Annotated in this window: 245 protein-coding genes, 1 other RNA gene, 2 pseudogenes, 2 riboswitches and 1 other annotated feature (2 of these 251 cut by a window edge); of the genes and pseudogenes, 71 read left to right on the top strand and 177 right to left on the bottom strand. The window is 38.6% G+C overall.

Features of this window, described 5'->3' with window-relative positions; genetic code table 11:
- Nucleotides 1-794, top strand: the 3' portion of a protein-coding gene (gene cobA / locus BK581_RS05180) for a uroporphyrinogen-III C-methyltransferase (protein ID WP_078577169.1). It extends 1 nt beyond the left edge of the window; 794 of the gene's 795 nt are visible here — the last part of the coding sequence; the start codon is cut by the window's left edge — 2 of its three bases fall inside, at nucleotides 1-2; its stop codon occupies nucleotides 792-794.
- Nucleotides 795-972: 178 nt separating this feature from the next.
- Here cobA and BK581_RS05185 read toward each other — a convergent pair whose 3' ends face one another.
- The gene (locus BK581_RS05185; protein ID WP_078577170.1) at nucleotides 973-1,791 is read right to left on the bottom strand and encodes an STAS domain-containing protein; all 819 of its coding nucleotides are present in this window, start codon (nucleotides 1,789-1,791) and stop codon (nucleotides 973-975) included.
- A 119-nt stretch (nucleotides 1,792-1,910) separates the two neighbouring features.
- On the opposite strand from BK581_RS05185, the gene BK581_RS05190 reads away from it, so the two are divergent.
- Complete coding sequence (locus tag BK581_RS05190; protein ID WP_078577171.1) at nucleotides 1,911-2,270, top strand: winged helix-turn-helix transcriptional regulator; 360 nt, start codon at nucleotides 1,911-1,913, stop codon at nucleotides 2,268-2,270.
- Between the two features lie 217 nt (nucleotides 2,271-2,487).
- On the opposite strand, the gene dapF is transcribed toward BK581_RS05190, so the two are convergent.
- Nucleotides 2,488-3,456: a diaminopimelate epimerase gene (gene dapF, locus BK581_RS05195; RefSeq protein WP_078577172.1), complete on the bottom strand. Its 969-nt coding sequence runs from the start codon at nucleotides 3,454-3,456 to the stop codon at nucleotides 2,488-2,490.
- 374 nt (nucleotides 3,457-3,830) lie between these two features.
- On the opposite strand from dapF, the gene BK581_RS05200 reads away from it, so the two are divergent.
- Together BK581_RS05200 and BK581_RS05205 are read left to right on the top strand one after the other, a co-directional pair.
- Entirely contained in the window at nucleotides 3,831-4,235 is a 405-nt protein-coding gene (locus tag BK581_RS05200) for a helix-turn-helix domain-containing protein (protein WP_245828904.1), read from the top strand.
- Between the two features lie 129 nt (nucleotides 4,236-4,364).
- Nucleotides 4,365-4,922 (top strand): ImmA/IrrE family metallo-endopeptidase, encoded by a 558-nt coding sequence (locus tag BK581_RS05205; protein WP_078577174.1) that lies wholly within the window; start codon nucleotides 4,365-4,367, stop codon nucleotides 4,920-4,922.
- Between the two features lie 335 nt (nucleotides 4,923-5,257).
- On the opposite strand, the gene BK581_RS05210 is transcribed toward BK581_RS05205, so the two are convergent.
- From BK581_RS05210 to BK581_RS05220, 3 genes are all read right to left on the bottom strand, one after another.
- A complete protein-coding gene (locus BK581_RS05210; RefSeq protein WP_078577175.1) occupies nucleotides 5,258-6,184 on the bottom strand; it encodes a metal ABC transporter solute-binding protein, Zn/Mn family in 927 nt (308 codons plus the stop codon).
- Between the two features lie 247 nt (nucleotides 6,185-6,431).
- Nucleotides 6,432-7,202, bottom strand: a complete 771-nt coding sequence (locus tag BK581_RS05215; RefSeq protein ID WP_143709634.1) for a PRC-barrel domain-containing protein — start codon at nucleotides 7,200-7,202, stop codon at nucleotides 6,432-6,434.
- 27 nt (nucleotides 7,203-7,229) lie between these two features.
- Nucleotides 7,230-8,042, bottom strand: coding sequence for a flagellin N-terminal helical domain-containing protein (locus BK581_RS05220; protein WP_078577177.1), 813 nt, complete (start codon nucleotides 8,040-8,042; stop codon nucleotides 7,230-7,232).
- Nucleotides 8,043-8,398: 356 nt separating this feature from the next.
- Between BK581_RS05220 and BK581_RS05225 the strand changes: the two genes are divergently transcribed.
- A complete protein-coding gene (locus BK581_RS05225; RefSeq protein ID WP_078577178.1) occupies nucleotides 8,399-10,381 on the top strand; it encodes a S9 family peptidase in 1,983 nt (660 codons plus the stop codon).
- Nucleotides 10,382-10,479: 98 nt separating this feature from the next.
- Here the strand turns inward: BK581_RS05225 and BK581_RS05230 are convergent, their stop codons facing one another.
- From BK581_RS05230 to BK581_RS05255, 6 genes are all read right to left on the bottom strand, one after another.
- The gene (locus tag BK581_RS05230; RefSeq protein ID WP_078577179.1) at nucleotides 10,480-11,499 is read right to left on the bottom strand and encodes a ThiF family adenylyltransferase; all 1,020 of its coding nucleotides are present in this window, start codon (nucleotides 11,497-11,499) and stop codon (nucleotides 10,480-10,482) included.
- A 15-nt stretch (nucleotides 11,500-11,514) separates the two neighbouring features.
- Complete coding sequence (gene thiS / locus BK581_RS05235) at nucleotides 11,515-11,715, bottom strand: sulfur carrier protein ThiS (RefSeq protein WP_078577180.1); 201 nt, start codon at nucleotides 11,713-11,715, stop codon at nucleotides 11,515-11,517.
- Nucleotides 11,699-12,328 carry a thiazole tautomerase TenI gene (tenI, locus tag BK581_RS05240; protein WP_078577181.1) on the bottom strand — a complete coding sequence of 210 codons (630 nt, stop codon included), beginning with the start codon at nucleotides 12,326-12,328 and terminating at the stop codon, nucleotides 11,699-11,701. Before tenI ends, thiS begins: the two co-directional genes overlap by 17 nt.
- Nucleotides 12,325-13,428, bottom strand: a complete 1,104-nt coding sequence (gene thiH / locus BK581_RS05245) for a 2-iminoacetate synthase ThiH (RefSeq protein WP_078577182.1) — start codon at nucleotides 13,426-13,428, stop codon at nucleotides 12,325-12,327. The genes tenI and thiH overlap by 4 nt, the downstream gene beginning before the upstream one ends.
- 248 nt (nucleotides 13,429-13,676) lie before the next feature.
- Complete coding sequence (locus tag BK581_RS05250) at nucleotides 13,677-14,450, bottom strand: thiazole synthase (RefSeq protein ID WP_078577183.1); 774 nt, start codon at nucleotides 14,448-14,450, stop codon at nucleotides 13,677-13,679.
- An 84-nt stretch (nucleotides 14,451-14,534) separates the two neighbouring features.
- A riboswitch (TPP riboswitch) is annotated at nucleotides 14,535-14,640 on the bottom strand.
- Between the two features lie 34 nt (nucleotides 14,641-14,674).
- A complete protein-coding gene (locus BK581_RS05255; RefSeq protein WP_078577184.1) occupies nucleotides 14,675-14,917 on the bottom strand; it encodes an HPr family phosphocarrier protein in 243 nt (80 codons plus the stop codon).
- Nucleotides 14,918-15,367: 450 nt separating this feature from the next.
- Between BK581_RS05255 and BK581_RS05265 the strand changes: the two genes are divergently transcribed.
- Nucleotides 15,368-15,997 carry an NUDIX hydrolase gene (locus tag BK581_RS05265; RefSeq protein WP_078577186.1) on the top strand — a complete coding sequence of 210 codons (630 nt, stop codon included), beginning with the start codon at nucleotides 15,368-15,370 and terminating at the stop codon, nucleotides 15,995-15,997.
- A 142-nt stretch (nucleotides 15,998-16,139) separates the two neighbouring features.
- Here the strand turns inward: BK581_RS05265 and BK581_RS05270 are convergent, their stop codons facing one another.
- Nucleotides 16,140-16,373, bottom strand: coding sequence for a YrhC family protein (locus BK581_RS05270; protein WP_078577187.1), 234 nt, complete (start codon nucleotides 16,371-16,373; stop codon nucleotides 16,140-16,142).
- A gap of 105 nt (nucleotides 16,374-16,478) precedes the next feature.
- A complete protein-coding gene (gene mtnN / locus BK581_RS05275) occupies nucleotides 16,479-17,183 on the bottom strand; it encodes a 5'-methylthioadenosine/S-adenosylhomocysteine nucleosidase (RefSeq protein ID WP_078577188.1) in 705 nt (234 codons plus the stop codon).
- Nucleotides 17,184-17,388: 205 nt separating this feature from the next.
- On the opposite strand from mtnN, the gene BK581_RS05280 reads away from it, so the two are divergent.
- Complete coding sequence (locus tag BK581_RS05280; protein WP_078577189.1) at nucleotides 17,389-17,598, top strand: DUF2536 family protein; 210 nt, start codon at nucleotides 17,389-17,391, stop codon at nucleotides 17,596-17,598.
- 39 nt (nucleotides 17,599-17,637) lie between these two features.
- Here BK581_RS05280 and BK581_RS05285 read toward each other — a convergent pair whose 3' ends face one another.
- The 21 genes from BK581_RS05285 to BK581_RS05385 all read right to left on the bottom strand — a co-directional run bounded on the left by BK581_RS05285 (nucleotide 17,638) and on the right by BK581_RS05385 (nucleotide 37,644).
- On the bottom strand, nucleotides 17,638-18,288 hold the full coding sequence (locus BK581_RS05285; RefSeq protein ID WP_169837548.1) for a YrrS family protein: 651 nt from the start codon (nucleotides 18,286-18,288) through the stop codon (nucleotides 17,638-17,640).
- A 314-nt stretch (nucleotides 18,289-18,602) separates the two neighbouring features.
- Nucleotides 18,603-19,073 (bottom strand): transcription elongation factor GreA, encoded by a 471-nt coding sequence (gene greA, locus BK581_RS05290; protein WP_078577191.1) that lies wholly within the window; start codon nucleotides 19,071-19,073, stop codon nucleotides 18,603-18,605.
- Between the two features lie 617 nt (nucleotides 19,074-19,690).
- Nucleotides 19,691-20,326, bottom strand: a complete 636-nt coding sequence (gene udk, locus BK581_RS05295) for a uridine kinase (protein WP_078577192.1) — start codon at nucleotides 20,324-20,326, stop codon at nucleotides 19,691-19,693.
- Nucleotides 20,323-21,606, bottom strand: a complete 1,284-nt coding sequence (locus BK581_RS05300) for a peptidase U32 family protein (protein ID WP_078577193.1) — start codon at nucleotides 21,604-21,606, stop codon at nucleotides 20,323-20,325. The genes udk and BK581_RS05300 overlap by 4 nt, the downstream gene beginning before the upstream one ends.
- Before the next feature lie 52 nt (nucleotides 21,607-21,658).
- Complete coding sequence (locus BK581_RS05305) at nucleotides 21,659-22,588, bottom strand: peptidase U32 family protein (RefSeq protein WP_078577194.1); 930 nt, start codon at nucleotides 22,586-22,588, stop codon at nucleotides 21,659-21,661.
- Nucleotides 22,575-23,261 (bottom strand): O-methyltransferase, encoded by a 687-nt coding sequence (locus tag BK581_RS05310; protein ID WP_078577195.1) that lies wholly within the window; start codon nucleotides 23,259-23,261, stop codon nucleotides 22,575-22,577. The genes BK581_RS05305 and BK581_RS05310 overlap by 14 nt, the downstream gene beginning before the upstream one ends.
- 112 nt (nucleotides 23,262-23,373) lie before the next feature.
- Complete coding sequence (gene mltG / locus BK581_RS05315; RefSeq protein ID WP_245828906.1) at nucleotides 23,374-24,495, bottom strand: endolytic transglycosylase MltG; 1,122 nt, start codon at nucleotides 24,493-24,495, stop codon at nucleotides 23,374-23,376.
- A gap of 388 nt (nucleotides 24,496-24,883) precedes the next feature.
- Nucleotides 24,884-25,195 carry a DUF1292 domain-containing protein gene (locus tag BK581_RS05320; protein WP_078577196.1) on the bottom strand — a complete coding sequence of 104 codons (312 nt, stop codon included), beginning with the start codon at nucleotides 25,193-25,195 and terminating at the stop codon, nucleotides 24,884-24,886.
- A gap of 13 nt (nucleotides 25,196-25,208) precedes the next feature.
- Entirely contained in the window at nucleotides 25,209-25,625 is a 417-nt protein-coding gene (gene ruvX / locus BK581_RS05325) for a Holliday junction resolvase RuvX (RefSeq protein WP_078577197.1), read from the bottom strand.
- Complete coding sequence (locus BK581_RS05330; protein ID WP_078577198.1) at nucleotides 25,622-25,894, bottom strand: IreB family regulatory phosphoprotein; 273 nt, start codon at nucleotides 25,892-25,894, stop codon at nucleotides 25,622-25,624. Before BK581_RS05330 ends, ruvX begins: the two co-directional genes overlap by 4 nt.
- Nucleotides 25,895-25,992: 98 nt before the next feature.
- On the bottom strand, nucleotides 25,993-28,629 hold the full coding sequence (gene alaS / locus BK581_RS05335) for an alanine--tRNA ligase (protein ID WP_078577199.1): 2,637 nt from the start codon (nucleotides 28,627-28,629) through the stop codon (nucleotides 25,993-25,995).
- A gap of 398 nt (nucleotides 28,630-29,027) precedes the next feature.
- Nucleotides 29,028-30,107, bottom strand: coding sequence for an AI-2E family transporter (locus BK581_RS05340; protein ID WP_169837549.1), 1,080 nt, complete (start codon nucleotides 30,105-30,107; stop codon nucleotides 29,028-29,030).
- Between the two features lie 179 nt (nucleotides 30,108-30,286).
- The gene (locus BK581_RS05345; protein ID WP_078577201.1) at nucleotides 30,287-30,481 is read right to left on the bottom strand and encodes a hypothetical protein; all 195 of its coding nucleotides are present in this window, start codon (nucleotides 30,479-30,481) and stop codon (nucleotides 30,287-30,289) included.
- Between the two features lie 24 nt (nucleotides 30,482-30,505).
- The gene (locus BK581_RS05350) at nucleotides 30,506-30,694 is read right to left on the bottom strand and encodes a hypothetical protein (protein WP_078577202.1); all 189 of its coding nucleotides are present in this window, start codon (nucleotides 30,692-30,694) and stop codon (nucleotides 30,506-30,508) included.
- Nucleotides 30,695-30,719: 25 nt separating this feature from the next.
- Complete coding sequence (locus BK581_RS05355) at nucleotides 30,720-31,193, bottom strand: PRC-barrel domain-containing protein (protein ID WP_078577203.1); 474 nt, start codon at nucleotides 31,191-31,193, stop codon at nucleotides 30,720-30,722.
- Nucleotides 31,194-31,217: 24 nt separating this feature from the next.
- Nucleotides 31,218-33,533, bottom strand: a complete 2,316-nt coding sequence (gene recD2, locus BK581_RS05360; protein ID WP_078577204.1) for an SF1B family DNA helicase RecD2 — start codon at nucleotides 33,531-33,533, stop codon at nucleotides 31,218-31,220.
- 22 nt (nucleotides 33,534-33,555) lie between these two features.
- Nucleotides 33,556-34,221 (bottom strand): tetratricopeptide repeat protein, encoded by a 666-nt coding sequence (locus BK581_RS05365; RefSeq protein WP_078577205.1) that lies wholly within the window; start codon nucleotides 34,219-34,221, stop codon nucleotides 33,556-33,558.
- A gap of 64 nt (nucleotides 34,222-34,285) precedes the next feature.
- On the bottom strand, nucleotides 34,286-35,392 hold the full coding sequence (mnmA, locus tag BK581_RS05370; RefSeq protein WP_276327417.1) for a tRNA 2-thiouridine(34) synthase MnmA: 1,107 nt from the start codon (nucleotides 35,390-35,392) through the stop codon (nucleotides 34,286-34,288).
- Nucleotides 35,393-35,412: 20 nt separating this feature from the next.
- Entirely contained in the window at nucleotides 35,413-36,558 is a 1,146-nt protein-coding gene (locus tag BK581_RS05375; RefSeq protein ID WP_078577206.1) for a cysteine desulfurase family protein, read from the bottom strand.
- A 26-nt stretch (nucleotides 36,559-36,584) separates the two neighbouring features.
- Entirely contained in the window at nucleotides 36,585-37,004 is a 420-nt protein-coding gene (gene cymR, locus BK581_RS05380) for a cysteine metabolism transcriptional regulator CymR (protein WP_078577207.1), read from the bottom strand.
- Nucleotides 36,988-37,644 (bottom strand): YczE/YyaS/YitT family protein, encoded by a 657-nt coding sequence (locus tag BK581_RS05385; RefSeq protein WP_078577208.1) that lies wholly within the window; start codon nucleotides 37,642-37,644, stop codon nucleotides 36,988-36,990. The genes cymR and BK581_RS05385 overlap by 17 nt, the downstream gene beginning before the upstream one ends.
- A 345-nt stretch (nucleotides 37,645-37,989) precedes the next feature.
- On the opposite strand from BK581_RS05385, the gene BK581_RS05390 reads away from it, so the two are divergent.
- Together BK581_RS05390 and BK581_RS05395 are read left to right on the top strand one after the other, a co-directional pair.
- The gene (locus BK581_RS05390; RefSeq protein ID WP_078577209.1) at nucleotides 37,990-39,318 is read left to right on the top strand and encodes an AAA family ATPase; all 1,329 of its coding nucleotides are present in this window, start codon (nucleotides 37,990-37,992) and stop codon (nucleotides 39,316-39,318) included.
- 189 nt (nucleotides 39,319-39,507) lie between these two features.
- A complete protein-coding gene (locus tag BK581_RS05395; RefSeq protein ID WP_078577210.1) occupies nucleotides 39,508-40,167 on the top strand; it encodes an RsfA family transcriptional regulator in 660 nt (219 codons plus the stop codon).
- Nucleotides 40,168-40,366: 199 nt separating this feature from the next.
- On the opposite strand, the gene BK581_RS05400 is transcribed toward BK581_RS05395, so the two are convergent.
- The 17 genes from BK581_RS05400 to BK581_RS05475 form a co-directional block, all read right to left on the bottom strand.
- The gene (locus BK581_RS05400) at nucleotides 40,367-41,086 is read right to left on the bottom strand and encodes a LutC/YkgG family protein (protein ID WP_078577211.1); all 720 of its coding nucleotides are present in this window, start codon (nucleotides 41,084-41,086) and stop codon (nucleotides 40,367-40,369) included.
- Nucleotides 41,083-42,519: a LutB/LldF family L-lactate oxidation iron-sulfur protein gene (locus tag BK581_RS05405; RefSeq protein WP_078577212.1), complete on the bottom strand. Its 1,437-nt coding sequence runs from the start codon at nucleotides 42,517-42,519 to the stop codon at nucleotides 41,083-41,085. The genes BK581_RS05400 and BK581_RS05405 overlap by 4 nt, the downstream gene beginning before the upstream one ends.
- A 15-nt stretch (nucleotides 42,520-42,534) precedes the next feature.
- A complete protein-coding gene (locus BK581_RS05410) occupies nucleotides 42,535-43,257 on the bottom strand; it encodes a (Fe-S)-binding protein (RefSeq protein WP_078577213.1) in 723 nt (240 codons plus the stop codon).
- A gap of 285 nt (nucleotides 43,258-43,542) precedes the next feature.
- A non-coding RNA gene (ssrS, locus tag BK581_RS05415) (6S RNA) lies at nucleotides 43,543-43,725 on the bottom strand.
- A 342-nt stretch (nucleotides 43,726-44,067) separates the two neighbouring features.
- The gene (aspS, locus tag BK581_RS05420) at nucleotides 44,068-45,846 is read right to left on the bottom strand and encodes an aspartate--tRNA ligase (RefSeq protein ID WP_078577214.1); all 1,779 of its coding nucleotides are present in this window, start codon (nucleotides 45,844-45,846) and stop codon (nucleotides 44,068-44,070) included.
- Between the two features lie 16 nt (nucleotides 45,847-45,862).
- Nucleotides 45,863-47,137 carry a histidine--tRNA ligase gene (gene hisS, locus BK581_RS05425; RefSeq protein ID WP_078577215.1) on the bottom strand — a complete coding sequence of 425 codons (1,275 nt, stop codon included), beginning with the start codon at nucleotides 47,135-47,137 and terminating at the stop codon, nucleotides 45,863-45,865.
- A gap of 151 nt (nucleotides 47,138-47,288) precedes the next feature.
- Nucleotides 47,289-47,519 (bottom strand) — a binding site (T-box leader).
- A 71-nt stretch (nucleotides 47,520-47,590) separates the two neighbouring features.
- Nucleotides 47,591-47,767, bottom strand: coding sequence for a hypothetical protein (locus BK581_RS20040; protein WP_169837550.1), 177 nt, complete (start codon nucleotides 47,765-47,767; stop codon nucleotides 47,591-47,593).
- A gap of 58 nt (nucleotides 47,768-47,825) precedes the next feature.
- Nucleotides 47,826-48,275, bottom strand: coding sequence for a D-aminoacyl-tRNA deacylase (gene dtd, locus BK581_RS05430; protein ID WP_078577216.1), 450 nt, complete (start codon nucleotides 48,273-48,275; stop codon nucleotides 47,826-47,828).
- A 25-nt stretch (nucleotides 48,276-48,300) separates the two neighbouring features.
- Nucleotides 48,301-50,484, bottom strand: coding sequence for a RelA/SpoT family protein (locus BK581_RS05435; RefSeq protein WP_078577217.1), 2,184 nt, complete (start codon nucleotides 50,482-50,484; stop codon nucleotides 48,301-48,303).
- 493 nt (nucleotides 50,485-50,977) lie between these two features.
- On the bottom strand, nucleotides 50,978-51,490 hold the full coding sequence (locus tag BK581_RS05440) for an adenine phosphoribosyltransferase (RefSeq protein ID WP_078577218.1): 513 nt from the start codon (nucleotides 51,488-51,490) through the stop codon (nucleotides 50,978-50,980).
- A gap of 77 nt (nucleotides 51,491-51,567) precedes the next feature.
- Nucleotides 51,568-53,922 carry a single-stranded-DNA-specific exonuclease RecJ gene (gene recJ / locus BK581_RS05445; protein WP_078577219.1) on the bottom strand — a complete coding sequence of 785 codons (2,355 nt, stop codon included), beginning with the start codon at nucleotides 53,920-53,922 and terminating at the stop codon, nucleotides 51,568-51,570.
- A 67-nt stretch (nucleotides 53,923-53,989) separates the two neighbouring features.
- Nucleotides 53,990-54,307 (bottom strand): LapA family protein, encoded by a 318-nt coding sequence (locus BK581_RS05450; protein WP_078577220.1) that lies wholly within the window; start codon nucleotides 54,305-54,307, stop codon nucleotides 53,990-53,992.
- A 5-nt stretch (nucleotides 54,308-54,312) separates the two neighbouring features.
- Nucleotides 54,313-55,218 (bottom strand): cation diffusion facilitator family transporter, encoded by a 906-nt coding sequence (locus BK581_RS05455; RefSeq protein ID WP_078577221.1) that lies wholly within the window; start codon nucleotides 55,216-55,218, stop codon nucleotides 54,313-54,315.
- Nucleotides 55,219-55,410: 192 nt separating this feature from the next.
- The gene (gene secF / locus BK581_RS05460; RefSeq protein ID WP_078577222.1) at nucleotides 55,411-56,352 is read right to left on the bottom strand and encodes a protein translocase subunit SecF; all 942 of its coding nucleotides are present in this window, start codon (nucleotides 56,350-56,352) and stop codon (nucleotides 55,411-55,413) included.
- The gene (secD, locus tag BK581_RS05465; protein ID WP_078577223.1) at nucleotides 56,342-57,658 is read right to left on the bottom strand and encodes a protein translocase subunit SecD; all 1,317 of its coding nucleotides are present in this window, start codon (nucleotides 57,656-57,658) and stop codon (nucleotides 56,342-56,344) included. Before secD ends, secF begins: the two co-directional genes overlap by 11 nt.
- A gap of 148 nt (nucleotides 57,659-57,806) precedes the next feature.
- A complete protein-coding gene (locus BK581_RS05470) occupies nucleotides 57,807-58,124 on the bottom strand; it encodes a post-transcriptional regulator (RefSeq protein ID WP_078577224.1) in 318 nt (105 codons plus the stop codon).
- Nucleotides 58,125-58,152: 28 nt separating this feature from the next.
- Nucleotides 58,153-58,956, bottom strand: coding sequence for a DUF368 domain-containing protein (locus tag BK581_RS05475; RefSeq protein ID WP_078577225.1), 804 nt, complete (start codon nucleotides 58,954-58,956; stop codon nucleotides 58,153-58,155).
- Between the two features lie 156 nt (nucleotides 58,957-59,112).
- Between BK581_RS05475 and spoVB the strand changes: the two genes are divergently transcribed.
- Complete coding sequence (gene spoVB / locus BK581_RS05480; protein WP_078577226.1) at nucleotides 59,113-60,663, top strand: stage V sporulation protein B; 1,551 nt, start codon at nucleotides 59,113-59,115, stop codon at nucleotides 60,661-60,663.
- 541 nt (nucleotides 60,664-61,204) lie between these two features.
- On the opposite strand, the gene BK581_RS05485 is transcribed toward spoVB, so the two are convergent.
- Together BK581_RS05485 and BK581_RS05490 are read right to left on the bottom strand one after the other, a co-directional pair.
- Nucleotides 61,205-61,864 carry a DUF421 domain-containing protein gene (locus BK581_RS05485; protein WP_078577227.1) on the bottom strand — a complete coding sequence of 220 codons (660 nt, stop codon included), beginning with the start codon at nucleotides 61,862-61,864 and terminating at the stop codon, nucleotides 61,205-61,207.
- Between the two features lie 201 nt (nucleotides 61,865-62,065).
- Complete coding sequence (locus BK581_RS05490) at nucleotides 62,066-63,355, bottom strand: ArsB/NhaD family transporter (RefSeq protein WP_078577228.1); 1,290 nt, start codon at nucleotides 63,353-63,355, stop codon at nucleotides 62,066-62,068.
- Between the two features lie 183 nt (nucleotides 63,356-63,538).
- On the opposite strand from BK581_RS05490, the gene BK581_RS05495 reads away from it, so the two are divergent.
- Entirely contained in the window at nucleotides 63,539-63,925 is a 387-nt protein-coding gene (locus tag BK581_RS05495; RefSeq protein WP_095995530.1) for a TIGR04086 family membrane protein, read from the top strand.
- Between the two features lie 65 nt (nucleotides 63,926-63,990).
- Here the strand turns inward: BK581_RS05495 and yajC are convergent, their stop codons facing one another.
- The 15 genes from yajC to BK581_RS05570 all read right to left on the bottom strand — a co-directional run bounded on the left by yajC (nucleotide 63,991) and on the right by BK581_RS05570 (nucleotide 77,693).
- Entirely contained in the window at nucleotides 63,991-64,251 is a 261-nt protein-coding gene (gene yajC / locus BK581_RS05500; RefSeq protein WP_078577229.1) for a preprotein translocase subunit YajC, read from the bottom strand.
- A gap of 170 nt (nucleotides 64,252-64,421) precedes the next feature.
- Nucleotides 64,422-65,561 carry a tRNA guanosine(34) transglycosylase Tgt gene (tgt, locus tag BK581_RS05505; protein WP_078579863.1) on the bottom strand — a complete coding sequence of 380 codons (1,140 nt, stop codon included), beginning with the start codon at nucleotides 65,559-65,561 and terminating at the stop codon, nucleotides 64,422-64,424.
- Nucleotides 65,562-65,591: 30 nt separating this feature from the next.
- On the bottom strand, nucleotides 65,592-66,620 hold the full coding sequence (gene queA, locus BK581_RS05510; protein WP_078577230.1) for a tRNA preQ1(34) S-adenosylmethionine ribosyltransferase-isomerase QueA: 1,029 nt from the start codon (nucleotides 66,618-66,620) through the stop codon (nucleotides 65,592-65,594).
- A gap of 20 nt (nucleotides 66,621-66,640) precedes the next feature.
- Nucleotides 66,641-66,859, bottom strand: coding sequence for a DUF2905 domain-containing protein (locus BK581_RS05515; protein ID WP_078577231.1), 219 nt, complete (start codon nucleotides 66,857-66,859; stop codon nucleotides 66,641-66,643).
- Nucleotides 66,856-67,857, bottom strand: coding sequence for a Holliday junction branch migration DNA helicase RuvB (gene ruvB / locus BK581_RS05520; protein WP_078577232.1), 1,002 nt, complete (start codon nucleotides 67,855-67,857; stop codon nucleotides 66,856-66,858). The genes BK581_RS05515 and ruvB overlap by 4 nt, the downstream gene beginning before the upstream one ends.
- 41 nt (nucleotides 67,858-67,898) lie before the next feature.
- Nucleotides 67,899-68,519 (bottom strand): Holliday junction branch migration protein RuvA, encoded by a 621-nt coding sequence (gene ruvA / locus BK581_RS05525; RefSeq protein WP_078577233.1) that lies wholly within the window; start codon nucleotides 68,517-68,519, stop codon nucleotides 67,899-67,901.
- Between the two features lie 143 nt (nucleotides 68,520-68,662).
- Nucleotides 68,663-69,223, bottom strand: coding sequence for a BofC C-terminal domain-containing protein (locus BK581_RS05530; RefSeq protein WP_078577234.1), 561 nt, complete (start codon nucleotides 69,221-69,223; stop codon nucleotides 68,663-68,665).
- Between the two features lie 96 nt (nucleotides 69,224-69,319).
- Entirely contained in the window at nucleotides 69,320-70,051 is a 732-nt protein-coding gene (locus BK581_RS05535) for a YebC/PmpR family DNA-binding transcriptional regulator (protein WP_078577235.1), read from the bottom strand.
- A gap of 158 nt (nucleotides 70,052-70,209) precedes the next feature.
- Complete coding sequence (locus BK581_RS05540) at nucleotides 70,210-71,211, bottom strand: YhcN/YlaJ family sporulation lipoprotein (protein WP_078577236.1); 1,002 nt, start codon at nucleotides 71,209-71,211, stop codon at nucleotides 70,210-70,212.
- Nucleotides 71,212-71,290: 79 nt separating this feature from the next.
- Nucleotides 71,291-72,319, bottom strand: a complete 1,029-nt coding sequence (gene safA, locus BK581_RS05545) for a SafA/ExsA family spore coat assembly protein (protein ID WP_169837552.1) — start codon at nucleotides 72,317-72,319, stop codon at nucleotides 71,291-71,293.
- Between the two features lie 531 nt (nucleotides 72,320-72,850).
- Complete coding sequence (gene pheA, locus BK581_RS05550) at nucleotides 72,851-73,753, bottom strand: prephenate dehydratase (RefSeq protein WP_078577238.1); 903 nt, start codon at nucleotides 73,751-73,753, stop codon at nucleotides 72,851-72,853.
- Between the two features lie 31 nt (nucleotides 73,754-73,784).
- Nucleotides 73,785-74,234: an ACT domain-containing protein gene (locus tag BK581_RS05555; protein WP_078577239.1), complete on the bottom strand. Its 450-nt coding sequence runs from the start codon at nucleotides 74,232-74,234 to the stop codon at nucleotides 73,785-73,787.
- Nucleotides 74,235-74,394: 160 nt separating this feature from the next.
- Nucleotides 74,395-75,678 carry a GTPase ObgE gene (gene obgE / locus BK581_RS05560; protein ID WP_078577240.1) on the bottom strand — a complete coding sequence of 428 codons (1,284 nt, stop codon included), beginning with the start codon at nucleotides 75,676-75,678 and terminating at the stop codon, nucleotides 74,395-74,397.
- 144 nt (nucleotides 75,679-75,822) lie between these two features.
- The gene (locus BK581_RS05565; RefSeq protein ID WP_169837554.1) at nucleotides 75,823-76,353 is read right to left on the bottom strand and encodes a Spo0B C-terminal domain-containing protein; all 531 of its coding nucleotides are present in this window, start codon (nucleotides 76,351-76,353) and stop codon (nucleotides 75,823-75,825) included.
- A 203-nt stretch (nucleotides 76,354-76,556) separates the two neighbouring features.
- Entirely contained in the window at nucleotides 76,557-77,693 is a 1,137-nt protein-coding gene (locus BK581_RS05570) for a sensor histidine kinase (RefSeq protein ID WP_078577242.1), read from the bottom strand.
- 285 nt (nucleotides 77,694-77,978) lie between these two features.
- On the opposite strand from BK581_RS05570, the gene BK581_RS05575 reads away from it, so the two are divergent.
- Nucleotides 77,979-78,932 (top strand): agmatinase family protein, encoded by a 954-nt coding sequence (locus BK581_RS05575; protein ID WP_078577243.1) that lies wholly within the window; start codon nucleotides 77,979-77,981, stop codon nucleotides 78,930-78,932.
- 245 nt (nucleotides 78,933-79,177) lie between these two features.
- Here the strand turns inward: BK581_RS05575 and hemY are convergent, their stop codons facing one another.
- The 4 genes from hemY to BK581_RS05595 all read right to left on the bottom strand — a co-directional run bounded on the left by hemY (nucleotide 79,178) and on the right by BK581_RS05595 (nucleotide 84,966).
- Nucleotides 79,178-80,587 carry a protoporphyrinogen oxidase gene (gene hemY, locus BK581_RS05580; protein ID WP_078577244.1) on the bottom strand — a complete coding sequence of 470 codons (1,410 nt, stop codon included), beginning with the start codon at nucleotides 80,585-80,587 and terminating at the stop codon, nucleotides 79,178-79,180.
- Nucleotides 80,588-80,594: 7 nt separating this feature from the next.
- Complete coding sequence (hemH, locus tag BK581_RS05585) at nucleotides 80,595-81,530, bottom strand: ferrochelatase (RefSeq protein WP_078577245.1); 936 nt, start codon at nucleotides 81,528-81,530, stop codon at nucleotides 80,595-80,597.
- A gap of 16 nt (nucleotides 81,531-81,546) precedes the next feature.
- Nucleotides 81,547-82,596, bottom strand: coding sequence for a uroporphyrinogen decarboxylase (hemE, locus tag BK581_RS05590; protein ID WP_078577246.1), 1,050 nt, complete (start codon nucleotides 82,594-82,596; stop codon nucleotides 81,547-81,549).
- A gap of 210 nt (nucleotides 82,597-82,806) precedes the next feature.
- On the bottom strand, nucleotides 82,807-84,966 hold the full coding sequence (locus BK581_RS05595) for a transglycosylase domain-containing protein (protein WP_078577247.1): 2,160 nt from the start codon (nucleotides 84,964-84,966) through the stop codon (nucleotides 82,807-82,809).
- A 187-nt stretch (nucleotides 84,967-85,153) separates the two neighbouring features.
- Here BK581_RS05595 and BK581_RS05600 point away from each other — a divergent pair, with 187 nt between their 5' ends.
- From BK581_RS05600 to BK581_RS05620, 4 genes are all read left to right on the top strand, one after another.
- On the top strand, nucleotides 85,154-85,900 hold the full coding sequence (locus tag BK581_RS05600) for a cytochrome c biogenesis CcdA family protein (RefSeq protein ID WP_078577248.1): 747 nt from the start codon (nucleotides 85,154-85,156) through the stop codon (nucleotides 85,898-85,900).
- A 306-nt stretch (nucleotides 85,901-86,206) separates the two neighbouring features.
- The gene (locus BK581_RS05605) at nucleotides 86,207-87,388 is read left to right on the top strand and encodes a M20 family metallopeptidase (RefSeq protein WP_078579864.1); all 1,182 of its coding nucleotides are present in this window, start codon (nucleotides 86,207-86,209) and stop codon (nucleotides 87,386-87,388) included.
- 534 nt (nucleotides 87,389-87,922) lie between these two features.
- The gene (locus BK581_RS05615; protein WP_169837556.1) at nucleotides 87,923-88,750 is read left to right on the top strand and encodes a DUF4397 domain-containing protein; all 828 of its coding nucleotides are present in this window, start codon (nucleotides 87,923-87,925) and stop codon (nucleotides 88,748-88,750) included.
- Complete coding sequence (locus BK581_RS05620) at nucleotides 88,726-89,310, top strand: class F sortase (protein ID WP_078577251.1); 585 nt, start codon at nucleotides 88,726-88,728, stop codon at nucleotides 89,308-89,310. The genes BK581_RS05615 and BK581_RS05620 overlap by 25 nt, the downstream gene beginning before the upstream one ends.
- A gap of 265 nt (nucleotides 89,311-89,575) precedes the next feature.
- On the opposite strand, the gene BK581_RS05625 is transcribed toward BK581_RS05620, so the two are convergent.
- The 3 genes from BK581_RS05625 to BK581_RS05635 are packed head-to-tail and all read right to left on the bottom strand — an operon-like array spanning nucleotide 89,576 to nucleotide 92,306.
- Nucleotides 89,576-90,310, bottom strand: a complete 735-nt coding sequence (locus BK581_RS05625; protein WP_078577252.1) for an EcsC family protein — start codon at nucleotides 90,308-90,310, stop codon at nucleotides 89,576-89,578.
- Nucleotides 90,311-90,339: 29 nt separating this feature from the next.
- Complete coding sequence (locus BK581_RS05630) at nucleotides 90,340-91,566, bottom strand: ABC transporter permease (RefSeq protein WP_078577253.1); 1,227 nt, start codon at nucleotides 91,564-91,566, stop codon at nucleotides 90,340-90,342.
- Entirely contained in the window at nucleotides 91,563-92,306 is a 744-nt protein-coding gene (locus BK581_RS05635) for an ABC transporter ATP-binding protein (protein ID WP_078577254.1), read from the bottom strand. Before BK581_RS05635 ends, BK581_RS05630 begins: the two co-directional genes overlap by 4 nt.
- A gap of 170 nt (nucleotides 92,307-92,476) precedes the next feature.
- Here BK581_RS05635 and BK581_RS05640 point away from each other — a divergent pair, with 170 nt between their 5' ends.
- The 4 genes from BK581_RS05640 to BK581_RS05655 all read left to right on the top strand — a co-directional run bounded on the left by BK581_RS05640 (nucleotide 92,477) and on the right by BK581_RS05655 (nucleotide 95,949).
- Complete coding sequence (locus tag BK581_RS05640) at nucleotides 92,477-92,908, top strand: HIT family protein (RefSeq protein WP_078577255.1); 432 nt, start codon at nucleotides 92,477-92,479, stop codon at nucleotides 92,906-92,908.
- Nucleotides 92,909-93,073: 165 nt separating this feature from the next.
- Nucleotides 93,074-94,159 (top strand): 3-phosphoserine/phosphohydroxythreonine transaminase, encoded by a 1,086-nt coding sequence (gene serC / locus BK581_RS05645; RefSeq protein ID WP_078577256.1) that lies wholly within the window; start codon nucleotides 93,074-93,076, stop codon nucleotides 94,157-94,159.
- 338 nt (nucleotides 94,160-94,497) lie between these two features.
- Nucleotides 94,498-95,076 (top strand): HTH-type transcriptional regulator Hpr, encoded by a 579-nt coding sequence (locus tag BK581_RS05650; protein WP_078577257.1) that lies wholly within the window; start codon nucleotides 94,498-94,500, stop codon nucleotides 95,074-95,076.
- Nucleotides 95,077-95,394: 318 nt separating this feature from the next.
- Nucleotides 95,395-95,949: a DUF3267 domain-containing protein gene (locus BK581_RS05655; protein WP_078577258.1), complete on the top strand. Its 555-nt coding sequence runs from the start codon at nucleotides 95,395-95,397 to the stop codon at nucleotides 95,947-95,949.
- A 196-nt stretch (nucleotides 95,950-96,145) separates the two neighbouring features.
- On the opposite strand, the gene BK581_RS05660 is transcribed toward BK581_RS05655, so the two are convergent.
- Complete coding sequence (locus BK581_RS05660; protein ID WP_169837558.1) at nucleotides 96,146-96,730, bottom strand: YpmS family protein; 585 nt, start codon at nucleotides 96,728-96,730, stop codon at nucleotides 96,146-96,148.
- Nucleotides 96,731-97,145: 415 nt separating this feature from the next.
- Between BK581_RS05660 and BK581_RS05665 the strand changes: the two genes are divergently transcribed.
- Nucleotides 97,146-97,325 (top strand): hypothetical protein, encoded by a 180-nt coding sequence (locus tag BK581_RS05665; protein WP_078577260.1) that lies wholly within the window; start codon nucleotides 97,146-97,148, stop codon nucleotides 97,323-97,325.
- Nucleotides 97,326-97,461: 136 nt separating this feature from the next.
- On the opposite strand, the gene BK581_RS05670 is transcribed toward BK581_RS05665, so the two are convergent.
- On the bottom strand, nucleotides 97,462-97,548 hold the full coding sequence (locus BK581_RS05670) for a YjcZ family sporulation protein (protein WP_078577261.1): 87 nt from the start codon (nucleotides 97,546-97,548) through the stop codon (nucleotides 97,462-97,464).
- Between the two features lie 42 nt (nucleotides 97,549-97,590).
- Nucleotides 97,591-97,677 (bottom strand): YjcZ family sporulation protein, encoded by an 87-nt coding sequence (locus BK581_RS05675; protein ID WP_372898737.1) that lies wholly within the window; start codon nucleotides 97,675-97,677, stop codon nucleotides 97,591-97,593.
- A 190-nt stretch (nucleotides 97,678-97,867) separates the two neighbouring features.
- Here BK581_RS05675 and BK581_RS05680 point away from each other — a divergent pair, with 190 nt between their 5' ends.
- From BK581_RS05680 to BK581_RS05690, 3 genes are all read left to right on the top strand, one after another.
- Nucleotides 97,868-98,752 (top strand): foldase protein PrsA, encoded by an 885-nt coding sequence (locus BK581_RS05680; RefSeq protein WP_078577263.1) that lies wholly within the window; start codon nucleotides 97,868-97,870, stop codon nucleotides 98,750-98,752.
- 246 nt (nucleotides 98,753-98,998) lie between these two features.
- Entirely contained in the window at nucleotides 98,999-99,097 is a 99-nt protein-coding gene (locus BK581_RS05685) for a YjcZ family sporulation protein (RefSeq protein ID WP_143709635.1), read from the top strand.
- A 349-nt stretch (nucleotides 99,098-99,446) separates the two neighbouring features.
- Nucleotides 99,447-99,773 (top strand): hypothetical protein, encoded by a 327-nt coding sequence (locus BK581_RS05690; RefSeq protein ID WP_078577265.1) that lies wholly within the window; start codon nucleotides 99,447-99,449, stop codon nucleotides 99,771-99,773.
- Between the two features lie 60 nt (nucleotides 99,774-99,833).
- On the opposite strand, the gene yhaM is transcribed toward BK581_RS05690, so the two are convergent.
- From yhaM to BK581_RS05755, 13 genes are all read right to left on the bottom strand, one after another.
- Complete coding sequence (yhaM, locus tag BK581_RS05695) at nucleotides 99,834-100,793, bottom strand: 3'-5' exoribonuclease YhaM (RefSeq protein WP_078577266.1); 960 nt, start codon at nucleotides 100,791-100,793, stop codon at nucleotides 99,834-99,836.
- 282 nt (nucleotides 100,794-101,075) lie between these two features.
- Complete coding sequence (locus tag BK581_RS05700; RefSeq protein WP_078577267.1) at nucleotides 101,076-102,449, bottom strand: sensor histidine kinase; 1,374 nt, start codon at nucleotides 102,447-102,449, stop codon at nucleotides 101,076-101,078.
- The gene (locus BK581_RS05705; RefSeq protein ID WP_078577268.1) at nucleotides 102,446-103,117 is read right to left on the bottom strand and encodes a response regulator transcription factor; all 672 of its coding nucleotides are present in this window, start codon (nucleotides 103,115-103,117) and stop codon (nucleotides 102,446-102,448) included. The genes BK581_RS05700 and BK581_RS05705 overlap by 4 nt, the downstream gene beginning before the upstream one ends.
- A 271-nt stretch (nucleotides 103,118-103,388) precedes the next feature.
- A complete protein-coding gene (locus BK581_RS05710; protein ID WP_078577269.1) occupies nucleotides 103,389-106,394 on the bottom strand; it encodes an ATP-binding protein in 3,006 nt (1,001 codons plus the stop codon).
- On the bottom strand, nucleotides 106,384-107,622 hold the full coding sequence (locus BK581_RS05715) for a metallophosphoesterase family protein (RefSeq protein ID WP_078577270.1): 1,239 nt from the start codon (nucleotides 107,620-107,622) through the stop codon (nucleotides 106,384-106,386). Before BK581_RS05715 ends, BK581_RS05710 begins: the two co-directional genes overlap by 11 nt.
- 132 nt (nucleotides 107,623-107,754) lie before the next feature.
- Nucleotides 107,755-108,186 carry a hypothetical protein gene (locus BK581_RS05720; protein WP_078577271.1) on the bottom strand — a complete coding sequence of 144 codons (432 nt, stop codon included), beginning with the start codon at nucleotides 108,184-108,186 and terminating at the stop codon, nucleotides 107,755-107,757.
- A 230-nt stretch (nucleotides 108,187-108,416) separates the two neighbouring features.
- Nucleotides 108,417-109,673 (bottom strand): ABC transporter permease, encoded by a 1,257-nt coding sequence (locus tag BK581_RS05725; RefSeq protein ID WP_078577272.1) that lies wholly within the window; start codon nucleotides 109,671-109,673, stop codon nucleotides 108,417-108,419.
- Entirely contained in the window at nucleotides 109,666-110,565 is a 900-nt protein-coding gene (locus BK581_RS05730) for an ABC transporter ATP-binding protein (protein WP_078577273.1), read from the bottom strand. Before BK581_RS05730 ends, BK581_RS05725 begins: the two co-directional genes overlap by 8 nt.
- A gap of 302 nt (nucleotides 110,566-110,867) precedes the next feature.
- Nucleotides 110,868-111,686 carry a zinc ribbon domain-containing protein gene (locus tag BK581_RS05735; protein WP_078577274.1) on the bottom strand — a complete coding sequence of 273 codons (819 nt, stop codon included), beginning with the start codon at nucleotides 111,684-111,686 and terminating at the stop codon, nucleotides 110,868-110,870.
- Between the two features lie 777 nt (nucleotides 111,687-112,463).
- Nucleotides 112,464-112,898, bottom strand: coding sequence for a PaaI family thioesterase (locus BK581_RS05740; RefSeq protein ID WP_078577275.1), 435 nt, complete (start codon nucleotides 112,896-112,898; stop codon nucleotides 112,464-112,466).
- Nucleotides 112,899-113,121: 223 nt separating this feature from the next.
- Nucleotides 113,122-113,985, bottom strand: coding sequence for a Cof-type HAD-IIB family hydrolase (locus BK581_RS05745; protein WP_078577276.1), 864 nt, complete (start codon nucleotides 113,983-113,985; stop codon nucleotides 113,122-113,124).
- Nucleotides 113,986-114,103: 118 nt separating this feature from the next.
- A complete protein-coding gene (locus tag BK581_RS05750) occupies nucleotides 114,104-114,457 on the bottom strand; it encodes a YlbF/YmcA family competence regulator (RefSeq protein WP_078577277.1) in 354 nt (117 codons plus the stop codon).
- 132 nt (nucleotides 114,458-114,589) lie between these two features.
- On the bottom strand, nucleotides 114,590-115,729 hold the full coding sequence (locus BK581_RS05755; RefSeq protein ID WP_078577278.1) for a DUF445 domain-containing protein: 1,140 nt from the start codon (nucleotides 115,727-115,729) through the stop codon (nucleotides 114,590-114,592).
- A 337-nt stretch (nucleotides 115,730-116,066) separates the two neighbouring features.
- On the opposite strand from BK581_RS05755, the gene BK581_RS05760 reads away from it, so the two are divergent.
- On the top strand, nucleotides 116,067-116,972 hold the full coding sequence (locus BK581_RS05760; RefSeq protein ID WP_078577279.1) for a PucR family transcriptional regulator: 906 nt from the start codon (nucleotides 116,067-116,069) through the stop codon (nucleotides 116,970-116,972).
- Between the two features lie 185 nt (nucleotides 116,973-117,157).
- Nucleotides 117,158-118,249, top strand: coding sequence for an ABC transporter ATP-binding protein (locus tag BK581_RS05765; protein ID WP_078577280.1), 1,092 nt, complete (start codon nucleotides 117,158-117,160; stop codon nucleotides 118,247-118,249).
- A 114-nt stretch (nucleotides 118,250-118,363) separates the two neighbouring features.
- Here the strand turns inward: BK581_RS05765 and BK581_RS05770 are convergent, their stop codons facing one another.
- The 4 genes from BK581_RS05770 to nadB form a co-directional block, all read right to left on the bottom strand.
- Nucleotides 118,364-118,564 (bottom strand): alpha/beta-type small acid-soluble spore protein, encoded by a 201-nt coding sequence (locus tag BK581_RS05770; protein WP_078577281.1) that lies wholly within the window; start codon nucleotides 118,562-118,564, stop codon nucleotides 118,364-118,366.
- 180 nt (nucleotides 118,565-118,744) lie between these two features.
- The gene (gene nadA, locus BK581_RS05775; RefSeq protein ID WP_078577282.1) at nucleotides 118,745-119,845 is read right to left on the bottom strand and encodes a quinolinate synthase NadA; all 1,101 of its coding nucleotides are present in this window, start codon (nucleotides 119,843-119,845) and stop codon (nucleotides 118,745-118,747) included.
- Nucleotides 119,846-119,847: 2 nt separating this feature from the next.
- Nucleotides 119,848-120,693 (bottom strand): carboxylating nicotinate-nucleotide diphosphorylase, encoded by an 846-nt coding sequence (gene nadC / locus BK581_RS05780; RefSeq protein WP_078577283.1) that lies wholly within the window; start codon nucleotides 120,691-120,693, stop codon nucleotides 119,848-119,850.
- Nucleotides 120,690-122,192: an L-aspartate oxidase gene (gene nadB, locus BK581_RS05785; RefSeq protein ID WP_078577284.1), complete on the bottom strand. Its 1,503-nt coding sequence runs from the start codon at nucleotides 122,190-122,192 to the stop codon at nucleotides 120,690-120,692. Before nadB ends, nadC begins: the two co-directional genes overlap by 4 nt.
- A gap of 92 nt (nucleotides 122,193-122,284) precedes the next feature.
- On the opposite strand from nadB, the gene BK581_RS05790 reads away from it, so the two are divergent.
- Both BK581_RS05790 and BK581_RS05795 read left to right on the top strand, forming a co-directional pair.
- Nucleotides 122,285-123,412 carry an IscS subfamily cysteine desulfurase gene (locus BK581_RS05790; RefSeq protein WP_078577285.1) on the top strand — a complete coding sequence of 376 codons (1,128 nt, stop codon included), beginning with the start codon at nucleotides 122,285-122,287 and terminating at the stop codon, nucleotides 123,410-123,412.
- A 14-nt stretch (nucleotides 123,413-123,426) separates the two neighbouring features.
- The gene (locus BK581_RS05795) at nucleotides 123,427-123,975 is read left to right on the top strand and encodes a transcription repressor NadR (protein ID WP_078577286.1); all 549 of its coding nucleotides are present in this window, start codon (nucleotides 123,427-123,429) and stop codon (nucleotides 123,973-123,975) included.
- A 10-nt stretch (nucleotides 123,976-123,985) separates the two neighbouring features.
- Here the strand turns inward: BK581_RS05795 and BK581_RS05800 are convergent, their stop codons facing one another.
- Together BK581_RS05800 and BK581_RS05805 are read right to left on the bottom strand one after the other, a co-directional pair.
- The gene (locus tag BK581_RS05800) at nucleotides 123,986-124,714 is read right to left on the bottom strand and encodes an urease accessory protein UreH domain-containing protein (RefSeq protein ID WP_078577287.1); all 729 of its coding nucleotides are present in this window, start codon (nucleotides 124,712-124,714) and stop codon (nucleotides 123,986-123,988) included.
- Between the two features lie 226 nt (nucleotides 124,715-124,940).
- Nucleotides 124,941-125,552 (bottom strand): response regulator transcription factor, encoded by a 612-nt coding sequence (locus BK581_RS05805; RefSeq protein WP_169837560.1) that lies wholly within the window; start codon nucleotides 125,550-125,552, stop codon nucleotides 124,941-124,943.
- A gap of 359 nt (nucleotides 125,553-125,911) precedes the next feature.
- Here BK581_RS05805 and BK581_RS05810 point away from each other — a divergent pair, with 359 nt between their 5' ends.
- The 7 genes from BK581_RS05810 to treP all read left to right on the top strand — a co-directional run bounded on the left by BK581_RS05810 (nucleotide 125,912) and on the right by treP (nucleotide 133,188).
- Nucleotides 125,912-127,261, top strand: coding sequence for a cytochrome ubiquinol oxidase subunit I (locus tag BK581_RS05810; RefSeq protein WP_078577289.1), 1,350 nt, complete (start codon nucleotides 125,912-125,914; stop codon nucleotides 127,259-127,261).
- 128 nt (nucleotides 127,262-127,389) lie between these two features.
- A complete protein-coding gene (locus BK581_RS05815; RefSeq protein ID WP_078577290.1) occupies nucleotides 127,390-128,403 on the top strand; it encodes a cytochrome d ubiquinol oxidase subunit II in 1,014 nt (337 codons plus the stop codon).
- Nucleotides 128,404-128,418: 15 nt separating this feature from the next.
- Complete coding sequence (gene cydS / locus BK581_RS20045; RefSeq protein ID WP_169837465.1) at nucleotides 128,419-128,577, top strand: cytochrome bd oxidase small subunit CydS family protein; 159 nt, start codon at nucleotides 128,419-128,421, stop codon at nucleotides 128,575-128,577.
- A 583-nt stretch (nucleotides 128,578-129,160) separates the two neighbouring features.
- Nucleotides 129,161-129,553, top strand: coding sequence for a GntR family transcriptional regulator (locus BK581_RS05820; protein ID WP_078579865.1), 393 nt, complete (start codon nucleotides 129,161-129,163; stop codon nucleotides 129,551-129,553).
- Nucleotides 129,543-130,418, top strand: coding sequence for an ABC transporter ATP-binding protein (locus BK581_RS05825; protein ID WP_078577291.1), 876 nt, complete (start codon nucleotides 129,543-129,545; stop codon nucleotides 130,416-130,418). Before BK581_RS05820 ends, BK581_RS05825 begins: the two co-directional genes overlap by 11 nt.
- Nucleotides 130,405-131,415 (top strand): ABC transporter permease subunit, encoded by a 1,011-nt coding sequence (locus BK581_RS05830; RefSeq protein ID WP_078577292.1) that lies wholly within the window; start codon nucleotides 130,405-130,407, stop codon nucleotides 131,413-131,415. The genes BK581_RS05825 and BK581_RS05830 overlap by 14 nt, the downstream gene beginning before the upstream one ends.
- A 354-nt stretch (nucleotides 131,416-131,769) precedes the next feature.
- Entirely contained in the window at nucleotides 131,770-133,188 is a 1,419-nt protein-coding gene (gene treP, locus BK581_RS05835; protein WP_078577293.1) for a PTS system trehalose-specific EIIBC component, read from the top strand.
- A 126-nt stretch (nucleotides 133,189-133,314) separates the two neighbouring features.
- On the opposite strand, the gene BK581_RS05840 is transcribed toward treP, so the two are convergent.
- A complete protein-coding gene (locus BK581_RS05840) occupies nucleotides 133,315-134,247 on the bottom strand; it encodes a pseudouridine-5'-phosphate glycosidase (RefSeq protein WP_078577294.1) in 933 nt (310 codons plus the stop codon).
- Between the two features lie 11 nt (nucleotides 134,248-134,258).
- Entirely contained in the window at nucleotides 134,259-135,347 is a 1,089-nt protein-coding gene (locus tag BK581_RS05845; protein ID WP_169837562.1) for a carbohydrate kinase, read from the bottom strand.
- A 174-nt stretch (nucleotides 135,348-135,521) separates the two neighbouring features.
- On the opposite strand from BK581_RS05845, the gene BK581_RS05850 reads away from it, so the two are divergent.
- The 4 genes from BK581_RS05850 to splB all read left to right on the top strand — a co-directional run bounded on the left by BK581_RS05850 (nucleotide 135,522) and on the right by splB (nucleotide 139,041).
- Nucleotides 135,522-137,171 (top strand): ABC1 kinase family protein, encoded by a 1,650-nt coding sequence (locus tag BK581_RS05850; protein ID WP_078577296.1) that lies wholly within the window; start codon nucleotides 135,522-135,524, stop codon nucleotides 137,169-137,171.
- Nucleotides 137,172-137,204: 33 nt separating this feature from the next.
- A complete protein-coding gene (locus BK581_RS05855; RefSeq protein WP_078577297.1) occupies nucleotides 137,205-137,537 on the top strand; it encodes a phasin family protein in 333 nt (110 codons plus the stop codon).
- 200 nt (nucleotides 137,538-137,737) lie between these two features.
- Nucleotides 137,738-138,013 (top strand): transcriptional regulator SplA domain-containing protein, encoded by a 276-nt coding sequence (locus BK581_RS05860; protein ID WP_078577298.1) that lies wholly within the window; start codon nucleotides 137,738-137,740, stop codon nucleotides 138,011-138,013.
- Nucleotides 138,013-139,041, top strand: coding sequence for a spore photoproduct lyase (splB, locus tag BK581_RS05865; RefSeq protein WP_078577299.1), 1,029 nt, complete (start codon nucleotides 138,013-138,015; stop codon nucleotides 139,039-139,041). The genes BK581_RS05860 and splB overlap by 1 nt, the downstream gene beginning before the upstream one ends.
- Before the next feature lie 307 nt (nucleotides 139,042-139,348).
- On the opposite strand, the gene BK581_RS05870 is transcribed toward splB, so the two are convergent.
- The 4 genes from BK581_RS05870 to map form a co-directional block, all read right to left on the bottom strand.
- Nucleotides 139,349-140,005 carry a CAP domain-containing protein gene (locus BK581_RS05870; protein WP_308240400.1) on the bottom strand — a complete coding sequence of 219 codons (657 nt, stop codon included), beginning with the start codon at nucleotides 140,003-140,005 and terminating at the stop codon, nucleotides 139,349-139,351.
- Nucleotides 140,006-140,105: 100 nt separating this feature from the next.
- On the bottom strand, nucleotides 140,106-140,966 hold the full coding sequence (locus BK581_RS05875; protein WP_169837564.1) for an STAS domain-containing protein: 861 nt from the start codon (nucleotides 140,964-140,966) through the stop codon (nucleotides 140,106-140,108).
- A 655-nt stretch (nucleotides 140,967-141,621) separates the two neighbouring features.
- Nucleotides 141,622-142,035 (bottom strand): hypothetical protein, encoded by a 414-nt coding sequence (locus tag BK581_RS05880; RefSeq protein ID WP_245828908.1) that lies wholly within the window; start codon nucleotides 142,033-142,035, stop codon nucleotides 141,622-141,624.
- 89 nt (nucleotides 142,036-142,124) lie between these two features.
- The gene (map, locus tag BK581_RS05885) at nucleotides 142,125-142,895 is read right to left on the bottom strand and encodes a type I methionyl aminopeptidase (RefSeq protein WP_078577301.1); all 771 of its coding nucleotides are present in this window, start codon (nucleotides 142,893-142,895) and stop codon (nucleotides 142,125-142,127) included.
- Between the two features lie 559 nt (nucleotides 142,896-143,454).
- Here map and BK581_RS05890 point away from each other — a divergent pair.
- Together BK581_RS05890 and BK581_RS05895 are read left to right on the top strand one after the other, a co-directional pair.
- Complete coding sequence (locus tag BK581_RS05890; RefSeq protein WP_078577302.1) at nucleotides 143,455-144,000, top strand: GNAT family N-acetyltransferase; 546 nt, start codon at nucleotides 143,455-143,457, stop codon at nucleotides 143,998-144,000.
- A 157-nt stretch (nucleotides 144,001-144,157) separates the two neighbouring features.
- Nucleotides 144,158-145,114 (top strand): peptidoglycan-binding domain-containing protein, encoded by a 957-nt coding sequence (locus BK581_RS05895; RefSeq protein ID WP_078577303.1) that lies wholly within the window; start codon nucleotides 144,158-144,160, stop codon nucleotides 145,112-145,114.
- Nucleotides 145,115-145,174: 60 nt separating this feature from the next.
- Here BK581_RS05895 and BK581_RS05900 read toward each other — a convergent pair whose 3' ends face one another.
- Nucleotides 145,175-146,092 carry a ketopantoate reductase family protein gene (locus tag BK581_RS05900; protein ID WP_078577304.1) on the bottom strand — a complete coding sequence of 306 codons (918 nt, stop codon included), beginning with the start codon at nucleotides 146,090-146,092 and terminating at the stop codon, nucleotides 145,175-145,177.
- Between the two features lie 263 nt (nucleotides 146,093-146,355).
- Here BK581_RS05900 and BK581_RS05905 point away from each other — a divergent pair, with 263 nt between their 5' ends.
- Complete coding sequence (locus BK581_RS05905; RefSeq protein WP_078577305.1) at nucleotides 146,356-148,056, top strand: M3 family oligoendopeptidase; 1,701 nt, start codon at nucleotides 146,356-146,358, stop codon at nucleotides 148,054-148,056.
- A 112-nt stretch (nucleotides 148,057-148,168) separates the two neighbouring features.
- On the opposite strand, the gene BK581_RS05910 is transcribed toward BK581_RS05905, so the two are convergent.
- Both BK581_RS05910 and BK581_RS05915 read right to left on the bottom strand, forming a co-directional pair.
- Nucleotides 148,169-149,152: an aldo/keto reductase gene (locus tag BK581_RS05910; RefSeq protein WP_078577306.1), complete on the bottom strand. Its 984-nt coding sequence runs from the start codon at nucleotides 149,150-149,152 to the stop codon at nucleotides 148,169-148,171.
- A gap of 53 nt (nucleotides 149,153-149,205) precedes the next feature.
- Nucleotides 149,206-149,517 (bottom strand): hypothetical protein, encoded by a 312-nt coding sequence (locus BK581_RS05915; protein ID WP_078577307.1) that lies wholly within the window; start codon nucleotides 149,515-149,517, stop codon nucleotides 149,206-149,208.
- Between the two features lie 1,208 nt (nucleotides 149,518-150,725).
- Between BK581_RS05915 and BK581_RS05920 the strand changes: the two genes are divergently transcribed.
- From BK581_RS05920 to tenA, 4 genes are all read left to right on the top strand, one after another.
- A complete protein-coding gene (locus BK581_RS05920; RefSeq protein ID WP_169837566.1) occupies nucleotides 150,726-150,944 on the top strand; it encodes a hypothetical protein in 219 nt (72 codons plus the stop codon).
- Nucleotides 150,945-151,385: 441 nt separating this feature from the next.
- On the top strand, nucleotides 151,386-151,571 hold the full coding sequence (locus BK581_RS05925) for a hypothetical protein (protein WP_078577309.1): 186 nt from the start codon (nucleotides 151,386-151,388) through the stop codon (nucleotides 151,569-151,571).
- A 164-nt stretch (nucleotides 151,572-151,735) separates the two neighbouring features.
- A complete protein-coding gene (gene pgeF, locus BK581_RS05930) occupies nucleotides 151,736-152,566 on the top strand; it encodes a peptidoglycan editing factor PgeF (protein ID WP_078579868.1) in 831 nt (276 codons plus the stop codon).
- Between the two features lie 206 nt (nucleotides 152,567-152,772).
- Nucleotides 152,773-152,876, top strand: a riboswitch (TPP riboswitch).
- A gap of 226 nt (nucleotides 152,877-153,102) precedes the next feature.
- Nucleotides 153,103-153,768 carry a thiaminase II gene (tenA, locus tag BK581_RS05935; protein ID WP_078577310.1) on the top strand — a complete coding sequence of 222 codons (666 nt, stop codon included), beginning with the start codon at nucleotides 153,103-153,105 and terminating at the stop codon, nucleotides 153,766-153,768.
- Between the two features lie 49 nt (nucleotides 153,769-153,817).
- On the opposite strand, the pseudogene BK581_RS05940 reads toward tenA, so the two are convergent.
- Nucleotides 153,818-155,086: pseudogene (locus BK581_RS05940) on the bottom strand (SpoVR family protein); the annotation flags it as partial.
- 91 nt (nucleotides 155,087-155,177) lie between these two features.
- Here BK581_RS05940 and BK581_RS05945 point away from each other — a divergent pair.
- The 7 genes from BK581_RS05945 (at nucleotide 155,178) to BK581_RS05975 (ending at nucleotide 157,898) form a co-directional block, all read left to right on the top strand.
- Nucleotides 155,178-155,384, top strand: a complete 207-nt coding sequence (locus BK581_RS05945; protein WP_078577312.1) for a hypothetical protein — start codon at nucleotides 155,178-155,180, stop codon at nucleotides 155,382-155,384.
- A gap of 114 nt (nucleotides 155,385-155,498) precedes the next feature.
- Nucleotides 155,499-155,894: a hypothetical protein gene (locus BK581_RS05950; RefSeq protein ID WP_078577313.1), complete on the top strand. Its 396-nt coding sequence runs from the start codon at nucleotides 155,499-155,501 to the stop codon at nucleotides 155,892-155,894.
- Nucleotides 155,894-156,409, top strand: a complete 516-nt coding sequence (locus BK581_RS05955; RefSeq protein WP_078577314.1) for a hypothetical protein — start codon at nucleotides 155,894-155,896, stop codon at nucleotides 156,407-156,409. The genes BK581_RS05950 and BK581_RS05955 overlap by 1 nt, the downstream gene beginning before the upstream one ends.
- On the top strand, nucleotides 156,387-156,605 hold the full coding sequence (locus BK581_RS05960) for a hypothetical protein (RefSeq protein WP_245828910.1): 219 nt from the start codon (nucleotides 156,387-156,389) through the stop codon (nucleotides 156,603-156,605). Before BK581_RS05955 ends, BK581_RS05960 begins: the two co-directional genes overlap by 23 nt.
- Nucleotides 156,606-156,705: 100 nt before the next feature.
- The gene (locus BK581_RS05965) at nucleotides 156,706-156,915 is read left to right on the top strand and encodes a hypothetical protein (RefSeq protein ID WP_078577315.1); all 210 of its coding nucleotides are present in this window, start codon (nucleotides 156,706-156,708) and stop codon (nucleotides 156,913-156,915) included.
- Nucleotides 156,916-156,966: 51 nt separating this feature from the next.
- Nucleotides 156,967-157,389, top strand: coding sequence for a hypothetical protein (locus tag BK581_RS05970; protein ID WP_078577316.1), 423 nt, complete (start codon nucleotides 156,967-156,969; stop codon nucleotides 157,387-157,389).
- Between the two features lie 50 nt (nucleotides 157,390-157,439).
- The gene (locus BK581_RS05975; RefSeq protein ID WP_078577317.1) at nucleotides 157,440-157,898 is read left to right on the top strand and encodes a hypothetical protein; all 459 of its coding nucleotides are present in this window, start codon (nucleotides 157,440-157,442) and stop codon (nucleotides 157,896-157,898) included.
- Between the two features lie 133 nt (nucleotides 157,899-158,031).
- On the opposite strand, the gene BK581_RS20220 is transcribed toward BK581_RS05975, so the two are convergent.
- The 52 genes from BK581_RS20220 to BK581_RS06205 all read right to left on the bottom strand — a co-directional run bounded on the left by BK581_RS20220 (nucleotide 158,032) and on the right by BK581_RS06205 (nucleotide 192,962).
- Complete coding sequence (locus tag BK581_RS20220; protein ID WP_078577318.1) at nucleotides 158,032-159,039, bottom strand: N-acetylmuramoyl-L-alanine amidase; 1,008 nt, start codon at nucleotides 159,037-159,039, stop codon at nucleotides 158,032-158,034.
- Nucleotides 159,039-159,506, bottom strand: coding sequence for a phage holin family protein (locus BK581_RS05985; protein WP_078577319.1), 468 nt, complete (start codon nucleotides 159,504-159,506; stop codon nucleotides 159,039-159,041). Before BK581_RS05985 ends, BK581_RS20220 begins: the two co-directional genes overlap by 1 nt.
- Before the next feature lie 63 nt (nucleotides 159,507-159,569).
- Nucleotides 159,570-159,791 (bottom strand): hypothetical protein, encoded by a 222-nt coding sequence (locus tag BK581_RS05990; RefSeq protein WP_078577320.1) that lies wholly within the window; start codon nucleotides 159,789-159,791, stop codon nucleotides 159,570-159,572.
- The gene (locus BK581_RS20055) at nucleotides 159,788-159,928 is read right to left on the bottom strand and encodes a hypothetical protein (protein WP_169837568.1); all 141 of its coding nucleotides are present in this window, start codon (nucleotides 159,926-159,928) and stop codon (nucleotides 159,788-159,790) included. Before BK581_RS20055 ends, BK581_RS05990 begins: the two co-directional genes overlap by 4 nt.
- Entirely contained in the window at nucleotides 159,918-162,605 is a 2,688-nt protein-coding gene (locus BK581_RS05995) for a Gp37-like protein (protein ID WP_078577321.1), read from the bottom strand. Before BK581_RS05995 ends, BK581_RS20055 begins: the two co-directional genes overlap by 11 nt.
- On the bottom strand, nucleotides 162,605-163,759 hold the full coding sequence (locus BK581_RS06000) for a hypothetical protein (protein WP_078577322.1): 1,155 nt from the start codon (nucleotides 163,757-163,759) through the stop codon (nucleotides 162,605-162,607). Before BK581_RS06000 ends, BK581_RS05995 begins: the two co-directional genes overlap by 1 nt.
- Before the next feature lie 64 nt (nucleotides 163,760-163,823).
- Nucleotides 163,824-164,681 (bottom strand): phage tail family protein, encoded by an 858-nt coding sequence (locus BK581_RS06005; RefSeq protein ID WP_078577323.1) that lies wholly within the window; start codon nucleotides 164,679-164,681, stop codon nucleotides 163,824-163,826.
- Nucleotides 164,682-168,482: a tape measure protein gene (locus BK581_RS06010; RefSeq protein WP_078577324.1), complete on the bottom strand. Its 3,801-nt coding sequence runs from the start codon at nucleotides 168,480-168,482 to the stop codon at nucleotides 164,682-164,684.
- Nucleotides 168,483-168,524: 42 nt separating this feature from the next.
- The gene (locus tag BK581_RS06015) at nucleotides 168,525-169,430 is read right to left on the bottom strand and encodes a hypothetical protein (protein WP_078577325.1); all 906 of its coding nucleotides are present in this window, start codon (nucleotides 169,428-169,430) and stop codon (nucleotides 168,525-168,527) included.
- Between the two features lie 102 nt (nucleotides 169,431-169,532).
- Nucleotides 169,533-170,105 carry a Gp15 family bacteriophage protein gene (locus BK581_RS06020; protein ID WP_078577326.1) on the bottom strand — a complete coding sequence of 191 codons (573 nt, stop codon included), beginning with the start codon at nucleotides 170,103-170,105 and terminating at the stop codon, nucleotides 169,533-169,535.
- 8 nt (nucleotides 170,106-170,113) lie between these two features.
- A complete protein-coding gene (locus tag BK581_RS06025) occupies nucleotides 170,114-170,563 on the bottom strand; it encodes a hypothetical protein (RefSeq protein WP_078577327.1) in 450 nt (149 codons plus the stop codon).
- A gap of 51 nt (nucleotides 170,564-170,614) precedes the next feature.
- On the bottom strand, nucleotides 170,615-171,076 hold the full coding sequence (locus BK581_RS06030) for a phage tail tube protein (RefSeq protein WP_078577328.1): 462 nt from the start codon (nucleotides 171,074-171,076) through the stop codon (nucleotides 170,615-170,617).
- Nucleotides 171,077-171,078: 2 nt separating this feature from the next.
- Nucleotides 171,079-171,477, bottom strand: coding sequence for a phage tail terminator protein (locus BK581_RS06035; protein WP_078577329.1), 399 nt, complete (start codon nucleotides 171,475-171,477; stop codon nucleotides 171,079-171,081).
- Complete coding sequence (locus BK581_RS06040; protein ID WP_078577330.1) at nucleotides 171,477-171,803, bottom strand: minor capsid protein; 327 nt, start codon at nucleotides 171,801-171,803, stop codon at nucleotides 171,477-171,479. Before BK581_RS06040 ends, BK581_RS06035 begins: the two co-directional genes overlap by 1 nt.
- On the bottom strand, nucleotides 171,803-172,144 hold the full coding sequence (locus BK581_RS06045) for a putative minor capsid protein (protein ID WP_078577331.1): 342 nt from the start codon (nucleotides 172,142-172,144) through the stop codon (nucleotides 171,803-171,805). The genes BK581_RS06040 and BK581_RS06045 overlap by 1 nt, the downstream gene beginning before the upstream one ends.
- Nucleotides 172,138-172,542: a head-tail connector protein gene (locus BK581_RS06050; protein WP_078577332.1), complete on the bottom strand. Its 405-nt coding sequence runs from the start codon at nucleotides 172,540-172,542 to the stop codon at nucleotides 172,138-172,140. Before BK581_RS06050 ends, BK581_RS06045 begins: the two co-directional genes overlap by 7 nt.
- Nucleotides 172,543-172,568: 26 nt before the next feature.
- The gene (locus BK581_RS20060; RefSeq protein ID WP_169837570.1) at nucleotides 172,569-172,742 is read right to left on the bottom strand and encodes a hypothetical protein; all 174 of its coding nucleotides are present in this window, start codon (nucleotides 172,740-172,742) and stop codon (nucleotides 172,569-172,571) included.
- A complete protein-coding gene (locus BK581_RS06055; RefSeq protein ID WP_078577333.1) occupies nucleotides 172,742-173,740 on the bottom strand; it encodes a major capsid protein in 999 nt (332 codons plus the stop codon). Before BK581_RS06055 ends, BK581_RS20060 begins: the two co-directional genes overlap by 1 nt.
- Before the next feature lie 20 nt (nucleotides 173,741-173,760).
- Nucleotides 173,761-174,477 (bottom strand): hypothetical protein, encoded by a 717-nt coding sequence (locus BK581_RS06060; protein WP_078577334.1) that lies wholly within the window; start codon nucleotides 174,475-174,477, stop codon nucleotides 173,761-173,763.
- A gap of 113 nt (nucleotides 174,478-174,590) precedes the next feature.
- Nucleotides 174,591-174,809, bottom strand: a complete 219-nt coding sequence (locus BK581_RS06065; RefSeq protein WP_078577335.1) for a hypothetical protein — start codon at nucleotides 174,807-174,809, stop codon at nucleotides 174,591-174,593.
- A 57-nt stretch (nucleotides 174,810-174,866) separates the two neighbouring features.
- Nucleotides 174,867-176,027 carry a phage minor capsid protein gene (locus BK581_RS06070; RefSeq protein WP_078577336.1) on the bottom strand — a complete coding sequence of 387 codons (1,161 nt, stop codon included), beginning with the start codon at nucleotides 176,025-176,027 and terminating at the stop codon, nucleotides 174,867-174,869.
- A 5-nt stretch (nucleotides 176,028-176,032) separates the two neighbouring features.
- A complete protein-coding gene (locus BK581_RS06075) occupies nucleotides 176,033-177,580 on the bottom strand; it encodes a phage portal protein (protein WP_095995532.1) in 1,548 nt (515 codons plus the stop codon).
- An 11-nt stretch (nucleotides 177,581-177,591) separates the two neighbouring features.
- Complete coding sequence (locus BK581_RS06080) at nucleotides 177,592-178,866, bottom strand: PBSX family phage terminase large subunit (protein ID WP_078577337.1); 1,275 nt, start codon at nucleotides 178,864-178,866, stop codon at nucleotides 177,592-177,594.
- A complete protein-coding gene (terS, locus tag BK581_RS06085) occupies nucleotides 178,850-179,638 on the bottom strand; it encodes a phage terminase small subunit (protein WP_078577338.1) in 789 nt (262 codons plus the stop codon). Before terS ends, BK581_RS06080 begins: the two co-directional genes overlap by 17 nt.
- A 122-nt stretch (nucleotides 179,639-179,760) precedes the next feature.
- A complete protein-coding gene (locus BK581_RS06090; RefSeq protein ID WP_245829188.1) occupies nucleotides 179,761-180,111 on the bottom strand; it encodes a DUF2513 domain-containing protein in 351 nt (116 codons plus the stop codon).
- A 183-nt stretch (nucleotides 180,112-180,294) separates the two neighbouring features.
- On the bottom strand, nucleotides 180,295-180,747 hold the full coding sequence (locus tag BK581_RS06095; RefSeq protein WP_078577340.1) for a helix-turn-helix transcriptional regulator: 453 nt from the start codon (nucleotides 180,745-180,747) through the stop codon (nucleotides 180,295-180,297).
- 82 nt (nucleotides 180,748-180,829) lie between these two features.
- Nucleotides 180,830-181,045, bottom strand: coding sequence for a hypothetical protein (locus tag BK581_RS06100; protein ID WP_078577341.1), 216 nt, complete (start codon nucleotides 181,043-181,045; stop codon nucleotides 180,830-180,832).
- Nucleotides 181,042-181,410, bottom strand: a complete 369-nt coding sequence (locus BK581_RS06105) for a Holliday junction resolvase (RefSeq protein WP_245828912.1) — start codon at nucleotides 181,408-181,410, stop codon at nucleotides 181,042-181,044. The genes BK581_RS06100 and BK581_RS06105 overlap by 4 nt, the downstream gene beginning before the upstream one ends.
- A complete protein-coding gene (locus BK581_RS20555) occupies nucleotides 181,407-181,571 on the bottom strand; it encodes a DUF6011 domain-containing protein (RefSeq protein ID WP_407690330.1) in 165 nt (54 codons plus the stop codon). The genes BK581_RS06105 and BK581_RS20555 overlap by 4 nt, the downstream gene beginning before the upstream one ends.
- A 9-nt stretch (nucleotides 181,572-181,580) precedes the next feature.
- Entirely contained in the window at nucleotides 181,581-182,147 is a 567-nt protein-coding gene (locus tag BK581_RS06110) for a dUTP diphosphatase (protein ID WP_078579872.1), read from the bottom strand.
- A gap of 5 nt (nucleotides 182,148-182,152) precedes the next feature.
- Complete coding sequence (locus BK581_RS06115; protein WP_078577342.1) at nucleotides 182,153-182,407, bottom strand: helix-turn-helix domain-containing protein; 255 nt, start codon at nucleotides 182,405-182,407, stop codon at nucleotides 182,153-182,155.
- Nucleotides 182,391-182,654, bottom strand: coding sequence for a hypothetical protein (locus tag BK581_RS06120; RefSeq protein ID WP_078577343.1), 264 nt, complete (start codon nucleotides 182,652-182,654; stop codon nucleotides 182,391-182,393). Before BK581_RS06120 ends, BK581_RS06115 begins: the two co-directional genes overlap by 17 nt.
- Nucleotides 182,655-182,850: 196 nt before the next feature.
- Nucleotides 182,851-183,342 (bottom strand): hypothetical protein, encoded by a 492-nt coding sequence (locus BK581_RS06125; RefSeq protein WP_078577344.1) that lies wholly within the window; start codon nucleotides 183,340-183,342, stop codon nucleotides 182,851-182,853.
- A gap of 52 nt (nucleotides 183,343-183,394) precedes the next feature.
- Nucleotides 183,395-183,661, bottom strand: a complete 267-nt coding sequence (locus BK581_RS06130) for a hypothetical protein (protein WP_078577345.1) — start codon at nucleotides 183,659-183,661, stop codon at nucleotides 183,395-183,397.
- Nucleotides 183,662-183,695: 34 nt separating this feature from the next.
- A complete protein-coding gene (locus BK581_RS20065; RefSeq protein WP_169837572.1) occupies nucleotides 183,696-183,860 on the bottom strand; it encodes a hypothetical protein in 165 nt (54 codons plus the stop codon).
- A gap of 23 nt (nucleotides 183,861-183,883) precedes the next feature.
- Entirely contained in the window at nucleotides 183,884-184,369 is a 486-nt protein-coding gene (locus BK581_RS06135; RefSeq protein WP_078577346.1) for a class I SAM-dependent methyltransferase, read from the bottom strand.
- Between the two features lie 8 nt (nucleotides 184,370-184,377).
- Nucleotides 184,378-185,301 (bottom strand): DnaD domain-containing protein, encoded by a 924-nt coding sequence (locus BK581_RS06140; protein ID WP_078577347.1) that lies wholly within the window; start codon nucleotides 185,299-185,301, stop codon nucleotides 184,378-184,380.
- Nucleotides 185,302-185,313: 12 nt separating this feature from the next.
- Nucleotides 185,314-185,457 carry a DUF6906 family protein gene (locus BK581_RS20070; protein WP_169837575.1) on the bottom strand — a complete coding sequence of 48 codons (144 nt, stop codon included), beginning with the start codon at nucleotides 185,455-185,457 and terminating at the stop codon, nucleotides 185,314-185,316.
- Between the two features lie 18 nt (nucleotides 185,458-185,475).
- The gene (locus BK581_RS06145) at nucleotides 185,476-186,120 is read right to left on the bottom strand and encodes a beta clamp domain-containing protein (RefSeq protein WP_078577348.1); all 645 of its coding nucleotides are present in this window, start codon (nucleotides 186,118-186,120) and stop codon (nucleotides 185,476-185,478) included.
- Nucleotides 186,120-186,302: a hypothetical protein gene (locus BK581_RS06150; protein WP_078577349.1), complete on the bottom strand. Its 183-nt coding sequence runs from the start codon at nucleotides 186,300-186,302 to the stop codon at nucleotides 186,120-186,122. The genes BK581_RS06145 and BK581_RS06150 overlap by 1 nt, the downstream gene beginning before the upstream one ends.
- Complete coding sequence (locus BK581_RS06155) at nucleotides 186,299-187,000, bottom strand: MBL fold metallo-hydrolase (protein WP_078577350.1); 702 nt, start codon at nucleotides 186,998-187,000, stop codon at nucleotides 186,299-186,301. Before BK581_RS06155 ends, BK581_RS06150 begins: the two co-directional genes overlap by 4 nt.
- Complete coding sequence (locus BK581_RS06160; protein WP_078577351.1) at nucleotides 187,000-188,151, bottom strand: hypothetical protein; 1,152 nt, start codon at nucleotides 188,149-188,151, stop codon at nucleotides 187,000-187,002. Before BK581_RS06160 ends, BK581_RS06155 begins: the two co-directional genes overlap by 1 nt.
- A 3-nt stretch (nucleotides 188,152-188,154) precedes the next feature.
- On the bottom strand, nucleotides 188,155-188,334 hold the full coding sequence (locus BK581_RS06165; RefSeq protein ID WP_078577352.1) for a hypothetical protein: 180 nt from the start codon (nucleotides 188,332-188,334) through the stop codon (nucleotides 188,155-188,157).
- Nucleotides 188,335-190,317: an AAA family ATPase gene (locus tag BK581_RS06170; RefSeq protein ID WP_078577353.1), complete on the bottom strand. Its 1,983-nt coding sequence runs from the start codon at nucleotides 190,315-190,317 to the stop codon at nucleotides 188,335-188,337.
- Nucleotides 190,314-190,499 carry a hypothetical protein gene (locus BK581_RS06175; protein WP_078577354.1) on the bottom strand — a complete coding sequence of 62 codons (186 nt, stop codon included), beginning with the start codon at nucleotides 190,497-190,499 and terminating at the stop codon, nucleotides 190,314-190,316. Before BK581_RS06175 ends, BK581_RS06170 begins: the two co-directional genes overlap by 4 nt.
- A gap of 75 nt (nucleotides 190,500-190,574) precedes the next feature.
- Nucleotides 190,575-190,775 carry a hypothetical protein gene (locus BK581_RS06180; RefSeq protein ID WP_078577355.1) on the bottom strand — a complete coding sequence of 67 codons (201 nt, stop codon included), beginning with the start codon at nucleotides 190,773-190,775 and terminating at the stop codon, nucleotides 190,575-190,577.
- A gap of 103 nt (nucleotides 190,776-190,878) precedes the next feature.
- Nucleotides 190,879-191,067 (bottom strand): hypothetical protein, encoded by a 189-nt coding sequence (locus tag BK581_RS06185; RefSeq protein ID WP_078577356.1) that lies wholly within the window; start codon nucleotides 191,065-191,067, stop codon nucleotides 190,879-190,881.
- Between the two features lie 11 nt (nucleotides 191,068-191,078).
- Nucleotides 191,079-191,348: a helix-turn-helix domain-containing protein gene (locus tag BK581_RS06190; protein ID WP_169837577.1), complete on the bottom strand. Its 270-nt coding sequence runs from the start codon at nucleotides 191,346-191,348 to the stop codon at nucleotides 191,079-191,081.
- A 149-nt stretch (nucleotides 191,349-191,497) separates the two neighbouring features.
- Nucleotides 191,498-191,656 (bottom strand): hypothetical protein, encoded by a 159-nt coding sequence (locus tag BK581_RS20075; protein ID WP_169837579.1) that lies wholly within the window; start codon nucleotides 191,654-191,656, stop codon nucleotides 191,498-191,500.
- Nucleotides 191,657-191,731: 75 nt separating this feature from the next.
- On the bottom strand, nucleotides 191,732-192,493 hold the full coding sequence (locus tag BK581_RS06195) for a phage antirepressor KilAC domain-containing protein (protein ID WP_078577358.1): 762 nt from the start codon (nucleotides 192,491-192,493) through the stop codon (nucleotides 191,732-191,734).
- The gene (locus BK581_RS06200; protein ID WP_078577359.1) at nucleotides 192,490-192,729 is read right to left on the bottom strand and encodes a DUF7667 family protein; all 240 of its coding nucleotides are present in this window, start codon (nucleotides 192,727-192,729) and stop codon (nucleotides 192,490-192,492) included. Before BK581_RS06200 ends, BK581_RS06195 begins: the two co-directional genes overlap by 4 nt.
- Entirely contained in the window at nucleotides 192,729-192,962 is a 234-nt protein-coding gene (locus tag BK581_RS06205; RefSeq protein WP_078577360.1) for a helix-turn-helix transcriptional regulator, read from the bottom strand. The genes BK581_RS06200 and BK581_RS06205 overlap by 1 nt, the downstream gene beginning before the upstream one ends.
- Nucleotides 192,963-193,131: 169 nt before the next feature.
- Between BK581_RS06205 and BK581_RS06210 the strand changes: the two genes are divergently transcribed.
- From BK581_RS06210 to BK581_RS06225, 5 genes are all read left to right on the top strand, one after another.
- Complete coding sequence (locus BK581_RS06210; RefSeq protein WP_078577361.1) at nucleotides 193,132-193,506, top strand: helix-turn-helix domain-containing protein; 375 nt, start codon at nucleotides 193,132-193,134, stop codon at nucleotides 193,504-193,506.
- Nucleotides 193,507-193,524: 18 nt separating this feature from the next.
- Nucleotides 193,525-194,394, top strand: a complete 870-nt coding sequence (locus BK581_RS06215) for an SHOCT domain-containing protein (protein WP_078577362.1) — start codon at nucleotides 193,525-193,527, stop codon at nucleotides 194,392-194,394.
- 75 nt (nucleotides 194,395-194,469) lie between these two features.
- Nucleotides 194,470-194,928 (top strand): ImmA/IrrE family metallo-endopeptidase, encoded by a 459-nt coding sequence (locus BK581_RS06220; RefSeq protein ID WP_245828914.1) that lies wholly within the window; start codon nucleotides 194,470-194,472, stop codon nucleotides 194,926-194,928.
- Nucleotides 194,915-195,091 (top strand): hypothetical protein, encoded by a 177-nt coding sequence (locus BK581_RS20080; protein ID WP_169837581.1) that lies wholly within the window; start codon nucleotides 194,915-194,917, stop codon nucleotides 195,089-195,091. The genes BK581_RS06220 and BK581_RS20080 overlap by 14 nt, the downstream gene beginning before the upstream one ends.
- Entirely contained in the window at nucleotides 195,091-196,515 is a 1,425-nt protein-coding gene (locus BK581_RS06225; RefSeq protein WP_078577363.1) for a recombinase family protein, read from the top strand. The genes BK581_RS20080 and BK581_RS06225 overlap by 1 nt, the downstream gene beginning before the upstream one ends.
- 10 nt (nucleotides 196,516-196,525) lie before the next feature.
- Here BK581_RS06225 and BK581_RS06230 read toward each other — a convergent pair.
- Nucleotides 196,526-196,708: pseudogene (locus BK581_RS06230) on the bottom strand (SpoVR family protein); the annotation flags it as partial.
- A 482-nt stretch (nucleotides 196,709-197,190) separates the two neighbouring features.
- Between BK581_RS06230 and ilvE the strand changes: the two are divergent.
- From ilvE to leuD, 8 genes are all read left to right on the top strand, one after another.
- Nucleotides 197,191-198,105, top strand: a complete 915-nt coding sequence (gene ilvE, locus BK581_RS06235; protein WP_078577365.1) for a branched-chain-amino-acid transaminase — start codon at nucleotides 197,191-197,193, stop codon at nucleotides 198,103-198,105.
- Nucleotides 198,106-198,501: 396 nt separating this feature from the next.
- The gene (gene ilvB, locus BK581_RS06240; RefSeq protein ID WP_078577366.1) at nucleotides 198,502-200,223 is read left to right on the top strand and encodes a biosynthetic-type acetolactate synthase large subunit; all 1,722 of its coding nucleotides are present in this window, start codon (nucleotides 198,502-198,504) and stop codon (nucleotides 200,221-200,223) included.
- On the top strand, nucleotides 200,220-200,741 hold the full coding sequence (gene ilvN / locus BK581_RS06245) for an acetolactate synthase small subunit (RefSeq protein WP_078577367.1): 522 nt from the start codon (nucleotides 200,220-200,222) through the stop codon (nucleotides 200,739-200,741). The genes ilvB and ilvN overlap by 4 nt, the downstream gene beginning before the upstream one ends.
- A gap of 127 nt (nucleotides 200,742-200,868) precedes the next feature.
- A complete protein-coding gene (ilvC, locus tag BK581_RS06250; protein WP_078577368.1) occupies nucleotides 200,869-201,900 on the top strand; it encodes a ketol-acid reductoisomerase in 1,032 nt (343 codons plus the stop codon).
- On the top strand, nucleotides 201,887-203,440 hold the full coding sequence (locus BK581_RS06255; protein WP_078577369.1) for a 2-isopropylmalate synthase: 1,554 nt from the start codon (nucleotides 201,887-201,889) through the stop codon (nucleotides 203,438-203,440). Before ilvC ends, BK581_RS06255 begins: the two co-directional genes overlap by 14 nt.
- Nucleotides 203,441-203,456: 16 nt before the next feature.
- Entirely contained in the window at nucleotides 203,457-204,563 is a 1,107-nt protein-coding gene (gene leuB / locus BK581_RS06260) for a 3-isopropylmalate dehydrogenase (RefSeq protein ID WP_078577370.1), read from the top strand.
- Between the two features lie 14 nt (nucleotides 204,564-204,577).
- Entirely contained in the window at nucleotides 204,578-205,993 is a 1,416-nt protein-coding gene (leuC, locus tag BK581_RS06265; RefSeq protein ID WP_078577371.1) for a 3-isopropylmalate dehydratase large subunit, read from the top strand.
- A gap of 72 nt (nucleotides 205,994-206,065) precedes the next feature.
- Entirely contained in the window at nucleotides 206,066-206,650 is a 585-nt protein-coding gene (leuD, locus tag BK581_RS06270) for a 3-isopropylmalate dehydratase small subunit (RefSeq protein ID WP_078577372.1), read from the top strand.
- Nucleotides 206,651-206,728: 78 nt separating this feature from the next.
- Here the strand turns inward: leuD and BK581_RS19890 are convergent, their stop codons facing one another.
- The gene (locus tag BK581_RS19890; RefSeq protein ID WP_143709637.1) at nucleotides 206,729-206,839 is read right to left on the bottom strand and encodes a YjcZ family sporulation protein; all 111 of its coding nucleotides are present in this window, start codon (nucleotides 206,837-206,839) and stop codon (nucleotides 206,729-206,731) included.
- A 197-nt stretch (nucleotides 206,840-207,036) separates the two neighbouring features.
- On the opposite strand from BK581_RS19890, the gene BK581_RS06280 reads away from it, so the two are divergent.
- The 4 genes from BK581_RS06280 to BK581_RS06295 all read left to right on the top strand — a co-directional run bounded on the left by BK581_RS06280 (nucleotide 207,037) and on the right by BK581_RS06295 (nucleotide 211,247).
- Entirely contained in the window at nucleotides 207,037-208,581 is a 1,545-nt protein-coding gene (locus BK581_RS06280; protein ID WP_078579874.1) for a peptide chain release factor 3, read from the top strand.
- A gap of 536 nt (nucleotides 208,582-209,117) precedes the next feature.
- A complete protein-coding gene (locus tag BK581_RS06285; RefSeq protein WP_078577374.1) occupies nucleotides 209,118-209,810 on the top strand; it encodes a DUF1538 domain-containing protein in 693 nt (230 codons plus the stop codon).
- The gene (locus BK581_RS06290; protein WP_078577375.1) at nucleotides 209,807-210,541 is read left to right on the top strand and encodes a DUF1538 domain-containing protein; all 735 of its coding nucleotides are present in this window, start codon (nucleotides 209,807-209,809) and stop codon (nucleotides 210,539-210,541) included. The genes BK581_RS06285 and BK581_RS06290 overlap by 4 nt, the downstream gene beginning before the upstream one ends.
- Nucleotides 210,534-211,247, top strand: coding sequence for a P-II family nitrogen regulator (locus tag BK581_RS06295; protein ID WP_078577376.1), 714 nt, complete (start codon nucleotides 210,534-210,536; stop codon nucleotides 211,245-211,247). Before BK581_RS06290 ends, BK581_RS06295 begins: the two co-directional genes overlap by 8 nt.
- A gap of 254 nt (nucleotides 211,248-211,501) precedes the next feature.
- On the opposite strand, the gene BK581_RS06300 is transcribed toward BK581_RS06295, so the two are convergent.
- From BK581_RS06300 to BK581_RS06335, 8 genes are all read right to left on the bottom strand, one after another.
- On the bottom strand, nucleotides 211,502-212,074 hold the full coding sequence (locus tag BK581_RS06300) for a nitroreductase family protein (RefSeq protein WP_078577377.1): 573 nt from the start codon (nucleotides 212,072-212,074) through the stop codon (nucleotides 211,502-211,504).
- Nucleotides 212,075-212,149: 75 nt separating this feature from the next.
- Nucleotides 212,150-213,169 (bottom strand): FecCD family ABC transporter permease, encoded by a 1,020-nt coding sequence (locus tag BK581_RS06305; RefSeq protein ID WP_078577378.1) that lies wholly within the window; start codon nucleotides 213,167-213,169, stop codon nucleotides 212,150-212,152.
- Nucleotides 213,169-214,221, bottom strand: coding sequence for a FecCD family ABC transporter permease (locus tag BK581_RS06310; protein ID WP_078577379.1), 1,053 nt, complete (start codon nucleotides 214,219-214,221; stop codon nucleotides 213,169-213,171). Before BK581_RS06310 ends, BK581_RS06305 begins: the two co-directional genes overlap by 1 nt.
- Before the next feature lie 131 nt (nucleotides 214,222-214,352).
- Nucleotides 214,353-216,299 carry an AraC family transcriptional regulator gene (locus BK581_RS06315; protein ID WP_078577380.1) on the bottom strand — a complete coding sequence of 649 codons (1,947 nt, stop codon included), beginning with the start codon at nucleotides 216,297-216,299 and terminating at the stop codon, nucleotides 214,353-214,355.
- A 582-nt stretch (nucleotides 216,300-216,881) separates the two neighbouring features.
- Nucleotides 216,882-217,706 carry an ABC transporter ATP-binding protein gene (locus tag BK581_RS06320; RefSeq protein ID WP_169837583.1) on the bottom strand — a complete coding sequence of 275 codons (825 nt, stop codon included), beginning with the start codon at nucleotides 217,704-217,706 and terminating at the stop codon, nucleotides 216,882-216,884.
- A 17-nt stretch (nucleotides 217,707-217,723) separates the two neighbouring features.
- Complete coding sequence (locus BK581_RS06325) at nucleotides 217,724-218,767, bottom strand: FecCD family ABC transporter permease (RefSeq protein ID WP_078577381.1); 1,044 nt, start codon at nucleotides 218,765-218,767, stop codon at nucleotides 217,724-217,726.
- Nucleotides 218,764-219,774, bottom strand: a complete 1,011-nt coding sequence (locus BK581_RS06330; protein ID WP_078577382.1) for a FecCD family ABC transporter permease — start codon at nucleotides 219,772-219,774, stop codon at nucleotides 218,764-218,766. Before BK581_RS06330 ends, BK581_RS06325 begins: the two co-directional genes overlap by 4 nt.
- 83 nt (nucleotides 219,775-219,857) lie before the next feature.
- A complete protein-coding gene (locus BK581_RS06335) occupies nucleotides 219,858-220,823 on the bottom strand; it encodes an ABC transporter substrate-binding protein (RefSeq protein WP_078577383.1) in 966 nt (321 codons plus the stop codon).
- A 97-nt stretch (nucleotides 220,824-220,920) separates the two neighbouring features.
- Between BK581_RS06335 and BK581_RS06340 the strand changes: the two genes are divergently transcribed.
- Nucleotides 220,921-221,790 carry a helix-turn-helix domain-containing protein gene (locus tag BK581_RS06340; RefSeq protein WP_078577384.1) on the top strand — a complete coding sequence of 290 codons (870 nt, stop codon included), beginning with the start codon at nucleotides 220,921-220,923 and terminating at the stop codon, nucleotides 221,788-221,790.
- Nucleotides 221,791-221,981: 191 nt separating this feature from the next.
- Here the strand turns inward: BK581_RS06340 and BK581_RS06345 are convergent, their stop codons facing one another.
- The 8 genes from BK581_RS06345 to BK581_RS06380 form a co-directional block, all read right to left on the bottom strand.
- Nucleotides 221,982-223,481, bottom strand: a complete 1,500-nt coding sequence (locus BK581_RS06345) for a tripartite tricarboxylate transporter permease (protein WP_078577385.1) — start codon at nucleotides 223,479-223,481, stop codon at nucleotides 221,982-221,984.
- 11 nt (nucleotides 223,482-223,492) lie between these two features.
- Nucleotides 223,493-223,918, bottom strand: a complete 426-nt coding sequence (locus BK581_RS06350; RefSeq protein ID WP_169837584.1) for a tripartite tricarboxylate transporter TctB family protein — start codon at nucleotides 223,916-223,918, stop codon at nucleotides 223,493-223,495.
- Between the two features lie 112 nt (nucleotides 223,919-224,030).
- On the bottom strand, nucleotides 224,031-225,014 hold the full coding sequence (locus BK581_RS06355) for a tripartite tricarboxylate transporter substrate binding protein (protein WP_078577387.1): 984 nt from the start codon (nucleotides 225,012-225,014) through the stop codon (nucleotides 224,031-224,033).
- A 7-nt stretch (nucleotides 225,015-225,021) separates the two neighbouring features.
- Nucleotides 225,022-226,041 (bottom strand): LacI family DNA-binding transcriptional regulator, encoded by a 1,020-nt coding sequence (locus BK581_RS06360; RefSeq protein ID WP_078577388.1) that lies wholly within the window; start codon nucleotides 226,039-226,041, stop codon nucleotides 225,022-225,024.
- 52 nt (nucleotides 226,042-226,093) lie between these two features.
- Nucleotides 226,094-227,008: a dihydrodipicolinate synthase family protein gene (locus BK581_RS06365; RefSeq protein WP_078577389.1), complete on the bottom strand. Its 915-nt coding sequence runs from the start codon at nucleotides 227,006-227,008 to the stop codon at nucleotides 226,094-226,096.
- Between the two features lie 359 nt (nucleotides 227,009-227,367).
- Nucleotides 227,368-227,553, bottom strand: coding sequence for an aspartyl-phosphate phosphatase Spo0E family protein (locus BK581_RS06370; protein WP_078577390.1), 186 nt, complete (start codon nucleotides 227,551-227,553; stop codon nucleotides 227,368-227,370).
- 314 nt (nucleotides 227,554-227,867) lie between these two features.
- Nucleotides 227,868-229,601, bottom strand: coding sequence for a phospho-sugar mutase (locus BK581_RS06375; RefSeq protein ID WP_078577391.1), 1,734 nt, complete (start codon nucleotides 229,599-229,601; stop codon nucleotides 227,868-227,870).
- Nucleotides 229,602-229,682: 81 nt separating this feature from the next.
- Nucleotides 229,683-230,686: the 3' portion of a glycerol-3-phosphate dehydrogenase/oxidase gene (locus BK581_RS06380; RefSeq protein WP_078577392.1), read on the bottom strand. 664 nt of this gene lie beyond the right edge of the window; the window shows 1,004 of its 1,668 coding nt (coding positions 665-1,668); the start codon falls outside the window, past its right edge; it ends in the stop codon at nucleotides 229,683-229,685.

Consider the following 230,686-nt stretch of genomic DNA (forward strand, 5'->3'; position numbering starts at 1 on the left):
TGGGACAAAACAAAGGGATCATCTATTTTGTCGGGGCCGGTCCAGGTGACCCGAAATTAATTACTGTTCGAGGAGCAGAATTACTCCAACAAGCAGATGTCATTATTTACGACAGACTTGTCAACCCTCAACTCCTGTCACACGCAAAGAAAGACGTTGATTTAGTGTACTGCGGTAAAACACCTGATGAGCCATCTATTAGTCAAGAAGCCATCAATAATTTAATCGTCTTTCACGGTTTAAAAGGCCAAACAGTCGTGAGATTGAAAGGTGGCGATCCCGGCATTTTCGGCAGGGTTGGAGAAGAAGCTGCCTTTTGCCAAAGACATCACTTAAAGTTTGAAATTGTACCTGGTATAACTTCTGGTATCGCTGCACCTATATACGCTGGAATCCCTCTTACCCACCGAGATTTCAGCTCCTCATTCGCCGTCATAACAGCACATAGGCGGAAAAATTGTGAAACGGATGATATTAATTGGAATAGCCTTGCTAAAGGGATTGACACATTGGTATTTTATATGGGAGTTAAACAAATCGACCACATCCAGCAAAAACTCATTTTACACGGACGCTCTCCAGAGACACCGGTAGCTATCATTCGCTGGGGAACATGTGATAATCAAGAAACTGTTATAAGTACTTTGTCTGCGATGCCTGACGTTGTGAAAAATCGTCGTATTAAAGCCCCAGCTATAATCGTAGTGGGCAACGTTGTAAAAGTGCGGGAGCAGCTTTCTTGGTTTGAGGATAAACTTTCTTCTTCTGAGTTAACTGAGGTAATGAGTTACTAAACAACTCATTAACCTCCGCATTCGAAATACGAAAACAGGCTCCTTTGCCATTATAGAAGGAGCCTGTTTTAATTAGGACAGGCAAGCCACTTCCTCAATTTGTGCTCACATTTTTTCTCCTCTTGTTCTCTACAGATAACTATTATGTATAAAAAAATATTTATGACTGGCAGCCAATTCAGGAAATAATCCCCATATGATGAAGTGCCTGTTGCACATTTCGATAGATTTTAAGCTGTTTAAATGTGACATTTTGCTCAATAGCGGTGATAGCAACGTTTGAACGAACGCCTGTGAGGGTAATATTAACACCAATTAGGCTTAAAGCTTTCGCCATATAATTAATATAACTTGCCACAAGATCATCAATTCTAGGTACGCCTGACATGTCAACTATCACTTTACTCAAACGTCTATGTTTACACTGCTCGAGTGTATTTTGGATAAGTTGTCGACCACGTGTTTCATCAATTCCACCTATCAACGGACAAACGGCAATTTTATCAGTCACATTAATAATTGGCGATGAAAGCTCATTTAGCCTGGTTATGTATTTATTTTCGGTTGAAGGAGATATACACGCATAGGCATCAAATACTTCTTTCACAGCATCGTTAATTTCACTATTTAATCGTTCATGGATATGTAGTAAATCATACGTAGTTAAACGACTATTTTCTATTAGTTCTATTTGTAAGCTCAATCTTATTATTTTTGCCATACTATAGATGCCGTCAATAACGACTGTGGGATAGACACTCTTTTCTAGTTCTTCCACTAACAACACAACGACTTCTTCATGCTTTTGTCGTTTCATAGGCTGTGTTAAGCAGCGCTTAAAGCGATAAATAAAACGAGTAAAAACCAGTCTAAGCTGTTCTTTATTTTGATGTTGAAGCAAGTTTTCTTCAGTCATCATTTGATAGATTAAAGCCGTTTCATGCTTCGTCAAGTAATCAGCAACGGATTGCAGCATTTCTTGCTCGTATTTGTCCATAAACTAGTTTGTCTCCCCCCTGTGTCGATTAAATGGTAATCACTGCCTTAGTTTATAGTGTGTCATATAATCTAGTCATTTGTAAGACGTATATTAAAATATACCTGGAGGATAACATTATGAAAATAAAACAAATTAAAGCTATTAAAGCAACACTAGACATTGTTTGCGGAAAATGGAAGGCTGCAATCCTTCTCGTCTTAGTTGACAAAACTTTACGTTTCAGCGAGATTAAAGCCAGGTTGCCTAAGGTCAATCATCAAACACTCATTAAACAATTAAAAGACTTAGAAAGAGATGGTTTGATTACGAGAACAAAATATGATGACATCCCCCCGAGAGTAGAATACACGCTAACTGAATACGGTAAAGAGTTGGAACAGCTTCTGAAAGATATGATGGATTGGGGTGAAAAACACCTGGACTTAAAAAACAAAAAATATATTGATGACGATATTCTCGTGAAAGAAGAGTCATAAAATGTCAGGTGTCACTCCTTACAGAGTTAGTAATAGTAGAGACTGTTCAGAGTGGTTTTTGAGACCTTAAACAAATGGCTAGGACAAAAAACATTAATGAAAGTAATTGAGTGTCATAATGTTATGTCGTGCTGAAATACCGACATCATGATTTATAACATCTATTCAAGTAAAAAACTTGCCCTTCCTTGTAGAAGAGGCAAGTTTTTTATAATATTTAAATCAAATTCTTTGCTGCCTTTGCAAGAGCGGCATAGTTAGCCGTTTCGTCTTCGTAATGAGTTATGTCACTCATCTCTGAGCTTTCAGGATCTGTGAAATCAAAATTCACTGTAGCTGAATACTCATACGTAGCATTGCCACGTAATTTAATATAGAACTGACCTTCATCACCTTTCTGAACAAGGCATTGGACCATACCACCGCGATTTAATACGAGAATCTTTTCATTAAATGTATTTAGTCCGAGCAAACACGATACAAGGCTTGAAGCAGACATAGCGGTACCACAAGCATTCGTTAAGCCAACACCACGCTCATATGTTTGCACGAAAATTTTAGAGTCGCCTACCTTTTTTAGAAAACTAACATTGACACCGTTTGGAAGAATATTCTTTAGGTTATTCGCTTCCTTTCCGACAGCCTCAACTTCTTTCTCATCCACATCGCCTACAAGTGTCACAATGTGTGGATTGGGTACACTTAAAGCCGTAAAAGTTAAATGTTCAGGCAACCCTTTAATCGGTTTGTTTATATGATCCGTATCGTCTGATATTAGTGGGATCGTTTTGGGCTTTAATGATACTGGTTCTATCGCTACTTCATATGTAGGATTATTAGGAAATATCTCTTCCACTTTTCTCACTTCTAGATTTGCTTTCATTGTTTCAATTATCATGCTCTTGCGCCCAAGCTTCTCTCCTACATAACGCGCTACACATCTTAAGCCATTTCCACACATTTCTGCCTCAGAACCGTCTGTGTTAAACATTCGCATCGCAGCATCTGCAGATGTACTGTTTTGTACGAACAAAATCCCATCAGATCCAATGAGATGATCTTTACCTGCTAATTCTTTAGAAATCATAATTCGTTGTCGTTCAGAGAACGCATAATCATGCGCCATCTCATCAATAATAATAAAATCATTTCCGGAACCATGGCATTTCAAAATGTCTAAATTCATTATTTAACGCTCCATTTCTCTTTATCTACTCTATCCTCACTCGTTTCTTTCTTATTATACCAAACGCTACATTGGTACGTAAAAAAAAGTAAATCTCCCTCTAAAAAAATCATTTTGGACATGCTATTTTAACCCCGTAGTCTCACTTTATTAAAATGAACCACTTTTATCATTCAGTTTTATTAAACTAATACATCAGAATACTGTCATGAGCCATTTTTAGAGGTGCTCCATATCTCCTTTAAGCTTAATGTTATATATATGAAATAACACTTTATAGTTAGTGCCTTTTATAACTAACGTCCCTTTAGCTTTTTTTGCAAAAATGATACACTTAACATAAAATAAGGGACACGATGATGGAGGAAATAACCATGGATAATGTGCTCGGTAAGCGATTAAGGTTGCAGCGAGAGAAGTATGAATTAACTCAAAAAAAAGCTGCTACTATCTTTGGCTTAACAAATTTCCAACTTTCTCGATACGAGAGCGGCCAATCAAACCCAGATCCTGACATAATTGCTAAGTTTGCAGAATACTACGATGTATCAACAGATTATCTTCTTGGGCGTACCCATATACCTACTACTGAAAATTATGATCCCCTTGAAGATTTGAAACAGTATATGATTGATAACCAATTGGAAGATATAGATCTGGGTTTTTATGACATTGATCAAATGAAAAAATTAAACCGTGAACAAATTCAAGAATTAAAAGACCATTTCGATTGGGTAGTAGCTAAAGCTGAGAAGCTGGAACAAGAGTCTAAAAAATGACGCCTAAAAAAGAGGCAGCTTCTCTTTTTTTTTACACACAAATAGAACGTATGTTCTTATTTGTGTAAAGGACCTAGTTAAAATATGTTATCATGTAAATAACGAAATGAGGTTAATGAGGATGATGTTATGAAATATATCCATACACACAGAGAAGAATATGTCATGTCCTTTTATAAAAAGTTAAATATTCAGCAACCACGTGAGATCATTCCCAGTGATATTGCCCAGGCGTTGCACATTTATATAAAATATCACGATAAGCCGTCTAACTTTCAATGTGTCGGTAGGTACAAGGCAATCATGCTACAGCAGGGCCTTCCAAGGGAAGAAGAACGGTTACATTTTTTTCATGAATTAGGTCATTTATTAAGACATGCTGGCTCACAACTGTTCATGCCAAATGAATTTACGGAGCTACAAGAGTGGGATGCAAATCACTTTCAATTCTATGCAGCCATGCCATGGCACATGATGCGACAATTTGATTTTCAAAGTATCACCATTGTAGAAGAATTAAGTGATTCCTTTCAAGTCCCTCCCTCTTTTGCTGAAAGAAAATTAGCTTTCGTTCTTCATAAAGCACAAGAATATCAAGCCCACCTGAATGACACTTATGATTATAAAAATACCCATCATTTAAAAGAACAGTTCATCACCGATAAACAAGCTTACTATGAAGACTAATTAAAAAATACGTAAGAGAAACATGTTACTTCTGGCACCAAATCTATTATAAAGCTAAGCTTCAATTAGTGGGGTTTTACTGCCTCTTAAGAGGGGGATAAATATAAAACGAGACAGGAGTTTAGACTCTCTGTCTCGTTTTTCATCATAATTGGCTTATAGCATGTATAGAAAATAATAAAACGAACCTTCAATTTCGTACTCTCTCACTGATTGATAGTTTTGAGTGTGCATCAGAACATTAGCGTCCGTTAGCTCCTACCTAAATAGATGTGGCCTTTTTTGAACGGGCGTTTTACAGACGGTTATCTTCTGTTGATATACATCTATTAGGTTCACTCTGTCGTTAAACCATCCACGAACGTTTCTGCATTATGCCTCATCATCTCTATATAAGTTTCTGCGCCAGATCCTTCTGTTCCTACAGCGTCTGTGTACACTTCGCCAGCAATTTCTACATCCGAATTTTCTGAGACAGTTTCCATATATCGTTTGTCAACAGTTGTCTCCACAAACACAGCAGGGATACCTTCTTCTCGTAAAATATCTATAACACGATTTATTTGGCCAGATGTTCCCTCTTCATGAGAGTTGATTTCCCATATACCTTCTGTAGCAAAACCATAGTCTTCTCCAAAATACTTAAAGGCATTCTCACTAATCACGATCGTTCGATGAGCTTCATCAATATTGTCAACTTGTTCTTCAATCCAAGCATCTAACTCTTCTATTTCTGCGAGGAATGCCTCTGCATTAGCACGATATTCTTCTTCCCCTTCTGGATCCCTTTCAATTAAGTCCTCAACAATATTTTCCACGTAATAAGGGGCGTTTTTTGGACTTAACCAAGCGTGTGGATCAGCTTCATCCTCTCCTACTAGTGGAATGGCTTCAACACCATCAGATAACGAGACAACTTCCGTATCTGAGGCATTATCAACAACTCGTTCCAACCACTCTTCAAGCCCTAGTCCATTGACATAGAAAACATCTGCATCATTCACATTCCGAAAATCATTAGGCACCGGTTCATACTCATGAGGTTCTTCCCCTATTGGGACAATATAATCCACTGTCCCACGATCCCCGAGCACGTGTTCAATCATGTCCGCAAGCACAGAAAAGCTTGCCGTTACATAAATCCCATCCTCGGCTGAGGCATTATCTTGGTTTCCATTCTCATTATTCGCATTTCCCCCACACGCTGTTAAAAATAACGCTGTTGATAAAGATAACATGAAAGTAGATACTATTTTTTTCATTCTAACCTCTCCTCACTGATGGAAAATTTAGTATCGACCATACTATATGTACAAAAGCACAAAAAATGAATATGTCGAACTAAGTTTCTACTATATCATTTTTTTAGTTACAGCTATAAAAGTTGCGCAAAGGAAACTTTTGTAGCTATTGATTATTATACATAGGCAAGGACCCGATGTAAACCATTAATTTCATTATCATTTAAACGATAAACAGCACCTCTAGCGAAGAGGTGCTGTGAAAGGTCTATTTTCCATAATAGAGCCATAATTCACTTTCTCGTTTGTCATCTAAGTCAAGTTCTGGTAGATATTCCGGAGCTTTTTCAAGCTGTTCACGTGTCACATCAATCGAAAATTGAGCTTTTTCCCAACTTATCTCCTCAATCCACTTCGGTGAGATGAGAATTTTTTTACCTCCTGGCAACCACTTTTTTGTATCTGCAATGTAATATTTTATTTCGAATGACGATTCATCTATAAGAAAGTCATCTATTTTTCCGAAGGTATCATTTTTAGTTGCTAACTTATAGCCAATTACGTTTTCAGCATCATAAACGTGCGATTGGTGGTGATCATGTTCTCGCTCAAGAGGTAGCTCACTTAAATCTTCAACAAGCAATTCGTGCGGTAATGCTGCTGGCCCCCATATCCCATGACCTACCCAATAAGGTGACATCCTATAATAAGTGTGCATGTCTTTTTCATATTGGCGTGACAAAGGTTCTTTTTCTGGAACTGGCGCTTTATCCACCTCTTTACTAGATATAGAAAGCCTTATAACGTTGTTCTTGTGATCGATTTTGGCAATAGAGGCCGGTGATATAAAGACGCGTTCAGCTAGAAATGTAGCGCCTGTTTTAACGATAAAATAACGGACCGTCCAACGCTCAGTATCAAAATAAACATTGGTAACCGGTCCTATTTCACTATCACTCCCATATATCGTGTAAGAGGACAGCCAACTGTAATGGAGCATCATGTTTACCACCCTTTCACGGAATTTGAGTTTAGTCACTCTATTCCCTTCCTCAGAATGATAAAACTATTTTTCTCCTATCAACCGTAAAACAAGATTTTTTTGCTGATGAGTATGAAGAAACATCGCCATCCCAGCTTGATTAAGAACACGATGTTTGACCACCCCCATCATTTCTTTTGCCATATCCGCGTCCCTAATGCGAGATTCCGCTGCTGTCATCGTCAATTCATAATTCGTTAAATGACGATAAGTATGAGCTAAACGATTTTCATAGGCACCAAGTCGTGAACGATCACGCGATAATGCCATTATAGCTACATCTAGAAGCGAGATAGCCGTGTTTGCTCCTTCTGGTGTTAATACATTCATGTCACTAATACCAAGGATGTTCACATGAGTGTCAGGCAGCTGAAGTGTTAATGATTGTTTTCTGTTAGCTCCGATCTGCAATGTGGCAGTCCCCCCTTTAAGAAGCGACTTTCTATTATACTCTGCGCGTTCTCTTAAAGCACCCATTTCATCGATTAACTGATCTACCTCCCGTTGCATAGAGTTTCTTTCTTCAGCGGAATATGTACCGTTAGCTGATTGTACACTCAGCTCCCGTAGTCGTTGAAGAATAGCATGCTGTTCATGAAGTGATCCTTCTGCTGTTCTAACTAATGACACACCATCAAGCACATTTCGCTGCGCCTGTTGTCCCCCTCTAATTTGGGCACGCATTTTTTCTGAAATTGCTAAACCAGCAGCATCATCAGCTGCTCGATTAATACGCTGCCCCGATGATAGCTTTTCCATATGTTTTAGTACTTGACCTTGGTGAAAATTCATGTACCTTAATGTAAATCGCTGCATCATGCCAATATGTCTTATCATAGGTCATCGCTCTTTTCCTTTGTTTACATTATATATCGGCAATTAATGAATCATTCAGGACTGTTTTTTTTGACTTTTTTCTTTTTTATTCCTAGTTGAACCAATTTCACCATACATAACACACCTATATAACGTTTCTTCAATCAATGGGCGTTTTCGCCCTTCTCCCACTGATTGTTAGTTGAGTCAATCAGGACATGAGCGGCCGTTAGCTCTCATCTAAATAGATTTAGCTCCCTCTCTATTTTGGGAGGCGGGAGCTTTACGGACGGATATTTGTGATAAAATTATTTCGGAAATCGAATTTTTTTGATACGATAATATTTATAATTACATCATTATGAGAGGAGTCATTCATGGTTAAAAAAAGACGTATCACTCCCTTTGATTTGCGAAATATGAATGTGTTAAGTGAACCTCAATTTTCCCCTCAAGGTGACAAAGTTGCGTTTATTCGGCAATATATCACCGAAGATGATGAGTATCTCTCTCACTTATTTATGCAGGATACTTCTCAAGAAGTGGCTAAACAATGGACGTTTGGCAATGGCACTGTGTTAAATCCACGTTTTTCTCCGGACGGCAACTGGCTCGTATATGTCGCTATACATGAAAAAAATCAACAGCCTCAACTCTATTTAATGGCTGTGGACGGCGGCGAAGGGAAATGTATTACAAACCTTGTAGGCGGAGCCACGCAACCTGTATGGTCACCTGATTCTTCAAAAATTTTATTTGCTACAAAATTTGAAAAAGGCCGTGCAACAGTTAAGGGAGAGGCTCCTTTACGTGATGAAAAGCCTCAGCCTCTCGTTGTGGACAATATTAAATATAAGTCGGATGCGGACGGTTTTTTCGATAATAAGTATAAACAGCTAGCTCTTTATAATATGGTAGATGAAACGGTTCATTTCTTAACAGATGACAATGTTCATCACGAACCCGGACACTGGTCTCCAGACAGCCAATTGATCACGTATACCTCTAATAAACACGGAGAAGAGTATCTATTATCAGATGTTTATGTGCTAGATATTTCCAAGTTAGAGCGCCGCTGTCTTACTAATGGAGTCGGATTGTTTAAGCACGGCAACTTCTCTCCTGACGGTCAGTATGTCGCTTGTATCGGACACGAAAAAGACTATGCAGGAGCTACTCAATCAAAACTATGGCTTATTGAACTTGCATCATTACATCGCATATGTCTCACCGCTGATTGGGATGTACATATTGGTGATGTAGCTATCGGTGATCTCAGCTCTGGACATCCTTCCCTTGGCCCTCTATGGTCAGAAGATAATACATGTCTTTACGTGCTATCAAGTACAGCAGGAAATACGAATTTATTTCAAGTTTCCTTAAATAAGGAAATTAAGAAGATAACGACTGGCGAACACCACATGTATGCCTTTCATATCCATGAAAGAACAAATCAAGCTGTAGCTGCCATCAGTTCACCTACCAACCCCGGTGAATTATTTCTTATAAATTTAACTGCTTGTGACATGGCCGCTTTTACAACGATGAATAAACCATTATTAGATTCAGTTTATTTACAAGAACCTGAAGAAATAGTATGTAAAAGTCGTGATGGTTTGGCTGTTCAAGGATGGCTATTAAAGCCATATAACTATAAAGAAGGCGAAAGTTATCCAGGGATTCTTCAGATCCACGGTGGCCCTCATGCTATGTATGCTAATACTTTTTTTCATGAATTTCAGCTTCTAGCGGCCGAAGGTTATACCGTTTTCTATTGTAACCCCCGTGGAAGTCACGGTTATGGGCAAGCTTTCGTCAATGCTTGCCGCGGGGATTATGGGGGTATGGATTATGAAGATATAATGGCTTTTACTGATACTATTCTTGCAAAATATCCTTGGATAGATAAAGAGCGTCTTGGCGTGACAGGTGGTAGCTACGGCGGCTTTATGACAAATTGGATAACGAGCCATACTCACCGTTTTAAAGCTGCCGCTACTCTTCGGTGTATTTCTAATTGGATCAGTTTCTACGGGGTTAGTGACATAGGCTATTTCTTTACAGAGTGGGAAATTGGCGCTGACTTTCTCGATGATCCTGATAAACTGTGGAAGCATTCCCCACTAAAATATGTTAATGATATTGAAACACCCTTATTAATTATGCATGGAGAACACGATTATCGCTGTCCGATAGATCAAGCGGAACAACTATTCATATCATTAAAGCAACGTGGGAAGGAGACGAGGTTTGTAAGATTTCCTGAGGCCAATCATGAATTATCTCGGAGTGGCCCTCCTCATTTACGATTTGCACGACTAGAAGAGCTTATAAATTGGTTCAACACACACTTAAACTAAATCGACTAGAAAGACGGTGACTCAAGCTAACTTAAGAGCTAGGCTCACTTTTAAGTGAGCTTCTAGCTCTTTAATGTTAGTTGTCCAATGGCTACCGTTTAATCTAGCAATTGATAATAAAGAATTTTAGCTTCTAATAAGGAAGAAGTACCATGTATGAACACCCGTCCATCTTTAAACAGAACTAAACGAAATTTACCTAATGAACAAAAAAGTAAATGTCTATTCTTTGAAACATGGCCTCCCCACATCACTAATATACGTTCACTGTCATCAAAATTGCGTTCAACCGTGACTGGCGGACGAATTTGAACCGTATTTCTTCCACACAATACTGCTACCTTCGTTTGGAAATGATAGTTTAAATAAGGATAAATACGTTTCTTACCGCAAGAAGTACACGACTCTTTCTTTAATTTATTGACCTGTAAATAAGAATGCTCATTTTTCCACAAATCAAAAGAAGCGAGAGTGGATCTAAAAGTCGTCTGATCACCAATCAAGAGTTTAAGTGCTTCTGTTGTTTGATAAGCTGTTACCATATGCACGACTGGATTGACAATTCCTTGTGTATCACAAGTAGCTCCTCCTATTTCAAGAGAATCTAGTAGACAATTTAAACAGGGTGTAACACCAGGAATAATGGTGAAGCTTAATCCATAGCTTCCAACACATGCGCCAAAGATCCAAGGAATATTGTACTTAATCGCTGTATCATTAATAATAAAACGGGTTTGAAAATTGTCGCAGCTATCAATGATTAAATCTACTCCTCTGATCAATTCCGCTAATTCCTCTACGCCAACATCTGAAACAAAGGCATTTATGGTCACTTCAGAATTAATTGCTTCTAATCTTTGTTTTGCTGCAATAGCCTTAGGTAATCTATTAGCCACATCTTTCTCATCATAAAGGGATTGTCGTTGAAGATTACTCATCTCTACGTAATCACGATCAACAATTGTTAATTCTCCTACCCCGCTTCTCACGAGATTTTCAGCATTAACACTCCCTAATGCTCCAAGACCAATACATAAAACATGCTTATTTTTTAATCTCTCTTGACCTTGTTCACCAATTGGTTCAAAAAACATCTGTCTTGAATAACGACTTGACATGGTTCCCCTCTCCTTTTAGCCGCCCCCAACGAATTGCACAATCTCTATTACATCTTGCTCAGAAATAACTGTTGTCTCTCGTTCATTTGTAGTTAATATTGAGCGATTCAGTTCAATGACAACTTGTTTATTACTTAATTTGAGATAATCAAGTAATTCTTCTGCCGTCATGCCTCGTGGCAGTTCTTCTTCTTTTCCATTAATGTGTACTAGCATGTGGCATCCTCCTCCTAAAATCTTTGACAGCTGAAAGCAGGTCAGCACTCTCCCATATCCCGGACATGACCGCAACACCTTTTGCCCCCATGTAAAAAACCTTCTTTACATTATCTGGTCTAATCCCTCCAATAGCAATAACAGGAATAGCCACTTCTTTAGTTATCTCTTGTAAAGAGGTCAGACCACGAGGTAAAAGAGCTCTTTTTGATGGAGAGTCAAAAATGTGGCCAAACATGATGCTGTCTGCACCGTTTTCTTCCTCTTTCATCGCTTCTCTTAATGAGTGAACAGACTTCCCTACATGTAAAGTGGGAAATGTTCGCTTAACATCCGCCGTATCAATACTTTGGTAATTAAGCTGAACCCTCTTTACTTGCTTTGTCAGAGCGACATCAACACGATCATTTACAATAATCTTGTCTAACTGGATGCCCGCTTGCAGCATATGATCTATGCAGTGAGACAGATCCTTCGCTGAAGTTGCTTTTTCTCTTAAATGAAAGTAATCAACATACGAATCAATTAAAGTAGCTTTTTCCACAAATTTTGTTAACGGCATTTTCCCATTTGAAATGACATGGATCTCGTTATTTATTAATGTCTTTTTCATATAAGCTGCCAGTCTTTCATTACAGGTGAATAATTGGCTTGCTGTAAATGTTCTTTGACTTCTTTCACAGATCGCTCATCAGAGATGTCAAATTGACTTTGTGTAACATCAGGTTCAGAATATCCGCCTACTACTGTCGAGGACTCTGCTGACATTTTTGTAACCCCAAGTGGAATCAAATTATTTCGCAATGTTGCTCGCTCTCTTGTAGAAAGGGTAATGCCAGCCCTCGGTAAAAATAATCTTGCTGCCACAATAGCTTGAACTAAATGTTTGTCGGTAATCATCACTTTCGGTTTATAGCTTCCTGCATGAGGGCGAAGCCTAGGAAATGAGACACTTACTTCTGTTTCAGGAAAGGTTTGTTGAAGGTATGCTGCATGGAGCCCTGTTATAAAGCACTCTTTTCGCCACTCATCAAGCCCAAGTAAAGCACCAATATTGACTGTCCTCATACCAGCAGCTGCTGCCCGTTCAGGTGTTTGCAAACGATAACGGAAATCTCTTTTTGGTCCAGCAGTATGAATCTCACTGTAAACCTTCTCATCATAAACTTCTTGATAAACGGTAACACCATCTATCCCTGCTTTCACTAATTTCTGATAATCTAACGTGTCCATCGGTTGAATTTCAATTGAGATAGACGCAAAATAGTCTTTTAAAATTGACATGCTTTCTATTAAATACGCCACTGAAGAATGATTTCTAGACTCTCCAGATAATAAAATAATGTGTTGAATTCCTCTATCGGAAATGATCTCTGCTTCTTTTCTTACTTCATCCATCGTCAGACGTCTTCGAGGAAAAGAATTATCTACACTAAAACTACAATATTTACAAATATTCACACAGTAGTCAGACAAATATAATGGTTGAAAAAGCAACATCGTTTTACCAAAATGCTGAACAGTTAACTGATGTGCTTTCTGAGCCATAACTTCTAAGTACGCTTCTGCCGCAGGAGACAGAAGTTTTAAAAAATCATGTTCATCTATTCTTGATTTAGTTAAAATCGTCTCAATCTCACTGGGAGATATTGATGCGAGATGATCAGCGATAGGCAACCCTTTTAAGTGTTGTAGTTTGTCATAAAAACTCACAATATGTCTCCTCTCTCCTGTTTTTTAAGAGCCATTTTCACAATACATACCACTAAATGTTTTTCGCCATTAGCTCTTCAGACAGTCAGCTGATCCTTCGGGGCATCATCTTTTACTGGATGCCTTTTTAGAGTGTGTGCAGAGACGATATAGCACGTTAGGCTTGTTCACGTTAAGATTTCAATTCTGCCGTTCATATAGCTTAATCTCATATTTGCCTCTTCATTTTTACAGGGAGCGATAATTTTTTAATCTAAAAACCCTGTTAATGGTGACGAAGCTTGAGCTTTTAAAGAGGTAGAGCCAAAACCTGATAAATAGCTTATCCTCCCTGCTTTAACTGCTAAATCAAATGCTCGCGCCATCTGAACTGGATCACCTGCTGTAGCAATTGCCGTATTAACAAGAACAGCATCAGCTCCCATTTCCATCGCCTCTGCAGCTTCTGATGGCTTTCCAATACCTGCATCCACAATAATTGGTACTGACAATTCATCAATCATCATTTGGATCATCTCTTTCATACGGAGTCCTCTATTGGACCCTATTGGTGATCCTAAGGGCATAACAACTTCGGCTCCCGCTTCTATCATTCTCTTACCTGCCATCAAATCAGGACTCATATAGGGTAGGACCACAAATCCCTCCTTTACTAAAGTATCTGTCGCCTTTAACGTCTCCTGGTTATCAGGTAATAAATATTTCTGATCTGAAATGACCTCAATCTTCACCCAATTTCCTAAGCCAGAAGCTCTCGCAAGCCTTGCGATTCTTATTGCTTCTTCCGCAGTTCGAGCACCTGACGTATTAGGCATCAGTATGATATTATCTGGTATTAATCTAACGATATCCTCTTCCTCGTTTTCAAAATTCACCCGTCTCATTGCTACAGTTACAACTTGAGTAGCTGCATGCTTAATCGCTTCCTCCATAACACGATGATCCCCATACTTGCCCGTGCCTAGAAACAAACGATTCTTAAGTTTTTTTCCACCAATAATTAGCGTGTCTTCATTCGTCATCGTTATATCACCATCCTTAATTTACTGCATTAAAAAAAGCGCCCTTGCAAAAAGGTGCGCTTAAATAAACATTAAACTCTTAAACTAACGTCTATTAAGCTTCCCTCCGCTGGTATTACCCATTTCAGGTTCAAAGAGTTGGAAAAATTCCTCTCAGCCGTCCTGTAGAACGGCACCCCTAGCTAGTAAATCTATTCATTTAAGTATGGAAAAAAAAATAAGTTCTACTGTTCAAAAAGATCTTCTTCAGTGATTCTTTTTAGAAATTGACTACTTTCTGACTCGTCCATCTCTAAATCAATTTCTTGTCCCGGCTGGAGAGACAATGCCAAAACACCTAAAAGACTTTTTGCATCAATCACCCAGTGATCTTTTTTTATAATAACCTTTCCGGAGACTTGACTGGCTTGGTTGACAAAAAAGCTTGCAGACTCAGCAAAAATAGGCTTTTTAACTGTTAACTTCATCCTTACACCTCCGTTCTGTTCTGCTCACATTATATCCAAAATTTGCCCAGATGCCAAGTGGAATTTTCCAATTGTATCTAATATTTAACCCTTTCTCAGCTAAAGTTTGATATGATGACATTAATAAGTCCATATGTATGAGGAATTTTTCTGTTATAACTTTTATTCCCACCCAGTGACTGACAAATATAAACATCGCTCCTTCATTCATGAGATTTCTTACACTTTCCTTGATAAGCGATAATAACGCAGTTTTCCTCTCCTATCATAAAACGAACCTTTAATCAGTGGGTGTATTGGTTCTTTCCCCACCAATTTGTAGTTGAGTCAATCAGGACTCTAGCGGCCGTTAGCTACCGCTAAATATATTTATCTCCCCTCTCATTTTTGAAGCGGGGGTTTTACGGACGATTATCTCTGATAAATTGAATGAAAGGATGACTTATCAACATGGAACTCATGCCTCAATCATTAAGAGAACATTTTAGACAAAAGAAAGCAAAGTTATTAGACATGAATAATTTTGTTTCAGCTGCTATTACAGTACCATTTATCGAACGGGACAATGAACTACATCTTGTATTTCAAATTCGATCACAACATGTTTCTCAGCCAGGGGAAATTTGTTTTCCTGGGGGAAAAGTAGAAGAGGGTGATACCTCTCTCAAGGAAACCGCTGTGAGAGAGTTAACCGAAGAATTAGGAATAGAAGAAAATAATGTGAGTATAATGGGGGAACTTGACTATATCGTCACACCTTTTAAATTAATCGTTTATCCTTTTTCAGGTATTATCTCTTCAGAAGCAACCTTCCAAGTGAGTAAAAAAGAGGTGGAAGATATTATTATAGCACCTGTAAGTGAATTACTAGTATTACCACGAGAAGAACATTATATAAGATTAAGTTTAAAGCCTGATAACAGCTTTCCTTATCATCTTATTCCAGAAGGAGAAAATTACAAATGGCGCACAGGTTACGTTACAGAACACTTTTATAACTATAATGGCCATATCATTTGGGGGTTGACTGCGAGAATTTTAACACATGTACTTGACGAGATAAAAGAAGCTAATACGTAACTAACTATATCCTAAACGGTAGCAATCAACTAAATTATTTACTGACTCAAAAAAGCATTTCGTACAATGGATTAAAAACTATGAAAACGAGTCTATCCTTTATGAAGGATAAACTCGTGGTAGGATCTATCTATTTATTAAGCTAGTCCTCTTCCTTCAAGAGCAACTGTTGCGTTTTAACTGCTACACCATGTAGGGAAACCGATAAGACTAACAATCCACCTACAGCTGCTAACAGCCAACCTTGTGACATTACTGCTTGTTTGGGCAAAACAGTACCGATCATCAAAAAACCAGAAAGGGCAATTAATATAAAAGCAAAGCGACGGTAATCGTCAACTTTATCTTTCAATTGCTTTATTTGACTGTCTGTCATGCTATTCACCTCAATCAACTTCAAGATTGTTTTAAACTAGATTAAGTATAACATGACAAAACAGTCGCTTACTCTTGTAATTTTTCCCTCTATTATTTTACGCCTTTACTTCTGGGAACACCGTAATTCTTCCAGCATTAGCATAACCATTTTGGCTGAATGGACTGACGCTTTAACGAGAAACTGATCGTACGATACTTTTGCATCTTTTCCTGCAATATCAGATAAAGATCTAATAATAACAAAAGGGGTTTGAAATTGGTGACACACTTGAGCAATTGCTCCAGCTTCCATTTCAGAGCAATAAGGATTGTTAAAACGTTGACGAATATCCTCTACTCTATCATGATCACTCATAAAAGAATCGCCTGATAATATAAGACCTTTCGCTGATTGTACACCTATTTCTGAAGCACACTCTTCTGCTACAGCAATAAGTTTTTCATCTGGTTCATAAAAGGCGGGCATACGCGGAACTTGTCCAAATTCATAACCAAAGACGGTTGCATCTACATCATTGTAACGAACCTGAGTCGAAATAACGATATCACCTACAGCCATCCCTTGATGGAAACCTCCAGCTGACCCTGTATTAATAATCATATCTGGAAAATAGAGTTGATTCATTAACGTTGTACTTATTGCTGCGTTCACCTTACCTATACCAGATTTTGACAACACAATTTCAACGTTATTTAGCCGGCCTAAAAAGAACTCACAACCGGCAATAACCGCTTCATCAACTATTGTCATTTTCGATTTTAACAATTCTACTTCTTCTTCCATGGCACCTATAATTCCAATCCGCATTTTAACATCCTTTCTTTTCACTATCATCCCTTTATATCATATATGATGCTCTACAACTGAACAAGTCATTTTACGTCACACCTTATTTTTCTCACTTAAAGTTTTTTATACATTGGAAAATACCGATATAGCTTCTCTTTTTAAAATCGTTCATATTTGCTACTATATAATCAAACATATATTAGTTTCAGAATGGAGAATAAACATGATTTTTCAACCCGATAGTCTAAAAGATAAAGTGGAATTTTTTGAATCTGGTTCGCTTATTGAGTTAGAAAAGTATATTACTAAAAAAATTGAAGAGAATCAGGCTCTCATGCTTGAAGTACATCACGTTTCACATAACGTGACTTTTACACCCACAGGAAAAAAATTTTACACAGCTGTTATCCATTTTAAACAGCCTTCAAAATAGGTAAAGAAAAGATCAAGGAGACACCTCCTTGATCTTTTCTTAATTATTAATGTATGGATTTGAATTTTTCTTTTCAACAGAGACAGGCATCCAACCTTCATTTTCAACCCACGAGAGCGTCACTTCATACGGACTATGCCTATTCTCTGACGTACTGACAGTCCCAACAGCTGTTTGGTGATCTCCACCATTCCCAATATACCACACCGTCATGTCATTTTCACTTAGCCCTGTGGCATATTGTAAAGCACGCGTCATTTCATCCCAGTTCACATGGCTTTTTTCATAAACAGCTGTGAAAGGCTCTTCCTGAACCGTTCCAATTGGTCCCCATTCGCCATCCTCACTATTGTCATTAGCCTCATTGTCATTATCAAAGTCATTATTACTGTTATCTTCAGCATCTGAATTGTCTTCGTTTGGTTCCTCTACCTCATTACTGTCGTTAGTATTAATAGATATATCTCCACCGTCGTTTTCTGTATCATTTCCATCCACATTCATATTGTCATCATTTTGTTGTTCTGTATCAGCCGGCACCGCTTCTTCCGAGCCACCGCTGAAAAACAAAGTCCCTCCGACGACAATAATTAACAAGGCAACAAGGCCTATGGACACATTCAAAATAACGTTTAGTTTCCTTTTCTTTCTATTATCTGAGCGCATAGGCGTATAATCATTATAACTCATTAGATGAGCTTCCTCCTTTTTCGTACCCATTCTACTATTATTATATGCTATTTTATAAATAATTTCGAGTTCATACAGGAATATTTGACCGTATTTGAGGTTTTATTTGGGTTTTAACGCACTCTCAATCATTTATTTGAAAAATGCTGTAAATTATTATCACACTAAGTTGTATAATGAGTGTGGATAAATGTAAGAACAAGCCTTTTCACTGCTTCTCTAGCCATTTTTATAATAATGTATGACAATTATAGTAAAACATGCCTAAAAAAGAACGGTCACCCGGTAAATCATCGACTGGGTGACCGTTCTTTTTATTGTACTTCTGTGATTTCAACTTTCATATCTCCACCAGGTGTTGAGACAATCACTTGATCTCCTGTCCCTTTTCCAATGAGGCTTTGGGCCATTGGTGATTCATTTGAAATTTTACCTTCTAATGGATCAGCCTCAGCCCGACCAACGATAACATATTGCTCTTCTTCACCGTCAGGTAGTTCTTTAAATGTAACTTTTTTACCTAGTGATACAACTGAGCTATCTTTATCTTCTTCAATTATTTCTGCATTACGAATCATCGTTTCAATTTGTTGAATTCGTCCTTCTACAAAGGCTTGCTCTTCTTTCGCTGAGTCATACTCTGAGTTTTCCGATAGATCACCAAAACTTCTTGCTACTTTTATACGTTCAACGACTTCTTTTCGTCGTTCCGTTTTCAGAAATTCTAATTCTTTTTCTAGTTTTTCTTTACCTTCTAATGTCATATAATGCTTCTCTTCTGCCATTGTTCCCACTCCTTAGAAAATAATGCCTTAAAAGAACGCTTTCATGTTTACTTAGTTCATAAAAGTACTTCTTGATTTAGAAACGGATTGGTTAACCATATAAAAAGGTGATTGAATAAAGCCTTGTTCGATTATGTTCATCGCATAAGGAGACCAAATGTACTTAAATAAGCTCTCAGGAGGTCACGTGTAGCTGAAGAAAAGGCTTCAACGTCTAATTTCCCTTCTTTGAATGAAGGCTGCTCATGGTATAGCAACAGCACTCACTTCTCTTAAGTGAAAAGAAAAGGATGAATCTAAGTGATTCGTCTCGCTCACTGAGGTCTTTTATTTTATACTACTGAACTGATATGCTAATGACATAAACCGTAAGCGCCCACTCTGTTCAGAAAACATCCTCTAAACAGATCAGGGCGCTGTAACTATTTATATCCAATTCAAACCGCTTCTTTAACTTGGTAATGTTCCTGCTTGCTATTATATACAAAAACTGTCTTCCCGCCAAGCTTTTTTATCACAGACAAAAAAAGCTGAAAGGCATTAATTAAATTGTATATAGTTAGACAGTATACATAAAAATATCGTTTACGCCAAGTATCATTTAAAAATCATACGTATTAAATCATGGTCTTCTCTTCAAGAACTGTTTTAATTTTTGTTACCATTAAGTCGATAGCTACACGGTTGTGTCCACCTTCAGGGACGATGATATCTGCGTACCGCTTAGTAGGTTCTATAAATTGGAGATGCATAGGCCTTACTACCGATGTATATTGATCAATAACAGAATCAATTGTTCTCCCACGCTCTTGAATATCCCTCATGAGCCTACGGATTATACGAAGGTCCGAATCAGCGTCTACGAACAACTTAATGTCCATCATATCACGTAAGGCCTCATCTTCCAAAATTAAGATCCCTTCTAAAATAATAACATCACGTGGCTCAACCATGACCACATCATTAGAGCGAGTATGATTCGCATAATCATACACCGGTTTTGCTACTGTTTGTCGTTGCAATAATTGTTGTAAATGGTCTAATAGTAATTGATTATCAAAAGCCAGTGGGTGATCATAATTTGTCTTTAGTCTCTCTTCCATCGGGAGATGACTTTGATCTTTATAATAAGCATCTTGCTCGAGCATTAAAATAGACTGCTCGGGAAATTGACAGTAAATTTCATTGGCAACAGTCGTTTTCCCAGATCCTGAACCGCCCGCTACGCCAATGATGACAGGTTTTTCACTCATGTTAATTGTTCCTTTCGCATCATATTATATGGTTTTACAGGCTTTTCAACTTTAAAGGACACAATTTGCAGCGGGTGACGAGCTGCATCTATTTCATGACCTTCTTCATCCCAAATAGTGCCTACTTTCTGAGAAAAGTCATCGATGTCCGGACCAAAAAACTCTATCATATCTCCTGGTCGAAAATGATTTCTCTGTTGAAGTGTCACCATTTGTGTCTTCTCGTTGTAATCTAATACGACTCCAGCAAAATCAAAGATGGTTTTTTGACTGTGTGTACGAAACATTTGTTCTTCATGACCAGGCGTATTTTCAAAAAAGGCAGGTGCTGTCGGTCTATTCGCACATTTATCAAGCTCCGTTAACCATCTGGGATCGATTGTAAAGTTATCAGGATCAGCGCAGTAAGCATCAATAACTTTCCTATAAACACTCACAACCGTAGCTACATAATGAATGGATTTCATTCTACCTTCTACTTTTAAACTATCTATACCTGCGTCAACGAGTTTTGGAATTGCTTCAATTAAGTTCAAATCTTTTGGAGACATGGCAAAAGGTGCGTCCTCGTCTGCAAACAACGGTTTACCTTCTCCTTCTTTTGTAGCATTTTCGCCCTCTTCATACAGAAAATAATCCCAACGACACGATTGACAGCAGCCACCTCGGTTAGAGTCTCTCGCTGTCATGTGGTTACTTAATACACATCGGCCCGAATACGAAATACACATGGCCCCATGAATAAATGTTTCAATTTCTATATCCACGTTTTTTTTCATTTCTAGCATTTCTTGCAATCCTACTTCACGAGCCAATACGACACGTTCGAGTCCTTCTTCTTTCCAAAATTGAACAGCCTGCCAGTTTGAAAGGGATTGCTGTGTAGACAAATGAATTTCTAATTTAGGCGCTGTTTGTTTACACGTTTCAATAATTAATGGGTCAGCTACGATAATACCTTTTACCCCAACTCGCTCTAAGTCTTTCAAATATTCTTGAAGACCTGCCATGTTTTCATTATGAGCAAAAATATTTGTTGTCACATAAATGTGGGCTCCATATTGATTAGCAAAACGGACACCTTCTGCCATTTCTTCAATTGAAAAGTTGTCTGCATTCGAACGTAAGCCAAACTCTCTTCCACCGATAAAAACAGCATCTGCACCATAATGTACAGCAATTTTCAATTTTTCTAAATTTCCTGCCGGCGCTAAAAGCTCAGGCTTTTTTTTAATGACCCGCTTGCTTGTAGTTTCTTTTTCCACCATTTGCTGATTCATGGGTGAATCACTCCTTAATGAATCGTTACTTTTTGTCATGACGCAGCCAGCTTTAATAGACTGTTTCTTTAAAGAAAAAGCCTGTGTCTAGATCCCTATTAGACGGCTGAACAGCTTTTATTTCATTGAGTAGACTATCTTTCGCTTCATCATATGAAGCAGGATCATTCATATATAAGTCGATTGCCTTTCGATACAAGGCTGTCACAGAACATAAATAAGAGGTGTTCTTTAAAATGCCGTCTATTTTAAGTGAATCAATGTTTGCTTCAAGCAAGTCTTCCAGTTCATCAATAATACACATATCCTTAGGACTCATAATGTGTGTGCCATTTTTATCTTCCCATATTGGGTACGTGGCATCTCTTTCTGGATCGTGTAAAATTAAACTTCGATCTTTACTCCGGCCCTCTACTTTTAAATCTTTCCCCTGGAAAGACATATAATTACCTACAAGCATACGTTTTGATTGAAACATACAGGTCATACCGTGAACTTGCACCTCAATTTCCACCTCGGCCGCCTCTTTAATTTCAATAATAGCATCCATGTTCAATTCTCTAGCAAGAACTGCCCTTGAGGCACCTTTTCTTCCCCAGTAATTTGCCGTATACCAATTTGTTGCAGTCGTTTCTGTGTTCCAATGCAGCTTCATTGAGGGTGCGTATTTCCTCACATTCATAAGGACTGCTGGATCACCAAAAACGATAGCATCGACTCCTACTTTATCCAGGAACTTTATATAGTCAGGCAACAGCGGTAATATTTCATTATGAAATAAAGCATTCATGGCTACATATACTTTTACCCCTCTATTGTGGGCAATCCTTACTGCTTCTTCTATGTCATGCCGTTTAAACTCACCCGCTAACCGTAAGCCAAATGTCTCTTCTCCGATCATGATAGCTGTAGCCCCAGCATCTATGAGAGAAGTAATGTCTTCAACAGCTGGAGGTGTCACTAATAGCTCAGGTGTCTTCATACTGCTCACAGTCCTCTCTCTTCATTTCTTCATTCTTAATCGTAACCATCAAGCCGTCTCCTACAGGCAAAAGAACGGACGTAAACCGTGGATGATTCATTAACTTCTTATTGAAGGAACGAATCTTTTTTACCATGGAAGTTACAGCTCTAGTTGTCGTCTCCACCTCACCAGCTACCATCCCTTTAAACAGCACATTATCAGAAAAAATAAGCCCGTCTTTTTTTAGCATTGGCTCATAAAGAGAAAAAAACGAGGAATATTGTCCTTTAGCCGCATCTATAAATAAGACATCGAATGGTGCATAAGTTTGAACTGTTTCATATACATTAAGAGCATCACCAGGTATGATGTGAAAGCGACTGCCCACACCGCATTTATTGGCATTTTCAACAGCATCTGCCACTCTCATTTCATCGCGCTCAATTGTATAAAGTTCGGCCTTAGAAAGAGTTTGTAACATTCTAATTCCGGAATAGCCAATGGCTGTACCAATTTCTAAAATTCTTTGTGATTGATGAATTCTTAGAAATTGTAGCATTGTCTCAATACCATCGATCTCCATTATTGGAATATTGTCTTTTTGGGCTATCTGTTCTAACGCCATAATGTCATCTGCTCTTTTACGAATGAGTGATGTGTGATAATCAACTACCTTGTCATTTTTTTTCATAAAAAAAGCGCCTCCCTTAGGTGCTTTTTAGGATAAATTTCAATCTTTGACCGATATATTTTATCATAAAAACAAGGAGAATGCTATTACAAGCTTCTCCTTGTTTAACTTACTAATCTCTATACTGACTTACAATAGCTTCATGTTCTGACAGGTTTTCATTAAAATAAATGTCTCCTTCAGGGGAGTGATAAAAATATAAGTAGTTATGTGACTCAGGTGATAACGCTGCTGAGATTGATGCTTCCCCAGGATTATTGATCGGTCCAGGCATAAGCCCTGTAACATTATACGTGTTGTAAGGTGATTCAATATCAAGATGCTCATACAGTGTACGTGACAAATGTTCCCCATGGGCATAAGCAATGGTTGGGTCCATTTGTAGCGGCATTCCTGCTTGGAGACGATTTTCTATGACACCTGATATAGTCGTTCTCTCTTCATCAGTAATCGCTTCTCCTTCAATAATAGAAGCTTTTGTCATCAATTCATGAAACGTATCATCCATATTTTCGATCGGTAAGCTTGCAAGGACAGAGCTAGTACGATCTAGCATGGCTTCAATCACTTCTTCGGGCTCCAGTTCTTCATTAACAAAGTCATATCTCGCTGGAAATAAATAGCCTTCTAATGGTTCTCTAATCGCTTCATCAAGAATAGATTCATCAAGAAAATCGTAATTTTCAATAAGTTCGTTCAAATAATCTTCATCTCTGGCAAGTGTCAATAATTCATCTTGTTCTAAGTCTGTTTCCGACGCAACTCTTTCAAAGACATCTTCAACCCAAAGACCCTCTGGAATAGTAAACGAAATCGCATAATCTTCAAAGACACGACCTTCTTTTAATTGATCAATAATTTCCTCCATGCTCATTGACCTTGTTAAATGATATTCACCTGCTTGAAAGCCAGACTCATTTTGAAAACGGACATAATAAGTAAACATCGTTGCACTATTAATAACACCGGCTTCCTCAAGTACATCAGCTATAGTAGAGGTATTCGAACCGATTGGGATCGTAACCTCAATCACGTTTTCATCATTTTCATCCACAGGGCCAATACTGCCGATGATGTAACGATAACCAACAAATACAGCTATAATGCCAATGACGATAATACTCATAAAGAAAATGAGGACAATTTTTCTTACTAGACTTGCCTCTTTCTTATTTTCTTCCATTTTTAATTTATGTTTTTCTTTCAATTTTTTCTTATTTGACACATGGGCCACCCCTTTCACCTCCCCTATTATACTATATATTTGACAAAATTCGATGAATTCATTTAAAAACATCATTGCGAAGTTTGTTTTTATTTTCTTCGTTAATATTTTTCGTGACGTTAAACCTAAACATTTGTTTAATTGTGTAGAAATATAGCGCATTATTTGCAAAGACGTTTTAGAGAAGAGAATGAATATTATTTAGGTATTCATTCTACTTCATGACTTTTATACACTAGTAAAGGTCATAGAACTTGTCTCTTTTATTCCCCCCTCTATCTTGATGGCATAGGGCACGTTATTTCGTCAAAAATAAAAAACCTGACAGCAGATAGCTATCAGGTTCTACGAACTCGTTTCAGCAAGTGAAACATCGAAACTCTTAAACATTTAAGGCTTAATTTTCCTCTTCTAGTTCACCGTCAGCAAATGTATTTAAGAGCTCTTCAACCATGTTCCATTCTTCATCTGTTTCAATAGCATAGAGGGAAAGTTCTCCACCTTCAGGTTCCTCATACCGAAAGGCATGCACTTCAACCTCATCTTCTTCACTCTCATTTGATCCCTCGGGAGCTAATACCATGTATGAGTTACCTGTGGAATCCACATCAAAGGTGAACAAAACTTGAAATAAATGCTCATCACCATTTTCATCTGGAATAACGATTCGATCATCATCACTAGCTTCATTCATTCGATATTCTACCATATTAGTTGCCTCCTTAATTTTGTCTATCCAAATAGCCTTGTAATATCATCACTGCAGCCATCTTATCAATAACTTTTTTTCTTTTTTTACGACTTACATCTGCGCTAACAAGCATACGTTCAGCAGCCACTGTAGACAAACGTTCATCCCACATCTCCACCTTTAAACCAGTACGTTGACTTAGCTCTTTAGCAAACTGCTGACACGCTTCACCGCTCGGCCCAATAGTTCCATTCATATTTTTTGGGAGACCTACCACAATTTTTGCAATATGGTGCTCTGCAATAAGTTCCTCAAGCCTTTCAAATGCCTTATCAAGGTCATTTTCTTCTCTCTTTATTGTCTCGACACCTTGAGCAGTCCAGCCTAATTCGTCACTTACTGCTACACCGATCGTTTTCGTGCCTACATCCAGGCCTAAAATCTTCATGATTTCTCCTTTTGATGTTGCGCAAGATAGGAGCGTACGAGCTCTTCAATTAATTCATCTCGTTCAATTTTACGAATGAGTGTCCTAGCATCTTTATGACGCGGAATGTAGGCAGGATCCCCAGATAATAAATACCCGACAATTTGATTGATAGGGTTATATCCTTTTTCTTCTAATGACGTATAAACTGTTAGAAGAACATCTTTCACATCCTCATCCATTGAATCATCATTAAAATTGAATTTCATTGTTCTGTCCATTGAACTCATTATACCCTCACCTTTCTTTCCTATTAAAGAAAAGGTTAATTACCCGTTCCATTATGAGTTTATATGTCTATCTACTATTGTACACGATTGTTGTACATTTAGACATTTCTTTTTACTAATTCAGGAACTATGTCTAACGCTTCTGCTAACTTTGATGGGTCCTTAGCACCAGCTTGGGCCATATCAGGACGCCCACCTCCGCCGCCACCACACATTGAAGCCACTTCTTTAACAATAGATCCTGCATGGTGTCCGTCTTTTATTAAATCCTTCGAGACGCTCGCCACAATACTGACTTTTTCTCCATTAACTGTGGCAAGCACTAATATACCTGATTCAAGCTTTTCCTTCAAGGAATCGGCCATCTTCCTCAATGAATTCATATCAGAAACAGATACTTGCTTTACAAGCAACTTCACTCCACTGATTTCTTGTAAATCATCCATAAGGTTTCCAGCTTGGAATTGAGCTAATTTACTCGATAAAGATTCATTTTCTTTTTCTTTTTCTTTTAATTGTTTTTGAAGTTGCTCAACGCGTAAAGGCAATTCATTAACATTCGTTTTTAATAAGCTTGCTGCTTTCTTTAGTTGCTCTAATTGAGTCGTCATATATTCGTATGCTTTTTTCCCGGTAACGGCTTCTACACGGCGGACTCCTGCTCCAATACCTGCCTCGGAAACAATTTTAAATAAACCAATTTCTGCGGTATTATTCACATGACAGCCTCCACAAAGCTCTAAGCTATAATTATCTACTTGGACGACTCTAACTGTTTCTCCATATTTCTCACCGAAAAGAGCCATAGCCCCCATTTCCTTCGCTTCAGACAATGTTTTCACCATTGTCTCAACAGCAATTCCTTCCCATATCTTTTCATTGACAATCGTTTCAATCTGTTCTAATTCACTTTCAGTTAATTGCCCTAAGTGTGAGAAATCAAATCTTAAGCGATCTTCTTGCACAAGAGAACCTGCTTGATTCACATGATCGCCTAACACATCTTTTAATGCTTGATGAAGTAAATGAGTTGCTGTATGATTTTTCACAATAGCTGCTCGTGCTCGGTCATCAATTGAGGCTATTAATTCCTCACGAACGTTTAATACGCCTGATACGACGTGGACAAGGTGAAGATTTTGCCCGTTCGGTGCTTTTTGAACATCCTTGACCTTTAATGTCACATTACGATTAGATAACGTGCCATTATCTGCCACTTGCCCACCACTTTCCGCATAAAAAGGAGTCCTGTCCAAAATAACATGAACGTCATCACCTTCAGTCGCCACATCTGTCAACTTTTTATCTTTGACAATTGCTTTTACGATGGCTGGGCTCTCTTTCTGAGAGTATCCAATAAATTCACTTTCATCTGTGATATGCCCTAAAACATCATCCTGTAATTGCATCGAGCCAGAATCTTGTCTAGCAGCTCTCGCACGTTCTCGTTGCTTTTCCATTTCGCTATCAAACTCTTCTCGATTAAGTGTTAAACCGGCATCCGCTACATACTCTTCTGTTAAATCAACTGGGAAGCCGTAAGTATCATATAATCGGAAGCCATCTCTACCAGAAATAGTCGTTGTGTTTTCGGCTTTTGCTTTATCGATGAGTGTATTTAACATCCCAAGCCCTTCATTTAGCGTCTCATGAAATCTTTCTTCCTCGATGCGGACAACTCGTTCAATAAACTCTTGCTTATTAACAACTTCTGGATAAAAATCTTGCATAATACTTCCCACTACAGGCACGAGCTTATACATAAACGGTTCATGAATATTAAGATGTTTTGCATAACGTACTGCTCTTCTCAATAATCGACGCAATACGTACCCACGACCTTCATTAGAAGGCAAGGCCCCATCAGAAACAGCAAATGTCACTGTACGAATATGATCAGCGATTACTTTAAAAGCTGTATCGTTTTCTGTATCCTTACCGTACTTTTGTCTAGAAATTTCTTCAGTTAATTTAATGATCGGTAAAAATAAATCGGTATCAAAGTTCGTTTTCGCATCCTGAATCACAGACACCATTCTTTCCAAACCCATTCCCGTATCAATATTCTTTTTAGGAAGTGGTGTATAACTTCCATCGGGATTATGATTAAATTGAGAAAAAACAAGGTTCCATACTTCTAAATGACGCTCATTTTCTCCACCAGGAAACATTTCTGGATCATTCGGATCATCTCCGTACTCAGCACCACGATCATAGAAAATTTCTGTATTCGGTCCACATGGGCCTTCCCCTATATCCCAAAAATTTTCTTCTAATCGAATAATTCGGGCTTCTGGCAAACCGATATCATTATGCCAAATGTTATAGGCTTCTTCGTCTTCCGGATAGATTGTCACAGCTAATTTTTCTGGATCAAATCCTATCCACTTCTCACTTGTAAGAAATTCCCACGCCCAATGAATCGCTTCTTTTTTAAAATAATCTCCAATAGAAAAGTTACCTAGCATTTCAAAAAAAGTATGGTGACGCGCTGTCTTACCCACATTCTCAATATCATTTGTCCGAATAGATTTTTGCGCGTTTACGATCCGTGGATTATCTGGGATCACTCTTCCATCAAAATATTTTTTTAACGTGGCGACACCACTGTTGATCCATAATAACGATGGATCTTCATGCGGAACTAGAGAAGCACTAGGCTCAACATTATGTCCCTTCTCCTTAAAAAAATCGAGATACATTTGTCTTACTTCAGCAGATGTTAAATGTCTCATATTCTTTCCTCCTTCTTTTATATACAAAAATGAGTATGTCCTTCCTCGATACACATTTAGCATGTCTAAGACTGCCTTCTTGTTAGTTAAAAACAAAAAAACTCCTCCCTCTAAAAAAGGGACGAGAATTATTATCACGCGGTACCACCCTAGTTACAGACATACACAATGTCTATCACCTTGTCACATTGTAACGGTTGTGCACCGGCAGGTTTTCTCTGCTTTCAGGAGTAGCTAATAATTACCCTTCATTCGAAATTTCTTTCAGCCATGGAAATCTCTCTCTGAGATACAGTATTATCCGTATCCTGAATGGACTGCAATTATGTGGGCTCCGTCATCAAGTTTTAATTATGTAGCGTTTATACACGTAATTATAGAAATGTAGCAGCTATTTGTCAATCATATATACCTCTCCTTTCTCTAATAAGCCGCCTGAAATGAAGCAAGAGAATTTTTATGACAGCTAACAACGGCACAGCAATAATGAGACCGATAATACCCCCTATTTCATTTCCAGCCACAAGGGCAAGAATGATAAGAAGAGGGTGAGTATGAATGCTCTTTCCTATAATGACAGGAGCAAGTATATTTCCCTCTACTAATTGGATAATTAAAATAACTGCTAAGCCACTAACAACCAATAGGGGTGATTCCGTTAAAGCTAATAAGACTACAGGAACTGTTCCTAGCACAGGTCCAAAATAAGGAATAACATTCGTAATACCAATCACGATTGCTAACAGTATGCCATAGGGCATATTAATAATCCAGAATCCTAGCCACGCTAAAAGACCCACAATGAGACAGATGATAAGCTGCCCACGAATATAAGAACCCAGTGTCTGATCCACTTCTTTTATGAGTTGCTTTCCTTCTGGTCGCATTTTCTTCGGGGTTAAGTACCAGACAGTTTTCTTTAGTAAAGGATAATCTTTCAAGCCGTAAAATGCTATAAAAGGGATAACAACTAAAAACAGCACCCAATCCAGTAAATTTAACAACAGTATCCCGAATTGTTCAACTGAAGCAGCGACCCAAGATTCTCCTCGTTGAATCCATTGGTCCATTCTTCTTTGAAACGTTTCAGGTAAATAGGAAGATTGATCACTGAGTGAGGCAGATAATTGCCTATATGTATTCGCCAATTCTGGTAGTTGTTCTAAAAGTTCTTTCCCTTCATTAATAATGTAAGGTGTAGCTTTAAAAATAGCTGCTGCAATTCCTAACAATAAAATGACAAATATAATAAGGATTGATAAAGGTCTTGGAATACCATGAGATTCTAACTTTTCAACAAGAGGATGCAGTAAGTAAACGATAAAACCTGAAAGCAAAAACGGTGCTATAATTTTCAAAGTAGGCTTTAAAATAGGTGAAAGGTACCTATATAGAAAAATGAGAGAAACGACCAATAAAATGATTAATAAAACAAAGACAAGGGAGAAAATACGCCGTTTAAGCTCGATATTTGTCATGAGACAAGCTCTCCTCCTTTTAAAGCTTAACCTTCTCATTAGAAGTATGTAGAAAGAGGCAGTGTCTGGGACGACTGCCTCTATTAATGATCACACATTAGAAAACGTATCGCTTTCTCGAATATAAGTGGTGAAAATGAGATAAAGCGTTTCTACTTATACTTTTTAGAAAAAGATCTTTATGAAAAAGCTTTATTCATCTGCCTTCTCATTTGCCTCATAGTACGCTTTCTAGGCATGATGTCTTCCATAAAACGAAAATTAATCATAGAAGGCATCCTTCTCTTCCACCGGTTTTTCGTTTTGCTATTCATAGAAGCAGCGTAAGCAAAAGCGCCTGCTCCGATTATAGCTAATGATGCTAGGGTTCTCACGATGATCATCCCCCATCTTTTGAATTATAAGTCAATCTGTCTTTCGTCTTCTGTAAATAAATCGTCAAGGGAGCTTAACGATCCGTCTGCTTCCACCTGGTGGAGGTGTAATTGTCCATTCGAGATGGATAGTTCAATATAACAGCTCCAGCAATAGTATTGGTTAGTGCCAATTTTACCAATATCCCTGCCGCTACAATTCGGGCACTTCATAGTCAGTCACTCCACTCTGGGTAAGTTAATTATGAAGGAGAAGTTCCTGCCCGTGCTTGGTGACAGTCATATCCCCTGTCTTTTTGACGAAAAAACCGCGTTGAATATCTTCAAACAACCCTTCCGTCAGTTCATACCCTAAAATTCTCCCCGAATCTGGTAAAAAATATACATCCTCAACGATACCTATGATGTCTCCTTCCTCATTGTATACCGCACGACCTGTCAGTCGATCAGTGCCGTGGAAGACACGTCGGTCAGAATCATTCATAGGTAACAACCGTTGCGATTCATGAAGAATAAAGCTTGACTGTGAACGTGTAAATGTAGCTGACAAAGGAAGAAATGTGTTTTTTGCCCACCAATTGCGTCGCTGGATCAAGTAACCTGAAATATGACCCGTGCTCTCATTGTAAGCAAGGTCAGCTATCTTACCGAGCAGACGGCGTTTTTGCCCATGAAAAACGGGTGCACCCTTGACCTTCTCAAATGTTCTCAAGGACCCCACTCCCTTCGAACATTCTTAGTCTTTCATCGCACCCTTTGATTCATTCGTGTATTCAATTTCCAATGATTGATCGGCTAGTTTTTCTTTTAATGTTGTTTGTCTGTTTTCCTCTGTATTTGTTTCTACAGCTAGCTGCAAAGACTCCCAACTTCCACACAGAAGAAGAAAATTCTTAGCTCGTGTCACTCCCGTATAAATCAATTTTTTTCTGAGCATACGATAATAGCCCCGGACAACAGGCATGATAACAATAGGAAATTCACTTCCTTGTGATTTGTGAATTGAACAACAATAGGCATGCGTTATCTGGGTTAAATCAGGTCGCGTATAACTGACCTCTTCACCATCAAATGATATAATAATTTCTGTATGCTTCTCACCAGCTTCTTTACCCGTTTTAATGGCGATAATTTCGCCCCTATCACCGTTAAACACATTCTCTTCTGGGTTATTAACTAGCTGTAAGACCATATCGCCACTCCGGTAAACGACATCACCGAATGGCACTTCCTTTTTTTTGTCCGACTTAGGATTGAATAAAGTTTGTAGCATATCATTTAAATTTTCCACACCTGCCACACCTCTATACATAGGTGCTAACACTTGAATATCTTTAGCAGAGAATCCTTTCTCAATTGCGCGCTCACAGATTTGTTTAACCGCTTTAGGAACATCTGATTGTTCACATGGAAAAAAGCGTAAATCATCACTTGAACGGTCTATAAAGTCTGGTAAGGTTCCTTCTTTAATTTGATGGGAAAATTCAATAATTTGAGACCCTTCTGATTGGCGATAAATATCTGTCAGCCGTACTGCTGGAATGCAGTCAGATGTAAGTAAATCTGCCAACACTTGTCCAGGCCCAACAGATGGCAGTTGATCTTCATCTCCAACTAAAATCACTTGCATACCATCTGGAATCGCTTTTAACAGCTGATTTGCAAGCCATGTATCCACCATTGACATTTCGTCTACGATAATCATTTTTCCTTCTAATTGCTCACCCTCACCTTTTTCAAACCAAGTACTATCTTCTCCTTTATACCCAAGTAAACGGTGAATCGTAGAGGCAGGTAAACCCGTCGATTCGCTCATACGTTTTGCGGCTCGTCCGGTAGGCGCAGCCATAAGAATTGGAAAAGGTTCTTTCTTCCTTTTATAATCTTCTGGATCAATCGACACGCCCTTAAGCATGCCAAATACTTCAACTAATCCTTTAATGACGGTCGTTTTACCAGTGCCAGGTCCCCCGGTTAATATTAACATTGGAGATTGTAACGCTTGTTGTATACCTTCTTTTTGAGATGAAGCATAAGTAATCCCTAGCATTTCTTCCACTTGGCCTAGTGCCTTCAAAAATTCTGATTCTGGAAATTCATCTAAATCGGTTTCAAAGGCCATAAGCCGGTGTAAATTAGTGACAATCCCTTGTTCTGCAAAATATAGCGATGGAAGGAACATTCTGTCCCCTTCAACGATAATTTTGCCTTCCTCGCCGAGAGCAATCACTTCATTTGCAATATCTAAAGGGGAAATATCGTCCTGTGTATCTTTTTCTAACAGCCATTTTGCTTCTTTAACGATTGTTTCATTTTTGGAATAAACATGCCCAGCACTTAGAGATTCGTCATGAAGAACGTAATGGATAGCTGCTTTTAGGCGGTCAGGATGACTACCGATTATACCTTGTTTCCTGCCTATTAAATCAGCACGCCCAAAACCTATCCCTTCTACATCTTCAACCATTCGATACGGATTTGTTTGAATAATGTCTAACGCTTCAGTCTGATATGCTTTGTAAACTTTCATAGCTAATTGAACGCCAAAACCAAACTCATAGAGCTTCAATAAAATTTGTTCAATCCCTTGATCTTCTAGCAGTGTTTTATACACATGCTGAGCTTTATCTTTGGCTAACTTAGGGACCTCATCTAAAACAGCAGGATTCTCTAGAATTTTCGAAATACAAGTAATTCCCAATTGTTCTACGATCACTTGAGCTGTTTTACGTCCAATCCCTGGAAATCGATCGCTTGATAAGTATAAAATGATCCCTTGCTCTGTTTCTGGCAATACTTTTTTGAATTGAACAAACTTAAACTGCCGACCAAATCGTGGATGCTCTGACATGGCACCTTTAAACTCGTAAGTGACTTCTTGATCTGGCTCTGTCATCATACCGACTACTGTTATCTCTTTGTCGTCTATTTTCTGAGAAGCTTCATTAACTCTTACTTTGGCCACTGTATAAAGGGACTCTTCGTTATGAAAAATTAGATGAAGAAGTTCACCTTTAATATAATCTTCACGACCCTCATTTAAGTGATTCATCCTAATGCCCCTTTTACTTTAACTATTGTCCTTTATGAAGAAACTCCTCCATACGCTGCTTACCATTTGATGCAAGTGCATGGTTAGGTTGAATCTCAAGCGCTTTATTAAACATGGCCAAGGCTCCTGACACATCCTCGTTGTAGGCATATGCTACACCTAAGTTAAAGTGGCTATCTGCATGGCCTGGATCTAACTCATTTACTTTCTCGAAATGAGGAATAGCATCAGTGATTTGGTCTGTTTGAGCTAAGCATAAAGCATAATGAAAGCGAGCATCCACATCTTCAGGATTTAATTCTACAGCCCTGCTTAAACTAGGTAAAGCTCTTAAAAAATCACTTAGATGATAAAAGCTCATTCCTGTCATGTAATATACATCGCCCTCATGAAGACCGTGAGACATCGCTTTCTGATAACTATCAATAGCCCCTTTATAATCTTCCTGATTGTACAAGACATTTCCTTTTCCATAATACGCAGTTGCCTGTTGTTCATCTAACGCCATTGCTTTTTCAAAAAAGATAATGGCCTTTTCTTCTTCGCCTACTGCAGCTAGTAAATTTCCGAAATTTGTATACGCAATAGCATCTTCAGGATTTTCTTCAATAGCTTCATTAAGTAGTTTCGCCGCTTCTTCCAAATTCCCTTCCTGCATTTCTTTAACAGCACGTTCGTTTTTTGTCATTCCATATTCCCCCTCTAATATCCTAAATAAAAATCTCAAAAGCGAAAAGGACTGACTCGCTTTATCAGCCCTTTATGACTTGGTCAATTGTCCCTCCACCCATACAAACGTCTCCATCATAGAACACGACAGCTTGTCCAGGTGTAACCGCTCGCTCTGGCTCCTCAAAATGAACAATCATTGTCCCGTTTGATTTTGGCTCCACCCGTACCCGCTGGTCCTCTTGGCGATAGCGGACCTTTACTGTACAGCTAAACGGATTTTCTGGAAGCTTTCCTGAAATCCAGTTAACATCCTCTGCAATCAATCCATTAGCATAGAGAGCAGGATGATGAAAGCCTTGTCCTACAAGCAAAATATTATTTTCTACATCTTTATCAATGACGAACCACGGTTCACCAGATCCTCCGATTCCCAGTCCTTGACGTTGTCCAAGAGTATAGTACATTAAGCCATCGTGCTGTCCTTTTACTTCTCCATCTAACGTCTGCATGTCACCAGGTTGGGCAGGCAAGTATTCACTTAGGAACTGTTTAAAATTCCTTTCGCCTATGAAGCAAATACCTGTGCTGTCTTTTTTCGTAGCTGTGACCAGTTCAGCTTCTTTAGCAATTTCTCGGACCTTCGGTTTCTCTAGGTGTCCTAATGGAAACATCACATGCTGTAATTGCTCTTGACTAAGGGCATTTAAAAAATAAGTCTGATCCTTATTACGATCCTTGCCTCGTAATAATTCTACAGTCCCATTCTTACGTCGTACTTGAGCATAATGTCCTGTTGCCACATAATCTGCACCAAGAGACATTGCATGGTCTAGAAATGCTTTAAATTTGATTTCCTTATTACACATAACATCAGGGTTAGGTGTTCGTCCTGACTTGTATTCATCAAGAAAATAGGTGAAAACTTTATCCCAATACTGTTTTTCAAAGTTTACAGCATAGTAAGGAATCTCGAGTTGATTACATACGCGTATGACGTCATTATAATCTTCTGTTGCCGTACAAATGCCATTCTCATCAGTATCGTCCCAATTCTTCATAAAAATGCCAATGACTTGATAGCCCTCTTCTTTTAGAAGGTGAGCAGTCACGGAGGAATCCACTCCTCCTGACATCCCTACAACGACACGGATATCTTCTTTTCGTTTAGATGTTAAGTGAGAGGTCAATGCTCCCACCTCCTTTAATTTCAATCTATATTCATAAGACGCTTTACAACGGCTACTGTAACCTCAGCCGCTTTTCGTACTTGGTCTTCGGTATTGCCATACCCAAAGCTGAAACGCACAGCAGAATGACTGCGCGATTCATCGTTAAACATTGCTGTTAGGACATGTGATGGATCAATTGAACCTGCCGTGCAAGCTGATCCACTTGATACAGCTACCCCTTCTAAATCTAGGTTCATTAGCAATGATTCCACGTTTATTCCTGGAAAGCTAACGTTAAAAATATGATCTAGACGGGCTTTCTCACAACCGTTAACAATGTAATTAATCTGCCCGCTATCAAACGTACTCAGCATAATCTGCCGAAAATGACGATAGCTTTCATTCCGTCCAATTCGCTCTTTTTCTGCAATATATAAAGCTTTTGCCATTCCAATAACACCTGGTACATTTTCCGTTCCAGCTCGACGTTTTTTTTCTTGTTCTCCACCAAATAATAGTGGCGCAAATGCACGCCCTTTTCGTGCATAAAGAAATCCAATACCATTAGGTCCATTTATTTTATGTCCTGCTGCTGCTAAAAAATCAACACCTAACTCATTAACATTTATAGATTTAGTGCCGATTGCTTGCACTGCATCAGTATGAAAGACTGCCTGATGAGAACTGAGGAGTCGTCCGATGGAGGCAATTGGTTGAACCGTCCCCACTTCATTGTTTCCATACATAATTGATACGAGAATTGTCTCATCAGTTAAGGCTTTTTCCACCTGTTCAACGGTGACTTTTCCAGTATCATCTACATCTAAATAGGTGACTGAAAACCCTTGTCGCTCCAAATAGTGAAAAGCATGCAAAACACCGTGATGTTCAATTTTAGTCGTAATTAAATGGGTCCCTTTGGACATATTGGCTTCCGCATATCCTCTAATGGCAAGGTTGTCAGCTTCTGTCCCGCCACTCGTGAAAATGATCTCATCGAACGCTGCACCAATGGTTTTAGCTATATATTCTCGCGATTCATCAAGTCCTCGACGAGCCTCTCTACCAAAATGATGAATACTTGACGGATTCCCAAAAAAGGTCTCATAATATGGTTTCATAGCTGCTACCACATCAGAATGCACCGGTGAGGTTGCGGCATGATCTAAATAGATTCTATTCATAGAACTTGTTCACACCTTTATATAACTTAAATGTAAAACATATAATATTCCTGATCACCTTTATCTTCAAAGTTAGCCAAATCTTCAAGAGTTGTGGCATCAAGCACATCTTTAACAGCATCGCGAATTTTAATCCACAAGTCTCGCTTTGCCGGCTCCTCATCGTCGATGATTTCTACCGGTGTGATAGGCCCTTCCAATACACGAATGATATCACCAGCTGTAATATCACCAGCTTCTTTTCCAAGCATGTAACCACCGTAAGCACCTCTAACACTTTTTACTAGCTGCGCATTTCTAAGGGGAGCTATTAGTTGCTCTAAGTAATGTTCTGATAGGTTATGTTCCTTTGCAATTGACTTTAATGAAATAGGTCCATCTCCATACTTTTTTGCTAAAGCAATCATAATAGTGAGACCATAACGGCCTTTAGTTGATATTTTCAACTTGCATCCCTCTTTCCACTCTTCTATCTAACCATTGTTGACAAAAACTTAACGACAGAGCCGTTATATGACCGATAAGTAAACTGAATAAAATTGTACCTATAAAGACAGGGCCTCCTAGGAGCCACCCAATAAAAAGAACACATATTTCCATGAGGACCCGCACTCTCGCTACAGACATCCCCGTTTTCAGGGAGAGTGCGAGCATGACGCTATCTCTTGGACCTGCCCCACATTGTGGAGAAATATATAAACCAATCCCAAACCCCATAATTAAAATTCCTACTAGAAGCATGGCCAATTTAAGTACGAATATATGAGGTGTGTCCATCAAAAATAAAAATAAATCTACAAATCCTCCAACTAACAGCATATTTAAGTAAGCACCCAATTTCGGCCATTCTTTCGTTAAGATAACCGATAACAAAAGTAAAAGAAAACCCATGATAACAGTCCAAGTACCGATTGTGAACCCAAAATGTGTTGTCAAACCGATGTGTAGAACATCCCATGGTGCACTACCTAAATCGGCAGTAATCATTAATGCAATTCCAAAACTCATTACAATAAGTCCCATGAGAAAAACGCCCCACCGAAACCAAGGCGTTTCTGTATAATGTAGCCCTTTGCTTACTGTCATTTTAAATGTCCTTCCTGATTTCTTCCACACCATTTCCCTTGTTCTGATCTTAGATTCATTATAGCATAGAATTAGGATCACTGAGCTATCTATAACAATGTACAAGTAAAATGACTTAACATTGCTAAACACTAGCATTTTATCGATGATTCACTTTTTATGCAACTAAAAGGGACTAAGGCAGGGTATTCCTTATCTATCCCAAGCATTGAGTAAAATAGAGGTTTATACTACTAACTATAGACTACTTTTACATCCCTTTTATCCCTTGAACGCTATTCGTTGTAAATCTTTAGAAGTAACTCATATACCCAAACTAGTTTACAAATAAAGGAGAAGCTTAACGTGGATTTATTTAATTATTCTAATGCTCCTGCTCCAAAAGGGCCGCTAGCTGCCAGAATGCGACCGAGAACACTTAATGAAGTGATTGGACAACATCATATCATTGGAAAAGGACAACTATTAAGACGTGCCATTGAGGCTGATAGACTGACACCGATGATTTTTCACGGCCCTCCAGGGACTGGGAAAACCACTTTAGCAAAAGTAATCGCTAACACGACTTCCGCAAAATTCGAGCAAATTAACGCTGTTACCGCTGGTATTAAACATGTTCGTGATATAGTTGCTAGTGCAAAAGACCGGTTAATGTTTGATCAAGTAAAAACGGTTTTGTTTATTGATGAAATACATCGTTTTAATAAAGGCCAGCAGGATGCTCTCCTACCATATGTTGAAGATGGAACAGTTATTTTAATAGGTGCCACCACTGAAAACCCCATGTTCGAAGTAAATCCTGCTCTTATTTCCAGATCGCGCTTATTTAAATTGGAATCGTTAAACGATGAGGATATTAAACGTGTTATTGAGCAAGCATTAACCGATAGAGAAAGGGGATTTGGAAATTATAAGATTGATATGAAGGAAGAAGCATACAAGCATTTGATTAATATAGCCAATGGGGATGCCAGAACCGCTCTAAACGCTGTAGAATTAGCTGTTTTGACAACAGACCCTGATAAAGACGAGGTTATTACAATCGATCTAGAAATAGCAGAGGCATCCATCCAAAAACGGATGATCCGTTATGATAAAGCTGGAGATAACCATTACGACACGATCTCCGCCTTTATAAAGAGCATTCGAGGATCAGATGCAGACGCCACACTATATTGGCTAGCTAAAATGATCTATGCAGGAGAGGATCCCCGCTTTATTGCACGGCGCCTTTACGTGCATGCTGCTGAAGATATTGGCCTTGCCGATCCTAATGCTTTATTAATTGCTCAAGCAGCCTTTCAAGCTGTTGAATTTGTAGGGATGCCCGAAGCGAGACTTCCTCTCGCGGAAGCTGCCGTCTATTTAGCAACAGCTCCAAAAAGTAATGCAATTATTACAGGTATAGACAAGGCTCTTGATACCGTTGCAACAGAAAAATCTGGTGATGTTCCAATTCATTTACGTGATTCCCATTACAAAGGTGCTACTAAGCTTGGGCATGGTGATGGTTATTTATATCCACACAATTATGAGAACCATTATGTCGCCCAGCAATATTTGCCTGATCACTTGAAAACACGCCGCTTTTATGACCCATCATCAAATGGCTATGAAAAGACCGTTCAAAAACGGCTTGACTATTTTTCGGAAAGAAAAAAGAAGCACGATTAACAACTTTCACTAAAACTCAATTCTTTTTTATAGTATACTTTCATCTTTCTTTGTCCATCTTATTATAAAAGACTTATAGTGCGTGTCAAAAAGCTGAAGATTGAGAATGACAGTTAGCTGTCTACCTTTCTTCCAATTAATAGAAATGGCTCATAGACACCACTTTTATAACAGAAAGGATGAAAAGAGATGAAAGTAAGACAAGATGCGTGGTCCCATGAAGATGATCTATTATTAGCCGAAACTGTATTGCGCCACATTCGTGAAGGTAGTACCCAATTAAATGCCTTTGATGAAGTAGGCGATGCACTAAACCGAACATCAGCCGCTTGTGGTTTTCGTTGGAATGCAGTCGTAAGGGATAAATATGAAGATGCAATTAAACTAGCAAAGAAGCATCGCAAGCAACGAAAACGCCAGCTTGCTAAAGAGGCTAAACCTCATTACACGACCTTCGAGCCTCAAGTAACAACAGAATTCTCAGCTATGCCGGAGTTAAATCTCACTCCTAGCATAACAAGGCCTGTGCAAACAGTAAAACACACAAACACTCATGAGTTAACGATGACTGAAGTAATTAAATTTCTTGAAACATTTAACGAGAATGGAACTAAATCAACATTACTTGAACAAGAAAATGAAGAGTTAAAACAAAGAATGTCCACCATTGAGGAAAAGTATAATCAGCTTAAAAAAGAATATGAATCAATTGAAGAAGACTATCAGTCAATCATTCAAATTATGGATCGCGCCAGACGTATGGCAGTTCTTGAAGAAGAGCCGAGCGACAGGCATGCGCCTTCATTCCGAATGGATAAAAACGGAAATTTAGAAAAGGTTGCAAAATAAAAATAAGGTGTTCCCAATAAGCCACACTATGGGAGCACCTTATTTTTTAGGCTTATCTTCTCTAAAAAGACCTCATTCCCTCCCACTAGATTAGCTGTCTAAGTCCACGCTACCCAGTCCTTCAAGACATCACTACTATGTTATATAAAAAATGGTCATTACTTTACCCGATAGCTTTTAAAAGTATAATCCATTAACTTTATTCATCTTCTATCACAACATACGTCACACGGACAGGCCCGTGCACCCCTACTACTAACCTTAACTCAATATCTGCCGAATTACTTGGTCCAGAAATAAAATTAATACAAGAGGGCGGCTTTTCACCTGCTTTAATCCGCTCATGAATTATATCTGTTGCTTGTGTCATTCTTGGAACTAGTGTACTTTTTGGTATAATCGCCATATATGTTTTTGGCAGGAGGCTTACTGAGCGTCCTTTACCTTTATCACTAAATAATACAACAGTTCCCGATTCAGCCAATGTCACGTCAGAAAATGTGAGGCCTATATTAGCGCTTTCTGCTTTTTCAATATTAAAAGTCCCTTTCGTTGATGACCATTCATATATGTCCATTCCTGTCTCTCTCTTTTTTTCAAGTACATTATCTATACCGTATTTAATAAATCTAGGATCCTCCCAATAGACGAGAGATTCTCCACCGAGATCATGAATTACTTGTTCACAGACCTTCTGGATTTCCTTCATCTCTGTGACGATGACTTCTGTATGAATCGCTTCGCACTGTTTAACAAATTCATCAAGTAAAGCATCTTCAGATAACTCACTAAACACATCATATTGAGGCGATTTTTTCCACTTAGGTAAAGAAACAGAAGAAGTCTGTCGTTTTCGTCCAAGCTGATTAGCCACGTTGGTTAAAAAAGTATCTTTATTATAAATCGTTCCTCGACTCATTCTCCACTCCCACCTTTCTCACGCTCACTAAACCATTTCCTGAATGATTCGCCTCCCGATTCAGGTAAGTCACGTATACTAGTCCACAACTTAACCGGGCCCGGCCCTTTCCCTTTACCATCTTCCTCTCCTTTTGCCACTGATTTTATGAAACTTGGCGCTTGGCTAGACCCGACCTTATATAAACCGGGATGGCTCGCAGCAAACGCGTATCCTTTCATAGCTAATTTTTCAGCAAATGTAGAGTGCCCTGAATTCTCAACGATTTCACGCCGATGCTCAATCAGCAGTTCGTGTAATGGTATTTTTACAGGGCAAGCATCCGTACAAGCAGCACAGAGCGAAGAGGCATATGGCAATTCTTTATAGTCTTCATAACCTTCTAGCAAAGGGGTTAAGACTGCGCCGATCGGCCCTGGGTAGATAGATCCATATGAGTGACCACCTACATGTCGATATACTGGACAAACATTAATACAGGCAGCACAACGGATACATTGTAATGCTGATTGGAATCGAGTTCCTAAAATATTTGACCGTCCGTTATCAACGATGACGATATGACATTCTTCAGGACCATCTACATCGCCAGCTCCTTTTCCAGCCGTTAAACCAGTAATATAACTTGTCAACTTTTGCCCAACCGCACTTCTACATAGCATACTAACTAAAATGTCCAATTCCTTCCAAGTTGGTACAATTCGTTCCATTCCCATGACAGTGATTTGTGTCTTTGGCAAGGTCGTAGCTAATCTAGCGTTTCCCTCATTAGTCACTAGCGAAATAGACCCCGATTCTGCCACAGCAAAGTTACAGCCTGTAATACCTACGTCTGCAGTAAGAAATTCTTGTCTCAACTGTTCTCTGGCAAAAAGAGCTAGTTCGTTTGGGTTGGACGTTTGTTTATACTCTCTTTTTTCATGAAATGTGTCTCTAATTTGCTCCTTGTTCTTATGAAGTGCTGGTACAACAATGTGTGAAGGTGGATCATGATCGTCCAACTGAAGAATCCATTCACCTAAATCCGATTCAATCACATCACATCCTACCTGCTCCAACGCTTCATTTAAACCAATCTCCTCTGTTACCATTGATTTAGATTTTATTATTTTTTTAGCTTGTTTCTTTTTCACCACTTGACTGATATAGTTATTTGCTTCTTCTGCATTAGCTGCAAAAAATACATGACCTCCTTGTTCAGCCACATTTTCTGCAAACTGCTCTAAATAATAGTCGAGATTTTCAAGTGTGTGCTGACGGATTTCTTCAGAGAGATCCCGCCAGTCTTCCCAGTTTCCCATCGCTTCTGTCGTCACTGTTTTTCTGCCTTCAAGTCGCTCTTGAGCTCCTGCCACGGCCTCTCTCATAAATTGATTATTAATCCCCTTATCGACTCGATCGAAAAATTTATCGTTGCTGATTTTTATCCCCATTCAGATGCCCCCCATTTAAACTTGACTATTTAACACTTCTGCAATATGCATCACTTTTATTGGCTTACCCTGCCGCTCAATACGCCCCCCTATATTCATTAAACACCCTAAATCAGCACCAACTAACACGTCGGCATCTGTTTCCTCAATATGTTTAACCTTCTCATTCACCATTTGCTCTGAAATCGGTAACATTTTTACACTAAAGGTACCTCCGAATCCACAACACTGCTGTTTATTCGGTAATTCTGAAAACGATAACCCTTTGACATGTTTTAAGAGAGTCATAGGAGCTTCTTTTACACCGAGTAAACGGGTCATGTGACAAGAAGTATGGTAAGTCACGTTTGCATGAAATTCAGCACCTACATCATGAATATTTAATACATCCACAATAAATTGTGTTAGTTCATAAGATTTGGCAGCAAGCTCCTCTGCCAATATACGCCAATCTTGATCATCTTGGAAAAGACGTGGATATTCATGCAACATCGTTATACAAGATCCTGACGGTGAAATAACATATTCAGCATGTTGGAATGTGCGAATCATATGTTTTGCCACGTCTCTCGTTTCATTATGAAAGCCACTATTATATGCCGGCTGGCCACAGCACGTTTGTTTAATCGGAAAATCTACTTCACACCCTAATCGCTCCAATAGTTCAACTGCGCTCTTCCCAACCTCACCAGGATAAACGACGTCCCCCAAACACGTTAAAAATAATGATATTTTCATAGAATACCCCCTCCTCAAAGTAAGCGGTTACACTTATCTTTAAAAACTTCTAAACTATTATATTTATTTTATCATATTAATATTGTTTATTGAGATAAAATAAGCTATATCCTACAGTGAGTTTACCTTTACAAAGGTATGTAATACTGTCCTTTTTTAGCTATATGAGTTTTAAAGCATGGCACACATGTTAATCATCCCTTAGTGTAAAACCATTTTTTCACAAAATAAAAAGGCTTCCGAATATATACGGAAAGCCAAATTATTGTAATATAATTTAATCTTAAGAGTCCCGTGTTTGCCGTTATAGGAGATTTGAACCTGCTATTGGCAGGTGGGTGCCTTGTTCATCTCTTCTAACGTCCTTGTCTTTAACTGCAAGGCATGTTATTAAAAACGAAACATCCAGGCTCCCGACGTTAAAGTGTTGGTTCAAACATTAAGTTAGAACGAGCAACATAGGACCCTTAAATATGAATTATCATTGATTATATTTATATATTACAAAATTAATTTTAAAAAATCAAGTCGTTGTATAAAAAAAACAATAACATTCTTATTACTTTTATGTCATTTTTGTAAATTTTTACTTACTTGAATCAATTTATAAATGTTGGTTGTACCGTTATTGTCGAATCTTATGACTCACTTCCATTACAGATGAAGGCTTTCCTTCAATAACAGATACAAGGCGTAGTCATCATCTTGTGAGGATAATAGTACTCGTAAGATTCATTGAGGAAGTCTGCGACTAAAACCTCCACATTAAAAGACGGACTGCTTTATCAACAGTCCGCTTTCATATTCTATTTACTCCTCTTCTTCTACAGTCACAGCTAATTTTAATTCGTCTAATTGTTTTTCACTTACACTACTTGGGGCATTCGTCAGTAAGCAACTAGCGCTAGCTGTCTTAGGGAAAGCGATCGTGTCTCGTAAATTGGATCTTCCAGCAAGGATCATGACAAGCCTGTCTAATCCTAGAGCAATCCCTCCGTGCGGCGGTGTGCCATATTCAAATGCATCTAGTAGGAAGCCGAATTGGCTTTTTGCCTCCTCATCGGTGAAACCGAGAGCTGCAAACATTTTTTCTTGAAGTGGACGCTCATAAATACGTTGTGAGCCTCCCCCAAGTTCATAACCGTTTAAGACTAGATCATACGCTTCTGCCCTTACTTTTTCTGGGGCAGTGATAAGCAATGCTTCGTCTTCAGCAAGCGGACGTGTAAAAGGATGATGCTCCGCTACATATCTTTTTTCATCTTCATCATATGATAGTAGTGGAAATTCAGTGACCCACAGAAAGTTAAAGTCTTCATAATTGACGAGATCTAGTTCTTTAGCAAATTTAACACGCAATGCCCCTAGCACATCCCATGCTACTCGTTGTTTATCCGCCACAAAAAACAGCACATCACCAGCTTCAGCAGCAAAATTCTCAACGATAGTAGAAGAAACTTGTTCATTAAAAAACTTAGCTATCGGTCCTTTTAATGTATTGTTTTCTTCTACCTTTAACCAAGCGAGACCTTTTCCACCGTAAATTTCTGCAAATGAACTTAGATCGTCTAAATCTTTACGGGAATAGTTATCGGCCACACCTTTAACACAAATACCTTTTACGACACCACCATTTTGAACGGTGCTTGCAAATACTTTGAAATCACTATTCTCAACATGCTGTGAAATATCGACTAATTCCATACCATAACGCGTGTCAGGTTTATCAGAACCAAATCGATCCATCGCTTCCTTATATGTCAAACGAGGAAATGGTTTTGGAATGTCAACACCTTTTATTTCTTTAATGATACGACCCATCATCTCTTCCATCATCTCTAGCAGTTGCTCTTTCCCCAAAAAAGAAGCTTCAATATCCACTTGGGTAAATTCAGGCTGTCTGTCAGCCCGTAAATCTTCATCACGGAAACAGCGTGCAATTTGATAATACCTCTCAAAGCCAGATACCATTAAAAGTTGCTTAAATAATTGCGGTGATTGTGGCAACGCGTAGAATTCACCTTCGTGTACCCTTGATGGTACAAGATAATCTCTTGCTCCTTCAGGGGTACTTTTCGTCAGCATCGGGGTTTCAATTTCCATGAAGTTTTGTTCATCCAATATATCCCTAATTAATTTGGTCGTTCGATAACGTGTTTGCATCGTTTCATACATTTTTGGACGTCTCAAATCGAGGTAACGGTGTTTCAGCCTCACATCTTCAGAAATTTCAACATTATCTTCAATCAAAAATGGCACAGGCTTAGAGGCATTTAAAATCGCCATATTTTCGACTATTACTTCTACTTTACCCGTAGCTATCTTGTCATTAATTGTTTCTTCATCTCGCTTTACAACAGTCCCTGATATTTCAAGTACATACTCGTTTCTTACTTTTTCTGCTGCGTTTAATGCTTCCGGGTACTTTTCTCCATTGAAAACAACTTGAACATGGCCTGATCGATCACGTAGATCAATAAATATAACTTGGCCTAAATCCCGACGCCTTTTAACCCACCCTTGCAGGACGACTTGCTCGCCGATTAACTCTTCTAATATTTCTCCACATACATGTGTTCTTTGACTCACGCTAATCCCTACCTTCTTATTCACTCTTATAGTTTTTAATTTTATCTGTGATATCAGTGATTGATACTAGTTCTTGTTCACCAGTGGCCATTGATTTTAACATTACTGAATTGGTTGCTAGTTCCTCATCACCAATAATAAGGACGACTTTTGCCTGCTGGCGATCTGCAGCCTTCATTTGCCCTTTCACTTTTTTTGCCAAATAGTCTGCATCAACCTTCAAACCTTCATGACGTAATTGATGTAATAATTTTGGTGCCGCAGTCTTCGCTTTGTCTCCCATTGTAACAAGATAGGCATCTAACCCATCCTCCAAAGGAAGTTCAATTCCTTGGGTCTCAAGTGCCATTAATAAGCGCTCAATACTAAGAGCAAAACCTATTCCGGGTGTAGCTGGACCACCTATCTCTTCCACAAGGCCATTATAGCGACCACCGCCACTTAACGTTGTTATCGCACCAAATCCATCTCCATCAATCATAATTTCAAATGCTGTATTGTTATAATAATCGAGTCCACGAACAAGAGAAGCGTCCACTTCGTATGAGATGTTCATATCCTTTAAAAATGTCTTTACTTGTTCAAAATAGGTGACGGAGTCCTCATTTAAGTACTCTAGTATAGCCGGAGCGTCTAGCATTAATTCGTGATTTCGATCTACTTTACAATCTAGGATTCTTAGCGGATTTTTTTCCAGACGTGTTTGACAATCTTTACAAAACTCATTTATTCGTGGTTTAAAGTGATTAATCAGTGCTTCCTTATGATTACGACGGCTCTCTTTATCACCAAGACTATTTATAATAAGCTTTAAGTTCTTTAAACCGAGTTCACTATAGAAATCCATTGCTAAACCAATGACTTCTGCGTCTATAGCAGGGTCCGCACTCCCCATAGCTTCCACACCAAATTGAACAAATTGGCGCATACGTCCTGATTGAGGCCGCTCATAGCGAAACATGGGACCAATATAATATAATTTAGTTGGTTGATCAGCCCATCCGTGCATTTTATTTTCAACGAATGAACGGACCGTAGAAGCTGTTCCTTCTGGTCTTAGTGTCAAACTTCTGCCACCGCGATCATCAAACGTATACATTTCTTTCTGAACAATATCAGTCGTATCCCCCACACCTCTTGCAAACAAATCAGTCTGTTCAAAAATCGGTGTGCGGATTTCTTTGTAGTTATAACGCTGACACAAATCATGAGCTTTTGCTTCTATGTATTGCCATTTCCGTGATTCCTCAGGTAAAATATCTTGTGTCCCCCGCGGTAATTTGTATTTCATACTTTCATCCTCCCAGGCTTTATCATTTTCTTTAGGACGACTTTGAGTGTTGTCACATTCCTCTATATGTCATCATTAAAAAAGTCGCTCACTTATTATTCCGGTAAGGCTCTTTTCAAAACCACAATAAAAAGCCCCCATCCCTGAACATGTCAGGGACGAGAGCTAATACCCGTGGTGCCACCCTAATTGAAGCAAAACAATGCTTCCTCTTAAAATCAGTTAACGCCTGATTGACGATTCTTCCTACTAAGATAAGCTTTTCAGAAAAATACCTAAGGAGTGTTCTTTCATAAAGGTTCAAATAGAAATGCTTTCAGCCTAAGACATCTCTTCTCTGCTTTTGAAGTTCTTTATTACTTTGCTCCCTCATTGGCAATGTAAAATCTTGAATTTTAGTCTATCATACGAATTGTTTCCCTATGTGTCAACCTCTATTTTCTAAAAAAACGATTAATTTCTTTCAAGGTGCTTTTTTAATTGCCGAACATCTCTAATAGACAGACCAAATTCCAATGCTAGTTCATATGGTGTCTGCTTCGTTTCCGCTTCGAGAAAACGATGTAGGTCGACGTCCATCAACCGTTCGGTGCTTAGTTTTTTTCTTTCATCATTATAACTAGAACGCATAGTATCAACTCCGGTATTTTACCTTCATTGTTACCAAGAGTCGCATCATTTACTCATGCTATTTAGTTTGACTATCTACAATCAGTGTCACCGGCCCGTCATTTACTAACGCCACATCCATCATTTCTCCAAAAACACCTGTTTCCACTGTAAGTCCATGTTTTTCTATAAGGCGCTTATTAAACATATCATAAAGAACTTGTGCGTGATCTGGCTTTGCAGCTGCCATAAAATTAGGCCGTTTCCCTTTTCGGCAATCACCATACAATGTAAATTGAGAGATTGATAAAATTTGTCCTTTCACGTCTTGAACAGAAAGATTCATTTTTTGAGCATCATCTTCAAACATTCGTAGGCCTGCTATTTTATCAGCTGTATATTGAACATCTTTTTCAGTATCTTCATGTGTTACGCCAATCAAAAGCACAAGTCCATGATTGATAGCCCCCGTAACACGATTATTGACCGTCACACTCGCTTCTCGAGATCGCTGTACCACAACTCGCATACTATCTTCCCTTCTTCTAGTACATCTAATGCATAATCCTTCTAACAGAGTAAATATCTGAAATTTGTTTAATCCGGTCCACTACGCGTTGTAAATGTGAAATATTTTGAATGGATATCGTCATGTGAATCGTCGCCATTTTGTTTTTATCTGAACGGCCAGACACGGCATTAATATTCGTTTTTGTCTCGGCCACTGCTTGTAACACATCATTTAATAAAGCACGGCGATCATAACCTGAAATCTCAATATCCACATTATAATTTTTAGGTTTCTCCTGGTTCCCTTCCCATTCCACAGGTAGTAGGCGAGAATTTGTTTCATCGTCTGCAATGTTAGGACAATCCTTTCGATGAATCGACACACCTCGTCCTTTCGTAATATATCCAATAATATCGTCACCTGGAACTGGATTACAGCAGCGAGACAATCTTATGAGCAGATTGTCAATACCTTTAACTCGAACACCCGCACTTGTTTTACTTGATTTTCTTTCTTGAGGCTTAAGTTCTTTAACTGCTTCAGTCAAAGTTTGACTTTCTTGTTCCTCATCTTGTTTTTTACGAATGTCATCCGTTAGTCTCGTGACGATTTGTGCAGCAGTAATACCGTTGTAACCTACAGCTGCATACATGTCTTCTTCTGTGGAAAAACTAAATTTATCTGCCACTCGCTCAATATTTTCACTTGTTAGTACTTCCTTAATTTTATAGCCTTTTTTCTCAATTTCCTTCTCTACTTGCTCCCGTCCTTTTTCAACATTCTCTTCTCGGCGCTCTTTTTTAAACCATTGTCGAATTTTATTTTTAGCATGAGAGCTTTGTGTGATTTTAAGCCAGTCTTTACTAGGTCCATATGAATGTTTTGATGTTAAGACCTCAACGATGTCACCTGTTTTTAACTGATGATCAAGGGGGACCATTTTTCCGTTTACTTTTGCTCCAATACACCTATTCCCTACTTCAGTATGGATTCTAAATGCAAAGTCTAATGGTACAGAGCCCTTTGGTAACTCAATAACGTCCCCTTTAGGTGTAAAAACAAACACCATATCTGAGAAAAGATCGATTTTTAGTGATTCCATAAATTCTTGGGCATCATCAGCATCATTTTGCCATTCAAGAATTTCACGAAACCAGGACATTTTCGTTTCGAGTGATTCCGAATCATTGACCGTTTTTCCCTCTTTATATGCCCAATGTGCTGCAACACCGAATTCAGCAACTTTGTGCATGTCTTCTGATCTTATTTGGACTTCTAAAGGGTCCCCTTTCGGACCAATCACCGTTGTGTGGAGCGATTGATACATATTAGCTTTCGGCATAGCAATGTAATCTTTAAACCGACCAGGCATTGGCTTCCAGTGTGTATGAATTGTTCCTAGGACCGCATAGCAATCCTTAATACTATCAACAATAATGCGAACAGCTAGCAGATCATATATTTCATTAAATTGCTTATTTTGCAGCACCATTTTACGGTAAATACTATAGATGTGTTTAGCTCGTCCGTTAATTTCTGCCTTGACGTTCATTTTTTCAAGTCGTTCTCTTATTTTCGTCTGCACCTCATTAATATAATCTTCTCGCTCCGCCCGTTTCTTCTTCATTAAATTAACGATACGATAGTATTGTTGAGGATTGAGGTACCGTAACGATGTATCTTCAAGCTCCCACTTAATTGTAGAAATCCCTAGTCTATGAGCAAGAGGAGCAAAAATTTCTAACGTTTCATTGGCAATACGTCGCTGCTTTTCCGGCGGTAAATGTTTTAATGTTCTCATATTATGCAGCCTATCAGCCAGTTTAATTAAAATAACGCGTATATCTCGTGCCATAGCAACAAACATTTTTCTATGGTTTTCTGCCTGTTGCTCTTCTTTTGATTTATATTTAATTTTTCCGAGCTTTGTTACACCATCCACAAGCATAGCCACTTCTTCACCAAACTGCTCAGCTAATTCTTCAAGAGGAACATCTGTATCCTCTACAACATCATGCAAAAAAGCAGCAGCGATCGTATTGGGATCCATGCTCAAGTCAACAAGAATACCGGCTACCTGAATGGGGTGCCAAATATACGGTTCTCCTGATTTCCGGTATTGTTCACGATGGGCATCCTCTGCCATTTCATAGGCTTTTCGTACAAATGCCACATCCTGATCAGATAAATATTCGCTTGCTTTTTGAAAAACTTGCTCACTAGTCATGGAATCACCTTGATTGTCCTCTAATTTTTTTGAAATTATATCATTCAGCCCTCAAAAAGGACATTAAATATTTAAAATTTAGAAAGTTAACTTTATTATTGCTATTTTCACTCTACTTGTAAAGCTTCGTGAAAATTGTCGATCAAATTGATAAAAAAAGGGCCTCTTCCGTAGAAAAGACTTTTCATTAAAGCATAACACATTTTCAGACGTTCCCCCACTATTTTTCACATATATAAATGCTGGATAATCTAAAATAGCTTTAATACCTATATAAACTTAAATCATAATGACGACTTTTAAGCTCTTGCTTATACGAACAAATGAATATTGTCACTCGTAAAGTTCGATAGCAAATATGCGAAAAAATAGAGTATGTTCTTAGTTTAACATCGTGACTGATACAAAAAACGAGCTATACTAAACATGTTTCCCTATTATCATATAGATTAAAAGTAGAGAAAGGATGTCTAGTTTAGACATCCCTCTCTGATTAGTACGTGACGAGGCTGAATACATCATAGTTCTTCAATTTATCTCGTCCATCTAAATAACCAAGTTCAATCATAAATGCAATACCTACCACTTTACCTCCAAGTGTTTCCACCATTTTAATCGTAGCCTCTATCGTGCCACCAGTTGCTAATAAATCATCCGTAATCAGCACCTTTTGACCAGGCTTAATGGCGTCCTTATGTATATTTAATGAATCTTTTCCGTATTCAAGTCCATAATCTACCTCTAGCACCTCTCTCGGAAGTTTGCCAGCCTTTCTTACAGGTACAAAACCAATACCTAATGCATAAGAAATAGGACAACCGACTACAAACCCTCGTGCTTCTGGTCCTACAATAACATCCACATCTTTTTCCTTAGCGAAATTAGCCATATCATCAATAGCTTTTTTATAAATTTCTCCATTTTCCATAAGTGTGGTTATATCTTTGAAACGTATACCTTCTTTCGGGAAATCTTCAACAACGGTAATATACTGCTTAAAATCCATCTCGTCTCCTCCTAATATGATGCTGACTAGCCTAATGCTCTAATAGTCAGACATTTATCCGTCCAGATGAATGGTCTCTAGACGGATGTTAATTGATTGCCTTTCCTTGCCATATCCATGACTTCCTTTAACGACCTTAACGATGAATAGTACAACTCTTTTTCTATTTTGTTTTCTTCAATTCGTTTTTGGTAAGTCGGCGACTCAGCTAAATCTTTTTTTACAGGTTGGTCGGTAAGTTCCACCACACCCTTATTTATTTTAACAAATTCCAACTCAAAAAACACCTGACACATAAAATGAACAGCTTCTTCTGTCCATCCTTTATATTTAGCCAGTTCTTTCCCTTTTCTCTGAAGATCGAATGTTTTTCTTTTTAAAAGTAAAGCATATAACCATTTAAAATGGTCTCTTGTGGGAATAGTCTCAAAAAAATAATCTTTGTCGTGTTGGAATGCAACATATACATTTTCTAGTGCATGAGCATGAAACATCACGTGCTCAAATTTGGTGACTGAATCAGGCAAATCCATTAATAATAGGTGTTTAGCTATAGCCACTTTTTCCTTTGCCTCTTGTTCACTCACTTTATTCATTTGAATAACTTCCCAAGAAGCAGGCAGTTCTGGTAAATCATCTGGATATGATCGGAAGACAATGACTGTGCATTCTTCAAGAGCCATAAGCACCTTGTTTTGCCAAATTCGTTTATCCCCTCTAAAATCAAATAATTGCCAATTGGTAACTTTGATATCGTCGATAATGAATTGTGGTTTACTTTGTCCGTTCCATTCATTAACCCCTAACTTTCCAACCGCAGACACTTTTGATAGGGGGGAAATATGATCATGAACACTCCCCATACGAAAACCAATACAATCTAATTGATGCTCTCGCTCATTGTCAGCTACTGTCAACTTAAGATGATCTTCATTAGCACCAATTTTCTTAATAGTATGAAGGTGGACATTTTCAATTAGAAACACGGGCGCCGGATTCCCCATTCCAAAAGGGGACATTTGCTGTAAATCGCTTATGGCCTGTAGCGATACTTCATTTAAACTGATTGGTAAGTCTATATCAAGGGACTTTTGCCATTCTTTCTCTGTCAATGTTGAAACTGCCATATCACTTAACTTTTCTCTTAGCATATCCACATGGCTTAAATCCATTGTAAGTCCAGCTGCCATCGTATGTCCTCCGAAATGTGGAAGCCATTCTCTACATTGAGATAACGAGGCAAACATATCAAAGCCTTCGATACTTCTAGCAGACCCCTTCGCTTGACCCTTTTCACTATCATAACTTAAAACAATTGTTGGGCGGTAAAATTTTTCTACGAGGCGGCTGGCAACAATCCCAATCACACCAGGATTCCAACCTTCCCTCCCAACGACAATGACTGGGGGAATACCAGCTTCTTCAACCATTGCCTCCGCCTCTTTCGTGATATCTTTTACGATTTTTTGGCGCTCTTTATTCAAATCATCAATCATTTGTGCCAGCTCATCCGCTTCTATTATATCCTCAGTAATTAACAGCTCCACTGCAGGATCAGCAGAATCTAGGCGACCTGCTGCATTGAGTCTTGGCCCAATAAGAAAACCCACTTGTTCTTCGTTTATTTCTTGTTGTGTGGAACCTGCTCGCTCTAATAACGCTTTTAAACCGGGACGTTGACTGCGCGTTAAACTTTGGATTCCCTTCATAGCTAAATAACGATTTTCTCCTTGTAACGTCACGAGATCAGCAATGGTACCAATAGCTACTAAATCATAGAATTCTTCTGGTACTCGCCCCAATAGTGCATGAGCTACTTTAAATGCCACCCCGACCCCTGCTAAATGTTTATTCTCATAAGAACACGTCGGTTGCTTTGGGTTAATGACAGCAAAAGCATCCGGCAGTTCAGGTGGCGGCTCATGGTGGTCAGTAATGATTAAATCTACCCCTAACTCCTTTGCAACCTTTGCTTCATGAACTGCAGCAATTCCTGTATCCACTGTCACAATCAATGAAACGTTTTCATCTGCTGCTTGACGGAAGGCATTCTCATTGGGCCCATACCCTTCAGTAAACCTGTTAGGTACATAAAAACCGGCTTCAGCTCCCATTTCTCTTAATGTTAAATAGAGAAGAGATGTGCTTGTAACACCATCTGCATCATAATCCCCAAAAATCAAAATTCTTTCTCCATGATCAATCGCTTTTTTTATACGAGTGACCGTTTTGTCCATATCTTTCAAACGATACGGATCAAGTAGTGCCTCATCATTCATATGTAAAAAAGCATCAATTGTTTCTTTCGTCGTCATCCCCCGTTGAACGAGAAAACGAGCTGCAATATGTGAAAGTCCAGTTTGTTCTGCAATTCGTTGGACTTGATCTTCATCAATTCTCGTAATCTTCCACTCTGCTTTTGAATAAAGCATAAAACCACCCCTGACCTATTTATTATACAAAACGTCAGAGGTGGTAGCAATGGATAGTATGAGAGAGTTATTCTTTTTTTCCTACGTTGTTATTTGACGTTGCCCCTGCTCGAAAAGTCTTTGTTGTTTCATCTTCATTTCTTGGTGTCTCAAGCTGCAGTTTCAATCGCTTGATTTCCTGTTGAAGCTGATAAACCTTAAATATTCCCACGCTTCCAACAATTAATCCACCCATCAAAACAGAAACGAGAATAACAAGAATAAGGGGCCAGTCAGCTGTACCGAACAAATAATTTACCCGAACAGCCTCCACGTTAATAACAGCAAATATGGCAATTAATAAGACAAAGATTAGCCCGGAGATCAATCCCCATTGTCCTCTCATCACGATCACTCCTCTCTCATATATGGATTTACATGAACACGTACATCTTGTACATAACCATCTTGCATCAGTGCGTTTTTCACATCTTTTCCAATACTATGCCCTTGTTCTACAGTAATATGGGGGTCAACTGCTATCTTTATGTCAACTATCACGTAATGACCATGCTCTCTGGCTAGCAGTTCATCAACTTTTTGCACGCCAGAAACTGCTCGAGCCTGAGCCCACATTTCTTCTGTGTCTTCTTCATGCAATACATGATCAAGTGTATTATGTATTGCTTCACTACCAAGCTTCCATCCCATTTTCATGATAAGTAAAGAGACGAATAGACCGGCTAGTGGATCCATATACACAAGCCAATTAATTTCCGCATAACCGCCAAAGATAGCAGCACCAACCCCTAGTAGAGCCGCTAGAGATGAAAAAACATCAGAGCGATGATGCCATGCATCCGTTATTAATGCCTCACTTTTATACTTTTTACCCAAACGGAACTTATACCGAAACATGAATTCTTTTACTACAATAGAGAAGACAATGGCATACAGTGCCATAGATCCAGGCACAACAATAGGTTCATTAAAAGATCGAAATGCACCTAATGCAATTTCAACACCGACAATAAACAGCAAAACAGCAACAATGATTGCTGTCACTGTCTCTGCTTTTCCGTGTCCGTAAGGATGATCCTCGTCAGGAGGTTGCCTAGCTGCTTTTACACCGATTAAAACGGCGACAGATCCCGCAACGTCCGATGCTGAATGAAGGGCATCTGCTACGAGCGCGCGACTATCTGCAATTAATCCTACAACCCCTTTAATAATAGCAAGGATCAAATTGCCTATAATCCCAACCCATGCACCAGTGCGAACTTTTTTATATCGTGTATCCTGCTCCGCTTTTGTCATAGCTTCACTTCCTTTCACAAGCACTATCAATTAACTTTAATTTATTAGTTATTCTAAATTAATACCCGACAAGTCCCAAAGACATACTGTTAGCTATTACATCTCTATGCTAGATGGAATATTTAATTTTTAATAAGAGACCACATCTAAGTGGAAAAAGTGGTGCTTCTAAGCACCACTTTAGCATTACTTTTAAGTTTCTGGTTGTTGTTCTCTTTCGGATTGTTTCACTCGACGCCGCCCTTTTTTTAATTGTCTAGCTTTTAATACTAACCAAAGTTGTGCTGCAATAAAAAGGGATGAATAGGTTCCTGCAATCAACCCTACGACTAACGCTAAAGAAAAGGTACGTAATGCATCTCCACCGAGAAAAAATAAAGCGGCTGCAGCAAAGAAAACAGTAAGAACGGTATTTAGTGATCTTGCAAGAGTCTGGACAAGACTTTTGTTTACAACTCTTGCCAAATCATCGAATCCTTTAACTTTTTTCTCATAAGTCATATTTTCACGAATTCTATCAAACGTGACAATCGTATCATTTATCGAGTAACCGATGATAGTCAATACCGCAGCAATGAATGGTATATTTACTTCCATCTGAACAATACTGAACACTCCAACGATGAATAAGGCATCATGAAAGAGAGCTACAATCGCAGACAAACCGTATAAAAATTCAAATCTTATCGTAACGTAAATAATAATCCCTACCGTTGCAATGAGGACGGAGATGATGGCGTTTCTAGCCAATTCTTCACCTACTAGAGGCGTGACTGTACTTACATTCGGCATACTCCCATATACATCATTGAAATGATTTTGAATCTGTAATGTTTCCTGTTGATCAAGACCACCTATAAAGGAAGCCCGTCCAATGTTGTTTTCCTCTCCTGCAAGCGTCACGTCGTCAGGAGTAAATCCGATCTCCTCAAAATGACCTCTGATTTCATCAGCTGTAATCGTTTCGTCTGCCATAATATCTATCGTCGTACCGCTTCTAAAATCAATCCCGAGATTTAAGCCCACAGTAGCTAACATAATAATCCCTAACAATAAGAAAACAGTGGACAAAGCAAAAAACTTTTTACGATGCTTCACGAAATCCAATTTGGTATTCCAATGCTCAAAGTTCACTAATTTCACGCTCCTTCACACCGAACATCCTTGGCCGTTTATTTAAAATCCGACTATTCACCCAAAGCCCGAGCAACAGTCTTGCTCCAAATACAGATGTGATGAAGCTGGCTAAAATGCTGACAATCAGCATGACAGCAAACCCTTGAACAGCACTCGTTCCAAAATAAAACAAGACACCAGCGGCCAAAATAGTTGTAATATTCGCATCTAGTATTGTTGATAATGAGCGGCGGCTTCCTGCTCGAAATGCGCTCATAGTTGATTTACCAGAGCGAAGCTCGTCCTTAATTCGCTCAAATGTAATAATATTAGCATCCACCGCCATACCGACGCCAAGAATTAATGCCGCTATACCAGGCAAGGTAAGGACAGCATTCATCCAGTCAAATACAACGAGGACGAGATAAATATAACCTGTCAATGTTAACAAAGAGATAAAGCCCATAAAACGGTAATAAACGAGCATATAGGCAAAGATAAGGGCGATGCCCACGATACCAGCATTAATTGCCATCTCCATTGAGCGCTCCCCTAAAGAGGCACCTACAGAATCTGCTTGAATTTCTGTCAGCTCCACTGGTAAAGCTCCAGCGTTTAAAATCCCTGCCAGATCAGAAGCCTCTTCCGATGTAAAATCCCCTTCAATCATCACATCACGACTAGAAATAACATGACTGACACGAGGTGCGGAGACAATTTTTGAATCTTCTTTCATTATTTCCTCTTCATAACTATCTCCTTCATCATAGTCTAACCAAATAGCAAGGATATTCTCCCCCATTGGCCGGCTACTTATTTCTCTCGTAATATCTTCAAAGAGGGAAGCATCCGCTACCGTAACTGTCACGATAGGTTGATTCGTATCAGGGTGAAAGCTTTGCCGAGCTCCCCCTTCGACCAAGTCCCCACCATCCATTTTCACTTCGTCATCAACATCTCGAAACGATAATCTCGCTTCTGTCGACAGTAATTCTCGTGCAGTTTCTTGGTCTGTGACACCAGCTAATTGTACACGTATTCTATTATCTCCTTCGATACTAATATTAGGCTCCGATACTCCTAATACATCGATTCGTGCATTAAGAGCACTGACTGTGTCACTGAGTAATTCACGATTAATCTCACTTTCACTGTCAATCGGCTCTACTTCATAAAGCACTTCAAATCCGCCTTGTAAATCTAATCCAAGGTTAATATTATTTACATGTGCCATAACATTACTCGCTATCAAAGTCCCTAGCGAAATCACGATAGCAAAAAAAGCTACAATCAAGCCCTTTTTAACTTTTTTTCTTTTTTTCATGAACGAATTGATCCTCCTTCATATAAACACAACACGATACGGCCCTGAGAAACCCGCAGGACCGCTAATTATGTAATGCAATGCTTCTAAAGACTACTATTTATTATACTTTTTAAGAAAAACAAGTGTCAATATTAGGAATCCCTCTTTAGCTACTGTCATCCTCAAATTGATTTAATCTAAAATCAACCGGTTGCTCATTATGAAACCATTCTGGGCCTTTGTAGGCAGCAACAGTCACTAAATTCATATAATCGTTTACTTTCAAGCTGAATAGCTCTGAAACCATCCAGTGAGAACGAATTTTCTCTGGTCTTTCTTTGCTTTTTTCTACTTTTATCATAAAGCATTCCCAGACGTCTTTCTCTGAAATTTTTTCATACCCTAGCATTTTCCATTCTTCTACTTTGCTCTGAATGACTGGCTCCAGTTTCATTTTCCAATAACTCCATTGTTCATTAACCATGAGATTGCCTCCCTCTAATAACTTTTTCTTAGCTTCTCGATCCGAGGAGTATAGCAGTCAACGCACCAGCTAAAAATGTTACCGCACTTGGAAATAATGCTGCAGGCCCTGCTGAAAATCCTGGAAATACAATGACTAGAGAGCCAACTAATAATCCAATTATGACAGCATAAGTCATGTAAGGATATTGTTTTAAAACATATTTAATAATTTTACTGCTCATTGCAAAGCCAATTAAAAGACCCCCACCGAGTAAACCGATTACTGGTATATTCATTGAATATAAGGCTTCAATGGCTGTATCATAAACGCCAAATATAAGTAAAACCGCCGCTCCACTAATGCCTGGAAGCAACAAAGACGCACTTGCAAGCCAGCCCGCTATAAATAGCTTTACCCCGTTAAAAGGTGTTAAATCAATAATGCCAGAGCCTTCTTCTGGCAGAAGTCCCATCAACCCTACCCCAACAGCTGTCACGAGAAGTATCACAAAATGCGGTACTTTAAACTGCGTTTTCATATTAGATTGAGTTAGTAAGAGTGGAATCACACCAATAATCAATCCTAAGAAAAAAAACTGTGTTGTCTGATAATGGTGCTCATGTAACCACCGTATTATGTGAATTAATCCAACGAAGCCTGCAATCACTCCTATTCCAAGCGGAAGAAGAAATTTAAGACTGTCACGCCATTTTGAACTGAAAAAGTCACTGATTGATGCAATTAAATGATCATAAATCCCAAAAATTAACGCAATTGTCCCGGCACTTACACCTGGAACGAGATTACTTGCCCCCATTAAAATACCACGATAAACATTTCGCCATTCCATTTGTCTTTCCATCTCCTTAAGTTGTCCCATTATACCATTATTTCTATGTAGAAAAATCTATTTAATTATGAAACCTTGTCATGCTTGGCCACCTTTTCAGCATATACATCTTTAGTGGAAAAATCCAATGATTTTTTATAGAAAGTAGGGGCCGGAATGACGAAGCAAACATTTTTAAAAGGCGCAGTTATTTTAATACTCGCAGGGTTTATTACACGAGTTCTTGGCTTTATAAACAAAATAATTGTCGCACGCATCATGGGAGCTGAAGGTGTGGGTCTTTATATGATGGCAGTACCAACGATGCTTTTAGTCATGACCCTCACACAGCTCGGTTTACCTGTAGCCATCTCAAAGCTAGTAGCCGAGGCTGACACCGAGGGTGACAGATCAAAAATCAAACAAATATTAGTCGTTTCTTTAACAGTCACTGGGATTTTAAGTGTTATTTTTACAACGTGTATGGTGATGATAGCCCCTGTCATTTCTTCAAATTTCTTAACGGATAGTAGAGCCTTTTACCCGTTAATTGCTATCTCTCCAATCGTCCCTATTGTCGCCCTTTCCTCAGTCATTAGAGGCTATTTTCAAGGGCTTCAAAATATGAAACCAACCGCTTATTCACAAGTGATTGAACAAATTGTCAGAATTACATTTGTTGCAACCTTAACGTCTCTCTTCTTGCCATATGGTATCGAATACGCAGCAGCTGGGGCTATGATTTCTGTCGTTCTTGGTGAACTAGCTTCACTGATTTTTATGGTCACGATGTTTAAGCGCCGAAAAACCTTTCGTGTCCGCCGTCGCTTTTTTTCCCATGTAGCAGGTGGAAAAAAGACGTTTGAAGATTTAATGGTTATTGCCATCCCCACAACCGGCAGCAGACTCATTGGCTCTTTGTCTCTATTCTTTGAACCAATTGTTGTTGCCCAAAGCCTAGCATTAGCCGGTGTAGCTACAACTCTAGCTACCGCTCAATACGGTGAGTTAGCAGGGTATGTCATTCCAATGATTTTGCTCCCAACGTTTATAACGTATTCTCTATCGGTATCTCTCGTTCCTGCTATAAGTGAAGCTGCAATTGTGAAAAATCATGAATTGATTCATTATCGCCTTGGGCAAGCGTTGCGGTTCGCCTTAATGTCAGGCGGAGTAGCGGTTGTTATCCTATATGTTTTCGCTGAACCAATAATGGACCTAGTGTATGATGCTCCTACTGTGGCAGGCTACCTTAAAATTATGGCACCTTTCAGTTTATTTTTATATTTTCAAGGACCTTTACAAGCTGCTTTACAAGCGCTTAATTTAGCTAAATCAGCTATGATGAATAGTTTAATAGGAGCCGTAGTAAAAACGGCCACGATATTCATTTTAGCATCAAGACCAGAATTAGGCATTATGGGAGCTGCGTTAGGTGTCGTCTTAGGATTTATTCTCGTAACAATACTTCACTTTGCCACTCTTGTAAAAGCCATTAGTTTTACAATTAACTTAAGAGAGATAGTAAAAGTAATCATGGCGATGATCGCAAGTGGCGTGATTGGCTACACTTTATGGGAAGTACTTACATCGTATTACTCATTATTATGGCAGACAGTACTAAGTATTATCGCCACTTCAGTAACCTATTTCATTCTCGTGTTTGCTCTTAAAATTGTGCACCGCTCAGAAATAAGAAAATTCCCTTATATCGGTAAGTTCTTTTAGTTACTATTTATCTAACTTGATTGATTTTATAATCAGGATTGTATCGTTATTTCCGAACGATATGACTCATTTTCACTCTACAGATGGCCGCTTTCCACGGGGCGCGCCTTCAACTCATTCTGTCTTTGCAAAGCTCAGTCAGAATGAGTTTTCAGATGTCGCTTGCTCCCTTCCAGTTTGCGTTTCTGACGAATGTTTTGTTGTTAACCCCATTATTACTCGTCATATTGAGTAGAACATGGCATTATGATATTTATTCAACTCGATGCACCAAAATATGTTTGTTTAAAATTCTTAAAAACCTGACCTTTATTTAGATGAAAAAAACATATAACGAACCTTTAATCAGTGGACGCTTCGTAATTTTTTCAGTAATTTGTATTTAATAAATCAGGACCTTAGCGCATTATCTCTCACCTAAATAATCTGATCAATGTTGACGCGGAGGTTTTACAGACGGTTATTTGTGATAAAATTTTAAATAAACATTGTCACAACTAAGAGGGTATCCAATTAGCTAAACGCTTGTAGGATACCCTTATCATTCATTTTTTAAGTCTATAAATAATGATTCATCTCTGTTAAGCGAACAAAACGAAATACTTCTAACTTCCACCACACCTTTTTTTCTTAGCTCACTTCTTAACCAATGCACATCTTTTCCAATCTCATACAAATGATCTTCCTGTACTTCTCCATCTAGCACTAAAGGTAAAGGTATAAAAGCCGGCCTACCTGTGACAGATTCATCTGGATCTTTTCGTATAACAGATAGCTGGCCTGAAGGCTCTAGTATTGCAAACTCCACATCAGACATATACTGAATATCTTTTTGTCTTAATTGCAGCATTAAATCATCAAAATTATAACGTTGTCTTCTCATTTCCCGCTCATCAATTTTACCTTGACGGATAATTACTGATGGTTTCCCATCAATCATTTTCCTTAATTTTCGACTCTTCAAAGAAACGTATGCTAGTGTTATTTGAATAAGCATAAGAAGAAACATAGGAATAAGTTGATGAACGACGGGAACTCTCACATTTTCAATCGTCATAACAGCAAGCTCTGCAATCATTAAAGAAATAACAAAGTCAACGATAGATAACTGACCAATTTCACGCTTCCCCATAAGTCTAAATATGATTAAAATAACAACATAGATCACTAGTGTGCGTAAAATAATGGTTACTAACTCCATTTTGTCTCCTTCAAACAGCTATTAATAGTATGCGCAGTTTTACCACCTTAAACTAAAGCATACCGAAAAAGGCTCACATTCATACATTTGAGATAACTTTTCTTGAAATACCATGTGAGCCAATTGGTTATTGGTTATCTAATCAAAGACAGAACATTCTCATGAATTTTCTCATTCTTTGATATCATTCATTGAACTCGTTCACATAAAATCTGTTAAGTATCGAAAATATAAATAAACAGTTGAAATAATAAATGAGATTAAGGCCGTCGGTATTCCGATTTTAAGAAAGTCAACATAAGAAAAGGGTTGCCGGGCTTTCATAGCTAATCCAGCCACAATAAGGTTAGAGCTAGCACCAATCAATGTACCATTTCCACCTAGACAGGCACCCAGGGCTAATGCCCACCAAAGGGGATCTAAGTTTGTCATACCGTATTCCTGAAACTCTAAAATAACTGGAATCATCGCTGCGACGAAAGGAATATTATCTACGAAACCAGAAAGAATACCTGACGCCCAAAGAATTAATAACGCCGTAGTCGGCACATCCCCTTCCGTATAATAAATAATTGATTTAGCAATCTCATCAATAAGTCCCGTTTCTTTTAACCCCCCTACTAGCATAAAAAGTCCTACAAAGAAGAAAATAGTGACCCATTCAATCGATTGAAAAACTTCTTCCGTCCCTTTTTCTTCACTTGTCAATAACATAAGTAAAATAGCACCTGCCATAGCGATACTCGTCAATTCTATATTCAGTAGAGGTTGCATGATAAAACCGGTCATCGTTAGAGTCAGGACTGTCACGGACTTAAATAATAATGACCGTCTCTCTAAATAAATGCGGGGATTTATTCCCATTAAACGCATACGGTGAGCCTTATCTACAGTCAACTTCTTCTTGTATAAAAGACAAATCCCCAACAATACAACAGCATATATCACGACCACAACAGGCCCCAAATGTATGAGAAAGTCATTGAAATTTAAATGCTCTACGGCCTGTCCGATCATGAGGTTAGGTGGATCACCAATTAATGTCGCCGTACCACCTATATTTGAAGCTAGTATTGTGGCAATTAAATAAGGAATTGCTGTGATATTGAGCATTTGGGTTAATGTCATAACAATCGGAACAATAAGAAGAACCGTGGTGACGTTATTTAATAACGCCGAACCAACTGCTGTGAGTGTAGAAATAACAAGTAATAAAGCAACAGGGCCTCCTTTTACTACTTTCGCTAAATAGATAGCTGCAAATTCAAAAAGTCCACTTTGACTTGTGATCGACACAAGAATCATCATCGACAGCAATAATACGATCGTGTGCCAGTCAATATGCTGTAAAAAAGCATTCTCAAGCGTCATGACGCCTGCCATTAACATGGCAATTCCCCCAAGGCATGCGATGAGTGCTCTATTATATTTTTCACTAATAAGTAAGCTATAGCTTACTATGAATATCGTCAATGCCATCATCCATTCCATATGTCGATGCCCCTCCCTGTTTCATCGATACATTCTATGAGGACAGTTGGACAATCATGTCAGTATTTCGTTTCATCCTTAGAAAAGCTACACTTTTTATCTCGTTTTTTCATAAAAGCTCGTCTATTTTATTTTTCAGAAGAATATAGATGAGGTAATAGAAGTAAAAAGGAGGGTATTAGCGTGCCACAACGGCTAATAAGCAGCGTTTTATATGGTGTTTTAATGATATTTGTACTTGTTATTGTGACCAGCTTCCTAGGCTCATTGATTCTTCGATATACAAATACAACGGAAGAATCATTTTTCTGGGTTTTGCTCATTTTTTCATTTATCGCTTTATTTTTGGGTGGTTTTTTAGCAGGCGGTAAATCCGGGGAAAAAGGCTGGTTTGCTGGGGCACTGACTGCTTTAATGTATTCGTGTGTAACCTTTCTAACTCAATTTTTAAGTTTCAATGAAGGATTTGATTTGCAGCAGATAATTATCCACAGCGGATATTTAATCACGGCTATATTTGGAGGAATGTTAGGTGTCAATGTTCGGGGCCATAACTTCAAAGAACAATAACTGATTATCGCTTTGATGGACATGATAAAAAATCGACCTCCCTTTTGGGAAGTCGATTTTTTATATCAATCAGGATTAACTACTTCACGTATCGCTTGACGATCAAATGTTAACTTATTATTACTGTCGACCATGATCACTACTTGATTTTCATCAATTGCATCAATCGTACCGTGTAGGCCACCAATTGTTACAATTTTATCCCCTTTTTGAAGAGCAGCATGCATCTCTTGGATCTTCTTTTGTCTTTTTTGCTGGGGACGAATCAAAAGAAAATAAAAAATCGCAAACATAACAACAAGCATAATGATTGGTGTAAATTCCATTTATTTCACCCCTTTCAGTCTTAACACCTTCACATCGAACTATAAAACAAAATGTTTCAAATCCAAACAATCAGTTACGAAGTGTCAAGGCTGTAAAATAATTCTCCCGTACTATTGTAGACAAACTTGCCTTTAAAAATCAATCAAAATCTATTAAGATATAAGATTTACTAAAAATTTTTCGCATCTGCTTTATTGAATCCGTATGTTTCAAAAAATTCTGTTCTAAAGTCAAGTAACCGATCATCACGTATCGCTTGTCTTACCTGCTCCATTAAATTTAAGAGAAAATGCAAGTTGTGATAAGAACAAAGTCTTAACCCTAGTGTTTCATTACATTTGATAAGATGTCTGATGTAAGCACGAGAATGGTTTTGACAGACGTGGCAATCACACGCTTCATCTATCGGTCTGAAATCTCTTGCATATGCTGCATTTCTCACCACAAGCCTTCCAGTACTTGTCATAAGGGTGCCATTTCTAGCGATGCGTGTTGGTAATACGCAATCGAACATATCAATTCCACGTATGGCCCCATCAATTAACGAATCGGCAGATCCCACCCCCATCAAATAGCGTGGTTTATCTTTCGGAAGCCATGGCGTTGTGTATTCAAGTACCTCATTCATGACATTTTTCGGTTCTCCAACCGATAATCCCCCGATAGCGTAACCAGGAAAATCAAGTGAGACAAGATCTTCTGCACTTTGTCGTCTAAGATCTTCATACTCCCCACCTTGAACAATACCAAAAAGTCCCTGGTCCTCAGGTCTAGCATGAGCCTTCATACAGCGTTCCGCCCAGCGGCTTGTTCTCTCTACTGATGCTTTCATATACGCATGCTCTGCGGGATATGGCGGACATTCATCAAATGCCATCATGATATCAGGACCGAGCGCATTTTGAATTTGCATTGACTTTTCAGGTGTTAAAAATAATTTTTCACCACTTAAATGATTTCTAAAATGAACACCTTCTTCAGTAATATGACGCAGGTCGCTCAAACTAAACACTTGAAATCCCCCTGAATCTGTTAATACAGGCCGATCCCAATTCATAAAACGATGAATACCACCAGCTTCTTCAACAATATCCTCTCCAGGACGAAGCCAAAGGTGATACGTATTGCTTAAAATAATTTGAGCATTCATTTGCTTTAAATCTTCTGGACTCATCGTTTTCACGGTAGCCAGCGTTCCTACTGGCATAAAAATAGGTGTTTCAAATGTCCCGTGTGGCGTATGGACTTTTCCAAGCCTAGCTCCTGACTGTTTACACGTTTTTATATGTTCGTACTTAATAGCTGTCATCATGTCTTCCTTCCTTGTTAAAATACTCGTCTAAATAAGAAGCATTGCATCGCCAAAGCTAAAAAAACGATACTTGGCAGTCACCGCTTCTCGATAAGCATTTAAAATATGGTCTCTTCCTGCAAAGGCGCTTACTAGCATGACTAATGTGGATTTCGGCAAGTGAAAATTAGTTAGAAGGCCATCAATCGCTTGAAATGTAAAACCAGGGTAAATGAAAATATCAGTCCAACCGCTGGATGCAACTAATCGACCATGATGATCCCTCGCTACTGTTTCAAGTGTGCGTGCTGATGTCGTTCCAACTGCTATTATTTTCTTACCTTGTTCCTTCGTCTCATTTAATAACGCTGCTGTATCTTCTGTCATTTCATAATACTCAGCATGCATGTGATGCTCTTCAATTGAATTGACAGATACAGGGCGAAACGTCCCAAGACCAACATGTAGCGTAATATAAGCGACATTAACACCTTTTTCTTTCACCTTACTTAATAATGATTCAGTGAAGTGCAGACCAGCTGTCGGGGCTGCTGCTGACCCTCTATGCTCTGCATAAACTGTCTGGTAACGGTCTTTTTCCTCCAATTGCTCTTGTATATAAGGAGGCAAGGGCATTTCACCTAGCTTATCTAAAATTTCATGAAAAATACCCGAAAATGAAAACGCAATTTTCCTTCTGCCTTCCGGTAGCTCTTCCACACATTTACCGGTGAGAAGGTCACCTCCAAAAGTAAGGACTGTTCCCTCTTTCACTCTTTTAGCAGGCTTTACTAGCACTTCCCATTGATGGTTTTCCTCCTCTTTTAAAAGGAGTAGTTCGATCTTTGCTCCTGTTTCTTTCTTTACGCCAAATAACCTTGCGGGAATCACTTTCGTATTGTTCAAAACCAATGTATCACCTTTCTCTAAAAAGGTGAGAAGATCTGGGAAATGTTTATGCGCTATGTCACCAGATTGCTTATTCAATATTAATAAGCGAGAACTTTCTCTGTTTTTTAACGGTGTTTGTGCAATTAGTTCTTCTGGTAAATGATAATCGAATTGTGAAACATTCATCATGTTATTTCCTTTCTAGACTAACGAAATCTTCCAAACAAATATAAAACGATGGAGATAACGATACTAATTATAATTGACGTCATAATAGGAAAATAAAAAGTAGCATTTTCCCGTCGGATAACAATGTCTCCAGGAAGTTTTCCTAAGGATATAAACCGACCACCCACTTGCCAAATTAATCCAGCAACAATAAGAACAAGACCGATCAAAATAAGAAGTTTAGGAAATTGGTTCACTTTCCCGGCACCTCCAAATTAAAATGGTTATAAACAGAAGACGTTACCATACGCCCCCTCGGTGTCCGCTGTAAAAAACCGATCTGCATCAAGTATGGCTCATAGACATCTTCAATCGTGTGAGATTCTTCACCAATTGTAGCAGCAATTGTATCGAGTCCCACTGGTCCCCCTCTAAATTTTTCAATAATATTTATTAATAGTTTATGATCAATATGGTCAAGACCTAATTTATCTACTTGTAACAGTTTAAGGGCTTCATCTGTTATAGCATAATTAATCGTGCCATCTCCTCTTACTTGAGCGAAATCTCTCACTCTTTTAAGAATACGATTAGCAATTCGCGGTGTTCCCCGTGATCGTTTTGCGACTTCCTCTGCCGCTTGCTTATCCATTTTAACCTCTAATACATCAGCAGTTCTTTCAACAATTTCTTGCAGTTCTTCTGCCGTGTAATACTCCAACCGGCTCACCACCCCAAATCGATCACGTAAGGGGGCTGATAACATACCTGCACGAGTTGTGGCCCCTACAAGGGTAAACGGAGGTAAATCAAGACGCACTGATCGAGCTGATGGGCCTTTCCCAATAACAATATCAAGAAAATAATCCTCCATGGCTGGATAAAGGACTTCCTCTACAGAACGATTTAGCCGATGGATTTCATCAATAAATAAAACATCTCCTGGCTCTAAGCCTGTTAAAACAGCAGCCAAATCTCCTGGACGTTCAATGGCTGGACCAGACGTTGTCCGTAAGTTTACTCCCATTTCGTTTGCAATAATAAGTGACAAAGTTGTTTTCCCTAAACCAGGGGGGCCATATAATAATACATGATCAAGACATTCTTCACGCATTTTCGCCGCTTCAATAAACACCTTTAAATTATCTTTCACTGATTGCTGACCAATATATTGCGACAGCGACTGTGGCCTCAAACTTCGCTCTTCCCATTCTTCGTATCCTTGCGAGTCCCCGCTGACAATACGTTCTTCCATTCTATCTTCCTCCGATACATTGACGTATGACTTCGCGTCTATTAGCTTTTTAGCATCTCTTTCAAAGCTAATTTTATGTACTCATCTGTTGTAAGCTCCTGTTTCTCCAATATCGGTTGTACCTTTTTAATTTCTCGTTCCACATACCCTAAAGCACGTAATGCTTCAAGAGCCTCGTCCAACTCTTTAGAAAGTGATGATGTCGTATGTCGATTCACCACATCGCTTACGTGTTCGCTCGTTTCAGTTAGTGACGGAACAAGTTCAGCTACTTTTCCTTTAAGGTCTAAAATCATTTGTCTTGCTGTTTTTTTTCCGACTCCAGGAAACTTCACTAAAAAGGATTCATCTTCATTTTCTATCGCTTGAATTACGAGTTCAGGCTGTTCTGCAGCCACAATAGCGAGCGCCCCTTTTGGCCCTATTCCTGATACTTGCAGTAATTTTTCAAATAACCTTCTTTCCTCTCGATGAAAAAAACCATACAAGCGTATCGCATCTTCTCTGACATGCTGATACGTATATATTGTGATACTATTGTCCATCCATTCACCAAATTTGTAAGGATTGCCACAGTACACTAAATAGCCAACCCCATTGACATCTACGACAACCGTTTCTGGCTCAATATTTATAACTTTTCCAGTTAAACATTCAATCACACTTGTTTCCCCCACTTATAAAAATCATTATACGAACACATATTTCTATTTTAACACATTCTATCTCGATACAGTTCGTATTCTTATGTTGTAAATTATAAAAGCGAAAAAGCTACCTTTAAACTGGTAGCTTTAATCATATATTACATCTCATTAATGGCATATTCTTCGTAAAGTTTTAAGACCTGAAAATATTGATCCTTTGTTGAGACAGGGATACCCTCTATTAGTGAGTCGTGTAAATGACTTTTTAATTCTGATGTATTTATTTGAAAGAACGACTGAATAACGTCTTTTTCTGATGGTTTACCATTATAAATACTTAACGTACCGTCTTCTGCCATACCAAAATAACCATGCATTTTCATTAACGGTGAAATATCATTAACTTCTTTTTTGAAAATGATTTGGTGCTCATTTAAATCAATAACTTCCCAATCTTCATAGTAAGACCAGAAATCTTCCATTGACCAGATAGTCTCTACTACCTCTTCTTCACTTACTTCACCATCAAGATACACTCTTTGGAGAATTACTTCAACCTCCCGAGGTCCACCTGCCACCGGCGTTTTTTCAGCATGAGCTTCATGGCTTAAGGTTATTAAAGTGCATACGATTATTAAACAACAAACGAATGAAACATAAGTTCTTTTTTTTAATTTATAAACGTTTTCGTCCCCACGCCGTGTTCCTAGTAGTAGCATTTGTGTGTCGCCTCCTCAGTTAAGTAAAATGGATTCGGATTCACGACAATCATATTTAGCATAGCCACTACTAAGGCAAAATATCCCTAAAAAATACTAATTGGTTATTTCAAGATTATGATAAACATTTTGAACATCATCATTGTCTTCTAATGTCTCAATGAGTTGAATAATATCAGCCGCTTGTTCATCATTTACTGTAGTGGTTGTGCTCGGAAGCATCGTCACTTCTGCAAAAATGGGCTTTGAATCTATTGCATTAGGTAATAACTGCTTTACGTGCTCAAAATCTTCTGGAGCCGTGATAACTTCAAAAGCGTCAGTTCCAATTTTGACATCTTCCGCCCCAGCCTCAATCGCTTCAAGCAAGACAATTTCTTCATCTAGCTCTCGGGCTTTTTCAAATACAAGGCATCCTTTTCGAGCAAACATAAAAGCGACACATCCACTTTCTCCAAGGTTACCGTTGTTTTTATTAAAAGCTAATCGAACTTCTGCAGCTGTCCGGTTTTTATTATCTGTTAATGCTTGAACATATATCGCTACACCATGAGGCGCATAACCTTCATAAATTATTTCCTCATAAGTGACACCTTCTAAATTACCTAATGCTTTATTCATTGTCCGTTCAATATTATCGTTTGGCATATTGGCTTGCTTCGCTTTCTCAATAGCCAGCCGTAAATTTGTGTTAGTTGTGGGATCACTTCCACCATCTCTAACAGCTTGGAAAATCTCTTTAGAAAGCTTCGTGAATATCTTTCCTTTTTTTGCATCTTGTCGGCCTTTACGATGCTTAATATTACTCCATTTTGAATGTCCTGCCATTCTTCTTTCCCCCTGTTAATTCATCTCCTATTTACTATAGCACAAACTGGAAAAGTGCCATAGAAGAGAAGGCTAAATTAAGGTGAGAATATAATGACAATTTTAAAACAGGATAAAAAAGAATGCCTTATACATCAAGGCATCCTTTGTCATCAATGTTATCTTGTTCGTTCGAATGGTCTTTGAATGGCATCCCCTAAATCATCCAGCATGGCATTAAATGTTGCGCCTACTTCTTCAAATGGTTCACCATCTCGAAGGCGATTCTCCATATCATGGATCTTTTCTGCACCATTACGTTCAGTGACGACATGAACTTGTTTGTTCTCATCCATATCTTCTACAAAAGAACGCACACGGTCTTCCACTTGTTCACCGTCATTACCTTCTGGTTCAACCCCAATAATTACATTGTTGTCGTTAACAACAACATCACAATCACGTACCTCATCAAGACCTTCTACACGATTTTCAATCCTACTGGCTAAGCGACCATCGTCACTGTCGTAGTATGCTTGTTGCTGTCCTTTTTCTTTCCCTTGACCAAACCCTCTTTGTTGGCCCCGTGGTTGGTTACGCTCAATTGCTGTACCACCGTGCATTTGATCACGTGTACCACGGTTTACATGATTACCTGTTCTATTGAAACCACGCATTGTGCCATTAAGAAGGCCATTATCGTCTACCATTCCACGACGGTCATTTCCAGTAATACCTCTTGAAAATCCACCTCGACGGTTTTGACCCGCTTGAAATCCTCTTGCACGACCATCTCGTGCCTGAGCACCGGTACCATAACGTTCATCTCGTGTCATCATTCCTTGTTGACCACCGAAATGAGCATCTCCTTGCATCAAGCCACCACGTCCATCATAGGCAGCACCTGTTCCTCTAAACGCTCCACCATAACCAGCTCCGGTATCTGTAATGACACGCCCCTGACCTGTTCCAGCACCTCTAGGCGATCTGGCATCTTGACCATAGTGAGCAGCACCCATACCTGTTCCATCATGTGTAAATCCTTGTTGCAAGCCAGTTTGATTTCGTCCTTGCAAACCATAATTTTGTCCTTCTACATTCGCATTGTCTACATCTCCGCAACCTGTCACACCTGTAAACATTAGAGTGATAACAGATAAACATAAGGCAACCTTTTTCATTCATCCTCCTCCTTTCACCCCTTAGAGTGAACAGAAAGGAAGGAAATAATCCTGTCAATTTAAGCCATGAGCTCGTTCCTTAGTTATCTTCATCCTCTTCTACGGCAGCGTCATTCACATGTTGTGCTGGAGTTGAAACTGGATAAGTCCAAGGCATCATTCTGTAAAATGGATCATGTGGATTATAGTTATAGTAATGAGTTGATTTATGAGTATCAAATTGTTGTTTGTGGACTTCTGTAAGATCTCCATATTCAGCTGTTGTATACTCATCTTCAACTAAATCTTCTCTTTCTTCGCCTCTGTACATCATCTGTTGAGATGGCATTAATGGTGCTTGTTGTTGTGGATAATAAGGCATCATGTACATTGGCTGGTGCATGGCAGGCATCGACATAGGTTGATGTGGCCACATACCGTATGGTTGACATCCACATAAAGTTGACAATGGTATACAGCCCTCTGTTACAGGGCTAATCGGGTAGATAGGCTGCTGTATAGGCAATGGCATAGGTTGAGGCTTCATTTTAGGTTTTGCTACAGGCTTCTTTTTTTCTGGCAATTTTTTCACTGGTTTAGGTACGACCATTTCTTTCGGAGCTACTTTAGGTTCTGGCTTAGAAATCGGCTTTTTAGGTAATTCTTTTGGTTTTTTTGGTAATTCTTTCGGCTTTTTGGCCGGAGGTGGCATTGGTACTTTCGGTACAGCTGCCGGCTGTTTATAAATATTCACATTCATCTTTGCTTGCTGCATCTGATAAGTTGGCTTTAGCTCAGGCGGTGGAGCTGGTGCAGGTGCTACTGCTGGTGGCGGCGTAGGAGCCTTTTTTTTCACTTCTTTTTTAGTTGGGATTTCTTCAATTGGCTGTACTTGGGGCATTTCTTTTTTTATTGGCTGCTCTTTTGTCATTGGTGCACCTTCACCTTGATAAGGCACATTTTTTGGATTTGTTATACCCGCAGTAGGAATATTTATTTTCATACCAGGCATAATTAAATCTGGATTCGTCAAATGCTGGTTTGCCGATTTAAGGTTTTCAAAATCAACTCCGTATTTTTTTGATAATTTCCACAATGTATCTCCTTTTTGAACAATGTGTATTTTCACTTTACAGATCCCTCCCATACAATCTCATTGTATCCTATGCATCCATGGGCGAATTGTCACTATAAATATACCTAAATGGCAGTTTTATCTCACAAAACTATATGCATTGAAGTAAGATTATAGAAGTGGCGGTTTTGATAATGGCTAAGTATCTGGGATCAACTTCACAAAATCGAACAAAACAATCCGATTAATGTTCGCTTTTTAAAAGACCATATATAAAGTCGGGGAGCACAAGCACATTCTAAAGATTGAAAATGCAAGAGAGATTCTATCGCTATTTAGCTGAAGACGACTTCTTTGAAAAGCACCATCCATAGGGAAAATCAGGGGATTAGGAATAGTTCATAAAGTATTTAAAAAAGGGTAAAAATCACTGTCTACATACTTCACCCATATCAAAAGTCGTGTTAGTTGTTCCACCCTTTTCAGTCAAGTTACATATTAAAAAGCTAGGACTTTTTATATCCTAGCTTACGAAGTCTTAATCAAGATGCATATAAGCACCTTTCTTATCTGTGTATGTTGACGTTATTTTTCTGCCATAACCTTAGATTCAAACCCGTTAAGTTCTTCCAAAGTAAAGCACGGATAGCTTCCTAATACTTCTACTTCACATCCCAGTGCTCTTAATTCTTCACATACACCTGGAATTAAAATCTGATCTTGCTGCATAGCCACATCAATAATAAAGTAATAATTACCCAAACCCGTTTTTGTCGGCCGAGATTCAATTTTTGATAAATTAATTTTTCGCCAAGCAAATGCAGCTAGTACTTGATGTAAAGCCCCAGAAAAGTCGGAAGCCAAACTGATCATCAGCGTTGTTTTATATTGAGTGTTTGAAGATATTAATTCGTTAGCATAAAGGCTATTATTATTTTTAAGAAGAATAAACCGTGTTCGATTGTTATCATAATCGTTAATCTTCTTTTGCGCGATGCTTAAGCCATAAGAACTGGCTGCAACAATATTAGCAATTGCAGCAGCATTCTCCTCTGGGTGCTCATGAATATACTGCGCTGCCGCAGCTGTAGAGTTTTCATATGCAATCTCTGCATGAGGCAAAAATTTTCTTATAAACTGATGACATTGCGCAATCGCCTGCGGATGGGAGTAAACGATATCTACTGATTCCCACGTAGATTCCCTTGAAGGCTCCACGAGCAAATGTTGTTCTATTGGTGCCACAATTTCAGCTGCCATCGTCAGACGCTGTTGATGAATAAAATAATCTAATGTAATGTTAACAGATCCCTCAATAGCATTCTCCAATGGGACAACAGCTTGATCTACCACACCTTCTTTTACTGCGTCCATCGTATCTGGAATAGACCGAAACGGAATCCGCTCCCCATGAGGTATAAGTCTTTCTGCCGCAGCTTCAGTAAACGACCCCATGGGCCCTAAATAACCGACTTTTTCCACGCTAATGTCACTCCTTCACATGTCACTTCTCTGTATTCTACGCACCAGACCCGATGACTTCAACCTTAACAACTGGCTCTATTTCTTCTAATTTATTTAATAACACTGTGATTTCAATATCCATCGCTGCCGTTTCAATTGTTAAGGTAATTGTTGCCCGTCCTTGAAGTGGTATTGTTTGATTGATCGTTAAAACATTTGCCCCCGATCCAGCTACTGTTGACAACAACTGTGAAAGGGCACCAGACTGGTCCTCTAAATGGACTGATAATGTAATAATCTTTTCCTTAACCATCGTATGAAAAGGAAAAATGCCATCTTTATATTTGTAAAAAGCACTTCTGCTCAAATTCACTTGTTTAACTACTTCATTTATCTTAGCTTGCTTACCATTCTCGAGAAGCTTCTTTGCTTCAACTGTCTTTAACATTGCCTCAGGGAGCATATCTTCCCGCACAAGATAAAATTGCTCTGACTTCTTTTCCACGTTAATCACCACCCAGACAATAACCCTATTTCATTATTATAAAGTTCGTTTAATAAGTTGACAATACTCATACAGCTCTTTTTCTGAATTTTCATACGTCCATCTGTTACGTTAAAACACGCCGCCATTGACCTGAAATGATCGTTGACGACGTTATAGATTATTCAATAAACTCAAATTCATAATTTAAAATACGAACAGTATCTCCATCTTCTGCCCCTAAATCTCTAAGAGCCTGATCAATCCCCATATGTCGCATTTTTCTAGAGAATCTCTGGACAGAATCATGCCGGTTAAAGTCTGTCATTTTAAATACTGTCTCTATCTCATGTCCCTCTATTGTAAAGCCACCATCATCATCTTTTACTATTGAGAAAGGATCGTCTTTTTTCGTATATTTATAAACGACACGTTGATCAATTTCTTCTTCTTCATAAAGTGGAAATTCGGGTGTTGTTTCAATCATATCTGCCACTGCTCTCAAGAGGCCAGCAAGGCCTTGTTTAGTTACAGCTGACATCGGAAATATTGTAGCTTCATTTCCAACTTTTTCAGTGAAAGCTTCTAAATTCTCCTTTGAAGTAGGTAAGTCCATTTTATTTGCAGCGATTATCTGAGGCCGCTCTGTAAGCCGCAAATTATACTGCTTTAATTCATCATTAATTGTCAAATAATCTTCGTAAGGATCTCTCCCTTCGGTACCACTCATATCAATCACATGGACGATGACTCTTGTGCGTTCGATATGTTTTAGGAATTGATGACCTAATCCAACTCCAGCATGTGCACCTTCAATTAATCCCGGCAAATCCGCTAGTACAAAACTTCGTTGATCATCCGTCTCTACGACACCAAGGTTCGGAGCCAAGGTGGTAAAATGATAATCAGCAATTTTTGGTTTAGCAGCTGATACGACAGAAAGTAAGGTGGATTTCCCAACACTAGGAAACCCTACCAATCCAGCATCAGCCAATAATTTTAATTCAAGAACGAGATCTTGTTCCTGACCCGGTTCGCCATTTTCAGCAATTTCAGGAGCAGGATTAGATGGTGTAGCAAATCGAGAATTACCTCTTCCACCACGTCCACCTCGGACAATAATGGCTCTTTGCCCATGTTCGGTTAAATCTGCTACGATTTGACCAGTATGTTCATCAGACACAGTTGTTCCTGGTGGAACCTTTACTACTAATGCATCCCTGCTTTTTCCATGTTGATTTTTAGGGCGACCATTTTCGCCTCTATCAGCTTTAAAATGTCGCTTATATCGGAAATCCATTAATGTTCTCAAACCTTCTTCAACTTCAAAAACTACATCGGCACCTTTACCGCCATCTCCCCCTGCGGGACCACCATTAGGTACATATTTTTCACGTCGATAAGCGACTACACCATTTCCACCATCGCCTGCTTTAACATATATTTTCACCTTATCTACAAACATCTTTGTCACCTCTTAATGAATACTTTCATTGTGCGCCTTTGCAAAATAAAAATAGCTAACTTCAAACTAAATAGAGCTAAGAATACAAGGATTTAGCACCTCATTTTACTTTTCCCTCCACTCAGGCTTATCATCAACTTTTTCTTATTCTACATTAAACTTCACATAGCATTCAGATTCATTCCATTCAAATTGAGTTAAATTGTGTGCATATGTCACCTTTATTTTCCTAATATCTTCGTGCCATTTCCCATCCGTGGACAGCGTTCCATGAAAGTCTATCTCTAAACCTTTACCATTGATATCGTTTATCATCACGAAAACTTGTTGATCCTCTCCAGTTACCGCATAAGTATCAAACAATGCCATCATAGCTTTAAAAAATGAGACAATAACCTCTTCCCACTTCGACCAATCATTTGATGAAGAGACAACTTCAAAACTTAAAAAGAAAGCATGAGGATACCAATTAAATGTCAATATTTCTTCAGCAAATCGATTCATATTTAAATTTGATACATGACTTTCATTTTTAGCTTGGCGAACTAGATCATCAATTAAACTATGAGCTTTCTCCATTTTCCCCATTGCGATATAACCATTTATAAGCTGGATATGATTAAGTACATCGTGACGGTAGTGACGTAAAACATTTACAACGTCTTTTTGTTCCATACAAACACTCCTAAGCGACAGATGGGTGCCGCTATTTGTTCCTAAAGCTTCCTTAATAAACATGTCATTTTGGATGAAAGTTCTAACTCAAAAGGTTTCGCTCAAATAAACCGTAATTGTTATCTTACCATAATTGAACTGCAAAACGTAGACATTTTTAATGAAATAGAAGTGAGGGCAACGCCATACGGTCTTCTCCTTTTTTAGTAAATATTTTTTTGAGAATGATGATCTTTTGGAAATAGTAATTTAAAAACAGTCCATTCTTGCTCCCTTATATAGCAAATATCACCCTCATGTTTGCGCATTAATTGCTTAGACACAGCGAGACCTAAGCCCTTGCCTAGTTCTTTTGTGCCTACAAAAGGTTCAAACATGCTTTGCTCTACCATACGAGAAACAGGAGGTCCATTATTAAAAAATTCAATTTTTAACCAATTAACCTCATTCGTCAATCGAATGATTAATTTTCTATCTTTGTCTTTTAGTAAAAGGGCGTCCAATGCATTTTGTAAAAGTTTATTTAAAACGAGCTTTATTTGATTTTTTATCCCATAGATATAGGTCCTGTCTCCCAATTCTAATTCTAAAGAAATATGACTCTCGGTAATGATAGGCTGAAATGATTCTACACTATTAAAAAGGAGCTGATTCAAACAGAACGTTTTAAACGATAAATCTTGATGGTTTTTTTTTGTAGAAAGCAGTAAAATTTGATCAACTTGCTGCTCGACTTCTTCCATTTCTCTATATATGTAATGGAAATATTTACTTTCTTCACCTATAGTCTCTAGTCTCTGTTCTAAAAGTTGGACAAACCCTTTTATAGAGGTGAGCGGATTACGGATTTCATGAGCAAAGCTTGTGGATAACTTTGATAAAATATCTAGTCTATCCTGCTTCATTTGCGATAGTTGGAGTCTTTTTGACATTAACTCTTGGTGTTTTTTATTGTCAGAACTCGTCGCGATTTCTTTTTGTAAATGAAGTAGTAACTCATTTAAAATCGCTATAGCTGCAAGCTTATCCACTTTTGTCACTGGGAAGCTATTTATTTTTTTAACAAGCACAGTCCGTAGTTTCTCCACTTTAGATAACATCACACCCACATTATTAATACTCTGTAGTATTTTATATTCGTAAATAAGCGTTTTTTGGGATTGTTCTGCGGATTGGATTGTATTTAAATAAGAATCATATAAATAAGATAATTGCTTATTTAAGCATTGCTCATCCTCCTCCGATTCTACTATATCATTGAAAAGGCGACTTAATTCTTTAATGATGTTTTCTTTATCATCACTAAGCAGCTTAGCCACATGGTTTTCAAGCTTATCCATCGTTATTGAGCAGCTCCTCCCGTTCCATCTTCCTTATTAAGTATAAGTTACTTAATCACTTATACGGGCAATGATTTTTAGACAGCTCTTTCTATTATTGGATAAAAATCGACTTCAACCTTCTCAGATCTTTAAAAAGTTAGTTCGTTCTATTAAATACGATACAATTCTTGACAAAATAAAGGAAAAAATAATAGTGGCCTAAATTATTATGCTTTCAGCTGGTTTATGAAAGGTTAAAAAAAGGAATTTATAATTATGATTTAAAATTAGGAGGATGATTACATGGAAGACTCTATTATTTATGGCAATACTCCCTGTTTTTTAAAAGCGATAAATCTTGTTAAGTATCCAGAAAAAGCAGCAGAAATGGACGTGACTGTTTATGGTGTCCCTTGGGAAGGAGCCGTTACATGGGGGGATTATACAGGCTGTGAGCTCGGGCCAAAAGTCATTCGGTTAAGCTCTGCTAGATACAGCGGCTACTTACCAGAATTAGATCATATAGATGTTTTCGAACACCTCAAAATCGGTGATATGGGTGATGTGGCAGTCACACCTGCTGATCCTGAAGATACGATGGAAAAAATACGTCAATTTTCATATAAGATTTGGGAAAAGGAGACGTTTCCCATCGCTTTTGGTGGCGACCACGGTATCACGTTTCCAATTGTCAACAGTCTCATAGAAAGCACAGGTAAAAAGGTTGGTATCATTCACCTTGATGCTCACTATGATAATAATGAACATTCGAATGGTGATCCATACGGACGTGGTGCTCCTTTTGCACGCCTTTATGAAACAGACGGAGTTATTAACAGCTCCCTCGTCCATTTTGGCATTCATGGTCCTCGGAATAAGCCAGAAAATGGCCGCCTTGCCAATGATGTTGGCGCTGTTACATTGACTATTCACGATATCCGCCAATCGTCAAATATAAGAACTATTGCGCACCAAGCTTATCAGATAGCTTCCGCCAATACAGATGTCGTTTATTTAAGCATCTGCAGCGATGTATTAGACCACGCTTTTAATCCTGGAGGTCCTGTGGATGGCAATGGGTTGACCTCATATGAGCTCTTAAATATTGTTCACGAGATTACCTCTTTAGGTGTTATCGGTATGGATTATGTTGAAGTTTATCCTCAGCAAGATGGCAATGATTTTAGTTCACACTTTGCTTCCTATGTGGCTTTGTATGCATTAGCTGGACATATTAAGAGTCTACAGAAGAATTAGGAAAGCCTCTGAAATGACTTTTGAAATTTTTTATACAAAAAAGATGTTTATCTTTTTATTAGATGGGAACTTATATATTATAAACTCCCCCACTTTCTCATATTTCCTCTCCCTGTGGAAAGCCGTGCGTTAATAACGTACGGTTTCTTTTTTGTTTGGTTGCCTATACTACAATATAAACTTCTACCATACACACCTAACTAAAAAGTCGCTCAGAGAAAAAATATCTCCCTGAACGAACTCTACTATAACCCAGCAATGATGTCTTCCGCCGCTGATTTTCCTTGACTAATACAGTCAGGTAAGCCGATACCGTTATAACTTGCTCCCGTAAGGATAATTTTTGGATAATGCTCTTTAAATTTTGAAAAAACATATGTCATCATATCTACATGACCGACTTGATACTGTGGCATTGATTCCTGCCAACGTTTAATTTTATAGAAGGTTGGTTCGCCCTCAATATCCATAATATGATCTAAGTCTTCCCGAACTTTTTGAAGAATCTCTTCATCTGATTTATTCACGATACTATCATCTCCTGCTCTCCCGACGTAAGCACGAAGTAAAGCGTAATCTTCTGGGGCTGAATGCACCCATTTTTTATGCGTCCAAGTACAGGCTGTAATAGTAAAGTTTGACTTTTTCGAGACTACAAATCCTGTTCCTTCAATATCTTTTTTCACTGCGTCTTTCGGATAAGCAAGAGCTACCGTTGCAACTGATGTTGCAGGTATAGCACCTAGAGGCTCCATAAATGCATGTTGTTTAAAAAGTTCATAAGTATGCTGGTGAGGTGTCGTTAGCACGAGATGATCGACCACATCACTAGTCCCGTCTTGAAAAGAAAGTCGATATTGTTCGCCCTCCTTTTCAATTTCTTTAAGGGGTTTATTTTTTTCCACTTTACACATCTCTAAATGTGTTTCAATCGCATCCACAAAAGACTGTAAACCACGTTTAAATGTAAGAAACATCCCTTTATTTTTCGACTGTTTCGCAGAACTCTCACTCGTTTGTTTTTTTGCCATCGACGATTTCATACCCATGATAAGACTGCGATACTTCGCTTCCATTTGTTGAAAATGGGGGAAAGTAGCTTTCAAGCTGAGTCGATCAATATCACCTGCATAAATGCCTGATAGAAGTGGTTCAATAAGATGATCCACAACTTCATTTCCAAGGCGTCGACGAAAAAAATAGCCGAGAGATTGGTCTTCATCATCACTCATCGTTCGAGGCAATATGAGATCGAATGCTGCTCGTGATTTTCCTTTCAACGAAAAGAGGCCGGTTTTTACAAAGGGCATCCATTGAGTTGGAATACCCATAACAGCTCCTTCAGGCATAGGATAAAGTTTATCTTTATTCAGTATAAAAGAGCCTGACCGATTGCTCACAAGATCATCAGCTAATCCTACTTCCTCAGCTAACTGTGACATACTCCTCTTTCTTGCTAAAAATGAATCTGGTCCTTGTTCAATCACAAATCCCTCTTCATAATCTGTTTGTATACGACCGCCTAATCGTTCACTAGCTTCGTAAAGAATTAACTCAGCATCCATTGCTTTTGCTTTAAGTTCTTTTTGTAAATAGAAGGCAGTAGCCAGCCCTGTAATTCCCCCTCCAACTACTGCAATTCGTGGTTTAGTCATGAGTTAATCATCCTTTTAATGTTTTCTCAATAACTGTTGCTAAAGCTTGAATGAATTCTGGCTTCGCATTTGGCATCTCGGGCCTATAGTAACCAGCGCCCACTTCGTCAGTCACCACTTTACACTCATAATCATTATCGTATAATACTTCCAAATGGTCGGCAATAAACCCTACTGGACAATACATGAAAGCTTTGTAGCCTTGCTTTTCATAGAGATCCCGTGTTAAATCTTGCACATCAGGACCAATCCATGGATCTGGTGTATTCCCTTCACTTTGCCATCCAATTTCATAGTTTTTAATATCCGCTTTTCTAGCGATAAGACGAGCTGTTTCTTTTAATTGATCTGGATACGGATCCCCGTTTTTAAGTATCTTCTCTGGCAAACTGTGGGCAGAAAAAATAACGACATGATGCTCTTTTTCTTCATCTGTCATAGTGGCACGTGTTTTAATGATTTGCTCAGCCCAATAGTCGATGAATTCAGGCTCATCATACCAGCTATCCACACTTGTAATTGTTGGACCACCGATTGATTTGGCTTCTTCTTTCGCACGTCCGTTATATGATTTTACGCTGTAGGAAGAGTAATGCGGGGCAAGAACGATACTAACCGCTTCTTCAATTCCATCTTTATTCATATTATGAACGGCTTCCTCAACAAATGGGTCAATGTGCTTTAATCCTTGATACGCTTTAAATTGCACCTCTTTGTCTTTATACCGGCGATTAAGCTCTTCTTCAAGTTTCTGCGTCTGATCATTTGTAATGTCAGCCAAAGGAGAAATCCCTCCGATGGCTTGATACCTGTCTGTTAAATCATCCAGCTGTTCCTGTGACGGCTTTCTCCCACCTCTAATATGGGTATAGTACGGTTCAATTTCCTCCATTTTTCGAGGCGTACCGTAAGCCATTACTAACAGCCCTAACGTCTTAGTCATGTTGATCATCCTTCACTTAATTTGTTATAGCAAGTTGCTCTCTTGAATACTCATGTACAAATTTAGTTAGTTTTTTCAATGTTTCTGGAGATACTTCTGGAAAGACACCGTGCCCTAAATTGAAAATAAAGCCTGGTTGTTTTAGTCCTGCATCAAGGATGGCTTTAGCCCTTTCTTCGATTACTGACCAAGGAGCAAGTAATAAAGAAGGATCAAGATTCCCTTGAACAGCTTTGGTAATCCCATCTTGTCTCGCTTCATGAATCGGATATCGCCAATCAAGTCCCACAACATCTAATGAGAGGTCATGCCAATCCAATGTTAAATGTCGGGCCCCGACCCCAAAGATAATAAGAGGTACTCCCTCAGTCTTAAGTTCAGAAAATATTCGCGTCATGATAGGCTTAACAAATAGTCGATAATCTTGTTGATTCAAAGCACCAACCCATGAGTCAAATATTTGAATGGCCTGAGCACCTGCCTTAATCTGCGCTTTTACATATGTGACAACCATACTGCCGAGCTTGTCCATTAATTTCTGCCATGCCTCTGGTTGAGAATACATCATCGCTTTCGTTTTATTATAATTCTTCGAAGGACCACCTTCAATCATGTAGCTCGCAAGTGTAAACGGTGCGCCGCTAAAACCAATGAGTGGAACATTTAGCTGTGTACGAAGAAGCTTTATCGTCTCTAGAACAAAATCCACATCTTTTTCTGGCTCTAATACGCCAAGCCTCTCCACATCAGGTAATGTTCGTATAGGATTAGAAATAACGGGACCGATCCCTTTTTTGATCTTCACATCTACACCGATCCCTGGTAATGGTGTCATAATATCCTTATACAAGATTGCTGCATCGTTACTGTATTGATCTACAGGTAATTTTGTTACCCATGCACAAAGTTCTGGCCTGTGTGTAATGTCTTCGAGACTATATTTTTCCTTTATTTCACGATATTCTGGCTGCGATCTCCCCGCTTGTCGCATATACCATACAGGAACGTGATCCACTTGCTGTTTACGGCAAGCTTTTAAAAACGTGTCATTAAAACTCTCAGTCACTATTTACACCCCGAATCATTAGTTAAAATACTTGTTTAAACATATTATTTAGAATGTTTGTTAAAAAACAATCTCACTAAATTGTACACTACATGATACATAAGAGGATAGTGTTACGCTCTCTTTGTTCATACATTTATCATATTTTAAAAAGCGCTCATATGCAAAAACAACATCAGCCATTCAGAAGCCGATGTTGTAAATGATGTGTTAATTGTAAGAAAATATACTAAACTTTCCTTCGGCAATGTTTGATGAAGGCCCCTCTCTATCGGTTAATGGATTATAGGGGACAACGATATAATTATTTGGCGAAAACATCGAAGCACCCTGCACAGTATAGCTGTTTTCCCCCACTATTTCATCAATAAATTGTGTTTGCCCTTCATTTTTTTCATAAATACGGTAGTGCAACCTCTCGTCTTCACTTCCTGACCATTCCAACTGCACTCGACTACCCATCAATCCTGGAGAGACCTTCGCCTTAAGATCTGAAATGTCTACAAATCGAATAGGATCTGCTAAGTCATCTACCTTTTCTGGCAAAGAGAATGTCAATTGCTTGGTAGACCTATCCTCCGCAATCTCATTCATTATCGTTTTAAAAGCTATAGTTGGAACAGCACTGGAGGAATTAAGATAATGAGAGTCATCAGGCTGATCATATCCCATCCATATCACCCCAGATATCTCTGGCGTATAGCCAGCGAACCATAAATCTCTCTCTGCTCCGCTCACTTGTTCAAAAGCTGTGGTTCCCGTTTTACCTGCTAAATCTCCTTGATAATCACCTACACTGCCTGTCCCCTTTTCGGTCACTGCTAAAAGCATTTTTGTCATATTCCAGGCCGTTTGGGGTGAATAAACTTGGACCTCCTCAATCTCATGCCTCAGAACATCATGACCATTGCGATCTGTTATCTTTTCAATAAAGTAAGGTTCTGAATACATGCCTTGATTTGCTAAAGTTCGATAGGTACCAGCAACTTCCAATGGCGTTAATCCGTCCTGTAGCCCGCCTAAAGCAATACTAAGGCCATCATCTTCTATCTCCACCTCTTGCCTAGCCAAATAGCTTTTAGCCGTTTGTATGCTAAGTTGATCAAGTGCCCATACCGCGGGTACATTCGCAGAGTCTTTAATGGCATCATACATCGTCATTTCATCCGTATACTCATTGTTATAGTTTCTCGGCGTATAATCATCAAATGTCATTTTTTTATTTGTCAATAATGAATAAGGGTGAAAGAGACCTTCCTCCATAGCTGGGGCATAGACAGCTATCGGCTTAAGCAGAGAACCTGGGGAACGTCGGGCTTCAGCACGGTGAAATCCTTTTCGTTCATAATCTCTCCCTCCCTGTACGGCTATTACGCCTCCTGTCTCATTATCCAATAGCACGACACTTCCTTGTACAGGCAGATCACCAGTGGAGGCTGGAAAAGTATCACTCTGTTGAAAAACATCATATGTTATTTGCTGAATTTCATTATCCATTGCCACAACGATGTCATAGCCACCTTTTAGCACTTCTTCTTCCGTCATGTTATAGACGTTCTTTGCCTCTTTTAAAACAAGGTCCATGTATGGATCATAAGCTGGGTTACCGACAATATTTATTTGCTCAGTAGGTAATGCCCTACCTTGCCACCTCACTGCCTCTTCTGCTGTTAAAAAATCGCGACGTACCATTGTACTTAATACAAGATCTCGTCTTTTTTTACTACGTTCTTGATCAATAAAAGGCGAGTAATGATTAGGTGCTTTAGGCAGAGCAGCAAGGAGAGCCCCTTCATCAACAGACACATCAGCAATGCTTTTTCCGAAATACACGTGAGCCGCTGCCTCCACACCATAAGCACCGTGGCCAAAGTAAATACTATTTAAATACATTTCCAAAATATCATCTTTACTGTATCGTCTCTCTAAATTAATGGCAATGAGAACTTCATTCGTCTTTCGCAGCCACGATTTTTCAGGTGAAAGAAACGCGTGTTTCGCTAACTGCTGAGTGATCGTACTCCCTCCTTCTGCTTTCGATTGTGTTATTACGTCACGATAAACTGCTCGACCAATTGCTTTAAAATCGATTCCTGTATGATCATAAAAACGATGGTCTTCAATCGCAAGAAAGGCCTCTTGTACGTGATCTGGGATCATGTCTAGATCGACTATTTCCCTATTCTCAACAAATATTTTTGTGAGCTCATTCCCATCCCGATCATAAATAGTTGTCGCCTCATTGAGGACGAGGTTCGTTTCATCTATTGTATAATTTCCAAAAATGATAATGCCTACATAACTTAAACTACCAATTAGTAAGATAGCTATTAAAAACAGCATCCCTAATAGAATACGCCGTATGGCCATACTATCCCCTCCCACTTCGCCGCTAACATTATGTTACATTAAAAATTTGGCGAAACTTCTTTATTATAATACGATAAATAGCGAAAAAAGTTTCTTCCTAAAGAAAGTTTACTAGATTAGACAGGTTCTAAGTAGGGAGGTTATCATGTATAGTTAAGAGAGAAAATTGTTTTTGTGGGGGGATTACATGAGCGTGTTAAGTATTTTTATTATAAATGAAGTCACATTTCTTTCTATATGGATTGCTCTGTTTGCAGGGGTCGTTTCATTTCTATCTCCTTGCGTGTTTCCGCTAGTGCCAGCTTACATTGCCCAATTAACTGGTGGGAGTATCAATCAGCATGAAATAGTGGCAGATCGTAAGCTTATTCTTTCAAGAAGCATTGGATTTATCATCGGCTTCACGTCTATTTTTCTCGTTCTCGGTGCCACCTCTTCACTTTTTGGTCAGTTATTTTTGCAAAATCAAGTATTGTTGCAGCAACTAGGCGGGATTATCATTGTCTTATTCGGATTACAACTCACAGGTGTATTTAGCTTCAACTTTCTTATGAGTGAGAAAAAATTAATGAAACCTTCTAAGTCTGCAAGCTTTGGACGATCCATCCTCTTCGGATTGGTATTCGCAGCAGGCTGGTCCCCATGTATTGGACTCGTTTTAGGTTCTATTATCGCACTCGCATCACAAAGTACTCATACATTAGGAGGCATGCTATTATTATTGTTTTATTCAATCGGTATCGGCCTCCCATTTTTACTAGTCGCCCTTATTTACTCAAAGTCAATTAACAAAATTCGCAACATTAATCGTTACTTACCTTTCATTCAAAAAACGAGTGGTGTCATCATGATTTTACTAGGGATTATGCTATTTTCCGGCCTTTTCTCACGGATAGCGGCATACTTATCACAGTATATTCCTTTTTCTATATGATGATAAATGGCTCCTTTATAAGTTAGCTTTTCACATTAAAAAATAACAGCATACAAGAGGCGTTTCCTAACATTTTCGTTATAAAACGAACCAATCAGTAGGCACTTCCGTACTTCTCCCATTGATTGATCGTTTAGTGAATTAGGACTTTAACGTCCGTTATCTGCCACCTAAAATGGATTTATCTCTGCTCTATTTTAAAGCTAGCATTTTACGGACGGTTATCTGTAATAAAAGTGTCTTATTAATGAGGCACCTTTAATCACTATATACATGTTGTAAACTAACTAAGGAGAGATTTATATGATGAATGAATTATATGAAAAACTGGCTAGCTGTTATGATGAAATGGTTGATATTCGCCGCTACTTACACCAACACCCAGAGCTGTCTTTTCAAGAAGTAAAAACCCCTCAATACATTGCTAAGTACCACCGTCAGCTCGGGCATGAGGTACGAGAAGGGGTTGGTGGTCGTGGTGTTCTAGCAACTCTTAAAGGAGAAGCAGGTGAAGGGCCTACAGTAGCATTACGGGCTGATTTCGACGCTTTACCTATTCAAGACTTAAAGGATGTCCCTTATAAGTCAACTGTCCCAAACGTCATGCATGCATGCGGTCATGACGCCCATACCTCTTTATTGCTTGTGTTAGCTAAAGCACTTAATTCTATGAAGAAGAGTTTGAAAGGGACTGTCGTATTTATTCATCAGCATGCAGAAGAACTGGCTCCAGGCGGCGCAAAGCCCATGATTGATGACGGTTGTTTAGAAAATGTGGATGTTATTTTTGGAACGCACTTATGGGCCACTACCCCGATTGGTACGATTGAATATAACGAAGGACCCCTTATGGCTGCAGCTGATCGATTCGAAATCATCGTCCACGGAAAAGGCGGACATGGGGCACAGCCTCACATGACGAAGGACGCTATTTTGATCGGTTCCCAAATTGTCCAGTCTTTACAACATATTGTAAGCCGGCGTGTGGATCCTATGGAATCGGCCGTTATTAGTATCGGTGCTTTTGAGGCAAAGAATGCCTTTAATGTTATTGCAGATTCGGCGAGATTGGAAGGCACAGTACGTACGTTTGATGAAAAAATACAAGCTCAAGTGAAAGAAAATATAGCAGAGGTGGTTCATGGGGTAGCTGACAGTTTCGGTGCAAAAGCAGACTTCCATTACTACAAAGGGTATCCCGCTGTTATAAATCATTCAGATAAAGCCCAATTTCTTCAACGGGTAGCCTCTCAATCAAAAAATATTGAACAGGTTATCCATGCTACACCTCAAATGGGTGGAGAAGATTTCAGTTATTATTTAAAACATAAAAAAGGAGCCTTTTTCTTCACTGGTGCCCAACACCCTGATTGGGAAACGACCTACCCTCATCATCATCCTCGCTTTGACATTGATGAACGAGCGATGTTACATGGCGCCACTGTGCTTGGTAACCTCGTGTTAAACACTTTTGAAAACGAGGCTTAAATTCACACGTCTTGTTGCTAGTTAATCCAATGTGTCTGTCAAAGCACGCTACAGACACATTGGTCGTTTTCTCATAAGACCTAGTTTCTTCAGGCGATCTTCAGCTTTACTTTCATAAAACGCCCCCTCAACCAGGCCATTAGCGTCCATTACCTCCCGCCTAAATAGATTTTGCTTTCCTCTCTAGTTTGAACAGGAGGTTTTACGTGCTGTTATCTATGATAAATGACTTTTTTAATAAGAAGGCTTGTCCCCTGATAATCCCCATCAACATGAGCCTCCCTCAATACCCTCACCTCTCAAGTTCACTAGCTTAATAAAGTTGCCTCCATAGAGCTCCTAAATTTTAATTTTTGTTCACGCCAGACAGCTAGGCATTGACTAACTACCTCAACCAATCCTTCTAGCAAATCAGCAGATAGTGCACAGATAATTTCAGGATAATTTTCTGTCATCTCCACGTTATACATATAAATCATAAAATGGGTCATACTAGCAAATGTCACTATACAAAAATTTAAGGAGATGACTCCGTTGAAGAAACGAAAAATTTTGGCAAGGGTGGTGACTCTGCTATTTATTTTTTTCACTGTTTCTCGTTTTGTCTTAGCAGATACGAATGATGGCAAGATAAGACTTGTTCATACTTCCCCTGATACACCACAAATTGATGTGGCTATAAATGACGAGGTGGTCGTTGAAGCACTTGATTATACACAAGCATCTGATTATATCGTTATTCCACCAAATGAATATACATTAACGATTTACCCTAGCGGTGACTATGAGACACCACTTTTAAACATGAACGTCACGATTGACGAAGATAGTGCTTATACGGCAGCTATCAGCCATATGGTAGAGAGTTTAGATGTCATGATAATGGAAGATACAATGATGACGACAGATGGCAAAACAATCGTTCGAGCGGCTAATTTATCTCCTGACGCGCCAACTGTTTCATTCACCGCTAACGACGTCTCCCTATTTACTGATTTGTCATTTATGACTGTATCTCATTATGCGGATCTTGTTTCTGGAGCGACTAATCTAAACTTTTTATCTTCAGAACCGAACAGTGTGATATTATCTCTTCCAACAATTGAACTTGATAGTGATATGCAATATACCATGTTATTAGTTGGACTTACTAACGGTACACCGGAATTAGACGTAATAACCTTAGTAGACCCTTCTCTTAGTCGTCTCCCTTCACAATTACCTGTCACAGGCTTAGGAGGGGCATCAGAATATAAAAGTAATGTCATTACAATCGGGGGCATACTTAGTATTTTAATTACATTAACAGTTATTTTCTTGCTTTTCCAAATGCAACCATGGAACAACCATTCAGATCGGTAGTCGTTATCTTATTAATTATAATATCAGGAATGGCAACACTTTCTTTCGCCCCTACCGTAGAAAGTGCCCATCAACCTGTTAGCGAGCATGGCATGATACCCGTGATGATTCAAATTCCTAAATTGGGAATTGCAGCAGAGATCGTTCCTTGCCATATGAATAAAGATGGTTCTATGCAAGTTCCTGAAAAAGGGGATGTAGCAGGCTGGATGACGAACAGCCCTATACCGGGAGACGAGGGGAATGCTGTCATTGCGGGCCATGTCGATGATTTTACAGGCCCAGCGATTTTTTTCAGCTTAAAAAATCTCGTGCACGGCGATGAAATTTTGATTAAAGATGCACACGGTTTGACCCTTACATTTGAAGTAGCCAAAATTGAAATTTACCCAAATCATTACGCACCAATCGATACGATCTTCGGTTACGCAAGTACGCCAAAATTAAATTTAATTACTTGTCATGGCTTGTTTGACAGAAAAAGAAAAACACACGAAGAGAGGCTAGTCGTATATACAGAACTTAAATTTAAAGAAAAAGCTGAAATAGCCACTCAATAAACCCTTTTTCATAAAACGAACCTTCAATCAGGACATTAGCGACCGTTAACTCACGCTTAAATACATTTACATCTCCTCTCTATTTTGAGAAGGGAGCTTTACGGACGTTACCTGTGATGAAACGTGATCAAAATAAAACGTCACGTGAAAGCATAGTTCTTCTTATCTCTAGGCTGTATCTTCTTAAATTCCGATTTTTTCACAATAAAAAAACTGTCTTCAATTCCACTCATATCAGCGAAATTGAAGACAGTCACTCTAAATATTATTCGTGGGTTAACAAACGGTATCGAAAACTATTTTTAGTGTGATGTGCCAATATTTCTAAATAGTGATAATTGGCAGTGGCACCAACTAAAGCCCCGAATCCTGGGACAAGCTGTAATGTTTTTGGCAAATCAATAAAGTCACGATATTCCAATTGGAAAGTACGCCAATCTATCTCATGAGACTTCCCGTTCTCCTCTCTCCACACACCTTCTAATTCATCCCATGATTTCACTTTTTCTAAACTATTTTTTTTAACAACTTCTTTTGAAAAAGCAAGTTGGAAGATATGAAGTAAGAATAACCTTTCCTTTGGTTCGTCAGTATTAAAACCATAAATTTTCCCTGCGTCAAATAAGCATTTCATTTTAATAGTAAGCAATAGAGGAAAATCTGCTAAACCGAGCATAATGCCACCGAACCCCGTACCGGCACCTTCTACCGCTGCTGTACGTTTATACATAGCCACTCGTTCATCAAATTGTCTGTCCCGTTCTTCTAATGTCGCTTCTGTGACACGATCTAATTCCGATAAATAATCACTTCCTACCAAAGTCGCCTGAACCATATGTTTAACACTCTCTGTTACAATATTATGAATTTTTTCAGGGATCTTGTTATTAATTTTATTTTGCCACCGCTTACTAAGACCTGCCGGTAACGAGGGAGGACGGTTAATTTTATGTTCCCAGCGTTTTAATTCACGCTCGACCTTCTCCTTATAAGACATCATCAGTCCTCCTCCTTTCCCTATACACTACGTTATGCTAATAAAGACGATGCATATTTTTTCCCTAAACGAACATAAATGTGATAGCTGTACGTGATGACCGCTAACACTAAAACGACACTTCCTGCTGCCAGACCGTAACTAAAGACTGTAGCAATAAAAAATATAAGTGATTGACAGACCCCCGCTGTTAACAGCCAGAATTTATGTCCTGCTAATTTAACGTCATCACCCACAGGATATAAATCAACCATTTGGCTTGTGTCATAATGATTTTTAAGCGTTTCTAGCTGAAGAGCTGTCATATAGGCAAATAATACACTAATAAGCCATCGTCCCCAGTCAAGCTCTACGATCGTTAAAAACAGCACGCCAAGGAAAGTTAACCGAATGAAAATACCGAAGTAATCATTCGCTCTAAAAAATGATCTGGCAAACATATAATGATAGACACGTGTCTTACTATATGGCACTAATTTATAAAGTGGAGATAGCCAGCGGCGAGAACGTACTTTGGATTTTAAGCTCGGAACATCAGTGAAACTATTGGCCACTCTATAAAAAGTCATCACTGTTTGATTTTCAATGTCAACAAGTCGCTCCCATTTTAAACTATAGTTTTTTGCAAGCTGTTGAAAGTAGCCGAAATAAAAGACAGTGAGAGCAAAAGTTATACTACCTATAATTAAATAAGACTGTTGAGAAAACAAGGCATAAACAGCTACAGCATTCAATCCCGCTCTCATCCACGTATGAAATGAATAGTGCATGCTATCCAAAATTCGTTGCTCTTCAAAGCCAGCAGACAAATTCCAAAGCTTTAATAAACTCATACAAGCTAAAATGAAAAGTAATGAACTGCCATGTGGTGCCACCCTATCAAAAAATAGCGGTGCGAGAACGAGAAGCGTTAGAGAGACCCAAAATGTTTCCATCAGCCAACTATATCGAATAGAGGCGCGAATATACGAACCTAACCGACCCTCTAATGGTGTTAGAAATATTAAATCGCCTTGTTTAACAAACGTCCTCGTTCTCCCTCTTGTCATGAGCCATGTGAAAATGAGAGTAAAAAACACTATAGCGGGAAACGTATCTGGAAGCCATTGTAAAAACTGGCCATAATAATAACTTCCAAACACAAATAATAAATAAAGTGTAAACAAAAAACCGCTATTCCCTATTAATTTTAAATATTTGACAGCCATCGTCCAATAATCGCTGCGACGTTTAGACCACAGTTTTATGACCTCATTCATGGTTGATCTTCCTTTGTCATTTCAACATAAATGTCATCGAGAGCAGCATTCGGCATGTTTGCCTGCATTTGCAGTTCCTTTAACGTGCCTTGCATAATCAGTTGACCTTGATGAAGGAACAAAAAACGGTCACAATATTTTTCAGCAGTGGCTAAAATATGCGTGGACATAAGAATTCCGCAGCCTTCCTCTCGCAATTCAAGCATTCTATCCAAAAAAGATTTAATGCCAATAGGGTCCAATCCCACAAACGGCTCGTCTGCTATATACATAGAAGGTCTAATAAGAAAAGCACTCATAATCATGACCTTTTGTCGCATCCCTTTCGAAAAATGGCTAGGAAACCAATTTATCATCTTTGTCATTCTAAATTCCTTTAACAACTTATCTGCCCGTTCCTTAAATTGCTTTTCTGTTAATCCATAAGCCATTGCAGTCAGCTCTAAATGTTCCCATAACGTCATTTCTTCATATAAAAGTGGCGTTTCTGGAATATACGCAAGTTTTTGTCGATAAGTCGTTTTATTTTCTGCTAATGTCTTGCCAGCTAATCTCACCTCACCTTTATGCGGCTCCATCAATCCTAAAATATGCTTAATTGTTGTACTTTTACCTGCGCCATTTAAACCGATCAAGCCTACCATTTCATTCGGTTCAACAGTAAACGTAATATCGTGCAACACAGGTTTATTTTTATGATAACCCCCAGTGACATTATTAACTGCTAATAATTCACTCATCTATTTCCTCCTCCTTATTACGTTCATATTATTCCCAATCTTTACTATATCGGAAACATGTAAACTTGAAAAGCAATGAACAATCAATTATGATACGATATTAACAAGCATTAAGACATAATGCCTACATAGTTACGCCAAAATTTATTATAAAATGAGAGGTGGTAAACATGCACAAAAAAGAAGATTGCATTTTTTGTAAAATTGTTTCAGGTGACATTCCCTCAAAAAAAGTTTACGAAGATGATCATGTTCTGGCCTTTCTTGACATCAGTCAAGTCACGAAAGGTCATACTCTCGTCATCCCGAAAACACACGAAGAAAATATCTACGAATTATCTAGTGCTTCCGCAGAGCATGTATTTAAAGCGGTCCCTAAAGTGGCTAGGGCAATTAAGAACGCCTTTTTGCCAGAAGGAATTAACTTGCTAAATAACAATGGAGAGTTGGCCGGGCAATCTGTGTTTCACTTCCACGTTCATCTATTACCTCGTTATGGTAAAGGTGATGGGTTTGGAGCTGTGTGGCATGATCATAGCAGCCAATATTCCAATGAGGATTTAATAAACATCGCTGAAAAAGTCCAAGAAAAACTTTATTAGTGACGTTTACTGTGAAGTTTCAAAAGATGGGCTAACTCCTTTGTTTTAGTTTTAGCCCCTCTTTTTCAGTTCATAGTGGCTTTCTTCAGTCTTTAATGACGTTGAAGAAGTTATGGAGGACTTAAATTCTGAAAATACAGTATATAAAACAGGAGGTTTTTAAAAATGTCAAACGTTTATAATTTTAATCCTGGCCCAAGTCCAATACCTGCGGAGGTTCTAACTAAAGCGAAAGCTAACATGTTCAACTACGAACAATCAGGCATGGCCGTTATGGAGATGAGTCACCGCAGTCCATTATACGAAGGTATCCACTTCCGAGCAATGGATCAATTAAAAGATATTTTACAAATTCCTGATGAATTTGACATTTTGTTTTTACAAGGTGGAGCTAGTCTACAATTTGCTATGATAGCTTTAAATTTCCTCCCTGAACAAAAAAAAGCTGGCTACGTTTTAACGGGGTCATGGTCTGAAAAAGCTTTAAAAGAAGCATCAGCTATAGGAGAAACAACGATCATTGCTAGCTCGAAAGATAATCAGTATCGCCATATCCCTCAAACAGACCTTACAAATTTGCCTAATGATACGGCTTATGTCCATTTAACATCAAATAACACGATATACGGTACCCAATGGTCTCAGTTCCCTGATCGGGGCAAGGTTCCTGTTATCATTGATATGTCTAGTGATATTCTCAGCCGAACAATACCATGGGAGAACATAGATATGGTTTATGCTGGTGCTCAAAAAAACGCTGGCATGTCGGGAGTAACATTAGTCATTATGAGAAAAACATTACTTGAATCTGCTAATAATACATTGCCCCCTTCTCTGTCTTACAAACAGCATGCAGACAAACAATCATTGTATAACACACCGCCAACAGGTGCTATTTATATAACAGGATTAGTGACTGAGTGGATTACGCAACAAGGTGGCATTGAAGAAATGGCACGACAAGCTGAAAAGAAAGCTCAAATGATTTACGATGTTATTGATAACTCTAACCGCTTTTATACAGGGCATGCTGAACCGTCCTCTCGGTCATTGATGAATATTACATTCCGCTTACCAAATGAAGAATTAGAAAAAAAGTTTCTGACGGAAGCTAAAGAAAAAGGGTTCATTGGCTTAAATGGCCATCGCTCTGTCGGTGGATGTCGCGTATCTAATTATAATGCTGTACCCGTTGAACACGTTATTGTTCTTAAAGAGTTTATGGAACATTTCATGGAACAAAACGGGTAAAAAAAGCGCTTTTCACTTTATTGCTTTAAATCAACTTATTCATATACTGTCCTTTACTAATATAATTGAAAACATCCACGAAACTTTGCAAAGCTAGCGTTATATAAAAAACGTCCCATTATCTATGACACGTTTTGAATAGGTTCTTCATTTTCTTGTTGCTTGTCATATCCCTACTTTTTCAAGTATTAGTGCATTATCGTTCAATTTTCTGAAAATACAGAAATGATATTGAGAAATAAACATTTTATGTGTTATGATATGAATATCATTTTCCTAGTAAAATAATGATTTATTTGAATATAGTTAATGACATTCTATAGAAATGGAGGGAGACCATGGAACAGCACCCTGTGCAATCAATGAAACAGTCGATAATGTTCAGTCATAAAGTAGCCCAACTTAGTAAAGCTCTTTGGAAATCAATTGAAAAGGATTGGCAAACGTGGATTAAACCATACAACTTAAACATTAATGAGCACCATATACTCTGGATAGCATATCAATTGGAAGGTGCCTCTATTTCAGACATTGCCAAATTCGGCGTCATGCATGTATCAACTGCTTTCAATTTCTCTAAGAAGCTTGAAGAGCGAGGACTGTTGACTTTTTCTAAACGGCAGACTGATAAACGCAATACTTATATTTATCTTACGGCCGAAGGCGAAAGTTTACTTATTGAAACATTTGAAACATACAACCCAAACACGCATGGTGTTTATAGTGGCTCGCTCCCTATCAAAGATTTATACGGAAAATTCCCAGAATTCTCTGAGCTCATAAGCATAGTGAAACATATTTATGGTCCTGATTTTATATCTACTTTCGAGAAGTCTCTCAGTAAGATTGATGATGATTTCATTGAGGAAGAAGGTAAACTTATCCCTTTACAGAAAAATAAAGAAGCGTCATCATAATATAGCAAAAGGTTGCTTAAACCATAAAAAATAAGCTAAGACCAAAAACGTCTTAGCTTATTTTTTATGGCCTTTACGTAAGCGCAACACCCATTTTATTGAATCAAAATATGGAGAAAATTCATTTAAGAAAAAAGGTTAATTAGCGATGTTAAAGGCATTTCTTCACTGTGACACTTCTTAAAAATAATTTTTTTTAAAAAAGTATTGATTTCTTTCTATTTTCATCGTAAATTACTATAGTATTTAATTTATTTGTTCACAGCTTAAAGTGTTTATCAGTTAAGGTGTTATCGTGGTTGGAGGTGCAAAATTAAGATGAACTGTTTAAAAACAATCTCAGTAGAGAACCAATTTGGCAAGCTAAGGCTTTCGTTTCTATCCGCCATTATTATGATGGGCTATTTTTTGATCTTTTTTATGGTATTTAGAACGTTCTTTCAAAATGTCCCACTTGTAGATCATGGCATCCTATTTCTTTTTTTCAGCCTTATAGTTATAATGCCTATTCATTTGCTTTTACATTGCTTTCCTATTTGGCTTACAGGCAAAAAAGCCACTTTAGGTGTAAGAAAAAGACAGTGGCCTTATTTTTATTATTCTACAAAGCAACCTTTATCTAAATATGTAAGTTTGCTGTCAACTGCCGCACCAGCGTTTACTCTAACGATTTTATCTATCATAGGCGCCATCATATTTCCGCATCTCGTACATTATATTGCCATGATGTCTGCATTTAATATGGGGATTTGCGTGTATGATTACTTAAACTTTAGACAAATTAGACGGGCGCCAAGACAATGTCTTATTGAAGAAACTCGGGATGGTTTTTACGTTTTATCACCAGCCATGAAAGATAATTCTCCTGTATAAAGATGGATTTAAATAGCTAAAATGAAATATTTATAAAACGAACCTTCAATCAACATTAGCGTCCGTTAGCTTCCACCTAAATAAATTTTACCTCTCCTCTCTATTTTGAGCCGGGAGGTATACGGACGGTTATCTTTGATAAATGTGACCTCTGCAGAGTTTTACCTCAAAAGTTTGCAGAGGTATTTATATATCACTACTGTATAAAGCGAATATCAAATGCAATGTCATCTAATGACAAATCAAACGATGTTACCTTTATTTCCACGTTTTCCGACATCCCTTCCCTTACATTCACATATAATTTTTGTTCATTTGGAATAACACTGATCCATTCCGGTAAATCTGTCCGTGATTCAATCAGTTCGAACACTCTCGTTGAAGGGAGGCTAATGTTTCCGACGCTGAAGGACTCTTCTAATAGTTCAATATTACCTTCATCAGTCACATGAGGTGATAAAATCATATAAATAGGTAAGGTGATGCCAAAAGCATCTACTGTTGCTTCAAAATATACAGCATCATCAATATAGATGCTGTAAAACTCCGTCCCTTCTTCGTTATTCAACTTATTTTGCAACCAGAAGTTTAAGTCTTCTGTTGACGTCTCTACGGAGAATGAGGCTCCTTCTTTATCCGTAATATGTGGAGGAACAAAGTCATTCGATGATGTATTAGGTAGCCCGAAATAAAGCCAACCAACTGCTGACATTATGACTAAAACAACTGTAGCAGTTAATATAAAAAAAGCGTTTCGCCATTTATTTAGTGATGTCCTCATCATAACCTCCCTAAGTCAGATCCCTCTTTAATTGGAAAGTGAGATTTCTTGATTCCCGTAAAGGGATATCTTTGTTACAATAGAGATATTATCGGCACTCTCCGTCTTGCTTAATTAGTCTCGTTCCCTTTTTTACTAAAGAAAAACTTAGTCATCACATGGTTAAGTAAAGCTTGTTCCGTTGTGAGCTACTCTCAATGATAAGAAATGACTACCTTAGTCTATCTATTATTATTAACAGCAGGAGCTTGCTTAGACATCTTTAGACCATTCAGTTGATTTATTTTTTTCCAGGGCCAAGAGATCAACTTTGTAAGACAATACAAAAAAGAATAGCAGGCAATAAAGCTCTTTTACTATCCAATATTCTATTAACTGAGAATTCAGGATAAATTTTAAAATTGGGGGTTACTGAATGTATTTACCATTCCTTTTATTTGCCACCTTCTATTTATTCATCATTAATTCAATGACGAACTCTTTATGCATACAAAAAGAAATTCCTGAAGAGCGGCAAGCAAAAGTCTTTCGAACGATTAATGTTCTTATAACCATTCTTATAACATCGTCTTTCTTTAGAATTTTCATGACATAAAACGAACCTTTAATCAGGACTTTATGGTCCGTTATCTCTCCTCTCTATTTTGATCTAGGAGTTTTACGGACAAATCTGTGTTAAATAAAAACTTGGCATATTGTTGTATGCCAAGTTTTCTCTTATTGACGTTCTTTTAATACCACCAGGAAGCTCCAACTATAACAAGAAGAATAAATAGTACGACTATTAACGCAAAGCCGCTATGGTAGTGATGTCCCATATCGTCACCTCCCTTAGCACTTATCCACTGGGTATGCTCAAATTAATAAGCCCAAGATGCGCCAATGATCACCAACAAAATAAACAGCACGACTAACAATGCAAAGCCTGAATGATATGAATGTGACATGTACATTCCTCCTTATTTTAACGTTCATTACATCTTATTTCGGTCACGAAATCACGTATAGTCATTTGTCACGATTTTTGAAAGAAAACGGAAAATCTGTGTAATCGTTCAGAAGTCGTACCAAAACTAAGCAGTATGTGCTATATTTATACAGGAAAGAAAAGATAAAAATTGAGTAGGAGTGACCATATTGAAGAAATCTTCATTAGTTATGGCGGTAGCAAGTATTATGGTAATTAGTGCATGCAGTAATGATTCAGAGGCTGGGACAGACAATAGTACCGTTATTGTTGAGACAAGTGCCGGAGAGGTAACAGAAGGAGAACTTGTTGCAGCCCTTAAAAATGATTATGGAAGTCATGCCCTGCAAATGCTCGTAATGGACAAAGCGATTGCTTCTGAAGCTGAGAATTTTGACATTTCAGAAGAAGATATCGATGAGCAAATTGAAGAGTTTATGGATACGGTCGGTGTATCTTCCGAAGAAGAGCTTTATGAAATGTTACAAATGCAAGGCATTAATGATAAAGACATGCTACGAAAAAACATTTTAACACAGCTAGTTCTTGAAAATCGTGTTGGTATGGTTGGCGAACCTACGGATGAAGAGTTACAAGAAGAATACGATAAAGGTGAAACAGTTGAAGCTAGACATATCCTTGTAGAAGATGAAGAAACAGCTCTTGAGCTTATTCAAGAATTAGAAGATGGCGCAGATTTTGCTGAACTGGCTGAGGAAAATTCTCAAGACCCTGGATCGGCTGTAGAAGGTGGTAATTTAGGTTCATTCACTCGCGGAAGTATGACGCCTCCTTTTGAAGAAGTTGCTTTTTCTCTTGAAGAAGGCGAAATGAGCGAACCAGTTAAAACATCATTTGGCTATCACATTATCGAAGTGCTGGACCGTACAGCTTTCGAAGACGATTTTGAAGAAGTCAAAGAACAGCTTCTTGCAACATTTAACCAACGCAAGAATGAGAAAATGAGTGAAGAACAAATGACGCTCATGAAAGAACTTGATATTGAAGTGTTAGATGAACAATTTGAAGATGCGTTTAATCAATACACTGAATAATTGATATCGCCTGTCCTTGATCGGACAGGCTTTTTTGTAACTCCCAAATGTTTCTTAGCCATCCTAGACATATCTCCTCTTTAAAACAGGATTACTTCCCATTCGATCAACTCTAATAGTCTCGTCATATCTCTACTGCGTTTTTAATAAATAATCCATTAGTGCCTATTCACCCGTTACTTTAGCTTGACATACATTAAGTATGGGGATGCCCCCAAAAAATCTACTTCAGAAAGGATGAAGATCATGAGCGGTTACACGCCAGCACCTTATTATTCAGGCTTTACACTCATTGTTGTTTTGTTTATTCTATTAATTATTGTAGGATCAGCTTACGTGTGCTAAGTAGCCTGGTTAGCACCTCTTCACTCCCATCCTTATCAGAGCAGTGTGGCGCTTTTAAGTCGGATAGAATAGTCACTTACATTGGACTCCTGTCTTATTGACGGGAGTCTTTCAAATTTACTATGCTATCATTGAGGTAATGACAAAGCATACATTGTTAATAATAGCTCACCCTTTGTCTGAAACACGCATATCTCACCTTCTTTTATAGCGCAAAAAATTTTTTCAAAAAAGTGCTATATTGTGTTGCCTCATTATTACATTTGTATGTCATTTTTTATAATAGGTTTGCTATCTCTAATGAAGGGTAAAGTCAAACTAAACTTATTATTTTGGAGGTACTGATGATATGAGATATATTTCATTAAAAGATATGACATGCAGTGAATTTAAAGACGAGCTCGTTAAACTAGTCATGACAAAATTAGAGGAACATAAAGAAATTTCTCCATTGATTGCCTTTCCAATTGTTCATGAGCGTGTAGAAGCATTTGTTTTAGCTCATTGGCAAGAAGCTTGGGAACAATGCCATGATCTCACATGGAAAGAATGGCTTAAATCACCATGCTATCAGACGTTCAAAGTGGAAGTATTAAACGATATTTTAAGCAAGAACCATTTAGTTGAACTAGTAGCTCCAGCGGAGGATGCCGCCATGATTGAATACAGTACGTGATAGAAATAAAAAACAGAGCGAAGAAAGAAGGGCTCCTCTCTCCGCTCTGTTTTTTAAATACTATAAATCTATAGGCTTTTCATGGAATGATGGCTTGTAAAAAGAGCGATTCTCCAAAGCAAATACTCGCTCAGAAAATTCTCCAGGTAAGACACGGTCCAAAGCTCGATCCATCATATTCATTTTAGCATCAATATTATCAATCATATGTAGCATTTCAGCTTCTCTGATCATTGGAGGCTTTGGACTCCCCCACTCGCCCTTTGAATGGTGCGAGAGCACGAGGTGTTGCAGCATGAGGACTTCCTCTCCCTCAATACCCAATTCTTTAGCCGCTTCTTCAATTTCTGTCACCATAATCGTAATATGCCCAATCAATTTCCCTTCAGTTGTATACTGAGTTGCCATAGGGCCTGACAATTCTCTGACTTTAGCCATATCATGTAATATAACACCTGCATACAACAGATCTGTATCAAGACTTGGATACAAGCCTGCGATACTTTTGGCTAGCTGTAACATAGAAACAACGTGATAAGCGAGCCCAGAAACAAATTCATGGTGATTTTTAGTCGCTGCTGGCGAAACAGAAAACGCTTGTTGGTGTTTTTTAAATAAATGGCGTGTAATTCGTTGAATTTTGGCATTTTGCATGTCAAATATATACTGCGTCACTTCTTCCAGCATTTCTTCTCGCCCTCTAGGTGCAGTAGGCAAAAAATCTTCAGGTTTCACCTGATCCATCGATGAAGAAGGTCGGATTGCTTTTATCTTTAACTGGCGCATACCTCGAAAATCTTGCACATCTCCTTGCGTATGAATAACGGTTCCACCTTGAAACGTCGTTTCATCTTCTGGAGATATCCCCCAAAGCTTCGCTTCAATTTCACCTGTTTTGTCGGTCAATTGTAATGTTAAGAACGGCTTTCCGTTACTGGCAATGCCTTTTTTCGCTGTTTTTATTAACAAATAAGTCTCTACTTGTTCCCCAACCTGATAATGATTAATGCCTTTTTTCATAACCGTTAGTTACCTCCCCGGCCTTTTCTTCTTTTTTTCCAATTATACCATAGCTAGCAATGTTCTAGCGAAGGTGAGCTTTGCACCTAACGTTTTCCCAAAATGATTTATAAAACACGGTATACGGTAAGTAACATTTTCGATCTTAGCTGATAAACATTTGGAAAGCGTTTCAACCTATAATAAAACCCTCTACTAGTAGACGTTTAAGTTGATACTGTCTTCTAGCAGAGGGTGATAATCGAGCTACTATAATAACCTCTTCACTCAATTAAAGATATTTCAGAGCTTCCCCTGATTATCTACAAGTTTGTTTCGTGGCAAAACCATTGTAAAAATAACCCCTTTATCAGCATTTCTGACTTGAGGATAGCCACCGTGTAGTTCACAAATTCTTTTAACAATCGCGAGACCTAAACCAAATTGGCCTTTATTCCCTTTACGAAAAGGTGTAAACACATGCTCTACTTCCTCCTCAGGAATAGGGTCACCGTTATTTGCCACATCGATAGCCACATGATAATCGCCTAAATCTCTCGCATTCAGTTCTATTGTGCTAACTGCATATCTCAAAGCATTTTCCACTAGATTCTCTAAAAGTACACGCAACTGTTCCTTATCTCCATAAATCATCACTTGGTCACCGTTAACTACTATATCCACATCTTCACGTGCGAGTCGAAATCTTTCACCCACATGATAACCGATTGACCCGAATGGAAACTCTCGCATTTCCATCGGCGCTTCTTTCAGAGATTCCAACTTCGTATAATACAGCATATCTTTCACGCGCTTTTCCATCCGGTTAGACTCTTCCAAAATAACATCCATTGTATTCTCAATATTCTCTTTTGGTAAGATCCCATCCTTAACAGATTGAGCATAACTTTTTACAACCATTATAGGTGTTTTTAATTCATGGGATGCATGCTGAATAAATGTTTTCTGTGCGGAATCATATTTAATTAAGTTTTGGCGCATTTTCTCAAATTGGTTTGACAGTTTTTCGAAGTCATCATCCCCTTCCCAATGGAAAGGTTCTTTCCAATTTCTTTCCGCTATTTGTTCAAAATGGTTCCCAAGGCTTGTAAGAGGTGATTTTAAGTAATGTTTCAACCAAAAGGCAGGTACTAGACTCATTAGGCTGGCAAACAGCATAATATAGCTCAATCGGCCCCACAGTCGATTCACCATTTGATCCCGATAAGTATCCCACATATATGAAATATGGTACATTTCACCACCAGTGGTATACACTTTATAAACGACATAAAATAGTGCCGCATCGTTATATGTGAGTTCATAACGACCTCTTCGTGTCATTTGACTTTGCGCTCTGTCTCCCATCTCTTGAAGAACTTCACTTGGCACAGGATCTCCTTCAATCGTGCCAAATTGATTCATTAAAAAAAAGTGGAATACTGATCGTTCCGCATCCCGTCTTTCGATAAAATCTAATTCAGTCTGAGGAGGCGCAAAATACTCTCCTTCTGGATTAGCGAAACGGTTCTGTTCTTGTTCAATGATTCTATACGTTTCTTCTGTCAACGTACTCTTCAAAGAGATGGGATAAATGACCCCAATTAAAAGAGCCACCATTAAAAGGATCGAAATAAACGAAAACCAAATCCGCTGTGTTAAATTCAAACGAATCATGAAGATAAAACCCTGTACCCGTAACCATATAACGTCTCAACATGAATCCGTGGGAGTTTTTTCCTTACACGACGTACAACATCGTCTACCGCCCGTTCTGAGCCGAAGTAGTCTGATCCCCAAACATATTCAATAATGGCTTCTCGAGAAAGGGCATTACCAAGGTTTGATGACAACAAGATCACAAGATCCATTTCTTTCGTTGTTAATTCAATCAATTCCTCTCCATCATGAACTGTTCGTGATTTCGGATCAATCACATAGCCATTCAATTCGATGGCATCTTCTTCCTGAACTTCCGGTGGATAAACACGATTTAATAGCTTTTTAGCTCGGATTAAAAGCTCTTCCGGTAAAAAAGGCTTAGCTAAATAATCGTCACTCCCAAGTTCTAAACCAAGCACACGATCTAAATCTTTGTCCCGTGCTGAAATAAAGATTACAGGTGTATCAGCTTCACTTTTTATTGCCTTCAATAATTGATAGCCATCCATACCTGGAAGCATAATATCTAATATCCACAAATGTGGTGGTTCAGAGATATGATCATACGCCACTTTACCGTCAGTAAAATGCGTCACCTGCCACCCTTCTTTTTCCATATATGCTCTAATTACTTCTCCTAGATTTTCTTCATCTTCAACTAAATATACGCGATACTCGCTCATACTCATCATCCTTCATTTATTATTTACTCACACACGGCTTTTGATTGAAAAGGAAAGTCGTTTGTCACATCACTTGTTTAGTCACTCAACGTTATACTTTAAGTGATGATTTTTTTGTTTGTTGTCCTTCATAGCAACAATGATTTGTTACAAAAAATAGGCAATTCGGCCTGTGTACAAAAGAAGGTTATCACGTTTAGTTTAATATAAAATCTCTAGAAAATGAAATAGAACGACATTTTTACATATAATTCAGACACAATCCCTCTTTTCAGCGATAAAGTGAATGAACTTCAACGTTTTTAAAGGCTCTTTGCCACTCTTGATTTAAATGCTCATGACATGTGAAGAAAAGAATTTGTCTTTCATTAGATATTTCTTTCAATAACGAGATAAGTTGATACCTTCTTGGTTTATCCATATTGACAAATGTTTCATCCATAAAAATGGGACTGCAAGTTTCCATAACGTCTTCTAAAGCTAGGGCCAATCTTATAGATAAATAAAGTAATTCTCCCGTACCTCGACTAAGTTCAGAGGGGTCAAAGCGTTGGCCGTCTTCTCTTTCTACAATGAATCGTTCTTCTCCTAATGGTGCAAATAATTGTGTATAACGCCCCTCGGTCAAGCGTTTGAATAGTTCGCAAGCTGTCTGAACAACTTTTGGCTGTCGTTCTGTTTCATAAATATTTTTCACTTTGTGAATCATATACTGAGCGGTTTGAATCACGGCCCATTCTTTCACCATATGATTAAATTCACCCTTTAAAGCTATAAATGTTTGCCGTTTATCTTCGTAAGTCCCGCTTTCTTCTAATTCTTTCAACGTTAATGTAATCGATGATAGTTCGGTCATGATACCTTTTTTCTTCTTTTCAAGTTCCGTTACTTTTTCTTGAAGCTGTCTTTGCTTCTCATGACTATCGATGTCTTGTTTAATGATATCGTCAAGTAAAATTGCTCTATTTTTTTCATTTGGAACTAGCGTCACAATCTGAAGCCAAAGCTGATTCTTCCTTGTCAATTGGGCTTTTTGTTGATTATATTGATGTGCTTTCCTTCTAAATGCTTCTTCATTTGTAACATGAGCAAGACCAAAAAGATTTGTTAACGAGATTGCGATCTGTTCACGTTCTTTTTGTACCTTCGACATTAAATCTTCGTGAACGGAGAGTTTATCACGTACTTGACTTCTATTCTTTTCAGCTTCCTCTTCCTTTTCTATAAATTCTGTCAACGCTTTGACCTGCTTATCAATAGTCATATCACACTCCTGACTAACATAGTTAGCCACTAACCACTCAGTGGTCGCTTTATAGTCTGACACTTCGTTATTTAATCGACGCAGATTTTCTTTAACAGTTTCATATTCTTTCGTAATCCTTTGCCATTCCTTTAGTGCTTCAATGAGGTGAGCATAAAAGAGTAAATCACGATTAGGTGGCATCTTAGTGATTTTACACCACTCGTCCAGCTCTGTATTAAACGCTTCCCATTTTTCCTGTAGCTCTTGCCAGTCATTTTCACATTGCTGTAATTGGGTATTGAGAAACGTGACGTTTTGATTAATCGTGTTAACATGTCCAGCTTTATCATTATGAAGGGCTAAACGTTGTTCAGCATAAAGATAAGCTTCTTTTGAAATGTCGCCTTGAGGGTTGTTAAATGTCGCCATTTTTTCATCATGAGCTTTTAAATCTTTGAGCAACTGCTTTATTTCATCTCGTGATCTCTTCTCGGTAGCCCATGTTAAGCTGCTGCCTATTATAACTAGAAGGGTTAAAGCCAGTGTAATGGACCAATTAGTATTGACATATCCGACTATTGTTCCTACTGCACATAATCCCGTCAAGCCCATAAGTGTTAACTTTTTAATCTGTCCTGTTCTTTTTACTCTGCTCCACTCTTTTTCAAGCCATTCTCTTTGTTTCAAAAGCATATTATACTCTTGCTTGCGCAGCTTTTTCTCACTTTCTGAAGAAGTTAATCTTTCAAGTTCTTTTACTTCTTCAGGAGCTAATAGGTGCTTATACTCACTATCTTTTTGTTCTTCTGCAATCTCTTTTTCTCGTTGTACCTTTCGTCTTTCTTCCGTTAAATGGTCTTCTGTCGTAAGGAGTGTTTGCCATCGGGTCTTCAACATGTTGAATTTATCTAAATGATAATTCGTCACATGTGCTGAGTTAAAAAAAGTTCTTGGGAGCTGCCATTCATCTTCAATTTGTTGGCGTTGTTTAAGTAACTCTTGTTCAGTGTATCGAGATGCTTTCAGATCTTCTATTATCTTCTCCTGCAATGGCCACTTATTAATGACTGATGTCATCTTACGTTTTAAATCAGCAGATATATTAGCATCTGTTAAGGTATGGAGTTTTTTTGTTAATTCTGCTATTTTCTCATTTTCATAAGACATTAACGCTTCTTTTTCTTCTAATTTATCGGAGAGTTGTTCGAGCCTACTAAGCCCATCTTCTGGGAACTTTATTTCCTCTATATCTTCTTGCTGATCAGCCGTTAGTGCGTTCCATTCTTTTACAATCGGTTCTAAAGTTTTGTAATGATCATAATACCGGATGTCTATATGAAGTTTTTTTTCATCTCGTTCTAAATGAGCAAGCTCTAATTCTAACTCTTGTTTAGTTGCCTGTAGCTGTTCATAGTTATCTAGTTTTGTTTCCCATTCTTTTATCTCTTGCTGTGTGTTTTTGAGTTTTTCTGCAAGGATGTTCAAGTCTGTTTTTTGTCCCCTAGGTTTAAAGAGCTTTCCCGATGCTTGCTGTAACGATTTATCTAAATAATTGAGTGACGATGCGCCTACCATACTTGCATCATATAGATAATGATTCAAGTCATCAGGATTTAAATCTTTCATCCCTTGAAGACCATCTAAATCAAAATGAAAAATTCCTTTAAATGTGGCTAAATCCATCCCTTTCAGAAGTTTATGTAAATCCTCTTCATTACCAGTACGCCCATCTGGATAACGAACAGAAAGGCTTCCCTTGTTCGTCCTTCCTCCGACTCTTTCTATCTTAATTCCGTTATAGGAGGGAGTGTCAATCGTGAGCATGCCACCATATTTATCTGTTTCTCTCGGTCGATAATGGCTTTCACGTTTAGAAGGAAAACCGAATAGAATAGCATTTATGAAAGCCATCAATGTTGATTTCCCCGATTCATTATAGCCGAAGAGTATATTAATCCCATCATTATTTAGATCAAATCGTTTATTAACCCACTTCCCGAAGCCATATATATAGATGTGTTTAATCTTCATACGTCTTCCCTTCTTCCAACAAAGCTGTTACGATCATTGTTTCTGCTTTAGTGAGTATCTCTTCTTCATCCTCTTCTGTCAACTGTTCAACAAACGGGGCGATTTTTCGGTGATTTATTAAGGAAGATAAGCTTTCTTTCCATGAGTCGTTATGTGAAAGGTCTTCCCTTACACGGATAACATCTCCAATAATGTGATCTTTGTGTCGCCATTTTTCTCTAATAATTTCTGGAGCGGTGTTCACAGTAAGTTTATCTATCCAAATAGAGTCATACTCCAGCTCTTCTTGAAGGATGTCCATTAAATCTTCTTGTACTTTCTTTTTAATTAACGTTTCGTGCAATACACCAGGACCTGTGAAATATAAATGAATCATATACATGTGAGAAGACGATAAATGAGTTATGGTATCTAAAGTATAAGCCATGAGCTCATCAATCGATTTCATGTCATTAACCTTTACAGTGATGTCCTGCCATTGAACGGGACCTGTCCCAAAGAAAGTAAAAGTGGTGGTTGTTTTCGTCATCTCCACATAATAAGCCCCTTTTTCTCCTTGTTCTTTTCGATGACATCCTTGGATATTTCCGGGGTAAATGACAGGTGGATGTGAGTTAATGACTTGCCGTTTATGTACATGTCCTAACGCCCAATAATCAAAGCCTACATTTTTCAAATCTACAGTTGAAAAGGGCGCATACGGGTCGTGGTCAACCAGTCCATTTTCCTGACCATGAAGTAAACCGATATGGTAAGCCTCATCTTCCTTAAGCTTTTTAAATAACGGTACGGGATCATTCATGAAAGCTCGTTCTGGATAACTAAAGCCATAAATAATAGCGCGTTCTCCACTTTGGGTAGTGTGAACAGTACGAGACACATGTGTAGGGAAAATATGTACATTCTCAGGCATAGCAATCAGTTGCTCCTTTTGAATAAGCGGATCATGATTACCATGGATCACATATAAGGTAATATTGGCCTGGTGAAGCTTTTCAGCCTGTTGTTTAAAGAACCATTGAGCATGAATGGAACGATCTTCTTCATGATAGACGTCCCCACTCACTAGAACAAAATCTACTTTTTTTCGAATGGCTTCTTGAACAATCGCGCTAAAGGACTCATAAGTAGCACGAATCGCACGATTAACCATAGCTTGATTCATTAGTTTAGTCATTTGAAAAGGTCGCCCAAGGTGTAAATCAGCACAGTGAATAAAACGTATCATCGTTCTCCTCCTTTATCCTATTTAAAATTATACCATAAAAGCGAATGAATGTTCGTGTCACTCACGTTTAAAAATATAACACAATTAAAAAATCGATCCTAGAGGGATCGATTTTTTAATTTAGTAGATGTTTTAAAAATACGGAATGGCTGCTAATGCTGTTAGCGCTGCTAGCGGTAAAATAAGTCGCTGAAATCGTCGCGGTCGGTATGGGGGAAACGGGCCAGGTCCATATGGAGGGTAAGGGCCATAACCAGGTGGCCCAAATGGCGGTCGCGGTCCATATGGGGGATAGGGGCCGGGCCCGTAACCTGGTGCGAATTGACGATGCATATTATCTTCGTAGCCAGCTCCAGCACCGTAACCAAATCCTTGTGGCATACCTTCATGGAAAGATGAGCCTTCAGGCATCATCGATTCACCGCTTGTTGGAACGGCCAGAGAAATATGATCATCATTTACTGATTCAACTATCCCATCATACTGTCTCCCATCGGTTGTCGTAACTAACACATAGCGATGCAAATGGTTCTCACAGTGTTTTTTAATGTCTTGAATGTTCATTGTATCGCCTCCTTCTCTGCCCAGTTTATTCAGCGCATGCCTAAACGTGACATAAAATTGAGAAGAAGATCATCGTTATTTTATCGCCATCAACGACTGCTATATTCTACATTTTAATGAAGAAGTTGGTACTGGACCTGTATGACCGTTCTGCTCATCGCTAAGTTGAAACCATAGTAATTATTACACTCATAGTATCATGTAATAAGATCACTTTATCTCCTTAATGTCTATCTGGGCTTATTTTTTTTACCCAAAACTAACGCTTGTTTAATGTCTTTTAAAGAAGATGTCTTCCCATAAAGAAGCACACCACCTTTATAAATTCTAGCGCCAATAATGCCTAAAACACTAATAGAGATCACTAAAAGGCTAATCCCCAAAATCATTTCCCATATAGGAAGATCTAACATCCCAAACCGAAGAAACATGACCATTGGTGTAAAAAAAGGAATATACGAGGCGATCGTCACAATAGTTGAGTCTGGTGATGTTAAGCCAAACATAGAAATGAGAAAAGCCACGACAATAATGAGTGTAAGTGGTGTAATTAACTGGTTAACATCTTCAATGCGACTTACTAAGGAACCAAGTACTGCAGAAATTGTAGCGTAAAATAAATAACCTAATACAAAAAAAATAAAGGCATAAAAAAGTATCGATAAAGGCACTTCTTCAACTGAAAGGAGGTCACTTACAACTCCTCCTGAAACGATATTCTCACGTATTGAAGCAACCCCAACTACTAATATAAGTAAAAATTGCACGATACCTAACAGTGCAATCCCTGATATTTTAGCAAATAGTTGAATGACGGGATGGACGCTCGAAATAAGAATTTCCATCACGCGTGATGACTTCTCAGTTGCTACTTCAAGGGCAATCATATTACCGTAAGCAATGACAGAAAAATAAATAACCACGACAAGAATATTAACTAAAAATCGAGCTGTATTTAGTTCAGTCTCTGTTTTAGCTGTTTCACTTAATGCTTCAATATTGAATGATACAGGGGTATGTAAGATATGTAATTGTGCCTCTTCAATCCCTAATTTTTCTGTAGCTCTGGCTACTTTTACAAGTTGCAACGCCTGTTCCAATTGTTGAGCTGTCCCTTGATCTGCCATTGTGAGCGCACGATAATTGGCTTCTGGAAGGCCTGCTTCGTTCAACGTTAATAAGAGCAACCCATCCCACTTCCCATCAATCACTTCCTGTTCTGCTTGAGAGATGGTTAATTCTATTTTTTCAAGAGTATAGTCATCTGCATATACAGTCGACTCTTCTTCAAGTTCAAAATAAAGCACCTCCTCCTCTGCTATGACAGCAATTTTATCTACTTTTTCCTCCTCGACAAACGCTATTATACGGTCGATGTTCGTAATACCACCTACAACAAATAAGGTGAGGAGCGTAGAAAAAATAAAAGATTTGGATAACACTTTGTATCGAAACGTATGTAGCATAATAATGAAAAATTTAGTCATAAGAAGCTCCCGCCTTCTCAATAAAAATATCATGTAATGACGGTTCTTCCAGATGAAATTTCCGAACAAACCCACGTCCTTGTATAAGCTTAAATAGTTGCTGCGACACTTCCTCGCTTGCTACTTGTAATTCTAGTCCACCAGTATGTGCTTTCCAGTTAATCACACCATCTACTTTTGTGAGAAAAGACAAATCAAAATCTGCTAAAACGCTCACACTTTTCTTACCAAAATCCCGTTTAATATCTAGCAAACGGCCTGAAACAACAGGTTTTCCATCATGGAGAATACAGAGATTTTCACATAGCTCCTCAACATGTTCCATTCTGTGTGAGGAAAATAAAATCGTTTTACCTTCTTCTTTTAAATCCTTCACCGCATTTTTTAATAGTTCAACATTCAGGGGATCTAAACCACTAAAAGGCTCATCAAGAATAAGTAATTCGGGAGAATGAATAACTGACGTAATAAATTGCACTTTCTGTTGATTACCTTTTGACAGCTCACCGACTTTTTTGTTAATATAATCGCTAATTTTAAACTTTTTGGCCCATTTCTCAAGCTCTAATAAGATCTCGTGCTTTTTCATCCCTTTCAATCTACCCAAGTATATAAGCTGCTGCTTAACCGTCAGCTTTGGATATAAGCCTCTCTCTTCCGGCAAGTACCCGATTAAATGACTAGTATGGTAGTTTAAGGCCTGTCCTTTCCATGTTATGTCACCTTCTGTCTGAGCAATTAAACCTAGTATCATCCGAAACGTCGTTGTTTTACCAGCTCCATTCACCCCTAGTATGCCAAACATCTGATTTTTTTCAATATGCAATGTAAGATTATCAACAGCAACCGTATCATTATATATTTTAGAAACGTTTAATAATTTTAATGACATTCATATTCCTCTCCTTCTCCTTTAACATATCAAAAAAAATGACCTTCTTGCTATATGTTTATTATCCGGCAGACCATATTAATGGAAAAGTCATGAGTTTTATATAAACTGCTAGTTATGGCTTTGGAAAAGCGAAGTATCAACTTTAATAACCTCTTCGGCTAACAATTATGAAAGGGTAACAACATAATGACGTTGCCCCCCCCCCTTTGTAGTCACAACAGACAAAAAATCGCCTGTCCTTTCAAAACTCTAAAAGGGCGGCGATTTGTATGTCACGTTTTGCTTTCATAGACGCATATTTATAAGAAAGGGTTATTTCTCAGAAACATATCAGCGTATAAATCAATTGTGAGTGTTTCAAATATAGCATAACCAGCAAACACGATTATCACTGCAAAAATTGGATCAAAGCTTACTTTCGTTTCATCTCGTAATGTAAGTAATGCAACAATCGCCGCCATATATAGTCCAATCGTAATAAGCATATCCAAAATCAGGATTAACTGTAACATACCAGTAAAATTAAGGATAAAATAAGCGGCAGTTACTACTATTATGACTGTATAAAGAGTGCCATAGCGAGCCACCACATCGTGAAAAGAAATCGTTTCTGCTTTCATCACAAATTTTAAAACAGCGAATAATAAAGCAGCTACCACTAATGATGATATAATAAGATAGAAAAATGGCTGGATGAAATAGTCAACAAAACTTACATTTGATGATATATATGCGTTAGAACGATTAACCAAATAACTACTTAATGCGAACAATAATGCATAAACAGCAATATTAATGTAGCCGAAAATGAAATCACTCGGGCGGTTTTCTACACTTCGTGCCAGTGGTGCCTTGAGCGATTGCAAAAAGAAGTTCCAATAGTTTGCCGCTGTTTCTTTTGTTTTTTCTACATATTCGTTTGCTTGTTTACTACTCGTTGACTCCTCAACCGAAGCTTCAACAACATCATCGCTTTCAGCTGTAGTTGCAGCTGTTTCTTCTTTTTCAAAAGCTTCAAGAGAACGATCTACTCCTTCATTCCCCTCAAGTGATTCACCACAATTCGTACAAAATTTGTCCTCAGTCTTTACCTCATAGTCACATTTTTGACACGTCATCTAATCTCTCCCTATTTTTATATCAATTTATAATTACAACACTCAATCGCAGTCTCTCCCTATTGACATATCGAATATAAAAAAGTCATTAGCCATTGCTTTTATTGAGTGATTGGAATTAGGTACCTAGCTATTTCTGTATGTTGAAACACGTTTTATAAGCACAAAGGTTTCAGAAACAACATAAATTATGCAATTCGATCGTTGTATAAGGAAATTATTATGTAGTTAAGTATCATATTCCCATTTCAACATAACACTTTACAATTATACTATAAGTTTCAGTAATTAAAAGTTCTTTAACTAAAATAGTATTATTTACCTCTAAAACGTTATTTATTATAAAAATAGGTATTTAAAACTAGACTTAAATGCCTATTCATATAAAAATAGAAACATGCCTTATTCTCACTTATGCGATGCTATCAATTCGTCATATTCTTATGTACCCCTTTAACAGAAAATCCTTTTTTTAACTTTTATCTCACACTTAAGGGGCAGTAAAACCCCCACCTGAAAACTTAAGAAGATCGAAAAGTTTAGGTCGAGGATAAACTGCTCCTAAAGGTCAGATAAGTTAAACTAACAATCAGTGGGGGGTGAAAGAAAACTCCCACGGATTGAAGCTTAGCATTATATCTTTCTTAAGATCCTAATATGTTATTCATTTCTTCATTTTTTTGAATATTTTTATTTCAAACTTTAACTTAATGGAGTCCATCCCCTTTTGTATAGCAACAAAATTCGTACAAAGGGATGAGGGACGCCCTCCTCATTTTATGCTTTACCTTGAGAGTAGAAAGTTCCTGTTATTTTATTAAGAAGTTGGGCTTTATCATTATGTATTGTGCATTCAACAAATTGAACATGTCCACCTTTCCTAATAAATGACGCTTTTGCAGTGAGGGTACCTGATGTAGCTGTTTTTATAAATTGTGTTTTTAACTCAAGAGTGACTGACGGCTCGTTATTAAAAGCGGCGCACAAATGCCCCATAGCTGTATCAGCAATATAGGCCATGATACCTCCGTGTATATAGCCAAGTTGATTGTACATAACGTCCGTAATAGGGACGACTAATGTAACAGTTTCCTCCTTTTCATCATAAATGAATTCAAAATCCATAAGTGAATATAAAAATAAGTCGGGGCTCGCATTATTATGAGCTTGAACCGCTTTTTTCGTTTTATTTATCATTATTTTCTCATCCATTTGTTCCACTCCTTTTTTACACATCTTCTTTCATTATAACGCGAGAGAATGAAAAAAAGGAAAGCCGTCCTTATAGAATCTACTACAAAAACTGAAAAGTCAGTGCTGTCTAGTTTGACAAGCACTGACTGAATAAAATTGATTACTAACGGCTATTATTAAAAAAGGAGGCGTGTAAATGTACATGTCCTCCCTGTCAAACATTCGTATATTAAAGGGATGTCTATCTCAATTCTCTTACATGATTATCTACACGGAGTTGTTTTCTGAACACTTCTTTAACCATATACCCTACACCATTCTGATCATTCGAACGCGTAATCCAATTAGCAGCATCCTTTACTATCTCTGGGGCATCACCGATGGCTACCCCCAACCCCGCTAACTGTATCATATCCTTATCTCTTATATCCGCTCCTACAGCAACCATTTCATCTGGTGAGATTCCGAGTTTGCTACCGAGATACTGCAGGGCAAGAGCCTTTGACGCATTTTCATGGGTAATAGATAATGCCCCTTCTTTATTACTTACAAGCTTTATCCCTTTAACAGTTTCTTGTAATTCGTCAAAAGCGTCTTCTTTTTCTCGTTTGTTCCAAAAATGTACTTTAATATTTAATACACTTAAGGGCTGATCAATTAATCGATGACTTGGTGATTCAACATAGTATACTGGGTAAAACAATGGATCAGTCAATTGCATTTGCATTCTGCCGATCAATTGATTTTTTTGACGAGTTTTATTAGCAATCACATATTTTTCATGGAATAACCGGAAATGACAATGATAATTTTCAAGAATATCAACAATTTGATAAACAGTATCAGCACTTATTCTCCGCTCAAATATAGGCTCTTTCACATCGGCTGCTAAAAATGCCCCCTCGTGTGTGATCAAGAAAGGTGCAGGTAATTTTAATGTTTTGGCTATCTTTCTTGCTGATAAGAAAGCTCTTCCTGTTGCAAGGGTTATATAAACACCCTTTTCTTTGACATAATCAATAGCTTCCTTTGTCTCCTTTGTTAATCGAAAATTCGATTTTAAAAGGGTGTCATCGATGTCTAACGCAAGTAAGCGATATGCCATGGTTGTATCCCCCTTAATTCAGTGTTGATACTATATATGAGCGGCAACGAATGATTAGAACAAAAGGCACCCCGTATTTGACGGGATGCCTTTATGAAACAGTTTTATTTTTTGCTGATTAGCCTTCTTGGTCCACACCATATAGTTCTTCTAATGGCTCAGTAATAATTTTATTTAATTCACCAACCATTTGACTCATCCGCTGTTCTTCTTCCATTAACTTTGAGATAACATCATGTTGCTGAACGAGTTCAAATTGCTTCTGAGCACTTTGAATTTCTTCTTCAGAGATTTGTTCACCTTGCATTTGTTTTTGTTGAAGTTCCATTTGAACTTGGCGGAAATTATCGAGCATGCGCTTAGCAACCTCATCATTGTTTACTTCATTGTGTAAGTTGCGGAGCTTTGTGAACTCCTCGCTCTCTTTTAATTCGCGTGCCAACTCATTTGCTTTGTCGTAAGGGTTTCCCATTTCAATTGTCCTCCTTAAAGTTATATGTATGTGTTCATACATCACAGTCCATCTAGCTTAAATTTCAACATACCTTGGACTCTTAAACGACTATAACATGAATGAACTACAATTTCATACCGTGACGGATATTCAGATGAAAAAAAGCACGATAATCCCTTGAAAAAAACCAACTATACCACCAATAACAGCACCAAGAATAGCAATCATCTTTAACTCCCGTTTCGCTATCATAAGAAGCATGTCCTCTAACCTCGCTATTGGAAAAGCATTTACTTCAGCGGTTACAATATCTTTAATCCCAATTTTTTTTATAAACGCTTTTAAATAGCGAGATAAGATAAGCGAAACCGTTGTCATGACGGAGGGAAGTATGATATCTATCATAATAGGTTGATATTTGTGGCCCCACGTATTCAACGGCTCTTCCCACTCTCCTACTATCGGTGTATGTCCAACAATACCTTTACTAAATGCTTTTATATTTTCTTCAATTTTCTCACTGGCTATAAACGCAGAAGGGGGTTTAGCTAACGCAACTTTCCATTCATTTTCTAATAATTCCGTTAAAAGCCTCTCCGTCTCATCCTTTTGCAAGAAAAAAATAAGTTCTTTCGTAATAATTGAAGAGAGAGAAAAACGATGGGCCATTTTCCCCATTAAACCAGTGAAACTCCCTTTAGATTCAAAAAAGCCCCCTACCATTTTTTCGATTTGCTCGGTTCCTTCATCCGACCTTAAATATTCTTCAGCCTTTTTTAAAATTTTATTAGACAAACCTGGAATTCTTCTAGTCAAGTCGTGCTGCCATGACTGGGGCACCCACTCATTAAAAGGGCGATGTTCATACTCATAAATCCAAGAAAGAATACGTGTTTCCAGACCATTCTCTACTGCTTGCCTAACCCTTTTCATCTGATCTTTTTTGTCTACATGCATTTCGAGCCATTCATCCAGCGTTCCTTCATTCTTAAGAAACTCTTCTATTGCGTTAGTTAAACGTTCTTCAAACTCACTTAATAAGAGACCTTCTTTCACCTGCTTTTGAATGCCTTCTGGTGTGAGAAGGTGTTCTTCCACTGTCTTCCCTAATTTATCCGCAATTTCTTCCCGGCGTTTAGGTATAAGGCCAGGTGTAAATGGTACACGTAATGTCCCTACATTTATGGCATTATAAGGTCGAAACAGCATCCGTATAGCAATAATGTTTGTCCCGCCCCCTACAATAGCGCCAATGAGTATTAATAATCCGAGTAACAACACGTTCGACATGATGATCCCTCTCTATTCCCCATGTATGTGGTGTTTTGTCGTTTTTATGGAATCGCATTTTGCTACATTTATTCCCTAAATACTCTTTTTTTAATCTAACTATAAACACGCCTCTGTCTTTCATGGTTATGCCGAACATGTTACGATAGATTAAAACGCATACAGTCCCTTTAGGGTGATAATGGTTTGTTTACTCATTTTTAAAATAAAAAGCAGTTCTTTTATTTTAACAAAAACTTACTCGTGAAACTATTCATTACTAGCATGATAATTGCTACAGATGACTAATCCCACCCTAATGTAGACCGTTCATGAAGAAAAGAAAGGATTAACTGCTATGTATGACCGACTCCATCATTTTTATCAACATGCTCTTGCACTTGACAATACACCGGCTCCCGATAAGTTAACGCTACATTTCCAAAATGATAGGCCAAGACAACTCGTGCTTGATAAATCTAAACTTTCACAAGCAGAAATAGCTCTTTTAAACACGTTATTCCATACAAATGTTGCTGTACACCACCAGGTAACTCAAGAAAACGAGTGGCTATACGAGTGGTTAATAAATGGTCATAGCCCTCCTAAACATAAGCTGGAAAGGTTAACCCCTCCCCCCTTACGTTGCATTCATTTTTCTATTAAAGGGGAGATAAATGAAACTGATGCATTTATAGAAGCCATTAAAAATGTGTTTCCTTCCGTGACGAATTTGTTATGGAAATCCCGTACTGAAGGGGTTTTACTTCAACATTTACCTGAGGACACTGTTGAGGAAGAATTATCAGTGGAATCAATTATTGACACACTTGCTACTGATTTTCTCATCCAAACCTCTTTCTTTATTGGGTCTCCAATTGATTCGCCCCATTTATTGTATGAACGTTTTAAATGGGAGACGACACTTTATGACGCAGTAAAAATGACTTTCCGTAAAAAGTCCTTTTTTTACGAACAGGAAATTGTCACTTATTATTTGCTTCATCACATACCTGAAAGCACGTTAAAGCTTGTGTCTACAATGCTTGACTCAGTGATGAATGACAGAGAATTGATGCATTCTATCAAAACATATTTAGAGTGCAACATGAATACATCCTTGGCCGCAAAAAAAATGTATATTCACCGTAACACGTTACAGTACAGAGTTGACAAATTTATTGAAAAAACGGCAATCGATATTAAGCAATTTGCCAATGCTGCCGCAGTTTACCTTCTAATACTCCGCTTAGAAGCAAAATAATTAACTCGTTTATATTCAACAGCAAATGACAGTTAAAATAATGCCCTAAAACTGTAAACGTTTGCAACATGCACAAAAATAGCCTCTTATTTTGTGCACATCGTCAATAGATATGTAACCCCTTTCAGGCTATACTTTAGTTAGTTATTTAAACAAACATAATTAGCTTCGGGAGGGAATTTTCAATGGCAGATATTAAATTTGATAGTCTTTACAAGATTTATGATGGTGATGTCCAAGCTGTTACTGATTTTAACCTAGATATTGAAGACAAAGAATTTATCGTATTCGTCGGTCCATCAGGTTGTGGTAAATCTACCACGTTAAGGATGGTGGCTGGTCTAGAAGATATTTCTAAAGGTTCTCTTTACATAGGAGAGGACAAAGTGAATGATGTAGCTCCTAAAGACCGAGATATTGCAATGGTTTTCCAAAACTATGCCCTCTATCCTCATATGAATGTTTATGAAAATATGGCGTTCGGTCTAAAATTACGTAAGTTTAAAAAAGAAGATATTGATCAACGTGTTAAGGAAGCTGCACGCATTCTTGGCCTGACAGAAATGCTCGATCGAAAACCAAAAGCAATGTCAGGTGGTCAGCGTCAACGTGTAGCACTAGGCCGTGCCATTGTTCGTAATCCTAAAGTATTCTTAATGGATGAGCCATTATCTAACCTTGATGCTAAGCTGCGTGTGCAAATGCGCTCAGAGATCATTAAACTTCACCATCGTCTACAAACCACAACGATTTACGTAACACATGACCAAACAGAAGCGATGACAATGGCTTCAAGAATTGTTGTTATGAAAGATGGGTTTATTCAACAAGTTGGAGCACCAAAAGACATTTACGACTACCCTGAAAATGTGTTTGTTGGTGGCTTTATTGGGTCTCCGGCTATGAACTTCTTAAATGGGTCGTTAAAAGACGGCAACTTCTATGTTGGTGAATTTCCTGTGAAAGTACCTGAAGGGAAACTAAGAGCTTTGACTAAATACAATAATAAAGAATTAATCTTAGGTATTCGTCCAGAGGATATCCATGATGAGCCAGTATTCCTTGACGCCTCTGAGAATTCTAAATTTGAAGCTACTATTGATGTAGCAGAATTAATGGGAGCGGAGTCTTACCTCTATTCAAAAGTGAGTGATCAGGACTTCATTGCTCGTGTGGATTCCAGAACGGATGTACAGAGTGGTAATAAAATCCAGTTAGCTTTCGATATGAATAAAGCGCATTTCTTCGACCCTGAATCTGAGCTGCGAATTCGATAATTATATTTAGCCCTCTCATCTATTCCATGAGAGGGTTTCTACTTTAAATAGACAATTAGAACAGCACCCATTCGTATAAAATGGGTGCTGTATACAGCCATGTTTTCAGTTAAATTATTGTTGTCCGCCAAATTGTTGTTCTGCCATCTGTACTAATCGCTTAGTGATTTCCCCACCTACAGAACCGTTTGAACGGGAAGTTGCATCAGGACCTAATTGAACACCAAATTCCTGAGCAATTTCATATTTCATTTGATCTAATGCTTGTTGTACCCCTGGAACAACAAGTTGGTTTGAACTATTGTTATTAGCCATGTTTCTCACCTCCTGTCGTAAACATAGTTTGTAACAATTGCAGTAAGCTATGTACGACAATTGATAACAATATTTAGAAAGACAAAAGGCAAAAAAATGACGTTGTTTTCGTTTATCTTTTATAAAATAGGGAAGCTTTATAGAGCATAGTCAGTGACAGCTCATACTTCAGTAAGTAACTTATAAGTGCAGCATTCTTTCGATAGCAAGCGTTGCCTCATCTGCAATATTTTTATCTACCTTAATTTCGTTCATAATGTTACCTTTATAAAGCTCATCTAAGACCCAGACTAAATGAGGCAAATCAATACGATTCATAGTTAAACAAGGGCACATATCACTATTTAAAGAAATAATTGATTGTTCTGGAAACTGTTTCATGAGACGTTTAACTAAATTCATTTCTGTTCCGATTGCCCATTTAGTGCCTTTTGGTGCCCTTCCAATTTGGTCAATAATAAAAGAAGTAGACCCAGCTAAATCGGCAGCCTGTGTGACCTCCCAAGAGCATTCAGGGTGGACGATAATCTGACGTTCCGGGTCCATTTTTCGATAATAGTTGACATGGGAGAGTGTGAAATTTTGATGTACTGAACAATGTCCTTTCCATAATAGCATCGTGAAATCCCGTGATGTGTCGCCTTCTAAACAGGCCATAGTTGGATCCCATACTGCCATATCTTCTAAAGCAATTCCTAAATCGTAGGCCGTATTGCGGCCAAGATGCTGGTCGGGTAAGAAAAGAACTCGCTGTTTCTGCTTTAATGCCCAGCGCAGCATTTTTTTTGCATTTGAGGACGTCACTGTGGCTCCCCCGTGCCTTCCTACAAAAGCCTTGACCTCTGCTGAAGAGTTAACGTACGTTAAAGGGATGATTGTATGGCCAAACTTGTCTGTTAAATACTCCCAAGCGGTATCTGCTTCTTTTCGAGTAGCCATATCAGCCATTGAACAACCAGCCCTCAAATCAGGAAGAATCACTTTTTGGCTAGAGTCTGTCAGCATATCAGCTGTTTCAGCCATAAAATGAACACCGCAAAATACAATGTATTCAGCTTGTTTATTTTCCGCCGATATTTTTGCTAATTGAAGTGAATCTCCTGTTTTATCAGCTAATTTGATGATTGTATCTTTTTGATAATGGTGACCAGGCATGAACAACCTATCAGCCAATTGTTGTTTTCGTATTTTGGCTTGAAATAAAAGGTCCGCATCCTCCGCTTCTTTATAGGATGGAGGAAGTATTGATTGCACTTGACTGAGAACATTATTGATATACATTGTTACCCCCTACCTTTCATCACGATGTTAAAACTAATATCTAGAGATGGAGCTGAGTGTGTAATGTAGCCCAGTGAAATCACATCAACTCCTACAGTTGCATACTTGGATATCATGTTAAGTGAAATGTTACCTGATACTTCTACCATCATGTTATTTGGAATAAGTTTCACCCACTCTGCCACGTCCTCAGGAAGGCAATTATCGAGCATAATGACATCCACTTCCGCTGCAATAGCTTCCTTTAGCTGTTCTAATGTTTCGACTTCAACTTCTATTTTCACCATGTGACCGTGTGTTTCTCTTACTAAATTGACAGCCTTTGTTAGCGAGCCGGCTCCAGCAAGGTGGTTATCCTTAATCATGACAGCATCATCCAAGGCAAATCGATGATTTCGGCCTCCGCCACAACGTACAGCATATTTCTCTAACATTCTTAATCCTGGTGTGGTTTTGCGTGTGTCACAAATACGGGCTTTCGTTCCATTAGTTTGATTCACTGCTTCTCGAGTTAGCGTTGTAATACCAGATAACCGTTGGATAAGGTTTAAAATAACTCTTTCAGAGGCTAACAAGTCTGTCATTTTCCCAGACACTTCCGCTATCTTTTCACCACTTAATACATTTTGACCATCTTTTTTAAACATTTTTATTTGAATGTTAGGGTTAATCGTAGAATAAGCCTCTTCAATAATGGCCTCTCCACAAAAGTAACCAGAACTCTTCGCCATAAATACGCCTGTTCCAGTATCGTTGACAGTAAAAATAGCGTCGGACGTTTTATCGCCAAACCCCACATCTTCTTGAAAAAATTGTAATAATTTCTCCCTTAAAGCTAACTTATTCACGAACCGATCACTCCCTCAATGTCTTCTCTAAAGTGTGCACCACAGCTGACGTCATTTCTTAATGCGGCCTCTGCAACTAGTTTTGCAGCTAAAAGCATATGTGCTACTTCAACTTGTTCTTTTGACATAAAAGCACTTGTCTGACTAAAATTATTTGGTAAGACATGGTGCACCCAGTCAATGAATGATCGAAGTGCGCTTTCATTTCTTACAATTCCCAACGCTTCATCAACACGTTTTTGAATCTTCTTTTTTGCTGGTGCTTCCCAAAATGCCTTATAAAAAGAGCTTATGACACTTTCATCTGAAGAAGGGTAATGAGACGGTTGTTCACTTGATGCTTGAAGAATTGCTTCACCTGTACGTTCTCCAAAGACCAGTGATTCCAGTAGTGAATTACTTGCTAGACGATTAGCCCCGTGTACACCTGTACAAGCCACTTCTCCTACAGCATATAATTGGGCAAGGGATGTTCTGCCATTTTCATCAGTTTCCACTCCTCCCATATGAAAGTGGGGGCCTGGAAGAACTGGAATGCTCCCTTTAGTCCAATCAATGTTTGCTAATTCACAAAGCTGCACGACTTGAGGAAATTTAGTATGAAAAGAATGAATGCAAGATATATCTAAAAAAAGACTATTTCCTTTGCTTATTTGCTCATGCATTACACGGGCAACAATATCTCTAGGAGCTAAATCACTCAATGAATGGCCTTTTGACATGATGGGTTCTCCTAACTGATTAACAAGCGATCCTCCCTCTCCTCGTATCGCCTCGGAGGCAAGACCGCAAAAAGAGACGTCTCCCTTTATAAGCGTCGGATGAAATTGAATAAACTCTAGATCTGTTAAAGTCGCTCCTGCTCGAGCGGCAACAGCTAATCCATCCCCACATAAATGAGTATCATTGCTCGTATGTGTAAACAAACCACCTATTCCTCCTGTAGCAAGGACTGTATGAGTCGCTTTTACAATCGTCAGCTTTCCCTTCTCATTTAAAAACAAAGCTCCACAACATTTTTCACCCTCTACAATTAACTGAACAACTGTCCAATGAGTATGAAAAGACACTCTACCTTTTAATCTGTCTATAAAGTAACGCATCATTTCTTTACCGGTACGATCTCCTCCCACATGTGCAATCCGGCGACAGCTATGTGCTCCCTCTCTCCCCAAATCAAGTGTGCCTTGTTCAGTTACATCAAATTGAAGCCCTTCATTCATCCACTTCTGTAAACGGCTTTTACCTTCATGAGCTAAAATATGTACCATTTCAGAGTCATTTTTATTACCACCTGCCTTCCTCGTGTCTTCTATATGACGATTTGGTGAATCATCATCTCCAAGCGCCGCTGCAATCCCCCCTTGTGCTTTCCATGAATTACCTTCTTTCTGCGAACGCTTCGTCACTATCATCACCTTTTTGCTATCTGCAATCGTCAAAGCTGTCATGACACCTGCAAGCCCTCCACCAATGATTAATACGTCCGTTTGTTCCATATTTTAACCTCAATCCTGTTTTTATGTCTTGACATCTATCTTTACACAAACTTAAACTGATGACAAGACATTTGTAAAGGCAGTGATAGATAATGATCTATTTAGACCATGCAGCAACAACCCCAATGTCCGATCAGGCAAAAAAAACGTGGCTTGAAGCAAATGATGTTTTTTATGCTAATACAAGTAGTTTACATGAGGCCGGCACTCACTCTGCTAAACTCCTCATGACATGTCAATATCAATTAGCGACTTTAGTAGATACAAAAGAAGACGGGATATTTTTTACGAGCGGAGGCTCGGAAGCTAATATTCTCGCTCTAGAAAGCTTATTTTCGGCTAACCGTAAAAACGGCAACCACGTCATTACATCCGACATCGAGCATCCTTCTGTGTTATCGTTCTTCAAGCGTTTAGAAGCTTTAGGAGTGGAAGTTAGTTATGTTAAAGCAAAACAAAATGGACGAGTCTGTGTCACCAGTGTTATTAAGGCCCTTCGTTCCGATACGTGCCTCGTCTCTATTCAACACGTCAATTCAGAAACCGGGATTATCCAACCTGTAGCTAAAATAGGTGAATACCTGAAAGAGCGATCGACTGTCTTTCATTGTGATTGTGTCCAATCATTTGGTAAAATTTCTGTAACGTTAAATAACCTTCATGCAGATGCCATCTCGATTTCTTCACATAAAATATACGGTCCAAAAGGAGTTGGTGCTGTTTGTTTTGCACCCAATACGCTATGGAATAGTATCCATCCTTTAACAACTCATCAACGTGGTTTTCGACCAGGGACACTTGATATGCCAGGTATAGCTGCTTTTATTAATTCTGCTCTTGATCTTCATTCACATTTAGAGGAGAATTTAACTGACAGTTGGGAGAAGCGTCAACATTTTTTGAATGCATTATTCCCCCTTAAAGATAGGCTTTCAATTATTTGTGCATCTGAAGAACACCAGCTCCCCACAATTATTGGCCTTTCAATTGAGGGAGTTCAAGGAGACTATATGTTAGCGAGTCTCGATCGCTATCATATCTGCATCTCAACTGGGAGTGCCTGCCAGTCAATGAAAGCAACACCACCTGCTATTATGGATTCTTTTTTTAAAACAGAGGTAGAGCAGCTACGCTTTTTTAGAGTATCGTTAGGTATCTCGACAACATTCGAAGAATTAGAATTTACTGCCAAAAAAATCATACAGATAGCGGAAAATTAAAAGGAGAGAGCGACATGTTAAGTAAAAAGAAGTGGCTTGGTGAGGAAAGACGCACTGAAATCATGATGGTGCTAAAAAAAAGAAATCGCCCAATAAAAGGCGGAGAATTAGCTGATCAGTTAAATGTAAGTCGGCAAGTAATTGTTCAAGATATTTCCCTTTTGAAGGCTAAAAACATGCCAATACTTGCAACCAGTCAAGGATACATACTTGATAATACGATCCTTTCCCATCAGGCACATACTCAATTGGTTGCCTGTTACCATCCTCCAGAGCGTGCCGAAGAAGAGCTCCTTCTATTAGTGGACCAGGGCGTTCGTGTTAATGATGTAAAAGTAGAGCATCCTATTTACGGGGACATTACAGCTAATATTATGGTAAGTAATCGTAAAGAAGTGTATCAGTTCCTTGAAAAAATGAAACAAACGAAAGCAAGCTACTTATCGGAGCTCACTAACGGTGTTCATTTACATACTTTAGAAGCAAATCAAGAGAGTGATTTATACGATGCGATAGAAGCCCTTCGCCAAGAAGGTTTTTTGCTTACAGGAGAAACAAAATAATGAGATGTTACTACCAGAACGTTAACACATCCATTATGCCAATTAAAATAATCAAGATGCCAGCCGTTCGCTGAACATACAGTCCGAGCCGGCGACCTTTTTTAAGTATCATGCCTCCAAACCCTAAATACCAAATAATGAAGATAACAATTAGTAAGGGAATTGATGTTCCCAATGCAAACAAAGGAGGGAGGAAAACACCGTAGGCTGTCGTCAACGTAAGCGGAATAAGTAAAGAGAAATAAAGTATCGCCATTGTTGGACAGAAACCGAGTGAGAAACTGAATCCAAGCATAAAGGCGCCCCAGTGGCCCTTTCCTTTAGTCTTTTCTACGGGCTTCCACAATCTTAAATGCCAAGTCATTTTAAATAAACCTAGCATATACACACCAATAAAGATTAATAAGGGGCCAATCAATTTTCGCATAGGTTCAAATAGTAACGGTAATTGTTGTTGAAATTCCTGTCCTAGTAAATAAATGACAAGTCCTAAGCCTGAAAAAGCAGTGATTTTTCCAAGTATGAAAAACAACGTCTCTCGCCACGCAATTCCCTGCTTGAGAGAATTCGTTCCATATAATGTAATAGCACTGACATTTCCTGAAAATTGGCAAGGTGCAAGGGCCCCGACTAAACCTAGAAGAAGGGCAAATAAGATGGGAATGGATTCTACACGCGTCGCTACATTCATAAAAGGATCACGTAAAAAATGACTAATGCTTTCTACTATCTCAAACATCTCTTAACCTCATTTCATAAAAAGAACCTTCAATCAGTCGGTGTTTTCGTTCATCCCCCACTGATTGTTAGTTGAGTGAATCAGAACATTAACGTCTGTTATCTCTTCCTCTCAATTTTTAGGCGGAAGTTTTACGGACAATGATCTGTGATAAAACAACGTACTCTAGCATCATTTTAGCATAACTAATGCCTGATCAACTTCGTATGATTTGAAGAAAACAGCCCTATAAAGAGCCCAATCGTTTAGCCCACTCAATCCACTCATGGTTTTTATCGATATTTAATTTCTTTTTAATATTCCTCCGGTGGTTCTCTACTGTTTTCACAGAAATATTCAGCAATTTCCCAGTGTCACTGACAGAATATCCCCGAACTTTCAAGTTAAAAATTTCTTCTTCTCTCTTTGTTAGCACTGTACTAACTGACCCTACCTTTTTCGCCTCATGGCCATACATGCGTAGTACCACACGCTCTCCTCGGATCACTTGCTGAAAGAACATCATTAATTCATCTAATGAGGCGTATTCATAAAAAATACCTTGTATATCATTATCTTTAAATGTCAGCTCTAACTCCCCCGAATTCCCTGGACACATAAAGATTTTTTTGGCTTGTATCGGTTGGCCTTTCAAGACTGATAGCACGCTTCTTAAACCTCCTGTACCAGGTAGCCTCTCGTCAATCACAATAAGATCAAAAGAGTATTTTTTTAGCGATTGAATCAGCTCAGATGGTGAATCAGCTACCACCATAGATGTCACAGAATGGACATCTTTAATTAATTGAATTAAACCATATCTTAAAAGCTGATGCTCGATACCTATAAGTAGTTTCATGAGATTCATTCTCCCTAATTGTATGTTTCGTTTAAGTTGAAACAATTGTAGTATATGGTGTAAATGTATCAACTTCAGCATACAAGTGCAAGGCGATACCCTTTCAATGATAAAGCACGTAAAATTGCACAACTTGTTCAAAAAACGCTCACAAATTCACAATAATATAAGGGTAAACACCTATCAACGAAACTCTGAATATTTATTACTATTTACACAGTGCAAAACAAATGATAGAGCTACTGAAAATGAATGGCCTTTTTCTGAAGTGGGTAAAGGAAAAAACAAATCCTTTGTCTCTTTTATGCTTTTTTCCACTAATTAGGTTGCAGATAAATGGTTAGGAAAGGGTGTTACGTATGTTTTTTGAGTATGATCCGGTGATTTACAGTCGTATATTGACTTATGTCACACTAGGATTTCATGTTATTTTTGCCACAATAGGGGTAGGAGTTCCTCTACTGATAGCTATTGCTGAGTGGATGGGTATTAAACGAAATGACCCACACTATACATTACTTGCAAGACGATGGGCTCGTGGTTTTGTCGTGACAGTTGCTGTTGGCGTTGTAACTGGTACAGCCATCGGTCTTCAACTGAGTCTATTATGGCCAAACTTTATGCAGGCCGCTGGCCATACAATCGGCTTACCAATGTTTATGGAAGTATTTGCTTTCTTTTTTGAAGCAATATTTTTAGGTATTTATTTATATACATGGGATCGCTTTAAGAGTAAGATGAAGCACTTTTTATTAATAATTCCAGTGGCGATCGGTGCAACAGCCAGTGCATTTTTTATCACGACAGTCAATTCATTTATGAATGCACCGCAAGGGTTTGAAATAGTTGATGGCGTTCTTCAAGATGTTAGTCCACTCGCAGCTATGTTCAATCCAGCAACACCGACGAAGATTTCACATGTTATTTTAACCTGTTATTTAACCAGTGCATTTATTCTTGGGACCATTGCCGCCATTCATATTTTAAGAGGGAACAAACATGTTTATCATAAAAAAGCACTTCATTTGACGATGGTAACAGGAGTCATTTTTGCAATGGGGTCATTTCTTGTAGGAGATTTATCTGGAAAATACCTTCATGAATATCAGCCTGAAAAATTAGCTGCAGCAGAATGGCATTTTGAGACTGAAACTGAAGCACCATTAATTATCGGAGGTATATTAACCGATGATAACGAAGTAAAATATGCTCTAGAGATCCCATATGCACTCAGTATATTAGCTGGGGGAACACCAGATACAGAAGTTATCGGATTAAATGATTTCTCTGAAGATGTTCTGCCGCCATTATTTGTTCATTACTTCTTTGATTTGATGGTGTTCATAGGTATGTTTCTCGCCGGAGTTTCACTATTATTTATTATAATGAGCATGAAAAAAGGTTGGAATCCCTTCAATAAGCTCGTTACATGGCTCATTATTATCGGTGGCCCGTTATCTATGGTAGCTATCCAATCAGGCTGGATCTATGCAGAAGTAGGACGTCAGCCATGGATTATTAACGGTGTTATGACCGTTGAAGAAGGTGCTACGACATCACCTCATGTCGATCTTATGCTTTGGTTATTTATACTTCTCTATGCCGTTTTAGGTGTCACGTGTGCCGGTGTATTAAGAAAAATGTTTAAAAATAACCCAGTAGAACATGAGTTAGAAGAACGTGGTCTCAGCCATAAAACTGCCCAATAATACTAAATTTGAGTGTCATTAAAATGAGTCATTTGCATGAAAATTACGTTGCTTGTCTGATGCGATCACCGGATCATCCATCAGACAAGTCATAAAATTGTTTTAGTTAAAACAAGTGAGGTGGAAGAATGGATTATGAAATGATAGGCATTACTGTGCTATGGTTCTTTTTATACGGTTATTTAATCGTGGCATCGGTAGACTTTGGAGCCGGATTTTATAGTTATTATACAAAACAGACAAATAAAAACCATATTACACACAATATTATTCAACGCTATTTATCCCCAGTTTGGGAAGTAACAAATGTCTTTCTTGTCTTTTTCTTTATTGGAATTGTGGGTTTTTTCCCTGATACCGCTTATTATTATGGGACAGCCCTCCTGCTTCCAGGAAGTGTAGCTATTATTCTTTTAGCATTACGAGGTTCTTATTATGCTTTTGCAACTTATGGCGCTGAAGAAAGTAAATTTTATTCTTTCCTTTACGGCGCTACAGGACTCCTTATTCCAGCTTCCCTCTCTACAGTATTAACCATTTCTGAAGGTGGATATATTAGTACTGAAAATGACGGGGTTCAGCTGCTTTACGGTGAATTGTTTGGCAGTCTTTATTCATGGGGAGTTGTGCTACTAGCCATTGTTAGCGTATTATTTATCTCGGCTTCGTTTTTAACTTTTTATGCTTCAAGAGCAAAAGATAGTCAAGCAATGTCATTGTTGAGGAAATACGCATTAACATGGTCTTTTCCCTCTATCGGAATGGGGATAATCGTATTTTTCCTTCTTAATAAACGTAACCCTGAGCATTTCCAAAGTATGCTTGATATTTGGTGGGTATTCGGGTTATCATTAGTGGCATTTGCTTTAGCAACGTATTTTATTTGGCAAAAGAAGCACTTAGGGATCGCCTTTATTCTTGTGATGATCCAGTATTTTCTCGCATTCTTTGGCTATGGTGCCGCCCATTTACCTTATCTATTGTATCCCTATTTAACTATTTATGATGGCTTCACAAATGAAACGATGGCGATTTCACTCATTGTTGCCTTTATTGGGGGATTATTAATGCTGATTCCTTCACTCTATCTTTTAATGAGACTGTTTCTTTTTGATGCAGATTACATTGAAGGAAAAAAATAGACAGGAGGTTATCCTATGAACTTAACGACATTTTTGATCATGGTCGCTCCCCCATTAGTTGTGGTTTTCACACTATTCATTGTATTTTTCTGGGGTGCAAAAGGAAAGCCACCTTCCTTTATCCAAGAAAATGAAAATAATGAGGGAGATCATTCTCCAAAACAAAATAACTAACTCTTATATAAAGCCGTTTCCAAAATAACACTTTTTGGGGCGGCTCTTTTTTTCATATTAATTTCAAACACTTTACTTTAACCATGAGATGTTTACGAGGCTTCCTAAAATCACCATCTCCTTCTTCCTTGCCTAAAAAACTTTTATGAGGGCACTTCTAATTTCGTCACTCACTTTTCATATACTACTTACAATTTGAAGCCGCACAAATCATCCATAGCTATTAAACATTTATGTTATATTTTATTTCATTAACAGTCGAATTGATTTCATCAATCATGGTCATATCGTTATTTCCAAACGTATGACTCTTTCCACTACAGATGGACGCTTTCCGTGTGGCTCGTCTTCCCAGAGCAGTCGCCATATTCGTTCCAACTCTTCGTTTCTAATGACGAACATTTTGTTATTTACCCCCATATTATCCGTTATATTTAGCGTGACATTGCATTATGAAATTGATTCAGTCATTGACATATTTAGGCTATTAGCTTAAACTTGTTTTAGTGTATTATTCGAACTAGTACACTTAGTGCACTAAAATATGACAGGCAAGCTATTTTAAAAAGGTGGTGAGTTCATGCTGTTTCAAATTGACCCTAAGCAACCTATACCTCTATATGAACAGATCATTCAACAGGTGAAAGAAATGTATGCAAAAGGCCTCCTTAAACCTAATGAAAAACTCCCTTCAGTTCGAGAATTAGCCTCTCACATGGTCATTAATCCTAATACCGTCAGTAAGGCTTATCAAGAACTTGAGAGACAAGGGATTATTGCAACCATTAGAGGACGTGGTACTTTCATAGTTAAACAAGACATTAAGCCTGCCCCTCCTACTGATATAACACGTTTGAAAGATACTTTAAAGCAAGTGGTGATTAACTGCTACTATGCGGGTTATTTCAAAAACGATTTAATTGAATGGTTAGAAGACATTTATACGGAAATGGAGGAGATTGCAGATGAAGATTAACCATCTATCTAAAAATATTCAGGGAGTTCAAGTTTTAGAAGATATCGATTTTTCAATAGGAAAAGGTAGTATTATAGGGGTTATCGGTCGAAACGGGGCTGGAAAAACCACTTTACTACGAACGATGGTAGGAATAATTGATCCTACTCACGGCAATGTCACCATAGATGGAGAAAGTATCTTTGAAAACCCCTTGTTAAAAGCGCAGATTGTTTTCGTACCTGATTCTTCGGAAGCCCTTAAAAATTATAGTACTCAGGAAATTTTGACGATGTATAGTACAATTTACCCCGCTTTTGATAGAGACTACTTTCATGAGTTAATGACACGTTTTTCCTTACCAGCAGTGAAAAAAATAAGTACATACTCAAAAGGGATGAAGGCACTTTTTTCGCTCGTCATAGCCTTTGCAACGAATGCAAGCTATATTTTACTCGATGAACCGACTGACGGACTTGATGTCATCGTAAAAAAAAGAGTTCTGAAAGTTCTTATAGAAGAGGTAGCTGTTAAAGACGTTTCTGTGATCATTTCCTCTCATAGACTTGACGAATTAGAATATATCGCCAATGCCATCATTATGCTAAAAGATGGGAAAGTTCATAGTCATTACGAACTTGATGATCTGAAGTTGATGTATCAAAAGATCCAAGTTGTTTTCCCTAGTAAAATGCCTGACACATTAACTAATAAATTGACTATTATTAATCAAACTGGCCGAGTATACACTATTATCTTAAACAAAGAAGATGAAGCTCTTATCAAGCTCATAAAAGAAAATAATCCGTTATTATTCGAAGAACTTCCTTTATCATTAGAAGATTTATTTATTGCAAAGTTAGGAGGGAAAAATGATGTTTCATAAAGCCTTATGGTACCAAAATTACAAACAAACCCGCCTCGTCATATGGATGATTCTCGCGTTATTTGTTATTCACATGCCATTACAAGCTATCCTTGCTATTGAACGTTGGAAAGAAGAAGAACAGATGTATTTTTCGGAAGGCTATACCTTTCAAGTTGACAAGTGGGACGTTCTCATGATCTTTTCTGAAGGGGCTCTGTCGATTTTTTTAACAGCAGCTATTATTGCTCTTGCTTGCATGCTCATTGGATTAGAACGAAACACGCGCAAACAAGATTTTACATTTTCTCTCCCCTTTTATAGAAAAGATATTTTTCTATCTAAATGGTTATATGGGACATTCACTATCGCTGTCCTACATATCATACATTTTTTAATCGCCTACATGATCATTTATCAATCAGAATACGCTGATGTACTAAAGCTCGTCACAGGGACAGAAATATTTTGGAGCCCGTTTCTCGGATTTCTTTTATTTTTTACATTCGCTTTATTCATCGGCACGTTTACCGGTGAAATGATGTCCCAAATTGCTCTGACAGTCATATTCGGCGTATTACCATTGGGAATATATGCTCTCTTACAAAATTTTATTAGCCTTCACTTCAACTATTATATTGATTTTCCAGAGTGGATTCATTACATCACACCCTTTACGTATGTATACGATCATACATCACATTGGACCACGTGGCTTTTTCCTATTGTGTTTATCTTCCTTCTTCTTTGGGTAAGTGTTGTACTATATACCCGTAATAAAATAGAACATAATGGTGAATTCCTTATTTTTAAGCAGCTTAATCCACTTTTCTTTATTGGCATTACAATCTGTTTTTCCTTATTAGGAGGTATGATTGTGAGCTCTTTAGCTCCAGGAACCGCGAAATTATCAAGTATCATTGCCTACTGGATAGGCTTTGTGACCTTTCTACTTTTTTCATTGCTTATAACGAAGCGTCTTATGACAATGAATTTGACATTTCGTGCTAAATCTTAAATTGATTAAAATCGGTTGTTGGTAAGATCAACAGCCGATTTTTACAACCTACACGCTCTTACACTTGTCCTCTTTTTTATTCATCCTTACATGATAGCTCCCATTATCAAAAGCTAATAAAAGACATACCACTTCAATAAAACGAACCTTCAATCAGAACATTATCATCCGTTATATTCCACCTCTAGAAATTTATCTCTCCTCTCTATTTTATGACAGGAGCTTTACTGCGGGTATCTGCGATAAAACGCTTGCAAAACTTGTATATACAAATTACAATAGATTTACCGGTATTATATTTGTATATACATGTTTGTTTTGTTGTGAAATGATTGATTCAGGGAGGTTAGTACGATGCAAAAATATGAGCAGCAAGTTCGTGATATTCTTGACGCTTTAGGGGGCGAAAGCAATATTGAACAAGCAACCCATTGTGTCACAAGGCTTAGACTAGCTTTAAAAGACGAGTCAAAAGTTGATTCAGACAAATTAGAAGCGATCGATATTGTCAAAGGCTCTTTTTCGGCAAATGGTCAATTTCAAGTGGTTATTGGTCAAGGAACCGTCGATCAAGTTTATCGTGAAATGGTAGCCATGACTAATATAGGTGAATCTTCTAAAGAAGATGTTAAAGAGGCAAGCTCAAAAAAAATGAACCCGCTGCAAAGAGCAGTAAAAACATTAGCTGATATTTTTATTCCTATCTTACCAGCCATTGTTACAGCTGGACTCTTACTAGGTATAAATAACATTTTAACAGGACCAGATATTTTTTTTGACGGACAATCGCTAATTGACGTTTATCCACAATGGGCTGATTTAGCAGAGATGATCAATATTATTGCAAGTGCTGCCTTTGCATTTCTACCTGCCCTAATTGGATGGTCTGCTGTCAGACGCTTTGGAGGTAGCGATCTTCTCGGGATTGTACTCGGCTTAATACTCGTTCATCCTGATTTACTTAATGCATGGGCTTATGCTGATGCACAAGAAGCAGGAGAAGTCCCAATTTGGAACTTACTAGGGTTAGAAATAGAAGCGATCGGTTATCAAGGTCAAGTATTACCTGTCTTATTCGCTTCCTATATATTATGTAAAATAGAACTAGCCTTAAGAAAGCGCGTTCCAGATGCTATTCAATTATTAGTGGTAGCCCCTGTCGCTTTATTACTGACAGGTTTCATTACGTTCATTGCTATCGGGCCTTTAACATTTGCTCTTGGTAATGGGATTACTAGCATGTTTGTTTGGTTATTTGATGTATTACCAGCAGTCGGAGGATTCGTTTACGGCATACTTTATGCCCCACTAGTAGTGACAGGCATGCACCATGCATTTCTTGCTGTTGACCTTCAACTGACTGGGACAGGTGATGGGACGTTTTTGTGGCCAATCCTTGCCCTTTCAAATATTGCCCAAGGATCAGCTGCTTTAGCAATGATGTTTGTTAGTCACAATGAAAAAGTTAAAGGACTTTCCGGTACATCTGCCGTATCAGCCTATCTCGGTGTTACTGAGCCAGCGATGTTTGGCGTCAATATTCGTTTTAAATACCCATTCATTTGCGCTATTATTGGTGCAGCTATTGCTGGAACGTTTATTTCCTTAAATAGCGTGCTTGCTTCAGCTGTTGGTGTGGGCGGTATTCCAGGATTCCTCTCTATCTTCCCACAAGATTGGATACCATTCTTCATTGGGATGGGGATCGTGATTATCGTGCCATTTACACTCACATTCCTTTATGGGAAACTCGTTGTAAAAGAACACAGCTAATTTGAAACAGCCGTTTTATACTGTTCTCATTAAGTTGTTGCACTAGGAAAAAACCGCTTAAAAAAGAGCTGGGCTCGTATGAAAACATCCCAGCTCTTAAAATTTTGAATATCGAGCTCTTCTATCTTAGTTACTAGTCGTTTTCAAAGCATTTAAGGCTAAAGCAATGTCTGCTCCTGTCACTGCATTATTTTCAACAAGGGCTATATTTGTTGTTAAAGTGGCTCCTTGACTTATTTCTTTTAAGCGATTTAATAAAAACGGCGTTGTCTCTTTTCCAGTAATTCCTTCATCATTGGCCGCTTTTACAGCATCATGTATAATGTTATTCACCTCATTTGGGTCCATCTCATGTTCCCTTGGTACAGGGTTTCCAATGACTGCTCCTCCCTCCAAATTCAATTCCCATTTTACATGTAGCATATGGGCAATATCCTCAGCGGATTGAGCATGCACATCTACACCGTAGCCACTTTGGCGTGTATAAAAGGCAGGAAAGTCAGACGTTTGATAGCCAATAACTGGTACTCCTTGGGTTTCCAGATACTCTAGTGTTAAGCCGATATCTAAAATAGATTTAGCCCCGGCGCATACAACCGCCACATCCGTCTTTGCCAATTCTTGTAAATCAGCTGAGATATCCATCGTTTCTTGTGCCCCACGGTGCACCCCACCAATTCCACCGGTGACAAATACCCGAATTCCAGCTAAATCTGCACATATCATTGTGGCCGCTACTGTTGTAGCACCTGTTTTTTTAGCTGCTAGTACGGCTGGTAGATCGCGGCGGCTTACTTTTTCTACATCTTTTTCTTTCCCAAGCTGGACCAGTTCACTATCCGATAAACCAATTTTTATTTTCCCATCCATAATGGCTATTGTAGCTGGAACTGCCCCTTTATCACGTATAATTTTTTCAACATTTCTTGCTGTCTCAATATTTTGTGGGTAAGGCATCCCATGAGAAATAATTGTGGATTCTAAAGCAACAACTGGTTTGTTAGTCCGTTTTGCTTGAGCTACCTCTTCTGATAATTGGATATAATATGATAACGACATCGTCATCCTCCTTAATTATTAATAAAGCGCTGTAACATGTCAGTATCTCTTGTTTTTACAACACTTTCATCAGTTTCTAATGTTTGTCTTGCTAACTGAAGCCCACACTCACAAGCATGCTTTAACGTGGCCCCTTCATTAAGTGCATATATAACGCCAGCTGCAAAGGCATCTCCTGCTCCAGTTACATCTTTAATGTCAGCTGGTAAAGCTTGAAGCTCACCGTATTCTCCTTCTTCGTTTAAATAACAAGCACCGTCCTGTCCCATTGTGACAACAATATTTTTGACCCCTGCTTCTTGCACCTTAGCAATTTTTCCTTGAAGGCCTTTCCAATCAGGTGATAAAGACATTTTTTCAAGCAAAGTGGCCAATTCGGCGCGATTCATGATTAAGTAGTCAAGATTTGATAAGTCATCCGGAAGACGACTTACTTTTTTGGCTGACACAGTTACTAGGACGAAGCGTTGTTTATCCGATTTTTTTTGTAAAAGATAAGCTAACACATCTTTTGGAAAGTTTGTATCTAAAACAACTAAATTTGCTGACATAATATGTTTAGTTAATCGCTTTATATCGTCAATTGTCACCATATCGTAAATTTCCATATCTGCTAAAGCAAACATGAGATCATTTGTATCATTTAATACGGCTGTATAGGAACCCGTTCTTTCACCTTTTTTTACTTGAGATATTGTAAAGTCTACGCCTTCAGTGTTTTCCCGGATTTTTGCTGCCTCTGAGTCATCACCAGTAAAGGTTAAAAGCGAAACTGGCATTTTTAGACTACCTAGATTTTCAGCAATGTTACGTGCTACACCACCCACAGATTCAGATACTTTAACAGGATTAGAATCATGCACTTTAAACTCGCTGTACAGTCGCGCTTTAATGTCCATATTAGCCCCGCCAATACAGAGAACTCTATTAAAATCATTGAGTACATACGCCCGCCCTGTAATAACACCATTTTTCATCAATGAAGACACATAGCCAGCTACTGCCGAGCGAGAAATATTCACACGCTCTGCTAACTCCTGTTGTGTTATATAAGGATTTTGCCGAATAAGATCAATAATCTGACGCTCTTTTTCATTCAAAATTATCCCTCCTCTCAGTTCTCTTTGCATCTTTATTGTAAACTAATGTTTGTCTTTCAGTCAAATGTTTGTTTAAAATAAATTAACATACATTTTCCTTCTTGGGGGTATATAATCTTTAAAGACTTATGATATAACTAACTACAAGTCATATAATTGAAACGAGGTGTCAATTTGAAGAACTTCCCTCTCTATCGCATCACTGTGATCGTCACAATGTTTCTTAAATTTGTGTTACAACTTTATTTTTTCCACAAAAAACATAAAACATGGACAACAACTACATATGAGAGATGGCAAGCTTTATTAAAAAAACAAGCTGTGGAATATCGTGAGAATGCAATAAAATTAGAAGGATTAATGATTAAGGTAGGACAATTTCTCAGCACCCGTGCTGATATAATGCCAGACGTTTTTTTAAATGAATTAGCTGATCTCATTGATAAGGTCCCCCCAGTTCCATCAGACATATCCAAAAAAATTCTTGAAGCAGAATGGGGACAAACTCTTGACAGCCATTTGTCATATATAAGTGACAAACCAGTAGCTTCCGCCTCTATCGGAGAGGTATTTAAAGGCACGTTACTGAACGGACAAGATGTGGCCATTAAAATCCAACGGCATAATATTTATAAAATAATTCATACAGACTTTAAGGCTTTAAGAATTGTATTATGGATCACTAAGAGATTCACAAATATAGGAAGAGAAATAGATACAGAAGCATTATATCAAGAAGTTGTTTCCATCATAGGAGATGAGCTCAATTACTATAAAGAATTAAAGAACGGTCAATATTTCCAAAGGCGTTTCCACGATAGTACCGATTATTATATCCCTCAATTTTACGAAGAATATAGTACAGGGAAAGTACTTGTGATGGAATGGATTGAAGGAAGAAAAGTGACTGATATCCCTTTCCTACATAAACATAAAATTGATAGAAAAGTAGCTGCACGAAAGTTATTTCAATTTTTTGTTGATCAGCTGTTTGATTATGGTATGTTTCATGCAGACCCTCATCAAGGTAACATTCTCATTACGCAAGATGGCACGATTGTGATTCTTGATTTTGGGATGGTAGGAGAAATTTCTAAAGAGGATGCCCAACATATTCGCCAAATGATTCAAGGTTTTGTATTGGATGATTATAATCTCGTTATTAATCAACTAAAGGAGCTTGGTTTCTTATTACCTCATGCTAATAAACATAAGCTTCAAACATTGTTGAAAACGTATATTGATATGTATATTGAAAAAGATATTCATCACCTTGACGAAAAGCTAGTAGAAGGCATTTTTCAAGATTTAAAGCAAATTGTGCGCGAACAGCCTATTCAATTACCTGCTGAGTTTGCATTTTTAGGAAGAGCTACCTCAATAGGATTAGGTGTGTTAACGATTATCGATCCTCACATCGACTTCATGGCTCTTGGAAAACCGGTGGTACGTGAATGGTTAGATAAGGATGAGGAGCGTTCCGGAAATATAAAATGGCATTTTATTAAGGAGTCTGTGAAACCTTTATTATCCTTGCCACGTAACTTAAATGAATGGCTTCATGCACCAGAATCTAAACGACGTTCTGAAGAAACCCGCCAATTCCAACGCTTTGATCATCATCGTTACTTATTAATGATGTCGCTATCTTATGTGTCTTTATTACTGACACTTGCTTTTTATTTTATTTCGATTATTATAGGGAACAACCAACTACAGTTTATAACACTCTCATTCACCGGACTTACCTTTAGCTTAAGCCTTATGACCACTTTCCTTCACAGACGGTGGATCAATAAAGCGAAACAATCACATTATTTCTAGTTTAATTAAATTATATTTTAGGAGGAGTTTAACATGAATAATTTACTTAAAACAGGATTTCTCTTAGGTTTAGGTGCAGCAGTGTCAAGTAAGGAAAAAGTGGAAAAGTATATTGATCAACTTCTCGTCAAAGGAAAAGTAACACCACAAGAAGCCGATGATTTATATCAATCACTATTGAAAAAGGGAGAAGAAACAGAAGAACAATGGAGCAATAGAACGAAAGATAAGATGCGGTCAGTTATGGAAGACTTGAACATTGTTTCCCGCGATGATTTTGAGAAGCTGCGTCATCAAGTGAATGATTTAGAGTTAAAGCTAGCAGCATTAGAAAACCAAAAAAATACTGAAGATGATGAAACTTAATCCTATATAATTATAATGAGCCCCTTCTATCCTTGATAGAGGGCTTTTTCTTTTAAATCAATTTTCTCCTTTTCACGTTATTGCCAAGCAAACTTATTAACACTATTATCTTGAGTTTTATTTTTGCTATGAATAGAAGAAGAGTAGAGGCAGCAACCTAATATCTATAAGTACTTTAAAATAATGAGGAGGAGACACATATGAACATCAGTGAGTTACATTCTGGTGATAACGTGTTCGTCATTCAACGAAACCCACATACACAATCTGTCGCTCATATCCAAGAAGCACACATTGTAGACAATCCCTATTCTCCTGGGCAGTTAGCTCTTTTTTTCCGTGAGGAATATTACCCACTGTCAGATGAATTTGCTATGTATGCAAGTTATGAAGAGGCAGAACAAGCCTATGATGCCTTTTTCAACTCCAATTATTCTCATACCAGTGAAGACCCAATTCAGGAGGCTTACGAATAATGATAAAGCCTTTCGTTCCTCAGCTTGTCTATATTGAACCACGGGCTCTTGAGTATCCATTAGGGGTAGAATTAAAACGAAAATTTACTAATATGGGTATTGAAATACGCACAACAACTTCACATAACCAAGTTCGTAATATTCCAGGGGAGACTCACCTGCAAAAATACCGCAATGCAAAATCAACTCTTGTTGTGGGGGTACGAAAAACGTTAAAATTTGATACTTCGAAGCCATCGGCAGAATATGCTATTCCTCTTGCTACTGGCTGTATGGGGCATTGTCAATATTGTTATTTACAAACGACAATGGGAAGCAAACCATACATCCGTACCTATGTTAATACAGAAGAAATCTTTGAAGCGGCGGATGCTTATATCAATGAGCGAGCCCCTGAAGAAACGAGGTTTGAAGCAGCATGTACATCAGATATTGTCGGCATCGATCATTTAACCCACTCATTAAAAAATGCTATTGAATTTTTCGCAAAAACAAAGCATGGAAAGCTGAGATTTGTCACAAAGTTTCATCATGTTGATCATTTATTAGACGCTGATCACCAAGGAAAAACGCGTTTTCGGTTTAGCATTAATGCTGACTATGTGATCAAACATTTTGAACAAGGTACTTCTCCATTAAATGAACGTATTAACGCCGCTGTTAAAGTTGCTGAAGCTGGCTATCCATTAGGCTTCATCATTGCCCCCATCTATTTGCACGACGGATGGAAAGAAGGTTATTTAAATATGTTCGAAAAATTAGATAGTCAATTACCTGATAACATTCGCGACGACATCACATTTGAACTGATACAACATCGTTTCACAAAACCAGCTAAACGAGTAATTCAAAAAAATTACCCAATGACAAAACTTGAATTAGATGAAGAAAAACGTAAATATAAATGGGGGAAATATGGAATTGGAAAGTATGTTTATCAACAAGAGGAACAAGAGGATATCAAGAAAACACTTCATGACTATCAAGAACGTTTTTTCCCAGAGGCTCACGTAGACTATTTTACGTAAATCGTAGTGTATAACGCTTCTTTATTCATCCTCTTTACGATGTCACCAACTCTTTACACTGAGGTGTCCTGACAGGACTACCCCTTACTTTGTATAACCAAGGCAATATTTTTAAATTATGAAGAAATGTAACTTTAAAGTACCTTTCCAAAACAACCAAAATGGGGGCACATTAGTATTATCCATCCCTTTTAAAGTGGAATATCCATAAAAGAATCAAAAAAGGGAAAAAGAAAAGTAGCTAAATAAAGAGAGGCGCCCCAAAAGTCATTAGTGATGACATTTTGGAACAGCCTCTTAATTCTAATTATTGACTGATAAACATTTGTGTCCAGTAGTGACGATAAGAGCCGCCCTCAGCATAACCGACACCAATATGAGTGAAATCACTATTAAGAATATTCGCTCGGTGCCCTGGTGAATTCATCCAAGAATTTACTACCTGCTCTGGAGTAGCTTGTCCAGCTGCAATGTTCTCTCCAGCACTTCTATAGGAAATATCGAAGCTCCTCAGCATATCAAAAGGACTGCCATAAGTTGGACTAGTGTGTGAAAAGTAATCGTCATCCCTCATATCCTCAGATTTGACTCTAGCAACCTCTGAAACATCTTCTGCTATGTCAAATGAGTCTAGGCCTCTGCTTTCTCTTTCTTCATTCGTGAGACGTATGACTTCTTGTTCAAATTCAGACAAGCTGCTATCAGTTTCCTGTTTTACTTGATTGCTAGTGAGTTCAGGGCTACTAGTAGGAATTGAGAGCTCCTGACCAGTCTGAATAGTGAACGGTTTAAACAGGTCATTTTCTTCTACCAATTCAGAGAGAGAAACATCATAGCTTTGGGAAATACTCCAAAGCGTATCACCCGATTCTACACTGTGTACAGACTGGGCTTCAGTCACAGAACCGAATAGTGGCAACACTAATCCTAAAGCTAGTAATGATGGAATAATTTTTTTCATCATTTTTCAACACCTCCTGAGGGCAATTATCCCATAGATATCTAACTTTGAGGAGAAGATAAAGGATTAACACTAAAGGACTAATTTTTATAGTAAAATAATATTATAACTTTAATACCTGGCTATTTTCTTTAATTTTAAGACCCGTGAGTTGCAAGGCTTGCTCGAGGTTGCTCACGACTTGCATATGTTTAAATGAAATACCTAGATTAACAATTGTTTGTACAAGTTCAGGTCTAAGTCCCGAAATAACGGCAGTCACTCCGATAATCTTCAAAGCATCATTCAATTGAAATAAATTATGGGCGATTGCTGTATCAATCACATGTACACCGGAAAGGTCCACAATTAAGTAAGATAACTCTAGCTCTCTCCCTCTATTTAATGATTTTTCTAACAACTCTTTTGATCGATATGTGTCGATCGTACCTATAATCGGTAAAATAGCGACCTCTTTTGTAAGCGGTACTACTGGGACTGAGAGCTCCATTAACTCTTCCTGTGCCTGTTTAAATGTTTGTTCGTTGTATTCGACGTATGTTTGTGTAAATGAGTATACCACTTGATCAAACATCGGATTTATAACATCTGCTACATAAAAATAATCTTCCAATGGCATATTCATCTGTTTAAAATCTTTCCTAATAAAATTATATATTTCTTTACGAAGGAATGGGAGGACAAGCATCGCCCTATCAACGGATACTCCTGACTCCACAGCTAGTCTACCAAATCTTTTTGCCCACTCTTCAATATAAACTTTTTCTCCCGATTCATTCATCTCTATCAGTGTCTGCCCAATTCTATGTAAAAGTTCAACTAGATAATCTTTAGATTCCACTTTAGATAATTCCTGACTGGCTTTTTCATGTTTTTGATAAAATGCCTCTCTCACGTCTTTAACAAGACGCTCTTTTTCTTCTACTAGTCTTTCTCCGGCTTTCTGCATAAATTTTGATGGCATAAGCTCTATCCCCCATAACAAATTTAAGTTCATCATAACTACTTACCACAAACGAAAGACTATTAAACATCTTTTTTCCTAAATCCATTATATTGGTATTGATATATCATTTTCTCAGTGATCTATCAAACATAACTTCTTTCGTAATAATAATTTGTCGTAACTGACAACCATCACACATATACTCGTAAAAGGCAACAGTCATCCTTCCAAAGCTAAGTGAAATTAGCTCGTCCACCTATCTACTTTAGGTTCACAATTGAGAAGAGAGGTAAAGAACGGACGCTAATGTCATGATTGAAGGTTCGTTTTGTCATCCGTATATTATAAGAAATTTATTGCATATTAGTGTGTTATTGCTTTAAAAGCATCGTTATGAAATCATCCAGTTGTTAAATCAATACTGTCATTCACTAGTTTTAAAACTTATTAAAAGAGGTATTTAGAGTCCAACTTCCATTTGAAAGGAGCCCAAACAATGTATGGTCACTTTCGCATCGAAAAAGCTCCCTCAAGACGACGCTCATACCGATATAAATGGCTAGTCTTTATTACCATTTTAATTTTAGCTATTGCAGGCTATCTTCTATTTAATTACGGACCACATCTTCTCTCCCTATAAAAATCCCCCTGATAATAATCGGGGGGAGTAAAACTATGAACATTGAAAAAATCTAATTTGATTAGTATCAATCCCCATATATACCCATCGAAACTGACGGGGACGCCAACGGTAACCCGCTACGGACGTACGACCGATAAATACGGGCCAAAACCAAAATCGCCTTCCATCATTCAACGTCACATACGTATAACGATTTAAGCATCTCCGAAAAGCTCCTGGATCAACAGCAAAAGTTCCTGGCGCTCCTACTCCTGTAGCAGAAGGTGGTGGCACAGCTGGTGGCGGGCCTGGAGGAGGTCCCTCTGTCGGTGCACCTCCTGTCCATGGGTCAGGCTGCCATGGTGGGCGCGGTGGCGGGCCAAACCCTGGAAACATCGGTCCCCATCCTCCTGGGTATCCAGGAAAACTCGGTAATAACCAATCAAGCAATTGTCGGTTATGCACGTTTGTCTCTCCTTTCCTCTCGTTTCTTTATAGCCTATGTTCAGAGAGAAAACGTGGTGCTTGCCTATTTCAATCGTGTTTAGTCCGTTTTAAAGCTCAAAGAGGCCGTCTTGTGCCTGGTCAGTTGTAATAATTGGCTTCCCATCTGTAATCACAAGGGTGTGTTCGTATTGGCTTGACAGTGAGCCATCACGTGTACGAGCAGTCCAACCATTATCATCCATTTTAGACTGCCATCCCCCTGCATTAATCATAGGCTCAATGGTTATAACCATCCCTTCTTTCAATCGTTTCCCCTTACCAGACAAGCCAAAATGCGGGATGTTAGGCTCTTCATGAATCGTTGGACCGATACCATGTCCGGCAAAATCACGAACGATCCCGTAACCAAAAGGCTCTACATAAGCTTGGATCGCTGCACCAATATCCCCCACTCTATTCCCGGCAACCGCTGCTTCAATTCCTTTATATAACGCTGCCTCTGTCACGCTATTTAATTGTTTAATTTCCTCCGTCACCTCTCCTACCGTATATGTCCAAGCAGAATCAGCGAGACCACCGTTTAAATCGACAACAAAATCCATTGTCACGACATCACCTTCTTTTAAAGGGGTTTTTCTTGGAAAGCCATGGCATATCTCATCATTGATCGAGGCGCACGTAGCAAATTTATAGCCTTGATAGCCTTTTTGAGCCGGTTTGGCTTCAAATTGTGTTAAGGTTTTTTCTACATATGCGTCTAATTCAAGTGTTGTAATACCTGGTTCTATCAGTGTTGCTAATTTACGGTGGATACTTGCCACTAGCTTTCCTGCCTCTTTCATCATTTCAATCTCGCGTGCCGATTTTCTTTGAATCATCTCTCTCGTCTCCTTTAGCCATTTATTACATAACCAATTAATTAGTTCACTATATGTTATAAACTATATCATGTAACTTACTGCATCAATTCGTCCTCTGTATGATATCTCATCACATATGTAAGCGTACATTACATGTGCAGAACATCCTTTTCTAATTTCCACTTTTAGTGGCGAAGAGTACACTCCTAGGTGGAATACATAAACCCTTTAGAATCTAACATTTTACTCTGATTTTACCTTTAGTAAAATTCTTTTCCTTCACCTTCAGATTATTGTTTCATTTTTTTAAAGTTTTTTTATTACAAAACCGTGAGATAATACTCACACACGACATCAGCCCCTATTATATCAAGGTCTATCATACCAATAATTTCCCTTCTCAATCAACTAAACACGATCATGTTTAAAACTAGGAAAAGGGCCTTTCATATTCACATTGTCGTTTTAGATCACATTATCCTTTATAATTTGACTTTATGAAACACTCTATAAATGATAAGCTTCCTCTCAGTTGGACATACAATCATAATATTAATTCAAACAAGGAGTGATTAATATGATTAAGCTTGTGCCATACACTGACGAACATTCGATCTATTTAAAACAATGGGTGAAGAATTTTTCTCCAGCACAATTAATGGAATGGGGAGGCCCATCATTTCACTACCCTTTAACAGATAGGCAATTAACTAACTATATAACTGCGTCTTATGAAGTGCCTCAGAAAGTCCACATTTTTACCGTTTTCTCTCAAACTACTGATTCCCCTATCGGTCATATATCATTAGGAAAACTGAATTTACAGCATCAATCTGCCCGTATTGGAAAAGTATTGTTAGCTCCTGAAGCACGTAAAAATGGATATACACCTTTATTATTAAAAAGAATACTCTCCTATGCGTTTAACACGTTACAACTACATAAAGTCTCATTAGGCGTTTTTGATACAAACATACGAGCCAGACATATTTACGAAAAATTTGGGTTTATTCAAGAAGGCTATTTTCGTGATCACGTGAATGTGGATAATGCCTATTGGGGAATGTATGAAATGAGTATTCTTGAACATGAGTGGCGAGCAATGTCGTTAAACCATGAGTAACTTTGAAACATTCTCTTATAAATGACAGGGACATTTCAGACCTTGACAATCCCTTTTCAAATCATTAAATCATAGCCGAAACCATTGATCCTTTATCCAGGGGTTGATACGATAAGCATCGTTGAAAGAGGAAACACATGAAGGAGGTTTTCAATTTATGAAACCAAATACTAAAATCCGATCTTTTCAACGATTGGGCATTTCAGCAGTGGCAGCCGGCGCCATTTTCTTCACAGGCACAGACGCTCAAGCAGCTGATGGAGAAGAAGAGTTAGGTGAAAAGTTACTATATAAAGGAAAATCCCACGAGCATGTCGTGGAACTTAAAGAACTCCTTGAAGAAAACGAGCTTCTCGAAAAAGCAGAGAACAGTGACGAATGGAGTTCTGAATTTGATGATGCCACGAAGGAAGCTATAAAAGATTATCAAGAAGAATATGATCTGCTAGTCGATGGGCTAGCAGGTGTCCAAACAGTAGGAGCACTTCTTGGACTTGAACAAGGAGACGAAAATGACCTCGTTCTCGCATTGCAGGAAGACTTAGCTGAATTAGGCTATTATGATAGTGATCTGGACGGTAAGTTTGGCCAACTTACTGAAGAAGCTCTCATTCACTTTCAACAGGAAGAGGATGTTGAAGATGAGGAAGGCATAGCAGGTCCGCATACTTACGCAGCCTTACATGACCTAACTAGTAGATACAACAACAATATAGACGCAAGCCAAGAGGAAACAGTTGACACAACATCTCAGGCTAATGATGAATCAGCTGAAGCTGAATCTAACAATGAAGAAACGAGTTCTAATACTGAAGCAGAAGGCACAATGACGATGGAAGCAACAGCATACACAGCTTATTGTGAGGGCTGCTCAGGCATTACAGCAACAGGGATTGACCTAAGAAATAATCCAGATGAGAAAGTTGTTGCTGTAGATCCTTCCGTTATACCATTAGGCTCAATTGTAGAAGTAGAAGGTTATGGGCGAGCAATTGCCGGTGATGTAGGTGGCGCTATTACAGGAAACCGCATCGACTTACATGTCCCTTCTCAGGAAGAAGCAATCGCCTTTGGACGACAAGACATTCAAGTCACTATTATTGAAACACCATAAGCATAATGCTGAGGAGGTTGTCATCTAGACAACCTCCTCGCTTCTTGATTAAACCACTTTTTAATCAAGATTCTTTTCATATACTTTTAAATGCTGGTAAACCAGCCTTAATAGTGGTGTTTCAACCCCTAACCGCTCTGCTAACAATAGCAAATAACCTTGTAAATGATCTGCCTCAATAGGTTGTTGCTTTTCAATATCTCTCAGCATCGATGATTTCATGGAGAAATCAGCATTATCAATTAACCTCATTTGCTTTTCAACTATACCATTAGCTAATGGTGCCCCTTCCTCCGTCATCGTAATCCTCACTTCTTCAAATAGTTGCTGAATATAGGTCCTTCCTTCAAGTGTATCTCGAATAGGCCCTATTGCTGATCGCATTAAGGATGTTATGCCCGAAAGGACTGTAATGAACAAATACTTATGCCACATATCTTGTTCAATCTGATCACTTAAACGAAAAGATGCTTTCGTTCCAGAAAAAATCGCCGCTAATTCCTTCGTCCGAGGAGACCTTTTCCCTGACCACTCCCCGTAAGTTAATTCATGCACGCTACTTGATTGAATAATATGTCCTCTTTCGTTTAAAGTAGACTCTATAAAACAAAGGCCGCCCATCACTTGATTTTTTGAATAATAAGCGGTTAACTCGTCCACATGTTCTATACCATTAAGTAGCGGAATAATGGTTGTATATTCTCTGACGAACGGTGCCACTGTTTGTAAAGCTTCATGAAGATGATATGATTTTGTAGCAATGATGACCACATCAAACGGCTCATCACCACTTCCTGTAAGAAGTGTCCGTGGCTTTAATGTCACATCCCCATGCACACTTTTTATGACTAATCCTTCTTCTTTTAGTTGATTATGACGTTTTTCTCTTACAAGAAATGTTACATCTTCCCCTTTTTCAAGAAGTCGACCACCGAAATACCCACCTGTTGCACCAGCACCTAAAACTAATATTTTCATGTTTTTTTCATCCTCCTCATTTTCACGTCATTATCTTTTTCCACATCCAAATGATGATTTCCTTTTAGCTTTCAATCACTTTTAATTTTACATTTATAGCTATCCCGTTTGCATTTACCTTCTAGTACACGTAAAAGGTCTCGAAACGACTTATTCGCATTGACGCTTTCTTTTATAGGTTTATTTAATATTTCTTTAGACGTTTATCATGATCTATATTATCCTTGTAGAAAGGAGCACTAAAAATTTAAGGAGGACGAAACATGGCTAACTTTTATGAGGAAAAAATTGATTTCCAGAGGCCTAAAGCCATTGAAACTGTGTTTAAAAAACTGCTTGATACACCTATTGATTCAGTCAAAAGCCTAGAAAATTGGCTCATTCAACAATCAATATTTTTTGATGAAATAGAAGAGGGGTTAACAGGTCATTACATAGATTTCCAATGCTATAGCCAATCCGAAGAGAAAAAAAAGCAATTTGAATACGATCAGCAAACAATTGAACCTTTAGTTAAAAAATATAGTGCTCTCTTGGATGAGAAATTTCTTGCTTCTCCTTATAAAATAGAGCTTGATTCAAGCCATTATACGCAATTTATTAAAAGTAAAGAGAATGCTAAGGCACTATTTAGAGAGGAAAATATCGCTTTTGAAGTCGAAGAGGACCTATTAGCCACTCATTATTTCGAACATACAAGTCGTTTAACAGTGGATTGGCACGGAGAAGAGAAAACTTTGAGTGAGCTCTCTATTTATTTGGAAAATGATGAAAGGGCTGTTCGAAAAGAGGCTTTCTCTCACATCGCAGAAGCTTTTACAATAATTGAAACTCCCTTACAGAAAATTATGGATGACCTCATTCAGATTAGACAAAAAAAAGCGAGAAATGCAGGGTTATCTAATTATCGGGACTATATGTTTAAAAAATACGAACGGTTTGACTATACGCCAGAAGACTGCAACACATTGGCTGAAGCGGTACGTAAACACGTCACTCCCCTTAAAGAAAAGCTTCAAGCGGCTCATAAAAGTGAATTAGGTGTTGACCTTTACCGTCCATGGGACACGAATGGTGTGGCGAAAGGCGAGCATCCATTGAAACCCTTTAATACGAGAGATGAGCTCGTTCAACGTACCACTAACATTCTTTCTAAAATGGATAGCCGATTTGCTGATCTACTAACAACAATGGATGAACGTTATATGCTTGATTTGACAACACGAAAAGGAAAGTCCCCTGGAGGCTTTTGTTCACCACTACCAGTTTCAAAGCTTTCATTTATATTTATGAATGCATCACAAACACACGATGATATCATTACACTTCTTCATGAAATGGGCCATTGTATTCATAATGATTTAAAAAAAGAATTGAAGTTAAGTAAATATCGTGACACACCAATGGAGTCAAGTGAATTAGCTAGTATGAGTATGGAGCTATTTTCAATGGACCATTGGCATGAGTTTTACGAGAATAAAACCGACCTCATTCGTGCCAAAAAAGAGCTATTAAAAGGGATTATTAATTTTCTACCTATGGGAGTTGTGGTCGATCAATTCCAACATTGGCTTTATGAAAATCCAACACATTCAATCGCAGAAAGAAATGCTAAATTTTTCGAGTTACAAAAATATTACAATTCCTCGGTTGTTGATTGGAGTGGCTACGAAACATGGGCTGAAAATTCTTGGATGCGTATCCTTCACATTTATGAAGTCCCATTTTATTTTATTGAGTATGTGATTGCCCAGCTAGGTGCACTGCAAATGTATAAACAATATCGCGAGAATCGAGAAAGAACGTTGGAAAATTACAAAAAGGCTCTTAAGCTTGGTGCCTCCTGTTCTCTACCAGAAGTTTATGCTGTTGCAGGAATTTCCTTTGACTTTTCAGAAACTATGATTAAAAATTTGATGGATTTTCTAGAAGATGAGCTGGCGGCAGTGACTGACTTAAACTAACGTCATCATCGTATAACCGCTTTTTGTGTGTTTTAAAGTAAGAAGGGGGGAAGTAGGAGTGTTTCCCCTCTTAACCCTCCACTCCTAATTAGGCTTGTTTCAAAACTCCTTATTAATAGGGTCCTCGTATATAATCATGTACATCATGTTTGTAGAATTCTGCAAGCCTCGTCATCTCTCTCTGAGAAAATTTCTTTTCGTGAACAGCTTTTAAGTTCCTTTCAACTTGATCAGCTGTTTTAAAGCCTGGAATGACAGTGGAAACAGCGTGGTGCTCTAATATCCACTTCAATGCAGCAGTTGCCATACTCTCCCTCTCATGAGCGATCCACGCTAACTCTTTGCTTAATTTTACCCCTTTATCAAAGGGAATGCCTGCAAATGTTTCTCCTACGTTAAATTGATCCCCATCTTTATTAAAATGACGATGATCATCCTCTGAAAATTGATGTCCTTCAGAGAACTTCCCAGTTAATAGCCCGCTAGCTAAAGGTACTCTTGCCAAGATGCCTACCCCTTTATCAATTGCTTTCGGGAACAAATTCACTACTGGTTTTTGCCTAAAAATATTAAAAATAACTTGCAAAGCTCTTACATTTTGCTGATCTAGACAAAGTAATCCCTCTTCCACTGTTTCAACACTTACACCGTAATAGCGAATTTTCCCTTCCTTTTGTAGCTTATCAAGCACATCAAACACATTACCTTCCTGCAAAATCTTAATTGGTGGACAATGAATCTGATATAAATCAATGTACTCTCGGTTAAGGCGTTTAAGGGAGTTTTCAAGGTACTTTCGAACGGAAGGCTCTGAATAAGTTAGAGGATCATGGATATCTCCTGAACGACAAAATTTGCTTGCAATATAGATGTCATACTTTTTTCCTTTTGTAGCTTTAGCTAATAATTTTTCACTACGTCCCTCCCCATAAACATCGGCTGTATCAAAAAAATTAACACCATGCTCAATCGCCTTATTTAATCCTTCCAGGGCCTCTCTATCACTCGTCTTCCCCCACGCCCCACCGATGGCCCACGTGCCGAAACTTAATTCACTAAGCTTTAAATCTGTACTTCCCAAACGGCGATAGTTCATTATATCCTCCTTTTTGGCTCCCATGAACAACCTTGCCCTTCTCACCTGCTGAATTAGTCCTCTTTCTTTAACTCATCCAAAATCTCTTTCTCTCGTTTTTTAAATGTTTGGATAAAAGGGAATGGATCTGACTTTACCGTGTAAGAGAATACCCCTTGACTCGTATGAATATAAAGTAGCCCTTCACCTCCCGGAAGTTCCCTATATGACATGTCAAAGATCTTCTCAGCAGGAAATTCCCGTCGCTTCGTCACAAGCTTATCTTTATACAAATACATCATTCTTTCATATTCTACATTCTTTTGTTCGATACTGTTTACTTCTCTTTCAACCTTATAATAAGGCTGCGTGGCAAGCAGAGTCATCAACTTCCTCCTTTTTGTCGTTCGTTTGACAATAATGTATCACACATGCATCGTGACCTTCTAAATAAACCACATAAAAATATGTCGATATTTTTCTCAAGAAAATAATTAAAAACCTCTTCACATACAGCGATATATATATTAAAATGCCGATATAATGAGTTATAGAGTGATGAAATCATTTAATTTCTATTTAGGATGTTATATACACATTTAAGGCTGATTTTGAGCTTAAAACACTTTTTTTAAAGGAGGGAGCTGCATTGAAAAAAACTTTTTTAGGGTTTAGTATTGTCTTCTTCTTTGCTATTATGGGTCATTTCTTTGCTTAGCTTGTTAAATGAGCTTATACATGCAAGGAAGCCCCCTGTTTAATGGAAAGTAACGTATTTCTTGTTTCAAACAGCTGGATCGCACGTATGAAACCCCTTTCAAAAACACCTATCCGTTAGGTGTTTTTTCGTTTGTCTAAATCCTATTATTTCAAGGTTGTGATGCAAATACATGGCCTATTTTCTCCTTAAAGCTTAACATGAAAGGATATGACTACGATAGATAAACAACCAGAAAATCAGCTCCGTCCCTCATTTTCTATGGCTGGTACATCGTATTTATAGGTGTAATGAGCCTATTTTTTCCATATCTAATCAAACTTACTCTAACGCGATCTTTATTGATTTTTATATTTTGAACTTCAATTGGGATCCCTCTCTCGTTTCCGAGCTTTATTCAGCAGGCTGGATTCCTGCTGTTTCTTCTAGGAAATTCAATAGACAGATTTGGAGAAAGGCGCATGTCACTTACCGTCAGTGTTCTTCTCGTTTGTAGTTTGTATTTGGAATAGCTTCGTTATAAGCCCATGGATACTCTTCATTGGCTTTTTCCTAATTAGGTTGCTAGGACAAGGATCTATGACTCTAGTCCCAATCCCCTAATGGTTTATTGAAAAACGTGGGCGTGCTTTCAGCTTAATAATGATCGGTGGCTTTCTCCGTTTCTACACTATTCTCTCCCTTTAATTCTTAGTTAATTAATGAATACAGATAGGAAAATGCGTAGAGAATTTTAAGAGCATTGATTTTAGTTATCTTTGCTCCAGCCGTTTACTTTATGATGGGAAATAAACCCGAAGATATGGGGGGACTGCTGGATAACAAATATAGTAAGCACACTAAAACAGCAACTAGTTCGTGATGGCGTGAAGAGACATGTCGCGGACACTTAAAGAGGCCATGGCAACGCTACAATTTTGGCTAATTCTTCTTTGCATCGATATTCCTTCAATGATAAATAAAGGTTTAACATTTCATCTAGTATCTATTCTTAACCTCAGAGGGGTGTCTCCAGCAGGCGCCGCTTTTGTATTAAGCCTAATGGCTATTGCCGTTTTCCCAATCACCATGCAGGATTTGCAATGGAATGTATGAAAGTAAATCAGATGTTTGCTTTTGTTTTTGTAGGACAAATTGGGTTTATTCTTTTGCTTTATTTTACCCATTTTTAAATGTGGGGCCTGGCCTCCGATGTTATTGGGGACTGATCGGGGGGAATTGAAAGGATTTCCATCTCCGTGATCCTGCCAGATTATTTCGGGAGAAAACATATCGGAAGTATTAAAGGATTTGCCACCGCCGTCACTGTTATGGCTTCAGCATTCGATCCCCTTGCTTCGGGCTTGTTTTTGATCTTTTGGATGGTTATCAGGAAATACTTTTAGCTATTTTCATCTTCCCAGTATTAGGAGTGATCGCCTGTGTATTAAGCCCTTAACCCCTAAAAGATAACGTGAACTCGTTAAAAAAGGAAAAAATCCGCTAAACTTGTTATAATAAATTTAATAAAGATTTTTAGAAAGGGGGGCGTTTGATATGGATATTTTCACTGTGCCAGACCCTTCTGACAGTGGTATGGGATACGCTTATATTGCAATGATAATCGTATTTGCTGCCGCTTCATTTACTGTTTATAAATTAAAACAATCAACTAAAAAAACTGCTCGGAAAAACACGCAAAAAGCTTATGATATGTATGGTGCTAATGAGAAAAAAAAGTAATGTTCCCTCTATGATTTGTTAGAAAAACATAGAAAGGACAGTTCTCCACTCTTTTCATTGTTCACACTTTTTGGCTAGCCCAAGCATACACTAAATTGACTATTAACGGTTGATCCTTCTTCACATAATATAGATGTTATTTTTAAGGAGAGTATATGGGCATGATAAAAGAACCATTTCAAATGCAAACAGATGCAATAACTTTTTTGCAAGACTGGAACAACCTCTCACCGAATATATTAGCTGGATTTACAACAAAACGGGGTGGTACAAGCAGCGGCGCTTTCACCTCAAATAATCTTGGTCTGCACGTTAATGATACGAATCTTAATGTAAGAGAAAATCGTAGACTCCTAGCTGATTTACTCCAATTTCCATTAGAAAACTGGGCATGTGCTGAGCAAGTACACGAAGATCATATTGTCAAAATATCAAAAGACCTTACAGGATACGGGACACTCAATTATCAGGACAGTATTAAAGGAACAGACGGTTTTTACACGACAGAAACGAATACCCTCCTTGCCCTTTGCTATGCAGATTGCGTCCCAATTTATTATATGGCTCCTGAACATCATACAATCGGCATCGCTCATGCTGGCTGGAAAGGATCGGTTAAAAACATCGCTGGGAAGATGGTGGAACTTTGGAAAATTAACGAATCTATCCCTCCCACTGAAATTTACGCCGCTATAGGGCCGTCAATCGGCCCTTGTTGCTATATGGTAGATGACAGAGTCATTAAGGAAGTTAATGACATACTCTCTTCTAGCCAAATTTCGAATTCACCTTATGAAAAAGTAAGTCATGATCAATACAGTCTTGATTTAAAAAAACTAAATTTGTTGTTACTACTGAATGCTGGTATTGATAGAGCTAACATTCTCGTCTCACAGTACTGTACCAGTTGTGAAAAGAGTTTATTTTTTTCCCATCGAAGGGATAACGGAAAAACTGGTAGAATGCTTAGTTTCATCGGTTTTAAAAATACCTGAATTCGCGATATAGCATATTAATATGTTATCCAGCAGCTTCCTTTCCATGAACGAACCGTAAAGCATACACGTAACAAAAGCGAGACATTCGTTTCTTTTAGGTAAGGTGCGATAGATACATTTTTCATCAAAAATTCAGAAAACAAATAATATCGCATTGAATTTCCTGGGAAGTCATGGTAAAGTAAACGTATAATTTCATAGACAAAATCCACTAGGGGTGCCTTTTTGGGCTGAGATAGGTAGTAATCCTAATCCCTTTGAACCTGATCTAGTTCATACTAGCGTAGGAAAGTGGCGTAGCGATAACTCAGTTTATTTTAGCGAGACTTGGATAGTTATTGATCACGTCATTCCTTTTGAAGGAATGACGTTTTGTTTTACACCTCGTCCGTTAATAATATTGGTGTCTTAAAATACAATATTTTGTGACGCCTAGTATTCTATTCGTCTATTTCACCTCTCCTAATCTTCATTAAGCCTAGCTGAATGACCTTCTCTAGTTGGATTTTGTCTCATTTTAAAGGAGGCAAATAATGAGTTTTACAACCACACTTCGGAAAGAAACGAATCACTTATTTGATGCTTGCTATAATCACCCTTTCGTACAAGGGATCGGCAAGGGAGAATTGTCAAAGGGCCAGCTTATTCACTACGTTAAACAAGATTTCGAGTATTTGAACGCCATGATACAAACGAGAGCATATACGATGGCTAAGTGCACGGATAGAGAAAAAATGGCTTTACTAAATGAAGGCATTTCATTCATTTTAGCCGATGAAACCCACCCACATCATAATTTTTGTCATGTAGCAGGTGTAGACTATGAGGCGCTCCAAGGCGAAAATCTTGCACCAAATGCCCACCATTATAGTCGTTACATGCTACAAGTAGCCCAAAGCGGCACCTTAGGAGAAGCGCTGGCTGTGGCACTCCCTTGTCCATGGATCTACTTGGACATCGGAGAACGACTTATGAACGACGTAAAACCTGATGAAAGTCACCCTTTCTATCCTTGGATCTCTTTCTACGGCAATCTAGAAATGCCAAGCATTACTAAAACATTGAGATGGCTAGATGAGCTTGCTGAAGATGCTGGTGAAGCTGAATGTGAAAGAATGCGCCAGCATTTTATAAACGGCTGCAAAATGGAATATATGTTCTTTGACATGGCTTATACAGAACAAGCTTGGCCTGTTTAAATCATACAAAAAATTCCGGGGCGTGCTTTTTCTCCCCGGAACTCTTCTCTCATGTTACGTATCGTTTATTAATTTTTTTACCATCACAACAAAACACGATAGCTCTATCAGCTAAAACTGTTTCTAAATGCACAGGTCTTCCCCAAAGTTGATAAATATAAGGTAGCGTTTTTTCCAAGTATGTCGTATCCAACTCTACTCCTTCATACTCATGAGATAAATAAAGCTCACCCGCCTTAAGATAGTCACCATTTACGACATTAATAAAGGGAAACCCTCCATTAACTCTGCTTGAAATTAACTGGTCACGTATATGCTCCCATTCTTTATCAATGATTTTGTACTCTTTACCTTCTTTTTGAAATAAATACATATCTTCTTCGGCTGCCAATTCTTTCGTTAAATAATTGCGGATAAAGGAAATATCTGATTCAATTTCTCTTACTTCAAAAATCTTTTCCCGCCCACTTCCTCGTTTAATTCTTTGTTTTTCAATCATATGTTTCGTTGGGTTATCATAACGCTTTTCAATATCCTCAAAAATCTTCAATCCAAGGTAGTAAGGATTAATCTGTGTGGTTGACGGCTGTACCACGCCAGCATTTAACTTTGCAAACTCCACTGCCTCCTCAGACGTCAATGCCATTTCTCTTAAAATCCTTTGATGCCAATAAGTTGCCCATCCTTCATTCATAATTTTCGTCTCTAATTGTGGCCAAAAATAGAGCATCTCTTCACGCATCATGGTTAAAATATCTCGCTGCCAATCTTCAAGCTCCTTACTGTAATGTTCAATAAATAATAAAAGATCTTTTTCTCGTTCTGGTGGAAACTGTTTTTTCTTTTTAGGTTTCTTAACCGTTTGAACATCCTTTTTAGCTTTATCTAACTGCCATAAATCATCATAAGGAGTCTCTACTCCCTTATCATTCTCATTTTCTAATTCTACCCAAACATCTTCCATCGTCCAATTTAATTTTGAACGCTGGATACTCGGATCAATATGCTCCTGTATAGCCAATACCGCATCAAGAAAAACTTCGACTTCTTTTTTACCATGCACCATTTCGTAATGATGAATTCGTTCCGCAGTGGCAGTCATACTTTCAACCATATCTCGCCTCGTATGAGCAAAGCGAGCATTGTTTTTAAAAAAATCGCAATGTGCCAACACATGGGCAATGATCAACTTATTCTGAATAAGTGAGTTCGTATCAAGTAAAAAAGCGTAGCAAGGATCTGAATTGATCACTAATTCATATATTTTACTCAGCCCTAAATCATATTGCAATTTCATTTTATGGAATTGTTTAGCAAAGAATCATACTAATGAAACCACAAACTTGTACGGGAACTTATGTTCTTGTCTTTGTCGCTCAATCTGAGTAAAATAATGATGAGGTGATAACATGACAGACGCAGAACGTAAAGTGTACCGTATTGTATTTAATCACAAGCATATAAAAGATCAGAACACCAAATATAGCAATTTACTTAAATTCACAGGTAAAACGCCCAGAGACTTAGACGAGGTACTTGATGCCCTTGTGGAAAAGAAACTCATCTGGTGGGATAAGGATAAGACAAAAGATGTGGCGTTGAGGAAAATTGAATGAGCTAGCCGAGAGGCTGGCTTTTTTATTTTTCAAAAAACTTTTCAAATTTACTTTACATATAATTAATTGCATGTTATGTTATATATAACAGCAAATTAAACGGAGGCGGTTAAAGTGAAAAGAATTATGAATATTGCATGGAGACTTGCTAATAAAGGCGCTAAAAAATTCGGCGGTAGCTCAAAAGATTATATGTCAGAGTCACTTAAAATTGCTTGGTACATTGCAGGTAAAAATGTAAAGCGTAAATCTAAAAAAGTTAAAATTATCACATCATCGGGTAGCCGTAAACATAAATCTTGGGTTGCTAAAATCAACGGTACTCACCCTACTTATAACTTCTCTCGTCAGTTTGTAGAGGCATATGACGAGAATTGGACAGAAAAACATTTTGAATTAGTAGCAGGTATTTATGATGTTTGCGATGGCGGAGAGCGTTATTTTATTAGAGTGTCTGGTGGCAAAGTAAGCAAAATTAGCATCGACGCTGTTAAAGGCGCTGTCGCTTAATGGATAACCCAAATAAGAGAGTCCCCAAAAACGCTCTCGATCTAAAAAATAAAAAGTTTGGCAAGCTAACAGCATTAGAACGCTGTGGCAGAACTAAAAACGGGAGTGCTCTTTGGCATTGTAAGTGCGAGTGTGGCAATACCTTTAAAGCCAACGCTACCTCTTTAAGGCGCGGAGAAACAATTTCATGCGGTTGCGCCAGACAATCGCAAGCAGAAAACGCCAGAAATAAACTATGGATAAATAAATCTATAGAGGGTATACACGTCCCATTACTCACTAAAAAAGTGCGCTCTGATAGTGAAACAGGGCATAAAGGTGTATCTAAGAGGATTAGACGTGGAAAGGTGCGTTATGAAGCTTATATATCTGTTAATGGTAAACGAAAGTATTTAGGTAGCTCTACAGATATAAACGATGCTATCAAACTGCGTAAAGATGCGGAGTTAAAATATTACGACCCGTATATTAAAAAATTGGAGGGAAAAGAAAATGGACAAGATGACAACAGATGAAATAAAAAAATGGATTGAAGAAAATTTGTGCTTGCAAGATGAAGCGCGAAAAATCACAGATCAATCAGTGACAGGCTTTAACCAGTCTGTAGCAACACGAAAAGTTGTCCCTTTTGTTGAGTTTGGCGAAACACGAAAAACAAGGCTTTATTTAAAGTCTGACCTTGAGCATTATAGAGCGAATAAAAGAAAATAAAAATAAATTGCATATAATTATTTACATGTTATTATATACGTGTTACAATGTAATTAACAACAAGAGATAACGTAATAAAAAAACTAAAGGAGTGATTGAAATGAGAGAATGGAAACGAGAAGGTTATGAGGTTGTAGAAAAGGAATTTGATGGAGATTTACACGAGTTTGATGTTATCGCAGGTGGAGAGATAATTGCTACGATCACGCCTAATGACATCGAGGACATGGAAGAAATAATAAAAGACCTAGACAACGGAGAAGATGTGAACGGTTGGGAAGACGGCATGGGTAATACAATCAGCATATAAAAATAACGCCACCCGTCGGGCGTATACGGCGGGATCGAAAGGGGAATGGAAATGTACATTGAACACAAAAATTATGAAACATTAGGACACGAGCCAAACTTAGTTAATTACTTCTTGGATAAATTCTTGTACGGGACCCGAAGTTATGACGAATTCGGGGAGGGGTATTCTATAGAAGAAACCTTCGAACAAGTAATTGCCGAAGGCGCATTTAGAGAAGATGTTTCATCAGAATTAATCAAAGTAAATAAAAGAAAACTATTTTACAACTTAATAGCAAAGAACTTTAATTATTGGCTAGGAAGTAAGCCGCAACCGATAGAACTAGACCCTGACACAAAGGAATATGTCAGAGAACAAATAGAGGATGCGAGCAAAAAAGAATATTTGACGTACGCAGATTTAGACAATGCCAACTTGGCAATTAATGAGAGTGTTGTTATCCCTGTACTAAATCAAGGTTACGAGATATAAGACAAAACCGCCGCAGTCACGCAAAGGTGACGGGCAGAAGGGGAATGGAAATGGAAAACTTTGAAATCAAAGGATTTGACTCAGTTTCAGATATTATAGAGATGTTCGGAGAAAGCTTCAACTTCCCGAAGTTGATCGGATTGTCCTATCTGGTCTTCCCGTCAGCCCCAACCTCAAACGTAAATGTAACTTTATACGATGACCAAGACGGTCCATCAGAGTCTAGGGTAACTCTAATAGTTAATAGAGTTAGATGTCACCCAAATGGGGGGGCTGATCACGTAGGCATGTTACGCTTTATGTGGACTACTGGCAGTGGACATGTCGTCCACATAGACGGAGATTGGCGAGAAGAAGACTATTTCTACTCGTTTGAAAAGGGCGAAGAGCCTACGTTCACGATTTGGCTTGGGGAAGATGAAAGCGAGAGGTTTTACCCTAGAGTTAAAGAATTGATACAGGAGGTCTCGGCATCCAACGAAAACACAGACAAAACCCCCACTCAATGAGCAGGGGCCAGTCTAAATACTAGTAAAAGCATTTCAATCCACGCGCCCTCTAGGAGCGCGACCATGTCTAAAAGATAGCACGTATTTAATAAAAAAGTCAAGAGCTCCACCAAGTGTGAGGGCTCTTTTTCTATCACTTAAACAACATCTGAAACGTCTGAGGGCCTGCAATCCCATCAACTTGTAAATTATTTTGTCGTTGGAAAGTACGGACGGCGCTTCTTGTTTTGGATCCAAAGATCCCGTCTATCGCTCCTAGGCTCGTTCCTTTACAATGTAGGATAGCTTGAAGAATCCATGTGATGTTTCCTCTTGCCCCTTGCCGGACTGTCACACATGCTCTACGTGTTTTAGGCCCAAAAATACCGTCAACTGTAAGTCCACGGTTAAACTGTCTATTAAGTTCTGTTTGAAGTCCTTTGACTAGCGCCCCTTTTGTTTGAGGCCCAAACAAGTTATCGACCGATATACTCAATCTATATCGGCTATTAAGCGTCCTCTGGATAGTGGCGATCGTGCCTGATGCTTTGTTTGTTGATCTGTTTGAGTTGTTAGGTTTGGATGTTTTAGGTTTACTTGGTTTACTAGGAGCGCTAGAACTGCCCCCAGACAAATTAAATATTTTCGCGATACCGTTAGCGTGACCCTGTGCGATTTTATCCAAAAACGCACTATCTTTCAGCTTGTTAGCGTCGCTTGAATTGTCGATGAATCCATTCTCAGTCAAGATAGCTGGCATGTTAGTTTGTCTTAGTACGGCGAAGTTAGCTCGTTTTTTCCCTCGGTTAAACCATTCTGTGATCTTGACTATTTCTGTATTCATCGCGTCTTGATTATCCTTCGTGGCGTCAGATACATTGCCGTTAAAGATATAACACTCATATCCTTCGCCACCGCCAGCGTTAATGTGAACGGAAATAAAATAATCGGCGCCCCACTCGTTGGCCATTCTAGCACGTTCTGATAACGATAAAAACCTATCATCTGTACGACTGAGAAGAACTTCCACACCGTCCAATCGTTCTAATATTTCAGCCAGTCTTTTAGCTATTTTTAATACTAGTTCTTTTTCTTGTAGCCCATTTCCTACAGCTCCCGGATCGGAGCCGCCATGCCCTGGATCAATAAAAATCTTAGTCATTATACCTCATCCTTTTCAACTTTGATTTTGACTTGCTTATCTTGATTGATCGTAAACTCTTCCTGCACTTCTTCGCCTATTGATTGCTTTTCTTTAATCACGTGCAGCTTGTCTGCTATGCCTGGTGGCACTAAAACCCCCATCTCACTCATGTTTTCAACGATCGATAATCCTTCGCTCGCCATATAAAAAAGAACGGTGGCATAAGTAACAGCCCCGTTTAATCCTAAAATCTGATCTATGACATTTGCGACAATGATCACACCAAAGATTAATAGCTTTCGAGCGTAACCAAAGAGAGACTTACGGCTCCATAAATTTTGATTTTTGATGGCCTTACTTACCCCCGTGACAATATCAACCGCCATCAATAACATAAGTAAATCTAAAAACTTTACTTCCCCGAATAAATACAACCTTGCAACTTCTAAATGTTCCAAATCAATTCCTCCTATCAATGTTTTCATCTCCTTTTTTAGTTAGAGTACGATCCCCCTTTTTCTCTCTGTGGGCATAAAAAATAACCCTACCTACTCGGCAGCGTCTTCCTCTTGTAACGACTCAATTAACATTTCTTTAACCTTTACCATGAGCTTGTCAATCGGCTCATTTCCTGCATATTCTTCTGGTGTCATCTCAATTCTTGTATTTGAGTCCACACGACCATTAAAACCTCTAAAGTTAAATCTTACGTCAACGCTTGATATTTGACCGTCTCTAAACCGTGTATTAATGCTAGTAATTTGGATCATTCCTCTCCACTCCCCTTCGCTGAGCTCAATCTCTCAGTAAGTTGTTTATTTTGTACTCGCAAGATGGCATTTTCTTTTTCCAGTTTTGCTATCTTTAAAGATAGCTCATCAATCACTTGATTTACATCAATGTCCAATATTATCACCTCCATATACTGCTATTTCTAAGTTTGCAACTTTACGCTCAAGCTCTATTATTTGATCTTGTTGTCGTTTGACGATTCCTAACAAATAAACACCGATCCTGTCATATTGCACGCCGTCCGGCTCTGGAGTCTCTAGTTTAACGGACTCGCCGTCCTCTGTTAATTTTGTAGTCTTATAGTGTACAAGACGAGGCTCTATCTCGTGCACTTCTTCGGCTATCAAGCCCGCATATGACCAGTCAAAATCATGACATTCCGGCGTTTCTTTTGGACGATACCAGACCGGGCGCAATTGTAGCACTTTATCGCAAATGTCTGGGTCTAAGTCCTCAATATTTTTTTTATATTTACGTGATGAGGTAGATCGTGCTAGTGTACCATTGCTGTTAATTTGCACGTTAGGGCTTGATGCTGTTGTATTGGTGTAAGCGTTTGGACATTGGATATTACCTAATGAGGTAACAATGAGATCGTTTCTAAACGATTCCCCGTTTGCATGCGATCGGATGTGGAAAGGGATACCAGCTGACCGATTGCCGTAAAAAGTCCAATTATCATTATTTTGATAACCGATTTTATGGCCATTAGCAAATGTTATACCGTTATCACTATTACCGTAGATGCCAAGTCCGTCGACCTCAATCCCACCCCTTATCCGTAGGATATCCACTCCGGCATCAATACGATTGGCATAAACCCACAACTCCGATGCATCGACTGATAAATGATCCCCATCTGAGCTCGAGATAGAGGCGCCGCCCGATCCGTCGTTACGCTCAAATAATATCCCTCGATAACCGCCCTCGTCGCCAAAGTCACGCAAAACGAGATTGTTACCGATATAAACACTCTCCGCAATATCAATGTTTGCGCTGTTTATTTGCACACCATCGACTGTTGCGGCGTCAATAGTACCGCTAAATGTACCCGTGGCGGCTGATAAGTGAGTGACCTTTAACTCCCCGTTAATTATTTCTACATCGCCACTTATTGCCACTTTATCAACATCTATTTTTAAGCCCTCCGTGGACAGATTAACTGATTGGATGATCTCATCTTCTTTGACTCGCAGGTCTATTTCACCGTCCAATATATCTACTGTTGCCTTTACGTCTGTAATGCGGTCACTTTGCTCGGTTATCTTATCGTCGGTTATCTGGATAACCTCATCTTTTTGCTCATCCGTATAATGGCGAGAGTTATCCTCAGCCTCCTGCGTTTTATCCTCTGTGTAGTCCCGTGATCTGTCCTCGACTTTTTGATCTTGCTCATCGGCGTAGTGTTGTGTATCCTCTTGGCGATATCCATCTTGCTCATAAGCATAGTCTTTAGCGTCTTGTTCCGCTCGTTTCGCCTCCTCAAACGCCTTGTTGAGGTTTTTTTGCGCCTGCTGTATGCGTTTTTGCTCTTCTTCCGATAATCCTTCCTGTGCCTCTTGGCGCACTCTCTCAGCCTCAATGCGTGTATATTTAGCTGTTGCCTCTTGATAGTCAGGGTCCTCTAACTGTCTAAACTTTTTACGTAATTGACTAATTAAAGTGGGACGAGACTCACCAAAGGTAGCCTCTAAGGTAAAACCATTGCCCTCATAAATCTCAGTAAACTCTGTCATTGGCGCTCGCATTGTTACGCCCCAATTAGCGTTATACACTTGGACAATATCGCAAAGGTTAAAGTCTTTTTCATACTCAAACGGCGTTTCTACACTTACTTTTCCTGTGTTTGGATTCTCTCTTGTCACAGGTGTTAGGATTTGCGCTTCTAAAAATAATTGCGTTTCGAGTTCTTCGAGCGCCTTTTTTCCACGGTTGGTAAGGATTTCGATTTCTTCTTCTTCAGTTATTTCTTCTCCATCTTCATCCTCGCCTCCAACGTCACGAGCATCCACAAACGTTTCAAAGCGATCCCACCCCTCTGCCTCCCCTATCTCAATAATAAGGCGCTCCACACCCTCACCTTGTCCACCGACATAAGCAACATTTTTATACTCGAGATCAGAGTCAACAAAGTTTTGCGTACTCACCGTGTGCCAGTCAGGGCAAAAAAACACAGGCGTGTTGCCTGCTGGGTTACTCTCCGTAAGGTCTTTTCCCTCAATGACGTCAAAGACCCATACACGCCTAACGACATCCACATAAACCGTCCACCCTAGTCCTGTGCTTTTCCCGATGTTTTCTAATTCCTCTGCTACGTTACGGTTTCTTGATTCCCAACTGATGTGCTCGCCTCGTCCTTTATTTGGTGCAACTTCAAAGTGCGGCACTTTACGGGCAGGATCAGCAGGATGAATAAAGTGGTTAGTAATATAATGCTTCATCACTTCCTCAGCAGTCCCGCTTTTACGGTCGTGACTCGTATGCTCGGGCGGCACAGTTTTACGCTGATTTATGACACCTTTAAGCATCGACCCACGGATGACAATGTTTTCCGAGATTTTACCCGACACGTCCAGCGCTCGCTCGACGTGTCGAATAATGGCGGCTTTTTTACCCTCTTTATCAAAGATGAGCAGATGACCCTTTTTAAAATGTTGAAGCCCTACAGTGTATTGATTAATGTGCAACTCAAAATCACCTATACCGTAAGCGCTCTGAGTGTAACGTAAACTAATAAATTGACTCGTCTCGTGTAACCACTCCACATCTGGCGTATATACCCTTATTTCCATTAACGCCACCTACCCTCCGCCTTGTAGCCTAATAAGCCCGGTCTATCGGCTGTCGTACATATTTGATATATTTCTACATAGGTGGCAGTAAGGGTGCGCACTCCTGGGAATTGAACATAAGAAGACCCCGGTATATTGCGTAATACAGGGGTAACAATCGGCCTCTCAATGAAACTTTGTGGATAATCAAACCTTTTAAGATTATAGTAAAGAGCACCAGATGTTGTATTTGTCCGCAACTCTTCTGTATCTTGGAAATTGATAGTCATCCATCCGTCAGAATATTTTTTCCAACGCCCATTACCTTGATTAAAGGTCCCGGAATCCACAACCACAGGAATTTCGACCCAATCACCCCAAGCGACAGACGCCCCGATTGCATTAGACGCGCGTCTAAAAACGCCATAGATTTGATAGTTACGTTGATACGCCCAGTCAAAAATAGTAATCTCTTGCACGGCTGTATTTGTACGATTTGCGACTGTATGGACGTAAGCTCTTAACTGGTCAGATGATCTGCCATAGATATTTTGGTAGTCTATATCAATACTACCAAGCCATAAAGCTAAATTATCACCACTCGTGTAAAACTGGACAATCCCCTCAGCGTATCGGTCTGGCGCATGAGACGGCTGTCTAACGTCAACGGTGTTGATTTGGTCTTGTACTGTCCGAGCAACTTGCACACGACCACACACATCGTGATCTCCACGCTCATCTGTTATTTGCGTAGAGTCAATGTACGATTTACCGGCGGTTACTTTTATTTTCGCTAGTGATAGCTCGTAAAAATAGTCATTACGTGTTAATTCTGGTGGCACAGGATTTGTTGCTGTCTCGCCTTTTTTAACAAACGCCCGTATATATCGATCCCCAAACTTATCTAAGCGCAACACAATGCGATCAATGCGATCTTGTGTACTATCTGCACTATCTAGCGTTAAATCTAAACTGCTACCGTTTGTATATTGATACCCCTCAATAAATGCTGCCCCACTTGATACAGTGACGGTCATACTATCATTCGCGGATATACTCAGTCCGTTAAAAAAACCATTACCAAGAAAATTCGTAAAAAATTGCGCAAAGTCATCCGCTGCATATTCTCGATTATCACCCTCAGTAGGATCAAAAAATCTAGAATGTTGAAACATCGTCTCACTCCCTTATCCAATAAAAAAAGCACCCACATGGGCGCTCTCATGGTTTATAATCTTTTTAAACTCCTAAATATCTGTTATGCCAAGCAATAGCAACAGCACCATCACGGCGCCCTCTATTAGCGCTATACTTAATCACGTTGTCGCCAGGGACTAAGCTCCATAAATCGGATGTTCTGTCCAAATAACCAAATGCATTGATGACACTGTTACCTCGATATATCTCCACACGTTTGTGGTTTTTATTGGTGTCAATGTGCAAAATGTCGCCGCCGAGTAAATTAACATTAGCCCGTATATACTCTCCTGTTGTCTCGTTGATGACTTGCGGGACCTCTACAGGGCCTTGTATATTAATTTTTACTGGTGTAGTGACGTCTCCTGTATTTGTTAAGACCTCACTATCCCCACGGGTGCCAAAGCGCAACGGAAAACGTAACGGAAAAGAAAAAGTACCAGCAAACGCTACAAGCGTCCGTGATACTTCGAGTGGGTCACGCCAATATGGGTCAGGCGCCTGCAAATGAATCAGCGCCTTTTGAAATGTTCTTTGTCTGTTTGTCGAGCCATCGGGGAAAAAGGGGACTGCCTCGACAACAACATCTATTTCTTTTTCTCCCTCGTCATTAATAAATCTAAGCACTCCCATGCCTAGATTTGGACTAAATATAGATGATATCTTACGGCGATTAATAGTAAGGTCTGATTCATCGTTTCCTGTTATCTTTATCTGAATTTCAATTGATTTATTTTCTAAAACTGAGTCTACGTAGGTAGACCCGTCCTGATAAGGTGATTTTTGTGTTTGGACATCAACCTCTGTGCCACCTAACCCCTCTACGTTAATTAAACGATATGGAGCCTCGTAGAGCTCAATAGACTGATTAGCTGAATTAGTATAGATTAGTTTAAACAATCATCTAAACCCCCATTCCATTGCCAGACGTTGTTGCTGCTGTTTTTGTTTTTTAGCCGACTCACTAGGTGTCGATTCTGCCGGTGTAAAATAATTATTTATATTTGGCGAGTATGTGCGATTACTGCCGCCACTTGCAGGTGATTGAAAGTTTTTAAGGGCGTTAACAATTTGGTTACCACCGCTCGCATACCTCATCCTTGATGTACCCAAAGCCGCCTCGGGAGTCGATGTCATGATCATTCCGTTTGATAGGTTATCTAGCTCTTTATACACTGACTTGGCATTATCTCTAATCCCTACAGCAATCCCCTCGGGTATCCATTTACCAACGTCATCACGCATTAATCGTGATGGTGAGTTTATTTTTAACGCCTTTTGCATGGTGTTAGCTACGCTGTTTGCGATATTACGAGCTGTAGACATCACTTGACCTCTACCAGCATTAAGACCAGCGTTTAAGCCAGACATAGCGTTGCGGCCAATGTTATTAAAATCGCTTGGCAATCTATTAAAAGGTCTAGTTAAATTGCGGGCAAATGACTGCATTAGTTGTAATTGCATCCGTGTGCCAGTTGATAGCCTAGTCATCATATTACTCATAGCTTTGTGAGTGATAACCGGCAACTTGTTAAGAGAGTTTTCAATATCTTTAACAGCTTTGTCATGATTTTTAGAGATCTTTTGAAAACTTTGATCCGAGCTTTTTAAAACAAAATCAAACATCTTTTGGACAGCTTGGATAACCTTTGATGTACCGTTGTTGATCCCAAGGACTAGACCTTCTGTGACGTTTGTTCCAATGTCCATAAATACTCTTGAGGGGCTGTTGACACCCAATGCTTTTTTAGCTGCATCTGTCGTATCGTCAGCCATCTGTTTAGATGAGTTCTCAGCATTTTTTGATCCTTGATCAATACCATCAGCCAAACCATCTGGGACGGCATTACCGATAGATTTAAAATCGGCAGATTCTATTTGTTGGCTAAGTGTATCCTCTGTATCCGTCACTAAATGTCCTACAGCTTCCATCACGCCAGATTCTTCGATTCCTAGCGATTTACTCAATGCATCTGTGGCCGTTTCCCCGCCTTTTGAAAAAGCTTCACTTAATCCCTCTAGTTCTTCGTCTGACGCATTGACTAACGCATTGACATGCCCAGCTGATTCAGGTCCTGCATCTCTTAAAGTTTCTAATAACCCTTCATCAACACCACGTTCTGCAAGTGTTGCGATTCCTTCGGCCCACTCACCGATAATACGTTGATTCTCTTCCAAGTTAGCTGTCATTTCTTCGACAGTGAGTTCTGCTTCGTCGCTGAGCGTATCAAACATATCTGTAGCAGCATCTTTGTAATCTTCCCAGGTGGATTTCATGGATTCCACAGTTGCTTGTTGTGATTCCGACAAGTCCTCAAATGCGATTATCTGATTACTAACACCGTTTTCTGTGGCTTCTGTGATCGCTTCAATAGACGTTGTCATCTGTTCTTCAGTTTGTTCATATTGTAAGGCGAGTTCGGCATTCGTTTCTTTTAGTAACTCTTCCTGTTCGTCTAATTCCTCAATAGCTTTTTTATGTTCTCTACCTTTGACGCTTCCCTCTTCTAGTTTTTCGTTCCACTCCTCACGGAGAGCGTTCGTTTCAGCAAGTTTTTCCTCGACTTCCGCTTGCTCTTTTAAAATCTCTGTTAATCTACTTTGAGCTTCTTGTGCTGTCTCTTGCTCTTTCATTAAATCTATTCTTGCCTGCAATTCTTCGGAGGACATACTTAAAGCGTCCGCCTCTTCGCTGTATGCGAGATTTAGACCTTCTACGGATCCATTCAACTCTTCGATATATGAGTTAAGCATCGCTTTCTCAGATGCTGATTTATTTTCTTTATCAGCTAATTCTTCAATTTTTTTCGCTAATTCGTCATTTGCTTTAGCGCTCGCATTAATCTCTGTTTGATTAGCTTTATAAGCTTCGGATGAGCTATCAACACTATCATTTAAAGCTTGAGTTGATCCGCCCAATTCTTCAACTTCGTCATTTAATCTTTCTGCCTCTTTGCTTGTCCTATTAAACCATTTAACTACTCCAATTACTGCCGTAACAAGCAAGCCAATCCCAGCAGTCACCCAACCTATAGGACCTAGCATAAATCTAATAGCAACACCAAATGCAGTAGCAGCCGCTGTGCCTATAACCTTAGCAGCTGTTAATAGACCAATCTGCCCTGTCATGACACCCATTGCTAACGTGCTTAATTTGATTGTCCCGGATTGTGCTGCCATTGCCACTGTTTGAGCCTTCGTTGCTGTTGTTGATGCAAACTGTGCTGTCATTTGAGCTTTTGTAGCTAAAGTTAAAGCTTGAGTTGATCCCATCGCCACCTTTAGAACCGCATTTGATGCTTGTATTGCAGCACTAGCTTTTGTTATCACTGTATAGGCTGCATAAGCAGTTACCAACCCTATAATAGCTGGCGATAGGGCTTGTACAACAGGTATAGCCGCACTAATGGCTGATGCAAAAAGCTTAACGACAGGAGTAGTCGCTTCAATAGCAGAGGACATTAAATTAAACGATTCCATAACAATATCTTTCAAACTATCAATATTTTGAGCAATGTCCTTTCCCGTTACTGCTTCTGCAAGTTTATTTAACGAATCAATAATGTTTGCAATTCCCCTAGCCGCTGCATTTTGCAAGTTACCTAATGATGTTGCAATCCCTAAGCTGTTTTCTTTGGCCAACTCCGCCATGATACCGGTTCCTGTACCAACCTCAATCAATTTATCGTTAAAGTCATCGAGCGTTACAGTTCCATCTTGTAGCGCTTTATATAAGTCGTCTTTGGCGCTTTTACCCGCATAACCAAAACCCTCGGCAATCTTAACAAGACCCACATCCATCGTCTCGGAGAGGGTATTCCACGTATTCATGTCAAACTGCCCTGTTTGTAGCGCCTTAATATATTGCTCTGTCCCTCGTTGAGCTTGAGCAGCACTAGCACCCGACCCAAGTAACGCATTATTTAGAGCTAATGCGGTGTCAGTAGCCTCATCCATGTTGCCAAATGAGGTATACATGCGCTGAGCGTTGGAAGCTATCTCGTCAAGTTTTGTAGGCAAGCCATCAATACCGTCTGATAGTTTACTCATGGCCTGCTCGGATTCTTCTGCCGACACTCCTAAAGCCTGTAGCACTTTAGGGAACTGGTTAAGTGTATCAAAACGGCTAATAGCGTCATCCATGGAGGATTTAAGCACACCAAACGCAGCAGCTGAAATGGCAACAAGACCAATAGCAGTTGCAAACTTTTTAATATCACCAGATGCTTGCTGAGAGTCATCGGATACGCCATCTAAACTATCTGATACCCCTTTGACGCTAGATGATGCATCAGCGCTACTATCAGCTAATCCATCAATAGACCCCTCGGCTCCCTTTAAACTTTTACTAGCATCGGCGCCGCTGTCTCCTAAACCATCGATAGCATCACCAGCACCTTTGACACTCGACCCAGCTTTTGAGCTACTGTCTCCAAGTCCGTCGATAGCACCCTCAGCACCTTTTAGGTCTCGACTGGTATTTGCTCCACTATCACCAAGAGCATCAATCGCCCCTTCTGCCCCTCTAACGCTAGACGCTGTTTTGGCGCTGCTATCACTGAGGCTGTCCATACTCCCCTCAGCTGCTTTAATCCCTTTTCCTGTTCTAAGGCCGGATTCTTCTAACCTCTCTAATTCTTTAGCCGCTACGTTGACCTCTCTTCCATCCACTTCGATTTTTATCGAGATTTTTCCGTCCAATCAAGACCCCCTCCTTTCTTCAGACATAATAAAAAAGCCACCCTATAAGGATGACTTTCCCCAATATTTTATTTCAGCTTGTTTTCGCGCTTCCTTAGCTTCTTCTAATGTTTTAAAAGAACCGATTGTTATTCTTCTATTTTCAACATTTATTCGAACAAGATAACTTTCTCCTCTTCTTCCACTTCTACTTACACCTTTAACTCCTGTGGAATTATCAGAACGTAATCGTTGATTTCTGTTTTGATCTATTCGGGTAGACCATGTGCAATTTAATGGTTCGTAATTGCCATTTACATCGATTCTATCGATAGAATGATTAGGTGTTGGCCTTTTCCCCATATCTTCTAAGAAGTTAGTGAAATCTAACCATCTATCACAAACTTTAATGCCTCTTCCGCCATAATCGTTAAAAGACTTACTTTTAGAATTAATACATCTTTGTAACATACTTGCCCATATTTGATGTTCTGGCGTTCCGGTAAGGCGATGAGTTGAATTTTCGTTGCCTAGCCTCTTAGTTCTAAAACAGCCACAACTTCTAGTGCTTCCATTAAAAACCATTATTCCTTCACACGAAAATTCTTTCCCGCACTCGCATTGGACCATAAATTGCCGCCTGTTGTATTTAGAACGTTCAATTTCTTTGATGAACGTGAGAGAATTTACTGTTTTTCCAATGCATTCATCATAAGGATATTTACTTTCGTGTTTATGGAATTTAACTGGGTTGTTGTTTTTATTTCGTTCCAGCATCTTTTTTCTTCTGGCACATCCGCAATTCTTCGTATGGCCCCTAAGAACATCTAATCCATTATATTCCTTTTCAGAACCGCATACACATTTGCAAACAAATCTTCTTTTCTTCCTATCGACTTCTTTCAAAATAATAAGATCGTTAAATGTTTTCCCAATACAATTATCATAATCGTATTTAGTTTTCCTCATATTGTAACCTCCCACAGTTACCCTTTTGTCACTGGTAGGCTGGAATGTAGGTTCTTACTTTTCGCTTCATCGGACTAGCCTGCTCCCTTATTATACCACAAACTATTCCACCTCCTCGCCTGTGTCGTTGAGGGCATACACTTTTTGCAGTTTTCTCATGGCCTCTTTATAGTCTGCTGAGTCACCTTTGCTCGGCTTCCATCCCCGTATTTGGATAATCCGTTTTAAGATTGTGTCGTCTGGCAAGCCATGTAATAACGCCTGAAACTCTTGCCAATGTAACCGACCTTGTTCGTTTAAAAGGTTAATATCATAGGCTTGTCTAAAAGAGGCGTAAATGTATTGAGCGTCCTTGTCTAAATCAATCAGTTGCTCTTTTTCTTCATCCTCTTTAACAGGCATTGGATTGCCTTTTAAGTCGTACTCGATCGGCTGTTTTTCCTCGTTTTTTATAAATTCTTCGTATATCAGATTCCAGATTTCGACTAGTTTATCTTTTTCGTAATTATCGTTTCCTAGCAACAAAGCAAGGCACGTATCTGCTTTTTCGTGATCTCTTAAAGTGCTATCGTTAAGCACGTCAAAGACATCTAAGACATTGTCAAAAGCGAGATCGATAGAGTATTCTTTGTCTCCGTACAAAAAAGAGGTGACTAAAGGGTCATTCAACCGCATTTAATCACCTACTTTTTCTTTGCTTTTTTGCTCAAGTATTCAGCTTTCTTGGCTTGCGTCTTTTCAGTCCGTTCCGCTTCCAGTTCTTCAATCCGCTTTGCTATCGAGACTCCAACAACATCCAATGCATCCTCTAACGCTATGATGTCGGGGTATTTTTTATAAATCTTTTTAAATGTCCCATCACCAAAAATAATGTCGAATTGTACCGCTATAAATTCTTTATTTACATCAAAAGCTGCATCGACTGTCTTAACATCTATATTTTCAACGTTCACATCATCGGGAAAATGGATGTGCTTCGCCTTCTCTTGGGCTTCCTTTAGTTTCTCCTGCGCTATTTCATCCACATTAAAAAAGCGTCTAAGATTCTCTAACGAACTATCAAACCAAAGCTCGACATCCCCTATTTTCACTGGAAACCCCGTACGTTTTATATCAATCTTTACTCCTGACATGGTAGACCTCCTCATAAAAAATAAAAGAGAGGCATGACGCCCCTCTTACCTTTAGCCTTCTGGTGTTTCGGTTAAAATGGTTTCTTTAGGTAGGGTATCAAAGCGAATATTGCAACTAAATGCCTCGTATTCACTTGCGTCACCAGCACCGGCAACAATAGATGATACTGTCGCTCTGCCTACCCATTCTAGTTTTCCGTCTGCTGACACGACTCTGTGCCAGATTTTACGTCCTTCACCTGTTTTGTATTTTAACCCTGCAATTAACGCCTGTGCTGGGTCTTCTGGGTCATATGTTCCTTCTGGTGTGTATGCTCCTGCAACGGATGTAATTTCATTTTCTGGCGTTCCATCCCCGTCATAGTAGGCAATATCTTCCGTTTCCTCCTGCGTGTCATCGCCGATTGTTGTAATCCACTTGGCCAACTCTAACCATTCTGTTCCTGGTTCGCTTTGACCCGGTTCATAAGCTTGGACAAAATGTCCGCGTAATGCATTTTTATTTCTAGCCATGTCTATTCACTCTCCTTAAAAACTGTTATTTTTGCTTGTACATCCAATAAAAAAACAAACCATCCTTGATCATCTAACTGATTGATGAATGGTTTGTTGGTTATGATTAGTTCTTCAAATTGAAAACTTCCATCCTGACTCTCTAACACTTTTAAACTCTCTAACTCGTTTTGGACGAGCCATAAGGTATTGTGGATGCTACTCTGTGACTTCGAGCGCATAGCTAACTCATAATTTAGCTCTTGGTCTTTAGTGCCATCCATGTATTCCATAACAACTTGAGACCCCGGTAAAGGATAAACAACAAAGGATTCACCTGTACCCAGATAGCCCATTCGGCATTGTATTGGGAGCTCTGGTATGTCATTTATTCTTTCTACCAACCTCTCCATAAAGTCCATTACCAGTCAGCTCCCTTCACAAATGCTCGTTCCCAATCTGATATAAAAATCCTTTTTGCTTTTAAATCCCACCTCGGTCCAGTGCCAGGTGTGGTGTAGTTGTACATAGGCATATAAAAAAGCCTAGCTGCATACGCTGTGCTCCAAATTACTTCAGATCCATCACCTTTTACATGGCCGGTTTGTCGCAAAATATTGTCACGCATTGGCACAAATGGATTCATATCAGATAACGCTTGATTAGCCAGCGCAATCCTGCCGCGCTTTACATTTCCGGTGCTTAATTTTGCTTTTACTTTACTTAAATTAACGTTAACCTGTACCATCAGACCACCTCTAGCTCATACGAGTAGATGGTTTTGTCATAAGCCTCGTAAATCGGTATGACCTTAGTGACTGTATGGTCTTGCCCATCAAAATGCAAAATAGATTGTGCTTTAAACTCTGGCAGTGGTGTTGTCATATCTCCATAGCAAAAAACAACCGCATTGTATAAGAGTTGTTTACCAGACGTTGTGGACGTGTACTCCGCCCCTCGGTCAATCCGACACTTATTAATGGTGACAGGCTCTGCATATTCTGGCTCAGACCAGTTGTTATCCCCCAGGTACTCTTTATACACAAAAGAGTCTATTAAAAAGTTGAGAGGAGGTTTTGGCATCACCATGACCTCACCCCTACACCTGAGTAAAGTAAGCCCGTGCCCTCCAAGTAAATAAAGACATCCTCAGCTAATAAAGGCTTACTCTCGTTTGATCCTGATGGGTTATAACGGCTAGCGTTTGAGACGCTTGTACGACCTGCGGAAAACGTCTGTGGTGCGTTGTTAATCTCCTCAAATGTAGTGGCTCCAAGAACGTAAAAATACTCAATCTGTGCGACTAAAGCAAGTTTAAATTGATGGACTCTCCATGTGCTATCCTTCTCGACCTCGTTCCACTTATAAAAGTGTTGTGTTGCATTATCCAATAACGCTGATGCTTTTGGTAGTAAGCCTTTAAAAGCGTCCTCGTCGATGTCTTTCGTAGTCATTTCTTTAAACTCGTCAAACGTGAGATAAGGCATAGTATCCCTCCTCAAAAAAAGGAGAGCTATTCGCCCTCCTCCTTGTTATCTACGCGCTCTAAAAACTCACCATCCCACTTTTTGAGGTTTTTCATGGCTTCCTCTGCGCGCTTTACTGTCATGTCGATTTCTTGGTTTTCCGCGTATGCCTCACCTGTCTTTTTATCTCTAAACGGTTGCAACACTTTGAACTTGGCCATTAACCTTCAGCTCCTGCAGTTTGCGGAACCGTGTTAAAACGGAATTTAACAATCCTAACAGCTTTCGGCTCATATACACGAGTCCAACGAGTGCCAGTGTTAATCTCCGCATTAGTAGGAAACACTTCTGCTACGCCACCTTCATTCCACTTAACTCCGCGTGGATGGAGAATGAAAATTTTACGGTTGATCAGGGCTTCTTCCCCTGAGTAAGAGCGTGCATTCCGGTCTACTTCTGTTTGGATAATTCTTGGATGAGACCCATTTCCAAGAGCAATAGCACTTTGACCGAAAATATACATTTCAGCCTGTCCTGTTGCTGTATCGTAGTACATAGAATCGTCAACAGTGACACGTTTCCCATTGAAGTAAGGGATTGGTTTACCTTGCTCGGATTGTGGTACATCTTCAATTAAGTCTTGCTTCCGTAACTTCGTTTCAACGGCTGAGTGCATCATAACTCCTGTAAGAGCCTCTTTTGCATCACCCATTAATTGAGTCGCATCTAGGAACGTTTCCATATTGATGGTTCCAGCTGTTCCGTCACGGCCTGTGATGTCATAAACCTTTTGAGACATGCTGTTGCTTTTAAACACCCCAGATAGGGTTGCTAAAAGAGTTCGCTGCAAGTCACGTGCCCAATAAGCAGCAACTAATTGAGCAATCGCATCCAATGGGTCATCACCAGATAGCAATGCAGAAAGCCCGTTAGCGCCCCACGCATTTACTCGTCCATGCTTTCGTGCAACGTCATCGCTTGAAGTGATTTTGTTAACGTCCATGTCCCCAGAATCCTTCATGATTTGAGACTCTTCATTACCCAAATCATTCCAGAAAGGCATGTCAATTAATGTGTTTGCTCCACCAGCTAAGTTATCAAATTCAGAGTCATTTGCAATAACCCCACTTTGTACTAATGCCGACAGTTCCATTGTTTTTTGAATCGTATATGGAGTAAAAATCTCCGGTTGAATAACATCTTGTAAACGTGTAGTCATTTTAGTATCTCTCCTTTAGATTATTTTCCAGCTTGCGCTTTTAAATTGTTATAAAGCTCCGGATTTTCTTTGTACAATTTCCCTTGCTCTGTTAAATTCCAATTTTCTTTACTAAAAGGATTTGGCCTTCCTGTTCCTCCGTTCGGATTGCCGGGTGTGACAATCTGCGGTGACTGCTGGCTTTCTTCCTTTTTTTCTCCTGCAAAATGAGGATAATCTTCAACTACTTGTTTGATAGCCTCTTTAATATCCACCTCTTCATTAACTTTTGTCTTAGCAAGAGTGATAACGGCTTCTAAATTCTTCTCGTCTGTAATTCCTACTTTTATCGCTTCATTTTCCGCTTGCAAATCAGCAATAGCAGTATCTTTTTTACTTATTTCCTTCTCAAACGATGATAGTTTTCCATCTAACTTTTCTCGTTCTGTTTTTTGACTTTCCTGCCACTCTTTGAACTTCTCCATGCCATCTTTGGCGTTCTCAAAGTCCTCAATACCTAACTCTTTCAAGATCGCTTCTCTAGCTGATCTCTTTTCTTTAGCTGCTATTTTGTTCACGTCATCTTGAGTAAAAGTTTTATCCTCTGCTTTTTCGGTAGCAGTATCCGTTTGTTGCGTTTGGTCTTGTTGTTGGTCATTTCCTCCAGCTTGGTTGTCGGCTTGCTGGTCGCCCTGATCTCCGCCATTGGCAAAGTGTTGAATACTTAACGGCAAAAATGGACTGAATAGTTTTTTCATTTTAATTTCCTCCCAATTTGGGTAATTTTCCTTCCGTTTCTTTTCCGCCTAACGAATAAAAGGCCGTCAAAAATAGATAAGAAAGCACCTACCGAGTCTCACGATAGGTGCGGTTATTTAATATATTTTTCTATATCTAGTGTAGGTGTTTCTCCTGCTTCGCCATCAAAAGTGATGTGCTTTACTCTTTCGTGTTCCTTACCATCCTCATAAATTTTTACAGTACGTCCATCACACACGATAACTACTTTGTGTTCAGAAGGATTTATAAGATCACATCTTTTGTGAACGAAAGTTTCACCGCCAATTTCTAAATTCGGAATATTTCCCATGATTTCACCCCTCTCAGTCGCTACATTGCCCGTAGCTTGGCAGATATGGATCACCTCCTAATTGTCATAAGAAAAGCCCTCCAACAAAGTTGATAAGGGCGTGTAGACTTTTTCTCTTTTGTAATTCCTACTTAGATACTTTTCATTATTACTTAAATGCTCTCTCATTGCAGCCTGCCTACGCCTTACCATCGACCGCCAATGACCAACATTGTCACTACCCAATTCCTCGGCTACCATAAGATTCTTTTTATATTTAACAATCTCCCTCTCAATTCGCCGTTGCGTATCTCTTGCCTTTGCCACTCTCTCGTTTAGCTCAGCGTCATATTTAGGTTGATTGTTGGTGCTTACCCCAGGGATATAAATAATATGAAGATGGGCACAATTTGCACCTCGATGGCCTCCAGCTGATCCATACTCTGCCTGCCAGTATGGATCATAAATAGATCGATATTCACTATCTGCAGGTAATTGCTCCATAGGTCTTAAATCAACCACATTTCCCTGTATAATCGAGCAAGCGTCCCTAGCCCCTACATGACTTGTGACAAGCACCGTATATACGCCATATTCGCTCATACGCTCTGTTCTCAGCTGGTTGTATGTGTTTCCTAGTGTTGACTTTAAAACGGTGCGAGTGTATCCCTCTAGGCTCCATGTGTTGCCTCCTCGGTCCGTCAGTCTAGTACGTATACCCTTTTGAGCAAGCTCTGTGATAGATCGCTCCAATGATTGCTCAAACGTATAGAGGCCGGTGTTAAACATGGCCGCTGTTTTATTTAAAGTATTTTGATAGGCCAGTTGCGCCGATCCTCTACCATAACTCGTTGTAATAAGTGATTGATTAACATAATTATCAATGTCACCCCAAACTTGACTATGATAGGCCCTCATAGTGTTATCTAAGTTTGTCGGCATCGGCTTAGTCGCATAAGGCATAGCGTTATCTACATTTTGCACAATTTGTTTCCCAACCTCTTCAAACATCCTTTTAATTTCAGGCTCAGCGACATTGGTCACTTTTGATAGCAGCTTTGTCACGTCATTGTTAAACAGACGTAACTCTGCTAGTTTTTGAGCTTGCCACTCTGTTATATCACCGGACCCTCTATTTAAACGTTTGATAAGGATGCGTATAATCTCCCCCTCAAGGCTTTGATAAAGATCTGACATATTAGATGACCAAAGGTCCAGTTGGTGAGGCGAGACAGTCATTTAGATCACTCCTCATTACCAAATAGATGTTTAGCAGCCCTATCACCGATGTTTGTCGGGTCCGTGTCTGTCTGTTCTTTTTGTACCTCTCTAACCCATTGATCTGCGGTCTTTTTAGGTACTTTAAATACCCGTTGGATAGCTTCAGCAGAGGGAATAAAGCCAAATGTCTTGGCCTGCCCATAGAAGCGCAACAGCGCCGATCTATCTTGAAACACGCCATCATCAAAGTCTACGCCTATGTGTTCAAAAGTTGGTATATCGCCATTAAATAGCTTATATGCTTTGGCTAGCTCAAGCACCGACACTACCAATCCCTTGATAAACTTTTCAATCTCATTAACGTGGTTATTCCTTGTTCTATAAGTTAGACTGTTCTCGCTGACAATTTCAGTTGCTGTCTTAACAGATTTGCCATCAAAACTAAAGGTACCAACCGACAATTGCAATTGCATCTCTAATGTTTTTAATGACTGATTGATTGCCGAGGTATATTGTTCTGTTCTAATGTCGTTTGTTACATCTTTGACAAACTCTTGATCAAACTCCATTCTCGCTAACTTATACACGTTTGTATCTGGGTCAAACACTTGTCTAGGGGGATTACCATTTTCATCGACGCGTGTTTTCAGCATTTGATCGCTTAAAAATACTGTACGTTGCCCCATCTTCACTTCCCAATTAAACTGATCAAACGTATCGTTGATTTGTTTTAGAGTTGGCTTACTATTGTCGGTGATACCCAACCCTAATGGGCTATGTGGATTTATATTATTAAAGCCAGCAGGCTTTAAATAGTTGAAATTCGTGCGAGTTAGATGGCTTATTTTTGTTCTTTCATTTAAACCTTCAAACAATTCATCTAAGAGAACCCTTTTCCCAATCTCATTTTTATTGTCTGACTTATATAATTCGTTGGATATGACATATAAATCATTTTCCCACTCATGAAATTCGAGTAATGTATAATGAATCTCTTTACCCCGTTCAATTTTCGTTGTTACAGACTTAATAACACCTTCTGCAATGGCATTGCTATTAGATTTCAACGGGTAAAAAGCATTTGATAAAGCCCACGCAAATTCTATTTTTCCTGTTGATTGATCAACGTATGGCCTTACCGCCAATCCCCCAGTAGCAAACATAGGTTCTAAATATCGCATTAAATTTTTTTTGAAGTCATTATGTTCAAATACACGTTGGATAAAATCGTTAGCTGATTTATATGAGTTTCTTGTCTCGTCTTCTTTTTTATCATCCGAGACAACAATTTCACACTGTTCATTAAACACGAGGCCAGACAGCAGTTCTGAGCTTAATTTCAACATATTCAAATGCATATAATTTCTTTTCTTCAACTCTCCCATGCTGTTAAAGTATTCAACTTGTGGATAGTGACCCTTGTATTCATTAAAGTTACGTTCAATTCTAGCTAATTCTTCTGGATCAATGTTGATTTTTGGGTGATCATTGATAGATTTTAGTGTGTTATCCCCGGCCAATGCATACCCTCCTCTCTTAAAAAAGTTTCTAATGCGGTTGATAATGTTCAATGTATCACCTCCTACAGTACGTATTGCCTATAAAAGTGGTTGTTTGCATATCTGGCTTCATCCATAGCGTGATTCCAATCGTCAATTGGGTTTCCGTCATCATCACGTACATACATACCGATTTCTTTTATAAAGTTGTAATGATCATATTTGTTTGTATCCACTAAAAAGAAACGTTCTTCTGTAATAGAGTTTTGGAACCTTTCAATCCCGACTTCTATTCCACCACCTTGATTTTTCGCATCTTGAGCATTATTGTCTGCTCTTCTAGTAGAAACGTTTATTTTATGAAGCTCTTCTCGGAGAGATTTACAAGCCGGATCTACAAAGACATCAGAATAACCTGTTTCATACTTTTCTAAGCACCATTTTATAAATGCTTTTATTTCAAGGGCATAAGTGCTCATTGCCTTTACTTGTCCTGTATCCCTGCCAGAATGATAATAGTTTGCTACTCGATTTAATCTAAATTTGCCTTTATAACGAGTAACGATATTGCAGCTGCAGGAAGTGGCGTCCGACTGACCGCCGTCTGCGACAAAATAAACCTCGTGAATTTCTCCTAATAATTTTGGAATAGTGTTTTTATCAGGATCAAACATGGAATATATAACGCCCTCTGGCATAACACGCTTGCCAAACCAGTCACGATCCAGCAAATAAGGGTTCTTTTTAAGAATCTCGTATATTTCCTTCTTACGCTCATCACTAATGATCGGGTTGTCTTGAATTGTCCAATGGGTCCACCTAGTGTTTTGTACGTCAAATACCTCACTTATAACCGGATGGTGCGGCGCTGGTGGGTTTAAATCAGCTAAAAAATACCGGTCCCTTGCAGCAAAGGTCCGGCGAAACGCTTCTTGTATAAATTTCATATTCAATAAATTGATCTCACAAAACATTACAGAGCCAAGTGACATACCTGTTATAGCACCTACACTATTAACCTTTGCGCCCCCTTTATAATAAACCCGCTTAATACCTTTAGGCGTGTGTATTTCTAAATGGTCGCCGTGTTCATCATGTTTAATATCAGAGTGGCCATTAAATATATGCATCAACCCAGTACCATCACCGTCTATAAACAGACGGAAAGCTTGTTCTTGGTTATAAGCACCCACTAGATGGTTTGTATCCTCGCAGTTAATTAAGTAATCAGAGTACCTAAAATGAGCCGCTGTGGTCTTGCCTGATCTAGGTGTACCTTCAAACACATCAAATGTGTAGTCGTAGGGACGATAAATACACTCAAGCTGTTTATCGCTAAATTCAATCTTTGTTTTCATAAGCCTTACGCCCCTCTATTAATGCATTCATAAGTGATGTGTCTTTATCATCGCCTTTAATTTGCTTTGCGCGTTGCTCAATAAGCTCAGTTTCTTTTTTAGCCTTGTTAATGACTGCCGCTATTCTTTCTGCTTCTTGCTTGCGGTCATCGTCATAATTAATAAGCTCATAAAATTGCTTTAACATGCTTCTGAGTTCACCCATTGCTCTGCTCTGAGAATTTAAAAAAGCCGCTTGTTTATCCCAAGCGAACTGTATTTCATATTCTTTTTCTTCTGACTCGGTATTTCCAGAGCTAAATTCTTTACGTTTCTTCAATTCTTTTGTCGTGTCATACTTATCCTCGACAAACATAATTTGTTGCGCCCTCATGATGGATGCAAACTGCATCTTTATATTCATCCACAGTATATCCACAGGCTCAATGCTTTCTGTCTGCTCTACTATCTCTAATGTTTCTTCTGGCAGATACTTTGCAAAGAGACCATGTGTAACCGCTGCAGTGTTGCGTTTTGCGAACTTAGGCTTCGGATTAGGATTGCCTTTATTTCCTTTGGCATACTGATTGCCTTTTGGCGCTCTGTGAGGTTGCTTCCTTTTGGTTGCATCCCTAATCTTATTGGTTGCATCCTTTTTAGCTGCATCTCTGGACCATTTCTCACGGCTTTTTCTGCTCTTTAAAGTACCTAATTTAACACCATACTTTTCAGCGAGAGCCTTCAATGTAATGGTTGATGATTCATATTCTTTTTTTATTTTCTGCCAGTCCATTACATGCACCTCGCCTCCTTTTTAAATCCTCTTCACAGAGCAGGAACCGCTTATTTACTGTCGTTCCTCTATAAGCCCTGTGAACAGGATTCATTGCATAGAAAAAGCACCACAGTGGGTGCTTAGAGATATTTCTGTTCAGCGTATTTTACAGCAAGAGAGGATAATACAGAAAAAGGTATTGCTCCTCCCTCTTCTTTTAGCTTGTTTTTTAGTTTATTCCATATACTTTCATTTCTAATAGCATTTAAAAACTCATGCCCCTTACATCTTATATCCCCTACATACCATAAGAACACTTGGTCTATGCCTGAGTCCCTCGCTTCTACTAATTCACATTCGTGCATCAGCTTAATGTGATAAGATATTTCTTCACTAGAATAACCTTCTAGATCTAATCCTCGTATCAGTTCCCCAGGACGACCATTTTCTTCTAAGTAAATCAGTATGTCTTTTATAAGATCCATTTTCATTTCCAAAATTCTCACCTCCCTCCTCCCTACTAATTCGACAAAAAGAGGGGAATTCCTGTTATAATAGACCTAATTTTTATATAAGGAGTGTCACAATGCTTAAAGAGTTACTTAATTCTATCTTTTTTCCCTTTATAGGTTGAAAGAACGGGGGTATTTGACCTCCCCGTCCTTCCTTCCATTCTACACACAAGCTTTTTCTTTTGTCATTTTTGCCGACATCTCTGACATTTCCGACATATCCGACATTCTCGCCGTGATGTTGTCTCTTAATCTGCTTATATGTTTATCTGATAATCCCATATGTTTGCCTATCCAAGTCATGCTTTTACCTTCCAAAAGCCAATGTAAAACCTCACCTTCCCTTTGATTTTTAACGAGATGCATCCTGGATTGAATCACTTTTATTTTTTTCTCGTACTTGTGAACAATCCGCCACCGCTTCTCTCTTCTCCTGACCTCTTGATAAACCGGATCACTCTGGGTGCCGCCTTGTGGCTTTGGTTGTCCAGACTCATCGCCATATTGAGCCGTCAAACCTTCACCAGCATCTTCCATGGACTCTCTGATTATCTTGATGCTATTGATCATCCAGTGGTAGTCTTTTAGAGTTTCCTCTATTTCTTTTTTTGTCATGATGACCCCTCCCAAGGCATTTCATGCTATAATACATATGAGGATGATCTACTGTCGCCCTGAGAGGGGCGGCTTTTCTTGTTTAAACCCACCAACCGCTGTTTTTTAGCATCTGAGCGTGTATAGCAGCGCCTTTATGATTTTGATTATCTATCTCTAGCTGTCTGCGAGTCCTTTTTAAGCGAGGATATTTCTCGTCAATTTCCGATATAGGCACATAGTAGACCACTGTGTCACTATGTAAACTAGATGGGGACCGAATAATCTCTTTGATCTCCTTGACAGCAAACTCCTTCACACTGTCACCCCCGTAAGTGCTTTAATCTTCACCAATACTCTAGGTTTTTGTTTGTCAACCTCAAATCCATGTGTAATATCGCCGATCTGTGACCACCCATCATTTGTTAGTTTTCCAGCGCCCACGAGGCCGTCAAAAATGAATTTCTGACCCCCGATGATATTGTCTTTGTCTTTACGTTTATCTTTGCAATACCATGTAATCTCAAAGTCTGCCGCTTCAATCTTAGGTAGTTTACGAGCGTGAAGCATAACCAGCTGTGTGAATGTCCGTTTCATCTGTGCATATTCCATGTGGTGCTTTTTACTGGCAGCTATAATTTCATTAGTGCTAGGCAGTGTACCTGGTATTGTAAACTGGATCATGAGTATATCTCCTCTTCTCTCTCTGACAACTTAGCAAAGTAAATTAAGTCCGGATCCTGTTGTATTTTAGTCCAGCAAACAGCCCCATATCCGCGCTCGACACTCTTTTTGTCTTTGAGTTTTCGCCCGCATCTACTGCACTCTGTATGCTTTTGCATCATTACCCCTCCCTAATATCCATTCGCTTGACGTTCAAAGTTAACTTTGTTTTTCTCTTTGTACGCTTGCTCGATCTCTTCCCACGTAAATCCTAATTTTTCACCAAGGCGAATAAACGCTTGTAGTGTATACTCATAGGCATAATCTAGATTATGGTCACGGTGTCCTAAACAAACATCGACTTCTGCTATTCCTGCAAAACATCCAGAAAATAAACCCAAAACATCATTTGCTTTGAAATAAATATCTAGTTCAACTTCAGGGAATTTGTCCATTTCTAAATGCAATCCAATACTCAAAATAAAGTGTAGACAGTCAACGTATTCTTCAAGTAGTGGGTTTTTATACTTTGGTTCAGCTCCAAAAATGACCGCTGAAGGATTATTTAAATGATTAGTTCTTGGTTCCTGGTACTCACTCCAAAACTTAAATCCTCTCCACTCGTTTGCAAGCTCCCCTAACTCTACTTGTAAAGCTAGTATTTTCTTAGTTAATAAATCCTGCCCCTCTAATCCTTTTCTTTTAACTATGTCCGCATCTAACTCTTTTTGCATTGCGAATAATTCATCTAAATTCAGTTTGATCACGATAGACCTCCTATCACCTGCGACATTTTAATCTTGATATTGTTATCTTTTTTGCTATTGTTCGACATGCTTAAATGAAACACCGCCAGAAACAGCTCATTCTTGTCTCTTTTTAAACGTTTTGCTATATCTGTGATTGAGAACCCTTCATTCCATAAAGAATGAATCTCGGCTAATTCTGAGCGTTTAAACAGGAAGTCTAATTCCTCCAAAATCACAACCGGCTCGTTTGCTTTAAGAGCTTGGGTCATCTTGATCCTCCTTCTGTTTACTGTCGCTAAGATATTCAGATAGTTTTTTAGCGCTTTTATCTACTACATTTCCAACCTTTTCGAGCATGCCGCTTTCTAAAGCATCACTGTATTGCTCCCAAAAAGATCCCTTCATATCTGTTAAACAGATAGTTTTTCTTTTTCGTCTAATAAACACACCGACCTTTTGGGGATTTGTGTCACTGGCCCAGTGGTTAATTAATATGTCACCAAATGATAAGCGCATTATTGTATCTCCTTTAAAAAATCTAAAAATGCATTCATCTGATCCTCTTTTATTCCGTCGCCGTCGCTACACTCGCAATCTACTTTAGTATTAAAAGCCTCGCCTTTTAGTGACCATTGTTTATATATAAAACCAGCACCGTTGCATTTAGGGCATGTCATGATGATTGGCTCCTTCTTTATTGTGTTTGCTTGTACTAGGAAGTAACCTTTTCCCAAGATATAGGAGTAAATATCGTTTCACCTTTTAATTTGTCTTTTATGAAAATGAAAGTCCCTTCTCCTAAATCTCCGAAAAGACCACCTACATTCCAATCACACATTTTCCCTTTTGACATTTCATCACCACTGTTACATTTGTAAGGATTGGTTGAAACACCATTACAAGAAGGACAACGAAATTCCATTTCTCCGATTGCTTGTAGCATTTCATCGACAGTCTCAAAAACTCTAACTTTATCACCTTTTATTGTTGGTTGGTTAGCTTCTTGATAGTAATTTATGGCACTATATGTTCTATCTTCTTCCCATGATTTCAGTATTTCTTCTTGCGGAATATCTAAAGCATTTGAGTATTCAGCTAACTTACCTTTTAAATACATTTCAAGATCCTTTGCTCTTTGTTCTCCAGTTTCGCCACTCCACGAATTACGAGCTTCTTCTTTAAGTTTTTCAATTGTTTTATCCACTTAATATTCCTCCTTGTATTTGGTTGTGGTGTTTTGACGTACTCTACACCAATTATTGATACTTCAAATTGACACTTTCCCAATAAGGGATATCCCAATCTTTAACTTCTCCAAATCCAATACCATTTTGTAAATCAACATAGTCATAAGTTTTATTGATTACTTCATCGCAAGTTTTACACCAGTAGGCACTTGATATATCTCCACCATCTACGGAAGTTGTATAACGCATTTCTGTTTTAGCTGGATAAGAATAACCACAACCATGACATTGATGATTTTTCCTTGTAGTGACTTTTTTATCTGTTAAAACATCCACTTTTACACCATCTTTCTTGTTTCACTGTTTAAGTCTATCGTCCATTAACTTCCGCCAGCTCCGGCAGCCTGACGTACTCCCCTTGCAACTCCTGATAACTCAATTCCTTTAGAGGTCGTCCATCCCTTGCGTCAAAATAATTCATGGCTTCGAGTTCTCTTAGCATTTGTTCTCTTTCAGCTAGTTTTCTAAGATACATACAATCTCTCCTCATCATTAAAGTCATTTAAGGTAAACCATCCAGTGTGTTTTAGCTCTTCTATTGCCGATTAAAGGCTTTTGGCCAATTACTTTTACAACTTCGCTAGTTTTGACCTGGTCCTCATTCCACTTGAAGATGAGTGTTCCGTTTGGTTTTAAAACACGCATGCATTCATTAAACCCTTCTCTAATTTCATCCTTCCAATTCTCGTTCAACTTCCCGTACTTTAATGCTAGCCACGACTCATCTCCTGCTTTGAGTAAGTGAGGAGGATCAAAGACCACCATGTAAAATGTTTCATCATCAAAAGGGATGTTTGTAAAATCAGCAATTATATCAGGCTTAACTTCTAATGTTCTCCCATCACACAGAGTTGTTGTAAGTTCTCGGTTATCCATGTAGACTGCATCCTCATTATGTTTATCAAACCAAAACATACGACTACCGCAACAAGCATCTAAAACTCGCTTTTTTTCTGTATCAGTAAATAGCTCAAGTTGTTTCATGATGCCTCCTATCCGCTACGTTTTTTACGTTTCTCTTCTAACAGTGCCTTAACTTTGGCAGCTTCTTCTTTTGCCGCCTGCAATTCTTTATCTTCAAAGTCTTCATGAGTCTGGTTATTATCCATCCATTTAGGCTTTGGTACTTCTTGCGCTTGCTTCCATGTTGGTATGGACTGTGGCTTGTTTTGCTTTTGATTCTGTTTTTGCTTCTTGTCCTTTTTATCCATCTCATAAGCCCGAATATCCTCAACGGTTTTTAAACCACTGTTAGCCCACTCTCTTAAAATAGATTCTGTATAAGAAAATGAGTTAGCATTGTTTTTAACTGTGATCTTTAAAGCCGCTATAACAATTTCATCTGACAGATCATCACACCACAAACCAATAGATTCAGAGACATGAGGTTTTAAGACACCAATATTTTGTTGATAAAATTCAAAGGGATTTTCTGATCCTCTACTACTACTTATTTCTTTTTCTTTATTACTACATTCTTTTACATTCTTATTATTGTTCCATCGCTGTTCCGTCACTGTTCCATCACTGTTCCGTTTCTGTTCCACTGACTCTTTTTTATAGTGCTCAAAAGACTGATATGTCGCATAGTTAACCACTGTGAAGAGTGTTCCATATTCTGTTCTTTTCATTGTTATTTGACCATCTTTTACTAATGATTTAAGTTTCCTTTGAATTGTGGTAAGAGGGTACTTTTTAAGCGAGTTTCCTCGGCCTTCTCTGTAACTTAAATCATCCTGTAAATTTCTTAATGACCTTAGGAACTGCCCCCTTTGCAAATGCATTCCGGCATGTTCTATTCCATCATGCGAAAAGACCGCATTCCCGATAATGTAGAAAAAGATTCTAAACTTAACGGGGTCGTTCCATATGTCATTTTGAAAAATCTCTCTACTTATTTGGAATGCGCCTTTCATGAGATCGACCCCTTATAACGGTATTTCTTTCTCCCTCCCAACCCACCGATGCTTAATCACCAGTGAGTCAGGATGGACCTTTTTTATGTGCCAATATTCGACATTTAATCCCACCCAGTTAATCGCCTCTTTTTGTACTCTGGTTGGCTTTTTCATATAACTCACCCCTGGTATTTAGTAAGTTCTAATCGGAGACACATAAACCGATACGTCTTCATCGTTTGTCAGAACAAAAGGCGACAATATTCCTGTGAATTTTATGAAAACCTTCTCGGACTCTAGTTTTTCGTGAACTTCAAGGGCGTCTCTCATCCGTTCGTTATCGTAAGAAATAGTTTCCATGCTTCCTGATATTTCGGTAGTTGGGAGCCTGTAATCTAATTCATTTTCGTGGTGGCGAATGTTGAAATTGATCCGCTTTTTTTCATCAATAGTCACATTTACAATCTTATGCCTTTTGGATTTAAGCATTTTGAACATTTGATTCATTGATCTGTGCATCTGAAGCCAAACCTTAATTTGCTCTCTATCAAGAGTAATAACGTGTTTGTAATTCTCACCACCTATTGACCTGAAGATATCTGGGAATTTTCCTGTTGCAAATTCTAATGTGTTAGGATTTATCAGATAATCTTGGTCAAACCCATGCAAATTTTCTACAATTAAGGCTTTGCTTGAATCAGTGGCAATGATAGAGCCATCTTTTCTATGTTCGACAAACAACAAGATCGGTCTCGTCGTTACCTTCGCTACAAACTTCTTTGACAACTCAATAGCTTTTGAATATTTATCTGAATGAATAAAATTAATATCGCTCATTAAATGATCCCTCCGTTTATTTTTTCAATCTCAGCTGTACGCTGATAATAATTTATAAATTTATAGCCTGGATAATTGTGCTCCAAGTAAGCTGCTATCATGCTTTCGTAGGCTCGTTTAGGATCGCTGCTGTTTTTTGCTACAAAGACGTAGTATTCCGGTATATGGATTGTTTGCCTCATGAGACATACACCAGCTTTCCAGTGAGCTCTTGGATCTCTCGCTTGAATCTAGCTTCATCACTGTTAGTGTCTGATAAATGTAGTAAGTGAATCTCTTGAACTCGGCTCAAGTCGTTAGCTCTTAAAAACTCTTTCACGTTCTCAAGACTGAAATGAGAGCGTAATAGTCTCTTTTTCATAGCTTTGTGGACCCGTCCAATTTCAATATTTTCATTAAGGATGTCTAGGCTGTAATTACACTCTAATAGCAGATGAGTAAGTCCTTTAAACTTGTATTTGATGTAGTAGGTATCAGAGGCAAATAACAACTTGTCCCTTGCTTGATTGGCGAGTAAAAAACCTAATGGCTCTGACACATCATGATGCACATCAAACGGCAATACGGTCCATGTACCGAGCCTGAATGATTGTTTTGATTTAACAAGCTGCACACGGTGTCCTGTGGCGTTTATTTCACTCGCTGTTCCCTCTGACATATAAACGTCTATTCCAGCTCGCATAACATCTGAGACAGCCTTACAATGGTCTTGATGCTCATGTGACACCAAGCATCCGGCAATATTAGACGTCTGAAAGTCTAGCTTTCTACGAATCTCCTTAAACGATATACCTGCCTCGATCAAGAGGGCGGTACTGCCATCAGTGATGTGATAGCAGTTGCCCTTTGATCCCGAAGCTAGTGTTTTGATCTCAATCATTAGAATGGGTCTCCGTCGTCTGCCGCTTTCTGCTGTGATTGTTCAAAGAGATCATATTCTTTCTGGTGCTTGCTTTCCTGCTGAGGTTCTAACTGTGGTTCTGGTTCGGGCTCTTTCTCTTCTAGTTCAGGTTCAGTTGTTTGCGAGTGCTCTTCCCCTTCGATAGGTTCAACGTCAATAAACTCTTGATTAGCATTATCTTCAATTTCCTGTTTAACTTGCTTATAAGTTTCATCAGTCGTCTTTTCGTATTGCATGGAAACGAAGGAGTTCGAGAAGTCTTTTGGAATCTTTTTAGCAACGTTATTACGCATCTTCCTGATGATCATAGATTCTCTACTTTGAGGGTCTTTCCAAGCAGGACTAATATGCTTTTGCGTTTCTGGATCATCTAACGCTTCATCAAGTGACATATCTTTCACTTTGTTCAACACTTCCGATTTCTTTGCTGCAATTTCTTTTTTTTGCTTTGCTGTAGCTTTAAACCGGCTCTCGGCAATGCCGAATGTTTCATTCATGAGATTGTTGTTGATATGAGCAATTAAATTACGTATGACATCTTCACGCTCTGAAATGTGATATTCAACTGTCTGATCAGTCTTAATGATGGGATATACAACTCTGATAACCTTGCCTTTTCCTGTTGGCGTCCACTTCGGCGGCTGCATTTCAAGTCCTGTAAATGTCGGGTAAGTGAATTCATCTTCTTCTCTTACAAGCCATATCTGGGAAACACGATCAACATTACGACCGAACCGGGAGAGGATCGCGTCATTCCCGTCCCCTTCAATTCCCATTTCAATTTGTTTTTTCCATACATCTATAGAATTTCCGTTGCCATCAACACCTTTAACCTTCACATTCCTAGTCTGAAAATAAACTTCTCTTGGACTAGCAGCCGCATTCAATTTTAGGGAAGCGACATTAAGCAATATTTCAGTTAAATTGTTTTGATCAAGCTGAGGGTCTGTCCAATCAATCCCTTTTTGATCAAGAGCTTGGTTAATGCTAGTTATTGCATTAACAACACATTGCTTTGAATAATCGTCCATATCGATTCCGTTACCAGTTAATTGACGTTCTATCATCGGTGCATAAGTGTTGTTTATTTTAGCTAATCGCGTGTTAAATTGTTGTGTTTGTTCTGGCATTGATTACGCCTCCCCGTTTATCAGTTTTTTGACTTTATTTCCACACTCATCTGATAAAACGCTTGCGGTAATACCAGACCCTTTGTTTTTTGAACAAAAATTGGAGAAAGCTTCTCCTAAATCTGTTTGTACTTGCTCATCAGTAACATTTGATAATTCTAATACGATGACTTTACGTTCCATTTAAACCGCCTCCTTCTGCGTTACTTGCTCGATTCTTAGCTTCTTATCTGACTCAGATACAATTAAACTAATCAACTGTGCATCCATATCAGGTAGCTTGGTCACTGATTCAGCGTTGTCTATAAAGATTGGCGCTTGAAATCCGTAATGCTCAGAGAGTGTCTGAATGATGTCCAGTCCAACGATAATGCGATGACCAGTGTTGAGACCTTTACCGTATGGCACGCCTTCGTAAAGCGTCTCGCACGTTTCTTTTAGTCCATCGTTAATCTGGTTTTCAAAGAGCTTAAACCGTGCATATTTAAACTTGCTGTTGATCTTGTCCTCTAAAAGTGAAACCTTTTGACGTGTAAACTCTTCTGTGAGATAGAGTTGTTCTTCCAGCTCTTCATATTTTTTTGCTAGATTGCGCTCTTGCTCTGAAAGTTCTTTTATTCGTTCTTCTGATTGTTTGTGTTGTGCGATTTTTGTTAAATCTTGTTCAACTTCTCGCTTACTATCTTTGATTTCTGACAGCTCACTTTGTGCCTGTTCGATCTTCTTGTTAACAGATGTCTTAAGCTCTTCGATGTCCGTTTTAACTTGCTCAATTTCTGCTTGTTTTGCTTTGTATGTCTCGTTCTCTTCAATGCTTGTTGTGCTATTTTTTAAAGCAGATATCTCACTCTGTAAATCTTGCAACTGAGATTCATAGTGGTTTAATTGATCTTTTTTAGTAGGGATACTTTCAGCTAGTTTTTTGCTTTCCTCTTGCAACTTTTCGACCTGCTGCTTAAGGTCTAACCCTTTTGTTTTAATGCTTTCTAGTTGTTCTGATTTTTCGGCATTAAATGCAGCAAGTGCCTTCTCATGAGCTTCATTAATTTGTTCTGGCGGTAAATCTTGACCGCATGTCGGACAGTTTTCATCATGCTTATGTTCAAACTCTCGACCGTTTACTTCATGATATTTTTTGAGCAAGCGTTCTTTTTCAGCTGTCAATTCATCAACCTGTGATGCTTTGGATTTCATTTGACGCTCAACGGCCATGATTTGAAATTCCATGTCGTCCCTTAGACTTTTAACCTCATAAAACTCTTTTTCTTTGGCGGCAACCACTGACTGTGTTTCTGAGTTATGTTCATTTTTAATTGTGATAAGATCGCTTTGCAGCTGTGCGTGTTCTTTTTGTTTCTCCGTCACTTCTGAGCCGTTACGGATACGGGATATTTCATCTTCTTTAGCTTGTATTTTTTCCTCGTAATTTTTTAAGTTAGTATTTAATTGTGATTCGTTAAGCCCTGAAACGTCAGGAAGATTATGCTTACTTTCATCGATCCTAACCGGTATCATGTCCAGCTGCTTGTTGATCTCTTTCTTTTGTTCTGCGACCATCTTTTTTACATCTTCAATAGACTTATTACTAAGCAGATCAGAGAGCTTTGATAGTTTCTTATCAGATGCAATAACGTCCTTCTCTGATACATCACCGCATACCTCTAGCAAGACTTTACGGCGATCTTTCCAGCTCATTTGTTCGTTAAAATATGCAGGATTCGTCAGGAGTTTAAAAGCGTTTTCGTCCACAATGCTTTTTACTTTTTCATCAAATTCTTTTTTAGTCCCAATAGGAACATCATCGATATGGTAGTCAACACTGTGGCTAGTAAATTCTTTGTGCGCTGAACCACGCTTCTTGGTCCATTTCTCTTTGTAAGTTTTTTTGAGTGTTAAGGGCTGATCATCTACAAGAAAGACTCCGGAAACTTCGTGATCTAGTCCGTGAATTTCGTTTCCTGCCTCGTCCAAAGTCTTGATTCCAAAGTCTTTTTTGTTGTGACTGTCTTTATCAAATAAGAGCCATGTCATGGCATCAAACAAGGTGCTCTTACCTGTGGCATTATCGCCGAACCCTCGGATGTCTTCTCCATCCGCATTTAAAGTAAATGACTTAACGCCTTTAAAATTTTTAAGCTCTAAGGATATGAGTTTTAAGGTTTTCATTTATTTTTTCCCTCCTCTGAAACGATCGTTTTTATGTTCTCAGAGAGCGTTTTTTGAGATATTAACGATTTTTCTTTTCTTGCATGATTACGGTAATTCATCATGGCTTCACCGGCTGTCTTTGCTTCAATCTCCGTTTCGACAGTAGTTTCTTTTCGTTCGATAATTTTAAAGATACTCATAGATAGTTAACCCTCCGTTGTAAAATTTGCGAAAATCGCATATAATGTAACTAAGTTATGTTTTTAATTGTCCGATCAGATGGCGGTCTGGTCGGATTTTTCTTTATCCTCCGCACGCTCTTTTTCTTCTTCGTTAATCGCTTCTTGTTCTGATTCATAAACAGCCGCTTCTTCGATTTCTAACATTTCATCTATTACATCATTAATCTTGGTTTCAATTTGTTCCATCTGTTGTCTAAGTGCCTGTATACGGCAAAGCTTTTCATATTTGGTCACTGTCGTTACCTCCCTAACGGTGCAAATTGTAGATAATAGATAGCTTGCAAGAGACACACAAGCGTCAATACAATGTATCCTGCTAACTCTCTTCGTGAGTACCTCATACTCTCACAAACCCTAACGGGACCAACTCACTTGCAACAAAAGATTGATCATGCGTTTTAGCTGAGTCGATAAACGTTTGAATCGCTTTTTCACCGATTTCCTCGTTATTAAGTTCTTTGGCGCTAGAGATATAAACCGGAACACTTTCTCTATTAACCTCTACATAACAGCGATAATGGTACATGTGATCTCCTCCTAAAATAGTTTGATAAACGTGACATACTGACCGATAAGCTCTAGGATTTGTGTTACTTGTCCGGGATCGATCTGCAACATGGCTGCGATGAGTAAATCTTGAGCATTAGTATGTTTCATCCAATTGATAAACGTTGATATCTTAGCTTCTTTTACATTGTGTTCAAATTTAGAAATACAGCTTTTAGTTAAGTGAAGTTTATCTGCTAATTCGTCTTGTGTTAGTCCTTCACGTTTCCGAGCTGTTTTCAATACAGCTCCCCAATCCAACTGCTTCACCCCCTTTTCAAGTTTCCAAATAGGAAACCTTTCCGACTCGGAAACCATTTACTAGATTAATAGCTTTATAATGTAAATAGATTGATTACCCCTCCTAGGTCATATCAATTGTCAGGAAGGCTTGTCCGACAAGGTAACTCTTACTGAGCTACCTTTCCTTTCTTTTGTTGTTCCTGCTGTTCTTTCTGTTCTTGCTCTGCTTTAGCTTTCCTGATTAGCGCTTTCGCTACAATCTTGTAGACTATTTCCTGCGCTTCTTTGGAAAACTGGTTAATGTGTGGTGATCTTGGTTGTGTCATAAAACTCCCTCCCTTAGTTGATGCTATGCTTGCTCTTGAGTGGGACTACCCTTGTTTTTTTAAAAGAAATTGCGGTTATACAACCTGATAAACGTCATGCTTTTCGATCTCCGGTAAAATATCGTTATCTTTAAGTAAGCTGTAGATAAATAACCGTCCTTTTTGTGTCCACTTTGTTGTGGGATTAACATCACGTGTGCCATCTCTATGTTTGTATTCAAAAGTGTGTGAGTGGACATACCCTTTACCGTCGTGTTTACGATATAGGAACCATTGCTCACCGCGTTTGTATTGAACGCCTAACTCATGAAGTTTTTTATTCAATTGTTGCGCTGTCATGCCGTAATCTTTTGCAATAGATGAAACAGAGACTAAGCCTGGATTAGATAGGATTTTCTTTGCGTATTCCGCATAAGGTTTCATCTTTTGATTTTCAATTGAGAGCTTTTCATTTTCTTCTTCTTTCTCAACTAATTGAAGCAGTGCTTCTTTGTAGTTTTTAGGCAGTTTATAAGGTTGATTGATTTCTCGTTCCATTTCTTCAAATTTGGTAACGTAAGCAGCTGTGAACAAGACCCCCTTTTGCCCTGTCATCTTGTTAGCTACCATGTCACATCCTTTTTTTGTTAAAAGGTAATGTTTATAGTTTCGAGTTCCAGAACTGTAATAACTCTCAATGAAAAAATCAGATAATCCAAAATTGGATTTTCCTAATATTTGGTTGTAATTGTTAATATCTCTTAATAAATGTGAATGCTCTTTGCCTGTCATTTCTGCCACGTCTCGACTATCAGCAACTAACTTTCCGTTATGCTCAAAAACTTGTAATTGATTCATGTCAATTCTCCTTTCAGCTTGTCTGTTTCGTTATTTATTTCATGTAGCCACTCATAGTCTTCTGTTGAGTAGGCCATGTAGAAAAATGTTTCTAGCAGACCGAGTTTCCTGTTGTAGATCTTCAAGAATTGTTCGCATTCTTTCAGATCCCGTCTCTCATCTCTCGTGAGAGTGAAATTCTTTTTCTTTTGCTTGAGCCAGTGGTATCGTTCAAAAACTGGTTGAGGATTCGGCATTAGATCACCTCCTGTCTTTTTTGTTCACTTGTAGTTAACTTACTATCCAAAAAAATATAATCAGGGCTTGCTTTAAATACATTGGCAATCTTTACAGCTAGATCGTAACTTAGTCTACGTTTTCCGTTCTCGATCATCCAATAATGTTCTTTCGAGACTCCAATACGGTCAGCGACTTGTTGGCAAGTAAGCCGTTCTTGCACTCTTATTTGTTTCAACTTATCTAAAGCCATTGTTTCACATCCTTTCGTGTTAACTTGATGTTAACTACAGTTTAGTTCACCATAAGTTAACTGTCAATAGGTTTTTATAAAAAAGTTTCTTTTTAGTTAACTTTGTTTAAATTAACATATTGTTAACTTATAATGGAGATATTATGCAATTTCTAAAGGAGAATTTGAAATGGATGGTAAGAGATTAAAGATACTCAGACAAAATAAAAAACTAACTCAAGAAGAGCTAGGTAAAATTATAAATGTTTCCAAAGTGTCCATTTCTGGTTACGAAAGTGGTGACAGAAGTCCAGACACCGATAATTTAAGGCGTTTAGCTGACTACTTTGATGTCACGACTGATTATTTATTAGGTCGTAGCGATCACCCAGAGTTAACAGCTGAGGATGATGAGAAAAGTTTTGATTACTATAAAAGCAAAATCGCTAAAGAATTTCCTGACATAGACTTGATGTTTAAAGATATGGAGTCGTTAAGCGCTGAGGATATGAAGGAAGTTTATGAATATATAAAATTTAAAATGAGTCAAAAAAAGGACGATTAAAAGGAGGCGAGATTAACAATGGAGGAAAAAGAAAACGTTAAGCAAGAGAAGAAGTCGATTAACAAAAGAATTACGATAATAAGTTTGATTCCTGTGCTCATAGTTAATCTGATTTTTACTGATCTTTTCATGTTTATGTATTACGAATTTATAAGATATTTTCAAGACGGTTTTCAATCTCAAGTACTGCTATTCTTTTTAGAAGAATTCGCATGGTGGTTTGGGATTTCTGGAGCAGTTTTCTTAGCGACATTTGGCATCTTAAAAGGCATTGATCTACAAATAGATCAAAATGAGAAAGAGTTAAAAGAAAAGAAAAAAGAATCAGAGAAACTTTCAGAAAATTTCTCACCAACTAAAAAAATATATAATCAATTAGCTATCGACGAAGAACGTAATAAATGGGCGATTTATGACAAACACGGATTGATTGAACAGGTGTATGATTATAACGATATAGCAGACTTCGAATTATTGGAAGATGGCAATTCTGTTGCAAGTGGCGGACTCGGAAGAGCTTTCGTGGGCGGCGCTTTATTCGGTGGTGCAGGAGCCATTGTAGGTGCAGTAACTAGAAAAAATAAAGAATTTTGCAATAGCTTGAAAGCTAAAATCACAATTAATAACATGGAAGCCCCTATTGTTTATATCACTTTTATCGAACATAAAACTAAAACCAAAAGCGACGCATATAAATCTGCATATGACCAGGCACAAGAATGTATGTCTATATTACAATTAATCTGCAATCAAACAAAAGATTTAGCCAAACCAAAATCAGATAATAATGCTGCTGATGATATAATGAAATACAAGAATTTATTAGATGCAGGAGCAATTACAGAGGAAGAATACAACCACAAAAAGAAACAGTTGTTAGAATCATAAAGGTGTACACCAGTGCACCAAATTTTTCAAACAAAAAACCGAACATACATTCTACTAACAAGAGGGGGTTATAGTTTGTATACACATGTAGAAGATTATATAAATAAACTATTTAAATCTATTGGAGTTAAAAATCCTACTGACTTAGATATGCATACTATAGCAAACAAAATAGGTGTCAAAATTCAATATAAAGAACACCCATTTAGATTTAATAACGAAGTTTTGTTATCTAAAGGATCTCAAAAACAGCAATGGATGGATTTTGGCCATGAAGTTGGTCATTATCTAAGGCACTGTGGGTCTCAAGCGATTTTAAATCCTCTATTTATCGAGTTACAAGAGTGGCAGGCTAATAACTTTGCTTATCATTTTTGTGTACCTACTTTTATGTTGGACAAGCTTACTATTCATAATGCATATGATATTGTAAATATGTTTAATGTTGATCATCCTTTTGCATCTAAAAGGCTAGACATGTATTTAAGTAACCACTTTTATAAGGATAAGGAGAGATACTATGTATATAGCTAAAATGGAGGTGTGGGTAAAATTAAGCGACGCATGCCCCAAAAGACTTGCCAACGGCACATACAGGATACCGACCTTTGACAAAGTAAAGTTGATTAACGGTAAAGAGTATGGCCGCTTTGATAGTTTTGTAGATTTGGCAAAAGAACATCTGGAGGAAGACTAATGAAAATAGCTATTTATGTACGTGTATCGACCGATGAACAAGTTAAGTCTGGACACTCAATCGACAACCAAAAAGAACGCCTTATTGCTTTTTGTACGTCTCAAGGTTGGGATGATTATAGTCTTTATATTGACGATGGCTACACCGGGACAAATTTAAACAGGCCCGCATTAAAAAGAATGGTTAGTCATGTAGAAGAAAAACGGGTTGATGCTGTGATTGTTTACAAGCTAGATCGACTTAGCAGACGACAACAAGACGTGTTATATCTATTAGAAGATGTCTTTGAGAAAAACGATTGCGTTTTTAAAAGTGCTACGGAGCCATTTGACACGTCTACCCCACTTGGCAAAGCCATGATCGGGATACTGGCCGTATTTGCTCAGTTAGAAAGAGATATGATCATTGAGCGCATGACAGCAGGTAGACGGGCAAGGACATCAAAAGGTATGTGGTATGGAGGTCGAATACCATACGGTTATAATTGGGATAAGGAAAAGCAAGAATTAACCGTAAACCACGAACAAGCTCGCATTGTAAAGCATATGTACGCCATGTATTTAAAAGGCGCCTCCCGTTTAGAGATCGCTGAATGGGCTGAGAGTAGAACAAATGAACGAGTTTTAAATCACTCTACTGTACGTGATATCCTTACTCGTGTTTTGTACACAGGTAAGCTGCAAAACAAAGAACAACTAGTGGACGGAAATCACGAGGCGATCATTGACACTGCCACTTTTGAGGCCGTACAACGTGAATATGAAAAAAGGCGTACCACTAGATTTCAAAAAGGAAAGTTTTTGCTGACAGGATTAATGAAATGTGGCATTTGTGGTGGTAACGTGGTTAATGTTAAACGTAAAAGTAAATATGCTGAAGGTGGCTACTATCATTTTTATACGTGCAAAGATCAACATGTAAGAGCCAAAGATACAACTAATGATAAATGTTGGGTTGGCTATCACCGCCGCCAAATGATAGAAGATAAAGTTATTAAGAGGATCAAGGACTTAGCATTAGATGATGAGTTAGTTAAAAAAGAGATAGAAAAGTCATCTACTCCCCATGAAGATCAATCCGGTTTGATAAATGAATTAAATGAAAAGTTAAAAGAAACTGTCGTGGGATTAGAAAACTTGTATGAAGCTATTCAAATTGGCGAAATCAAGGCATCGTTTGTTAGTGGACGAATTACGAAACTTGAAGAGGAACGAGAACGTATACAAACACAGATAGATGATTTATCGCTCGACTCCCCTGCCCCAGTGTCTAACGAGTCTGTTATTAGGATGATCAAAAAAATACATGAGTCATGGGATTATATAGAGGAAGAGGAAAAGAGTTTGTTACTCCGAACCGTCATTGATAAGGTGGTTTTAAAGAAGCATGGAGAAATTGATATTAAGTGGAACTTCGTGAATTGACTTCATATTCATGAAGTTTTGTTTTCCCAAAACTCCAGTGGTTAAATCGTGTAGGCATACCATAGGCCCCAAACGTATATATAATTTCCGCTGGACACACTTCATAGCGCATTGGATAAAAATCAAGTCCGAATCCTTTTGCAATATCTGTAATTTCATTAATGGCATTTGTCAACGCCTCATTGTCCGTCATATATGTCTACCTCCTTCTACGGTCAATTAATACAACTTATGTAAAAACTTCTAAAATGATGAGAAAACTTCAGACAAGGCTAGAAAATCAGCGCGATACACGCCTTAAATGAAAGCGCTTTAAAAAAATTTACAATTTATCAGAAAATTTAATTTTTTAGTGACAACCACTAGACAGAAAGCGCTTTCTATATGTGTGATAGTTTTGAAATGTTAGAATTTTTCACAAATACCTGTTGACCTTACCCGTTTTTGGCTGTAATATTGGCGTCAATATCATATTTATTTACTAATATTAATTCTTAAAAATCGCCCTTATGACAACTAAAATTTTATTCATAACCTTTGATCATTTTAACTTCTTAATAGAGAGTCGTGTTCTTGCTTCTCTCCTCCATTAAACAAAATGATCGTAAGGTTAATATTCTCTTTTAGTTTTTAGTGAATTAAAGCGTCTAAACCTTAAAGAAAGGAGTGATCGGTATGAGTAGCCAGTGGATTTTTCTCGGAGGCGAGTTCGTTAAAAAAGAAAATGCTGTTATCTCTGTTTATGACCATGGTTTTTTATACGGGGACGGTGTTTTTGAAGGAATTCGCGTTTACAGCGGCAATGTGTTCAAGCTCAATGAACACCTCCAACGTCTCTATGAATCTGCACAATCAATTATGTTAAATATTCCATACGACAAGGAGGAATTAACACGAATTATTGTGGACACAATCCGGAAGAATAAACTAGACACTGCTTATATCCGAGTTGTTGTCTCACGAGGACCGGGAAATCTTGGGCTTGATCCTACTTTTTGCTCAAACCCTCAAGTCATTGTAATAGCTGAGGCACTCGCTCTTTTCCCTAAAGAACTATACCAGAAAGGCTTGCGCGTCGGTTCAGTTGCCAGCAGGCGAAATAGACCTGACGTCTTAAGTCCACAAGTTAAATCATTAAACTATTTAAATAATATACTTGTTAAACTTGAAGCAAATCAAGCTGGCGTTGATGAAGCCCTCATGTTAAATGATCAAGGGTACGTAACAGAAGGATCTGCTGATAATATTTTTATCGTTAAAAATAATGTCATTTATACACCGCCAGTTTACCTCGGTGCATTGGAAGGAATTACACGCAATGCAATCATGGACCTAGCTTATAAACATGGCTATGATATGAAAGAAGCCCCTTTTACAAGGCATGATGTCTATGTGGCTGATGAAGTATTCCTTACTGGAACAGCAGTAGAAGTGATCGCTGTCGTTGAAGTGGATGGACGTCAAATTCACGATGGTAAACCTGGAAAAATTACAACTCATTTACTCAATGAATTTAGAAAAGTTGTTCGTACTGATGGCGTCGCCTGTTATGAGTCTACCTCATCCAGTGGAAAAGCGATCGTCAGTTGAGAATACCACAGTTAAATACCGTTAAAGCGATGACGGGAAAAAAGGGTTAAGGGTCTGTATTCACAGAGAGCCGGGGTTGCTGAAAGCCCGGAAATACAGCTTAATCCGACATCTTCCCTGAGTGTTTTGTTGAACGACGATGTCTAGTAGGCTTAACCAGGTATTGAACATACCTGTTATCAAAAGGAGCTGCTCTTTAGCCGCTTCATGAGTCAATATCTGTGAGGATATTGTAAAACCGGGTGGTACCGAGAAAATGTAAAGGCCTTTTCTCCCCGTTGAACCTTCTACATGCCGTATATGTCATGGTGTGAAAAGGTCACGGAGGAAAAGGTCTTTTTCTATTGATTTTGCTACAACTTTAACGATCATAATCGATTACAGGAGGGATGATAGGTGAACGTGGAAACTAAACCTAAAACTCAGCCGAAGACGGCAGTAAAAACTGGTGCGGATATTTTGATTGACTCATTAATTGAGCAAAAGGTAGATACGATTTTTGGATACCCAGGAGGAGCTGTCTTACCAATTTACGATGCTTTATACCGTTCAGATGGTGACTTCGAACACATCCTAACACGACATGAACAAGGTGCCATTCATGCTGCAGAAGGATACGCAAGAGTATCTGGGCGACCTGGTGTCGTTTTAGCAACATCGGGGCCGGGAGCCACTAACCTTATCACAGGGATTGCGGATGCTATGATGGACTCGTTGCCACTTGTAATTATTACTGGTCAAGTTGCCACATCGGTTACAGGCACAGATGCTTTCCAAGAGGCTGACGTAATGGGGATTACAACACCAATTACAAAGCATAACTATCAAGTCCAGTCCAGCTACGACATTCCACGGATCATTAAAGAGGCATTTCACATCGCCTCGACAGGACGTCCTGGACCTGTCGTAGTAGATATTCCGAAAGATATTTCAGCTAATCCGTGTTTGAAAGTAGATGAATCAGATTTCCATTTACCAGGATACCAGCCGACTATTAAACCGAACCCGCTACAAATTAAAAAGTTAACTGAAGCGTTGAAGAAATCAAAAAAACCATTAATTCTTACAGGTGCAGGCGTCATTCATGGTAAAGCTTCAGACCTATTGCTCGACATTGTTGAGGCATATGAGCTTCCTGTTACATCTACTCTATTAGGCCTTGGTGCTTTCCCAGGGGATCACAAACTATTCCTTGGTATGGCAGGTATGCATGGCACTTACACGTCAAATATGGCTATATCAGAATGTGACCTTCTTATAAATATAGGCGCTCGTTTTGATGATAGGCTGACAGGCAATCTTGAGCACTTTGCTACAAATGCAACGGTAGCTCATATTGATATTGACCCTGCGGAGATTGGTAAAAATGTGACGACTCATATCCCTATTGTATCCGATTCTCGAGCAGCATTAGAAGAACTGAAAAAGCAAGTGAATGAAAAGCCTGATCACGGTGCTTGGATGGCTCAGCTGAAAGAAAACAAAGCTAGTTACCCGCTTTGGTATAATAACCCGTCTGAGGATATGATTCCGCAATGGTTAATTAAGTCACTCCATGATGCCACTAATGGTGACGCCATCGTCACAACGGATGTAGGACAGCATCAAATGTGGACAGCACAATATTACGCATTTGCACAACCAAATAAGTGGGTCACATCAGGTGGATTAGGTACGATGGGATTTGGCTTCCCTGCTGCCATCGGAGCTCAATTAGCTGCCCCAGAAGAGCCAGTCGTAGCCGTCGTTGGTGATGGTGGGTTTCAAATGACATTACAAGAGCTTTCTGTCCTCCAAGAACGAGGACTTCCTGTAAAAATAATTATTGTCAATAATGGGGCACTAGGTATGGTAAGACAATGGCAAGAAGCCTTTTATGATAAACGCTATTCAGAATCCATTGTCAGCGTTCAACCTGATTTTGTGAAACTAGCTGAAAGTTATAACATTCGTGGTATGAAATTTGAAACACAGAAGCAATTTAACGACAGCATTAAAGAAATTATGGACTATAACGGGCCAGTACTCTTGGATTGTCGTGTTTTACAGCAAGAGAATGTCTATCCAATGGTCCCACCAGGAAAAGGTATCCATGAAATGATAGGAGTGAAACCATGAAACGTATCATAACGGCTGTCGTTCAAAACAGAAGCGGTGTTTTAAATCGCGTGACGGGCCTTATGCAGAAGCGCCAATTCAATATTGAGAGTATTTCAGTCGGCAGAACGGAAACTGAAGGCATTTCGAAAATGACCTTTGTTGTCCATGTAGATGATCATCAAAAGCTAGAACAATTAACAAAACAACTTAATAAACAGATAGATGTCCTAAAAGTAACCGACCTTTCTGATAAGGCGATCGTAGCTAGAGAACTAGCACTTATCAAAGTCGTAAGCAATGCACAGCTTCGTAATGAAATTCAAGGCATTATTGAACCTTTCAGAGCGTCAATTATCGATGTAAGTAAAGACAGTTTAGCCATTCAAGTGACTGGTAAACCAGATAAAATTGAAGCGCTCATTGAGCTATTACGTCCATATGGCATTAAAGACATTGCCCGAACAGGACTCACAGCATTCGCTCGGGGACACCAACCCCAAGTGACAGAATTCACTTCCTATTCAATATTAAAGTAAGGGACTCTTCCCTACTTAATAATATAACTTTTAAAAATATGCTTGTTAGACGCGAAAAAGGCTCGCTGCCTTTTTAAGGGCTAAAGCCTAAAAATTCTAAAAAGACAAATGGAAGGATGACGAAACAATGACAAAAGTACTTTACAACAACAACATTCAAGACGAGGTATTGAAAAATAAAAAAATCGCCATCATTGGCTACGGCTCTCAAGGGCACGCTCACGCTCTTAATCTTAAAGAAAGCGGATTTGATGTCGTCGTAGGTCTTAGAAAAGGAAAATCGTGGGATCAAGCTGTTGAAGATGGTGTTCAAGTAGAAACAGTTGCTGATGCAGCCAAACAGGCAGATGTTATCATGATTCTTCTTCCAGATGAGCATCAACCAAAAATTTACGAAGAACATATTAAACCTTATTTAGAAGAAGGCAATGCTTTAGCATTCGCACACGGCTTTAATATTCACTTTAGCCAAATTGTCCCTCCAGAAAACGTGGATGTTTTCCTAGTAGCTCCTAAAGGGCCTGGTCATCTCGTTCGCCGTACATTTGAAGAAGGCGCCGGTGTACCAGCATTGTATGGTATTTATCAAGATTACTCTGGTAAAGCCACTGATATTGCCTTAGCTTACGCTAAAGGAGTCGGTGCAGGACGTGCTGGCATTCTTGAAACTTCTTTCCAAGAAGAAACGGAGACAGACTTATTCGGTGAGCAAGCCGTTCTCTGTGGTGGTGCAACAAGTTTAATTAAAGCCGGATTTGAAACATTAACTGAAGCTGGCTATCAACCAGAGGTTGCCTACTTCGAGTGCTTACACGAGCTAAAATTAATTGTGGACCTACTATATGAAGGGGGTCTTGAAGGCATGCGTTACTCGATTTCAGATACAGCACAATGGGGAGATTTCGTTTCAGGGCCACGTGTTGTTAATGAAGAAACGAAAGCCCGCATGAAAGACGTCTTGACTGATATCCAATCTGGTAAATTCGCTAAAGAATGGATCCTTGAAAATCAAGCTAACCGTCCTCAATTTAACGCTATTAATGCGAGAGAAAACGAACATCAAATTGAAAAGGTCGGACGTGAACTTCGCGAACTAATGCCTTTTGTAAAGGAGAAAGCCAACAAGAAAAAGGATGTGGTCTCCAATGGCTCACGTTAACATTTTTGACACAACCCTTCGAGACGGCGAACAATCTCCCGGTGTCAACCTCAATCAGCTAGAGAAGTTAGAAATAGCAAAACAGCTTGAACGATTAGGCATTGATGTGATGGAAGCAGGCTTTCCTGCTTCCTCCCAAGGGGATTTTGAAGGGGTTCGACAAATAGCCCGTCAAATAAAAAACGTTTCTGTTACCGGGTTAGCAAGAGCAAAAAAATCAGATATTGATACAGCGTGGGAAGCTCTTAAAGAAGGGGCAGATCCAAGGCTACATGTGTTCCTTGCCACCTCCCCTATTCATATGACTTACAAATTGAAAAAGACACCAGAGCAAGTGATCCAACTTGCTGAGGACATGGTTAGGTATTCTCGTCAGAATTTTCCGAAAGTTGAATGGTCTGCAGAAGATGCTTCTCGTTCGGACTTAGACTTTCTAGTGAAAATTATAGAGAAAGTTATTGCAGCTGGCGCCTCTGTCATTAATTTACCAGATACTGTAGGTTATACGACCCCTGCTGAATACGGAAAAATGTTTAAATATATTAAAGAAAATGTTCGAAACATCGACAATGTCACGCTATCAGCTCATTGTCACGATGACCTAGGCATGGCGGTGGCAAATACGATAGCCGCGATTGAAAATGGTGCTACTCAAGTGGAAGGCACAATTAATGGCATTGGAGAACGTGCAGGAAACGCTGCTCTGGAAGAATTGGCAGTTGCTCTAACGATTCGTAAAGATTTTTATCCTTACACCACCAACTTAGTTTTAAAAGAAGTCAAACGAACGAGTGATCTCGTAAGTAATTTAACTGGGATGGCTGTACCAAGAAATAAAGCTGTTGTAGGTCAAAATGCGTTCGCTCATGAATCAGGTATCCACCAAGATGGCGTCCTTAAAAACGCATCAACATATGAAATCATTACACCTGAACTCGTTGGCGTTCAATCAAATAACTTAGTGATGGGTAAGCATTCAGGTAAACACGCTTTTAGTGACAAAATTAAACAACTGGGTTATGAGCTTTCTGAAGATAAACTTAAAGAAGCTTTCACAGCCTTTAAACGACTAACTGATCGAAAAAAAGAAGTCACTGATGACGATTTGTTCACTATTTTAACCGAAATTCAAACGCATTCAGATGACGTTAAAAAATATAAATTAGATGCCTTTCAAGTCCAATACGGTTCGTCCAATTTGCCCACAGCTACAGTGGCATTAATTGCTCCTGACGGGTCGAAAGTTGAAACAGCCGCTACTGGGCAAGGAAGTGTTGAGGCTTTATACAATACACTTGATAACATTATTGAAGAAACTATCCATCTTACCGATTATCATCTCAGCTCCATTGGCCGAGGAAGAGATGCACTCGCACAAGCTAATGTAAAAATGACTGTTAATGGCATCTCAGTGTCTGGACGTGGCTCCTCTCAAGATGTATTAGAGGCATCTGCCAAAGCATTCATCAATGCTGTTAATCGCGCATTTTATCATCGGGACCCTATTAAAGACAAAGTAGTGCAGGCTCAATCAAATTAAAGGAGGCAACAAAGCGATGACTAAAAAAATTGTCCTTTTGCCTGGCGACGGAATCGGCGCAGAAGTTATTGATTCTGCTAAACAAGTGCTTGATGCCATTGCAGAGGAATACAACCATACATTTTCCTATGAAACACATGCTATTGGAGGAAGTGCTATAGATGAGCATGGAACGCCTCTTCCTGATGAAACAACGGCCGCCTGTAAATCAGCCGATGCTGTCTTGCTAGGAGCAGTTGGTGGACCTAAATGGGATCAAAATCCTTCTCATTTACGACCAGAAAAAGGATTGTTAGGCATTCGAAAAGCACTCGATTTATTTGCCAATTTACGCCCTATTCAAGGCTTCGATAATCTTCTACACGCCTCTCCATTAAAGGAAGAGGTCGTTAAAGGAAGTGACCTACTCATCGTCCGTGAATTGACAGGTGGCTTATACTTTGGTACACCGAGTGAACGCCGAAACAATGGCCACTCTGTCGTAGATACCCTTGCTTATGAAAGAGCTGAAATTGAACGCATCGTTGATAAAGCCTTTCAAGCAGCCAGTATTAGACGCAAGCATTTAACGTCAGTTGATAAAGCAAATGTCCTGGAATCTAGTAAATTATGGCGTGAAGTTGTAGAAGAGAAAAAAGAAAATTATCCAGATATCACAGTTGAACATATGCTCGTTGATGCAGCTGCTATGCGGCTCATTACAAATCCATCATACTTTGATGTGATCGTCACAGAAAACATGTTCGGGGATATTTTAAGTGATGAAGCTTCTGTTCTTACTGGTTCACTTGGCATGTTGCCATCTGCTAGCTTAAGAGAAGACAGCTTTGGCCTTTATGAACCTGTCCATGGTTCAGCCCCTGACATCGCTGGTCAAGGCATCGCTAATCCCCTCGCGATGATTTTATCGGCCGCTCTTCTATTACGTCATTCATTTAATCTAGATAATGAAGCACGTATTGTCGAATCAGCAGTGCAAAATGTCTTAGAGCAAGGGTACCATACTGGTGATTTAAACATCATAGACGGTCAAAAAGTCGGCACCGAAAAAATGACTGAACGTGTCGTAGATTATATAAAATCAAATAGTGCCACCAACAGCATCATGAGCTGTTATGCGTGAAGGAGTGAGTAAAAATGCCAGAACCAAAAACAATTGTAGAGAAAATTTGGCAAGATCATGTTGTTCATCGCGAAGAGAACAAACCAGATTTGTTATACATTGACTTACAGCTCGTGCACGAAGTAACATCACCTCAAGCATTCGAAGGTCTCCGCATGAAAGGACGTAAAGTACGGAGGCCAGATCGCACATTTGCTACTATGGACCATAATGTTCCTACTATCGCACGCCATATTATTAATGACCCTATTTCAAAAAAACAAATGGAAACATTAAAGACAAACTGTGAAGAGTTCGGTGTATCTTTAGCCGATATCGATCACCCTGATCAAGGAATTGTCCACGTTATCGGACCAGAGCTCGGTTTAACACAACCTGGAAAAACAATCGTTTGTGGTGACAGTCATACATCTACACACGGGGCATTTGGTGCTTTAGCATTCGGTATCGGAACGAGTGAAGTAGAACATGTCCTTGCCACGCAAACGTTATGGCAAGCACCACCAAAAACAATGAATGTAAAAGTAAATGGTCGCCTTAGCCCAGCTGTCACCGCCAAAGATTTAATACTCGCTATTATCGCAAAATTTGGCGTTAAATTTGGCACAGGATACGTATTGGAATATACCGGTGAAGCGATCCAAAACTTGACGATGGAAGAGCGGATGACCATCTGTAATATGTCGATTGAAGCAGGTGCTCGTGCCGGTTTAATCAGTCCAGATGAGACAACGTTTAACTACTTGAAAGGCCGTCGCCACGTCCCTCAAGGAAAAGCTTTCGATAAAGCTGTTGCTTATTGGCAATCTCTCAAAACGGATGAAGGCGCATATTACGATGCTACAGTGGAAATTGATGCTCACGAAGTAGAACCTCAAGTAACATGGGGGACAAATCCAAGTATGTGTATTCCTATAAGTGGCCTTGTTCCTTCGCCAGAAGATGCCCACTCTCCTTCTGAAAAAGAAGAAATTGAACGGGCACTTGACTATATGGGCCTTGAAGCTAACCAACCTATTTCTTCTGTGACAATCGATCATGTTTTCATTGGCTCATGTACAAACTCGCGACTAAGCGACTTGAGAAGAGCAGCTAAAATTATTGAAGGTAGAAAAGTCCACTCTTCTGTCAAGGCCATGGTTGTACCTGGTTCACAGACTGTTAAAAAAGCAGCTGAAGACGAAGGATTGGACAAAATTTTTACTGAGGCGGGCTTTGAATGGCGTGACGCAGGCTGTAGTATGTGTCTTGCCATGAATGATGACATTGTGCCAGCCGGTGAAAGGTGTGCATCCACGTCTAATCGTAATTTTGAAGGACGACAAGGTACAGGGGCGAGAACCCACCTCGTCTGTCCTGAAATGGCGGCTGCCGCTGCGGTTGAAGGTCATTTTGTGGATGTAAGAAATTATTATGCAACACCTGTTTAACACTATGTCTTAGCAACACCGTTTTAGAGGAAATCATTCCTCTCCCTCACTTTTAGAACAGGAGGCCATCTGATGGAACCTATAAAACAGCATACCGGAAAGGTCTACCCTTTAAATCGATCTAACATTGATACAGATCAAATTATTCCGAAACAATTCTTAAAACGAATTGAACGACAAGGATTTGGGCAATTTTTATTTTATAATTGGCGCTTTGACAAAGATGGTGAACTACGTGAAGATTTCTCATTGAACCATCCTGTTTATAAAGGAGCATCTATCCTTGTAGCAGGTGAAAACTTTGGCTGTGGGTCTTCTAGAGAGCATGCGCCCTGGGCTATTCAAGATTACGGTTTTCGAATCGTTATTGCCCCTAGTTACGCCGATATTTTTTATAGTAACTGTGGAAAGAATGGCATTCTAGCCATCCAGTTACCTGAAGAAAAAGTAACTGAGCTTGTCAATAACGCTGAAGGTGTCGAATACTATCTGACTGTCGATTTAGAAAACCAACTCATTACTGACAATCATGGCTTCAAAGCTACCTTTGAACTAGCTAGCTATTTAAAAGAAATGTTGTTAAATGGATGGGATGAAATCGCGGTAACGCTAACGCATCAAGACAAAATCAGTTCGTTTGAGAACACTCACAGATAATTTTTTGGGGACTTTTTATACCGGCAATGACATATATAAAACCACCGATCTATTTCAAGACCGGTGGTTTTTTCACGTTTAACAAACGTAAGCCGTACCAATAATGACAAGTAGAATAAAAAGGACAATGAGCAGCACAAACCCTTCTCCATGTCCTTTCTTACAATCATGTGGTGGGCAATAAGACATCCTTTTCCCCTCCTTTCTTTTTCTTGTTAATACGTTATGATGATTAAAACAAACTGGAACGGCAGAACCCCCTCCAAAAATCATTAAAAGCATTTAGCTAATTTTCAACTTTTTCGTTATAATAGTTAATTGGAGCAACTTTAATTATAGAAGTTCAAAAGAGTTATTAATTTACGATAGAGAGGGTTATGTTAATGATGTCTGTGGATACACCAAGACGAACGTTTGCTATTATTTCTCACCCAGATGCCGGTAAAACAACACTTACTGAGAAGCTTCTCCTTCTGGGGGGCAGTATAAGAAGTGCAGGAACTGTGAAAGGTAAAAAATCTGGAAAATATGCCACATCAGATTGGATGGAAATTGAGAAACAGCGTGGTATTTCAGTAACTTCTAGTGTGATGCAATTACTATATAAAGACGTCCAAATCAACATTCTTGATACACCAGGCCACCAAGATTTTAGTGAAGATACTTATCGTACTCTCACTGCCGTTGACACAGCAGTTATGGTCATCGATAGTGTGAAAGGAATCGAGGCGCAAACATTAAAACTGTTTAAAGTTTGCCGAATGCGTGGCATTCCAATCTTAACGTTTATTAATAAGCTTGACCGAGAAGGTAAGGAACCTCTTGACCTCCTATCAGAAATTGAGGAGACACTTGAGATGGAAACATATCCAATGAATTGGCCAGTCGGTATGGGTAAACGCCTAAAAGGCATATATAGCCTTTCTGATGATACGATTGAAAAATATAATGACTTACACGAGAGAGAGATTACTCCCCTCGCTGATGATAAGTCATTAGCTGATTATGAACGTGAAACATTAGAAGAGGAAACCCTTCTACTTGAAGAGGCAGGAAATGAATTTTCTATAGAAAAAGTTCGAAACGGGGCATTGACACCGGTCTTCTTCGGAAGTGCTCTCGCCAATTTTGGTGTACAATCATTTCTCGATCAATTCGTTAAGCTTGCTGCCCCTCCTCAGCCCAGAAAAGCATCGGGAGAATTTATCGACCCCGAACGTCAAGCGTTCTCTGGATTCATCTTTAAGATACAAGCCAATATGAATCCGAACCATCGTGACCGCATTGCTTTTCTCCGTGTATGTTCAGGTAAATTTGATCGTGGAATGGAAGTGATCCTTTCACGAACTGGTAAGAAAATGAAACTGAATCAGTCTCACTCCTTTTTTGCATCTGATAGGGAAACGGTGGATACAGCCATGCCAGGTGATATTGTAGGTATCTATGATTCAGGTAACTTCCAAGTGGGTGATACAATCGTAGGTGGTGGGGAACTTCTTCAATATGAAGAAATGCCACAATTCCCACCTGAAAAATTTGCAAAAATAACAGCTAAAAATGCTCTTAAACATAAACAATACCATAAAGGAATTGAGCAACTCGTCCAAGAAGGGACCATACAGCTTTATAAAACACCTTACTTTGAAGATTATATTATCGGAGCAGTAGGCGAACTTCAGTTCCAGGTTTTTGAATATCGTATGAAAAATGAATACAAAGTGGATATCGAATTCAATCATATGACACACGAGCTTGCTCGTTGGGTAACAAAGGGAACCGTCTCTGATGACATGACAGATAGTAGGAAAATGCTTGTTAATGATCAACAAGGACGATCTGTCTTATTATTTGAAAACGACTTTGCCTTACGTTGGTTCACGGATAAACACCCAGATGTTGAGTTATCTTCAGGCTGGGACATCCTTGAATAATTAATGATTAAGAAAAAAATCTGACCATGTGGTTCATCCTTCGCTATTCATCAAAGCCTCAGACATGGAATTATACCCTAAAAGGGCTCATCTTATAATATTAAAGATGGGCACCTTTTCCCATCTCTAAAGTCTGATAATTCAGTCAATTGTAGTATAATGAAAAAGAAGGACTTGCACGTTAATGTGGCGTGACAGCCCATGAGAAGTTAATTATATTTACTACTCGTCATAAGAAGGCATATGAAGTCCAGATAAGAAAAACATCATGAAATCCTCTTTATATGAAGAGAATTTGTAATTTCCCTCTCATTAGACATGCATGGCTTCTTCTATAAAATTTCAATTGTGCCTAGTATAATATCTCATCATTATTTTACACAACATCGTTAATACAACAAATAAACCCAATAATTATAAATCATTCAACATTAACAATACGTACATTTTCAATGCGTACAAATGTTAAATATGGGGTAAATACTAGTATCATAATAAAATTTACTTAACAAATATAATTATAATGGGGGGATTTAATGAGAGACATGCTTGAACAGCTCAAGGAAGTAGTGATGGCTATCCTTCCGATGGCCCTGTTAATTATTATTTTACAATACACTGTAATAGGTTTGCCTACTGATCTTTTTATTCGATTTCTTGCTGGTGTTGTCATGGTTGGCCTCGGTTTATTTCTTTTTCTAGTAGGAGTACATATTGGTCTTTTACCTATTGGGGAATTAATCGGCTCTAGCTTACCAAAGACAAACAAACCGTGGCTAATTCTCATTACCGGCTTTCTACTTGGTTTTGTAGTGACAGTGGCTGAGCCAGATGTTCGTGTACTTGCCTCTCAAATTGACCAAGTATCAGAAGGTGAAATTTCCAACTTAATGCTCGTCTATTCCGTTGCTATTGGAGTGGGGATATTTGTTACGGTAGCGATGGCAAGAACAATCTTTAGTATTCCGTTAAAATATTTGTTAGTTGGCGGCTATAGCATCGTTTTTATCCTTGCACTTTTTACACCTCAAAGTTACTTACCTATTTCATTTGATGCTGGAGGTGTCACGACTGGCCCTATGACAGTGCCTTTCATATTAGCTCTTGGAGTGGGAGTCGCCTCTGTCCTACAAGGGAAATCCTCCACTAGTGACGGTTTTGGCCTTGTCGCTTTAGCATCCATTGGGCCAATTATTTCAGTCATGATATTAGGAGTGATTTTTGGATGATAAGTGCCCTGTTTGAAAATATTGATCATGTTATGATAGAAGTTGCTATGGCAGTAATCCCGTTACTCATTTTTTTCCTTGTGTTTCAATTTTTCTTTTTAAAATTAGATAAAAGCAAGTTAAAGAATATATTTATCGGTTTAATTTTTACATTCGTCGGCCTTGTGTTATTTTTACAAGGTGTGGAAGTTGGATTCTTCCCTGCTGGTGAAGCGATCGGTGAGTTGTTAGGAGAACGAGATAACACGATTATCCTCTTACCCTTTCTTGGGTTTCTTTTTGGATTAGTAGCCACCTTTGCTGAACCAGCCATTCGTATATTAAATTATGAAGTAGAAAAAGTGACATCTGGCTCTATTTCGAAAAATGTTATGCTTATAACGTTATCATTAGGTGTTGGCGTCTCAATTGCGTTATCCATGATAAGAATCGTCATCGGTTTTCCGTTATGGTGGCTACTCATCCCCGGCTATGCGCTTGCTATCTTATTGCTTTTCATCTCAAAAGACCGGTTCATTTCTATTGCCTTTGACGCAGGAGGAGTCGCCACTGGCCCTATGACAGTCACGTTTATTATGGCGATTGCAGTAGGTGTTGCCTCTGTTACTGAAGGCCGTGACCCGTTAATGGACGGTTTTGGAATGATTGCTCTCGTTGCCTTAACACCTATTCTATCCGTACTCATATTAGGCTTGATATATAAACAAAAGGAGCGGTTGGATAATGACTAATGTACAAAAAGACCATAAGCTCTTAGTGACAATAATCAAAAAGGGAAAAGCTAAAAAAATTATGAAAGCTGCTAAGAGCTCCGGAGCAGAGGGTGGCACAATTTTGTTTGGCAGCGGACGTGGTATCCGAGAAAGGGCAAAAATTTTCGGGCTCGACGCCCTTTACGAAAAAGAATTAGTACTTAATCTTGTCCCCAGTGATATATTACCTTCAGTGCTCGAAAGTATTACCTCAGAAGCAAAATTAAATGAAAAAGGGCAAGGTATTGGGTTTATTATTGATATTAAAAAAACGATCGGTATTGCTCACATGACATATGAAGAAAAGGAAAAGGAGGATCTTGACACAATGACAGACACAGTGAATCATGATGGATTTGACCTCATTATCACGATTGTTAATAAAGGAGATGCAAGCAAAGTCATTAATGCTTCTACTAAAGCTGGGGCTGAAGGTGGAACAGTGATTAATGGACGTGGCAGCGGTATTCATGAGAAAGCCAAACTATTATCTATTGCTATTGAGCCTGAAAAAGATGTCGTGCTAACCCTTATTAAAAAATCTAAGACAAAAGACGTTTTATCAGCATTAGAAACAGATGTGAAAATTAACGATCCTGGAAAGGGTATTTCCTTTGTACTTCCAATCGAGCAAACAATCGGCATTCATCATTTAATGGATGATTCAACAGTTAATAATAACTAAAAACGTTATATAAAACGGGCCTTCAATCAGTCGGTGTCTTCGTTCTTCTCACACAGATTGATAGTTACGTGAATTAGGACATTAGCGGCCATTTTCTGTATTAAATCATTCAATCATTCATGCTTATTTCATCTCAACCTTAACATTCATCATTTTATTAAAAAAAGGTTGGGATACATTGGATAGCACTCACTTTCTTTAAACAATAGAACCATCTTCCAACACTGGAGGATGGTTCTAAAAACAGTTTTTACTTAAGCTTCCGAAACAATGGTTAGCTTCTTCTCAGCTTCTGTTCTCGCCTTGGCTTTTGGAGTCGTTTTAATATAACCTACATGTAGTGTTCCAACAACTTTTTCTCCTGGCAATACCCCTATACGCTCGCGAAAACTTGGATGCCAGCTGTAATTATTTGTTTTCCAAACGACTCCAAGTCCTTCTTCCCATGCAAGGAGCTGGAAATTTTGAATAAGCGCTGCTGTTGCAGCAAAGTCTTCTTCCCATTGTTTTTGGCGCGGATCTTCGTCCATCACAACGACAATGTGAATAGGAATTAACATATAGTAGTCATACATTTTTTTTCCGTATTTCTCTCTTTGTTCAGGGGTAGACCCTTCACTCACAGCTTCAGCAAATACTTTCCTTCCCTCACCATGAAAGAGAATAAATCGCCATGGTTCCCTAAATCCATGATTTGGTGCCCAGACTGCATCGTTCAATAATCGTTTAATATCTTCCAAAGCTACAGCATCAGCCTTAAAGTCTCGAATGGTTCTTCTTTCACGTATTATCGCTGCTAACTGGCTTTTTTTATGGCTATCTTCCATTATTTAACCACTCCTTTTACATAATTAAGATTTAACAACTGTTATTTATGTTCGCTACAACCTAGCACCTTGTTATTAGTCCACTTTAATAAGCAGGTAAATAAAGTATGGAGCGCCAAGAGCAGACACAACGAGCCCAACAGGGATCTCTGACGGTGCGAGTAAATTCCGACCAATCATATCTGCAATCGATAAAAGGAGCGCCCCCATTAAAGCAGAGGCTGGTAATAAAAGTTGGTGTTTAGCCCCGACAAGCCGACGGGCTAAATGAGGAGATACGAGTCCGAGAAACGAAATCCCTCCTCCTACAGCCACACATGAGCCAGCTAAAGCTACTGCGATAAAAAGGAGAGTTCGTCTCTCTTTTTCTACAGCAGCGCCTAATCCAGTAGCTACATGGTCACCAAGATTCAATATGTTTAAATACCTTGCTTTATAAATAGCCAAGGGAATGAGGAATATAATCCAAGGCAATACACTTAAAACAAACTTCCAATTCGTCCCCCAAATACTCCCTGATAACCAAATGGTTGCTTGCATAAAATCAGTAGGGTTCATTCTTAATTGAAAAATAATAAGGCCGGCACCAAACGCGGCATTTACGCCAATTCCCACAAGGATTAATCGAACAGGGGTTACGCCCTGCTTCCACGCCAGTGTATAAATGAGAAAAGCTGCTCCTATTCCTCCAATCAAGGCAAACAAAGGCATGATAAAAATAGAAAATGTGCCAACTGCTGTCATCGTTCCTTGAAAGAAAAAAATAAACATAACCACAGCTAACCCTGCCCCTGCATTTATTCCTAAAATACCTGGATCAGCTAAACCATTTTGTGACACGCCTTGCAAAATAGCTCCTGACACTGCTAAACCAGCCCCGATAAGAAGAGCAATTGTCATTCTTGGTAAGCGAAAGTCAAAGAGTACTAACTGATCTTGTGCAGTTCCAGCTCCAAGAAATGTTTTTAACACATCCAAAGGCCCTATACGGATGTGTCCTAAATTCAAACTCGTAAAAAACGTTACCAAAATCAGCAAAAATAGTATCATCATGATGATAAAAGGCTTATTCTTCGATGTCATTCGTCTTTGCATTATAATCCCCTCCCTTCTCGTCTAGCAAGATAGAGGAAGAAAGGGACACCAATTAAAGCAGTTATAGCACCAACTGGCGTTTCATAAGGGGGATTAACCATTCTAGCACCTAAATCTGCCAGCACGAGTAAAACCGCCCCTAAAACCGCAGCACAAGGAATAATCCATCTATAATCTACCCCGACTAAAAATCTTGTAATATGTGGTATAACAAGACCGATAAAACCTACTGTGCCAGCCACAGAAACGGCTGCGCCAGTTAACAATAAAACGACCACTGTTCCTATTATTTTTACATAACGGGTTCGCTGCCCTAGCCCTTTTGCTACGTCTTCACCAAGACTGAGTACCGTAATAGACCGAGATATGATAATAGCAAGTGTTATCCCTACTATTGCAACAGGAATCATTAATTGAACACTGAACCATCTAGCGCCAGCAACACCTCCTGCGTACCAAAAAGTGATATCCTGAGCAACATGAAAATGGATAGCAATAGCTGATGAAATAGACTGAAGCAATGCTGTTACCGCTGCCCCAGCAAGTGCAAGCTTAACAGGTGTCAAACCACTTTTCGATAAACTTCCTATCATAAAAACAAGTCCCGCGCCTAAACCCGCCCCTACAAACGACCACATCATTAAACCAACATAAGACGTTCCTGGGAAAAAGGCAAAGGCGATAGCAATCATAAAGGCTGATCCTGCCGTCACACCCATAATGGATGGAGAAGCTAAGGGATTTCGTGTCATCCCTTGCATAATAGCTCCTGAAACAGCTAAAAAAGCCCCCACCAAAGCTGCGGCTAACGCCCTTGGCAATCTTAACTCTTGTATTATTTGATGAGAGGTAAGCTCAGGGTCAAACTGAAAAACACCTGTCCAAACCGTCTTCATGTTAATATTAGCGGCACCGAATGTAATAGATAATATTAATCCCAGTACTAATACAATTGTTCCTCCTAATAAAACAGTTATTGCGGTGAAAGGCTTTGAGCGATAAGGTGTATTATTTTCAGTATCCTGTTCAGATTTGTTATTTTTCGTGGACATTATTCTCCATCCTTTTCCCACAATCAATATACTAATCTTTCTTAAGAATGATAATCACTCTTAGTATTATAAATTGACTGTCTTATCACTGCCATAGAGAGGTGTGAGACATGTCATGGATAATTAATCTATTAATCTACTAATGCGTTAATAACATCATTAACTTTCATTTTGTCCGCATAAGGTCCTGCCAACATCCAATGTTTCGCTGATACTTGATAGACATGGTCATTTTGTACAGCAGGAATCGACTGCCAGACTTGCAATTCTTCTATTTCAGACAACTGTTGCCAACTTTCACTATATTCATCTTGCGTACCACCAGAAGCACCGGCAGTGACAAAAATATAATCAGCAGTTAATTCAAGTAACTTTTCGAGAGATAACTGTATTCCCCACTGTTCTTCTGGGTGCTGTTCCATTAACTCTAAAATATAAGGGTCAGGTTGCAAACCTAAGCTATCATAAATTAACCCTACATAACCTTTGTCTGTTTCTTCTTCAGGAAAAGGGAACCAAACGTATGCCGTTTTTTCTTGCAAGCGAATAAATGCCACTGTAGCGTCATCCCCTACAGCTTCCGTTATCGTGTCTTCAGCGTCACTTAAATAGGCCTCAAAATCATCTACAATGAGTTCTGCTTCTGCCCGACGGTCTGTCAGTTCACCTAACTTCACAATATCTTCTCGCCAATTTTCACGACTAAAGAAAATTGTTGGAGCGATTTTCGTCATGTCTTCATAAACAGCTTCATCATAAGCTGGGATTTCACTCATAATAATAAGATCAGGTTGTGCATCAAGCACCACTTCATAATCAAAATCGGCCCCTCTTCCTATACTCGTATCAATCTGATCAGCAAATAATTGCTCTTCTAAGTAATGATCTTCTCCATGCAAAGTAGCGTGAGCAAGTGGAAGATCTAGTTTATAAACCATGTCTTCTAGGCCAATTGAAACAACACGTTCAATATTATCAGGAATCACTGTTTCCCCGAACTGATGTTGCTGTACGAGAGGTTCATTATCAGCCGTGTTTTCATTTACATTATGGCTGTCATCCTCTCCTCCAGTGCATGCTGCAAGAAAGAATGTGCTCGAAAGCATCATTTTTAAAGCTAAAGAATGTTTTAAATCTGTCATAAGCCACGTTCCTCCTATAAATAAATGAGAATGATAATCACTACCACTATATAGGAGGCCTGTTCGATGTTCAATGGACTTTCTTATGACGCCAACAGGATTATATTCTGATTTTTTATATTTATCCCGATACGCTCCAGGGGTAAAGCCTTTCACTTTTTTGAATATTCTAGAAAAGTAATGAGGGTCTTGATACCCCACCTCTGATGAAATAGTGTAAATTAAAGCGTCTGTTTCCTTAAGTAACTCAGCAGCTTTATCAATACGAATTTTAGTGACGTAAGCAATAGGGCTTAGACCCGTTTTATCTTTAAATAGCAACGATAAATGTGAGGGACTATAATTTAATTTATCAGCTAGCGATTCTAACGAAATTGTCTCCTTATAATGGGCTTTTATGTAACAAATTGAGCGATATACAGGATCTTTCTCTTCTCTCTTTTCATGTTGATTTTTCAATTCAAGTAAAAACGAATGGACAATGGTATAAAATAGTGCTTTCGCTCGTATTTGAGTCAAATCTGTTTTCGACTGCCATATCTTATATAATTCTTTTGAGACTTTATAAATATGAAGAGAACCCTCTACAGTTAATACAGATCGAAAATGATGTAAGCGACTTAGGCTCTTATAATTTTTAAATTCAGGCAATATCATGTCGTAATAAACCATCATGACTTCTACAAAATCTAATGCTTGTATCGATAGACTATCGCCTTTAACGGCATGAATTAGCTGTTTGCCCAATGTATAGTATTCTTCACCATTTATTTTCACCTTCGCTTTATCTTTTGGCAAAAACATAAAACAATTCTCAGGTAACGGATAAACATTGCAAGTGTTATTTGACGCCACAACTTGCCTTTTTACGTCTATAACACGACAATTTGCTTCCTTCCAAAAGTGTATAAATGCCTTGATATCCCCTTTCACCATTCTCTAAACCTCCAATAATTGAGTAACAAACGACCATAAAGCGAATATTCAATCATTGGACGCTTTCGTTCTTCTTCCACTAATTTGGTAGTTAGGTGAATATCAGAACTTGAGCATCCCATATCTCCTACCTAAATAGATTTACCTTCACTCTCTATTTTGAGGCAGGCGTTTTACGGACGGTTACCTACGATAAATGAGAATCATTATCAATTATTATTGTATCTTACCACACCAAGACACTCAACAGTTTTTCACAATGTATCTATGAAACTTACTGACAAAGAGTTTTAGACATCACAAGCTATCCTTTATATAAAACGACCCTTCAATCAATGTGAACTTTCGTTCTTCTCCCGCTAATTGGTAGTTGAGTGAATCAGAACATTAGCACCCGCTATCTTCCGCCTAAATAGATTTACCTCTACACTGTATTTTGAGCCGGACGTTGTACGAACAGTTATCTGTGATAAAAACTTTACTGATAGAAGAATGCATAATTGTTTAAATAGGCATTAAGATTTGCCATACGACAGTGCTCCTCACTACATGATGTTCAAATTTACTCATTTGTCATGCCAGTTATATGTGGGGCGTTTTAGGAGACATATGATTGCTAACTGCTCTCCCTCTCCCATGGGGCACACAAAGGGGCGACCCAAAAATAGGATCATAAATAATTTCACAATCCATTTGAAACACCTCTTTTAAAGTATTAACTGTTATGATCTCTTCTGGTCGACCTTGTGCATAGATTCTCTTGTCCTTGACTGCCACAATGTTATGAGCATAACGACAGGCTAGATTAATATCGTGTAACACCATGACAATCGTCCTCTGCTCTTTTTCATTTAATTCGAATAAAAGATCTAATACGTCAACTTGATGGGTCAAATCTAAATATGTCGTCGGTTCGTCTAACAATAATGTCTTTGTACCTTGAGTCAATGTCATAGCAATCCAAGTACGCTGCCGCTGTCCCCCTGATAAAGCATTTAACGGTCGATCTCTTAAATCCGTTAAGCCGGTTGCAGCAAGGGCATACTCAACCATTTCTTCATCCTCTTTAGACCATTGCTTCAGCCAACTTTGATACGGATACCTTCCTTGTTTTACTAACTGTCTGACAGTTAATCCCTCTGGTGAAACAGCACTTTGGGGTAACACAGCCAATTCTTTAGCCACTGCTTTTGCTGGTAACGAAAGCATCTCATTATCATTTAAATAAACCCCTCCCTTACTAGGAAAAAGTAGCCGCGCCAGCATTTTTAACAATGTCGATTTACCACAACCATTACTTCCAATAAGTACAGTAATCTCACCTTCAGGGATCGTCATATTTAAGTTTTCAATAATAGGTTCTTTATTATAAGCAAACGTTACATTTGACGCCTGTAGTCTTGTCACTTGAACACACTCCTTTTTTAAAATTGATGACGATTTCTAAATAAAAGATAAATAAAAAAAGGTGCCCCTACCCCTGCTGTAAAAATACCTGCTGGAATATCTAAGGGGTAAAACAGTGTTCGCGCTGCTAAATCTGCTAAAAACATGATCAGTCCTCCAATAAAAAGAGACCCTACAACTAAACTAGTAAATTCCCGTCCTAATAGTGACCTAGCTATGTGAGGTGCAATAAGACCTACAAATCCTATGGCACCTGCTGCAGCTACGGAAACACCAGCTAAAATAACACTGAAGAGTAAAAGAAAAAACCGATGCCTTTCAATAGTAATTCCTAGAGAAGCAGCAACATCATCCCCAAGTTGCTGGGCATTCAAACTTCTAGAGAAGTAGACAATACAAGGGAGCAATACCGCTAAAACAATTAAAAGCATTGTGACATCATGCCAAGAAGCCCCATACACACTTCCAGTCAGCCACAAATAGGCTTGACTAGCTGAAACTGCTGAACTAAACACAAGCATAAATGTTGTTCCTGCACTCATGATAGCAGATATGCCAATTCCTACTAATATAAGCCTAAATGGCGAAACACCTTTTTTCCACGCTAAAAGATAAACTGCAAATGATGCAATTAGTCCACCTACAACAGCTGCTACTGGCAAGAATGAGATACTGATACTTCCTGATAAAAATGTAATAAATATGACAGCGCCGACAGATGCACCACTCGTCACACCGATGACGTCAGGGGCAGCCAGCGGGTTGCGAATAATTCCCTGTAAAATTAATCCCGAAAGACCTAAAGCGCCTCCTGTAAGAAGTGACACTAATGTACGAGGCAATCTTGAATTCATAACAATGAATTCACTTCCTCCGCTTCCACCCGAAACGACTACTTTCAGCACTTCTATTGGACTAAGAAGTTTATGACCTAGTGAAGGCCCGATAATGAGGGCTCCTATAAAAATCAACGAGAGACAGAAAAGGATAATGATCGTTTTATTATTTATTTGAAAGGATAACTTGTCATTATAAGCTCGCACAGTTATATCTTTTCTCACAGCTTAGTCAACCCCCGTCGGGAAATATAAATAAAAAAAGGTGCACCTATTACGGCTGTCACAACCCCAATAGGAATTTCTTGAGGCATAATAACAATTCGAGCTACTACATCTGCGGTTAAAAGTAAGATAGCCCCAATTAAAGCTGCCATAGGGATCTGCCATCTATAATCATTTCCTGTTACAGCTCTTGTGAGATGTGGGACCACTAGGCCAACAAATCCAATCGAGCCAGCAACCGCTACTGAACTTCCAGCTAATACCACAACTATGACACCCATGATGAGTTTTACAGCACCGACATTTTGGCCCATGCCTTTAGCTACTTCATCTCCTGTTATTAATAAATTTATTGCACGTCCCATAAATAACGCGATCAGAGCTGCTAAAAACATAAATGGTAGTACTGGCAAAAGCATATCAAGCGTTCTACCACTGACAGAGCCAGCTAACCAAAATAACACATCTTGAAGTCCAGCCTCATTCATAACAAGAACTGCTTGTGTGTACGAATGAAACAAAGCACTTATAGCTGCACCTGCAAGGACAATTTTTACAGGTGTTAGGCCATCTCGTCCTAACGATCCTAAAAAATACACAAGCGAAGCTGATATGGCTGCACCAATAAATGCAAACCACATTAATTGAACGAGTGAATGAACGGAGAAAAAAACAATCGCTATCACAACAAAAAAAACAGCCCCTGTATTAATTCCGAATATACTAGGGGAAGCCAATGGATTTCGTGTTAATGCTTGCATTAGACTACCTGCTATCGCTAAAGCTGCACCGATCACAATAGCAATTATCGCTCTTGGAAGACGATCATGTCTTATAATAATATGTTCTGTCACCGTATCATCGTAATAATAAAATGAGGCAATCACTTGCTCAAACGTCACAGTGGTTGGGCCAACAACAATCGTTAAGAAAAAAGTAAACAAAAGCAATACCAACATTGATAACAAAAAAATAAGTTTACAGTGATGTGATTTAAAGCCACTCATAGTCTCCCACTTCTCCCGAAAAATAAAAGATTAAGAATCAGTGTGCCACCTTCTTCCTAATCTTTTTATCATTTTTCAATTTCTTATTCTTCTACATTGAATATGTCGTACAGATCATCTATCACCATATGAGCCGATAAATATCCTCCTGCACTATTCCAAGTAACCTCATCGACCATAATGACTTGATCATTTTTGACAGCTTCTAGTTCCTTCCATAAAGGATGGCCCGTCCATTCTTCATATGTTTGTTGAATTTGATCTGTTTCAGCTCCTGAATTAAAATTAAATATGACCTCAGCATCTGCTTCTGGAATGCTTTCTTTAGACGCTAATTTAATTCCCCATAACTCTGGGTCGTCATGCCCTTCTGGTCTCGTAAACCCAGCATCCTCTAAAATACCTCCTGCAAAGCCCATATAAAAAATACGTGCATGGTCCGCTCTAAAGTTTGTTATGGCAACTTCTATAGGTAATTCATCACCTAACTGTCCTTTAAAATGATCGATTCTTGCATTGTAATCCTCTAGAAGTTGATTGGCTTCAGCTTCCTTATTTAAAGCCTTTCCCATTAAATCGAGAGTCCCTTTCCAATCGTAAACCTCATCGCCAACCACAGTCGGTGCAATATCATTAAGATGATCATAAACTTCTTCATGACGTGTTCTTGAGGCAATGATTAAATCCGGTTCAAGCTCTGCTATTGCTTCTAAATTTGGCTGTGTTTCTTCTCCTACAAGCTCAACACCATCCAGTTCATCTCTTAAATATGTATACACAGGTTTTTCTACCCACGACTCAACGATCCCTATCGGTTTCACATCAAGTGCTACTGCCACATCATTTGCTCCTTGATACAATGTCACGATTTTTTCAACCTCGCCTGTAATTTCTGTTTCCCCTAAAGCGTGTTGGATAACGCGAGTTCCTTCGGTGTCTCCCTCTACTTCTTCACTACTCACACTCTCTTCTGAATCGCCGCATGCAGCAAGCAAGAAAAATAAAAATAGACTTGGTAAAAGTCTTTTAACGTTAATTATTTTATACACGATAATTCCTCCTTTTTTTATTGATAATGATTTTCAGTATCAATTATAATATACTTTAATTGTACGTCAACCGCTTTTTCATGGAGGAGTTTATCTTATGACAAACCAACCTACTGTATTAAACCCTAAGGAATTAGGTTTAATTGAATGTATTCATGCATCCCATCACCTTCTATCTCAAGATATGAAGTCTTATAAACTTGTCAACTATACTTTTTTATTTTTCAAAAAAGGAGATGGTGACCTTTACATTAATGAAAAAAGACATTTCATTAAAATGAATCGTTTTTTTCTTCTACATCCAGGTATGACTATGCGTATCGCTAATAAAGGAGAAAACCTTATCCATTATTACCACATTGAGTTTCGTAAGATACATGTTCACGACAGCACTTTTAATCATTTGCAAGGACCTATATATGCAGCACACCCGTCAGCTCTTGCTCACCATACAGAAAATCTTGTCCACAAACCAAAAATGGAAGGCAATCAACAGCTCAAAAAACTGCGTCTTCAAATGCTTACATATGAATTAATTTATTTTTTGCATACAGACCAACACACCACTTCTCAAAGTAACATTAAAATTGCAGAAGAGTTTATTCAAACACATTATCAAGAGGACATTAATAGAGATATGCTAGCTTCTATGACCGGCCTTAGCCCTAGTCATTTTTCTGTAAGATTTAAAAAGGAAACAGGACGATCCCCTATGGATTACTTAACTCATATCCGTATTGAAAAAGCAAAAGAACTTCTTACAACAACAAATGACCGCTTAAAAGGAATTGCTAAAAGCGTCGGCTATCAAGACGAATTTTATTTTAGTCGTATTTTCAAAAAAGTCTCTGGCATACCTCCGACTGTCTACAGTCAAACAAAACGACCTCGTATTGTAAACCTTGTATCTGCTTTTAACGGTCACTTTCATGCTTTAAATCATATCCCTTTTACTTCATTCAAATAACACGAACCTTCAATCAGTGGGGGTACTGCCCTAAGTGTGGGATAAATATATACCGAATTTTCACATAGATACCCCACACCACACTTTTTATTATCTTAATACGCTATAATAACCCCCGTATGTGTGATCACATACGGGGGTTATGAGCGGCTATTCTGAATAAACATCACCTATTTTAGTCCAATGACCATTCAAGATCTTTGCTTATTGCTTCTAAACAGTACCATTATTTTTTTAAACAATGGCCAACATAAGGACAGGACCGCTATCGTTAACAAAATAAGTGCAATGGGACGTGTAAAGAAAATAGCGTACGGTTGATCAGGTGACATAACGAGTGCTCGTCTAAAATTTGCTTCTGCCATTGGCCCTAAAATAAGGCCTAATATTAATGGGCCAAGAGGGTAGTCAAGCCTTCGAAAAAGAAATCCAATAATACCGCAAACTAGCACGATCCAAACATCAAAATAAGAATTGTTAAGGGCATAAGCACCAATGACACAAAAAAGAATGACAGATAACCAAATGTATTCTTTTCTAATTAGCATGATTCTTGAAAATAAGTTAGCCCCTATTAAACCAATGACAATAACTAAAATGTTAGCCATGAGGAGCAATCCCATAATCGTATGGACAATATCAGGGTTTTCCAAAAATAAATTAGGCCCTGGTTGCATACCGTACATCATGAGAGAACCGATAAGGATAGCGGTGACTGCATCACCAGGCAGCCCCAGCGTTAACATGGTAGTGAACGCTCCCCCAATAACGCCATTATTCGCTGTTGTCGTCGCTGCCAGACCACCTAATGAGCCTTTCCCATATTCCTCTTTCTTCTTTCCCTTTGAAAATCGTTTGCTCTGTTCCCATGTAACAATAGAAGCAATATCTCCACCTGCTCCTGGAATCGCCCCAATGATAGGAGATATAAGAGCTGAGAACCAAAAGGGCTTTCGCATCTCTTTGCGCTCTTTTTTCAATGGTAAAATTCTACCTATTTTCCTCTTCACATTTTTTCTACTAAAATCAGCACCACTGCTTGAAATTTGATAAAATACTTCTCCTATGCCGAATAAACCTATCATAATAGGAATAAACGAAACACCGTCATAAAGGTATGTTTGATCAAATGTAAATCTCGGCGTACTAGTTATAGGATCAAGGCCAACTGTAGCAATGAATAAGCCTAGAAAGCCGCAAATAATTCCCTTTCTAATTGATTTCCCCGATATACTTATCATCATCGATAGACCAAATACAGCAAGAGCAAAATATTCTGCCGCTCCAAAATGTAAAGCAAAAGCAGCAATCGGCTGAGCGGCTAAAATAAGAAATATTACGCTTATAACGCCACCTAAACCAGAATATATAGCATTTATTCCTAAAGCTAAACCGCCTTTCCCTTTTAATGTGAGGGGATAGCCATCGAAAGCTGTAACCATTGATGCAGGTGTTCCTGGCGTGTTAACGAGAATAGCTGGAATTCCTCCCGCAAAAATAGCTGTACAATATATTGAAATAAGCATAGCTAACCCTTGTTCAGGAGGCAACCAGAAAGTCATCGGGGTTAATATGGCCACTCCCATAGTAGCGCTAAGTCCTGGGAGCGCGCCTATAAAAAGACCTAACACACTTCCAATTACCAAAAAAAGGAGAGTCCCAGGCAACAGCAACTGTGTGATAATATCCATATAACTCCCCCCTACAAAATAATATTAAATCCTGCTGTAAATATATAATAGGTCGTTACACTCAAGCTTATAGCTGTTACTAACGAGGGAACCAAAGGAAGTCTTAAAACAAGACCGAGTGAAAAAAGTGCTAGACTAGCATTTATCATAAAAGGAACAACGCCTAACAAACTAATAAAAAGTGTCATAACTGCTATAAACAAAATGAGCTTTACACCTTTTTTCCAATCAAATAAAAATGAATCAACTACACGGAGTCTGACGCTTATTATTAGTTCCAGAACAGCCGTTACTAATATTACCAAAAGGATAATTCTAGGGAAATAAGCGGGACTCATTGCACCTGATGCACCTTTTGCAAATTCAAATGTTTGCAAAAATAGCCAGCTGCACATTATCAACACAGCACTGCACATCACTATATTTGCAGTTTTCACTCTCTGTTCACCTCTTTTCAAACACATTTTCATTTAGCGAATGATATGGATTTCCTTCACCAAATAGAAGGATGTAGCAAAACAGCTACTTGGTGAAGGTGTGGTTAACTAATTAAGATTCTTCGTCTTCAACCTCTACTTGAGGAATTAAATCAGTAAAGAAATCATACTGTTCCATGCTAAATTCCATAAATTCATCTCCTGGTTTATAATCTGCATTCATTCCTCTTTCATCAAGTAGTTGTATAAATGTGTCACTCGTTGCAGCTGCTTCAAACGCTTCTCTCAAAGTGTCTAGAACTTCTTCCGGTGTATCTTTAGGTGCTACAAATCCACCCCAGCCAGAAAGGTTGATATCATACCCTAGCTCCTGTAAAGTCGGAACATCTGGGACATTAGCATCTGGCTCTTCACTCATGACAGCCAACACTTTCAAATCATCACTATTCAATCCTGAAATAACCTCTGAAGGACTCACTGAGACCGCATCAATGTGCCCTCCCATAAGTGCTGTAACGGCTGGTGCAGCACCTTCATAAGGGACATATTGAACGTCAATTTCCACTTCATCTGCAAATGCAGCCGCTGCTATATGCCAAATTGACCCCGTACCAGAATTACCTATTGTAACATTTCCAGGGTTCTCTTGTGCAAACTGAATAAATTCTTCAATTGTATCGTATGGGGCATCCGCTGGCACAGTGATAGCGGCTGGTATGGTCATTAATTGACCTATTCCTTCAAAATCATTTGGTGAGATATCTGCCAAGTCAAGACTTTCTAACATAGCAAGTTCTACTGGAACATAGCCAATCGTATAACCATCTGCCTGCGCATCCCTTACAGAATACATACCATTTGCCCCTGAACCACCTGTTCTATTCGTAATAACAACTGGTACATCGAGTTCCTCTTCCATTTCACTTGCAATTGTTCGAGAGACAAGATCAGAAGCCCCTCCAGCAGCAAATGGCACTACCACTTCAATTTGTTTTTCTGGATAATCTGCCGTATTCTCCTCGCCACTCTCGTTTCCACATGCGACAAGAAAGATCAGAAAAGTCATCATGAATGCGCTTACTAATTTATTAGTCATTGTTAAATCAACTCCTAATTTTTATAGTTTTACACGAATTACCTGGTACTAATTCAGGCTTGATGATTATTTGCTTTTCAGCAAATTCCTCATGTGCTTCCAGTCGATTTTTTAATAATATTGAGGCCTCTATGCCAATTCTCTTTACTGGCTGGGCCATTAATGACAGAGCAGGAGTAATTAATTCCCACTGTGCCTTGTCCCCAAATGCGATAATCGAAACATCTTCAGCCACCCTGAGTCCTTGTTCTCTTACTGCTTTCAAAACCCCTTTAGTCATTGTATTATTGCAGGAGTATATGGCTGTAGGTGGTTTAGGTGACAGTAGCAGTTCCATTGTTGATCGGTATGCCTGTTCTTCTTTAAAATTTGCTTCCTTAATTAATGTACTGTCTTCATCCATGTTAAGTTGTCTAATGGCATCGATAGCACCCTGATACCTTTCCCTACCAATTGAGTTTTTTGTGTGCCCATAAATAACACCAACTCGTTCGTGTCCTAGAGAATGTAAATATTCAATAGTTTCAAAGGACCCATAATAGTGATCGTCCATTATAAGATCTGTCACGACGTCGTCAACTTTTCTATCAATCGAGATAACTGGAATACCTTTCCTTTTAATTGAACCAATCATCTCTCCATTCCCTCCTGTAGGGATGATGACAAGCGCATCGACTTGCTGCTCCAAAATGATTTGTAAAGAGGCTAGCTCTAACTGTTCATCATCGTTATGGCTAAGAAGGATCATATGATAACCTAAAGCACGTATCGTTTTCTCCATTTCTTTTGCAATAGACATTAAATAAAAATTTGAAATATCAGATATTAAAACGGCTACTTTATTTGACTTAGAAGACTTTAAACTTCTCGCATTTGCATTAACGCTATACCCTAAACGATCGATGGATGCCATTACTTTAACTAATGTTTCTTTCCCAACATAGCCTTTATTATTTATAACCTTAGAAACTGTTCCTACTGATACGCCAGCATCTTTCGCCACATCTTTAATCGTTACCTTCTTCATTATTACCTCCGGACAGGATAAATAATTGTTTATGAGTTAATAAGCTATGTCTTCATTCTAAGAGCTCCACAAGTGATAATTTCCTTTTCCATGAATTAATATTTTCTATTAATGCTTTTTCTTCCTCGATAGTTAGATCTAACTGAGGACGTTTTACTGATCCTCCTTGTATACCTCGAAGTTCTAAGCCTTTTTTAAAGTAAGAGAGATTGCTTCCTCCTTTCAAAATTTGAATGATGTTGTCTGCGTGCTGTTGGACATTGCGAGCTTGCGTTAACTCACCTTCCGAATACAACTTATAAATCTCTTTGAAGGGTTCTGGAAACACGCACGAGACACCTGATACGACCCCGTCACACCCCATTGCTAAGGCCGGTAAAAATAAAGAATCGCTCCCTGTTAAAACAGAGAAACTATTATTTCTAACACTTAAATAATCTTTTAATGTTAAAAAATCAGGATAACTGTACTTAATCCCTACAATATTCTGATGATTAGCAGCTAACCTTTTTACTACTTCAAGAGAAAGAGCATTACTAGCTAACTGTGGAATGCTATATAAATAGATCGGAAAATTGTCCGGGACTTCTTCAGCAATTGCTTGATAATAAGCTTCAATTTGAACGTCATCAGCTGGGAAAAATACGGGTGTAACTGCCCCTATTCCAGTTGCTCCAATGCTAACAGCATGATTGGCTAGTAGAAGTGTATCATCTAACGTCATCGCTCCTATATGAATAAATACCTTCACTCGCTTTTGGGCAGTGTTTACAACCGTTTCAGCGACTTTCTTTCTTTCGTTAACGTTCAGTTTAAACATTTCACCTGTCGTACCTAATGGGTATAAACAGTTAACGCCTTTATCAATTAGAAATTCTGTTAATCGTTCCAACTCCTTATAATTGACTTCCCCTTTTTCATTCATCGGGGTAACCATTGCTGTCGTTACTCCAAAAAGTTTTTCCATAACATCCTCCTTCAAGATAATAAGTATAGATAAACGAACCTTCATTCAGTGGGAGTTGAGTGAATCAGGATATTAGCGTTCGTTATCTGTAATAAACTTATAACACTTCATAGTGAAACGTTTCATCATAATTATATTATGTAAGCGCTTAAATTTCAAGGCCTATTTGATGATTGAAATTAAATTCGACTAAAACAGCGTTTTTACAGTGTGTTTATAAATGATTTCACCAGTCAATAAAAGCTCTAATTAGTGAAACGTTTCATTTTATTTAAAAATCTAAAAAAACACATTGTAATTCCAACGTGTCTCAATTAAAGTAGATAAATAATTGGCTATTTATCATTCATTGCTCTCATTTAATTCGATGAGACAGGGGTATTTTGATTACCTTCTGTTACCTTTCGATAAATATTCATCAATTGGTCAAGCTCCTGACTATAGCGAATCGCCTCTGTGGACGTAAAACCATATTTGTTTGCAGATACGATCATTAATGCTCGCTTGACTTCCATTTGTTCTTTTAATGAATGTTCAAATCCCATCTGTCTAATCGCCTCACATTAATTACATTTATTTACAGAACGTATTTCTTTATTCACCATGTCCAAATGGGTGATTAGACACCCATTTTTATAGTGTGACTGTAATCGTCATTTTACCATAGACTACCACACGATTTCCATGTAAAAGCGTCAAATTTCGTAAGTTTTATGACAAATATACAAAATAATCACTAAATAATCCTACTTTATAGGTTAATTATTTATAATTCTTTTAAAAAAAGTTAAGTTTTTTTCCTTTTATTCAAAAAATAAACAGAAGTCTGGATTGACCTCTGTTTATTTTAAAATGGTACTTACAATGATTGAACTTTTTGTAATACGTCATTCTTAATCACGTCTAACCGTTGCTCAGCATCTTCTGTAGAGATGCCTTTGACACCAAAATAGCATTTGATCTTCGGTTCGGTACCAGAAGGCCTTAAACAATACCAAGAACCATCTTTTAAAATAATCTTCAGAACATTGGAGGCTGGTAAATCAATGATTTCTGTCTCACCTTGCGCAGGTATATGTCTGATGCCTGTTTTATAGTCTTCAATACTATGTACATCATCAGAGAAATTTCCCTCTGCTATATCCCTTCGGAAAGTGGTCATAATACGTGCCATTTTTTCAGCCCCCTCTTTCCCTTTAAAAACAAATGAAGCTAGGTCTTCAAAATAATAACCATATTGATCAAAAATATGAATGAGTCCATCATATAAGGTCTTATTTTGTTTTTTATAATAAGCACACATTTCAGCAGCTAAGAGGCCAGGCTGTATGGCATCTTTATCTCTTGCAAAGGGTTCAATTAGATAACCAAAACTTTCCTCGTAACCAAAAAGAAAGGTGTCCTTCTCAGAACGTTCAAACTGCCTAATCTTTTCACCTATAAATTTAAAACCTGTTAAAACATCAAGCGTTTTCAAATTATAGCTATTTGCAATCGCTCTGCCTAGTTCTGATGTGACGATTGTTTTAATAACCACGCCATTAGCAGGTAACGTCTTCATCTCTCGTTTCTTTTTTAACAAATAGTCTAACAATAAAGCACCGGTTTGATTTCCAGATAGGACGTGATAGTCACCATCATGACTTTTAACAGCCAGACCGATACGATCAGCATCTGGATCTGTCGCTATAAGCACATCAGCATGTTTTTCTTTGCCAAGCTTTATAGCTAACTCAAACGCTTCCCGCTCTTCTGGGTTTGGTGATTGCACCGTTGAAAATTCAGTGTCCGGCTCTGCCTGTTCAGCCACTACATGGACATTAGAAAAGCCTGCTCGTTTCAAAGCTTCTGTCATCGGGATATAAGCCGTGCCATGAAGTGGTGTGAATACGATAGATAAGTCCTCACCCATTTCATCAATTAACGCCTTGTCCATCACTATATTAGACATCTGCTTAAGATATGCCTCATCGATCTCTTCGAGCACCCATTCAAGAAGCCCGTCATGCTCTAACTTCTCAGGAGCTTCGGTTACTACCTCTAATTCATTTTCAACAGCATCAACCATAGCAATTAAACGATCTGCATCCTCTGGTACAAGCTGAGCACCATCTTCTCCATACACCTTAAACCCATTATATTCTGGCGGGTTATGGCTTGCTGTAATCATAATCCCCGAATGGCAATTTAATTCTCGTACAGCAAATGACAACTCTGGCGTCGGTCGTAACTCTTTAAAAATATATGATTTAACCCCATTAGCTCCTAATGTACACGCTGCTTCAAGAGCAAACTCTTTAGACATGCGACGATTATCATGAGCAATTATAACGCCTCTTTTTACCGCTTCAGCACCTGCTTCTTTTATATATTGGGCAAGTCCTTGTGCACCTTTACGAATCGTATAAATGTTCATACGATTTGTTCCAGGTCCGATCTCACCACGCATACCACCTGTTCCAAACTCAAGGTTTTTGTAGAAACATTCCTCTAGATCCTTCTCATGATCAGTTAGTGCCAGCAAATCATTTTTTAGTGTATCGTCCAAATCTTGTTTTGTTCGCCAGCGTTCATACTGTACTTTCCACTTCATATCATTTCCTCCTCTTAACTAAAAGCACTACTTCTACGTATAGTTATACGCATTTTCATGCCTTTAGTAAAGGGAATTTTATTAGTTTTTCTCACGAGTTTCAATAGGGTGTGCAGCATAGTATAATTCTTCATCCAGTATCTTCTCATGGCATTCCATCTCTTCATCACTCCAATGGAAACGGTCCTTCATGTATTTCATGACGCCTTCTTTATGACGATGCACAGCGTGTATATCGAAAATAACTTCACTCGTCCGCCGATTAAAGAAATCAATTGGAGATACGACCATTTCTTCTTCGATTCCATAGACTAGAGAGGCATATACACTTTCAGGTAAATGATAATGCTTACTTTCACGCCCGGATGTTTCAATAATCTCTAGTAATCTTTTAACGTTTGATCCATACAAAGAAGTTAATCGTTTAGCTTCTTTTTCACTTAATCCAACCTCTTTTCCTTTATTTGTCCACGTCTCTATGAAGCTAGTTAAGTTATCTGCTCCACCGACGTCACCACCGGAAAGAGTTATTTTTTCAGTCGCACTTTTTTCTTTAATGCCTAATTCATTTGCCGCAATATCAACGATACGTTCTGCCATTTTTCGATAACCAGTTAGCTTCCCTCCAGCAATCGACAAGAGACCTGATTGAGATTCAAAGATTTCATCTTTGCGTGAGATTTCCGAAGCACTTTTACCTTCTTCATGAATAAGTGGCCTCAATCCTGCCCAACTAGATTCCACATCTTCTCGCTTAAGTTGAACTGTAGGGAACATATAATTTGTCGCGTTGATTAAATAGTTCAAATCATCTTCTGTCATACGTGGTGAATCTATTTCTTCCGTATAGTGTGTATCAGTCGTTCCGACATATGTTTTGCCATCTCTCGGTATGGCAAATACCATACGACCATCATCTTTCGTATCGAAGTAAACAGCTTGCTTTAAAGGAAAACGTGACTGGTCAATTACAATATGAACCCCTTTTGTTAAATGAAGATATTTTCCTTTTTTAGAATTGTCCTTTTCTCGTAAGTCATCCACCCACGGCCCTGCTGCATTAATCACTTTTTTCGCTCTTATAT

It is taken from the genome of Salipaludibacillus agaradhaerens, assembly GCF_002019735.1.
GTDB classification, from domain to species: domain Bacteria; phylum Bacillota; class Bacilli; order Bacillales; family Salisediminibacteriaceae; genus Salipaludibacillus; species Salipaludibacillus agaradhaerens.

Excerpts from the sequence above, each read along its gene's own strand:
- BK581_RS05440 (WP_078577218.1), bottom strand. The coding sequence starts at position 51,490 with ATGGATTTTAAGCAGTATATTACCGTTGTTGAAGATTTCCCGAAAGAA.
- BK581_RS06370 (WP_078577390.1), bottom strand. The coding sequence starts at position 227,553 with ATGGGATTTGAACATTCATTAAAAGAACAAATGGAAGTCAAGCGAGCA.
- BK581_RS05670 (WP_078577261.1), bottom strand. The coding sequence starts at position 97,548 with ATGGGACATCACTACCATAGCGGCTTTGCGTTAATAGTCGTACTATTT.
- BK581_RS06095 (WP_078577340.1), bottom strand. The coding sequence starts at position 180,747 with ATGACAAAAAAAGAAATAGAGGAAACTCTAAAAGACTACCACTGGATG.
- BK581_RS06030 (WP_078577328.1), bottom strand. The coding sequence starts at position 171,076 with ATGGCTAGAAATAAAAATGCATTACGCGGACATTTTGTCCAAGCTTAT.
- queA (WP_078577230.1), bottom strand. The coding sequence starts at position 66,620 with ATGAATGTTTCACAATTCGATTATCATTTACCAGAAGAACTAATTGCA.
- map (WP_078577301.1), bottom strand. The coding sequence starts at position 142,895 with ATGATTCAAAGAAAATCGGCACGCGAGATTGAAATGATGAAAGAGGCA.
- nadA (WP_078577282.1), bottom strand. The coding sequence starts at position 119,845 with ATGTATATCAATAATGTTCTCAGTCAAGTGCAATCAATACTTCCTCCA.
- BK581_RS05720 (WP_078577271.1), bottom strand. The coding sequence starts at position 108,186 with ATGAACATTCAAGACATTAAAAAACACTGTGAGAACCATTTGCATCGC.
- yajC (WP_078577229.1), bottom strand. The coding sequence starts at position 64,251 with ATGGAATTTACACCAATCATTATGCTTGTTGTTATGTTTGCGATTTTT.
- BK581_RS06115 (WP_078577342.1), bottom strand. The coding sequence starts at position 182,407 with ATGACCCAAGCTCTTAAAGCAAACGAGCCGGTTGTGATTTTGGAGGAA.
- BK581_RS05970 (WP_078577316.1), top strand. The coding sequence starts at position 156,967 with ATGTACATTGAACACAAAAATTATGAAACATTAGGACACGAGCCAAAC.
- BK581_RS05795 (WP_078577286.1), top strand. The coding sequence starts at position 123,427 with ATGTTAAGTAAAAAGAAGTGGCTTGGTGAGGAAAGACGCACTGAAATC.
- BK581_RS05630 (WP_078577253.1), bottom strand. The coding sequence starts at position 91,566 with ATGAATGAGGTCATAAAACTGTGGTCTAAACGTCGCAGCGATTATTGG.
- BK581_RS05535 (WP_078577235.1), bottom strand. The coding sequence starts at position 70,051 with ATGGCAGGACATTCAAAATGGAGTAATATTAAGCATCGTAAAGGCCGA.
- BK581_RS05320 (WP_078577196.1), bottom strand. The coding sequence starts at position 25,195 with ATGGTAGAATATCGAATGAATGAAGCTAGTGATGATGATCGAATCGTT.
- BK581_RS05485 (WP_078577227.1), bottom strand. The coding sequence starts at position 61,864 with ATGGAGTTAGTAACCATTATTTTACGCACACTAGTGATCTATGTTGTT.
- ruvX (WP_078577197.1), bottom strand. The coding sequence starts at position 25,625 with ATGAAGATTTTAGGCCTGGATGTAGGCACGAAAACGATCGGTGTAGCA.
- BK581_RS05285 (WP_169837548.1), bottom strand. The coding sequence starts at position 18,288 with ATGAGTTATAATGATTATACGCCTATGCGCTCAGATAATAGAAAGAAA.
- BK581_RS06015 (WP_078577325.1), bottom strand. The coding sequence starts at position 169,430 with ATGAGGAAAACTAAATACGATTATGATAATTGTATTGGGAAAACATTT.
- BK581_RS05220 (WP_078577177.1), bottom strand. The coding sequence starts at position 8,042 with ATGATAAGACATATTGGCATGATGCAGCGATTTACATTAAGGTACATG.
- BK581_RS05570 (WP_078577242.1), bottom strand. The coding sequence starts at position 77,693 with ATGGATAAGCTTGAAAACCATGTGGCTAAGCTGCTTAGTGATGATAAA.
- BK581_RS05790 (WP_078577285.1), top strand. The coding sequence starts at position 122,285 with ATGATCTATTTAGACCATGCAGCAACAACCCCAATGTCCGATCAGGCA.
- BK581_RS06160 (WP_078577351.1), bottom strand. The coding sequence starts at position 188,151 with ATGCCAGAACAAACACAACAATTTAACACGCGATTAGCTAAAATAAAC.
- BK581_RS05375 (WP_078577206.1), bottom strand. The coding sequence starts at position 36,558 with ATGAATAGAATCTATTTAGATCATGCCGCAACCTCACCGGTGCATTCT.
- BK581_RS06000 (WP_078577322.1), bottom strand. The coding sequence starts at position 163,759 with ATGTTTCAACATTCTAGATTTTTTGATCCTACTGAGGGTGATAATCGA.
- BK581_RS06185 (WP_078577356.1), bottom strand. The coding sequence starts at position 191,067 with ATGTACCATTATCGCTGTTATGTAGAGGTTAATAGAGAAAGTGTTCCG.
- dtd (WP_078577216.1), bottom strand. The coding sequence starts at position 48,275 with ATGCGAGTTGTGGTACAGCGATCTCGAGAAGCGAGTGTGACGGTCAAT.
- BK581_RS06295 (WP_078577376.1), top strand. The coding sequence starts at position 210,534 with ATGACTAATGTACAAAAAGACCATAAGCTCTTAGTGACAATAATCAAA.
- BK581_RS06290 (WP_078577375.1), top strand. The coding sequence starts at position 209,807 with ATGATAAGTGCCCTGTTTGAAAATATTGATCATGTTATGATAGAAGTT.
- BK581_RS20555 (WP_407690330.1), bottom strand. The coding sequence starts at position 181,571 with ATGATGCAAAAGCATACAGAGTGCAGTAGATGCGGGCGAAAACTCAAA.
- BK581_RS06020 (WP_078577326.1), bottom strand. The coding sequence starts at position 170,105 with ATGCGGTTGAATGACCCTTTAGTCACCTCTTTTTTGTACGGAGACAAA.
- BK581_RS05190 (WP_078577171.1), top strand. The coding sequence starts at position 1,911 with ATGAAAATAAAACAAATTAAAGCTATTAAAGCAACACTAGACATTGTT.
- BK581_RS05675 (WP_372898737.1), bottom strand. The coding sequence starts at position 97,677 with ATGTCACATTCATATCATTCAGGCTTTGCATTGTTAGTCGTGCTGTTT.
- BK581_RS19890 (WP_143709637.1), bottom strand. The coding sequence starts at position 206,839 with ATGTCTTATTGCCCACCACATGATTGTAAGAAAGGACATGGAGAAGGG.
- greA (WP_078577191.1), bottom strand. The coding sequence starts at position 19,073 with ATGGCAGAAGAGAAGCATTATATGACATTAGAAGGTAAAGAAAAACTA.
- BK581_RS06155 (WP_078577350.1), bottom strand. The coding sequence starts at position 187,000 with ATGATTGAGATCAAAACACTAGCTTCGGGATCAAAGGGCAACTGCTAT.
- BK581_RS05310 (WP_078577195.1), bottom strand. The coding sequence starts at position 23,261 with ATGAAAAAAAATGACAAGGTAGTTGATTATCACACATCACTCATTCGT.
- BK581_RS06300 (WP_078577377.1), bottom strand. The coding sequence starts at position 212,074 with ATGGAAGATAGCCATAAAAAAAGCCAGTTAGCAGCGATAATACGTGAA.
- BK581_RS05400 (WP_078577211.1), bottom strand. The coding sequence starts at position 41,086 with ATGAGTCGAGGAACGATTTATAATAAAGATACTTTTTTAACCAACGTG.
- BK581_RS05205 (WP_078577174.1), top strand. The coding sequence starts at position 4,365 with ATGAAATATATCCATACACACAGAGAAGAATATGTCATGTCCTTTTAT.
- BK581_RS05410 (WP_078577213.1), bottom strand. The coding sequence starts at position 43,257 with ATGAAAATATCATTATTTTTAACGTGTTTGGGGGACGTCGTTTATCCT.
- BK581_RS20040 (WP_169837550.1), bottom strand. The coding sequence starts at position 47,767 with ATGCGTTCTAGTTATAATGATGAAAGAAAAAAACTAAGCACCGAACGG.
- BK581_RS06140 (WP_078577347.1), bottom strand. The coding sequence starts at position 185,301 with ATGAAAGGCGCATTCCAAATAAGTAGAGAGATTTTTCAAAATGACATA.
- BK581_RS06135 (WP_078577346.1), bottom strand. The coding sequence starts at position 184,369 with ATGAAACAACTTGAGCTATTTACTGATACAGAAAAAAAGCGAGTTTTA.
- BK581_RS05270 (WP_078577187.1), bottom strand. The coding sequence starts at position 16,373 with ATGACAGACAGTCAAATAAAGCAATTGAAAGATAAAGTTGACGATTAC.
- BK581_RS05255 (WP_078577184.1), bottom strand. The coding sequence starts at position 14,917 with ATGAAGTTAACAGTTAAAAAGCCTATTTTTGCTGAGTCTGCAAGCTTT.
- serC (WP_078577256.1), top strand. The coding sequence starts at position 93,074 with ATGTCAAACGTTTATAATTTTAATCCTGGCCCAAGTCCAATACCTGCG.
- BK581_RS05640 (WP_078577255.1), top strand. The coding sequence starts at position 92,477 with ATGCACAAAAAAGAAGATTGCATTTTTTGTAAAATTGTTTCAGGTGAC.
- BK581_RS05665 (WP_078577260.1), top strand. The coding sequence starts at position 97,146 with ATGTATTTACCATTCCTTTTATTTGCCACCTTCTATTTATTCATCATT.
- BK581_RS05860 (WP_078577298.1), top strand. The coding sequence starts at position 137,738 with ATGAACATCAGTGAGTTACATTCTGGTGATAACGTGTTCGTCATTCAA.
- BK581_RS05760 (WP_078577279.1), top strand. The coding sequence starts at position 116,067 with ATGTATGACCGACTCCATCATTTTTATCAACATGCTCTTGCACTTGAC.
- BK581_RS06205 (WP_078577360.1), bottom strand. The coding sequence starts at position 192,962 with ATGGCTTTAGATAAGTTGAAACAAATAAGAGTGCAAGAACGGCTTACT.
- hemH (WP_078577245.1), bottom strand. The coding sequence starts at position 81,530 with ATGACTAAGACGTTAGGGCTGTTAGTAATGGCTTACGGTACGCCTCGA.
- recJ (WP_078577219.1), bottom strand. The coding sequence starts at position 53,922 with ATGCTTTATTCAAAAGCAGAGTGGAAGATTACGAGAATTGATGAAGAT.
- spoVB (WP_078577226.1), top strand. The coding sequence starts at position 59,113 with ATGACGAAGCAAACATTTTTAAAAGGCGCAGTTATTTTAATACTCGCA.
- BK581_RS05855 (WP_078577297.1), top strand. The coding sequence starts at position 137,205 with ATGAATAATTTACTTAAAACAGGATTTCTCTTAGGTTTAGGTGCAGCA.
- BK581_RS05765 (WP_078577280.1), top strand. The coding sequence starts at position 117,158 with ATGGCAGATATTAAATTTGATAGTCTTTACAAGATTTATGATGGTGAT.
- BK581_RS05925 (WP_078577309.1), top strand. The coding sequence starts at position 151,386 with ATGGATATTTTCACTGTGCCAGACCCTTCTGACAGTGGTATGGGATAC.
- BK581_RS05660 (WP_169837558.1), bottom strand. The coding sequence starts at position 96,730 with ATGAGGACATCACTAAATAAATGGCGAAACGCTTTTTTTATATTAACT.
- BK581_RS06305 (WP_078577378.1), bottom strand. The coding sequence starts at position 213,169 with ATGCAAAGACGAATGACATCGAAGAATAAGCCTTTTATCATCATGATG.
- leuC (WP_078577371.1), top strand. The coding sequence starts at position 204,578 with ATGCCAGAACCAAAAACAATTGTAGAGAAAATTTGGCAAGATCATGTT.
- BK581_RS05740 (WP_078577275.1), bottom strand. The coding sequence starts at position 112,898 with ATGGATGAGAAAATAATGATAAATAAAACGAAAAAAGCGGTTCAAGCT.
- BK581_RS05805 (WP_169837560.1), bottom strand. The coding sequence starts at position 125,552 with ATGAAACTACTTATAGGTATCGAGCATCAGCTTTTAAGATATGGTTTA.
- BK581_RS05625 (WP_078577252.1), bottom strand. The coding sequence starts at position 90,310 with ATGATGTCTTATAAGGAGAAGGTCGAGCGTGAATTAAAACGCTGGGAA.
- BK581_RS05875 (WP_169837564.1), bottom strand. The coding sequence starts at position 140,966 with ATGCCATCAAAATTTATGCAGAAAGCCGGAGAAAGACTAGTAGAAGAA.
- BK581_RS06050 (WP_078577332.1), bottom strand. The coding sequence starts at position 172,542 with ATGCCTTATCTCACGTTTGACGAGTTTAAAGAAATGACTACGAAAGAC.
- dapF (WP_078577172.1), bottom strand. The coding sequence starts at position 3,456 with ATGAATTTAGACATTTTGAAATGCCATGGTTCCGGAAATGATTTTATT.
- BK581_RS05955 (WP_078577314.1), top strand. The coding sequence starts at position 155,894 with ATGGATAACCCAAATAAGAGAGTCCCCAAAAACGCTCTCGATCTAAAA.
- leuB (WP_078577370.1), top strand. The coding sequence starts at position 203,457 with ATGACTAAAAAAATTGTCCTTTTGCCTGGCGACGGAATCGGCGCAGAA.
- hemY (WP_078577244.1), bottom strand. The coding sequence starts at position 80,587 with ATGACTAAACCACGAATTGCAGTAGTTGGAGGGGGAATTACAGGGCTG.
- BK581_RS06065 (WP_078577335.1), bottom strand. The coding sequence starts at position 174,809 with ATGGGAAATATTCCGAATTTAGAAATTGGCGGTGAAACTTTCGTTCAC.
- BK581_RS05595 (WP_078577247.1), bottom strand. The coding sequence starts at position 84,966 with ATGGCCATACGGCGTATTCTATTAGGGATGCTGTTTTTAATAGCTATC.
- ruvB (WP_078577232.1), bottom strand. The coding sequence starts at position 67,857 with ATGGAAGAACGTATTGTCAGCGGGGACTCGCAAGGATACGAAGAATGG.
- BK581_RS05830 (WP_078577292.1), top strand. The coding sequence starts at position 130,405 with ATGATGTTTCATAAAGCCTTATGGTACCAAAATTACAAACAAACCCGC.
- BK581_RS05620 (WP_078577251.1), top strand. The coding sequence starts at position 88,726 with ATGGAACAACCATTCAGATCGGTAGTCGTTATCTTATTAATTATAATA.
- BK581_RS06330 (WP_078577382.1), bottom strand. The coding sequence starts at position 219,774 with ATGAGTGGCTTTAAATCACATCACTGTAAACTTATTTTTTTGTTATCA.
- BK581_RS20080 (WP_169837581.1), top strand. The coding sequence starts at position 194,915 with ATGTATATAGCTAAAATGGAGGTGTGGGTAAAATTAAGCGACGCATGC.
- BK581_RS06340 (WP_078577384.1), top strand. The coding sequence starts at position 220,921 with ATGACAAACCAACCTACTGTATTAAACCCTAAGGAATTAGGTTTAATT.
- BK581_RS05815 (WP_078577290.1), top strand. The coding sequence starts at position 127,390 with ATGGATTATGAAATGATAGGCATTACTGTGCTATGGTTCTTTTTATAC.
- BK581_RS05770 (WP_078577281.1), bottom strand. The coding sequence starts at position 118,564 with ATGGCTAATAACAATAGTTCAAACCAACTTGTTGTTCCAGGGGTACAA.
- BK581_RS20065 (WP_169837572.1), bottom strand. The coding sequence starts at position 183,860 with ATGTATCTTAGAAAACTAGCTGAAAGAGAACAAATGCTAAGAGAACTC.
- BK581_RS06105 (WP_245828912.1), bottom strand. The coding sequence starts at position 181,410 with ATGATCCAGTTTACAATACCAGGTACACTGCCTAGCACTAATGAAATT.
- BK581_RS05870 (WP_308240400.1), bottom strand. The coding sequence starts at position 140,005 with ATGATGAAAAAAATTATTCCATCATTACTAGCTTTAGGATTAGTGTTG.
- BK581_RS06365 (WP_078577389.1), bottom strand. The coding sequence starts at position 227,008 with ATGGAAAAACTTTTTGGAGTAACGACAGCAATGGTTACCCCGATGAAT.
- BK581_RS05305 (WP_078577194.1), bottom strand. The coding sequence starts at position 22,588 with ATGAAGACACCTGAGCTATTAGTGACACCTCCAGCTGTTGAAGACATT.
- BK581_RS05200 (WP_245828904.1), top strand. The coding sequence starts at position 3,831 with ATGGATAATGTGCTCGGTAAGCGATTAAGGTTGCAGCGAGAGAAGTAT.
- ilvC (WP_078577368.1), top strand. The coding sequence starts at position 200,869 with ATGACAAAAGTACTTTACAACAACAACATTCAAGACGAGGTATTGAAA.
- BK581_RS05905 (WP_078577305.1), top strand. The coding sequence starts at position 146,356 with ATGGCTAACTTTTATGAGGAAAAAATTGATTTCCAGAGGCCTAAAGCC.
- thiS (WP_078577180.1), bottom strand. The coding sequence starts at position 11,715 with ATGCTAGTACACATTAATGGAAAAGAAGAAGAACTGCCACGAGGCATG.
- hisS (WP_078577215.1), bottom strand. The coding sequence starts at position 47,137 with ATGAAATACAAATTACCGCGGGGGACACAAGATATTTTACCTGAGGAA.
- BK581_RS05350 (WP_078577202.1), bottom strand. The coding sequence starts at position 30,694 with ATGAAGTGCCCGAATTGTAGCGGCAGGGATATTGGTAAAATTGGCACT.
- BK581_RS05655 (WP_078577258.1), top strand. The coding sequence starts at position 95,395 with ATGAACTGTTTAAAAACAATCTCAGTAGAGAACCAATTTGGCAAGCTA.
- nadB (WP_078577284.1), bottom strand. The coding sequence starts at position 122,192 with ATGGAACAAACGGACGTATTAATCATTGGTGGAGGGCTTGCAGGTGTC.
- ilvN (WP_078577367.1), top strand. The coding sequence starts at position 200,220 with ATGAAACGTATCATAACGGCTGTCGTTCAAAACAGAAGCGGTGTTTTA.
- BK581_RS05330 (WP_078577198.1), bottom strand. The coding sequence starts at position 25,894 with ATGAGTTCAATGGACAGAACAATGAAATTCAATTTTAATGATGATTCA.
- BK581_RS06360 (WP_078577388.1), bottom strand. The coding sequence starts at position 226,041 with ATGAAGAAGGTAACGATTAAAGATGTGGCGAAAGATGCTGGCGTATCA.
- BK581_RS06355 (WP_078577387.1), bottom strand. The coding sequence starts at position 225,014 with ATGACTAATAAATTAGTAAGCGCATTCATGATGACTTTTCTGATCTTT.
- BK581_RS05715 (WP_078577270.1), bottom strand. The coding sequence starts at position 107,622 with ATGATACGTTTTATTCACTGTGCTGATTTACACCTTGGGCGACCTTTT.
- BK581_RS20060 (WP_169837570.1), bottom strand. The coding sequence starts at position 172,742 with ATGGCCAAGTTCAAAGTGTTGCAACCGTTTAGAGATAAAAAGACAGGT.
- BK581_RS05540 (WP_078577236.1), bottom strand. The coding sequence starts at position 71,211 with ATGAAAAAGGTTGCCTTATGTTTATCTGTTATCACTCTAATGTTTACA.
- BK581_RS06315 (WP_078577380.1), bottom strand. The coding sequence starts at position 216,299 with ATGGTGAAAGGGGATATCAAGGCATTTATACACTTTTGGAAGGAAGCA.
- BK581_RS05910 (WP_078577306.1), bottom strand. The coding sequence starts at position 149,152 with ATGAACTATCGCCGTTTGGGAAGTACAGATTTAAAGCTTAGTGAATTA.
- BK581_RS06150 (WP_078577349.1), bottom strand. The coding sequence starts at position 186,302 with ATGAGGCAAACAATCCATATACCGGAATACTACGTCTTTGTAGCAAAA.
- BK581_RS06090 (WP_245829188.1), bottom strand. The coding sequence starts at position 180,111 with ATGAAAATGGATCTTATAAAAGACATACTGATTTACTTAGAAGAAAAT.
- BK581_RS05230 (WP_078577179.1), bottom strand. The coding sequence starts at position 11,499 with ATGTCAAGTCGTTATTCAAGACAGATGTTTTTTGAACCAATTGGTGAA.
- BK581_RS05735 (WP_078577274.1), bottom strand. The coding sequence starts at position 111,686 with ATGACGTGTCAAAAATGTGACTATGAGGTAAAGACTGAGGACAAATTT.
- leuD (WP_078577372.1), top strand. The coding sequence starts at position 206,066 with ATGGAACCTATAAAACAGCATACCGGAAAGGTCTACCCTTTAAATCGA.
- BK581_RS05810 (WP_078577289.1), top strand. The coding sequence starts at position 125,912 with ATGTTTTTTGAGTATGATCCGGTGATTTACAGTCGTATATTGACTTAT.
- BK581_RS05300 (WP_078577193.1), bottom strand. The coding sequence starts at position 21,606 with ATGAATCAGCAAATGGTGGAAAAAGAAACTACAAGCAAGCGGGTCATT.
- BK581_RS05800 (WP_078577287.1), bottom strand. The coding sequence starts at position 124,714 with ATGTTTGAGATAGTAGAAAGCATTAGTCATTTTTTACGTGATCCTTTT.
- BK581_RS06215 (WP_078577362.1), top strand. The coding sequence starts at position 193,525 with ATGGAGGAAAAAGAAAACGTTAAGCAAGAGAAGAAGTCGATTAACAAA.
- BK581_RS06165 (WP_078577352.1), bottom strand. The coding sequence starts at position 188,334 with ATGGAACGTAAAGTCATCGTATTAGAATTATCAAATGTTACTGATGAG.
- BK581_RS20220 (WP_078577318.1), bottom strand. The coding sequence starts at position 159,039 with ATGACTAAGATTTTTATTGATCCAGGGCATGGCGGCTCCGATCCGGGA.
- BK581_RS05605 (WP_078579864.1), top strand. The coding sequence starts at position 86,207 with ATGAATGAATTATATGAAAAACTGGCTAGCTGTTATGATGAAATGGTT.
- BK581_RS05750 (WP_078577277.1), bottom strand. The coding sequence starts at position 114,457 with ATGGGAAACCCTTACGACAAAGCAAATGAGTTGGCACGCGAATTAAAA.
- tgt (WP_078579863.1), bottom strand. The coding sequence starts at position 65,561 with ATGACAGCTATTAAGTACGAACATATAAAAACGTGTAAACAGTCAGGA.
- BK581_RS06210 (WP_078577361.1), top strand. The coding sequence starts at position 193,132 with ATGGATGGTAAGAGATTAAAGATACTCAGACAAAATAAAAAACTAACT.
- BK581_RS05730 (WP_078577273.1), bottom strand. The coding sequence starts at position 110,565 with ATGTCATTAAAATTATTAAACGTTTCTAAAATATATAATGATACGGTT.
- BK581_RS06200 (WP_078577359.1), bottom strand. The coding sequence starts at position 192,729 with ATGCCGAATCCTCAACCAGTTTTTGAACGATACCACTGGCTCAAGCAA.
- BK581_RS06035 (WP_078577329.1), bottom strand. The coding sequence starts at position 171,477 with ATGGACTTTATGGAGAGGTTGGTAGAAAGAATAAATGACATACCAGAG.
- BK581_RS05975 (WP_078577317.1), top strand. The coding sequence starts at position 157,440 with ATGGAAAACTTTGAAATCAAAGGATTTGACTCAGTTTCAGATATTATA.
- BK581_RS06285 (WP_078577374.1), top strand. The coding sequence starts at position 209,118 with ATGAGAGACATGCTTGAACAGCTCAAGGAAGTAGTGATGGCTATCCTT.
- BK581_RS05650 (WP_078577257.1), top strand. The coding sequence starts at position 94,498 with ATGGAACAGCACCCTGTGCAATCAATGAAACAGTCGATAATGTTCAGT.
- BK581_RS06255 (WP_078577369.1), top strand. The coding sequence starts at position 201,887 with ATGGCTCACGTTAACATTTTTGACACAACCCTTCGAGACGGCGAACAA.
- splB (WP_078577299.1), top strand. The coding sequence starts at position 138,013 with ATGATAAAGCCTTTCGTTCCTCAGCTTGTCTATATTGAACCACGGGCT.
- alaS (WP_078577199.1), bottom strand. The coding sequence starts at position 28,629 with ATGAGACATTTAACATCTGCTGAAGTAAGACAAATGTATCTCGATTTT.
- BK581_RS05265 (WP_078577186.1), top strand. The coding sequence starts at position 15,368 with ATGGAACTCATGCCTCAATCATTAAGAGAACATTTTAGACAAAAGAAA.
- BK581_RS05340 (WP_169837549.1), bottom strand. The coding sequence starts at position 30,107 with ATGACAAATATCGAGCTTAAACGGCGTATTTTCTCCCTTGTCTTTGTT.
- BK581_RS06195 (WP_078577358.1), bottom strand. The coding sequence starts at position 192,493 with ATGAATCAATTACAAGTTTTTGAGCATAACGGAAAGTTAGTTGCTGAT.
- udk (WP_078577192.1), bottom strand. The coding sequence starts at position 20,326 with ATGAGTGAAAAACCTGTCATCATTGGCGTAGCGGGCGGTTCAGGATCT.
- secD (WP_078577223.1), bottom strand. The coding sequence starts at position 57,658 with ATGAAAAAAAGAAAAAAAGTTAAAAAGGGCTTGATTGTAGCTTTTTTT.
- BK581_RS05755 (WP_078577278.1), bottom strand. The coding sequence starts at position 115,729 with ATGTCGAACGTGTTGTTACTCGGATTATTAATACTCATTGGCGCTATT.
- BK581_RS05385 (WP_078577208.1), bottom strand. The coding sequence starts at position 37,644 with ATGACAGTAAGCAAAGGGCTACATTATACAGAAACGCCTTGGTTTCGG.
- BK581_RS05725 (WP_078577272.1), bottom strand. The coding sequence starts at position 109,673 with ATGACTAAATTTTTCATTATTATGCTACATACGTTTCGATACAAAGTG.
- BK581_RS05600 (WP_078577248.1), top strand. The coding sequence starts at position 85,154 with ATGAGCGTGTTAAGTATTTTTATTATAAATGAAGTCACATTTCTTTCT.
- BK581_RS05470 (WP_078577224.1), bottom strand. The coding sequence starts at position 58,124 with ATGGTTAATGAACAATGGAGTTATTGGAAAATGAAACTGGAGCCAGTC.
- tenA (WP_078577310.1), top strand. The coding sequence starts at position 153,103 with ATGAGTTTTACAACCACACTTCGGAAAGAAACGAATCACTTATTTGAT.
- BK581_RS05365 (WP_078577205.1), bottom strand. The coding sequence starts at position 34,221 with ATGACAAAAAACGAACGTGCTGTTAAAGAAATGCAGGAAGGGAATTTG.
- BK581_RS05435 (WP_078577217.1), bottom strand. The coding sequence starts at position 50,484 with ATGACTAGTGAGCAAGTTTTTCAAAAAGCAAGCGAATATTTATCTGAT.
- terS (WP_078577338.1), bottom strand. The coding sequence starts at position 179,638 with ATGGACTGGCAGAAAATAAAAAAAGAATATGAATCATCAACCATTACA.
- BK581_RS05475 (WP_078577225.1), bottom strand. The coding sequence starts at position 58,956 with ATGGAATGGCGAAATGTTTATCGTGGTATTTTAATGGGGGCAAGTAAT.
- BK581_RS05705 (WP_078577268.1), bottom strand. The coding sequence starts at position 103,117 with ATGAGCGAGTATCGCGTATATTTAGTTGAAGATGAAGAAAATCTAGGA.
- BK581_RS05965 (WP_078577315.1), top strand. The coding sequence starts at position 156,706 with ATGAGAGAATGGAAACGAGAAGGTTATGAGGTTGTAGAAAAGGAATTT.
- BK581_RS05700 (WP_078577267.1), bottom strand. The coding sequence starts at position 102,449 with ATGATTCGTTTGAATTTAACACAGCGGATTTGGTTTTCGTTTATTTCG.
- BK581_RS05225 (WP_078577178.1), top strand. The coding sequence starts at position 8,399 with ATGGTTAAAAAAAGACGTATCACTCCCTTTGATTTGCGAAATATGAAT.
- BK581_RS05490 (WP_078577228.1), bottom strand. The coding sequence starts at position 63,355 with ATGGAATGGATGATGGCATTGACGATATTCATAGTAAGCTATAGCTTA.
- BK581_RS06055 (WP_078577333.1), bottom strand. The coding sequence starts at position 173,740 with ATGACTACACGTTTACAAGATGTTATTCAACCGGAGATTTTTACTCCA.
- ilvE (WP_078577365.1), top strand. The coding sequence starts at position 197,191 with ATGAGTAGCCAGTGGATTTTTCTCGGAGGCGAGTTCGTTAAAAAAGAA.
- BK581_RS06175 (WP_078577354.1), bottom strand. The coding sequence starts at position 190,499 with ATGAGTATCTTTAAAATTATCGAACGAAAAGAAACTACTGTCGAAACG.
- BK581_RS05530 (WP_078577234.1), bottom strand. The coding sequence starts at position 69,223 with ATGCTACTACTAGGAACACGGCGTGGGGACGAAAACGTTTATAAATTA.
- BK581_RS05745 (WP_078577276.1), bottom strand. The coding sequence starts at position 113,985 with ATGGCATATCGCTTACTTGCGTTAGACATCGATGACACCCTTTTAAAA.
- BK581_RS06310 (WP_078577379.1), bottom strand. The coding sequence starts at position 214,221 with ATGTCCACGAAAAATAACAAATCTGAACAGGATACTGAAAATAATACA.
- BK581_RS05395 (WP_078577210.1), top strand. The coding sequence starts at position 39,508 with ATGAAAGTAAGACAAGATGCGTGGTCCCATGAAGATGATCTATTATTA.
- BK581_RS05960 (WP_245828910.1), top strand. The coding sequence starts at position 156,387 with ATGGACAAGATGACAACAGATGAAATAAAAAAATGGATTGAAGAAAAT.
- BK581_RS05685 (WP_143709635.1), top strand. The coding sequence starts at position 98,999 with ATGAGCGGTTACACGCCAGCACCTTATTATTCAGGCTTTACACTCATT.
- BK581_RS20075 (WP_169837579.1), bottom strand. The coding sequence starts at position 191,656 with ATGACACAACCAAGATCACCACACATTAACCAGTTTTCCAAAGAAGCG.
- BK581_RS05825 (WP_078577291.1), top strand. The coding sequence starts at position 129,543 with ATGAAGATTAACCATCTATCTAAAAATATTCAGGGAGTTCAAGTTTTA.
- treP (WP_078577293.1), top strand. The coding sequence starts at position 131,770 with ATGCAAAAATATGAGCAGCAAGTTCGTGATATTCTTGACGCTTTAGGG.
- mtnN (WP_078577188.1), bottom strand. The coding sequence starts at position 17,183 with ATGCGGATTGGAATTATAGGTGCCATGGAAGAAGAAGTAGAATTGTTA.
- BK581_RS06120 (WP_078577343.1), bottom strand. The coding sequence starts at position 182,654 with ATGCGCTTATCATTTGGTGACATATTAATTAACCACTGGGCCAGTGAC.
- BK581_RS06060 (WP_078577334.1), bottom strand. The coding sequence starts at position 174,477 with ATGAAAAAACTATTCAGTCCATTTTTGCCGTTAAGTATTCAACACTTT.
- BK581_RS05840 (WP_078577294.1), bottom strand. The coding sequence starts at position 134,247 with ATGTCGTTATCATATTATATCCAATTATCAGAAGAGGTAGCTCAAGCA.
- BK581_RS05895 (WP_078577303.1), top strand. The coding sequence starts at position 144,158 with ATGAAACCAAATACTAAAATCCGATCTTTTCAACGATTGGGCATTTCA.
- BK581_RS05565 (WP_169837554.1), bottom strand. The coding sequence starts at position 76,353 with ATGGAACAAAAAGACGTTGTAAATGTTTTACGTCACTACCGTCACGAT.
- cydS (WP_169837465.1), top strand. The coding sequence starts at position 128,419 with ATGAACTTAACGACATTTTTGATCATGGTCGCTCCCCCATTAGTTGTG.
- BK581_RS05455 (WP_078577221.1), bottom strand. The coding sequence starts at position 55,218 with ATGACAAAAGCGGAGCAGGATACACGATATAAAAAAGTTCGCACTGGT.
- BK581_RS05250 (WP_078577183.1), bottom strand. The coding sequence starts at position 14,450 with ATGACGAATGAAGACACGCTAATTATTGGTGGAAAAAAACTTAAGAAT.
- BK581_RS05985 (WP_078577319.1), bottom strand. The coding sequence starts at position 159,506 with ATGAAAACATTGATAGGAGGAATTGATTTGGAACATTTAGAAGTTGCA.
- obgE (WP_078577240.1), bottom strand. The coding sequence starts at position 75,678 with ATGTTTGTAGATAAGGTGAAAATATATGTTAAAGCAGGCGATGGTGGA.
- BK581_RS06170 (WP_078577353.1), bottom strand. The coding sequence starts at position 190,317 with ATGAAAACCTTAAAACTCATATCCTTAGAGCTTAAAAATTTTAAAGGC.
- BK581_RS05280 (WP_078577189.1), top strand. The coding sequence starts at position 17,389 with ATGATTTTTCAACCCGATAGTCTAAAAGATAAAGTGGAATTTTTTGAA.
- BK581_RS05185 (WP_078577170.1), bottom strand. The coding sequence starts at position 1,791 with ATGGACAAATACGAGCAAGAAATGCTGCAATCCGTTGCTGATTACTTG.
- BK581_RS05450 (WP_078577220.1), bottom strand. The coding sequence starts at position 54,307 with ATGAGAGGACAATGGGGATTGATCTCCGGGCTAATCTTTGTCTTATTA.
- tenI (WP_078577181.1), bottom strand. The coding sequence starts at position 12,328 with ATGAAAAAGACATTAATAAATAACGAGATCCATGTCATTTCAAATGGG.
- BK581_RS05995 (WP_078577321.1), bottom strand. The coding sequence starts at position 162,605 with ATGGAAATAAGGGTATATACGCCAGATGTGGAGTGGTTACACGAGACG.
- BK581_RS20070 (WP_169837575.1), bottom strand. The coding sequence starts at position 185,457 with ATGAAAAAGCCAACCAGAGTACAAAAAGAGGCGATTAACTGGGTGGGA.
- BK581_RS05900 (WP_078577304.1), bottom strand. The coding sequence starts at position 146,092 with ATGAAAATATTAGTTTTAGGTGCTGGTGCAACAGGTGGGTATTTCGGT.
- BK581_RS06375 (WP_078577391.1), bottom strand. The coding sequence starts at position 229,601 with ATGAAGTGGAAAGTACAGTATGAACGCTGGCGAACAAAACAAGATTTG.
- recD2 (WP_078577204.1), bottom strand. The coding sequence starts at position 33,533 with ATGAATCACTTAAATGAGGGTCGTGAAGATTATATTAAAGGTGAACTT.
- BK581_RS05990 (WP_078577320.1), bottom strand. The coding sequence starts at position 159,791 with ATGATCCAAATTACTAGCATTAATACACGGTTTAGAGACGGTCAAATA.
- BK581_RS06070 (WP_078577336.1), bottom strand. The coding sequence starts at position 176,027 with ATGACTGTCTCGCCTCACCAACTGGACCTTTGGTCATCTAATATGTCA.
- yhaM (WP_078577266.1), bottom strand. The coding sequence starts at position 100,793 with ATGAAAAAAGGCATTAATCATTATCAGGTTGGGGAACAAGTAGAGACT.
- BK581_RS05405 (WP_078577212.1), bottom strand. The coding sequence starts at position 42,519 with ATGGGGATAAAAATCAGCAACGATAAATTTTTCGATCGAGTCGATAAG.
- BK581_RS06080 (WP_078577337.1), bottom strand. The coding sequence starts at position 178,866 with ATGAAAACAAAGATTGAATTTAGCGATAAACAGCTTGAGTGTATTTAT.
- BK581_RS06145 (WP_078577348.1), bottom strand. The coding sequence starts at position 186,120 with ATGAGCGATATTAATTTTATTCATTCAGATAAATATTCAAAAGCTATT.
- BK581_RS05690 (WP_078577265.1), top strand. The coding sequence starts at position 99,447 with ATGAGATATATTTCATTAAAAGATATGACATGCAGTGAATTTAAAGAC.
- BK581_RS06045 (WP_078577331.1), bottom strand. The coding sequence starts at position 172,144 with ATGGTGATGCCAAAACCTCCTCTCAACTTTTTAATAGACTCTTTTGTG.
- BK581_RS05210 (WP_078577175.1), bottom strand. The coding sequence starts at position 6,184 with ATGAAAAAAATAGTATCTACTTTCATGTTATCTTTATCAACAGCGTTA.
- BK581_RS05890 (WP_078577302.1), top strand. The coding sequence starts at position 143,455 with ATGATTAAGCTTGTGCCATACACTGACGAACATTCGATCTATTTAAAA.
- BK581_RS05710 (WP_078577269.1), bottom strand. The coding sequence starts at position 106,394 with ATGAAGATTAAACACATCTATATATATGGCTTCGGGAAGTGGGTTAAT.
- BK581_RS06040 (WP_078577330.1), bottom strand. The coding sequence starts at position 171,803 with ATGGTACAGGTTAACGTTAATTTAAGTAAAGTAAAAGCAAAATTAAGC.
- BK581_RS05920 (WP_169837566.1), top strand. The coding sequence starts at position 150,726 with ATGTCGCGGACACTTAAAGAGGCCATGGCAACGCTACAATTTTGGCTA.
- BK581_RS05635 (WP_078577254.1), bottom strand. The coding sequence starts at position 92,306 with ATGAGTGAATTATTAGCAGTTAATAATGTCACTGGGGGTTATCATAAA.
- BK581_RS06225 (WP_078577363.1), top strand. The coding sequence starts at position 195,091 with ATGAAAATAGCTATTTATGTACGTGTATCGACCGATGAACAAGTTAAG.
- BK581_RS06025 (WP_078577327.1), bottom strand. The coding sequence starts at position 170,563 with ATGTCAGGAGTAAAGATTGATATAAAACGTACGGGGTTTCCAGTGAAA.
- BK581_RS05945 (WP_078577312.1), top strand. The coding sequence starts at position 155,178 with ATGACAGACGCAGAACGTAAAGTGTACCGTATTGTATTTAATCACAAG.
- BK581_RS06345 (WP_078577385.1), bottom strand. The coding sequence starts at position 223,481 with ATGGATATTATCACACAGTTGCTGTTGCCTGGGACTCTCCTTTTTTTG.
- BK581_RS05575 (WP_078577243.1), top strand. The coding sequence starts at position 77,979 with ATGGAAGACTCTATTATTTATGGCAATACTCCCTGTTTTTTAAAAGCG.
- BK581_RS05915 (WP_078577307.1), bottom strand. The coding sequence starts at position 149,517 with ATGACTCTGCTTGCCACGCAGCCTTATTATAAGGTTGAAAGAGAAGTA.
- BK581_RS06280 (WP_078579874.1), top strand. The coding sequence starts at position 207,037 with ATGTCTGTGGATACACCAAGACGAACGTTTGCTATTATTTCTCACCCA.